This is a genomic window from Tenacibaculum sp. MAR_2010_89, assembly GCF_900105985.1.
GTDB classification, from domain to species: domain Bacteria; phylum Bacteroidota; class Bacteroidia; order Flavobacteriales; family Flavobacteriaceae; genus Polaribacter; species Polaribacter halocynthiae.
In genome coordinates, this window is the sequence record NZ_FNUB01000005.1 from 1,441,789 (window position 1) to 1,672,474 (window position 230,686).

At 29.5% G+C, this 230,686-nt stretch carries 203 protein-coding genes, 3 tRNA genes and 1 pseudogene (2 of these 207 running past the window's edge); 80 read left to right on the forward strand and 127 right to left on the reverse strand.

Going from position 1 to position 230,686, the window contains the following annotated elements:
• The 9 genes from BLV71_RS09890 to BLV71_RS09925 all read right to left on the reverse strand — a co-directional run.
• Positions 1 to 261, reverse strand: partial view of a hypothetical protein gene (locus BLV71_RS09890; RefSeq protein WP_093870390.1) — the 5' portion only. The gene continues 201 nt to the left of window position 1, outside the view; the window shows 261 of its 462 coding nt (coding positions 1-261); it begins with the start codon at positions 259 to 261; the stop codon falls past the left edge of the window.
• 228 nt (positions 262 to 489) lie between these two features.
• The gene (locus BLV71_RS09895) at positions 490 to 2,055 is read right to left on the reverse strand and encodes a hypothetical protein (protein WP_093870391.1); all 1,566 of its coding nucleotides are present in this window, start codon (positions 2,053 to 2,055) and stop codon (positions 490 to 492) included.
• 247 nt (positions 2,056 to 2,302) lie between these two features.
• The gene (locus BLV71_RS18845; protein ID WP_255405149.1) at positions 2,303 to 2,437 is read right to left on the reverse strand and encodes a hypothetical protein; all 135 of its coding nucleotides are present in this window, start codon (positions 2,435 to 2,437) and stop codon (positions 2,303 to 2,305) included.
• 365 nt (positions 2,438 to 2,802) lie between these two features.
• The gene (locus BLV71_RS09900; RefSeq protein ID WP_093870392.1) at positions 2,803 to 4,029 is read right to left on the reverse strand and encodes a radical SAM family protein; all 1,227 of its coding nucleotides are present in this window, start codon (positions 4,027 to 4,029) and stop codon (positions 2,803 to 2,805) included.
• A 3-nt stretch (positions 4,030 to 4,032) separates the two neighbouring features.
• Positions 4,033 to 4,764, reverse strand: a complete 732-nt coding sequence (locus BLV71_RS09905; protein ID WP_093870393.1) for a hypothetical protein — start codon at positions 4,762 to 4,764, stop codon at positions 4,033 to 4,035.
• Between the two features lie 82 nt (positions 4,765 to 4,846).
• Positions 4,847 to 5,698 (reverse strand): IS3 family transposase, encoded by an 852-nt coding sequence (locus tag BLV71_RS09910; RefSeq protein WP_143032775.1) that lies wholly within the window; start codon positions 5,696 to 5,698, stop codon positions 4,847 to 4,849.
• Entirely contained in the window at positions 5,698 to 6,069 is a 372-nt protein-coding gene (locus tag BLV71_RS09915; protein WP_093870395.1) for a transposase, read from the reverse strand. Before BLV71_RS09915 ends, BLV71_RS09910 begins: the two co-directional genes overlap by 1 nt.
• Before the next feature lie 188 nt (positions 6,070 to 6,257).
• A complete protein-coding gene (locus BLV71_RS09920; RefSeq protein ID WP_093870396.1) occupies positions 6,258 to 7,841 on the reverse strand; it encodes a hypothetical protein in 1,584 nt (527 codons plus the stop codon).
• Between the two features lie 173 nt (positions 7,842 to 8,014).
• The gene (locus BLV71_RS09925) at positions 8,015 to 8,596 is read right to left on the reverse strand and encodes a hypothetical protein (protein WP_093870397.1); all 582 of its coding nucleotides are present in this window, start codon (positions 8,594 to 8,596) and stop codon (positions 8,015 to 8,017) included.
• Positions 8,597 to 8,950: 354 nt separating this feature from the next.
• Between BLV71_RS09925 and BLV71_RS09930 the strand changes: the two genes are divergently transcribed.
• A complete protein-coding gene (locus BLV71_RS09930) occupies positions 8,951 to 9,922 on the forward strand; it encodes an IS110 family RNA-guided transposase (protein ID WP_093870398.1) in 972 nt (323 codons plus the stop codon).
• 44 nt (positions 9,923 to 9,966) lie between these two features.
• Here BLV71_RS09930 and BLV71_RS09935 read toward each other — a convergent pair whose 3' ends face one another.
• The 7 genes from BLV71_RS09935 to BLV71_RS09970 all read right to left on the reverse strand — a co-directional run bounded on the left by BLV71_RS09935 (position 9,967) and on the right by BLV71_RS09970 (position 15,337).
• On the reverse strand, positions 9,967 to 10,848 hold the full coding sequence (locus BLV71_RS09935; RefSeq protein ID WP_093870399.1) for a hypothetical protein: 882 nt from the start codon (positions 10,846 to 10,848) through the stop codon (positions 9,967 to 9,969).
• Positions 10,849 to 11,100 (reverse strand): hypothetical protein, encoded by a 252-nt coding sequence (locus BLV71_RS09940; protein ID WP_093870400.1) that lies wholly within the window; start codon positions 11,098 to 11,100, stop codon positions 10,849 to 10,851.
• Between the two features lie 990 nt (positions 11,101 to 12,090).
• The gene (locus tag BLV71_RS09950; protein ID WP_176974385.1) at positions 12,091 to 13,242 is read right to left on the reverse strand and encodes a site-specific integrase; all 1,152 of its coding nucleotides are present in this window, start codon (positions 13,240 to 13,242) and stop codon (positions 12,091 to 12,093) included.
• Positions 13,243 to 13,390: 148 nt separating this feature from the next.
• A tRNA-Arg gene (locus tag BLV71_RS09955) sits at positions 13,391 to 13,464 on the reverse strand.
• A 46-nt stretch (positions 13,465 to 13,510) separates the two neighbouring features.
• Positions 13,511 to 13,738: a putative signal transducing protein gene (locus BLV71_RS09960; RefSeq protein WP_093870403.1), complete on the reverse strand. Its 228-nt coding sequence runs from the start codon at positions 13,736 to 13,738 to the stop codon at positions 13,511 to 13,513.
• Positions 13,739 to 13,753: 15 nt separating this feature from the next.
• Positions 13,754 to 13,906, reverse strand: a complete 153-nt coding sequence (locus BLV71_RS09965; RefSeq protein ID WP_093870404.1) for an SsrA-binding protein — start codon at positions 13,904 to 13,906, stop codon at positions 13,754 to 13,756.
• A gap of 96 nt (positions 13,907 to 14,002) precedes the next feature.
• Positions 14,003 to 15,337 carry an SPFH domain-containing protein gene (locus BLV71_RS09970; RefSeq protein ID WP_093870405.1) on the reverse strand — a complete coding sequence of 445 codons (1,335 nt, stop codon included), beginning with the start codon at positions 15,335 to 15,337 and terminating at the stop codon, positions 14,003 to 14,005.
• A 531-nt stretch (positions 15,338 to 15,868) separates the two neighbouring features.
• On the opposite strand from BLV71_RS09970, the gene BLV71_RS09975 reads away from it, so the two are divergent.
• Positions 15,869 to 16,810 carry a calcium/sodium antiporter gene (locus BLV71_RS09975; RefSeq protein ID WP_093870406.1) on the forward strand — a complete coding sequence of 314 codons (942 nt, stop codon included), beginning with the start codon at positions 15,869 to 15,871 and terminating at the stop codon, positions 16,808 to 16,810.
• A 26-nt stretch (positions 16,811 to 16,836) separates the two neighbouring features.
• Positions 16,837 to 17,469 (forward strand): LysE family translocator, encoded by a 633-nt coding sequence (locus tag BLV71_RS09980; protein WP_093870407.1) that lies wholly within the window; start codon positions 16,837 to 16,839, stop codon positions 17,467 to 17,469.
• A 76-nt stretch (positions 17,470 to 17,545) separates the two neighbouring features.
• Here the strand turns inward: BLV71_RS09980 and BLV71_RS09985 are convergent, their stop codons facing one another.
• Positions 17,546 to 18,556 (reverse strand): glutamine synthetase beta-grasp domain-containing protein, encoded by a 1,011-nt coding sequence (locus BLV71_RS09985; RefSeq protein WP_093870408.1) that lies wholly within the window; start codon positions 18,554 to 18,556, stop codon positions 17,546 to 17,548.
• Between the two features lie 189 nt (positions 18,557 to 18,745).
• Between BLV71_RS09985 and BLV71_RS09990 the strand changes: the two genes are divergently transcribed.
• The 8 genes from BLV71_RS09990 to BLV71_RS18580 all read left to right on the forward strand — a co-directional run bounded on the left by BLV71_RS09990 (position 18,746) and on the right by BLV71_RS18580 (position 32,480).
• Positions 18,746 to 20,929: a glutamine synthetase III family protein gene (locus BLV71_RS09990; RefSeq protein WP_093870409.1), complete on the forward strand. Its 2,184-nt coding sequence runs from the start codon at positions 18,746 to 18,748 to the stop codon at positions 20,927 to 20,929.
• The gene (locus tag BLV71_RS09995; protein ID WP_093870410.1) at positions 20,929 to 21,390 is read left to right on the forward strand and encodes a GNAT family N-acetyltransferase; all 462 of its coding nucleotides are present in this window, start codon (positions 20,929 to 20,931) and stop codon (positions 21,388 to 21,390) included. The genes BLV71_RS09990 and BLV71_RS09995 overlap by 1 nt, the downstream gene beginning before the upstream one ends.
• Before the next feature lie 13 nt (positions 21,391 to 21,403).
• Positions 21,404 to 21,904 (forward strand): GNAT family N-acetyltransferase, encoded by a 501-nt coding sequence (locus BLV71_RS10000; RefSeq protein WP_093870411.1) that lies wholly within the window; start codon positions 21,404 to 21,406, stop codon positions 21,902 to 21,904.
• A 529-nt stretch (positions 21,905 to 22,433) separates the two neighbouring features.
• Complete coding sequence (locus BLV71_RS19030; RefSeq protein ID WP_093870412.1) at positions 22,434 to 23,612, forward strand: AIR synthase related protein; 1,179 nt, start codon at positions 22,434 to 22,436, stop codon at positions 23,610 to 23,612.
• A gap of 120 nt (positions 23,613 to 23,732) precedes the next feature.
• Complete coding sequence (locus BLV71_RS10010) at positions 23,733 to 27,875, forward strand: hypothetical protein (RefSeq protein ID WP_093870413.1); 4,143 nt, start codon at positions 23,733 to 23,735, stop codon at positions 27,873 to 27,875.
• 7 nt (positions 27,876 to 27,882) lie between these two features.
• Complete coding sequence (locus BLV71_RS10015) at positions 27,883 to 31,728, forward strand: DUF6443 domain-containing protein (RefSeq protein WP_093870414.1); 3,846 nt, start codon at positions 27,883 to 27,885, stop codon at positions 31,726 to 31,728.
• Between the two features lie 5 nt (positions 31,729 to 31,733).
• Positions 31,734 to 31,994 carry a hypothetical protein gene (locus tag BLV71_RS10020; RefSeq protein WP_093870415.1) on the forward strand — a complete coding sequence of 87 codons (261 nt, stop codon included), beginning with the start codon at positions 31,734 to 31,736 and terminating at the stop codon, positions 31,992 to 31,994.
• A 318-nt stretch (positions 31,995 to 32,312) separates the two neighbouring features.
• Positions 32,313 to 32,480 (forward strand): hypothetical protein, encoded by a 168-nt coding sequence (locus tag BLV71_RS18580; protein ID WP_176974386.1) that lies wholly within the window; start codon positions 32,313 to 32,315, stop codon positions 32,478 to 32,480.
• 34 nt (positions 32,481 to 32,514) lie between these two features.
• On the opposite strand, the gene BLV71_RS10025 is transcribed toward BLV71_RS18580, so the two are convergent.
• The 12 genes from BLV71_RS10025 to BLV71_RS10080 all read right to left on the reverse strand — a co-directional run bounded on the left by BLV71_RS10025 (position 32,515) and on the right by BLV71_RS10080 (position 43,970).
• On the reverse strand, positions 32,515 to 32,892 hold the full coding sequence (locus tag BLV71_RS10025) for a hypothetical protein (protein ID WP_093870416.1): 378 nt from the start codon (positions 32,890 to 32,892) through the stop codon (positions 32,515 to 32,517).
• Between the two features lie 13 nt (positions 32,893 to 32,905).
• Positions 32,906 to 33,148 (reverse strand): hypothetical protein, encoded by a 243-nt coding sequence (locus BLV71_RS10030; RefSeq protein ID WP_093870417.1) that lies wholly within the window; start codon positions 33,146 to 33,148, stop codon positions 32,906 to 32,908.
• A 100-nt stretch (positions 33,149 to 33,248) separates the two neighbouring features.
• Entirely contained in the window at positions 33,249 to 33,752 is a 504-nt protein-coding gene (lspA, locus tag BLV71_RS10035; RefSeq protein WP_093870418.1) for a signal peptidase II, read from the reverse strand.
• Between the two features lie 134 nt (positions 33,753 to 33,886).
• Positions 33,887 to 34,633: an SDR family NAD(P)-dependent oxidoreductase gene (locus BLV71_RS10040; RefSeq protein WP_093870419.1), complete on the reverse strand. Its 747-nt coding sequence runs from the start codon at positions 34,631 to 34,633 to the stop codon at positions 33,887 to 33,889.
• A gap of 65 nt (positions 34,634 to 34,698) precedes the next feature.
• Positions 34,699 to 35,262: a TetR/AcrR family transcriptional regulator gene (locus BLV71_RS10045; protein ID WP_093870420.1), complete on the reverse strand. Its 564-nt coding sequence runs from the start codon at positions 35,260 to 35,262 to the stop codon at positions 34,699 to 34,701.
• A gap of 55 nt (positions 35,263 to 35,317) precedes the next feature.
• Positions 35,318 to 35,749 (reverse strand): GNAT family N-acetyltransferase, encoded by a 432-nt coding sequence (locus BLV71_RS10050; RefSeq protein ID WP_093870421.1) that lies wholly within the window; start codon positions 35,747 to 35,749, stop codon positions 35,318 to 35,320.
• The gene (locus BLV71_RS10055; RefSeq protein ID WP_176974387.1) at positions 35,750 to 36,298 is read right to left on the reverse strand and encodes a TetR/AcrR family transcriptional regulator; all 549 of its coding nucleotides are present in this window, start codon (positions 36,296 to 36,298) and stop codon (positions 35,750 to 35,752) included. It lies immediately after the preceding gene.
• Between the two features lie 139 nt (positions 36,299 to 36,437).
• On the reverse strand, positions 36,438 to 37,109 hold the full coding sequence (locus BLV71_RS10060) for a TIGR00266 family protein (RefSeq protein WP_093870423.1): 672 nt from the start codon (positions 37,107 to 37,109) through the stop codon (positions 36,438 to 36,440).
• A 145-nt stretch (positions 37,110 to 37,254) separates the two neighbouring features.
• Positions 37,255 to 38,541: a threonine synthase gene (gene thrC, locus BLV71_RS10065; protein WP_093872005.1), complete on the reverse strand. Its 1,287-nt coding sequence runs from the start codon at positions 38,539 to 38,541 to the stop codon at positions 37,255 to 37,257.
• Positions 38,542 to 38,647: 106 nt separating this feature from the next.
• Positions 38,648 to 39,580 (reverse strand): homoserine kinase, encoded by a 933-nt coding sequence (locus BLV71_RS10070; protein WP_093870424.1) that lies wholly within the window; start codon positions 39,578 to 39,580, stop codon positions 38,648 to 38,650.
• A 136-nt stretch (positions 39,581 to 39,716) separates the two neighbouring features.
• Positions 39,717 to 42,158, reverse strand: coding sequence for a bifunctional aspartate kinase/homoserine dehydrogenase I (gene thrA, locus BLV71_RS10075; RefSeq protein ID WP_093870425.1), 2,442 nt, complete (start codon positions 42,156 to 42,158; stop codon positions 39,717 to 39,719).
• Between the two features lie 249 nt (positions 42,159 to 42,407).
• Complete coding sequence (locus BLV71_RS10080; RefSeq protein WP_093870426.1) at positions 42,408 to 43,970, reverse strand: hypothetical protein; 1,563 nt, start codon at positions 43,968 to 43,970, stop codon at positions 42,408 to 42,410.
• A 132-nt stretch (positions 43,971 to 44,102) separates the two neighbouring features.
• Here BLV71_RS10080 and BLV71_RS10085 point away from each other — a divergent pair, with 132 nt between their 5' ends.
• From BLV71_RS10085 to BLV71_RS10115, 7 genes are all read left to right on the forward strand, one after another.
• On the forward strand, positions 44,103 to 45,278 hold the full coding sequence (locus BLV71_RS10085) for a 2-isopropylmalate synthase (protein WP_093870427.1): 1,176 nt from the start codon (positions 44,103 to 44,105) through the stop codon (positions 45,276 to 45,278).
• Complete coding sequence (leuC, locus tag BLV71_RS10090; protein ID WP_093870428.1) at positions 45,278 to 46,660, forward strand: 3-isopropylmalate dehydratase large subunit; 1,383 nt, start codon at positions 45,278 to 45,280, stop codon at positions 46,658 to 46,660. The genes BLV71_RS10085 and leuC overlap by 1 nt, the downstream gene beginning before the upstream one ends.
• Complete coding sequence (gene leuD, locus BLV71_RS10095; protein ID WP_093870429.1) at positions 46,660 to 47,241, forward strand: 3-isopropylmalate dehydratase small subunit; 582 nt, start codon at positions 46,660 to 46,662, stop codon at positions 47,239 to 47,241. Before leuC ends, leuD begins: the two co-directional genes overlap by 1 nt.
• A gap of 63 nt (positions 47,242 to 47,304) precedes the next feature.
• Positions 47,305 to 48,420, forward strand: a complete 1,116-nt coding sequence (gene leuB / locus BLV71_RS10100; protein ID WP_093870430.1) for a 3-isopropylmalate dehydrogenase — start codon at positions 47,305 to 47,307, stop codon at positions 48,418 to 48,420.
• A gap of 291 nt (positions 48,421 to 48,711) precedes the next feature.
• On the forward strand, positions 48,712 to 49,329 hold the full coding sequence (locus BLV71_RS10105) for a hypothetical protein (protein ID WP_255405152.1): 618 nt from the start codon (positions 48,712 to 48,714) through the stop codon (positions 49,327 to 49,329).
• Between the two features lie 72 nt (positions 49,330 to 49,401).
• Entirely contained in the window at positions 49,402 to 50,457 is a 1,056-nt protein-coding gene (locus tag BLV71_RS10110) for a sensor histidine kinase (protein ID WP_093870431.1), read from the forward strand.
• Complete coding sequence (locus BLV71_RS10115; protein WP_093870432.1) at positions 50,450 to 51,232, forward strand: LytR/AlgR family response regulator transcription factor; 783 nt, start codon at positions 50,450 to 50,452, stop codon at positions 51,230 to 51,232. Before BLV71_RS10110 ends, BLV71_RS10115 begins: the two co-directional genes overlap by 8 nt.
• Before the next feature lie 144 nt (positions 51,233 to 51,376).
• Here the strand turns inward: BLV71_RS10115 and BLV71_RS10120 are convergent, their stop codons facing one another.
• Positions 51,377 to 52,702: a hypothetical protein gene (locus BLV71_RS10120; protein ID WP_093870433.1), complete on the reverse strand. Its 1,326-nt coding sequence runs from the start codon at positions 52,700 to 52,702 to the stop codon at positions 51,377 to 51,379.
• 538 nt (positions 52,703 to 53,240) lie between these two features.
• Between BLV71_RS10120 and BLV71_RS10125 the strand changes: the two genes are divergently transcribed.
• Positions 53,241 to 54,176 (forward strand): peroxiredoxin family protein, encoded by a 936-nt coding sequence (locus BLV71_RS10125; protein ID WP_093870434.1) that lies wholly within the window; start codon positions 53,241 to 53,243, stop codon positions 54,174 to 54,176.
• A 97-nt stretch (positions 54,177 to 54,273) separates the two neighbouring features.
• Here BLV71_RS10125 and argH read toward each other — a convergent pair whose 3' ends face one another.
• The 9 genes from argH to BLV71_RS10170 are packed head-to-tail and all read right to left on the reverse strand — an operon-like array spanning position 54,274 to position 63,036.
• Positions 54,274 to 55,551 (reverse strand): argininosuccinate lyase, encoded by a 1,278-nt coding sequence (gene argH, locus BLV71_RS10130; RefSeq protein ID WP_093870435.1) that lies wholly within the window; start codon positions 55,549 to 55,551, stop codon positions 54,274 to 54,276.
• A gap of 3 nt (positions 55,552 to 55,554) precedes the next feature.
• A complete protein-coding gene (locus tag BLV71_RS10135; protein ID WP_093870436.1) occupies positions 55,555 to 56,616 on the reverse strand; it encodes a M20 family metallo-hydrolase in 1,062 nt (353 codons plus the stop codon).
• Positions 56,616 to 57,392, reverse strand: a complete 777-nt coding sequence (argB, locus tag BLV71_RS10140) for an acetylglutamate kinase (protein ID WP_093870437.1) — start codon at positions 57,390 to 57,392, stop codon at positions 56,616 to 56,618. Before argB ends, BLV71_RS10135 begins: the two co-directional genes overlap by 1 nt.
• A complete protein-coding gene (locus tag BLV71_RS10145; protein ID WP_093870438.1) occupies positions 57,389 to 58,324 on the reverse strand; it encodes a Rossmann-fold NAD(P)-binding domain-containing protein in 936 nt (311 codons plus the stop codon). The genes argB and BLV71_RS10145 overlap by 4 nt, the downstream gene beginning before the upstream one ends.
• Positions 58,321 to 59,460, reverse strand: a complete 1,140-nt coding sequence (locus tag BLV71_RS10150; RefSeq protein ID WP_093870439.1) for an aspartate aminotransferase family protein — start codon at positions 59,458 to 59,460, stop codon at positions 58,321 to 58,323. Before BLV71_RS10150 ends, BLV71_RS10145 begins: the two co-directional genes overlap by 4 nt.
• Complete coding sequence (gene proC, locus BLV71_RS10155; RefSeq protein WP_093870440.1) at positions 59,457 to 60,257, reverse strand: pyrroline-5-carboxylate reductase; 801 nt, start codon at positions 60,255 to 60,257, stop codon at positions 59,457 to 59,459. The genes BLV71_RS10150 and proC overlap by 4 nt, the downstream gene beginning before the upstream one ends.
• A gap of 11 nt (positions 60,258 to 60,268) precedes the next feature.
• Positions 60,269 to 61,246, reverse strand: a complete 978-nt coding sequence (argC, locus tag BLV71_RS10160) for an N-acetyl-gamma-glutamyl-phosphate reductase (RefSeq protein ID WP_093870441.1) — start codon at positions 61,244 to 61,246, stop codon at positions 60,269 to 60,271.
• A 3-nt stretch (positions 61,247 to 61,249) separates the two neighbouring features.
• The gene (locus tag BLV71_RS10165; protein WP_093870442.1) at positions 61,250 to 62,428 is read right to left on the reverse strand and encodes an argininosuccinate synthase; all 1,179 of its coding nucleotides are present in this window, start codon (positions 62,426 to 62,428) and stop codon (positions 61,250 to 61,252) included.
• Positions 62,425 to 63,036: a GNAT family N-acetyltransferase gene (locus BLV71_RS10170; protein ID WP_093870443.1), complete on the reverse strand. Its 612-nt coding sequence runs from the start codon at positions 63,034 to 63,036 to the stop codon at positions 62,425 to 62,427. Before BLV71_RS10170 ends, BLV71_RS10165 begins: the two co-directional genes overlap by 4 nt.
• Before the next feature lie 898 nt (positions 63,037 to 63,934).
• On the opposite strand from BLV71_RS10170, the gene BLV71_RS10175 reads away from it, so the two are divergent.
• The 6 genes from BLV71_RS10175 to ilvA all read left to right on the forward strand — a co-directional run bounded on the left by BLV71_RS10175 (position 63,935) and on the right by ilvA (position 71,601).
• A complete protein-coding gene (locus tag BLV71_RS10175; protein WP_093870444.1) occupies positions 63,935 to 64,822 on the forward strand; it encodes a branched-chain amino acid transaminase in 888 nt (295 codons plus the stop codon).
• A gap of 3 nt (positions 64,823 to 64,825) precedes the next feature.
• Positions 64,826 to 66,502 carry a dihydroxy-acid dehydratase gene (gene ilvD, locus BLV71_RS10180; RefSeq protein ID WP_093870445.1) on the forward strand — a complete coding sequence of 559 codons (1,677 nt, stop codon included), beginning with the start codon at positions 64,826 to 64,828 and terminating at the stop codon, positions 66,500 to 66,502.
• A 69-nt stretch (positions 66,503 to 66,571) separates the two neighbouring features.
• The gene (gene ilvB / locus BLV71_RS10185; protein WP_093870446.1) at positions 66,572 to 68,305 is read left to right on the forward strand and encodes a biosynthetic-type acetolactate synthase large subunit; all 1,734 of its coding nucleotides are present in this window, start codon (positions 66,572 to 66,574) and stop codon (positions 68,303 to 68,305) included.
• Between the two features lie 2 nt (positions 68,306 to 68,307).
• A complete protein-coding gene (ilvN, locus tag BLV71_RS10190) occupies positions 68,308 to 68,835 on the forward strand; it encodes an acetolactate synthase small subunit (RefSeq protein ID WP_093870447.1) in 528 nt (175 codons plus the stop codon).
• Between the two features lie 35 nt (positions 68,836 to 68,870).
• The gene (gene ilvC, locus BLV71_RS10195) at positions 68,871 to 70,337 is read left to right on the forward strand and encodes a ketol-acid reductoisomerase (RefSeq protein ID WP_093870448.1); all 1,467 of its coding nucleotides are present in this window, start codon (positions 68,871 to 68,873) and stop codon (positions 70,335 to 70,337) included.
• Position 70,338: 1 nt separating this feature from the next.
• A complete protein-coding gene (gene ilvA / locus BLV71_RS10200) occupies positions 70,339 to 71,601 on the forward strand; it encodes a threonine ammonia-lyase IlvA (RefSeq protein WP_093870449.1) in 1,263 nt (420 codons plus the stop codon).
• 70 nt (positions 71,602 to 71,671) lie between these two features.
• Here the strand turns inward: ilvA and BLV71_RS10205 are convergent.
• Positions 71,672 to 71,747, reverse strand: a tRNA-Phe gene (locus tag BLV71_RS10205).
• Between the two features lie 62 nt (positions 71,748 to 71,809).
• A tRNA-Phe gene (locus tag BLV71_RS10210) sits at positions 71,810 to 71,882 on the reverse strand.
• Positions 71,883 to 71,990: 108 nt separating this feature from the next.
• Here BLV71_RS10210 and BLV71_RS10215 point away from each other — a divergent pair.
• The 8 genes from BLV71_RS10215 (at position 71,991) to BLV71_RS10250 (ending at position 81,295) form a co-directional block, all read left to right on the forward strand.
• Complete coding sequence (locus BLV71_RS10215; protein ID WP_093870450.1) at positions 71,991 to 72,722, forward strand: type III pantothenate kinase; 732 nt, start codon at positions 71,991 to 71,993, stop codon at positions 72,720 to 72,722.
• Positions 72,715 to 74,010, forward strand: a complete 1,296-nt coding sequence (locus BLV71_RS10220) for a hypothetical protein (RefSeq protein WP_093870451.1) — start codon at positions 72,715 to 72,717, stop codon at positions 74,008 to 74,010. The genes BLV71_RS10215 and BLV71_RS10220 overlap by 8 nt, the downstream gene beginning before the upstream one ends.
• A 15-nt stretch (positions 74,011 to 74,025) precedes the next feature.
• Positions 74,026 to 75,339 (forward strand): tetratricopeptide repeat protein, encoded by a 1,314-nt coding sequence (locus BLV71_RS10225; protein WP_255405153.1) that lies wholly within the window; start codon positions 74,026 to 74,028, stop codon positions 75,337 to 75,339.
• Between the two features lie 8 nt (positions 75,340 to 75,347).
• The gene (gene lptC, locus BLV71_RS10230) at positions 75,348 to 75,917 is read left to right on the forward strand and encodes an LPS export ABC transporter periplasmic protein LptC (RefSeq protein ID WP_093870453.1); all 570 of its coding nucleotides are present in this window, start codon (positions 75,348 to 75,350) and stop codon (positions 75,915 to 75,917) included.
• Complete coding sequence (locus tag BLV71_RS10235; protein ID WP_093870454.1) at positions 75,917 to 76,114, forward strand: hypothetical protein; 198 nt, start codon at positions 75,917 to 75,919, stop codon at positions 76,112 to 76,114. Before lptC ends, BLV71_RS10235 begins: the two co-directional genes overlap by 1 nt.
• 31 nt (positions 76,115 to 76,145) lie before the next feature.
• Complete coding sequence (locus BLV71_RS10240; RefSeq protein ID WP_093870455.1) at positions 76,146 to 77,438, forward strand: hemolysin family protein; 1,293 nt, start codon at positions 76,146 to 76,148, stop codon at positions 77,436 to 77,438.
• A 102-nt stretch (positions 77,439 to 77,540) separates the two neighbouring features.
• Complete coding sequence (locus tag BLV71_RS10245) at positions 77,541 to 79,667, forward strand: peptidylprolyl isomerase (protein ID WP_093870456.1); 2,127 nt, start codon at positions 77,541 to 77,543, stop codon at positions 79,665 to 79,667.
• A gap of 158 nt (positions 79,668 to 79,825) precedes the next feature.
• Positions 79,826 to 81,295, forward strand: coding sequence for a catalase (locus BLV71_RS10250; protein WP_093870457.1), 1,470 nt, complete (start codon positions 79,826 to 79,828; stop codon positions 81,293 to 81,295).
• Positions 81,296 to 81,350: 55 nt separating this feature from the next.
• Here the strand turns inward: BLV71_RS10250 and BLV71_RS10255 are convergent, their stop codons facing one another.
• Positions 81,351 to 83,147, reverse strand: a complete 1,797-nt coding sequence (locus tag BLV71_RS10255) for a T9SS type A sorting domain-containing protein (protein ID WP_093870458.1) — start codon at positions 83,145 to 83,147, stop codon at positions 81,351 to 81,353.
• Positions 83,148 to 83,251: 104 nt separating this feature from the next.
• The gene (lpdA, locus tag BLV71_RS10260; RefSeq protein WP_093870459.1) at positions 83,252 to 84,652 is read right to left on the reverse strand and encodes a dihydrolipoyl dehydrogenase; all 1,401 of its coding nucleotides are present in this window, start codon (positions 84,650 to 84,652) and stop codon (positions 83,252 to 83,254) included.
• A gap of 200 nt (positions 84,653 to 84,852) precedes the next feature.
• On the opposite strand from lpdA, the gene BLV71_RS10265 reads away from it, so the two are divergent.
• Positions 84,853 to 86,082, forward strand: coding sequence for a glycosyltransferase (locus BLV71_RS10265; protein WP_255405154.1), 1,230 nt, complete (start codon positions 84,853 to 84,855; stop codon positions 86,080 to 86,082).
• Positions 86,083 to 86,118: 36 nt separating this feature from the next.
• On the opposite strand, the gene BLV71_RS10270 is transcribed toward BLV71_RS10265, so the two are convergent.
• The 10 genes from BLV71_RS10270 to BLV71_RS10315 form a co-directional block, all read right to left on the reverse strand.
• Entirely contained in the window at positions 86,119 to 87,552 is a 1,434-nt protein-coding gene (locus BLV71_RS10270; protein WP_093870460.1) for a DUF3526 domain-containing protein, read from the reverse strand.
• Between the two features lies 1 nt (position 87,553).
• On the reverse strand, positions 87,554 to 88,957 hold the full coding sequence (locus tag BLV71_RS10275) for a DUF3526 domain-containing protein (protein WP_093870461.1): 1,404 nt from the start codon (positions 88,955 to 88,957) through the stop codon (positions 87,554 to 87,556).
• Positions 88,954 to 89,670 carry an ABC transporter ATP-binding protein gene (locus BLV71_RS10280; RefSeq protein ID WP_093870462.1) on the reverse strand — a complete coding sequence of 239 codons (717 nt, stop codon included), beginning with the start codon at positions 89,668 to 89,670 and terminating at the stop codon, positions 88,954 to 88,956. Before BLV71_RS10280 ends, BLV71_RS10275 begins: the two co-directional genes overlap by 4 nt.
• A 297-nt stretch (positions 89,671 to 89,967) precedes the next feature.
• The gene (locus BLV71_RS10285; protein WP_093870463.1) at positions 89,968 to 90,306 is read right to left on the reverse strand and encodes a hypothetical protein; all 339 of its coding nucleotides are present in this window, start codon (positions 90,304 to 90,306) and stop codon (positions 89,968 to 89,970) included.
• Positions 90,307 to 90,402: 96 nt separating this feature from the next.
• Entirely contained in the window at positions 90,403 to 91,806 is a 1,404-nt protein-coding gene (locus BLV71_RS10290) for a carboxypeptidase-like regulatory domain-containing protein (protein WP_093870464.1), read from the reverse strand.
• Positions 91,807 to 91,869: 63 nt separating this feature from the next.
• Entirely contained in the window at positions 91,870 to 93,888 is a 2,019-nt protein-coding gene (locus BLV71_RS10295; protein ID WP_093870465.1) for a M3 family metallopeptidase, read from the reverse strand.
• An 83-nt stretch (positions 93,889 to 93,971) separates the two neighbouring features.
• Complete coding sequence (gene purE / locus BLV71_RS10300; protein ID WP_093870466.1) at positions 93,972 to 94,451, reverse strand: 5-(carboxyamino)imidazole ribonucleotide mutase; 480 nt, start codon at positions 94,449 to 94,451, stop codon at positions 93,972 to 93,974.
• Positions 94,445 to 94,972: a hypothetical protein gene (locus tag BLV71_RS10305; RefSeq protein WP_093870467.1), complete on the reverse strand. Its 528-nt coding sequence runs from the start codon at positions 94,970 to 94,972 to the stop codon at positions 94,445 to 94,447. The genes purE and BLV71_RS10305 overlap by 7 nt, the downstream gene beginning before the upstream one ends.
• Before the next feature lie 11 nt (positions 94,973 to 94,983).
• Complete coding sequence (locus BLV71_RS10310) at positions 94,984 to 96,141, reverse strand: 5-(carboxyamino)imidazole ribonucleotide synthase (RefSeq protein WP_093870468.1); 1,158 nt, start codon at positions 96,139 to 96,141, stop codon at positions 94,984 to 94,986.
• A 66-nt stretch (positions 96,142 to 96,207) separates the two neighbouring features.
• Positions 96,208 to 96,633, reverse strand: a complete 426-nt coding sequence (locus BLV71_RS10315; protein ID WP_093870469.1) for a Rieske (2Fe-2S) protein — start codon at positions 96,631 to 96,633, stop codon at positions 96,208 to 96,210.
• A 108-nt stretch (positions 96,634 to 96,741) separates the two neighbouring features.
• On the opposite strand from BLV71_RS10315, the gene greA reads away from it, so the two are divergent.
• From greA to BLV71_RS10330, 3 genes are all read left to right on the forward strand, one after another.
• Entirely contained in the window at positions 96,742 to 97,215 is a 474-nt protein-coding gene (gene greA, locus BLV71_RS10320) for a transcription elongation factor GreA (protein ID WP_093870470.1), read from the forward strand.
• Positions 97,216 to 97,285: 70 nt separating this feature from the next.
• Positions 97,286 to 97,678 (forward strand): HIT family protein, encoded by a 393-nt coding sequence (locus tag BLV71_RS10325; RefSeq protein WP_093870471.1) that lies wholly within the window; start codon positions 97,286 to 97,288, stop codon positions 97,676 to 97,678.
• Positions 97,678 to 97,866 carry a hypothetical protein gene (locus BLV71_RS10330; protein ID WP_093870472.1) on the forward strand — a complete coding sequence of 63 codons (189 nt, stop codon included), beginning with the start codon at positions 97,678 to 97,680 and terminating at the stop codon, positions 97,864 to 97,866. Before BLV71_RS10325 ends, BLV71_RS10330 begins: the two co-directional genes overlap by 1 nt.
• On the opposite strand, the gene BLV71_RS10335 is transcribed toward BLV71_RS10330, so the two are convergent.
• A complete protein-coding gene (locus BLV71_RS10335) occupies positions 97,863 to 99,014 on the reverse strand; it encodes a sensor histidine kinase (protein WP_093870473.1) in 1,152 nt (383 codons plus the stop codon). The genes BLV71_RS10330 and BLV71_RS10335 overlap by 4 nt on opposite strands.
• Before the next feature lie 78 nt (positions 99,015 to 99,092).
• On the opposite strand from BLV71_RS10335, the gene BLV71_RS10340 reads away from it, so the two are divergent.
• Together BLV71_RS10340 and BLV71_RS10345 are read left to right on the forward strand one after the other, a co-directional pair.
• On the forward strand, positions 99,093 to 99,953 hold the full coding sequence (locus BLV71_RS10340; RefSeq protein WP_093870474.1) for a flavin reductase family protein: 861 nt from the start codon (positions 99,093 to 99,095) through the stop codon (positions 99,951 to 99,953).
• Between the two features lie 6 nt (positions 99,954 to 99,959).
• A complete protein-coding gene (locus tag BLV71_RS10345; protein WP_093870475.1) occupies positions 99,960 to 100,325 on the forward strand; it encodes a DUF3127 domain-containing protein in 366 nt (121 codons plus the stop codon).
• A 64-nt stretch (positions 100,326 to 100,389) separates the two neighbouring features.
• On the opposite strand, the gene BLV71_RS10350 is transcribed toward BLV71_RS10345, so the two are convergent.
• Both BLV71_RS10350 and BLV71_RS10355 read right to left on the reverse strand, forming a co-directional pair.
• Positions 100,390 to 101,016 (reverse strand): Crp/Fnr family transcriptional regulator, encoded by a 627-nt coding sequence (locus BLV71_RS10350; RefSeq protein WP_093870476.1) that lies wholly within the window; start codon positions 101,014 to 101,016, stop codon positions 100,390 to 100,392.
• Positions 101,017 to 101,133: 117 nt separating this feature from the next.
• Complete coding sequence (locus BLV71_RS10355; RefSeq protein ID WP_093870477.1) at positions 101,134 to 101,748, reverse strand: Crp/Fnr family transcriptional regulator; 615 nt, start codon at positions 101,746 to 101,748, stop codon at positions 101,134 to 101,136.
• A gap of 561 nt (positions 101,749 to 102,309) precedes the next feature.
• On the opposite strand from BLV71_RS10355, the gene BLV71_RS10360 reads away from it, so the two are divergent.
• The 9 genes from BLV71_RS10360 to BLV71_RS10400 all read left to right on the forward strand — a co-directional run bounded on the left by BLV71_RS10360 (position 102,310) and on the right by BLV71_RS10400 (position 127,209).
• Positions 102,310 to 103,431 (forward strand): hypothetical protein, encoded by a 1,122-nt coding sequence (locus BLV71_RS10360; RefSeq protein ID WP_093870478.1) that lies wholly within the window; start codon positions 102,310 to 102,312, stop codon positions 103,429 to 103,431.
• Positions 103,432 to 103,446: 15 nt separating this feature from the next.
• On the forward strand, positions 103,447 to 104,448 hold the full coding sequence (locus BLV71_RS10365) for a hypothetical protein (RefSeq protein WP_093870479.1): 1,002 nt from the start codon (positions 103,447 to 103,449) through the stop codon (positions 104,446 to 104,448).
• A 9-nt stretch (positions 104,449 to 104,457) separates the two neighbouring features.
• The gene (locus BLV71_RS10370; protein WP_143032776.1) at positions 104,458 to 105,006 is read left to right on the forward strand and encodes a hypothetical protein; all 549 of its coding nucleotides are present in this window, start codon (positions 104,458 to 104,460) and stop codon (positions 105,004 to 105,006) included.
• A gap of 10 nt (positions 105,007 to 105,016) precedes the next feature.
• Complete coding sequence (locus tag BLV71_RS10375; protein ID WP_093870481.1) at positions 105,017 to 113,770, forward strand: LamG-like jellyroll fold domain-containing protein; 8,754 nt, start codon at positions 105,017 to 105,019, stop codon at positions 113,768 to 113,770.
• 134 nt (positions 113,771 to 113,904) lie between these two features.
• On the forward strand, positions 113,905 to 114,957 hold the full coding sequence (locus BLV71_RS10380) for a helix-turn-helix domain-containing protein (protein WP_093870482.1): 1,053 nt from the start codon (positions 113,905 to 113,907) through the stop codon (positions 114,955 to 114,957).
• A gap of 1,003 nt (positions 114,958 to 115,960) precedes the next feature.
• A complete protein-coding gene (locus tag BLV71_RS10385) occupies positions 115,961 to 116,884 on the forward strand; it encodes a pentapeptide repeat-containing protein (protein WP_143032777.1) in 924 nt (307 codons plus the stop codon).
• A complete protein-coding gene (locus BLV71_RS10390) occupies positions 116,881 to 117,879 on the forward strand; it encodes a hypothetical protein (protein ID WP_093870484.1) in 999 nt (332 codons plus the stop codon). The genes BLV71_RS10385 and BLV71_RS10390 overlap by 4 nt, the downstream gene beginning before the upstream one ends.
• Complete coding sequence (locus tag BLV71_RS10395) at positions 117,880 to 118,449, forward strand: hypothetical protein (RefSeq protein ID WP_093870485.1); 570 nt, start codon at positions 117,880 to 117,882, stop codon at positions 118,447 to 118,449. It begins immediately after the preceding gene.
• A 12-nt stretch (positions 118,450 to 118,461) separates the two neighbouring features.
• Positions 118,462 to 127,209 (forward strand): LamG-like jellyroll fold domain-containing protein, encoded by an 8,748-nt coding sequence (locus BLV71_RS10400; protein ID WP_093870486.1) that lies wholly within the window; start codon positions 118,462 to 118,464, stop codon positions 127,207 to 127,209.
• 329 nt (positions 127,210 to 127,538) lie between these two features.
• Here BLV71_RS10400 and BLV71_RS10405 read toward each other — a convergent pair whose 3' ends face one another.
• The 3 genes from BLV71_RS10405 to BLV71_RS10415 form a co-directional block, all read right to left on the reverse strand.
• Complete coding sequence (locus BLV71_RS10405) at positions 127,539 to 127,781, reverse strand: DUF1456 family protein (protein WP_093870487.1); 243 nt, start codon at positions 127,779 to 127,781, stop codon at positions 127,539 to 127,541.
• A 19-nt stretch (positions 127,782 to 127,800) separates the two neighbouring features.
• Complete coding sequence (locus BLV71_RS10410) at positions 127,801 to 128,427, reverse strand: YqaA family protein (protein WP_093870488.1); 627 nt, start codon at positions 128,425 to 128,427, stop codon at positions 127,801 to 127,803.
• Positions 128,428 to 128,505: 78 nt separating this feature from the next.
• Positions 128,506 to 130,062, reverse strand: a complete 1,557-nt coding sequence (locus tag BLV71_RS10415) for an NAD(P)/FAD-dependent oxidoreductase (RefSeq protein ID WP_093870489.1) — start codon at positions 130,060 to 130,062, stop codon at positions 128,506 to 128,508.
• A 65-nt stretch (positions 130,063 to 130,127) separates the two neighbouring features.
• Here BLV71_RS10415 and BLV71_RS10420 point away from each other — a divergent pair, with 65 nt between their 5' ends.
• Together BLV71_RS10420 and aat are read left to right on the forward strand one after the other, a co-directional pair.
• Positions 130,128 to 131,507, forward strand: a complete 1,380-nt coding sequence (locus tag BLV71_RS10420) for a short-chain fatty acid transporter (protein WP_093870490.1) — start codon at positions 130,128 to 130,130, stop codon at positions 131,505 to 131,507.
• 25 nt (positions 131,508 to 131,532) lie between these two features.
• On the forward strand, positions 131,533 to 132,174 hold the full coding sequence (gene aat, locus BLV71_RS10425) for a leucyl/phenylalanyl-tRNA--protein transferase (RefSeq protein WP_093870491.1): 642 nt from the start codon (positions 131,533 to 131,535) through the stop codon (positions 132,172 to 132,174).
• Between the two features lies 1 nt (position 132,175).
• Here the strand turns inward: aat and BLV71_RS10430 are convergent, their stop codons facing one another.
• From BLV71_RS10430 to BLV71_RS10450, 5 genes are all read right to left on the reverse strand, one after another.
• Positions 132,176 to 132,664, reverse strand: a complete 489-nt coding sequence (locus BLV71_RS10430; protein ID WP_093870492.1) for a hypothetical protein — start codon at positions 132,662 to 132,664, stop codon at positions 132,176 to 132,178.
• A gap of 53 nt (positions 132,665 to 132,717) precedes the next feature.
• Positions 132,718 to 134,022 (reverse strand): DEAD/DEAH box helicase, encoded by a 1,305-nt coding sequence (locus tag BLV71_RS10435; protein ID WP_093870493.1) that lies wholly within the window; start codon positions 134,020 to 134,022, stop codon positions 132,718 to 132,720.
• 196 nt (positions 134,023 to 134,218) lie between these two features.
• Complete coding sequence (locus tag BLV71_RS10440) at positions 134,219 to 136,033, reverse strand: Xaa-Pro dipeptidyl-peptidase (RefSeq protein ID WP_093870494.1); 1,815 nt, start codon at positions 136,031 to 136,033, stop codon at positions 134,219 to 134,221.
• A gap of 11 nt (positions 136,034 to 136,044) precedes the next feature.
• Positions 136,045 to 137,973, reverse strand: a complete 1,929-nt coding sequence (locus tag BLV71_RS10445) for a CocE/NonD family hydrolase (RefSeq protein ID WP_093870495.1) — start codon at positions 137,971 to 137,973, stop codon at positions 136,045 to 136,047.
• 79 nt (positions 137,974 to 138,052) lie between these two features.
• Entirely contained in the window at positions 138,053 to 140,551 is a 2,499-nt protein-coding gene (locus BLV71_RS10450; RefSeq protein WP_093870496.1) for a zinc-dependent metalloprotease, read from the reverse strand.
• A gap of 143 nt (positions 140,552 to 140,694) precedes the next feature.
• Here BLV71_RS10450 and BLV71_RS10455 point away from each other — a divergent pair, with 143 nt between their 5' ends.
• The 4 genes from BLV71_RS10455 to BLV71_RS10470 all read left to right on the forward strand — a co-directional run bounded on the left by BLV71_RS10455 (position 140,695) and on the right by BLV71_RS10470 (position 146,443).
• A complete protein-coding gene (locus tag BLV71_RS10455; protein ID WP_093870497.1) occupies positions 140,695 to 141,414 on the forward strand; it encodes a DJ-1/PfpI family protein in 720 nt (239 codons plus the stop codon).
• A 217-nt stretch (positions 141,415 to 141,631) separates the two neighbouring features.
• Complete coding sequence (locus BLV71_RS10460) at positions 141,632 to 143,623, forward strand: protein-disulfide reductase DsbD family protein (RefSeq protein WP_369813913.1); 1,992 nt, start codon at positions 141,632 to 141,634, stop codon at positions 143,621 to 143,623.
• Positions 143,624 to 143,733: 110 nt separating this feature from the next.
• Positions 143,734 to 145,695, forward strand: coding sequence for a YgiQ family radical SAM protein (locus tag BLV71_RS10465; RefSeq protein WP_093870498.1), 1,962 nt, complete (start codon positions 143,734 to 143,736; stop codon positions 145,693 to 145,695).
• Positions 145,696 to 145,813: 118 nt separating this feature from the next.
• Positions 145,814 to 146,443: a porin family protein gene (locus tag BLV71_RS10470; protein WP_093870499.1), complete on the forward strand. Its 630-nt coding sequence runs from the start codon at positions 145,814 to 145,816 to the stop codon at positions 146,441 to 146,443.
• Between the two features lie 22 nt (positions 146,444 to 146,465).
• On the opposite strand, the gene BLV71_RS10475 is transcribed toward BLV71_RS10470, so the two are convergent.
• From BLV71_RS10475 to BLV71_RS10670, 41 genes and pseudogenes are all read right to left on the reverse strand, one after another.
• Entirely contained in the window at positions 146,466 to 147,167 is a 702-nt protein-coding gene (locus BLV71_RS10475) for a hypothetical protein (protein WP_093870500.1), read from the reverse strand.
• Between the two features lie 184 nt (positions 147,168 to 147,351).
• Positions 147,352 to 148,800 carry a nicotinate phosphoribosyltransferase gene (locus tag BLV71_RS10480; protein ID WP_093870501.1) on the reverse strand — a complete coding sequence of 483 codons (1,449 nt, stop codon included), beginning with the start codon at positions 148,798 to 148,800 and terminating at the stop codon, positions 147,352 to 147,354.
• Between the two features lie 165 nt (positions 148,801 to 148,965).
• Entirely contained in the window at positions 148,966 to 149,223 is a 258-nt protein-coding gene (locus tag BLV71_RS19035; RefSeq protein ID WP_369813914.1) for an NADAR family protein, read from the reverse strand.
• Between the two features lie 157 nt (positions 149,224 to 149,380).
• Entirely contained in the window at positions 149,381 to 149,833 is a 453-nt protein-coding gene (locus tag BLV71_RS10490) for a nucleoside 2-deoxyribosyltransferase domain-containing protein (RefSeq protein WP_093870502.1), read from the reverse strand.
• A 3-nt stretch (positions 149,834 to 149,836) separates the two neighbouring features.
• On the reverse strand, positions 149,837 to 150,562 hold the full coding sequence (locus BLV71_RS10495) for a metallophosphoesterase family protein (RefSeq protein WP_093870503.1): 726 nt from the start codon (positions 150,560 to 150,562) through the stop codon (positions 149,837 to 149,839).
• A gap of 1 nt (position 150,563) precedes the next feature.
• On the reverse strand, positions 150,564 to 150,842 hold the full coding sequence (locus BLV71_RS18860; RefSeq protein WP_255405155.1) for a 2OG-Fe(II) oxygenase: 279 nt from the start codon (positions 150,840 to 150,842) through the stop codon (positions 150,564 to 150,566).
• 77 nt (positions 150,843 to 150,919) lie between these two features.
• A complete protein-coding gene (locus BLV71_RS18865; RefSeq protein WP_255405156.1) occupies positions 150,920 to 151,111 on the reverse strand; it encodes a hypothetical protein in 192 nt (63 codons plus the stop codon).
• A 5-nt stretch (positions 151,112 to 151,116) separates the two neighbouring features.
• The gene (locus BLV71_RS10505; RefSeq protein ID WP_093870504.1) at positions 151,117 to 151,668 is read right to left on the reverse strand and encodes an RNA 2'-phosphotransferase; all 552 of its coding nucleotides are present in this window, start codon (positions 151,666 to 151,668) and stop codon (positions 151,117 to 151,119) included.
• Between the two features lie 11 nt (positions 151,669 to 151,679).
• A complete protein-coding gene (locus tag BLV71_RS10510) occupies positions 151,680 to 152,063 on the reverse strand; it encodes a macro domain-containing protein (RefSeq protein WP_093870505.1) in 384 nt (127 codons plus the stop codon).
• Positions 152,053 to 152,316, reverse strand: a pseudogene (locus tag BLV71_RS10515) (macro domain-containing protein); the annotation flags it as partial. The pseudogene BLV71_RS10515 and the gene BLV71_RS10510, both read right to left, overlap by 11 nt.
• Positions 152,306 to 153,151 carry a TIGR02452 family protein gene (locus BLV71_RS10520; protein ID WP_093870506.1) on the reverse strand — a complete coding sequence of 282 codons (846 nt, stop codon included), beginning with the start codon at positions 153,149 to 153,151 and terminating at the stop codon, positions 152,306 to 152,308. The gene BLV71_RS10520 and the pseudogene BLV71_RS10515, both read right to left, overlap by 11 nt.
• The gene (locus tag BLV71_RS10525) at positions 153,148 to 153,783 is read right to left on the reverse strand and encodes a DUF4291 domain-containing protein (protein ID WP_093870507.1); all 636 of its coding nucleotides are present in this window, start codon (positions 153,781 to 153,783) and stop codon (positions 153,148 to 153,150) included. The genes BLV71_RS10520 and BLV71_RS10525 overlap by 4 nt, the downstream gene beginning before the upstream one ends.
• Positions 153,784 to 153,785: 2 nt before the next feature.
• Positions 153,786 to 154,199, reverse strand: coding sequence for an ADP-ribosylation/crystallin J1 (locus BLV71_RS10530; RefSeq protein ID WP_093870508.1), 414 nt, complete (start codon positions 154,197 to 154,199; stop codon positions 153,786 to 153,788).
• The gene (gene prs, locus BLV71_RS10535) at positions 154,196 to 155,044 is read right to left on the reverse strand and encodes a ribose-phosphate diphosphokinase (RefSeq protein WP_093870509.1); all 849 of its coding nucleotides are present in this window, start codon (positions 155,042 to 155,044) and stop codon (positions 154,196 to 154,198) included. Before prs ends, BLV71_RS10530 begins: the two co-directional genes overlap by 4 nt.
• Before the next feature lie 64 nt (positions 155,045 to 155,108).
• Positions 155,109 to 155,798: an NUDIX domain-containing protein gene (locus BLV71_RS10540; protein WP_093870510.1), complete on the reverse strand. Its 690-nt coding sequence runs from the start codon at positions 155,796 to 155,798 to the stop codon at positions 155,109 to 155,111.
• 129 nt (positions 155,799 to 155,927) lie between these two features.
• Complete coding sequence (locus BLV71_RS10545) at positions 155,928 to 157,058, reverse strand: glycerophosphodiester phosphodiesterase (RefSeq protein ID WP_093870511.1); 1,131 nt, start codon at positions 157,056 to 157,058, stop codon at positions 155,928 to 155,930.
• Positions 157,059 to 157,122: 64 nt separating this feature from the next.
• A complete protein-coding gene (locus BLV71_RS10550; protein WP_093870512.1) occupies positions 157,123 to 157,662 on the reverse strand; it encodes a sigma-70 family RNA polymerase sigma factor in 540 nt (179 codons plus the stop codon).
• A 238-nt stretch (positions 157,663 to 157,900) separates the two neighbouring features.
• Entirely contained in the window at positions 157,901 to 158,242 is a 342-nt protein-coding gene (locus tag BLV71_RS10555; protein ID WP_093870513.1) for a DUF3703 domain-containing protein, read from the reverse strand.
• Positions 158,243 to 158,305: 63 nt separating this feature from the next.
• Positions 158,306 to 158,938 (reverse strand): TonB-dependent receptor plug domain-containing protein, encoded by a 633-nt coding sequence (locus BLV71_RS10560; protein ID WP_093870514.1) that lies wholly within the window; start codon positions 158,936 to 158,938, stop codon positions 158,306 to 158,308.
• Between the two features lie 99 nt (positions 158,939 to 159,037).
• Positions 159,038 to 160,660 (reverse strand): amidohydrolase, encoded by a 1,623-nt coding sequence (locus BLV71_RS10565; protein WP_093870515.1) that lies wholly within the window; start codon positions 160,658 to 160,660, stop codon positions 159,038 to 159,040.
• A 123-nt stretch (positions 160,661 to 160,783) separates the two neighbouring features.
• Positions 160,784 to 162,544 carry a S41 family peptidase gene (locus BLV71_RS10570; RefSeq protein ID WP_093870516.1) on the reverse strand — a complete coding sequence of 587 codons (1,761 nt, stop codon included), beginning with the start codon at positions 162,542 to 162,544 and terminating at the stop codon, positions 160,784 to 160,786.
• An 11-nt stretch (positions 162,545 to 162,555) separates the two neighbouring features.
• The gene (locus BLV71_RS10575) at positions 162,556 to 163,293 is read right to left on the reverse strand and encodes an outer membrane beta-barrel protein (RefSeq protein ID WP_093870517.1); all 738 of its coding nucleotides are present in this window, start codon (positions 163,291 to 163,293) and stop codon (positions 162,556 to 162,558) included.
• 469 nt (positions 163,294 to 163,762) lie between these two features.
• Entirely contained in the window at positions 163,763 to 164,137 is a 375-nt protein-coding gene (locus BLV71_RS10580) for a MauE/DoxX family redox-associated membrane protein (RefSeq protein ID WP_093870518.1), read from the reverse strand.
• A gap of 2 nt (positions 164,138 to 164,139) precedes the next feature.
• Entirely contained in the window at positions 164,140 to 165,576 is a 1,437-nt protein-coding gene (locus BLV71_RS10585; RefSeq protein WP_093870519.1) for a M20/M25/M40 family metallo-hydrolase, read from the reverse strand.
• 42 nt (positions 165,577 to 165,618) lie between these two features.
• Positions 165,619 to 167,178, reverse strand: a complete 1,560-nt coding sequence (locus tag BLV71_RS10590; RefSeq protein WP_093870520.1) for an alanine/glycine:cation symporter family protein — start codon at positions 167,176 to 167,178, stop codon at positions 165,619 to 165,621.
• A 112-nt stretch (positions 167,179 to 167,290) separates the two neighbouring features.
• Positions 167,291 to 168,433, reverse strand: a complete 1,143-nt coding sequence (locus BLV71_RS10595; RefSeq protein WP_093870521.1) for a helix-turn-helix transcriptional regulator — start codon at positions 168,431 to 168,433, stop codon at positions 167,291 to 167,293.
• A 108-nt stretch (positions 168,434 to 168,541) separates the two neighbouring features.
• Positions 168,542 to 169,456: a bifunctional metallophosphatase/5'-nucleotidase gene (locus BLV71_RS10600; protein WP_093870522.1), complete on the reverse strand. Its 915-nt coding sequence runs from the start codon at positions 169,454 to 169,456 to the stop codon at positions 168,542 to 168,544.
• A complete protein-coding gene (locus BLV71_RS10605) occupies positions 169,456 to 170,202 on the reverse strand; it encodes a 5'-nucleotidase C-terminal domain-containing protein (RefSeq protein WP_093870523.1) in 747 nt (248 codons plus the stop codon). Before BLV71_RS10605 ends, BLV71_RS10600 begins: the two co-directional genes overlap by 1 nt.
• 12 nt (positions 170,203 to 170,214) lie before the next feature.
• Positions 170,215 to 170,652, reverse strand: coding sequence for a hypothetical protein (locus BLV71_RS10610; RefSeq protein ID WP_093870524.1), 438 nt, complete (start codon positions 170,650 to 170,652; stop codon positions 170,215 to 170,217).
• On the reverse strand, positions 170,642 to 171,853 hold the full coding sequence (locus BLV71_RS10615) for an ABC transporter permease (RefSeq protein ID WP_093870525.1): 1,212 nt from the start codon (positions 171,851 to 171,853) through the stop codon (positions 170,642 to 170,644). Before BLV71_RS10615 ends, BLV71_RS10610 begins: the two co-directional genes overlap by 11 nt.
• Positions 171,850 to 172,479 (reverse strand): ABC transporter ATP-binding protein, encoded by a 630-nt coding sequence (locus BLV71_RS10620; RefSeq protein ID WP_093870526.1) that lies wholly within the window; start codon positions 172,477 to 172,479, stop codon positions 171,850 to 171,852. The genes BLV71_RS10615 and BLV71_RS10620 overlap by 4 nt, the downstream gene beginning before the upstream one ends.
• 21 nt (positions 172,480 to 172,500) lie before the next feature.
• Positions 172,501 to 173,700 carry a GTP-binding protein gene (locus BLV71_RS10625; protein WP_093870527.1) on the reverse strand — a complete coding sequence of 400 codons (1,200 nt, stop codon included), beginning with the start codon at positions 173,698 to 173,700 and terminating at the stop codon, positions 172,501 to 172,503.
• Positions 173,701 to 173,837: 137 nt separating this feature from the next.
• The gene (locus BLV71_RS10630) at positions 173,838 to 174,794 is read right to left on the reverse strand and encodes an alpha/beta hydrolase family protein (protein WP_093870528.1); all 957 of its coding nucleotides are present in this window, start codon (positions 174,792 to 174,794) and stop codon (positions 173,838 to 173,840) included.
• 16 nt (positions 174,795 to 174,810) lie between these two features.
• Positions 174,811 to 176,487: a PhoX family protein gene (locus tag BLV71_RS10635; RefSeq protein WP_093870529.1), complete on the reverse strand. Its 1,677-nt coding sequence runs from the start codon at positions 176,485 to 176,487 to the stop codon at positions 174,811 to 174,813.
• A 6-nt stretch (positions 176,488 to 176,493) separates the two neighbouring features.
• On the reverse strand, positions 176,494 to 176,991 hold the full coding sequence (locus BLV71_RS10640; RefSeq protein ID WP_093870530.1) for a hypothetical protein: 498 nt from the start codon (positions 176,989 to 176,991) through the stop codon (positions 176,494 to 176,496).
• Positions 176,991 to 177,464 (reverse strand): hypothetical protein, encoded by a 474-nt coding sequence (locus BLV71_RS10645; protein ID WP_093870531.1) that lies wholly within the window; start codon positions 177,462 to 177,464, stop codon positions 176,991 to 176,993. Before BLV71_RS10645 ends, BLV71_RS10640 begins: the two co-directional genes overlap by 1 nt.
• Before the next feature lie 3 nt (positions 177,465 to 177,467).
• On the reverse strand, positions 177,468 to 178,130 hold the full coding sequence (gene folE / locus BLV71_RS10650; protein WP_093872008.1) for a GTP cyclohydrolase I FolE: 663 nt from the start codon (positions 178,128 to 178,130) through the stop codon (positions 177,468 to 177,470).
• A complete protein-coding gene (locus BLV71_RS10655; protein WP_093870532.1) occupies positions 178,123 to 178,527 on the reverse strand; it encodes a MerC domain-containing protein in 405 nt (134 codons plus the stop codon). The genes folE and BLV71_RS10655 overlap by 8 nt, the downstream gene beginning before the upstream one ends.
• 188 nt (positions 178,528 to 178,715) lie before the next feature.
• Positions 178,716 to 179,507 (reverse strand): hypothetical protein, encoded by a 792-nt coding sequence (locus BLV71_RS10660; protein ID WP_093870533.1) that lies wholly within the window; start codon positions 179,505 to 179,507, stop codon positions 178,716 to 178,718.
• A 1-nt stretch (position 179,508) separates the two neighbouring features.
• Positions 179,509 to 181,287, reverse strand: a complete 1,779-nt coding sequence (locus BLV71_RS10665) for a TonB-dependent receptor (RefSeq protein WP_093870534.1) — start codon at positions 181,285 to 181,287, stop codon at positions 179,509 to 179,511.
• 36 nt (positions 181,288 to 181,323) lie between these two features.
• Positions 181,324 to 184,347 carry a tetratricopeptide repeat protein gene (locus BLV71_RS10670; protein ID WP_093870535.1) on the reverse strand — a complete coding sequence of 1,008 codons (3,024 nt, stop codon included), beginning with the start codon at positions 184,345 to 184,347 and terminating at the stop codon, positions 181,324 to 181,326.
• 126 nt (positions 184,348 to 184,473) lie between these two features.
• On the opposite strand from BLV71_RS10670, the gene BLV71_RS10675 reads away from it, so the two are divergent.
• From BLV71_RS10675 to BLV71_RS10690, 4 genes are read left to right on the forward strand one after another with little or no spacing between them, the layout of a single operon-like run.
• Positions 184,474 to 185,163 (forward strand): cell division ATP-binding protein FtsE, encoded by a 690-nt coding sequence (locus BLV71_RS10675; protein WP_093870536.1) that lies wholly within the window; start codon positions 184,474 to 184,476, stop codon positions 185,161 to 185,163.
• Complete coding sequence (locus tag BLV71_RS10680; RefSeq protein ID WP_093870537.1) at positions 185,156 to 186,277, forward strand: glycosyltransferase; 1,122 nt, start codon at positions 185,156 to 185,158, stop codon at positions 186,275 to 186,277. The genes BLV71_RS10675 and BLV71_RS10680 overlap by 8 nt, the downstream gene beginning before the upstream one ends.
• 24 nt (positions 186,278 to 186,301) lie before the next feature.
• Complete coding sequence (locus BLV71_RS10685) at positions 186,302 to 187,039, forward strand: glycosyltransferase family 2 protein (protein WP_255405277.1); 738 nt, start codon at positions 186,302 to 186,304, stop codon at positions 187,037 to 187,039.
• A complete protein-coding gene (locus tag BLV71_RS10690) occupies positions 187,026 to 187,847 on the forward strand; it encodes a 2OG-Fe(II) oxygenase (protein ID WP_093870539.1) in 822 nt (273 codons plus the stop codon). The genes BLV71_RS10685 and BLV71_RS10690 overlap by 14 nt, the downstream gene beginning before the upstream one ends.
• Positions 187,848 to 188,082: 235 nt before the next feature.
• Here the strand turns inward: BLV71_RS10690 and mdh are convergent, their stop codons facing one another.
• The 4 genes from mdh to gyrB all read right to left on the reverse strand — a co-directional run bounded on the left by mdh (position 188,083) and on the right by gyrB (position 193,101).
• On the reverse strand, positions 188,083 to 189,009 hold the full coding sequence (gene mdh / locus BLV71_RS10695) for a malate dehydrogenase (RefSeq protein ID WP_093870540.1): 927 nt from the start codon (positions 189,007 to 189,009) through the stop codon (positions 188,083 to 188,085).
• 105 nt (positions 189,010 to 189,114) lie between these two features.
• Positions 189,115 to 189,864, reverse strand: coding sequence for a hypothetical protein (locus BLV71_RS10700; RefSeq protein ID WP_093870541.1), 750 nt, complete (start codon positions 189,862 to 189,864; stop codon positions 189,115 to 189,117).
• Positions 189,865 to 189,978: 114 nt separating this feature from the next.
• The gene (locus tag BLV71_RS10705) at positions 189,979 to 191,019 is read right to left on the reverse strand and encodes a DUF6588 family protein (RefSeq protein WP_093870542.1); all 1,041 of its coding nucleotides are present in this window, start codon (positions 191,017 to 191,019) and stop codon (positions 189,979 to 189,981) included.
• Between the two features lie 144 nt (positions 191,020 to 191,163).
• Positions 191,164 to 193,101: a DNA topoisomerase (ATP-hydrolyzing) subunit B gene (gene gyrB / locus BLV71_RS10710; protein WP_093870543.1), complete on the reverse strand. Its 1,938-nt coding sequence runs from the start codon at positions 193,099 to 193,101 to the stop codon at positions 191,164 to 191,166.
• Positions 193,102 to 193,597: 496 nt separating this feature from the next.
• On the opposite strand from gyrB, the gene BLV71_RS10715 reads away from it, so the two are divergent.
• Positions 193,598 to 194,767 (forward strand): DUF3103 family protein, encoded by a 1,170-nt coding sequence (locus BLV71_RS10715; protein WP_093870544.1) that lies wholly within the window; start codon positions 193,598 to 193,600, stop codon positions 194,765 to 194,767.
• Between the two features lie 54 nt (positions 194,768 to 194,821).
• On the opposite strand, the gene BLV71_RS10720 is transcribed toward BLV71_RS10715, so the two are convergent.
• Together BLV71_RS10720 and BLV71_RS10725 are read right to left on the reverse strand one after the other, a co-directional pair.
• Positions 194,822 to 195,475, reverse strand: coding sequence for an LA_2272 family surface repeat-containing protein (locus BLV71_RS10720; RefSeq protein WP_143032778.1), 654 nt, complete (start codon positions 195,473 to 195,475; stop codon positions 194,822 to 194,824).
• 1 nt (position 195,476) lies between these two features.
• On the reverse strand, positions 195,477 to 196,091 hold the full coding sequence (locus tag BLV71_RS10725) for an outer membrane beta-barrel protein (protein ID WP_093870546.1): 615 nt from the start codon (positions 196,089 to 196,091) through the stop codon (positions 195,477 to 195,479).
• A gap of 113 nt (positions 196,092 to 196,204) precedes the next feature.
• On the opposite strand from BLV71_RS10725, the gene BLV71_RS10730 reads away from it, so the two are divergent.
• The gene (locus BLV71_RS10730; protein ID WP_093872009.1) at positions 196,205 to 197,170 is read left to right on the forward strand and encodes a hypothetical protein; all 966 of its coding nucleotides are present in this window, start codon (positions 196,205 to 196,207) and stop codon (positions 197,168 to 197,170) included.
• A gap of 47 nt (positions 197,171 to 197,217) precedes the next feature.
• Here the strand turns inward: BLV71_RS10730 and asnB are convergent, their stop codons facing one another.
• Complete coding sequence (gene asnB / locus BLV71_RS10735) at positions 197,218 to 198,879, reverse strand: asparagine synthase B (RefSeq protein ID WP_093870547.1); 1,662 nt, start codon at positions 198,877 to 198,879, stop codon at positions 197,218 to 197,220.
• 422 nt (positions 198,880 to 199,301) lie between these two features.
• Here asnB and BLV71_RS10740 point away from each other — a divergent pair, with 422 nt between their 5' ends.
• The 9 genes from BLV71_RS10740 (at position 199,302) to recQ (ending at position 211,323) form a co-directional block, all read left to right on the forward strand.
• Positions 199,302 to 200,693, forward strand: a complete 1,392-nt coding sequence (locus BLV71_RS10740) for an anthranilate synthase component I family protein (protein WP_093870548.1) — start codon at positions 199,302 to 199,304, stop codon at positions 200,691 to 200,693.
• An 82-nt stretch (positions 200,694 to 200,775) separates the two neighbouring features.
• A complete protein-coding gene (locus BLV71_RS10745) occupies positions 200,776 to 201,351 on the forward strand; it encodes an anthranilate synthase component II (protein WP_093870549.1) in 576 nt (191 codons plus the stop codon).
• Positions 201,351 to 202,340 (forward strand): anthranilate phosphoribosyltransferase, encoded by a 990-nt coding sequence (gene trpD, locus BLV71_RS10750; protein WP_093870550.1) that lies wholly within the window; start codon positions 201,351 to 201,353, stop codon positions 202,338 to 202,340. Before BLV71_RS10745 ends, trpD begins: the two co-directional genes overlap by 1 nt.
• Before the next feature lie 87 nt (positions 202,341 to 202,427).
• Positions 202,428 to 203,216 carry an indole-3-glycerol phosphate synthase TrpC gene (gene trpC, locus BLV71_RS10755; RefSeq protein WP_093870551.1) on the forward strand — a complete coding sequence of 263 codons (789 nt, stop codon included), beginning with the start codon at positions 202,428 to 202,430 and terminating at the stop codon, positions 203,214 to 203,216.
• Position 203,217: 1 nt separating this feature from the next.
• Positions 203,218 to 203,838, forward strand: a complete 621-nt coding sequence (locus BLV71_RS10760) for a phosphoribosylanthranilate isomerase (RefSeq protein ID WP_093870552.1) — start codon at positions 203,218 to 203,220, stop codon at positions 203,836 to 203,838.
• Positions 203,839 to 203,868: 30 nt separating this feature from the next.
• Entirely contained in the window at positions 203,869 to 205,047 is a 1,179-nt protein-coding gene (trpB, locus tag BLV71_RS10765) for a tryptophan synthase subunit beta (protein WP_093870553.1), read from the forward strand.
• 80 nt (positions 205,048 to 205,127) lie between these two features.
• A complete protein-coding gene (gene trpA / locus BLV71_RS10770; protein ID WP_093870554.1) occupies positions 205,128 to 205,898 on the forward strand; it encodes a tryptophan synthase subunit alpha in 771 nt (256 codons plus the stop codon).
• Positions 205,899 to 205,962: 64 nt separating this feature from the next.
• On the forward strand, positions 205,963 to 209,136 hold the full coding sequence (locus BLV71_RS10775) for a S41 family peptidase (protein ID WP_093870555.1): 3,174 nt from the start codon (positions 205,963 to 205,965) through the stop codon (positions 209,134 to 209,136).
• A 78-nt stretch (positions 209,137 to 209,214) separates the two neighbouring features.
• On the forward strand, positions 209,215 to 211,323 hold the full coding sequence (gene recQ, locus BLV71_RS10780; protein WP_093870556.1) for a DNA helicase RecQ: 2,109 nt from the start codon (positions 209,215 to 209,217) through the stop codon (positions 211,321 to 211,323).
• Between the two features lie 11 nt (positions 211,324 to 211,334).
• Here recQ and BLV71_RS10785 read toward each other — a convergent pair whose 3' ends face one another.
• Positions 211,335 to 212,027, reverse strand: coding sequence for a 2OG-Fe(II) oxygenase (locus tag BLV71_RS10785; protein WP_093870557.1), 693 nt, complete (start codon positions 212,025 to 212,027; stop codon positions 211,335 to 211,337).
• A 113-nt stretch (positions 212,028 to 212,140) separates the two neighbouring features.
• Between BLV71_RS10785 and BLV71_RS10790 the strand changes: the two genes are divergently transcribed.
• Genes BLV71_RS10790 through BLV71_RS10800 form a run of 3 tightly spaced genes read left to right on the forward strand, consistent with a single transcriptional unit; the run spans position 212,141 to position 214,033 of the window.
• Entirely contained in the window at positions 212,141 to 212,674 is a 534-nt protein-coding gene (locus BLV71_RS10790) for a DinB family protein (protein WP_093870558.1), read from the forward strand.
• A gap of 40 nt (positions 212,675 to 212,714) precedes the next feature.
• On the forward strand, positions 212,715 to 213,545 hold the full coding sequence (locus tag BLV71_RS10795) for a bifunctional helix-turn-helix domain-containing protein/methylated-DNA--[protein]-cysteine S-methyltransferase (protein ID WP_093870559.1): 831 nt from the start codon (positions 212,715 to 212,717) through the stop codon (positions 213,543 to 213,545).
• A 14-nt stretch (positions 213,546 to 213,559) separates the two neighbouring features.
• Positions 213,560 to 214,033 (forward strand): DUF1203 domain-containing protein, encoded by a 474-nt coding sequence (locus BLV71_RS10800; protein ID WP_093870560.1) that lies wholly within the window; start codon positions 213,560 to 213,562, stop codon positions 214,031 to 214,033.
• A 69-nt stretch (positions 214,034 to 214,102) separates the two neighbouring features.
• Here BLV71_RS10800 and BLV71_RS10805 read toward each other — a convergent pair whose 3' ends face one another.
• Complete coding sequence (locus BLV71_RS10805; RefSeq protein WP_093870561.1) at positions 214,103 to 214,720, reverse strand: hypothetical protein; 618 nt, start codon at positions 214,718 to 214,720, stop codon at positions 214,103 to 214,105.
• Positions 214,704 to 215,186 (reverse strand): RNA polymerase sigma factor, encoded by a 483-nt coding sequence (locus BLV71_RS10810; protein WP_093870562.1) that lies wholly within the window; start codon positions 215,184 to 215,186, stop codon positions 214,704 to 214,706. Before BLV71_RS10810 ends, BLV71_RS10805 begins: the two co-directional genes overlap by 17 nt.
• Positions 215,187 to 215,351: 165 nt before the next feature.
• On the opposite strand from BLV71_RS10810, the gene BLV71_RS10815 reads away from it, so the two are divergent.
• Genes BLV71_RS10815 through BLV71_RS10840 form a run of 6 tightly spaced genes read left to right on the forward strand, consistent with a single transcriptional unit; the run spans position 215,352 to position 219,162 of the window.
• A complete protein-coding gene (locus tag BLV71_RS10815) occupies positions 215,352 to 215,858 on the forward strand; it encodes a GbsR/MarR family transcriptional regulator (protein WP_093870563.1) in 507 nt (168 codons plus the stop codon).
• Positions 215,859 to 215,896: 38 nt separating this feature from the next.
• Positions 215,897 to 216,244: a hypothetical protein gene (locus BLV71_RS10820; RefSeq protein ID WP_093870564.1), complete on the forward strand. Its 348-nt coding sequence runs from the start codon at positions 215,897 to 215,899 to the stop codon at positions 216,242 to 216,244.
• Positions 216,245 to 216,247: 3 nt separating this feature from the next.
• Positions 216,248 to 217,069 carry a thiol-disulfide oxidoreductase DCC family protein gene (locus tag BLV71_RS10825; protein ID WP_093870565.1) on the forward strand — a complete coding sequence of 274 codons (822 nt, stop codon included), beginning with the start codon at positions 216,248 to 216,250 and terminating at the stop codon, positions 217,067 to 217,069.
• 4 nt (positions 217,070 to 217,073) lie between these two features.
• Positions 217,074 to 217,967: a TIGR01777 family oxidoreductase gene (locus tag BLV71_RS10830; protein ID WP_093870566.1), complete on the forward strand. Its 894-nt coding sequence runs from the start codon at positions 217,074 to 217,076 to the stop codon at positions 217,965 to 217,967.
• A gap of 3 nt (positions 217,968 to 217,970) precedes the next feature.
• Complete coding sequence (locus BLV71_RS10835) at positions 217,971 to 218,453, forward strand: SRPBCC family protein (protein WP_093870567.1); 483 nt, start codon at positions 217,971 to 217,973, stop codon at positions 218,451 to 218,453.
• Between the two features lie 4 nt (positions 218,454 to 218,457).
• Positions 218,458 to 219,162 carry a YqjF family protein gene (locus BLV71_RS10840; protein ID WP_093870568.1) on the forward strand — a complete coding sequence of 235 codons (705 nt, stop codon included), beginning with the start codon at positions 218,458 to 218,460 and terminating at the stop codon, positions 219,160 to 219,162.
• Here the strand turns inward: BLV71_RS10840 and BLV71_RS10845 are convergent.
• From BLV71_RS10845 to BLV71_RS10855, 3 genes are all read right to left on the reverse strand, one after another.
• Complete coding sequence (locus BLV71_RS10845) at positions 219,159 to 219,779, reverse strand: DJ-1/PfpI family protein (protein ID WP_218131770.1); 621 nt, start codon at positions 219,777 to 219,779, stop codon at positions 219,159 to 219,161. The genes BLV71_RS10840 and BLV71_RS10845 overlap by 4 nt on opposite strands.
• A 182-nt stretch (positions 219,780 to 219,961) precedes the next feature.
• On the reverse strand, positions 219,962 to 220,534 hold the full coding sequence (locus tag BLV71_RS10850; RefSeq protein ID WP_093870570.1) for a Crp/Fnr family transcriptional regulator: 573 nt from the start codon (positions 220,532 to 220,534) through the stop codon (positions 219,962 to 219,964).
• 18 nt (positions 220,535 to 220,552) lie between these two features.
• On the reverse strand, positions 220,553 to 221,077 hold the full coding sequence (locus tag BLV71_RS10855) for a phosphoglycerate mutase family protein (protein ID WP_093870571.1): 525 nt from the start codon (positions 221,075 to 221,077) through the stop codon (positions 220,553 to 220,555).
• A 345-nt stretch (positions 221,078 to 221,422) separates the two neighbouring features.
• Here BLV71_RS10855 and BLV71_RS10860 point away from each other — a divergent pair, with 345 nt between their 5' ends.
• The gene (locus tag BLV71_RS10860) at positions 221,423 to 221,743 is read left to right on the forward strand and encodes a hypothetical protein (protein ID WP_093870572.1); all 321 of its coding nucleotides are present in this window, start codon (positions 221,423 to 221,425) and stop codon (positions 221,741 to 221,743) included.
• Between the two features lie 43 nt (positions 221,744 to 221,786).
• Here BLV71_RS10860 and BLV71_RS10865 read toward each other — a convergent pair whose 3' ends face one another.
• The 7 genes from BLV71_RS10865 to BLV71_RS10895 form a co-directional block, all read right to left on the reverse strand.
• Positions 221,787 to 222,581 (reverse strand): cation efflux transmembrane domain-containing protein, encoded by a 795-nt coding sequence (locus tag BLV71_RS10865; protein ID WP_093870573.1) that lies wholly within the window; start codon positions 222,579 to 222,581, stop codon positions 221,787 to 221,789.
• A 54-nt stretch (positions 222,582 to 222,635) separates the two neighbouring features.
• Complete coding sequence (locus BLV71_RS10870) at positions 222,636 to 223,031, reverse strand: VOC family protein (RefSeq protein ID WP_093870574.1); 396 nt, start codon at positions 223,029 to 223,031, stop codon at positions 222,636 to 222,638.
• A 179-nt stretch (positions 223,032 to 223,210) separates the two neighbouring features.
• Positions 223,211 to 223,819 carry a hypothetical protein gene (locus tag BLV71_RS10875; protein WP_093870575.1) on the reverse strand — a complete coding sequence of 203 codons (609 nt, stop codon included), beginning with the start codon at positions 223,817 to 223,819 and terminating at the stop codon, positions 223,211 to 223,213.
• Complete coding sequence (locus tag BLV71_RS10880) at positions 223,816 to 224,154, reverse strand: PadR family transcriptional regulator (RefSeq protein WP_176974388.1); 339 nt, start codon at positions 224,152 to 224,154, stop codon at positions 223,816 to 223,818. The genes BLV71_RS10875 and BLV71_RS10880 overlap by 4 nt, the downstream gene beginning before the upstream one ends.
• A gap of 267 nt (positions 224,155 to 224,421) precedes the next feature.
• A complete protein-coding gene (locus tag BLV71_RS10885; RefSeq protein ID WP_093870577.1) occupies positions 224,422 to 224,652 on the reverse strand; it encodes a hypothetical protein in 231 nt (76 codons plus the stop codon).
• A 233-nt stretch (positions 224,653 to 224,885) separates the two neighbouring features.
• Positions 224,886 to 226,109 (reverse strand): MFS transporter, encoded by a 1,224-nt coding sequence (locus BLV71_RS10890; protein ID WP_093870578.1) that lies wholly within the window; start codon positions 226,107 to 226,109, stop codon positions 224,886 to 224,888.
• A gap of 249 nt (positions 226,110 to 226,358) precedes the next feature.
• Positions 226,359 to 227,846 (reverse strand): T9SS type A sorting domain-containing protein, encoded by a 1,488-nt coding sequence (locus BLV71_RS10895; RefSeq protein WP_093870579.1) that lies wholly within the window; start codon positions 227,844 to 227,846, stop codon positions 226,359 to 226,361.
• A 584-nt stretch (positions 227,847 to 228,430) separates the two neighbouring features.
• Here BLV71_RS10895 and BLV71_RS10900 point away from each other — a divergent pair.
• Complete coding sequence (locus BLV71_RS10900; RefSeq protein ID WP_093870398.1) at positions 228,431 to 229,402, forward strand: IS110 family RNA-guided transposase; 972 nt, start codon at positions 228,431 to 228,433, stop codon at positions 229,400 to 229,402.
• Positions 229,403 to 229,628: 226 nt separating this feature from the next.
• On the opposite strand, the gene BLV71_RS10905 is transcribed toward BLV71_RS10900, so the two are convergent.
• The gene (locus BLV71_RS10905) at positions 229,629 to 230,036 is read right to left on the reverse strand and encodes a hypothetical protein (RefSeq protein WP_093870580.1); all 408 of its coding nucleotides are present in this window, start codon (positions 230,034 to 230,036) and stop codon (positions 229,629 to 229,631) included.
• 214 nt (positions 230,037 to 230,250) lie between these two features.
• Positions 230,251 to 230,686, reverse strand: partial view of a hypothetical protein gene (locus BLV71_RS10910; RefSeq protein WP_093870581.1) — the 3' portion only. It continues 143 nt past the right edge of the window; only the last 436 of its 579 coding nucleotides appear in the window; the start codon falls outside the window, past its right edge — the gene reads right to left on this strand; it ends in the stop codon at positions 230,251 to 230,253.

Sequence of the window (230,686 nt, forward strand, 5' to 3'; positions counted from 1 at the left end):
GTTTATTATAACATATTCATTAGGTCTTATTTGACCAAGCGGCTTATTGTCAAGCCATATATTTAAACGAGCAGTATTGTCAATTTTGTGTAAAATATTTGAGCCATTATAAATTAAAATATTACCATTACCTAAATCATTTAATCGAATATTTTTTATAGTTGTTTTTACAAAGTTATATTGAGAAGTTATAGGTTTTAATGCGCAGGAATTTAAAAGGATAAGGGTAAATAAAGTAATAGTCAGTTTTAATTTTTTCATCTTAAGTTTTATTAAGGCTTAGTGTTGGAGACTTTCTAGTTTTAAACGATCAATTTTTAATTTTTCTTATTTTTCTGTGACAATATAGAAATTTAAAAATAATATATTTCTAATTAACGCAACATTAGATTTTTATTATTTATTGTTTAACTTGAAAATTTTTATGATGATTAAATTGAATAAAAAAGCCTGGATTTACCAGGCTTTTTGTTTAATTATACATAGTTTTTAGTGTTTTGGTATACTTGCGCTTCCATCTGGAACAGCTGTATAAAGTTCAATGCTTTTGATAGAACCAGCCTTTCGTTTTCCATTAACCATTTCAGTACTTCTTACTGTAGTTAGGCAAGTATTTCCTTTCCCACCGTCAGTTCCCAAAGAAAGGATTACTTCGTCTTCATTTTTATCAATAAAACCTACGATATACATTAAAGGTACAATAGTTAAAGTTTTATAAGATGTACCGTGATATTCGATTTCAGAGTTACTTTTAATTACAATCGTTTTATTTGATGTTGCAGTAACTTTCATAGGAGCTCCTGCAAACCCCATTAAAGGAACTACATTAAGTAACGTTTCTCCTGTGAACTGAGCAACATTATAACTCCCTGAAATACTCACAACCGAACCATAGTAACTACCAGCATTTTTATAGACACTTTTGTATTGACGAGTAAATTTGATTTTTAGGTCACTCCCTACTGGAGTTGTAATTGGAACTGTAAGCTCCCAACTGTTTCCATTTTGAATGAATGACATGGTGCTGTCAAAAGTATACACGGTAGAGGAAGTTCCATCTAAAGAAACACCAAGAGTAACTGTATAATCTTCTGTACCATCTTTGTGAGTTTTGTACTGTCCTTCTATAGATATGAATGCATTATTAAATACTTGAGAACTTGAATTGATGTGATAAAATCCAGCAAACTTAGCCAATTCTTTACTTGCTGTATTTGTTCCATTAATAGGTTTCTTAACAGGAGTCGCAGTTACTGTTTGTAATGAACGAGGAATAGATAAATGACTATTTTTTAATGAAAAAAGATCGTTACATACCATTCCTCCTTCTGCAGAAGTTCCCATAATAATGCTATAATTAAATAAACCATCTAATGAGCTGAAAGAAAATACATACATGTTAAGGTTGTAAACGAAAAGACCCACATTTTGAAGGTTACCTTTATTACCTCCTATGTTGGTATAGTTGTATTGAAGTGTATTGTTTGTTCCTATTTTAAGAATCTCTGCTCCTTTTCCTTTGTCTTCGTAGTAGGTACCAGCATACATAGCCATTGGAATTGGATTGTTGTAGGTTTCTCCATTGATGTTTTCTATTGCTCCACTTAAACCTTGAGTTACCTTACCTTTAAAAGATGAGGTAATTTGCTGAGTGTTGTCTTTACGTGTAAACTCTATAGTGAAATTTGGCACATCACTATTTACATCGGCCTGAGCTGTTAAGGTAGTTCCTGTCCATTCTATAGTTTTGAAAGCCTTGTGTGGTCCAGTAAGATGATATACGTTAGAGTTAACACCGTCTGGTGAATAGATTAGTGCTACATGAGGAGTTACTTCACCATTTTTAACCAATAGATTAGTATCAATAGTAAGGAAAGAACCTGTGTTATTAAGGGCATAGTAACCATTGAATGAAATTAGTGGCTCTGCATCTCCAATTGGGTTTACATATGGCGCATCACTTTCTGCTATTTTTAAAAGATAGTTATGTAATTCAGTAGTTTGTTCTGCAGATTTGCTCGTTTTTTGAATTGGTGGAATTGTTAAATTTGACATGATTAGAAGTATTGTGCTGTAATAACAGCTGGTTAGTAAATTCTGAATCAAATTTCAAAAGATTAAGGCAAAAGAAGAATAAAAATGTAATGACGTTTTATTTAATTGTCACAAGAGGGGATAAATATAGAATAAGAAAAAGCACTACAATTATATCAATTCTATAAATTGAAGATAAATAGAAGTTTTAAGGAGTTATATTTAACTAATCGTATGTTATTATATCTAGGTATTTGTTCGTGACTTGTTATTTTTTTAGTTTCATAACTTCTTCTAATAATGGAGCAAGTCCATTTTTTGTTATCGTATCATTATTCCAAAAACTCAAAAGACAGCTAACATAATTATCTCTTACTTTAGTAGATACATAATAAAATGTCAAAGTTTTTCCGCCGGATATACTTCCTAAAACTGAAGTTATACCAGTAAAATTATTTTTACCTCAGTTCTTTTTAAGTGCGTATCTGCACATAATTGGGTAATGTTAGCTAACGGTCTCGTATAACCATCATTTACTGGTTAATATGCGTTAATTTTCGGTTTAACACAGATCTTTGCAATTCCGAGTGGATACGGACGTAGTCGAATCCGCCGTAATTGCGGTTATACATCTTATGTTTACAAAGTAGTAAATTTAAGTATTAAACCAGAAAGTACAAAAGAGAGGATTAATATATGATGAAACTTACAGAAATACTTTGGTTAAAAATTAAACAAAAATTAGTTGTTTTTTACCACAGTTCTTTGTTAGCCACTGTACTTGGTTTCTTGTTTTTGTATTTCGTAAACTTTAAATCCATTTGAGTCATATTCTCCATTCCATGTCACTCCATCAAAAAATATTGGACTGTATGGACTATTTTTACCATTCCAACGATATGCAATTAATTTCTGCCAACTTGTATATTCGTTATTAACATGAAGTTTTCTAGAATTTTTATTTAAAAAACGATGTATGTTTCCATTCGGAGACCATTTTTCTAAAATATCATTAAAGTAAACTTTTCCGTTTTTAGCATTCTTCAATGCTCCAATTATATTAGAATCAAATTGATTAGCTTCTTTTAGGAATAAACTGGAACCATTGCAACATCCATTGCCATCGCTCCAATGAATAAATCCAGTGTCCCCAGCACCAAAAGCAAGACCTAAATCTTTACATAGTTTTTGTGCCTTGATAATAAAGGGTTTTATGGCTTCTTGTTTTAAAGAATAATCTCTTCCAATTTTTGTCATTCCTAAAGTCATCATTTCATTCCATAAATCAATTCCTAATGCATTATTTAGTGATTCTATTTGACGAGTTTTGTTTTCTACAGAAATTTTTAAGTGTTCTAAAGCAACATGATTTCCTCCATGAATCGCAATTTTTTTAATCATTTCAAGAACATTACTTTCGTAAGTAGGAATAATTGGTTGAATTCTAATAGAGACAGGGATATTATACTTCTTTAGAATGCCTATTTTTTTTAATGTTTCATGAAAAGAGTCACAACCTATGTCTACTTTAGCTCTTTTAGATTCAGTTATACCAGCAACTGAAAGTCTAAACATTATGTTCATGCCAGACAGTAAATTTAAATATTGAGGTTCTAGAAAAATTTTGCCTTTAGTACTTACCATAGTTGGATAATCAAAGTCTTTTAAAACTTTGAGAATTTCATAGGTAATTTTATTTTTCTTTTCAAAATCAGTGAAAGGGTCTTGTAATCCACCAAGTTGTACAGGTATTCTCTGTTCAAACATCTCGTCTAAAGCAGATTTTATTGTTCCATTTTTTATTCTAGTCAAACGAGCACGAAGAGCATCGGGTGAAGCAATTTGCAAACCTTTATTTGAGGCTAGTTTTGACCTTTTTTTTGAAAAACAATAAGAGCAGCCAAATTGACAAGTATTATAGGGGTCAATTCTAATTGGGGAAGAGCAAAAAAATAATTGACTGGTTATAGTGATTGAATTTTTATAGTACGTCATTAGTTATACAAATACTTTAATAATGTTACAAATGACTATTGAACTAACACTAAAAATCATTAAGAATATAACATTCCAAAAACAAGTTCTAGCTTTTTCATTTTGTTTTGTAAGACTGGTATATAACATCCAAAAAAGTTCTTTTTCTTTTTCATCAAGTTTATTATCATCTTCTGAAATTTTAAGTAAATAATTCTTATTATTCTCTAACCTAAAAGGTAAAACAATATCACGTCCTTCAACTTTAGGTTTTTGCATTTCAACTTTATTTTCAATAAGGTTGTTTGAATTAAAATAATTATCTAAAACTTCATCTTTAGTCACTGTAGAAATGTTTTTATCATATGACTCTCTTAATAATTCCCATGTTTCATACTTAAGAATGTTATAATAAAACTCCCAGACAATCCAACGATGAGAATGTACTCGTTTAAAGAATTGACCAAAATCCCTGTATTCTTGAATAAATTTTGGACAATAAATTCTGTAAATAGTTAAAGCAATAAGATAGAGTATTGCTGAAATCCAAGATAACCATAGAGTAAACGGAAGTTGAAAAGGTAATTGCAGGTCTCCAAGTATTTCCATATTAAGAATACTCAATAATATCGGAACTATGAAAATTACAGATGTAGCTGGTTTAACAATTGGATTTTTCATCACGTCCATTGCAAATTGCCAATCTTTTCTGTACTCTTTATTTACTAAATTTAGATATGTACTTTTTTTTGACATAATTTATGCTTGTAATAAATTCCTGAATTTACGTTTGTTGTATGTCTAGTTCTGAAATATGGCTACAGGTTAAAATTGATTTTTAAGCTGATAATTTATATACCATATTAGGTGTTTTATAGTCTAAAGATAAGTGTAATCTTATTTCGTTGTATAAATTAATTGCATTTTTTGCCGCTCTCTTTGCGTGACTCACGTTATCAAAGGTTTGGTCGAGATAAAATTCATCTTTTAAAATTCCATTTACGCGCTCTGCCATTGCGTTTTCGTAACAATGATTTTCTTGGGTCATACTAATCTCTATCTTTTTTCTTTTAAGTATTTGTGTGTACAGATTACTACAATACTGTATTCCTCTATCCGAGTGATGAATGAGTTGTTTAATGTCTTTAGCTTGATAAATAGCCTTATTAAGAGCTCTTACACATCCTTTTAATTCTAAACTATCACTTAGGTCGTAACCTACTATTTTTCTAGAATGCATATCAGTTATTAAAGCCAAATAGCAAAACCCTTTTACGGTTCTAATGTATGTGATATCAGATACCCAAACTTGGTTATTTCTAGTAACTTCCAGGCCTTTTATGATGTTGTTATATTTATAAAAACGATGATAAGAGTTTGTGGTTCTAGCACTTGTTCTCCTTCTAAGGGTTAACATTTGATGTTTTCTAAGCACATTAAATAAAGTATCTCTACCAACTTTAATATTAGCTTTATTAAAATCTACATTTAACGATTTCACAAGTTTTCTTACACCTTCTCTAGGAAGGGATTTGCGTCTTTTTTTAACGATGTTAATAATCTGTTGTTCTATTTTTAAACGTTTATCAGCTCTAGATTTGTATTTATAATACGCGTCACGTTTATGTCCAAAACAATGGGTTATAGTCTTTAAAGAAGCAAATCCCTTAGCTTTTTCTTTAGCTTTAATTAAGGCTTTATACTTAACTTTTTTTTTAGTTCAGCAATAGATTTGTAACCGAGATCTTCCGCCGCTACTTCAAGATAGGATTCTTCGATCATAGCATCCAGATCTTTTTTAAGTAGTAATTTTTTAAGCTGTTCTATTTCTTTTTGAAGCGCTTTAATTCTAGATATTTCGTCTTTAGTTTCCACTTTTACTCTGGTGTTCATTAAGTCTTTACGGTTGTATTTTTTAATCCACTCATTTACTGTTGTAGGAGCAATGGAATAGAGTTTACAAAGTTCGCTCTTTGTGTGTTTTCCGATGGTAAGTTCGGCTAAAATTTTTAATTTAAAAGGTTCGCTGTAACGTCTAATTACTTTGTCATTTTTGTACATAATGTTTAAAATTATGTAGCCTTATTTTAGGACGGGTCATAATGGGTTACAACGTATTTGTATATGAAAAGTAGCAGAATAAAATGCTATACTTTTTCAATTTAAATACAAAAATAGCAGAAAAGAACGAACTTTAATTTTAGCTCTAAACTGCTATTTTTTATATACCGTGTTATAAGCCGTTACGCTTAGTTTTTATCTTTTAATAATTTCTGAATCAAAGATTCTAGTCTTTCGATTTTCTTTTCTTGTTTTTCGAATTTAGAATTTTGTTTTTTTAGTTCTTCAATCTCCTTTTTTTGAGAAGTAATCTCTTCTTGCTGTTGCTCAAAACTTTCTCTTTGAGTTTTCAATTTCTTTTCTTGTGCAATAGTATATAGCGTTAATTCTTCAATTTTTTGTAATAACTTAGCATCCATTTCTCCTAAAAAGAAACCATTCTTTTCTACCTCTTTTGCGCTTGGAATGTCTTTTAAATGTCCTTTTTCTTTGATATGGTTTTCGACTTCTTTTAAAGTTGGGAGATTATATTTTTTTTCAAAAACAAAATCAGACCAGTTAGGAAAAGCTTCAACTTTTATTTCTCTTGCTCCAATTGAACCTTCAACAGCTAACCTATGACTTCCATTTGAAATCGTTCCTATTCCTAAATTACCACCAAAGTTAGCACTACCTTTAACATCAAGATTACCTGATGTATCTAATTTCATTATATTAGTCCAAGTAATATTTCCAGTTCCCGAATTATTGGAATGTTCCCAGTTAAATCCTCTTACACCAGAAGCAATATCCCCGCCAACGGTATATCTACTTGCTCCAATATTTGATGTTCTTAAATGTTTCCAATTTCCATTACTATCTCTATAAGCATTAAAACCGATATACGCTCCATAATCTTGTGTCCCATTGGCAGGTTGTCCTGCTCCCATTGAGCCAAAAACGGATAAACCATCTCCATTTTGGCTTCCTAAAAGGATTTTAGCGTATTTATTTGTATTTTGAATATCATTTTTTACAGTCAAACTTCCTTTAACATCAAGGTTACCTGATGTATCTAATTTCATTATATTATTCCAAGTAATATTTCCTGTTCCTGAATTATTGGAATGTTCCCAGTTAAATCCTCTTACACCAGAAGCAATATCCCCGCCAACGGTATATCTACTTGCTCCAATATTTGATGTTCTTAAATGTTTCCAATTTCCATTACTATCTCTATAAGCATTAAAACCGATATACGCTCCATAATCTTGTGTCCCATTGGCAGGTTGTCCTGCTCCCATTGAGCCAAAAACGGATAAACCATCTCCATTTTGGCTTCCTAAAAGGATTTTAGCGTATTTATTTGTATTTTGAATATCATTTTTTACAGTCAAACTTCCTTTAACATCAAGGTTACCTGATGCATCTATTTCATTAATATATAATTTTTTGAACCTATTATTGATCCTTCCTAAATCCCATTGATTATTTTCTTGACCGAATATTGTTTTTGATGCTGATATATGAAGTCTAGTTCCAAAAGAATAACCATTAGCTCCTTCTGCCGTAAATGTAAGTGAATTTGTAGAATTACCTCCTGTAAGAGTTATATCCCACGTATTATTAAAATTATGTTCAAGTCTTTTTAGTTGGATATGGTTTCTAAAAGATGAATTGTCATAGATCACTTTTCCAGTAAATGTTCCTCCTGTTTTTGGCACAGATTGAGCATTAACTCCCAAACTCATTCCCATCATAGCAATGATAGCAATTTTCATTGTTGTTTTCATAATAATTTAAATTTATAATTGTTTTTAATTTGTTTTCTTTTATGGCTTATAACGTGTTTGTGTATGATTAGTGGCGTGTTTAAGCACCTAATTTAGTAAATAAAAACTGAATAGAAAATCCGCGAGGATTTTCGTAAGTAGGCGAGAACTAGCCATTAATTATACACGTTGTTCTACACCGTTTTTTCTTTCCGATAGACATTAATTTCACTACTTGTTGCCGTAATGAAATATTCTCCATTGTATGAAAACCCATAGGCTCTTATTTCGTAATCGTGAAAAATTCTGAAACAATCTTTACCGTCTTCTTCTTTATAGATACTTTTAAAATTCGGTTCAAATATTAAATCAATTATTGGCCATTCGGTCGCCATATATTGAATTCCATCTCCAAATTGATTTAAGAGTGGTAATCCGCCACCACATAATCCACCAATAGATATTTTTTCATTCGCAAGTTTTCCTATTCCCATAGACCAAAGTTCGTATGAATTAAACCAATCAAAATCGGTATTGTCATTTCTATCAGTTAATTCAAGTTTTGAGCAGTCAATAATTCCTCTACCTTGACTTGAAATTACTAATAATAATTCGGGATAGTTTTTCGAAAATCCAACTTCGCTTAATCCTCCAATCGCAAAGGTTTCTTTTTTCCATCCATTTGGAATATCAGATTTCTCCGCATTATCGACTAATTTTTGAAGTCTTAATCGGTTTTCGTGTTCTGGATTATTGTTTTTATTGAAAAATTTCATTGCGTTGTTAAATGGTGTAGAACGTGTTCGTGTATGATTTCGTTGCGTGTTTAAGCACTAAAGTTAGCAAATAAATCACAGATAGAAAGTCCGCGAGGACTTTCGTAAGTAGGCTATAACTAGTAATGAATTATACACATCTTAAGTTTACAAAGTAGTAAATTTAAGTACTAAACCAGAAAGCACAAAAGAGAGGATTAAGATTATTATACATGCAGAGACTATAGATCTCGACAACATTGAAAATCCCCTCTCTTTTCTACTCAGATTCCGTACAGTTCTATGAGGCTTTTTAGACCTCGCTTTTAAGTAGTTGAAACTAGTGTAGATTGTCCTTTCAATAAAACTTTTCTTATGTATAAAGATATTAAATATTTTGGAATAGATATAAGTAAATCAGTTTTTGATGTTACGGATTCAGATGGTAATTATTGGCAGTTTAAAAATAGTTTTTCAGGGTTTAACAAGTTTGTTAAATTGTTAACTGTTACGAGTCATTGTGTGATGGAAGCAACAGGGTATTACCATTATAAGTTAGCCTATTATTTAGTAGAAAAAGGAATAAAAGTATCTGTAGAAAACCCACTATCGGTAAAACGTTTTATTCAAATGAAACTCTCAAAAATAAAAACAGATAAGAGTGATTCAAAATTAATCTGTGAGTACGGGAAACAGGTAGACTTAAAGTTATGGTGTGGACAATCAAAAGAACAACAAGAATGTCTTCAAATAACAAGATTGCTTAGTGTTTATACAAAACAGAGCACTATGCTAAAAAACAAAATACATGGGGAAGAAGTTTTAGGTATTCCAAGCAATTCAGTTTTACGTTCTATAGTACGCAGTTTAAAACACCTTAAAAAAGAGATAAAAGTTTTAGAAGAGAAATTGTTAATACTACTAAAAAAGGAACATCAAGATCTATTAACCCGTTTGGAAACGATTCCAGGAATAGGGAAGAAAACAGCTATAATGTTAGTCGTTTTGACAGATGGATTTGAACGTTTTGCCAGTGGTAGTGAATTATGTTCTTATTCAGGCTTAACTCCAATAATTCGACAAAGTGGAAGTAGTGTAAAAGGACGAGCAAGAATTAGTAAAATAGGAAATGTAAAACTTCGAAATCTATTATTCATGTGTAGTTTTAATGCTTGTAAATATAATAAGAGTTGCAGAGAGCTTTATCAACGAATAGTAGCCAAAGGAAAGAGTAAGAAACTTGCCTTAATAGCCGTTTGTAATAAGCTATTAAAACAAGCATTTGCAATTGCAAAATCAGGATTAATATATGATGAAACTTATAGAAGTACTTTGATAAAAAATTAAACAAAAATTAGTTGCTTTTTACCACAGTTCTTTGTTGGCAATAGTTATTTTTTTATTCTTTGTTCTCTCGCATCTAAAATTAAACAAGTTATCGCAATAGCTCCTAATACTAAATAAATAATCCAATGTGGTTCCTCTACGACAATACGATACAAATGTTGTTCAAAAGAGCCAAGTTCGTTCAATTCTATTTGCGCTGTAAAATCAAAAGCAGGTAAGATGATTAAGGTTGAAAGTAATGACATTGTTGACCAAAATCCTCTATAAAATCTACGTTTTGGGTTTAGTATTAAAACGAAAATAGTCACTCCAAATCCAATAATAACTTCGTCAATATATTCTGGGTTTGATTGAATGATTTTATAAACTATAACTGAAATTAAACCAGATAGAACTGCAATTCCTTCCCAAGGTATTTCGTAACCAAATAAAAGCGTATTATCAGTTATCGTAACATAGCGTCTTTTTTTATTAAATCCATCTATTGGTAGTCCGTTATTTTTGAATTCGTCTTTTAAGCTTTTCGCTTCATTTTTGTCATATTTACTAATGAATGCTTGTATAGATGAGTATGCTTTTTTTGATGGTTTAGGAATTGTTACGCCATATTTTAGTTTATAAAACTTTAGAGATTGCCAATGTTTGTTTATTGTCGTTGAAATAGATATGGCATCGTCTACCTTACTCTTAACTATATTACTGTTTGAGTCGAAAGATGTAGTACTATATTCATTAATAGACCTTGAAAAGATTCCAAAATAATCTACAGCTGATGTGTGTAAGTCATTTAACCTTTCCTGAACTTCAGTTTTAGTTATATCGTCGCTTTTGAGATAGGTTAATATATTTTTCGTTTGAAGACGAAATTCACTTCTAGCATCAGAAATTTCATCTTCAAAATCAGTAATATTTTCTTTTTTCGCCAATTAACTTGGATTTTTAAGAGTGTCTATTATTTGGTCAATTAAATTGTTTATATCACTATTGTCATAAGATTCTTTAATTATGAATAACTCTTTTCCAGTAACAATTGTTACAATTTTTTGAAGAGAGGCAATTGTTCTTCCACTTTTTGGTAAAGCTTGAATTAATCTTCCAATTTTTGAAAATTCACTATCTGATAGCTGATAATCAGATAATCCAACAACTTTTTTAAATTTAATTTTTAATTCATTCATATTAGTTCGTTTTAATTATTGCCAACGTTTAAGGATATGAAAAGTTGCGAATTTTAGTTCGGAAGTTTTCATAGCTTTTTTAAGTATCAAATTTAGTAAAATATTTGAAACCAGTAAGAATGTAGCAATTTTTTATATGTATTGTTACCCTTTTTAGTGCTACACAAACCAAATGTAAAACCAAAGCCATACTAAATACTCCTAAAACCAACCGAGGCAGAACGCTAGCCTTAACTATATAAACAGAAAACACCTTTAATTTTAAAAAATTAAACATGGAAGATATACTAAACCATAAAGCGTTTAGGTTGGTACATAATTTTATACACCAACACCTTTTTTGGAATAAGAACGAGGCAGAACGCCAGCCTATAATTTTTCAATTACAAACTACATATTCAATATTTTCAACATATTTTTAAATGAACAGAGAACACTTTGGCGTTTAGTTCCCAAAAAAGGATATCAATCTAATAATTTGCTAAATAAGCGATACTTTTAAAATACTTTCTTGAGCTTTTTAGTAATCTCAAGTTTCATTCAGCACTATTAATGGTAACTCGTTATATAGATAACAAAGTTCTCGTTTATTGGGGTGTAGTTCCGGATAAAAGGAACTTTAGGTAAATTTATACATAGCATATAAGGTTACTTTACGGGTATCCTTAGTGCTTTATTTTTGGGAAGTATATAGCCTAAAAATGTAGATACAAAAATGAAGTATTCTTACAGTTTTTTGTGTCTCAAATTTATGAAATATTAAGTGAGTCTTCCAAAAAAAACAGCTAAAAGGGGGCAATTTGCTTACTGAGTACAAAATCCCCTCACCCCATAGTACAAATTTTAAGCATTAATTTATACTGTTCTCATGTTTTGTGTCTGTGTTAAATTATTGTTTTATAGGTTTTTGAGGTGTTTTTTTCTTATTAGAGAACAAAGAGAACAGTTTTTTTTAAAAATAATAAAGCTACTACGTGAAAGTTTTACAAGTTAACTGCCTAAATTAATAATGTTATCCATTTTGTTTATCTCTTCATTTAATATTGAATCAACTATGTGAACATAAATCATTGTTTCTCGAATGTTGGAATGCCCTAAGGTTTTTTGTAGGTTTTCAATTCTTCCTCCAGAAATCAGGTAATTAGTAGCGAAAGTATGTCTAGCTACATGAAAAGTTAAGTGCTTTTTAATATTGCAAGCTTTAGCTATACATTTTAACTCTCTATTAATATGTTCATTGGTATATTTTCCATCAAATAGATTTCTGTAGTTGATGAATGTTTTAGCAGATTCATTTAATTTGATTTTTTGAAATTTTCCCGTTTTTTCAGATTTGAAAGCTATGAAGTCACCAATGATGTTATCAATAGTTGCGTTTTGAATATCTGAAATTCTTAATCCAGTAAAGCATGAAAATAGAAATCTATCTAAAATATTTTTACAGGATTCTGAAATGAATTTTGATTCTCTGTATTCATATAGGGTTTTTATTTCGTCTTCATTTAAAAATGTTCTGTCCCCTTTAAAAGATTTTACAGTAATGTCTTCAAAACTCAGAGTAGTTTTAATCCCTTTTTTATTGGCAATGTGTAAGTATTTTTTAAAATTCTTTAAAGTGGTTTGAATGGTTGTGTCTTTATTTTTTAAAACTTTTTTGCAGTAAACTATAAGTTCGGTAATTAGATCTTCATTTATATCATTAAATAAAATTTGTTGCCTAAACTTTTTAAGTTTTGTTAATGTTGAAAATTGTTGTCTATAGGTACCAGGTTTCAAAATATCCTTTTGCTTTTCTATTTCTTTTTCACAAAATTTTATAAAGTCAATTTTCGAAGTAGGGTTTGTTAAATCTTCAATTAGTCTTTCAAAGGTTAAGTAGGTTTCAGATAAACGATATCTTACTGCTATTTTATTAATATCTGCTTTCTTTTTATTTATGTATAAGTTGTAATCTTTTACAGTTTGAGATGTTCCTTTTATTAGTTGTTTACGCTCATCAAACATTTTTGGTTGTACAAAAATATCTAAAGGAATCTTTTTTCTTTTACCATCTAGGAAGAGTTGTATGTATAAAGCGCATGTTCCGTCTTTTCTAACGTAGTCCTTTTTCATGGCTATTTTATATCTGAGTGTCCCACTCATTTTTATTGGGGAATTTAATGGGGAATTTTGGGGATAGAATAACGCTTGCATAGGTCTTTTTTAAAAGTAGAATTTGTTGTAAAAAGTTAAAAGCGAAGATCTTACACGTTTTATAGTGTAATTTCTTCGCTTTAATTTTTGTTATTTGTGACCTCGACAGGATTCAAACCTGTAACCTCTTGAGCCGTAATCAAGTGCGCTATTCAGTTGCGCCACGAGGCCGTCGTTTTGCGGGTGCAAATATACAATTCTTTTACAGTTCTAAAAATTATTTTTCAATTTCTTTTCGAAAATTTTCAATAATTTTTTTAGATGCCTCAATATCAGTGTTAAAAATGTGAAGCTCAACAACATCTCCTGTAGCTCCAAAACCTGCTAATCTTCCAGATTCTCGTTCGTTTTTAATAATTGAGGGTATTTTATTGTCTTCTAATAATTGAGCAAGTCTGTTTACTAAGATTGCTGATCCGGTAAAAATAGAAATATGTTCTTTCATAACTTATAGGTGTATTTAGTTTAACGAATTTATTGTAACGTAAGCTCTCCATCCAATAATAGCTAATTGTAATTTTGAAGCCTTTGTAATGTCTAACTCTTTTTTGGTATAAGAAGGTAAGATAATTTTGTTAAGCTTGGCTAGTTTTTTAAATAATTGTTTTTTCATTAGTTAGTTGATTTCATATCAAAAATAATGAAAATATAATTGTAAATAAACAGGACGATCTAATTCGTCCTGTTGGTAATTGATTCCTTTTCTTTTTTATTTCTTTTCCATCATTTTCTTGGCTAGCTCAGCGCCAATTAATGATTGTAGCAAATTCCCACTGTTTCCGTTTTTACTTCCTTCAATATATGTAGAAGGTAATTTTAAATCTTTTATCTCTTTAGCAACTCCCACTGCAGTTTTGTATTCCCATTCAGCACGTTCCTGAGGAGTTAAACCTGCACTTACTAGTTTTGCATTTTCATAGTATTGTGCATCGGCAGCTACTTTTTTACTTTTAGCTTTGAATTGTTCAACTTCATATTGTTTCTTTTCTTTTATTAAGTTGAATCCAGCTACTTTAGCTTGAGTTTCAGCTTCGATGGTTTGTTGAATTTGAATTTTTTCTAACCTAGCTCTTTCTTTAGCTTTTTCAGACTCTCCTTTAGCAACTTCTTTTTTAGCTCTATAGTATTCACGCTCTGCTTGTTGTTTTTCAAGTTGAGTTTGTGCTACCTCATTTTTTTGTAAATCTAAACGCTCGTCAAAAGATTCTTCCCAGTCAATACCTGTTACTTGTGCTTGGTAAATTTTTAAACCATATTGTTTTAAGGTGTTAGAATTGTCTCTGGCAATACTACCATCTGAGTTTCTTTTGATTCTAAACTTTTTTTGTTTACTTGATTTTCCTACATTAATCTTTCTGATAGTAGTTGTATCTCCAACAATTTCATTCGTGTTTTCAGATTCATAGTATTGTTCTACTTGGTACATTCCATTTTCTAATTGATCCCTAAAATATCTATCGAAGTCTGAAGCCTGACCTGAAATGTAATCTTGAGCATCCATTAGTTTGCAGGTGTTTTTTATAGCAGCATCAATGTTTGGTAAAACTCTACCGTAAATTAATTTTGATTCGCTTCTGTTTCTGTCTGCCATGTTTAAAAAGACTTTTTCGTCGTTGATATTGACACCTACAATAACTGAAGTGCTAATTTCTGCTTTAATTGCATCGCTGAATTCCCACTTTTGAGCCTTCCTGTTGTATATACCTTGGCTACTTTTTGGTAGTTCTACATCATCTTTTAAAATAACATCTTTTATAGATGTTTCATAAGATAGTGGTATGATTCTACCCCACCATTTTAATTTTAATCCTTGTGTGGTAATCATTTTATCACCACCAGAAACAAATTGTACTGCATAGGCTGTACCAGCTTCTGCGTAAAAGAACATTCCAGTTATAATACTCAATAAGATTCCGAGTAATGTAAATTGGATACTTCTGTTGGTGGTGAACCAATTTAAGAAGCCGTCTTTTTTAATAATTGATTTTAAAATAAGGGTGAGTAACCCAATAATAATTAATAATATTCCTAAAAATGTTAGCATAATAATAGTGTGTTTAATAGTTAATTAAAATAAGTACTGAATAAGTTGAATTATAAAATTTACTGCTGAGACAATTAAATTTAAAGCAATAGTTATCATTTGTTTTTTTAGTGGTTTTAGTTAATAAAAGTTGATTAATTCCAGAATTGTTTTCTCAATATATGAGAAAGAGAATCACATCACCAAAAGTTTCAATACGATTTAATCAATTTGAATTTATAATTAAAGTTAAAAAATAATATTAAGTTTTAATATGTAGTCTAATATTCTACAGAGTAGTTTGTTTTGTTAATATTAATGTATGTTTATTGTTTTAATGTGTAATTAAATAAAGGGCGTTTTTTGTGTGTTTTAAAAAAGTAAAGGAAAATGTGTTGTTAAAGAGAGGTGAAATGGTGGTTTTGATTTTTGTGATTTGAAATAAAACTTTTTTTATTGAGAATTAGAAAGATAAAAAAAGAAGCTTTTAAGCATGTAATATCTGTTCGTAATTTAGATGTCAAAACCCTATCTTCGCACAAAAAATAATTTATGAGTATTCTATATATTGTTATTGGATTAGTTTTATTAGTTCTTGGTGGGAACTGGTTGCTAAAAGCTGCAGTTGGCTTATCGCTAAAATTGAATATACCTAAAATTGTTATTGGTATGACGGTTGTTTCTTTTGCAACATCAGCACCAGAATTGATAGTAAGTATTAAATCTGCATTAGATGGAGCTACAGGTTTAGCAGTTGGTAATGTAATAGGTTCAAATATTGCAAATATTGCGTTAGTGTTGGCAATAACAATAATTTTATCGCCTATAGATGTTCAGAAGAGTTTTTATAAAACAGATTGGCCAGTAATGATGTTTGCTTCATTGTTGCTATATGTTTTTATTGTTAATGATAAAACAATTCAAACATATGAAGGAGTGATTTTATTTATTACCTTAATAGCGTTTTTGGTGTACCTTTTACGTTTTCAAAAGCAAGCTGTAGTTGATGAAATGCCTGAGGATGATGAAGAATTACCGCTATTTAAAGTAGTACTTTTTTTAGCTTTAGGTGGATTAGGTTTATGGGGAGGATCAGAGTTATTAATTGATGGAGCAAAAACGTTGGCAAAAGGATTAGGGGTAAGTGATGCTGTAATTGGTGTAACGGTGGTTTCTGTAGGAACAAGTATTCCTGAATTAGCAGCTTCTGTTATTGCAGTTATGAAGAAAGAAAAGGCAATTTCTTTAGGGAATTTAATAGGATCGAATGTGTTTAATATTTTGGCAGTGTTAGGAATAACAGCAATGATTACTCCTGTAGAGGTTAAGCCAGATTCATTAAGTTTGATTACTAAGGATATTTATTGGATGTTAGCTATTTCATTTGCGGTGCTTCCGTTAGTTTTTATTCCTAAAGGTATGAGGTTAGGATGGAGAGATGGAGTGTTGTTGCTAATTACTTATGTTGTGTTTGTGTATTTAGCAATTTCGTAAATTGTAATAGTTGAAGAAGTGATGTAATGAATGGAATAGAGAACTATATAGGTTTTATTGTTGCAGGGCTTTTAATGAATATAACTCCAGGGGCAGATACTGTTTATATAATTACCAGGAGCGTTGCTCAAGGAAAAAAAGCAGGTATTTATTCTGTTTTAGGAATTGGAAGCGGAGCTGTAATTCATGTTGTATTTGCTGCTTTGGGATTATCAGTAATATTAGCAAAATCAGTAATTGCTTTTACAGTTATTAAGTGGGCTGGGGCGGTTTATTTGATTTTTTTAGGTGTAAAAACCCTTTTAGATAAGTCAGGATTATTTGATAATCAAAAGGTAGATTTTGAGAAGGTAGATTTATTGAAAATATATAAACAAGGCTTTTTAACGAATTTATTAAATCCAAAAATTGCAATATTCTTTTTGTCCTTATTACCTCAGTTCATAAAAGCAGAACATACAAATAATGTACTACCTTTTTTAATTTTAGGATGCACCTTTTTATTAACAGGAACCATTTGGTGTCTTTTCTTAGTGCATGCTGCTTCTTTTATGACAAACAGGTTAAGAAGTAATCAAAAGATAGGTAAGGTAATGAAAAAAATAAGTGGATATGTATTTATTGGTTTAGGGCTTCAGTTGTTAATGAAGAAAAATTAATAAAGTTTCATAATACTATAAAAATAAAACACCTCGCAATTTGCGAGGTGTTTTATTTTTATAGATAAAATCTAATTTAGATTTTTGCACTTTTAACAGTTTTAATAATTCTTCCAGCAATTTTATAAGGATCACCATTAGAAGCAGGTCTTCTGTCTTCTAACCATCCTTTCCATCCTTTTTCAACAGTAATAATAGGAATACGGATAGAAGCTCCACGATCAGATACACCGTAGCTAAAGTCAGATACGTGAGCAGTTTCATGTAAACCAGTTAAACGCTCATCATTATTAGCACCATATACATCAATGTGCTCTTCAGTAACAGGCCTGAATGCTTCACAAATAGCTTCGTAAGTTTCTTTAGAACCACAAGTTCTTAATGTAGTGTTTGAAAAGTTAGCATGCATACCAGAACCATTCCAATCACCTTTTACTGGTTTAGGGTGGTATTCAATGTAATAACCATATTTTTCAGTTAATCTATCTAATAAATATCTAGCTACCCAAATTTCATCACCAGCTTTTTTTGCACCTTTAGCAAATAATTGGAATTCCCATTGTCCAGGAGCTACCTCTTGATTAATTCCTTCAAAGTTTAATCCAGCGTCAATACATAAATCAGCATGTTCTTCAACAACATCTCTACCCCAAGTGTATCTTCCTCCTACAGAACAATAGTATTTTCCTTGAGGACCAGGGAAACCTCCACGTGGGAAACCTAAAGGTAAATCTGTTTTAGAATCCATTAAAAAGTACTCTTGTTCAAATCCGAACCAAAAATCAGAGTCGTCATCATCAATCGTAGCACGTGCATTAGATTCGTGTGGAGTACCATCAGCATTTAAAACTTCAGCCATAACTAAGAAACCGTTTCTTCTAACAGGATCTGGGTAAATTGCTACAGGCTTTAATAAGCAGTCAGAAGCTCCACCAGACGCTTGTTCTGTTGAACTTCCATCAAAAGACCATACTGGACAGTCTTCTAATTTACCACTAAAATTATCTTCAACCTTAGTTTTGCTTCGCATATTTTGGGTTGGCTTATGACCATCTAACCATATATACTCTAATTTAGATTTACTCATGATTTTTAATTTTGATATTACTGTTGTATTGTTTTACGATGCAAAAATGAATATTTTTTTAATTACCCCCAAATTTTACAGGGGTAAATTTTAAAAATTAACTATAATTTAATTTTACCCCTATTTTTTTAGGGGTTTGTTTGTTTTTAAATTAGTATTTTTGAAAAGTATTAAAAAAGGATAATATATATGTCGGCTATTCGGTTTAATGCGTTAAAGGAAACGCTTAATAGAGGTTCAGTTATTGTTAAGGAAAAAAGTAAACGTTCTGAGCTATTTGGTAAGAATGTGTTTAATGAGCAAGCAATGCGTCAATATATGACGAAAGAAGCTTATCAAAGTGTAATGGATGCAATTGAGTACGGAACTAAAATAGATAGAAAAAAGGCAGATCAAATTGCAGTTAGCATGAAAGATTGGGCGCTTTCTAAAGGTGCTACTCATTATACACATTGGTTTCAACCTTTAACAGGAGCAACAGCTGAAAAACATGATGCTTTTTTTGAAACAATAGAAGGAGGAGGAGCTATGGAACGTTTTGATGGAGGTCAACTAGTACAACAAGAGCCAGATGCATCATCGTTTCCTAATGGAGGAATTAGAAATACTTTTGAAGCTAGAGGGTATACAGCTTGGGATCCAACATCTCCAGCTTTTATTTACGGAACAACATTATGTATTCCAACAGTATTTGTAGCTTATACAGGTGAGGCTTTAGATAATAAAGCTCCTTTATTAAGAGCGTTACAAGCTGTTGACGAATCTGCAACTGCAGTTTGTAAATTTTTTGATAAAAATGTAACTAAGGTAAATGCAACATTAGGTTGGGAACAAGAATATTTTTTAATAGATAAAGCTTTAGCAGCATCTAGGCCTGATATAATGATGACTGGGAGAACTTTGTTAGGGCACTCTTCAGCAAAAGGGCAACAATTAGATGATCATTATTTTGGATCGATCCCTAGTAGAGTAATGAATTTTATGCGTGACTTGGAACAAGAATCTATGTTACTTGGTGTTCCTGTTAAAACAAGACATAATGAAGTTGCTCCTAATCAGTTTGAGTTAGCACCTATTTTTGAAGAAGCAAATTTAGCGGTAGATCATAATTCATTATTAATGGATGTGATGGAAAAAGTATCTCACCGACATCATTTTAAAGTGTTGTTTCATGAAAAGCCATTTGCAGGTATTAATGGATCTGGAAAACATAATAACTGGAGCTTGTCTACCAATACAGGTGTAAATCTTTTAAGTCCTGGGAAAACTCCCATGAAAAATCTACAATTCTTAACTTTCTTTGTAAATACGATAAAAGCAGTTCATGATTATGAAGATTTAATAAGAGCTTCTATTGCAAGTGCAAGTAACGATCACCGTTTAGGTGCAAATGAAGCACCGCCAGCTATTATCTCTGTATTTATTGGTTCTCAGTTGTCAGAAGTCTTAGATGAGTTAGAGAATGTAACGAAAGGGAAATTATCACCTCAAGAAAAAACAGATTTAAAATTGAATATAGTAGGTAAAATACCTGAAATATTATTAGATAATACTGATAGAAATAGAACATCACCATTTGCTTTTACTGGAAATAAATTTGAGTTAAGAGCTGTAGGGTCGTGGTCAAATTGTGCAGGACCAATGACAGTTTTGAATACGATTATAGCAAAGCAGCTTAAAGATTTTAAAACTGAAGTAGATAGTTTGGTAGATGCTAAAAAATTAAAGAAAGATGAAGCTGTGTTTAATGTGTTACGAGAATATATAAAGGCATCAAAAAAAATACGTTTTGAAGGTGATGGGTATGGTGACGCTTGGGAAAAAGAAGCAAAGAAACGAGGATTGAGTAACAACAAAACAACACCAGAAGCTTTAAAAGCAAAGATTTCAAAAAAAGCAATTGCTCTTTTTGAAGAAATGAGAGTAATGAATAAAGTAGAGGTTGAAGCACGACATGAAATTGAACTTGAAGAATATGTAAAGCGAATACAAATAGAAAGTAGAGTTTTAGCTGACGTAGCAAGAAACCATGTAATACCTACGGCAATTCAATATCAAAATACATTGATAGAGAATGTAAAAGGGTTGAAAGAAATATTTGGAGAAAGTTTCGAGAAATATGCAAAAGAACAAATAGAATTAATAAAAAAAATATCAAACCATATTGCTGAAATTAATTCTAAAATAGAAAAAATGACTGATGAAAGAAAAGAAGTAAATAAATTAAAAGGGCAAAAGAATGCTGATGCTTACTGTAATAAAATCAAACCATATTTCGAAGAAATCAGGTATCATGCAGATAAATTAGAATTATTAGTAGATGATAATTTATGGCCACTAACTAAATATAGAGAATTATTGTTTACAAGATAATGAACAGCCTAATAGTATATAAAAGAACCAATTCTGATAACAACCATTTTCTTTATTTAGTAAAGGAATTGGATGATTATTTAACTGGAATTAATGGAGAAGATGATTCTTTTTTTAGGCAATTTAATAGTATGAATAAATTACAAAATGTAATTGTTGCTTATCATAATGAAATGCCTATTGCTTGTGGAGCATTCAAAATGCATAATAAAACTACAATTGAGGTTAAACGAATGTATGTTAAAAATGAATGTAGAGGTAAGGGGATTGCAACTGGCATTTTAAATGAATTAGAAACTTGGGGAAAAGAGTTGGGATATAAAGCTGCAATTTTAGAAACTAGTAACGTTATGAATGATGCATTAACTCTATATAAAAAAAATGGATATATAGTAGTGCCTAATTATGGTCAATATAAAGATGTTGAAAGTAGTGTATGTTTTGAAAAAGAGCTGAGCTAAAAATTATAGACTAATGAGCAATGCTGTTTATGTTACAATTTTTTTAAAAGAACATTGGAAGAAAGTATCGGATATTTATAAAGAAGGAATTGAAACTAAAAATGCTACTTTTAGAACTAAAGTTCCTGATTGGGAAGAGTGGAATGATCTGCATTATGAGCATTCCCGATTTGTAGCTGTAGAAAATAAAAGAATTATTGGTTGGTGTGCTATAGCTCCAGTTTCTAATAGGTATGAATATAGAGGTGTTGCTGAGGTTAGTGTTTATGTTAAATTGGATGCAGTTGGTAAAAAAGTTGGAAGTTTATTAATGAATGCTTTGATAAAATCAGCAAATAAAGAAGGTATTTGGACTTTGTATTCTAGTTTATTTCCTGAAAATATAGCTAGTATAAAACTACATGAGAAAAATGATTTTAGATTAATTGGTTTTCGTGAGAAAATTGCTCAATTAGATGGTGTCTGGAGAGATACTGTTTTGTATGAACGAAGAAAAAAAAGTAAGGAAAACTAAAAAAGGTCCCCTACTACAAGAACCTTTTAGTAATTTATATCATAATAAAACCTACTACACTTTTTATTATAACAATAATTAAAGCTAAGTTAGTAAATATCAGTGTTATAAAAAATAGGGAAAAGCCCTGAATATAATTTAGGGATAACCATTAGGTGAATACTCAATTACCCTGAGTTGATATATCTAAAATGTTTTTTTAGTCCTTTAAGTATGGGCTGGGTAAAAAAAGAAAAGAAGTAGTCCCCCAGGAATTCTTCTTTTCTTAAATGCTAAATATCTATTTATAATTTAAATTACATTATAAATATAGTTTAATAAGCAAGTTTAATTTTAAGAATTAGTTGAAATGTAAGTTTTTGTAGGTGAGTGGCGATTTTAACTTTTATAATTTGTTATTAAATGAAAAACTTATTTCTTTTTTAAACTATGCATGTTGTTTTTTACGATAAATATTAAAATAGTATTTACTTTGATATTTACCTGTTTTTAAAGTAATTTCGCACCCACAACACAACAATATATTACCATGAGTCAAGAAGTTTCTAAAAGATACGCACAGCGAGGAGTTTCAGCGTCTAAAGAAGATGTTCATAATGCTATTAAAAATATAGACAAAGGATTATTTCCAAAGGCGTTTTGTAAAATAGTGCCAGATTATTTAACGAATGATGATGACTATTGTTTAATAATGCATGCTGATGGCGCAGGAACTAAAAGTTCATTAGCCTATATGTATTGGAAAGAAACTGGTGATATTTCTGTATGGAAAGGAATTGCTCAAGATGCACTTATTATGAATATTGATGATTTGTTATGCATTGGTGCTACTGATAATATAATGTTGTCTTCAACCATCGGACGTAATAAAAACTTAATTCCAGGCGAGGTAATTTCTGCAATTATAAATGGTACAGAAGAATTAATTTCTGAATTAAAAAAGTTTGGTGTAACAATACATTCTACTGGAGGGGAAACCGCTGATGTAGGTGATTTAGTACGTACTATTATTGTTGATTCTACTGTAACAGCTCGTATGAAAAGAGAAGATGTTATTGATAATGCTAATATTAAAGCTGGAGACGTAATAGTTGGTTTAGAGTCTTTTGGACAAGCAACTTATGAAAAAGAGTATAATGGAGGTATGGGAAGTAATGGTTTAACTTCTGCTCGTCATGATGTTTTTCATAAATATTTAGCAGAAAAATTCCCTGAAAGTTTTGATGCTTCAGTTCCTGCTGATTTAGTGTATTCTGGAAATACTAAACTAACTGATAAAGTTGAGAATTCTCCAATTGATGCAGGTAAATTAGTACTATCTCCAACTAGAACTTATGCTCCAATCATTAAAGAAATAGTTTCAAAATACAAATCAGATACTGTTCATGGAATGGTTCATTGTTCAGGAGGAGCACAGACAAAAATTTTACATTTTGTAGATAAAAATCATATTGTAAAAGACAATATGTTTCCAATACCACCATTATTTAAACTAATACAAGAACAATCTAAAACTGATTGGAAAGAAATGTATCAAGTATTTAATTGTGGACACAGAATGGAGTTATATGTATCTCCTGAAATAGCAGAAGATATTATAGCTATTTCTAAATCGTTTAATGTAAATGCGCAAATTATAGGTAGAGTAGAGGCCTCTGAAACCAAAAAATTAACTATTAAAAGTGAGTATGGTACTTTTGAGTACTAGTAAAAGTTTATAAATGATTAAAAAAGAGCCTTGTAAGAATAATTATATGAGGCTCTTTTTTTTATATTTGCATTTAGAATAAAAAAATATAATTGCTAATTAAACACACTACATTTTATTATGAAAAAATTATTGTTAAGCATTTTTACAATGCTTTTATGTGTATTGGGGTATGCGCAAGATTTTACGCCAATGAAATCACCAGATGTAAAAGCTTTTTTAAACGCAAATTATTTACCTGTAAATGAATCAACAGGTAAAGCATCTATAAATATACCTATCTATAATATTGATCTAGATGGTTTAAATATTCCTATTTCTTTATCATATGATACTGGTGGTGTTAAAGTAAATTCTTCATCCTCAAAAGTAGGCTTGAATTGGAATTTAAATGCAGGCGGTTTTATCTCAAAAGAAATAAAAGGAGTTAGTGATATAGATATATCTTTAAAGCAATCAAGTAGTAGTGGGCCTGGAGACACATATACTAGTTATGGGTATTTAAGGCACTTATTAACATGGAATCACCCAGGTACGAATACTAATATTGCCGAACCTTATAGAGATACTCAACCCGACCTGTTTCACGTAATGGCTCCTGGGTTATTTACAAAGTTCACTCATAAATCAAATGGAGAACCTTTTGAACTTGACAAATCTGAAACAAGAATAGAAAGTCCTTTTAATAATCCATCATACTTGCATAACATGTATTGGAGGCATCAATTAAAACCAGGGTTTGCTTTTAAAATGACTTCTAATAAAGGATTTGAGTATTCTTTTGATGAAGTAGAGTTAAATGCACAAACTCCTAAACTTCATGGTAACGCTCCAATTAGAGGTACTATGTATGCTTATGGCGGTGAAAATGATCCTTTAGCAGAGCAGCCAATAGATATATGGTATTATAAAGCTATTCCTAATAATTTGGTTGAACCTCTCTTGTCTCTAAATACAACGGAAAAAGAAATTGAAAATGGATTTTTTAGCTATGGTATATATTATCAGCCTAAAGGATTTATCTCAGATTTATATCCTACGACTCATCTTACTTCTATAAAAAGTCCAATATCTAAAAGAAAAGTAACGTTTCACTATTCAAATAACTATATTGTAGATAATGACAGAAGAATTGAAAGAAGTTATGAAGGAACAAAAAAGACAGGGCAAGTTAATTATGAACATGATTTTACAAGAGAAAAAATTCTGAACAAAATAATTTTTCCTCAAGGGCAAATACATTTTTACTACAGCTCAAATCGATTAGATGTAAGAGGAGGGAAGATTTTAAAAAAAATAGAAATACGAAACAAAAAAGGGGTATTTGTAAAAGGTATCATTTTTGAACAAGATTATTTCAATTCATTAGAAAATTGCAATGAAAACCACTGTAAACGTTTGCGTTTAAATGCTATTAAGTTTCTTGATAAAGAGAATAATGTACTTCCTGGTTATAGTTTTGAATACAATGCTACAAAGCTTCCTAAACGATTTTCTGTTGAACAAGATTTTACTGGTTTTTATAATGGTCAAAGTGGGTTTTCAGAAGAATTGTATATTCCTAAAATATATTTTAAAGATAACCAAGGTAAAAATTCTTATCTTCCTTTTCCTTCAAGTGGATATAGTTTAATTTCGGGAAATGCTAGTTTATTACCAAATTTAAACTATTCTAAGTCAGCAGTGCTGGAAAAAATAATTTACCCTACTGGAGGTTATTCAACTTTTGATTACGAACTCCATTCTTTTAAGTTTTTGAATGAGATAGAAGAAAGTGGAGGGGTAAGAATAAAATCTCAATCTATCTTCGACTCAAACAATATTCTTGAGAGAAAAATTTCTTATGATTATATTCTCGAAAATGGTTCTACATCTGGAAGCATTAATAACTTACCTCATTTTTACCTCTATAATTATTCTCTTACTGGAGGATCAACAAAAATTAAACAAGTCTCCAATACTAAACTTCAATTAACTCAAAATTCGTATGTAAATTATTCTAGAGTAAAAATATCAGAACAGAATAATGGGTACATAATTAATGAATATTCTAGTTCTAGTAATTACCCTAATGAATACCCTTCTACATATACTTTACCTAATTCAGTTGTAAATCAACAAAATTTAAATGTATTTAAATCTAAACTCAATACAGGACTTAACCCTGATATTTATAGAAATTATTCTATAAAAAGGGGGCAACTTTTATCTTCAAGAATATACGACAAACAAAATACAGTATTAAAAAGTATTGTTAATGAATATCAATACAAACCTTATGATTTATTTACAGTAAGTGAAAATGTAATTTTTGGACATGCCAATTTTAATTTTACTAATGGTAATAATGCAAGATATGCTAAGTTTGATATTAATCTGGCTGCCGAGGCAAATAGTTTAAAAAAATCAACAACAAAAGAATATACTTCTAATGGAGTTATTTCAAACGAAAAAACATATATATATCATTCAAGTAAAAATTTATTAAAGGAAACTCAAAGTGAAATTAGCGATGGGAGTGTAATAAAAGAAAAATATTCTTATCCTTTCGATAGTGACGTCTCGTCTATGCCTAATGTTTCAGATCTAGAATCTTTAAATATATTACAACCAATAAAAACAACTATTTTAAAAAATAGTTCAGTTATAGGTACGACATTAACAGAATATGAAAATTACGGTAATAATAAAATACTTCCTAAGAAAACAAAAACATCTAAAGATAATAATTCATTAGAAGTAGAAAATGAATTTCATAAATATGATGAAAGAGGAAATTTGATTGAACTTTCTAAAAAAGACGGAACACATATAACTGTTTTATGGGGGCACAATTATCAATCAAAAATAGCAGAGATAATCGGAGCAACATATCAAGAAGTTTTAACAGCTCTTAGTATGAGTACTATTGATAATTTACAAAATCTTTCGGATAATGAATTAACAATAGTAATAGATAATCTCCGAAACAACTTACAAGACGCTCAGATTCATAGCTATACAATAACCCCTTTAATTGGAGTTACAAAAATAACCAAACCTAATGGTAATAAAACGTATTACACATATGATTCATTCAATAGATTAGAAACAATAAAAGATAACAATAATAAAATTTTAAATAAAATTTCTTATAACTATCAATTAAAACCTGCGGTTTCAAATATTCTGCAAGAACCTTTGGCACTAAATATTATAAAAAAACCGACTGATTTTTATGTTCCATCAGCAAGTGCTTCAAATCATAAAATTTTATTGTATGCAGAAGTAAGTGGAGGTAAAGGAAACTATAGGTATGAATGGTCTACAACTTCTTCTTCTTCTTCAATATTGAGTAGGTCTTCTAATTATATAGCACCTTTAGCTTGTGGTGAAAGTATTTCTTTAAAACTTAAAGTAACTGATGATGATAATGTGCAGATAATTAGAACAGTAGTAGTTAATGCAGCTGAGTGTGGTGAGCCTTTCTATGTTGGACAAATTGAAGGAACTGCAACAGCAAATAATCAAAATAATTTTTGGATAAATGCTGAAGGAGGATCTTATAACTTTACTTATCAATGGTTTATTCCTGGAGGACCAATTTTGCCAGATACTTGGAGTTATGATAAGTTATATCCCAAAACCTCTCCTTTATTAAAAAACACTTCTGGAAGCCCTGTTATTGTTAATTTAAACGTAAAAGTGAAGGACGAAGAAAGTGGTTTACATGTTATTAGAAGTAGAACGGTAACTATACAACCAGAGTTTGAAATAAATTCATGTTTTATAGTTGGTACAAAAATAACTATGGCAAACGGAAAACAAAAAAATATTGAGAATGTTATTAAAGGAGATAAGGTATTAACATATAATTTAAAAACAAAAGAAATTGAAATTGGAGAAGTTAAAAAAACTGTATCTCCTGAACATACAAAATTTGTTTTATTTAAATTTGAAAATGGAATTGAGAATACGAATACTTTAGATCATCCATATTATGTAAAAGGTAAAGGATGGTCCTCTTATGACCCTAAAATGACTCAAATAAAGTATGGACTAAAAGTAAATAAAATTAAAATTGGAGATGTGGTCTTATCTTACAAACAAAGAACTAAAAAAGTTGTAGAATTAAAGCTTGTTAATCAACAATTAATTTCTGAGCTCCAAAAAACGTATAATCTAGATAAAGTTAGCAAAAATCACAACTTTTTTGCTAATAGTATTTTAGTCCATAACAAATCTTTTCTTTCAAAAAAAATAAATACACCTAATAAAAATTAATAAAACTATGAAAAAGCTATTATTAGTATTTAGTTATATATTTTGTGTAGTAATATATTCAGTAAAAGCACAAGTACCCGCTAGCTCTTTTACCTTTAATGCACCAACTACGGGTTCATATTCTGCTACTAATTATATTTTGTTAAAGCCAGGTTTTCAAACCACAACTTTTAGTGGAGCCATAATTACTGACCCCTATACACCTTTAAATTTAAGTAATGAAAATTATGTATTAACTAGAAACTTTCAAAAAGAAACAACAACTGGAATAGTTTCAAGAAGGAAAGATGTACTAGAAAATATTACTTATTTTGATGGTCTAGGAAGACCTAAACAAAGTATTGCTATACAACAATCACCTACAAAAGAAGATATTGTTACTCACATAGCCTATGATGAACTAGGAAGGCAAAATGAAGAATATTTACCCTATGCGGTAACTAGTAATAATGGAGGGATTATTACAGGAGCTGAGTTGGGAATAAAAAATTATTACAAAGCACAGTACACAACTGATTTTCCTGGTGTAACAGATGTTAATTTAATAAATGCTTATTCAAAAAAGGAGTTTGATAATTCACCATTAAATAGAGTTTTAAAACAAGCAGCCCCAGGAAAAGCATGGGAATTAGGGAGTGGTCATGAAATAGAGCTTGATTATTTAATAAATACAACTGCCGATGCTGTTAAATTATATAAAGTAACTATAACCAAAAATGGTAATCTTTATGTGCCAAATTTAGAAGAAGCAACGACTAATTATCTTGAAGGTCAATTATATAAAACAATTACAAAAGACGAAAATCATAGTGGAACCTCTAAAAATCATACTATTGAAGAGTTTAAAAATAAACAGGGAGAGGTAGTTTTAAAAAGAACGTATAATAACAATGCACCACATGATACGTATTATGTGTATGATACTTATGGAAATTTAACCTATGTGTTACCTCCAAAGGTAAGTACAGCAGATGGAAGTGTATCAGCTACTGAACTTTCAGAATTGTGTTACCAATACAAATACGATCATAGAAATCGTTTAGTTGAAAAAAAGATACCTGGGAAAGGATGGGAGTATATTGTGTATGATAAACTAAATAGGGTAATAGCTACTCAAGATGCTATACAAAACACGAGTATTAATAAGTATTGGTCATTCATTAAATATGATAAACTTGGTAGAATTGTGTATACAGGAGAAATGAATAATAACCAAGAAAGGCCTGGAACACAAACATCTACAAATACTTTTTTTCAACATGAAAATAGAGTAGCATTGCCTAATAATTATGCAGGGACTTCTATTTATTATACAAAAAAATCTTTTCCCTCTAGTTTTAATAAAATTTATACCATTAATTATTATGATACTTATGTAGATCTACCAAGTGGATTTATAGCACCAACTTCTATTTATGGAAAACCAGTTACAAATAATACTCAAGGATTACCTACCGTTAGTAAAATTAGAGTATTAGATACCGATAAATGGATAACTAAAGTAACGTATTATGACACTGAATCAAAACCAATTTATGTATATAGTAAGAATGAGTATTTACAAACTACTGATGTTGTAGAGAATAAATTAGATTTTTCTGGAAAAGTATTAGAAACTAAAACTACCCATAAAAAAGGAAATTCAGAAATTATAACATTAGATGTATTTAGTTACGACCATGCTGGTAGAATGACTAAACAAACTAATAAAATTAATAACCAAACAGCTGAAACTATTGTTGAAAATGAGTATGACAAGCTCGGACATTTAAAGAATAAAAAAATAGGAGCTGGTTTACAAAAGGTAGATTATAGCTACAATGTTCGTGGTTGGTTAAAAAACATTAACCAAGATAGTGATGCTAATGACAATGATTTGTTTAACTTTAGCTTAAAATATAATAACCCAACCATTGGAACAGCATTGTTTAACGGTAATATAGCACAAACTAACTGGAACTCACTAAGTGTAAATACGGGTAGTACAGTAAGTAACCAGTATACCTATAGCTATGATGCGTTAAATAGAATTACTGGTGCTGTTGATAATACTGGGCATTATAATATTTCAGGAATTGCCTATGACAAAAACGGTAATTTAGAAACTTTAAACAGAAATGGCTATCAAGGAGCTACTAATTTTACCAATATGGATAAGTTGAAATATACATATTCAGATAATAATACGGGTAATAAGTTAATAAAGGTAGAAGAATTAATAGGAGGTAACAAAAATGTTGGTTTTAAAGACGGTGCCAATGCAGGAAATGATTATTCGTATGATGTAAACGGTAATATGGTTTCTGATGCTAATAAAGGTATCACTAATATTATATATAATCATTTGAATCTTCCAACTCGGATTGATATAGGCAATAGTAAAATAGAGTATGTATATGATGCTGCTGGGTTAAAACTTGAAAAGAAAGCCTATACAACAGGAAATGGTGCAGAAATAACTCAATATGCTGGTAATTATATTTATAAAGTATCGCCACCATCACGACCAACTGGAGGGAAAACAACTACTCCGCAAGCAGTTTTAGAATTTTTCAGCCATCCTGAAGGATATATAAAACCAGTTATAGCGAATGGTAGTACTACAATCTCATCATTTGAGTATGTATACCAATACAAAGACCATTTAGGAAACGTTCGTTTATCGTATACTGATGCTAACAATGATGGTGTTATTACTGCTAGTACTGAAATTATAGAAGAATCTAATTATTATCCCTTTGGACTCAAACATAAAGGATACAACAACAACGTCTCATCCCTTGGAAACAGTACCGCGCAGAAGTTTGGATATTTAAATCAAGAGTTTCACGAAAATTTAGAATTAAATTGGCACTCTTATAAATGGAGGTTTGCTGACCCTACGTTGGGGAGATTTTTCGGATCTGATCCTATAACTGAAGAGTATTATTACCAAACAAATTATCAGTTTGCATCCAATAATCCAATATGGAAAATTGAAATAGAAGGTTTAGAAGGAAAGAAGACCACTCCTTGGGGTACTGACTTACAAGATGATTTTAAATCTCAAGAAGAGCTTCAGAACATAGCAGTAATTAGGAAAGCTAAGAGTTTATGGAATAGCTTAAAAGCAATTGGAGAAGCGATGAATAATCCCAATTTAGTTCCTATGATGGTTTATAATTCACTTGCTCCAATAGCACCTTATGCTAAGGCATATTCGAACAGTAAGTGGAAAGGTGTCGCTGAACAAGCCTTGAGTGATTATAGATATAATATTCAAAGTATAGCAATTCAAGAAGGGATTAGTCTATCTGAAGCGAATACTGTATTTGCTAGTGGGATTATGTTAGATGTAGCTATTGGTATTGTTACTGATGGTGCTGCAGCTAGTTTTAAATTTAATAGTATCCCAATTTCTATATATAATAAAAAACCAAGAAGTATAAGAAATATAAACTTTGATAATTTGGTAAAAACTCCAGATATTAATTATTCAGATGGTATAGGATCAAGGATATGGGCTTATGTTGATAAGAGCGCTATTGGTTTTTTTGAGAATAAATTGGACGGAAGTGTAACGATAGAATTGAATATACCAGGTAATTTACAAGGAAAAGGAATAGGAAGCTCTGTTTTTTCCGAAGCAGTAGATGGAGTAGATAACTTTACTGCTGTATGGGTAAGGTCTGATATTTATAAATCAGGTATTTCAGATAATTTAGTTCAATATCAAACGGGAATTAGTAATGGATTATCATCTAGTAAAGCTGCTTGGGGAACATGGACAGGATATCAAGCTTCTAATAATGGCTTTACGAAGGCTCTAGTTAAAGAAATCAAAAATGGAATAACAGTAGATTTTTCAAAATAAATTTTATGAAAATAAATATTAAAAATATATTTAATAAAGATATAGATAATGATTTATATTTTATCTCTTATGTTTCTTTTGATAGAAAGTTAAATAAAGGAGATGTTTTAAATTATAAAGGAATCAAAATAGGAGAAGTAATACAGATAGAATCCGAACATAATAATAATTTTATTGCTCTAATAAATTTTTTTGGAATTATGGAAAACCTAAAAATATCTGAATTATACAATAAAGATATAAGTGTAATAAGTAGCAATTACTAGTAAATTAGGTCCCCTGATGGTGCTAGTATGTCCGAGTGAGGCTACCGCTAGTATTTACTAGTGGCGCTTATGAGTAAGCGTTAAGAGTAAAAAATATAAAGTCATAACGGTAAAATGTTATGGCTTTTTTACTATAAACTATCTTAATAAGTAGCTATTTAGATAAAAAATTCTAAAAGGCTATGAGTTGGAGTTTTTATAAAGAAAATACATGTCTATACTGTTGATTTTTTTTAGTTTAACTAATTGTAAATAAGCTTGTTGGTTGCTAGTAGTAAACTAGCGGGAGCCAGAGATATAAGTTTTTAAGTTAAAAAAATGCCATACGGTTTATTATCTATATTGTTGGGAATAATAATTATTCTTTTAGCTTATAAATTATCTAAAAGAGACAAAAATTTGTGGGATAAATCTACTACTTTTAAAGGAGTTGTAGCTGGCTTTTTGTTAATAATTTTTGGTCTTAGTATGATATTTAGAGTTTAAAAGTATTCTGATTCTCCGTTCTTGCATTCTATAGTTAAATGAAAATACTTAGAGTTATTCCAACTAAAAAATAAGTAATACTACCTATAAAAGAGTAAAGGTAATATTGCTTAATTTTTTTTATAAATCTAAATTCTTCAAATCGTTTAATATCTTCATCATGGTCAGAAAGAAAAGCGTTTACTATTCCAAAAGGAAAAAAAAGGTAGAATATTTTTAACTCCAATTCTAATGGTTTGTTAAGTCTTTCATAGCTTATATTTACATTATAAATTAGTTTTTTTAAATCTATATCAGTCAAATAATTTTCTTTTATTAATTCTGTAATTGTTTGCTTATCAATTTTGTTATAATCGATATAGTCTATAAACTCTTCAACTGAAAACTCTTTAATTTTACTGATATCAAACATAGCTTTAAAGCATTTATGAGTATACCTTTTTAGTTTTGGTATCCCTGATAAGTGTATGAATTAGTATAAATAATATAATTTGTTTCTCGCTATCTAGGTTTTTAGTATTTTGTAATCTTTGTAAAGTTTTCTTGTTGAAAGAAGTATTAATATCTTCCTCTGTTAAGTAATAAAGTGAAAGACCAAAATAGCCTACTATTTTTTTAGTAGTTTCCATAGATAGTAAAGTATCTTCTATTTCATATTTACCAATCATAGCTTAAGTGATATTAGTTGTTATTAATAACACCAGATTGAGACTTTTTTTTTATTTTCTCAATCAGTAATTAATTTATGTTCATAGCTAACATACATTTTTAATAACTAAACCTCTTTTTATCCATTTCTAATTTAGCATAATTTAGGAATAGTAAAAGAGCTCCTACAACTACAGACACATCTGCCATATTGAAAATACCAGTATGAAATGTACCTAATTTTATATACATAAAATCTGTTACTGAGTTGTATAAAATCCGGTCATATATATTTCCAATACCTCCTCCAATAATAAAAGTAAAAGCAATTAGATTTAGTTTTGTACTCTCTTTTTTCCTTATTATATGAAAAAACATCAAAATCAATGTTAGAAGGGGGAGGATTTGTAAGATGATGATTTTTAATTTTGGAGGCAAGTTTTGACCTAAACTCATTGCTGCTCCGGTATTCTCAACTTTTGTAAGAATAAAATTATCATTTATAACTTCAATGATTTCATTTTTTTCAATTTCAACCCTGGCTTTTTCTTTGGTAATTTGGTCGCAACTAATATTACTAATAATGACTATTAGAGAAATAAATATTTTAAGTAGTCTGTTCATTTTTTTATTATTAGTAAAGTATTAGTAGAAATTAACGAATTTGCTCTTTTATATTAAGTAGCAATATACTTAATAAAATATAATAGCGGTTTGAGTATAGACCTAAATCGCTATTATATTATTTTTATGCTTTGTTAGTTTCTACCAGCAATAACACCTCCATCAATATCCCAGATAGCTCCTGTAACCCAAGATGCCTTATCAGAAAGTAAGAATAAAATACTATTTGCAACGTCGTTAGGAGTTCCGTTTCTTCCAATAGGATGAAAGTTATTAAAGCCTTCCAAAGCTTTTTCAGCCTCTTCTTTTCCTCCAAAAACACCATGATAAACTGGAGTGTTAACAACGGCTGGTGATACTGCATTTACTCGGATATTATCATCAGCTAATTCCATAGCTAAATGTTGAGTTAAAGAATGTAAACCGGCTTTTTGCATTGAATAAGCAGATGAAGGAGTAGCTTTTACAGCTTGCTTAGCCCACATTGATCCTACATTTACAATAGAGCCTCCGTTAGTATCTTTCATCTTTTTAGCAGCGTTTTGAGTAATGAAAAAGAAACCTCTATTTAAATCTAAATAAGAGTCATAATCCTCTATGGTATGCTCTAGAAATGGTTTTGGTCCAAAAATTCCTGAAGCATTCACAAGATAATCTAAAGTATTTAGAGATGTGATTTTTGATATCAACGTTTCTACTTCATCAATTTTTGAAATATTTACTGAATGTTTAATAAGGTTTGGAGCATCAGCTACTTTATCTACATTTCTTCCTACAATGTGTACTGTTGCACCAGCATTTAAAAGTGCATTTGTAGCTGCATTACCTATTCCACTTGTTCCTCCGATTACTAAGGCTACTTTGTTATTGAATTCTTTCATTTTATATGTGTTTTTAAATAATTAAAACAAGACAGACAGGTCTGTCTTGTGTTGTGTAAATTTTTTTACGATATGATTTTTGAACAAATATTTTTAGCCTCAATTATAGGCCAATTAGATTGATGCAAATGACTTTCACCTACAGCACTTTCGTAAAGTAGATATGTTTGTTTAGCAATAGAGTTCATATCTTTCGCAACGATACTTTTCATATTGTTTGCTAATAAGTCAAAAATTAATTGAATAAAAGCGTTTTTTTGATTTTGTATTTCGTTTCGAATTACTGTATTATCTATAGGGATTTCTGAAACAGTTTTAATACACCAACAACCGTTAAAATCTTTGTCATTAAAAAATAACTCAAGAAAATCAAAAATAGCAAGTACTTGATTTTTTCCTTTAGGTTTAGATGAAGTGTAAGCTTTAATATCTGTAATAAAAGTAGTGTTTTTATACCTTAGATATGCTAAACATATTTCCTCTTTAGATTTAAAATGATTATAAAGAGTTGCTTTAGCTATTCCTGTTTCTGAAATAATTTCGTTTATTCCCGTTGAATTATAACCATTCTTATAAAATAATAAGGAGGCGGTTTCAATAATTCTATCTTTTATTTGAGAGCGTTTCACAATGCAAATATATAATAAAAAAACAATAAACAGACAAGTCTGTCTTTTTTTTGTTTTAAAGCGTATTTGATTTTTTCATTCTAATTACTTTTTGATTAGATTCTTCATGAAAATATTCTTTAGTTTTCTTAAATCCATATTTTTCATAAAAAGGCCTACCAATTTTATTTTGTTCAAAAACTTCAACTTCTAGTTCTTCATGAATTTGTTCAATATGTTTTATTAATAATGTACCAATACCTTTTGAATGAAATTCAGGATTAACAAACAATCCACCAATTTCATTTTCTACCATTGATATGAATCCAATAATACTATTAGCTTCAGTATAAACCCAGGTTTCAGAGCTAGGAAGATACATTTCTGTCATTGCCTTTTTTACTATTTTTGTAAATTCTTGAGTTAAAAAAGGATGTGCAATAGAAGAAGCTTGTTCCCAAATATTTACTAGAATAGGGATTTCATTTTCATTATATTTTCGTATCATTTATTTGATGTTTTTGTATTTATTTAATAATTCTTGCTTAATCATTTCTATGGGGTATTTATTAAACACTGATAAATAGTTTAATGCTATTCCATCAATTTCTGCAATAAAAATATAAGTTAGCATAGTACTTCTTTCTTGTGATATTTGGTCAAATATGTTTTTAACCGAGTTGAATAAAATATTAGCTCTTCTTTCTATCTGCTCACTTAATATTTTTTTCGTAGATGGTTGAAACATAATATTCAAGTTAAATTGATATAAGTGTTTGTTTTGATGTAATTGTGTAAATATTGTTTCTATTAATTGTTGTAATTGAATATTTGGAGCTATTAATTTTTTAGTTTCCATGTTCATTTCTATCATTTGATCAGTAGTTTGAGTGAAAATCGCTATTAATATCGATTCTTTTGATTCAAAATGATGATACACTAAACCTTTTGATACATTAGCTACAGAACAAATATTTGCAATTGATGTGTTTTCGAATCCTTTTTCAGCAAACAATTTTGTAGCTACTTTAATTACATTATCTTTTTTAATACTCATAATATTCATACCGACCGTTCGGTTTGTAAAAGTGCTGAAATTATTATAAAAGAAAATATGTTATAGTATGTATTAAGATGAATTCTAGGAATTAAGAATTACTTTTTTGTAGAATAGAATTGTTTAAATACTATTTGTTTTACTTTATAAAACTAAATATACCATCTAAAACTCCACCACTGCTTGAATAATCTCCCTTTTCTCTTGTTTGAATCCAAATGTTTCCTTTTCCCTTTATAGAAAAAATAAAACCTTCACCACTTGTAATAAGTTCTTTAACTCCTCTTGAAATTGTTTTTACTTCAAGTTTATCTTCAAAAGCAATAAGAGCATTTTCATCTATAAAAATAGGTTTTTCTGAGTCTATTTCTTGTTTGATAATTTTACCATAGCCTTTTAAAAATAATTGTCCACTTCCAATAGTCTTTAATTTAAGCCCGTCATTTAGTGTGCTTTTCCAATCTTTTTGCTCTAATTTAATTTCTAAATTAATTGTTCTTGCAAAGTGTAAATCTGGTTCAAATAAAATTGGATTATCTTCAGTAATGTCAATTTTAAATATCTCAGAATTATCTTTAGTAGACAATGCCATTTTTAAATTTTCTTTTGCAGTATATATATTATAAGTTAAACTTTTACCACCAAATATTTTAGCAATCCAATTTTTGTAGTTTTTGGCTTCAATTTTATTCTCAAAAGTATATTCTCCATTACAATATATCAAACTTCCTTTTTCAGTTATAAGTTTTTCATTTTCATTAAATTCAATTGCTAAATATGAGCTTGGGTATTCAGATATTTCAAATTTCATATTTATTTGACGCAAGTTTTATACAGGTGTTACGTTAATTTTTAATAAGTTCTTCGTTTTATCAATAGGAAAAAAATCATAAAAAAACACTTCTTATTTTAAGTAAGAAGTGTTTTTAATATTGTATTAAAATTATTATAGGGTATTAACTATTTAAAAATGTTTTTAAACCGTCATAATTACTAATTTGAAAGGCACTTTTTTCTTTATCAATTACAGATTTAATTTGCTCAGGAATTGCTACTTGAGTATTAAGTGTGTTTTCAACGACATCTAAAAATTTAACAGGATGAGCAGTTTCTAAAAAAATACACAAATCATTTGGATGCATTTTTTGATGCTCTTTTGAACCTAAATATCCAACTGCACCATGAGGATCCGCAACATATTCACTTTTCTGATAGATTAACTTCATTGCTTTACGAGTTTGCTCATCAGTAAAAGAGAATGAAGAGAATGCATTTTTTAAAGCTTCAATATTGTTTTCAAATAACTCTTGGATACGTATGAAATTACTTGGGTTACCAACATCCATAGCATTAGAAATGGTTGCTTTTGAAGGTTTAGGTTCATAAACACCATTTGTTAAATAATTTGGAACAGTATCATTTATATTAGTTGAGGCTACAAAATGTTTAATAGGTAAGCCTAACTTTTGAGCCATAATACCCGCACAAATATTACCAAAATTTCCACTAGGCACTGAAAAAACAATTTCTTTTTTTTGTTTGTATACTTGTTTATAGGCAAAGAAAAAATAAAACATTTGCGGTAACCAGCGAGCAACATTTATAGAGTTGGCAGAGGTTAAAATTGGGGTGATGTCTGTATCTAAAAAAGCTGTTTTAACCATGTCTTGACAATCATCAAAAACACCATCAACTTCTAAAGCAGTAATATTTTGCCCAAGCGTAGTTAATTGTTTTTCTTGTATATCACTAACTTTTCCACTTGGATATAAAATAACTACGTCTACTCCTTTTACACCTAAAAAACCATCGGCAACTGCTCCTCCAGTATCTCCTGAAGTAGCTACTAATACTGTTAATTTATTATTGTTGTCTCTATTAAAATAGCCTAAACAACGAGCCATAAAACGAGCACCAACATCTTTAAAAGCCATTGTTGGACCATGAAAAAGTTCTAAAGTGCTAACATTTTCTTCTATTGGCACAACTGGAAAATCAAATGATAAAGTTTCTGAAATAATTTGTTTTAATACATCTGAAGGAATTTCATCACCAACAAATTGTTTAATAGCTTCGTAAGCAATTTCTTGATTAGTATAGTTATCAATATTATCAATAAAATCTTTTGATAAAGGGGTAATGTTTTCAGGGAAATACAAACCTCTATCTGGAGCTAATCCGTTAACAACAGCTTCTTGAAAGCTTACGTTAGGTGATTTTTTATTAAGACTATAATAGTTCATTTTTGTGTTGTTTGTGTGTTGCATTGCATGTAGCAATGTAGTTTTTTTACAATATTATTTTATTTTTTACCGTCGAAATAAATTCGATGATAAATAGTAAATCATTTTATTTTGATTCTAAAATTCGAACACCTTGCGTATTTATTTTTGATGAAAATAAAGTAAAGTCTATTTTTTTATCCGCATATGAATTTTGTATTGCACTCTGCACATTTTTTGAAGTTTCTTCTCCTTTACATAAGGCAAAAATAGTTGGTCCAGATCCTGAAATACCAGCACCTAAAGCACCAGCTTTAATAGCTTCGCTTTTAACTAAATCAAAATGAGGAATTAAATGCTTACGCGCAGGTTCAACAATAACGTCAGTTAATGAATTACTTATTAATTGGTAATTATTGGTATATAAACCACTAACTAATCCACCTACATTTGCCCATTGAGTTACAGCACTTTTTAATGGAACTTTTTCAGGTAAAACTTCACGAGCATCTTTTGTTTTTACTTCAATTTGTGGATGAATTGCTACTAATTGTAATTCATCAGGCACTGGTAATTTTATAATATCTAAAGGTTCGTAACTTCTAATCAGCACAAAACCTCCATAAACAGCTGCTGCAACGTTATCGGCTATAGGAGTTCCACAAGCAGCTTTTTCTCCCAGCATAGAGAATTTAGTTAACTCTAAATTAGTAAAAGGTTTGTTTAATAATTCATTTATACCAAAAGCAGCTCCTGCTGAGCTAGCAGCACTACTACCTAAACCACTACCAGGAGAAAACCCTTTATGCATAGTAATTTCAATACCAAAATCAATATTATGCTTAGTTAACATAGCCAAAGCAACTACACCAGCAGCATTTTTTGTTGGATCTAGACTTAAACCCTTAGCACCAGTAATCTGTGTTATTTTTACTCCCTTTGTTGACGTTTTTGTAAATGTCATTTCATCACCCATGGTGTCTACAGCAAATCCCATAGAGTCAAATCCGCAGGAAACATTAGCAACGGTAGCTGGAGCAAATATTTTTATATATTTCATTTTTTTGCAATTAAAAACAAGTTGGTATCAGTATTTGTAATTCCTTCTTGGTATAATTTTCTTCTATTTTGAAAATTATTATTTATTAATGATTCTACTAAATAAGTTATATTATGGTAGGTGTCCATTTTATCATTTAATTATTACCTATTCTAATAACATCAGCAAAAATCCCTGAGGCAGTAACATCAGCACCAGCTCCAGCACCTTTTATAAGTAAAGGATTTATTGGATATCTGTCTGTAAAAAATAATACGATATTATCACTTCCTTCTAGGTTATAAAAAGGATGATCTGAAGGGATGTGCTGTAATCCAACTTTTGCTTTTCCTTCTGAAAACTCTGCTACATATTTTAAGCGGCAACCTTTATCATTTGCTTCTTTGAAAATTTCGTAAAAATGAGATTCAAATTCAGTTAAACTAGTATAAAAATCTTCATTATTAGTAGTGTTTAAACTTTTTTCAGGTAAGAAAGAGTTATTTTCTATATCAGATAATTCCAGTTCATAACCACTTTCACGAGCAAGGATTAATATTTTTCTAGCTACATCAACTCCACTTAAATCAATTTTAGGATCTGGTTCGGTGTATCCTTGTTTTTGTGCATCTCCTACAACATCATGAAATGTAGATGTAGCGTTAAAGTTATTAAAAACAAAATTTAAACTACCAGATAAAACTGCTTGTATTTTATGAACTCTATCACCAGAAGCAATTAAGTTTTTCAATGTGTCTATAATAGGTAACCCAGCTCCTACATTGGTTTCAAATAAAAATGGAGCGTTGAATTTTCTAGATACTTCTTTTAGTTTTTTATAGTTTTCTAAATCAGAAGCACAGGCTATTTTATTACAAGTTACTACTGCAATATTAGTGCGCAAATAATTTTCATAAACTTCTGACACTTCTTTATTAGCTGTATTATCTACAAAAACAGAGTTACGAAGGTTATAAGTTTTAGCTCTATCAAAAAAATCATTTAATGTAGCAGGCTCTCCTTTTGCTAATACTTCTTTCCAGTTATTCAAATCAACACCATCAGTATCAAAAGCCATTTTTCTTGAATTAGCAATACCAACAACACGAATATTCATTTTTAAATGTTCTCTTAAATATTGTTGTTGTTGGTGTATTTGAGCTAAAAATCGCTCACCTACATTACCAACACCAGTCACAAATAAATTAAGTTGTTTTATTTTTTCTTCAAAAAATTGCTCATGCAATGTATTTAATCCTTTTTTAGCGTCATTACTATCAATTACGGCAGAAATATTTTTTTGAGATGCTCCTTGAGCAATAGCTCTAATATTTACATTGTTTTTACCTAAAGCACTGAACATTTGACCGCTTAATCCTTGATGGTTTTTCATGTTGTCACCTACCAAAGCTAAAATAGCTAATCCTTGTTCAATAATTACAGGTTTTACCTTACGACGTTCTATTTCAATTTCAAAAACGTTATTAATTGCATGACTAGCTCTTTCTGCATCTTCATCATATATACCAACACAAATTGAGTGTTCGGAAGACGCTTGTGTAATTAATACAATATTAATGTTTTGGTTAGAAAGTGTTTCAAATAAACGTTTTGAAACTCCAGAAACTCCAACCATTCCACTGCCTTCTAGTGTTAAAAGAGTAATGTTTTCTATATGACTAATTCCTTTTACTAGATTACTACTTTTTGCTTCTTTGGTAATTAGAGTTCCAACATTATTAGGATCAAAAGTGTTTTTAATAACAATAGGAATTTCTTTTTCTAATACAGGTTGAATCGTAGGAGGGTAAATTACTTTTGCACCAAAATGAGAAAGCTCCATAGCTTCCTGATACGATATTTTTGGTATTGGAAAAGCTTGTTTTACAACACTTGGATTCGCAGTAAACATACCACTAACATCTGTCCATATTTGTAGTTCGTTTGCATTCAAAGCTGCAGCATAAATAGCAGCTGTGTAATCAGAACCGCCTCTACCTAAGGTAGTTGAAAGTCCGTTTTCTGTTTTGGCAATAAAACCAGGTAGAATAGTTATTTGATGAGGGTTTTGATTAAAATACTCTTGACAGTTTTTATTAGTTACTACAAAATTTACTTGTGCTTTATCAAAAACATTAGAAGTTCTAATAAGTTCTCTACTGTCTTTATAAGTTGCATCTAAATTGTTTTTTGCTACTTCAGAAATAATGTAAGAAGATAATAGTTCTCCAAATCCGCTTATAGTTGCCATTGTTTTAGGAGTAACTTCTTTTAGTAAAAAACAACCTTCTAATAAAGTTTGTAATTGGTTAAATAAGGTATTCACTTTTTGTGAGACTTTATCTTGTTCACTTTTGTTTACTAGTTCAGTAATAACCAGTAAATGGTGTTGTTTAACCTGCTTAAAAAGATCAATGTAATTAACTTCATTACTTGCAGCTTTATTAGCGGAAGCTATTAATTTATTCGTTGTTTTTCCAAAAGCAGATACTACTACTGCTACTTTTTCTTTAGCAGCTGTATTTGATACTATTTGAACTACTTTGGCAATGTTTTGACTGTTGGCTACTGATGAACCTCCAAATTTTAAAATTTTCATTTTAAAAGGTATAAAAATATTTGATTATAGAATTTTAGTTGTTATTTATCTTTTTTCAATTCTTTTGAAAATATAAATAGGACCTAATAGATTATATGTATAAAGAAACCCCCTAAAGGGTAATAGTAATTGTAGTAGAAATTGTTGTTGTGCCAACGAAAGATACCGTAGTAGTAAACTCGGTATTTAGAATAGTAATATTTCTTTCGTTAATTAACATCGGGTCAAATATATATAAATGTTTTTTAATTATTTACTTAGTTGTTTAAATTTTTCTTGAATAATTTGTGAAACAGATTTGTTTTCTATTTTACTTTCAAGCCAAGAAAGAATATCTAGATATAAAAATGCTCTTTTTTCATAAGGGTGGTGTTCAAAAACTTTTAGACGAGTATGGATTTTTTTAAACTCATTTTTTATTTGATGAGGAAAAACATCTCCTAAAGCTTTAATTGAAGAAATAAATTCTTTTTGTACTTCTTGTAAATTTTCCATTTTTAGTAAAAAACGATAGGTATCTTTAAATTGTATTTCTAGGTAATAATCTAAACCAGATTCATAATGAGCAATTAAACTTAAAATTCGTGCAAAACATTGCAGGTCTTCAGCAACATGTAAATTTTTTGACTTAATAATTTTATTTAAATACAGGATACAATTTTTGTTATCACCCATACCAAAATATAAACAGGCTATTTTATAATACAGTACAACAATGTGATGATTATCTAATAATCCTTTGTATTCTTCTATTTTATTGGTAATAATATCTACTAAATATTCACCTTCTTTAAAAGTCCCTTCTAAAAAATGTAAGTGTAATAAATTAGCATAGTAGTATTGGAAAATAAGAATTTCTGTATTACTGTTTTTTGGAATGGTTTGGTTTTTAATTCCCTCTTCAAACAAAGCAAATTCTTCTTTAAATTTATTGAAATGTTTAATGAAAAATAAACTTTCAAGTAAATAATTAATTCCCTTTAAATAAAAAACAGGGTGTAATAAAATGTTTTTAGAATCCGATTTAAATAAAGACACCCACTTATTTGCATGTTTGTAACTTAATAAAAAGTCTTGAGTTAAAAAACTATGCCACAAATTAGCTTTATATAGCCATAGTTTCTCTCTAAAACCAAGAGTTTTAAAATCATATTTTGGTAACCTTGAATCAAAATAGTCATTAACTTTTTTTAATTCTTCATCATTTCTAACGTATCCAGTTTTAAGTAAAATTCCATACAGTTGTAATGATAAATTTGAAAGTTTACTAGTTATTACATTTTGTTGACTTAATTTTTTGGCTTGAACAGTAAGCTCATCAGCTCTAGTATTAATACTTCGCGTAATGTATTGACTTTCTATAATTTTTTCAAATTCAACTATTTCATAAGCTATATTTTTCTCTTCACTATCAATAGCCATGTTTTTGGCTTTCTCTAAAAGCTTTAAACTTTGTTTATATAGCCCTTTTAAATATAATACTGTAGCAAAATCTAGTTGTTCTCTAATTTGTATTCGAATATTTTTATGAGCAGGATTTAAGCGTAAACTTGTTAATATTTGTTTGTATAAATGTGCTTTTAAGTTAGATAGTTGTTGTTTACTAACTACACCACTTTTTATAATAGCTTTTTCATCATAAGTTTTTTGCTTTTCTAAAATTTTAAAAAGAGCAAAAAATTTTGCATCAACATTACCTCCTAAACGCCCAATATATAGGTTGAATTGACGTTTTTCAGATTTAGATAATGACTTTATTAAAATAAAAAGTGAGTCACTTTGTTGATTGATTGATGTAATTGTTTTACTCATAAATTGCTGATATAGAGTATTTTGTATTGTTTTCTGTTTAGTTAAGTTTCGTAAACGACCTTTTTAAAAAGGGTTGTTTAGAAAAACCAATATATACATTTGATTTTATAATAAGACAAAAGATTTTATATTATGCGAAATGATAAAGTCCAAATTTTCGATACTACATTAAGAGACGGAGAACAAGTTCCAGGATGTAAATTAGATACTAAACAAAAGCTTATAATTGCTGAAAGATTAGATATCTTGGGTGTTGATGTAATTGAGGCTGGTTTTCCTGTTTCTAGTCCTGGTGATTTTACATCAGTAAACGAAATAGCTAAATTAGTTAAAAATGCTTCTGTATGTGGATTGACTAGAGCTGTTAAAAAAGATATAGAAGTAGCAGGAGAGGCTTTAAAAGTGGCTATTAAACCAAGAATTCATACAGGTATTGGTACTAGTGAATCACATATTAAGCATAAATTTAATATTTCTAAAGATGAAGTGATTTTTAGGGCAAAAAATGCTGTTGCTTATGCTAGAAATTTTGTAGGTGATGTTGAGTTTTTTGCTGAAGATGCAGGAAGAACTGATAATGAATTTTTAGCTAAAGTTTGTGAAGAAGTAATTAAATCAGGAGCAACGGTTTTAAATATTCCAGATACTACAGGGTATTGTTTGCCAGAAGAATATGGTGAAAAAATTAAATACTTAAAGGATAATGTAAAAGGAATTGAGAATGTAATAATTTCATGTCATTGTCATAATGATTTAGGACTTGCAACTGCAAATTCTATTGCCGGAGCAATTAATGGAGCACGTCAAATTGAATGTACTATTAATGGTATTGGTGAGCGTGCAGGGAATACAGCCTTAGAAGAAGTTGTAATGATTTTAAAGCAACATCCATATTTAAATTTAACTACAGATATTGATACAAAATTATTATACGATACAAGTATAATGGTTCGTGAAAAAATGGGAATGTTTGTACAGCCTAATAAAGCTATTGTAGGAGCAAATGCTTTTGCTCATAGTTCAGGAATTCATCAAGATGGAGTAATAAAGAATAGAGAAACGTATGAAATTATTGATCCAGCAGAGGTAGGAGTTACTGAAAGTGCTATAGTTTTAACTGCAAGAAGTGGTAGAGCTGCTTTAGCATATAGAGCTAAAAAAGTAGGGTATGAGTTAACAAAAATTCAGCTTGATACTGCATATAAAACATTCTTACAATTTGCAGACAGACAAAAAGAAGTAATAGATGAAGATATTCATCAAATAATGAAACAAGTAAATAAATTATCAAAAGTAGCATTAGCCTAATGGGAAAAACATTATTTGATAAAGTATGGGATGCGCATGTAGTTGATACTGTACAAAATGGACCTCAAGTTTTATATATAGATAAACACTTAATTCATGAGGTAACAAGTCCTCAGGCTTTTAATGAGTTAAAAGAGCGTAAAATTCCAATTGCAAGACCAGATAAAACGGTTGCAACTGCTGATCATAATACACCAACGGTAAATCAACATTTACCTATAAAAGATGAATTGTCTAGAAATCAGTTAGAGCAACTAACTAAAAACTGTGAAGAAAACAACATTACGTTATATGGTTTAGGGCATAAGTATAATGGAATAGTACATGTTATGGCGCCTGAATTGGGAATTACCCAACCAGGAATGACAATGGTTTGTGGTGATAGTCATACATCAACACATGGAGCTTTTGGAACAATTGCATTTGGGATTGGAACAAGTCAAGTGGCTCAGGTATTTGCAAGCCAATGTTTGTTACTAGAGAAGCCTAAAAGTTTACGTGTAAACGTAAACGGAAAACTTAAAAAAGGAGTGTTACCTAAAGATGTGATTTTATATGTTATAGCTAAATTAGGAACAAACTCTGGAACAGGATATTTTTGTGAATATGCTGGAAATGTATTTGAAGAAATGTCAATGGAAGGCCGTATGACAGTTTGTAATATGAGTATTGAAATGGGAGCCAGAGGAGGTATGATTGCACCAGATGAAACTACTTTTGAGTATGTTAAAGGTAGAGAGTTTGCTCCTACAGCTGAAGGGTTTGATAAAAAAGTAGCGTACTGGAAAACATTGAAGACTGATGAGGATGCTGTTTTTGATCAAGAATATACCTTTGAAGCAGAAGATATTGAACCAATGTTAACTTACGGTACTAATCCTGGAATGGGAATAAAAATATCAGAAAATATTCCTACCAATAATGATGATTCATTTGAGAAATCATTAGATTACATGGATTTCAAAAAAGGTAAAAGTTTATTGAATACGCCAGTTAATTACGTATTTATAGGAAGTTGTACAAATTCTAGAATTGAAGATTTTAGGGTAGCTGCAAACTATGTGAAAGGTAAACAAAAAGCATCTAATGTTAATGCGTGGTTGGTTCCAGGTTCACAACAAGTAGCTAAGCAAATTCAAGAAGAAGGGCTACAAAATATTTTTGAAGAAGCAGGTTTTCAAATGCGTCAGCCAGGGTGCTCAGCATGTTTAGCTATGAATGATGATAAAATTCCAGCTGGTGAGTATTGTGTGTCAACTTCTAATAGAAATTTTGAAGGTAGACAAGGTCAGGGAGCAAGAACAATTTTAGCAAGCCCTTTAACTGCAGCCGCTACAGCCGTAGAAGGAAAAATTATAAACTTTACAAAATATTTAAATTAATGGAAAAGTTTGTTAAACTAATAGATACCGGAGTACCATTACCTACTGAGAATATAGATACAGATCAAATTATTCCTGCTCGTTTTTTAAAGGCGACAGATAAGAAAGGGTTTGGAGATAACGTATTTAGAGATTGGCGTTACAACAAAGATGGTAGTAAGAATACAGATTTTGTTTTAAATAAGTCAAAGTATAGTGGAAGTATCTTAATAGCTGGAAATAATTTTGGTTGTGGGTCAAGTAGAGAACACGCTGCATGGGCATTATCAGGTTACGGTTTTAAAGTAGTTATAAGTAGTTTTTTTGCTGATATTTTTAAAGGAAATGCTTTAAATAACGGAATTTTACCAATTCAAGTTTCAAAAGAGTTTTTAAAAGAGTTATTAGAAAAAGTAACTAGAAATCCTGAAGCTAAGATTATAATTGATTTAGAAAATCAATTATTGAAAACATCAATAGATACTATTAAATTTGAAATAGATCCTTATAAAAAGGTATGTTTATTAAATGGATATGATGATATTGATTTTTTGGTAAGTAAGAAAAAAGAAATAGAAGTTTTTGAAAATAATTTAGTTTAGAAATAACCATTTTAGTACCTTTTTAATGTAAAAGAGATTAAAATTTTTTATAAAAAAATAATAATGAAAATAAATATAGCAGTAATACCAGGAGATGGAATAGGACCTGAGGTAACAGCTCAAGCAAAAAAAGCATTGAATGCAGTAGCAGATGTTTTTGACCATACATTTTTGTATAAAGAAGCGCTTATGGGGGCTTGTGCTATTGATGAAACAGGAAATCCTTTACCTAATGAAACAGTAGCTTTATGTAGGAAATCAGATGCTGTTTTATTTGGAGCAATCGGTGATCCTAAATATGATAATGATCCAACAGCTAAAGTACGTCCTGAGCAAGGTTTGTTACGTTTACGTAAAGAGTTAGGGTTGTTTTGTAATGTACGTCCAGTAAAGGCATATGATAAATTAATTCAAAACTCTCCGTTAAAAAGAGAGAGAATTGAAGGAACTGATATTAGTATTTTTAGAGAATTAACTGGAGGTATTTATTTCGGTATAAAAGAGATTAGTGAAGATGGTAAAATTGCTTTTGATGGTTGTTCGTATTCAGTAGAAGAAATAGAAAGAATTGCACATTTAGCTTTTCAAGCTGCACAAACTAGGCGTAAAAAATTAACATTGGTTGATAAAGCAAATGTATTAGAAACATCAAGACTGTGGAGAAAAACAGTAACTGCTTTAGCTGATCAATATCCTGATGTAGCTTTAGATTTCTTGTTTGTAGATAATGCAGCAATGCAGTTAATACTAAATCCAAAACAGTTCGATGTAATTTTAACCGAAAACTTATTTGGTGATATCATTTCTGATGAAGCTAGTGTAATTGGTGGTTCTATAGGTTTATTAGCTTCTGCTTCAGTTGGAAAAGAAAATGCTTTGTTTGAGCCAATTCATGGTTCTTTTCCACAAGCAAAAGGAAAAGATATAGCAAATCCTTTAGCTTCTATTTTATCAGCTGCAATGCTATTAGAGCATTTAGGATTGCATGAGGAAGCAAAAACTATTGATAAAGCGGTTCAAAAATCGTTAGAATTAGGGGTTACTACTGAAGATATTAATCCAGAAAATCCATTTTCTACGAGTAAAGTTGGTGATTTTATTTCAGATTATATCCAAAATCAAGATGATACAGATTTTAACTTCCAAAATGTTCATATGGGACAGAGTACTATAATATAATCTATTGTTATTTTAATCAAATGGCCGTTTATAGAAATATAAGCGGCTTTTTTTATTATAAAAATTCCTGTGTTCATGATAGTTTTTCCTTAGCTCATAAGAATGATGTTTTTTCAAAACTACTAATCAAATACTTTTGAAGTGTAAAACCGATAAAAATATTTAAAATGAATACTAAGAAAGAACTACTATTTTTAAGAACATTTGCAGTTAGCATTTCACTTGCTATTGGTGTAGTAACAACACTAGCTTTTAAAAGTAAAAAAAAACACTCAATTTGATACTATTGATGTGAAAAAAATCAATATTGTAGAAGATGATGGTACTGTAAAAATGTTAATTACGAATGCCGCAAATTTTCCTAGCGAAGGAGATAGAGTTAATGGACGAGTTTACCATAAAAGAACAAAACGAGCAGGCATGTTGTTTTACACTGAAGATGGAAAAGAGTGTGGTGGATTTGTTTATGATGGGAAAAAAACTAAGAAAGGGCATAGTTCTGGACTATCACTAACATTTGATCAGTATGGAGGTGACCAAGTAATGCAATTAATAACAACAGATACAAAAGTTGGGGATAAAAGATATAAAGCAGGACGACTAGTGTTTAATGACCGAGGTGATTATGAAACACAAGAAAATGTGATGCATATAAATAAAGAACTTAAGGAAATAAAAGATAGAAAGAAACGTAAAGAAAAATACGAAGAGTATAGAAAGAAAGGCTTGTTGGGAGGTGTTCCAAGAGTAGCTCTAGGGCAAACACCAGGAAAGCAAAACGGATTGTTTTTATACGATGATAATGGAAAAACTAGAGCGAAGTTTATAATAGATAGTAATAATAAAATTAAGCTTGAAGCTTATGATGAGGTAGGAAACGTAGTAAGTACTTGGCCCGAAGAAAAATAAAATAAATCATATTTGTAATGAAGCTAACAGTAAAGTTTTTATTACAAATATGATATCTTTGTTGTTATAGATATGAAAATAAAAACAAATTTTTTAAGAGAGAATAAAGAATTTCTAATTTTTCTGTTCTTCTTTAGTTGGTTGTTTATTTTAAAAAATCAATTTGGAATTTCAAATTCTTGGGAAAATTTCACTTTTCATACTGATGCCCCATTTTGGTTCTTTTTACAAGCTATTTTTATTTTTTTATGGGTGTCTTTTATAAAAAAACGTATAGCTAATAATTCAACATTACAAGTCTCATTACTTAAGAAGTATTTACTGTTTTTTAGTATTGGCTTATTCTCATATATAGTGTTGAGGAATATTTTTGGTTTATTAATTTCTTTACTTTTTGATACTTATTCTAGAAACTTTGGGTCTTTATATTTATTGATTTATAAAAATATAGGTTCAGCAATAGATTTTATGATTTTTGGAAGTTTTTCTTTAGTATACTTATATTTTAAAGAAAACAGAAAATTTCAAAAACAAGTAAATGACTACGAAATTAGTAGAGTGAAAAGTGAAGTTATTCAATTAAGAACACAATTGAACCCTCATTTTTTATTCAATAATTTAAATGTTTTAGATTATTTAATAGAAGAAGATAAAAATAAGGCTAGTGTTTTTTTAAATCATTTTTCTGAACTATACCGTTATAGTTTAGTAAATTCTGATAAAGAAATAGTTTTATTACAAGATGAACTTGCTTTTTCAGAAGGCTATTTTGAATTGATGAAAGTAAAATATGATGGATATTATTTTTTAAAAATAGATGAAGAAGTAAAAGCTTTAAAGGCTGAATTACCACCGTTTTGTATACAGGTTTTAGTTGAAAATGCTATAACGCATAATAGAGGGACCTCTAAAAAACCAATTTATATAAACATTAAAGCTATAGAAAATGGAATTAAAATAATTAATAATAAAATAGCTTTTAAAAATAAACCAAAGGGCAATGGAGTAGCTTTGAAAAACATGATTAAACAATTTAAATTACTTACTAAAGAGCCTATTCTTATTGAGGATAATACTGAGTGTTTTGAAATAAAAATCCCGTTAATTAATTTAAATAACTATGATTAAAGTGGTATTGGTTGAGGATGAAATGCCAGCCAGAAGAAAGTTAAAAAAGTATATTGAAAAATTAAAACATCCAGTAGAAGTTATAAAAGAGTTAGAAACTGTAGAGGATGTTTTAACATTTTTTATAAATGAACCAGAAGTAGATTTAATTTTTTCAGATATAGAACTTCTTGATGGAAATGTTTTTGATGCATATAAAAAATTAGAACTAAAATCACCTATAATTTTCTGTACTGCTTATAATCAATTTTGGATGGATGCTTTTGAAACTACTGGTATTGCATATTTATTAAAGCCATATTCATTTGATCGTTTTGAAAAAGCATTGGAAAAATATTTTATACTTAATACAGGTACAGCTTCTGAACTAAAGAATAATGATTTATTGCTGAAGCTAGATTCTTATTTTAATAGAAATATTGAGGAAACTAAAGTTTTTCAAGATCATTTTCCTGTAAAAACATCTAAGTATACTTACTTTTTGAAAGTAGAAGATATTCTATACTTTCAAGCAGATTATGGTGTTGTATTTGCTTTTGATAAAGAAAATAAAAAACATATTTTAAATCAAACATCTTTAAAATCGTTAGAAGAGATGGTGGATTCTAAAAAGTTTTTTAAGATAAATAGAAGTGAACTTGTTAGTAGGATTTATATTGAAAAAATAAGCAGATATGATAAAAATAGTATTGCCATAAATATATTAAATAGTAAAACAATTTTAAAAACAAGTCAAAATAAAACTGCTGAATTTAATAGTTGGTTAGGGGTTTAATTTTAAATAATTTTGTTAAAATAAAAGTAATTATCGTTGTATGATCTATAATAGATAGATTTTTATTTATAGTAGTGCCGTAAAACCGCAAACGTTGTATTCAAAACAGTTTGCGGTTAATTTTTTTGATTTTATGTTTGGCTATTACGCGTTTACTTTTGAGTAATCGACTAAAAAGTTAATAGTTTTATTATAATCAAGTGGTTGAACATGTTTAGTAAAGCTAGCCCAGTTTCCTGTAACCCAACAACGGTAATATTCAACGTTCCATCTTAAATTATATGAAACGGAATCATTAAACACACCTGATGTTTCATCTACCATCCAAACAGAAGTACATACAGGTTGAAGGTTTTTCTTGGCTAGATTAGGAACTGATTTTACTTGTCCTTTTTTCATAAATGGGCTTTTGAACATGTCCCACATAGAATTTTTTGTCTGTGATAGTTGAAAAGTCCAGTCTGCTTTTTTTCCACTAGAATTATTAGTAATTTCAAAATCTTTAATTGTTGTTGATTCTGAGCTACCTATAGTATAACTTGGTTTAAATGCAGGGTTTTCTGAAATATCAACTCCTACAGTAAAACTACTACTAGCGGTATATGTTGTTTCACCATTTACATTTTTTGGAGATGTTTGATAAGTTGTTATTTTACTGTTATTTAATGGTTCAAAATGTAGATCGATTTTGTTTTGAAAATAGCCTCTATTATAAGTCCCATCCCATTGCATTTTTGTTCCACTAGTAGGATTGAACCCCGCTCCAATAGTATTCATTTGAACATATTTTCGCTTCGGGTTATAAGATGCAACTAGAATAATTTCAACTAACATCTCGTTTTCTGCTTTTTGAGAAGAATCATATAAGTTAATTACGCTATTAAGAGGCACGTGATATACTTTGTATTGTCCTACGGGTAAGTCTATTGGTGGAGTAGATAGTCGATTGATAGTTGATGAGGTAAATGTCCAATTTTCTTCTTGAATGTTTTCTTCTATCAAAAGTGCCATTTCTTCAAGATTTAGTATAACTTGTTTTGAATTAACATTCTTTTTGCTAGAAGATTCTACTTTACCTAATGTTTCTTGTGAAGTACCGTTGTTATTTTCAATATTAATAGTTTCTAAAGCAGAAACAGATTGTTGTATTTCACTTTCACTAATTATAGGATTAATATATGTATTGTTTTCATATAAGTGGACAATACTTAATTCAGCACTAAAACCAATTCCTAAAAAAGTACTCATTAACTCTTTATCTGTTGATTTGTTAATTAGAATAATTGGCTTACAGTTTTTTTTGATTTCATTTTTTTCTTTGTCATCTAATTCAGTAACGTGTGCAAGATCAATAAGTATTGCGTCTGCATTTTTAACAAGTTTATTGCTAAACTCTTTAATTTCAAATAATTTACCTAATGATTCTTTTATAGGGTGGTTTGTTTTACCAAGTAATAATAAATAGTTCATTTTTTTTAGTTTAATAGTTAGTCCTTACTATTATGGTTTTTCAGGATGTACCTCGTTTTTAATGTAGTCTCGGAGCTCTACTTTTAGTTTGCATTAAAAAAATAATAGCGCTATTAGTTTTTTTCTACGGTGAAACTACTTTTTAAAGTATCAAGAAGTAAATCAAATGTTGTGAAACAGTTTTTATATGTTGTAAAAAGGAATAAAGAAGGAATGGGAATTATTAGATTTAATGATGAATTCTCTAATTCCGTTTGGGGTTTAAAGTTTTCTAATATTATTATTTAACTCAATACCTTCCTATATTAAAAAGGATAGAATATAAATTTACTCTAATCAAGAGGATGTAACAAAATAAATAATTAATCGTCTCAATTTATAACAACAAGTTAATTCTCCATCACTGAAGAAGAAATAGGGAGTTTTAATTTTGCATTTGTGTTATATATAGAGCACATACTTCAGCTTTTATGGCTGAAGTATGTGCTCTTTTTTTTGAGAGTAAGTAAATTAATAATAAAACCAAAAACCTAAAAACATGAAACAAGTATTCACATTTTTAATTGTAATTTTTATAACTATTACAATAAAAGCACAAGAGTATTCTTTTATTCCTAAAGATTTGAAAGAATTACCACTTGAAGAATTAATGAAAAAAGGACCACCTGAAAATTTAGATTTAGTATTTTATGAAGACGGAACAAAGACTACATTAAAAGAGATTATGCCATTAATTATGAATGGAATAGTGCTTCCTAAAATGTTTGTAGATAATAACAATAACTATAAAGCTTTAGTAATTGTAGGAGGAAGGTATTCTTTTTTACCTAAAGGTTTAAAACCTATATCTTCTGAAGAGTTAATGCGAAGAGGGTTGCCTAAAAAAATAGCACTAATTTTTTTAGATGATGGAACAGAAATTACAAAAAAGATAGCTAAAGAGTTAATAAATAATGGTAAGGCTATGCCTCAGATGTTTGTAGATAAGAATGGAGCCTTCAAAGCCTTAGTGTTAATAAAATATAAAGACACATCAGATCCCTACAAGGATATTAAAAATCCAACTGGAGAATTAGCGAAAAACTTTTCAATAGAAACAATAGATGGGAAAAAATATACTCTGAATGATTTAAAAGGTAAAAAAGTAGTTTTGAACTTTTGGTTTATAAGTTGTAAACCATGTGTTGATGAAATGCCTTCTTTAAATAAATTGATAGAAAAGTATAAAAATAATAAGGATGTGATTTTTTTAGCAATAGGTTTGGATAAAAAATCATCAATTAAAGAATTTTTAAAAATAACCAAATTCAATTATCAAATAGTAGCAAGTGGCGATGAAATTAGTAATCTTTATGGTGTTGAGGTTTATCCAACTCATTTTGTTATTGGGAAAGATTCAAAAATAGAGTATTTTGCTATTGGTAGCGGAGACCGTATTATAAGAAAAATTGAAAAAGCAATTAATAATAAATAATCTTTAAGTTTTATCTAAACAAAAAAACATTGTTAAAAACAATGGTTTTTTGTTTAGATGTCTTTTTAATATTTATTTAATTTTATATTAACTTCATTTATAAAGTTCTCATTTTTGTACGGATTTCATCTAAACATAAATTATTAATACTACCATGATGACTATGTTTTTTAGAGGTGTCAGGAATATAAGTGCCATTAGTTACTTCTTTACCTATTTTCTGATAGGCTTCTCTAAAACTTTGTCCATTTTCAATTAAGGTATTTATATTGTCAACAGTATATAAGTATTTGTATTTATCATCATTTAAATCTACGTCTTTCACTATAATTTGTTGAATAGAGTAATCGAAAATGTCTAAAATGTCTTTAGTTTCTTCGAAACCAAGTATCATGTTTTCCTTAAGGAGTTGATAATCTCTATGGTAGCCGCTGGGTAGATTATTTGTTATTAGTACCATTTCTGTATGGAGGGACTGAATTTTATTGCATTTTCCTCTAATTAGTTCAAAAACATCTGGGTTTTTTTTATGTGGCATAATACTACTACCTGTAGTTAATTCATCGGGAAAGGAGATGAAATCAAAATTTTGACTCATGTACAAGCAAATGTCCATAGCAAAACGAGCAAGCGTATTACTTAAGCTTCCTAATGCCATAGCTATTGTTCTTTCACTTTTACCTCTGCTCATTTGAGCGGCAACTACATTGTATTTTAAGGTAGCGAATTCTAGTTCTTCAGTAGTAAAATTTCTATCAATCGGAAAAGAACTTCCATATCCAGCTGCCGAGCCTAATGGATTTTGATCTACTGTTTTTAGTGCCGCATTTATAATATATAAATCATCAATTAATAATTCAGCATAAGCTGAAAACCACAATCCGAATGAGGAAGGCATGGCTACTTGTAAATGAGTATATCCAGGAAGAGTCTTAGTTTTATATGTGTCAGCTAACTCTAGCAACGTGTTAAAAAGAGTTTTAACTTTACTAGAAATAAACTGTAAATTGTTTTTATAGTATAAATGTAATGCCACTAAAACTTGATCATTTCTAGATCTAGCTGTATGTATTTTTTTTCCAACTTCTCCACAGATTTGCGTGAGGTCAAATTCAATTTTAGAATGAACATCTTCAAAGTTAGAATCAATTTTAAATGTTTTTTCTTCAATTTGCTGTTGTAAAATATTCAGTCCATCTACTAATAAGTTTAATTCTTTTTTTGTAATAAAATTAGTTTTTGCAAGCATTTTAGCATGTGCTAAAGAAGCTTTAATATCATATTTTGCTATATGTATATCTATTTCTCTATCATTTCCTACTGTGAAATTTTCTATTTTTTTATCTATAGATAGTCCTTTATCCCAAAGTTTCATTTTTTATATAATTACGTTATTTAATAATTCAATGTATAGCAGTATACCTTCTTTAATTTCATGTAAATAAATATATTCATCTGCTGTATGCGATCGTGTACTATCGCCTGGGCCTAATTTTAAAGAAGGACAATTTAATACTGCTTGATCTGATAGTGTTGGAGAGCCATAAGTGTTTCTTCCCAATGAAATACCTGCTTTTACTAAGTCATGGTCAATCGGAATAGAAGAAGAATTCAGGTTTAGGCTTCTAGGCTTTATAAAGCAAGGCGCATTTTGCACTAAGTATTCGCTAATTTGTTTGTTCGTGTATTTATCATTAACTCTTACATCAATCACTAGTTTTACATTAGCAGGTACTGCATTATGTTGTTTACCAGCATTTATTTGAGTAACGGTTAGTTTGACTTCTCCTAATGTATCAGATTTCTTTTCAAAAGATAAATTTTTAAACCATTGTAAAACTTCTATGGTATTATAAATTGCATTACTGTTATTAGGATGTGCAGCATGACTAGGAGTTCCCTTAATTTCAGCATCAAAAACAACTAACCCTTTTTCGGCAATAGCTAATTGCATTAAAGTAGGCTCACCAACAATTGCTACATCAATTTTTGGTAAAATTGACAGTAAACTATTTAATCCGTTTGAACCACTACTTTCTTCTTCGGCAGTGCCAGCAAAAATGATATTATATTTTAAATTTTCTTTTAAATAAAAATAAGTAAAGGTTGCTAGTAAAGAAACTAAGCATCCACCAGCATCATTACTTCCTAAACCATATAGCTTCTCATTTTCAATGATGGCCTTAAAAGGATTTTTTGTGTATCCGTTGTTGGGTTTTACAGTATCATGATGTGAGTTTAATAATAAGGTAGGTTTTGATTCATCAAAATGTTTGTTTAATGACCAAATATTGTTAACAGTTTTGGTATATGGAATATTAAACTCTTTGAACCATTTTTCTATTAACAAAGCTGTTTGGTCTTCTTCGGAAGAAAAAGAAGGTGTTTCTATTAAATTTTTAAGCAATTCAATTGCTTTTTTTATGAGTTCTAGTTTCATTATATCTTTATAGATGTATGTGATGTGTTTTTTTTGAATAGCATATCAGTATTACCTACACAAACTTTATTAACCTTGTTATTAATGGCATGAAAGCAATTATTTAACTTAGGAAGCATGCCTTTAAATATTAATCCTTGTTCTTTAAGTTTTGTGTATTTAATAGAATCAATGTTTTCTATAATTGAATTCTTGTTATTAATATCTGTTAAAACACCAGGTTCTTCAAAACAATAGTAAAGTTCTGTGGTGTAGTTGGTTGATAGAGCAATTGCTATTTCAGCAGCAATGGTATCGGCATTTGTATTTAATAGTTGTCCGTTTTTATCGTGAGTAATTGCACAGAAAACAGGAGTTACCTGATTATTAATTAATAAAATTGGAATTTGCGTATTTACTTTAATGATATCGCCAGCAAAACCATAATCTATAGGTGAAGAAGAGCGTTTTGTAGCTTTAATTGTATTTCCATCAGCACCAGTAAAACCTATACTATTTGTATTGTTAGCCTGTAGTTTTGCAATAATTTTCTTATTGATTTTACCAGCATAAACCATTGTAATAATATCTAATGTTTGAGCATCAGTAATTCGTCTTCCGTCAATGATGTTAACAGGAGTGTTCATTTTTTTAGCTAAATCTGAAGCAGATTTACCACCACCATGAATTAAAACTTTAGGACCTTCTAGTTGTGAGAAATTATAAAGAAAGCTATGCAAAACCTTTTCATTATTGATGATATTTCCTCCAATTTTAATAATTTTTACAGTTTTCATAAGTTCTCTAAAATTTGTTTTAAAACTATTTGAGTAGCATAGGTTCTATTATTAGCTTGTTTAATTACGAGTGAATTGTCACTGTCTAAAACTTCATCTTCAGCAACTACATTTCTTCTAATTGGTAAGCAATGCATAAATTTTGCATTTCCTAAGTTCTTCTTAGTAATCATCCAATTAGAAAACTTATTGGTTGTTTTCCCATAATCTAAATAAGAACTCCAATTTTTAGTGTAAATAAAATCTGCGTTTTCAAAAGCTTTATGTTGATCATGTTCAATTAAAGTATCCTTTGTAATTGAAGTGTCTAATTCGTACCCTTTTGGATGGGTAATTGTAAAGTCTACTTCCATTTTATGCATTAAATGCACAAAAGCATTAGCCACTGAATGTGGTAAGGCTTTAGGATGTGGTGCCCATGATAGTACTACTTTAGGTTTTTTAACAGTTTTGAATTCTGTAATTGTTATAGCGTCAGCCAATGCCTGAAGAGGATGGTCTGTAGCACTTTCCATATTAACAATTGGTACTTCAGCGTATTTTATAAAATTATTAATTACAAACTCAGAAGCGTCTTTTTCTTTGTTTTTTAAAGAAGGAAAAGCTCTAATAGCGATTATTTCGGCGTATTGAGAAATAACTTTAGCAGCTTCTTTTATATGCTCAGATGAAGTTAAATTCATTACTGTACCATCTTCAAATTCTAAATTCCATGCATTTGAAATATTTAAAACACTAACATGCATCCCCAGGTTTTTTGCAGCTTTTTCCGTACTCAGTCTTGTTCGAAGGCTAGCATTAAAAAATAACATTACCAATGTTTTATTTTTACCAATAGAAGAAAATTTAAAAGGATCTTTTTTTAATAGAATAGCCTTGTTAATTGTTTCTTGTAAGTTGTTTATGTCATTTAAACTTGTATATTTTTTCATGATGAAAAAGTTTTAAGTTCTTCTTTTAACGTTTTTATAAAAACATCTATGTGCTTTTTTTGTATTGTTAAAGGAGGTAGTATTCTTAATAAATTTGGATTTTTAGAACTTCCTGTAAATATGAAATGTTTATAAATAAGTGTTTTTCTCATTTCTGAGACAGGAAAATTAAACTCTAAACCTAACATTAAGCCTCTCCCTTTAATTGAAGTTAAGTGTGGTAATGATTTTGCTTCTTTAATAAAATAATTAGATACTTCTTTAACATTTGATAATAGATTTTCATTTTCTATTACTGATAAAACAGCTAAAGAAGCACTACAAGCTAAATGATTACCGCCAAAAGTTGTTCCTAGCATTCCATATTTTGGTTGTATGCTGGGGTGTATTAAAATTCCACCAATGGGAAAACCATTTCCCATGCCTTTAGCCATAGAGATAATATCAGGAGTAACGTTGTGTTTTTGAAAAGCAAAGAAATCACCAGTTCTACAAAATCCTGATTGAATTTCATCAGCAATAAGAAGTGTATCATATTGATTACACAGTTTTTGTAAGCCTTTGTAAAATTTAGTAGTAACTTCATTTAAGCCTCCAATCCCTTGGATAGTTTCAATGATAACTGCACACACGTCATTATTTTTGAGTGTTTTTTCAACACCTTTTAAATCTTCAAAATCATGGAAAATAACTTCTTGTTGAGAATTAATTGGGGCAACTATTTTAGTGTTATCTGTGGTGGCAACTGCAGCAGAAGTTCTACCATGAAAAGAGTTTTTAAAAGAAATTACCTTTTTCTTATTGGTATGGAAAGAAGCTAGTTTTAAAGCATTTTCATTTGCTTCAGCACCTGAATTACATAAGAATAACTGATAGTTTTTACAATTAGATTTGTTTCCTAATTGTTTTGCTAATTCAACCTGTAAAGGGTTTTTTATAGCATTGCTATAAAAACCTAGCTTAGAAACTTGTTGATTTATATTTTTAATATAAGTAGGATGTGAGTGTCCAATTGATATTACAGCATGTCCGCCATATAAATCTAAATATTTGTTGTCATTATTATCATAAACGTAAACGCCTTCTGCTTTTACAGGAGTGACATTAAACAATGGGTATACATCAAATAAACTCATATTTGTTCTTGTTTAATAGTGTTAATTTTATTGTAAGAGGCTACCATGCCTTGTATTAAAGCAGCACTTAGCCCTTTGTGTTCCATTTCGTTTAAACCTTCAATAGTACATCCTTTTGGAGTGGTAACTTTATCTATTTCTTCTTCTGGGTGATTTCCAGTGGTTATTAATAAATTAGCGGCTCCTTCGCTAGTAAACATGGCTAATTTTTGAGCATCTTTTGCATCAAATCCTAATTGAATAGCTGCTTGAGTTGATGCACGTATTAAGCGCATCCAAAATGCAATTCCACTAGCACAAATTACTGTTGCAGCCTGCATTTGATTTTCAGGGATAACAATAGAGCTTCCTAATTGATTAAAAATGGTTTCAGCTAATTCTATTTTATTTTTTCCGTTTGAGTTAGAACTGATGCAAGTCATTGATTTTCCAACTGCAATAGCTGTATTTGGCATTGCTCTTATAATAGGCTTATTATTGCCTATTATAGATGCTATTTTATGAATGCTAAAACCAGTTATGGTTGATAACAGTGTATGTTTATCGGTTAAAAGTGGTGTGATGTTTTTTAAAATATTTTCAAAGTGTCTTGGCTGAACAGCAAAAATTAAAATATCAGAATTTGTTACAGCTTCTTTATTATCAGAAGTTATATTAATATTGGTGTTTTTTTCAAACTCCTTTAATTCTTTGATGTTTCTTTTGGTAATATATAAGCTCGTAGTAAGATTATTACTAATTAATCCTTTAGCAATAGATTTTCCAAGATTTCCTGTTCCTATGATTGCGATTTTCATGATTCTTAGATTTAAAAATAGTTAGCTTTTAATTGAAGACCTTCATTTTCTTGAAGCCCAAGCATTAAATTCATGTTTTGAATAGCCTGTCCTGAAGCTCCTTTTAGTAAATTGTCTATTGTGCTTGTTATTAGTAGTTTATTTTGATGCTTATGTAAGTGAATTAAGCATTTGTTAGTGTTTACAACCTGTTTTAAGTGTATGTTTTCTTCTGAAATAAAAGTAAAAGCAGCCTTTTTATAAAATGTTGTAAAAAGGGCATTGGCTTCTTCTATTGTTCCTTCAAACTTGGTATAGGCAGTAGCAAAAATTCCTCTTGAAAAGTCACCTCTATTTGGCATAAAAATCACTTCAGAATTAAATTGTTCTTGGCAAGAGTTTAATGTTTGATTTATTTCCCCTAAATGCTGATGAGTAAAAGGTTTGTAGTAAGAAAAATTATTGTCTCTCCATGTAAAATGAGTTGTTTTTGACAAAGAAGTTCCGGCACCAGTAGCTCCAGTTACAGCGTTAACGTGTATATCTTCTTTAAGTAAATTAGATTTAGCTAAAGGTAATATTGCTAGTTGAATAGCTGTAGCAAAACATCCTGGATTAGCAATGTGTGTTGCTTTTTGAATAGCTTCTTTATGTAGTTCTGGTAACCCATAGATAAATTGTTTTTTATGAAAATGATTATCTTTTGTTAACCTAAAATCATTTCCCAAATCAATTATTTTTGTGTCTTCAGAAAAAATATAAGTTTTTAAAAATTTTCTAGAATTTCCATGCCCTAAACATAAAAAAAGGACATCTACGTTTGGGTTAATAGTGTTGATGAATTTTAAGTTGGTACTACCTATTAAATCTTGGTGAATGTGTGATATCTTATTGCCTGCGTTTGACGTACTATATACAAAGTTAATAGACGCTTTAGAGTGTTGTAGTAATAGCCTAATTAACTCACCTGCGGTATATCCAGCTCCACCAATTATTCCTATTTGTATCATGATTTATTGATTAACTTGTTGGTATATTTTATTTTGATTACCAAATATTTTTATAAAACCTTTAGCTTCTTCTGCTGTCCAACCATTATTTATTTCTCCATAACTACCAAATTTAGCATTCATTAAATCATGAGGGGAAGAGATTCCGTCAAGAGTAAAGTGGTAAGGTTTCAGTGTAATATGAACAACACCCGATACTTTGTCTTGACTACTCTGTAAAAAAGCTTCCATATTTCTCATCACAGGGTCTAAATATTGTCCTTCGTGTAAGTGCATTCCATAAAAATTGGCTAAATATTCTTTATGTTGCAATTGCCATTTTGTTAGCGTATGTTTTTCAAGTAAATGATGAGCCTTGATAATTAATAAAGCTGCAGCAGCTTCAAAACCAACTCTTCCTTTAATTCCAACAATTGTATCACCAACATGTACGTCTCTACCAATTCCAAATTTTGATGCAATGGTATTTAAATATTCTATGTTCTTTACAGAGTTATTTTCAATGTTATTAACAGCAATAAGTTCACCTTTTTCAAAAGAGAGGGTTACTTTTTCAGAACTAGTGTTTTTTAATTGTGAAGGATAGGCGGTTTCAGGTAATGGGTTAATTGAAGTTAGTGTTTCTTCTCCTCCAACACTAGTTCCCCATAATCCTTTATTTATAGAATATTTTGCTTTTTCCCAAGAAGTATTAATTCCATTATCTTTTAAGTATTTAATTTCTTCTTGTCTAGATAAATTTTGATCTCTAATGGGAGTTATAATTTTAATTTCGGGTGCTATAATTTGAAAAATCATATCAAATCTTACCTGATCATTTCCTGCACCAGTACTACCATGCGCAATAAATTTAGCATCAATGCTTTTAGCATAGTTCACAATTTCTATGGCTTGTATAATTCTTTCAGCACTAACAGAAAGAGGGTAGGTGTTGTTTTTTAGTACATTACCAAAAATTAAATATTTAATTACTTTATTATAAAAAGTATCAATAGCATTAATGTTTAGATAAGTACTTACCCCCATCTTATAAGCATTTTCTTCAATTTTTTTTATTTCCTCCGAAGAAAAACCACCTGTGTTTACACTAACAGCATGTACATCGTACCCTTGTTTAGATAAGCTAACTGCGCAATACGAAGTGTCTAATCCACCGCTATAAGCGATTACTAATTTTTTCATTTGTTGTTCTTTTTTAAATAAATATTTTCCTTGATTTTTTTTAACCTTTGAAATACTTTCTTCTTTACTTTATTTTTTGAAGTTTTAGTACTAGGATCGTATAGCATTCCAGTGCATAAACACATTTTTTGCTGTGTTCTTTGAAGAATGTCGTAGTTTATACAAGTTTTACAGCCTTTCCAAAAAGATTGATCATCAGTTAATTCAGAAAAGGTAACAGGCTTATATCCTAAATTACTGTTCATGTTTATAACTGCTAAACCTGTGGTTATACTGAAAACTTTAGCATTAGGGAATTTGGATCTAGATAAATTAAAAATGGTTTCTTTAATTTTTTTTGCAAGCCCAATCCCCCTGTAGTTTGGATGAACAATTAAACCAGAATTAGCAACAAATTCGCCATGTTCCCAAAGCTCTATGTAGCAAAAACCAGCAAATTTATGCCCATCTAAAGCTATAACTGCATTTCCGTTTTCTAGTTTTGTAACTATGTATTCAGGTTTACGTTTAGCGATACCTGTACCTCTTATTTTTGCTGCATTATCAATTGTTTCACAAATGATTTCAGCGTATTTACTATGAGTTTGATCAGCAATAACAACTTTCATTGAAATTGATTTTTAATGAATACTTTTATTGAATAACGTTTTTAGAATAGAACCGGACTCACCTAAGTTCTGTAAATAAGTAATCACCCTTACGGGCGAGGTCGAGTATAAAAAAAGCGCACTGAAAAATTACTGTTATATACAGTAATAATGCTTAGTAATAAGATGTAAGTGTAGATTATGGAAATCAAAATATAAAAATAAAATTATACAATACTCAGTTTTAAAAATGAAGATTTAGTGCTGGTAAGAATTACCGCACTAATAAACTGGGTGTATTATTGTATGTTTTATTTATTTGCATAACGTTGCAAATCTATCAAAATTTAATTTTAATATCCTAATAAAAAGAGAAAAAATAATAAAAATGTTTAAATATCAATCATTTAAACAAATGGTTGATATTTGTTTAAAAATAATATTTTTAAAAATAAATTTGGAAAAGCAATAAATAATTTACAATATTTGTAACCAATATGAGTAAACAAGTATTAAATATTATTTCTATTATTATTGTCGTTGTGATTATTTCACAAGGATAGGGGAAGAATATTTAAAAAAATAAATAAAATTTTAAAAGGCTTCCTAAATATTTAGGAAGCCTTTTTTGTTAGAATAAAATGAATCAATTTTTAAACATAGTAGTAATTATCATTATTGTCATTATTAGCTCACCACCGAGTTGATGCAGATAGCTATTGTGTAAAAAGAAGCCTGTATCAATTTAATTGATGCAGGCTTTTTTTTGTTTAATGACTGTCATTTGAATATTTAGTTAATTTATTAGTTATTAAGCACTTGTGTTAATTTTGTAAGAAATGAGAATCATTATGTTATTAAAAATAGAGGAAAAACAATAAACCGATAAAATAATTTTGAAAAACAAAACAACTAGAAGATGTATTACAATGATGAAACTGTAATTTTTTACAACGGAAAATTTGTTAAAGCTAAAGAGGCTTCAGGTAATTTGTATGGGCAAACTTTACATTATGGAAATGGAGTTTTTGAAGGGATAAGAGCCTATGAAACTTCTGAAGGAACTAAGATATTTAAAGCTTTAGAGCATTATAAGCGTTTGCTATATGGTGTAGAAGTTATGGATATAGATTTTAATTATACTGAAGAAGAATTAACAAAAATAACGTATGAGTTGTTAGAAAGGAATAATTTAAAAGATGCTTACATCCGTCCACTTGTTGTGACTGGAGAGAATATGGGTGTCTTTTCAGCTAAAGGTTCTGATTTAATAATACAGTGTTGGAAATGGGATAAGTTAATGGGAGATGAATTATTGCGTGTGAAAACTTCTAGATTTCAGAGACCTAATCCTAAATCATGTTTTGTTGAAGCCAAAATAACGGGGCACTATATTAATTCAATATTAGCAAGTAATGAGGTTAAAAAGGAAGGGTATGATGAATCATTATTATTAGATATGAATAATAATGTGGCAGAATGTTCAGGGGCTAATATTTTTATGGAAAAAGAAGGGGTTTTATATACGCCACCAAGAGGGCATATTATGGCTGGAATAACTAGATCTACTGTTATAGATTTATGTAAAGAAGTAGGAATTTCAGTTGTAGAGAAACATTTTACACTAAAAGAATTAAAAGAATCTGATAGTGCTTTTTTTACAGGAACCGCAGCTGAGGTTGTAGGATTGAAATCACTAGATGAGTATCAATTTCCTTTAGAATGGAAAAACTCTCAAGGAAATAAATTAATGAAATTATATAAAAATGAAGTTTTAGGACTTCGTAAAAAATGTTTAACAAATTAAGAAATGGAGTTAAATAAATTTAGTAAGCAAGTAACTCAAGATGATACACAGCCAGCGGCACAAGCAATGCTTCATGCTATTGGTTTGTCAAATGAAGATTTACAAAAGCCTCTAGTAGGTATTGCAAGTACAGGATACGAAGGAAATCCGTGTAATATGCATTTAAATGATTTAGCTAAATTAGTTAAAAAAGGAACTGAAAATAAAGATTTAATTGGTTTGATATTTAACACTATAGGTGTTTCTGATGGGATATCAATGGGAACGCCAGGAATGCGTTTCTCTTTACCATCACGTGATGTTATTGCCGATTCTATGGAAACAGTGGTACAAGCCATGTCTTATGATGGGTTAGTAACAGTTGTTGGGTGTGATAAAAATATGCCAGGTGCGTTAATGGCTATGTTGCGCTTAAACCGACCTTCTGTTTTAGTATATGGAGGTACAATTGCATCTGGGTGTCATGAAGGTAAGAAGTTAGATGTAGTTTCTGCTTTTGAAGCTTGGGGAGAAAAAGTAGCTGGTACCATTGATAATGAAGAATATCAAAGTGTTATTGAGAAAGCATGTCCTGGAGCAGGTGCTTGCGGTGGAATGTATACAGCAAATACTATGGCGTCAGCTATTGAAGCTTTAGGAATGAGTTTACCATACAATTCATCAAATCCAGCAATTAGCCAAAATAAAGAAGATGAATGTGTGAAAGCAGGAGAAGCTTTGCGTGTGTTGTTAGAGAAAGATATAAAGCCTTCAGATATTGTTACTAAAAAATCACTTGAAAATGCCATTCGATTGGTTACAATAATGGGAGGGTCAACTAATGCAGTATTGCATTTCTTAGCGATAGCAAAAGCTGCTGATGTGAAATTTACTTTAAAGGATTTTCAACGTATTTCTGATGAGACTCCGTTTTTAGCAGATTTAAAACCAAGTGGTAAGTATTTAATGGAAGATGTTCATGCTGTGGGTGGTGTGCCAGCGGTTTTAAAATACTTATTAGAAGAAGGACTTTTACATGGAGAATGCTTAACGGTTACTGGTAAAACATTAGCAGAAAATTTAGCAGATGTTCCTGGTTTAGTAGAAAATCAAGATGTAATTAAGCCAATAGAAAATCCAATAAAAACTACTGGTCATTTAAGAATGCTATATGGAAATTTAGCAGAAGAAGGTTCAGTAGCAAAAATTACCGGTAAAGAAGGATTATCATTTAGAGGTAGAGCTAAAGTTTTTGAAGGTGAATATGCTACTAATGATGGAATAAGAGAAGGAAAAGTAGAAAAAGGAGATGTAGTTGTTATACGTTATGAAGGACCAAAAGGTGGTCCAGGTATGCCTGAAATGTTAAAACCTACAGCTGCAATAATGGGAGCTGGCTTAGGTAAGGATGTAGCCTTAATAACCGATGGGCGTTTTTCAGGAGGAACTCATGGTTTTGTAGTTGGTCATATTACCCCAGAAGCACAGGATGGAGGAGCTATTGCTTTGGTTGAAGATGGAGATATGATTTCTTTGAATGCTGAAACAAACACAATTACATTAGAAGTTTCTGATGAAGAACTTAAAGAACGTAAAAATAAATGGGTAGCTCCACCTTTAAAAGTAAATAGAGGGGTATTGTATAAATATGCAAAAACAGTTGCGTCTGCATCTAATGGATGTGTAACTGATGAGTTTTAAATATTAGTATAAAAAAATATAATAACAAGAAGCTTATAGCCAAAAGCTAGTAGCATAAAGCAAAATAAAATGGCAACAAAAACTAAAGAACAAACAGAACAAAAAACAAATCAAACAGAAAAAATATCAGGTGCTGAAGCTGTTATTAAATGTTTACTTGCTGAGGGAGTAGATACATTGTATGGCTACCCTGGTGGAGCAATTATGCCAGTGTATGATGAGTTGTATAAGTATCAAGATCAACTTCATCATGTGTTAACGCGCCATGAACAAGGAGCTACACATTCAGCACAAGGATATGCTAGAGTATCTGGGAAAGTAGGAGTTGCTATTGCAACATCTGGCCCTGGAGCTACTAATTTGATAACAGGAATTGCTGATGCACAAATAGATTCTACGCCTATGGTTTGTATTACTGGTCAAGTAGGTGCACATCTTTTAGGTACAGATGCGTTTCAAGAAACTGATATTGTTGGGATCTCGACTCCAGTTACTAAATGGAATTATCAAATAACAAAAGCAAGTGAGATTCCAGAAATAATGGCAAAAGCATTTTACTTAGCTCGATCTGGACGTCCTGGGCCTGTTTTAGTAGATATAACAAAGAATGCTCAATTTGAAGAGTTTGACTTTTCATATAAAAAATGTACTTCTGTAAGAAGTTACAGAGCTAAACCTGATGTGAATGAAGTTAAACTTCAAGAAGCTGCGACTTTAATAAATGAGGCAAAAAAACCAATGGTTGTTTTTGGTCAAGGGGTTATTTTAGGTCAAGCAGAAGAAGAGTTTAAAGCATTTATAGAAAAAGCGAATTTACCGTCAGCATGGACAATTTTAGGGTTGTCTGCTTTACCTACATCACATCCATTAAACGTTGGAATGGTTGGGATGCATGGTAATTATGGACCTAACAGGCTAACAAATGAATGTGATTTGTTAATCGCTATAGGTATGCGTTTTGATGATCGTGTTACTGGTGATTTAAGTAGGTATGCTACGCAGGCTAAAGTTATACATTTTGAAATAGATCCAGCTGAGGTAGATAAAAATGTAAAAACTGAAGTTGCTGTTTTGGGTGATGCAAAAGAAAGTTTGCAAAAAATATTGCCTTTAATTAATGAGAATTCTCACGAAGAATGGTTGGGAGAGTTTAAAAAGCATGATGCTGTTGAGTTTGATAAAGTAAAGAAAGATGTTTTATATCCTGAAAAAGAAGGATTAACAATGGGAGAAGTGATGAAAGAAATTAATAATGCTTCTGGAGGAGACGCTGTTATTGTTTCTGATGTAGGTCAACATCAAATGTTTGCCTGTCGTTATGCTGAGTTTAATCAAACTAAAAGTAATATAACATCAGGAGGCCTTGGAACTATGGGATTTGCTTTACCTGCGGCTATTGGAGCTAAAATGGGGGCGCCTGAACGAGAGGTTGTTGCGGTTATTGGAGATGGTGGATATCAAATGACTATTCAAGAACTAGGTACTATTTTACAAACAAAAGCAGCTGTTAAAATAGTAGTACTTAATAATGAGTTTTTAGGTATGGTACGTCAGTGGCAACAATTGTTTTTTGACAAAAGGTATGCCTCTACTGAAATGGTTAACCCTGATTTTATTGCCATAGCAAAAGGATATCATTTAAAAGCAAATAGAGTAACTAAAAGAGAAGATTTAGCAAGTTCAGTTCAAGAAATGATGCAGTCAGAAGAAGCATTTTTCTTGGAGGTTTGTGTAGAAAAGGAAGATAATGTATTTCCAATGATACCAACAGGGGCTTCAGTTTCAGATATAAGATTAGAGTAATTATGGATACTAAACAAACATATACCATATCAATATATACCGAAAATAATATTGGTTTATTGAATAGAATTTCAGCAATATTTCAAAGAAGACATTTAAATGTTGAGAGTGTAAATGTTTCAAAATCAGAAATAAAAAGCGTTTCTAGATTTACACTTTTAGTAAAACTGACTGAAGATGAAGTTAAAAAGATAATAGGGCAAATAGAAAAGCAAGTAGAAGTTATTAAAGCATTTTATCACACTGATGATGAAACTATTTATCAAGAATCTTGTTTATTTAAGTTGAGTACTGATTTGTTAACAGATAATGATGAAATTCAAAAAATAATAAATGGAAGTAAATCAAGAGTTATAAATATTAATAAAGACTTTTTTGTACTTGAGAAATCTGGTTCTAAAGAAGAGGTTGAAGAGCTTTATCATATTTTAGATAAGCATGGAATCATGCAATTTGTTCGTTCGGGTAGAATTGCAATTACAAAAAAGGAAATGCCAGTTTCTGAGATGTTAAAAGCATTAGAAAAATAAATACAATAAATAAAATTTTATATAATAAACAAACAATGGAAAATTATTTTAACCAACTACCTTTAAGGGAACAACTAGCTCAATTAGGTAAATGTAGATTTATGGAGTCTTCAGAATTTGAAGATGGAATTGAAGCTTTAAAAGGAAAAAAAGTTGTAATAGTTGGATGTGGAGCACAAGGTTTAAATCAAGGTTTAAATATGCGTGATTCTGGTTTAGATATTTCTTATGCATTACGTGATGCAGCAATTAAAGAACAACGTCAGTCGTATAAAAATGCTACTGAAAATGGATTTTCTGTAGGATCATATAGTGAGTTAATACCAATTGCTGATTTAGTGTGTAATTTAACACCAGATAAACAACATACTAATGTTGTAAAAACTGTAATGCCATTAATGAAATCTGGTGCTACATTAACTTATTCACATGGGTTTAATATTGTTGAAGAAGGAATGCAGGTACGTAAGGATTTAACCGTAATTATGGTGGCTCCAAAGTGTCCAGGAACGGAAGTTCGTGAAGAGTATAAAAGAGGTTTTGGGGTACCAACTTTAATAGCAGTTCATCCTGAGAATGATCCTGAAAGTAAAGGGTTGTCTCAAGCTAAAGCATATGCATTTGCTACAGGGGGTCATAGAGCTGGTGTATTAGAGTCATCTTTCGTCGCTGAGGTGAAATCAGATTTAATGGGAGAACAAACAATTCTATGTGGAGTGTTGCAAACTGGAGCAATTTTATCGTTTGATAAAATGGTTGAAGAAGGTATTGAACCTGGGTATGCTGCTAAGTTGATTCAATTTGGATGGGAAACTATTACTGAGGCTTTAAAGCATGGAGGTATCACTAATATGATGGATAGGTTGTCAAACTCAGCAAAAATAAAAGCTTTTCAAGTGTCAGAAGAGTTAAAAACAATAATGCGTCCGTTGTTTTATAAGCACATGGATGATATAATGTCTGGGCATTTCTCAAAAACGATGATGGAAGATTGGAGTAATGATGATAAAAACCTATTAAGTTGGAGGTCAGCTACTGGTGAAACTGCTTTTGAAAAAACAAAAATTACTGATGAGGAAATTTCTGAGCAAGAGTACTTTGATCACGGTACATTATTAGTTGCTTTTGTAAGAGCAGGTGTTGAGTTGGCTTTTGAATCTATGACAGAGGCGGGAATTATTGAAGAGTCTGCTTATTATGAGTCATTACATGAAACTCCATTAATAGCAAATACTATAGCACGTAAGAAACTTTATGAAATGAATAGAGTAATTTCTGATACTGCTGAATATGGTTGTTACTTATTTGATCATGCATGTAAGCCTTTATTAACTGAATTCATGAAAACTGTTACAACTGATATTATAGGTAAGCCATATAAAGGAACAGGTAAAGTTGATAACCAAGAATTAATAGCTGTAAATAAAGCTTTAAGAAATCACCCGGTTGAGAAAATAGGTGAAACTTTAAGGGCTTCAATGACAGCTATGAAACAATTATAATATGGAGACAAAAAACATCTATTTTCCTAAATTAAAAGATGTGAATAAAGCTGCAGCTACTTTGAAAGAGGTAGTTGCAGTAACTCCTTTGATGTTGAATTATACTTTTTCAAAAAAACTGGAATCAAATATTTTTTTAAAAAGAGAAGATTTACAGCAAGTACGATCGTACAAAATAAGAGGAGCGTATAACAAAATAAGTTCATTAACTAATGAAGAGTTGATTAATGGAATTGTTTGTGCTAGTGCAGGAAATCATGCTCAAGGTGTTGCTTTGGCTTGTAAAAAGAAAGAAATTCAAGGAACAATATTCATGCCTGCTCCAACTCCTAAACAAAAGTTAGAGCAAGTAAAAATGTTTGGAGGCGAGTTTGTAGATATTCAGCTTACAGGAGATACTTTTGATGATGCTTATAAAACAGCAAAGTATATATCTGATAGTTTGGGTAAAACGTTTGTACATCCTTTTGATGATGAAAAAATTATAGAAGGACAAGCGACAGTTGGTTTAGAGATTTTAGAACAAGCAAATGAATCAGTAGATTATGTATTTGTTCCTGTAGGTGGTGGTGGTTTAGCCTCAGGGCTTTCAAGTATTTTTAAACTGTTGTCCCCGAAAACAAAAATAATAGGAGTTGAGCCAGCAGGAGCAGCATCAATGCAACAGGCTATTGCAAACAATGAGAATGTTAAGTTGTCTGAAATAGATAAGTTTGTTGATGGGGCTGCGGTACAACAAGTAGGTGGATTAACTTATAAAATATGTAAAGAGAATTTAGATGATATGATTACGGTTCCAGAAGGAAAAGTGTGTCAAACTATTCTAGATATGTATAATAAAGACGCTATTGTAGTTGAGCCCGCTGGAGCTTTAACTTTAGCAGCTTTAGATACTTTTAAAGAAGAAATTAAGGGTAAAAACGTTGTATGTGTTATTAGTGGAAGTAATAATGATATAACAAGAACGGCAGAGATTAAGGAGCGAGCTCTGTTATATGGCGGTTTAAAACATTATTTTATTATTCGGTTTCCTCAACGTGCAGGAGCTTTAAAAGAGTTTGTAATAGATGTTTTAGGTAAGAATGATGATATCACTTTTTTTGAGTATTCTAAAAAAACTAGTAGAGAAAATGGACCAGCAGTTGTTGGAGTGGAATTGGAAAAAAAGGAAGATTTATCTCCGTTAATAGCTCGAATGAAAGAGCGTAATTTTTATGGAGAGTACTTGAATAATAAACCAAATTTGTTTGAATTTTTAGTGTAAAAGTCGTTTTTAACGGCTTTTTTTTGGTTATATAAAACCAAAAAGCCCAAACTAAAAGTCTGGGCTTTGGTGGTGGTGCCTCCAGGAATCGAACCAGGGACACAAGGATTTTCAGTCCTTTGCTCTACCAACTGAGCTAAGGCACCATTGGTACTTAATTTTTGTAGCATTTAGTAAAATAAAAGTCATAAAATATGATTTTTATTTGTGGTGCCTCCAGGAATCGAACCAGGGACACAAGGATTTTCAGTCCTTTGCTCTACCAACTGAGCTAAGGCACCAATTGCTACTTTCGTTAAGCGGATGCAAATATACAATCGTTTTTCAATTTAACAAAATAAAAAAACTAAAAAAATGTATTGTAACTTTGTTTTTTTTAAAAAATAAGTATGTTTTTAATAATTGATGTAGGTAATACAAGAGTCAAAGTAGCTGTTTATGAGAATGATGTAGTCATTGATAGAATGGTGTTTCTTAAAGTGAAAATAATTGAAGAATTGGGAAAAATTATTTTAAAATATCCAATATTAAAGAGTATTGTGTCTTCTGTAGCGTCATTTTCCGAAAAAGAAGAAGAAAAAATAATTGAATTAATCAACCCTATTATTCTAAATCATAAAACCAAGGTACCTTTTGAAAATATGTATGATACTCCAAAGACGCTAGGAGTTGATAGAATAGCATTAGCAGCCGCAGCTGTAAAGAAATATCCAGATACAAACACCTTAGTTATTGATGCAGGAACCTGTATTACGTTTGATTTTATAACGAAAGATAAAAAATATTTAGGAGGTGCTATTTCCCCAGGCATAGCAATGAGATATAGAGCCTTAAATACATTTACATCAAAATTACCATTATTAAAACAAACACATATCTCTGACTTTATAGGAAGAAATACAGATACTTCTATACATTCTGGAGTTATAAATGGAGTATATAATGAAATTATAGGTCTTATTAATCAGTATAAAGCAGGGTATCAAGATTTAACAATTGTTTTAACAGGAGGAGATACAAAATTCTTGGCAGAACAATTAAAAAGTGTCATATTTGCCCATCCAAATTTTGTTTTGGAGGGATTACATACTATTTTGATATATAATTTAGAGGATGATTAAGAGGTTTATAATAGGACTATTAGTATTAAGTACAACAGCAATAGTAGCGCAAAGTAACAGTGCGTCACCATATTCTTATTTTGGTATAGGGGAAAATTTTGATCCATTAACTGTTGAACAGTCTTCAATGGGAGGTATTGGAGTTGCCTTAAAAGATACATACCATTTAAATTTTACAAATCCAGCTGCGAATGCAGATTTAAGATATGCTACTTATGCTATTGGAGGAAGTTTAACTTTTTTAAACTTAAAAGAATCTAATTCATCTCAATCTGGTAATTCAACTAGTTTAAGATATGTTTCGTTAGGATTTCCAATAGGTAAGAAAGCAGGTTTTTCTGTAGGATTACAACCGTTTTCATCTGTAGGGTACTCATTGTTAAATAGAGTATATGATGGTGATAACATTAAAGAGCTTACAAGGTTCACAGGAATAGGAGGTACAAATAGACTATATGCTAGTTTTGGTACCTATTTATTCGATGGGTTTTCTGTAGGTGTTGAAGTTGGTTTTATTTTTGGAAGTTTGCAAAATGATATTTTAAATCAAGTTCAAGGAACTATGTTAGGGACTAAGCACCAAGAAAAATTAAACCTTAGGGGAGGGCAATTTAAATTTGGAGCACAGTATAAAAAAGAATTAAAGAATAAATTACAATTATACACAGGAGCTGCTGTTACTTTTGATAGTGATTTATCAGCAAATGGAGCCGAAAGAATGTATTCTTTATCTATTGCTACTTCAGGAGCTGAACAGGTAAGAAAAATACTTTATGATAAATCAATATCAGGAAATTTAACAATGCCTTTCAAAACTGTATTTGGTGTAGGTTTAGGAAAAGTAAATAAGTGGTATGTAGGAATAAATCAAGAGTATAAAGATGCAGTTGTTAGTTCACAAGGAATTAATGTTATAGGAAATAGCCAAGCATTTAGATATGAAAGAGGAAGTAAATTTTCAATAGGAGGATATTATCTTCCTAAATTAAATTCAATATCAAGTTACTGGGATAGAGTTACTTATAGAGGTGGTGTTAGGTTTGAGAAAATGGGTGTTTTAGCAGATGGAACTGGAACAGGAAATAATTTAACATCAATAAATGACTTTGGCATAAATATTGGATTTGGTTTACCACTTCCAAAACAATTATCTAGTGTTAATATAGGATTTGAGTATGGACAAAGGGGGACAATGATTAATAATCTAATTAAAGAAAACTATTTTAATGTAAAATTAAGTTTATCTTTAAATAGTATTAATTGGTTCAATAAAAGAAAAATAGATTAATTAAAAACTGATTAAATGATGAAAAAAATTACGTATTTACTAACAGGGATGTTTTTGTTTGTAGCCGTAAATGTTGTTAAAGCGCAGGCTAGTCAAGAATGTAACATAAAGTATAACTTATTTAAAGGTAATTATGTTACTAAAAAATATGCTGAGGCTAAGGTAGATTTAGAATATTTACTTACTAACTGCTCTAAATTATCAGTTAATATCTACAAATTAGGAGCGAAAATAGCTAACAGGACTAATGATCATACTTTAGCTAAGAAAATTTATGAAGGTAGACTTGTTAATTTTCCTAATAAAGGAGCTGCAAAAGCGCATAGTGAGTATGCAAAGTATTTGATTAAGCATAAGTTAGCGTCTAGTGATGAGGTTTTTTTAATTTTAGAAAAGGCCTATAAAATTTCACCTAAAGAGATGAGTGTTAAAAATATCTTTAGATATTTTACAGGTATCACTGAAAAATATAAAGATACTGATCCTCAAAAAGTATTTGATACTTATGATGATGTAATTGAATCTGTTCAAGAAAAATTAGATGATTATAATGTTAAAATAGCTAAATTACAAGCTAAAGAAGAAGCAGGTACAATAGATAGTAAAGAAAAAAAGAGGTTAAAAGCTTATACAATAAATTCTGGATCATTAGGGAAAGTAGAAGGTGGTCTTGATGCTATGATTTCTGAAATAGCTACTTGTGAAAGATTAATACCTATTTACAAAAGAGATTTTGATGCAAATAAAACAAATGGAGTTTGGTTAAAAAGATCTGTGTCAAGAATGTATAATAAAGGGTGTCAGACTGATCCATTATTTGAAACATTAGCAAAAGCTTATGCTGATGCAACACAATCTGCTGACGCATTTAACTTTATTGCTGGAGTATTAGATAACAATGGAGATAAAAAAGGAGCTGCTCAAATGAGAAAGAAAGCTTTTGATTTAGAAACTGATCCATTGAAAAAAGCTAGATTAAAATTAAGAGAAGCACAAGGAGCTAGAGGCTCAAGAGCAAGAGCTTTGGCTTACGAAGCATTAAAGTATAATCCAAATATGGGTAAAGCATATTTATATATTGCTAGTTTATATCAAAAAAGTGCTAATTCTTGTGGAAGTGACGAGTTTGAAAAAAGAATGGTATATGTTGCAGCATTAAATAAGGCATTAAAAGCAAAAAGAGTTGATCCAGGATGTGGAGCTGGTAGATATATTTCTAGTTATAAAAAACTAGTACCATCTAAGAAGTTAATTTTTCAAAAAGGTGTATCTTCAGGGATGTCTCATAAAATAGGATGTTGGATAGGTGAAACTGTTCGTATACCATAATTAAATACATGAAAGTTATTAAATATAACATATATAAAAGCATTGCTATCATTGGGTTGATAGCAATGTTTTTTTCTTGTACTAATAGTAAAAAAGAAGTGCAAGATTTTTTAGCAGATAAAAATTTACCTATTGCCATTGGTAAGGATATTTACCATGTATATAAAGATTCTGGTAGAATTACTTCAAAATTAATTACACCATTATTACAAGATTTCACAAATAGGAAAGAACACCCCTACAATAAATTCCCTAAGGGAATCAAAATTATAACTATTGAAAAAAATGGTGACTCAACAACTATCATAGGTGATTTTGCGTTAACTTATAATAAAACAAGAATTTCTGAAATAAGAGATAATGTTGTAATTATAAATCATGCAGATAACTCTAAATTAGAAACCAATCAGCTTTTTTGGGATCAAAATGAAAAGTATTTGTTTACAGAAGATGGTTTTCGTTTAACTACAGAAACCAGTATTATTAATGGTTTTGGGTTTGAATCTAGACAAGATTTATCGAAATGGGTAGCAAAAGATATTACAGGAGAAGTAGAAACTAAAGACGACGATTTATAATGAACACACTTTGGAAATATATACAATACGGATACTTAGTTGTAGGAATCATTTTTTTTATAGAGGGTTTTATTAAATGGAGCACAGATAAAGAACAAGCACTTATTATGTTTGGTTTTGGTGTTTTTATAACACTTATTTTCTTTTTTAAACGTTATTTTAGAAGAAAAGTTGAAAGTAGAAACAAACAAAATTAGGTGTAATTAGTAATAGAAAAAAACGAATTAAATGCAATTTGATATTATAATAATTTTAGTGTCAATTTTATTATCTGCTTTTTTTTCAGGTATGGAAATTGCATTTGTTTCCGCAAATAAATTACATATTGAATTAGAAAAAAAGAGAGAAGGAGTTTTACCTAAAATTCTGGCAAAAATAACTGAGAAATCTTCAAAGTTTATAACAACTATGTTGGTTGGTAATAATGTTGCTTTAGTTATTTATAGCTATTTTATGGGTAAGCTTTTAATGAATTGGTTTCAAACATTTTTACCTTCAGATAGTATTATACTAAGTTATATTTTAATAGACATTAGTTTGTTAACTCAAACAGTTATATCAACGATTATTATACTTGTTACCGCTGAGTTTTTACCAAAAGCTATTTTTAGAATCTATGCTAATGAAATGCTCAAAGTATTTGCTATACCGGCTTATTTTTTCTATTTAATTTTTTATATAATTACATGGGTAATTACTAAAATTTCTGATTTTTGTTTACAAGTTTTTTTTAAAACGACAGAAAATGAAAAGCAAACAGAATTTAGTAAAGAAGAGTTAGGTAATTATATATCTGAACAGTTAGATGGTGGGAGTAACCAAGAAAAAATTGATTCTGAAATCCAAATTTTTCAAAACGCTTTAGAGTTTCACAAAGTTAAAGCAAGAGAAATAATGGTGCCTCGAACTGAGATAATTGCTATAGATATACATGATTCGGTAGTGAATTTAAGAGAGTTGTTTATTGAAACAGGATTATCTAAGGTACTAGTATATAAAAATTCTTTAGATGATATTTTAGGGTATGTAAATGCTTTTGAATTGTTTAAAAAGCCTAGAACAATTAAATCAATACTATTACCTGTTGAGTTTGTACCTGAATCTATGATTATTAATGATGTTTTAAATTCATTAATAAAAAAAAGAAAAAGTATAGCTATTGTTGTTGATGAATATGGAGGTACCTCTGGAATAATAACAGTAGAAGATGTAGTCGAAGAATTATTTGGAGAGATTGAAGATGAACATGATAATCAAGAGCTTCTTGAAGAAAGAATAAGTGATAATGAATATAATTTTTCTGCAAGACTTGAAGTTGATTATTTAAATGAAGAGTATAATTTAGATATACCAAAAGAAGAGGCCTATGAAACTTTAGGTGGCTTTATAATTAATCATACCGAAAATATTCCTGAACAGGACGAGGTTTTACACACCGGTAAATTTCAAATTAAAATTTTAAAAGTTAGTACGTCAAAAATAGATGTGATTCATTTTAAAGTATTAGAGAAAGAAGAATAATTATTACATATAAGTAAACTTACTCTAAAACAGCTAAAAAAACATTGCATTATTAAATGTGAAATTGTATTTTCGCACACTGTTAATAAAATAAAATGACGTATGGCAATTTTATCGAAAATTAGAGAACGTTCAATGTTCTTAATTCTTGTTATTGGTTTAGCACTTTTTGCATTTGTATTAGACCCATCTACAATATCAGATTTTTTTAATGCAAGTAAAGTAAACGAAGTAGGAGATGTAAATGGAGAAAGTATTTCTCGTCAAGAATTTGCAGAAGCCTTAGATGCATATAAAAAGCAAACTGGTAATAGAGTTTCTGAAATGCAAGCAGCTAAAACTGTTTGGAATAATTTATTACGTCAAAAAATATACAAATCTCAATTAGAGGAAGCGGGTATAACAGTTGGAGAAGCTGATATTATGCAAGCTTTATTTGATTCACCTACAGTTCAAGGTGATCAAAGGTTTCAAACTTCTGGAATTTTTGATAAAAGTAAATTGAAAGAACATTTAGCAACTATAAAAGATGCAAATAATGATGAGTGGAGAGCTTGGCAAAACTACATGGTTTCTTTAAGAGACAATTTGGAGAAGACTACTTATGATAATTTAGTATCTTCAGGTTTAGGTGCTTCTCTAAAAGAAGGAGAAGGACAATATTTAACTGAAAATACTAAAGTTTCTGGAAAGTATGTATATGTTCCTTATACTTCAATTGCTGATAGTACAGTAACTGTAAAAAAGAGTGATGTTAAAGCATATATTGAGAGTCATAAAAATCAATATCAAGTTGAAGCTTCAAGAGATGTTAAATTTGTGAAGTTTGATATTGTTCCAACATTAGAAGATGAAGAAGCATTAAGAGCTGAAGTGGCTAAGTTAATCGAAGATTCTGAAGATCCTAATAATAGAAACATATTAAAAGGCCTAAAGAACACTACAGATTATGTTGCTTTTTTAGAAGATGCTAAATCTGATATTTCACTTGATGATAATTTTAAATTTAAAGCTCAAGTTCCTCAAGGAATAGCTGATAAGCTTTTTGAAGGTAAAGAAGGTGAAGTTTTTGGACCTTATAAAGATAATGATTACTTCAAATTATCTAAAATTACTAAAATTACACAATTGCCTGATTCAGTTCAATCAAGACATATTTTAATCCCTTTTATAGGTGCAAACCCAAGTGGATATGAGCCAACTAAAAATGAAGCGGATGCTAAGATAATGGCTGATAGTTTATTAACTGTTTTAAAGGCAGACTCTTCTAAATTTGAAGATTTAGCTAAAGAACTTTCTTCTGATAAAGGATCTGCTGATAAAGGAGGTTTTTATGATTGGTTTGGATATAACAGAATGGTTCCTGAATTTAGAGATTTTGCTTTTGAAGGGAAAAAAGGAGATATGGGAGTAGTAAAAACTGTTTTTGGTTTCCATATTATTAAAATTGAAGATCAGAAAAATTTTCAACCAGCAATGAAATTAGCAACTTTCGGAAAAAAGATTGAAGCTTCTGAAGCAACTGAAAATACCATTTTTCAAAATGCTGAGACATTTGCATTAAATTTAACTAATGGTAAAAAATATATCGATTTAGTTAAAGAAAAGAGTTTAACTTCTTTACCAGCTGTTGGATTAAAAGTTTTAGATGAAAATGTACCTGGAATAGGTAATGAAAGAGCAATTATAACTTGGGCATTTGGAAAAGATGTTGAAGTAGGTAACTTTAAGAGATTTGATGTAGATGGAGGATATGTTGTAGTTATGTTAACTGATAAAACATCTAAAGGATTAATGTCAGTTGATAAAGCTGTACAAAGTGTACGCCCTATAATTCTAAATGAAAAGAAAGCAGAAATGATTTCGAGCAAAATGAGTGGTGCTACTTTAGAAGATATTGCAAAATCATCAGGTCAAACAATTAGAGGCGCAGTAGATGTAAATTTACAATCTCCTAGTCTTTCAGGTGTAGGTTATGAACCTAAAATTATAGGTGCAATGATCAATGCAAAAGAAAATAAAGTATATACTAAAGTAGTTGGAGATAGAGGTGTTTATGCTTTCGTTACTGAAAAGAAAGAATTACCTACTGCGTTACCTAACTATGACACTTATAGAAAGAGAATAGCAAATAATAGAAAAAATAAAACATTTCAAATGTATGAAGCTGTTAAAAAAGCTGCAGATATAAATGATAGTGTTGGAAGCTTCTATGGTATTCAACAATAATATATAATCCTATTTATAGTAAGAAACCGAGTTATAAAACTCGGTTTTTTTTATTGTTTAAACTATTGAATAGTTTTTAATTATTTTAACATAAAAACTATCAATTTTTATTATAGTGTGTTTTTTTATATGTTTACAAAAACAAAACACAGATAATAATGAGTAAAAAAAGAAAATTAACAACAGAGTCAGGAGCACCTTTATATCATTATGAGGATACTCAAAGTATTGGAAAAAGAGGTCCGTTATTATTACAAGATTATTTTTTACATGAGAAATTAGCTCATTTTAATAGAGAGAGAATTCCTGAGAGAATAGTTCATGCTAAAGGCTCAGGAGCGTATGGTACTTTTACGGTAACAAATGACATTACCAAATATACAAGAGCTAAGTTATTTAATGAAGTAGGTAAACAAACGAAGCTATTTGTACGTTTTTCTACTGTTGGAGGAGAAAAAGGATCAGCAGATACAGAAAGAGATCCTAGGGGATTTGCTATAAAGTTTTATACTGAAGATGGTAATTGGGACTTAGTAGGAAATAATACTCCGGTTTTCTTTATTAAGGATCCTAAAAAGTTTCCAGACTTTATACACACCCAAAAGCGCGATCCTTATACTAACTGCAAGTCAGCCACTATGATGTGGGATTATTGGTCTTTAAATCCAGAAAGTCTACACCAAGTACTTATTTTAATGAGTAACAGAGGAACTCCAGATGGTTATCGATTTATGAATGGGTATGGTAGTCATACCTTCTCTTTAGTAAATGATAATAATGAAAGATTTTATGTGAAATTTCATTATAAAACAATGCAGGGTATCAAAAACTTAAGCGATGATAAAGCAACTGAATTAAAAGGAAAAGATCCAGATTATGCGCAAAGAGATTTAGTAGAAGCTATTGATAATGGAGAGTATCCAAAGTATGCTTTGAAAATTCAAATTATGACAAATGATGAAGCAGTGAAATTTAAATGGAACCCTTTTGATGTTACTAAAGTATGGCCTCATGCTTCTTTTCCTTTAATAGATGTTGGTGTAATAGAGTTAAATGAAAATCCAAATAATTATTTTGCTCATGTAGAACAATCGGCTTTTGCTCCTTCAAACTTAGTTGATGGTATTGGTTTTTCGCCAGATAAAATGCTTCAAGGGCGTATTTTGGCCTATCCTGATGCTCACCGTTATCGCATAGGTGTAAACTATGATGCTTTACCAGTAAATAAGTGCCCATATATGGTAAATAATTACCATAGAGATGGTTCAATGCGTTTTGATGATAATGGCGGGAATTCGCCAAATTATTTTCCAAACAGCTTTGATGATATTGAATTAGAGACAACAAGAAAAGGAATAAACTATGAATTGGATTCAAAGAAAGTAGGTTATTATGATCGTAATGAAAATGATGATGATCATTATACACAACCTGGTAATTTATTCAGATTGATGTCTAAAAAAGAACAAAAAGATACAGTTACAAATATTGTAAATGCAATGAGTGGAATTTCAGGAGAGAAAAAACTTGAAATAATAAATAAACAGCTGTGCCATTGGTTTAGAGCAGATAGAAATTTAGGGATGGAAATAGCTAAGGGGCTAGGAATTCATATTGAAGGATATTAATTAAGTAAGAGAAAAATTAAAACCGAGTATAAATACTCGGTTTTAATTTTAATAATTATTGCTTTATGATTTTAAAACTTTTAGAATGGCTTTTGTATTTTATTGTAGTTATATATAACCCTGAAGGAAGATTGCTAGTATCAGTATTATATGCTCCATTACTTCCCATCATAGTACTATCTGTCATTAATTTACCATTTATTGTGTAAATTTTAATTGATAGCCCATGAGTAGGTGTAATCCCTTTAGTTTTGATATTTATAGAATTAGTAATCATACTATTGTTTAAATTTATGTCAAAAAGAAATTCTTTAGGAGTGTTTAATTCTTTAATTTTATTATTTGTAATGGTACCAATTGTAAATCCAGAAACTATATTTCTAGTAAAATCTGGATGCTCGCTATTAATATATATACTATAAACACCTTCTTTAAAAATTGATGTATCAAGTATAAATTGTTTTGTCTTTTGATGGTAGCTAAACGATTGTAAATAAATTTCTTCTTCAGTATTATTTCCTAATAAATCAGAAGTTTTAGAAATAGTAGCAGTTACTTCAATTTCATCAAAGTTGGTATTTGAATTTAGAAAAGATACTTTTAATATGTTTTTGTTTTTTTCAACTTCAAAAACCATTTTTGGACCATTGATTTGATGTGCATAAGCGACAAATTTTGAATTACCCTTTATAATAGTTGAGCTTGATGTATTAAGCTTATAACTACTCATGTAATTAACTATAGAATTCGTTTTGCTTTGTTCTCTTAATTTTGGAAATAATCTACCTTTCGTTGACTTTAAATTGAAGTTTGAATATGAGTTTTTATGAAATACTTGTAAATTAATATTTGTATTGCCTCTATCTGCTATAATTTTGTCATAATCATTTTCGGAATTAATAATTTGATAATCACTTGATGTTTTTGTGTAATTGACTAATTCAGAAGTGTTTTTGGGTGTTGTGTTTTTTAAAACGTTTTCGTTTAAGTATGGTTTTATATGTTTCCATACATATTGCCCTAAAGCAATATCGACATGATCTAAATAAGCTTCGTTCTTTTTAAATGTATAAATTCCATTGGGCCTAAGTGTACTTTTGTATGGTGATACACCATCATTTACACCCTGATGTAAATATAAAACGCTACCGCTAGCAAACATTAAAGGAGCTAAAAGTGTATGTCCTCTAGCAAATCCAGACCCACCAAGAATAATAAATTTTGAAGGCTCATTATTTATATGATTGTCAAAATATGGACGAACAACATCTCTGCAGTAGTATGTAGTTGAAGTAGCACCTCCTTCGTTTAATCCCGTTTTTTTCCATAACCAATTTAGCCACCATTGTTGTGATATATCTGCTAAATATGTACCCCAATATGGTGTTCCTAAAGCAAAAACCTTTTTTACTTTATTATATTTTTTATGAGTATACATTGCAACTTCAGAGGCTTTTCCTCCATTACTATGTGCAATAATGTATACATCATTTACATGATATTTATTAGTTATAATATCAATAGATTCGGCTAATAACTTTCCGTTAGCCCACATACCTTCACCTCTTGTGGTAGCAACAAATACAACTTGATAACCTTCGTTATATGCTTCTTTATAAAAAGTGTTATTTGTGAAAAAAAGCTGGTTAAGATCAATGTATCCATGGTTAAACAAAATAACTTTGCCATTAAAGTTATTAGGCCTGGCTCCATAATGAATAGTTGATTTTAGTAGTGGTCCAATGAATAAGGAACTTAGATTATCTGGAGTAGGAAGTTGTTTTTCAACAAAGCTTTGGGAAAAAAGAGTTAAAGATGTAAAAAGAATACATAAAGTTTTGAATAATTTCATTTTTAGAAGGGGTTTAGTTAATGAAATTAAATATATGTAAAAAATTAACAAAAAAAAGGTATTCTATTTAAAGAATACCTTTTTTGTTTATGTTTTTTTTGATTTTAAGCGTTTAAAGGCTTACCATCCCAAGCAGCTTTAGCAGCTTCTTTAACTGCTTCAGAGTATGTAGGGTGACCATGACAAATACGAGCTAAATCTTCAGCAGACGCTCTATATTCCATAGCAACAGCAGCTTCCATAATTAAGTCAGCAACACGAGCACCAACCATATGAACACCTAAAATTTCATCTGTATTTTTATCAGCTAAAACTTTTACAAAACCATCAGTATCTCCACTAGCACGAGATCTACCTAATGCACGCATAGAAAATTTACCAGCTTTGTATTCAACTCCGCTATCTTTTAATTCTTGTTCAGTTTTACCTACAGCAGCAACTTCAGGCCACGTATAAACAATACCAGGAATTAAATTATAATCAATATGAGGTTTTTGACCTGCTAAGTATTCAGCAACTACTACACCTTCTTCTTCTGCTTTATGAGCTAACATCGCTCCACGAACAACATCACCAATAGCATATATATTAGAAACATTAGTTTGTAAAAGGTCATTAACCTCTACCATTCCTCTTTCAGTAACCTTAACACCAGCTTTTTCTAAAGCTAATCCATCGGTATATGGACGACGACCAACAGATACTAAACAATAATCACCTGTAAAAGTAACTTCTTCACCTTTTTTATTAGTTGCTTTAACAATTACTTCTTCACCATTTCTTTCAACAGAAGTAACACCATGATTCGCATTAAATTTCATTCCTTGTTTCTTTAAAACTTTAGTAAGTTCTTTAGAAACATCTTTATCCATAGTTGGAGTAATTGTTGGGGCATATTCAATAACTGTTACATTAGCACCTAAACGCTTATAAACAGAACCTAATTCTAACCCAATTACACCACCACCTATAACCAATAAATGTTTAGGTACTTCTTTTAATTTTAAAGCTTCAGTAGATGTTATTACACGTTCTTTATCAATAGAAATAAAAGGTAATGTTGACGGTTTTGAACCTGTAGCAATAATAATATTAGTTCCTTCAATTACTTCAGAACTACCATCATTTTTTGAAACTTTAACATGTGTAGCATCTTCAAAAGAACCTAATCCTTCAAAAACCTCAATGTTATTCTTATCCATTAAATACTTAATTCCACCTGTTGTAGTTTCAACTACATTTGCTTTACGAGCAACCATTTTTCCAAAATCGAAAGATGGTTTTTCAACAGAGATTCCATGCTCTTCAAAATGATGTACAGCATCATAGTAATGATGAGAAGAATCTAATAAAGCTTTTGAAGGTATACAACCTACATTTAAACAAGTACCACCTAGAGTAGAATATTTTTCTATAATAGCAACTTTTTTTCCTAATTGAGCAGCTCTGATAGCAGAAATATATCCTCCAGGACCAGAACCAATAACGATTACATCGTATTTCATGAGTCGTGTTTTTATTGTTTTGTATTTGCTAGTTAGTATTTTATGTTTCTACCTAGCTATCTGTTTTGTTTTTCAGAATAATAACCGCAAAATTACATATAATTGTTGATTTGTTGAAGAATGTTTAAGATTAGTTTTTAGACGAGTAGTATTAAAACAGAAGATAAAGAATGTCAATATAAAACCACTATTTTTGCAAAATGAACCATCTTCTTATTATAGGGTATGTTTGGGTAGAGCCAAATTCATCTGCTGCAGGTACTAGAATGTTACAACTAATAGAGTTGTTTTTACAACAGAATTATAAAATAACATTTGCTTCACCATCACTTAAAGGAGAAAAAGCTTTTGACTTATCTTCTATAGGAGTTAATGAAGAAACTATTGAGTTGAATAACTCATCATTTGATGATTTTATACAAAAGTTAAATCCTACTACTGTACTATTTGATCGTTTTATGATGGAAGAGCAATTTGGTTGGCGTGTAGCAGAAAATTGTCCTAAAGCGCTACGTGTATTAGATACTGAAGATTTACATTTTTTACGTAAAACACGTCATAATAAACTAAAAAGAAATGAAATATTTACTAATGAATCATTATTGACTTCAGATGATGCTAAACGAGAAATAGCCTCTATTTTAAGATGTGATTTAAGTATAATAATTTCATTATATGAAATGAAATTATTAATAGACGTGTTTAAAATTGATAAAGAGTTGTTATATCACCTTCCTTTTTTACTTCCTAAAATAGATCGATATGTTATTGAAAATTGGAAGCCTTATGAAAAGCGAAAAGATTTTGTTTTTATAGGGAATTTCTTTCATGCTCCAAATGTAGATGCTGTTTTACAACTAAAATCAATTTGGAAGGATATACGAAAGAAATTACCTGAAGTAGAAGTTCACATTTATGGTGCTTATGCTACCCAACAAATAAATCAATTACATAAACCAAAAGAAGGTTTTATAGTAAAAGGATTTGCAAAAAATGCACTAGAAGTAGTAAATAAAGCAAGAGTAATATTAGTACCATTACGATTTGGTGCTGGCATTAAAGGAAAGTTAACAGAAGCAATGATATGTGGAACTCCTAGTGTAACAACAAAAATTGGAGCCGAAGGGATGCATGGAAACTTACCTTGGAATGGCTTTATAGAAGATGATCTTGATCAGTTTTTAAAAAAAGCTATTGAATTATATACTAATGAAAAACTTTGGAAAAGTTTCCAGACTAATGGAATTGATATTATTAACTCAATATATGATAAAGATAAAATTAGTCAACCTTTTATATATCAAATAAAAATACTTCAAAAAAATATTGTAGACCACCGTAATAAAAATTTTCTAGGAAATCTATTACAGCATCAAACTTTACAAGCTACAAAATACATGAGTAAGTGGATTGAAGAAAAGAATAAATGAAAAATGTCTATCACAAAAAAGTGATAGACATTTTTTTTAATTACTAATTAGTGTTCCTTTTTTTAATTTATTTTTAAAATTAATCCATGCTATACTTATGAAGAATAGAGAAAATAGACATAATGAAATTAGCTTTATTAATATAGAAAAAGATTTTGGAGCTTTGTATTCAAAGCTTGGAAGCTTAGAGTATAGGTTTGTGCTAAATTTTTCATTTTTATATAATAAAGGAACAAAGAAGTTACGCCATTCTTTAGTAAAAGAACTGGTTTGTTTTCTGTAATTTTGATAGTGTAAGGTTGATGTTCCTGCTAAGTTATTAAAAGCTTCTTGTAAAATTATAGCAGGGGAACTGTATTGCCACCTTTGTATCCATCTCTGTTGCTGTTCTAATTGAACATCGTAAGAGGTTATTAAAGGTTTTAATTCATCTTCAACTAAATCTTGAGAAGCCATGTATTTATGCCAAAAAGAGTAGTTTTTTGAAGAGTCATTGCTTGCATATTCCGGATGGTCTCTTAAATAATTATCTAAAATTTTATCTTGTTTTTTAGAAACTTTATCTTTTAGTTCTCTTACCTCACTTATTAATTTTGATCTTGAAGGAATGGGATAAAAAACATTACTAAGTTGACCAATTATAGCTGGAATTATCAAAATTATAAATACCCAAACTGCTAATAAACTTACAGCGTTTTTTGCTGAGTTATTGATAAATATGTTTATAAATAAGACTACAACAAACCAAAAAAGGATATAAGCTATAACCAGTAAAAGAGTATTGATATAAGCTATAAAGTTTGTTGAAAAATCAAATTCATTAATTACAAAAGTGATGGTTAAAATAACGAGTGTAATTAAGGTTAACCAAAGAAATCGCAAACCAATTTTTTGTAAAATCCAAGTAAACATTGAAACTGGTTGAGAGGCTAATAATTTTAATGACCCAGATTCTTTTTCTGAGGAGAATATATTATAACTAAAAGCAATAACAATGAGAGGGAGTATGTATATAATAACAAAAGATAAATCGAAACTTCCAAAAAGCAATTGAATTGGGTTGGATAATTCAGCATAATTAAATAAAAAACTGTCACCATAGGCTTTTGGTTGTACATAATGCGTAAACAAGTCACTTTGCCCAGTCGATATAAAAGTTAAGGCTTGAGGAGGCATTGCTGCTACTCTTGGAAAAGAATATCCAATATGCATTGGCCTAGTTGGTTTTGCCCATGACCTTACACTAGTTTCAAATCCTTTTTCTAGTGAATCTAAGACCTTTAACATTTTTGAATCTTTCTTTTTTACTGCACTATACGCTTTTTCAATGTCTGAAAATCGTTTGTCTACTTTTTGTTTCCCATTATAACCAGCAAAAAGAATGATAGTAAGCATAGTAAAAAAAAGTAACAAGAGCCATTTACTACGGAGTAATATCTTTAATTCGTATTTAAAATTATGTATAAACATTTTAATAGGTTTTATTAGTGAATATTAATACTATAGCAGTAAACGAAAACCATAATGCAAGTATTAAAAACAAGAATGTGTTCTTTTGAAGCACAGTTGAAAATGTTGTAGCTTGATATTTAAATTTTGGTAGTTTACTCCAAGTATTTGCAGGAGCAACGTATCGTTCTCCATATTTTGAATTTTTCTCAGTAGTTCCATTTAAAAAACGTTGTGTTTCAACTCTATATTTTTCTGCAGATTCTGCAAAATTCCAATGATTTTGATAATCAGTTTTTGCTACAGCCATTGATAGAAAACGTGTGGGAAGAAACGGAGAAATAATCGCTAATGATTTATAAATTCCATCTTGATTTTTAGCTTGTTCATTTAAATAATCATAATGCTTTTCATATACTTTCGCTTGATATTCTTCTCCTTTTTGCATTCTATAGGCACTATAATTAAATGGAAGTTTATGTACGCTGTCAACATTATATTTTTTAAGAACTTCTTTTTCAAGCTTTTTTGCTTCTTTATTCCAAGGATTATGGCCATCTAAGCCTTTTTTGTTTTCTTCTGAAATTCTCTTTGAAAATTCTTGATGTGTAGGGTATGGATATTTTGTATCTGCTAAATTACTCGCAACTTTTGGGGCTATAAAACAAGCTAATACCCAAAAAGATAAATTAATAACTAAAGAGATTCCTGATTTTTTTGCTAATGAGGAAATTAGTAATGTAATATTGGTGAAAATTAAATAATAGGTGATATATATAAGATATAAAGTGCCAAAAGCTGACCAGTTAAAAACACCATAATTTTCAATGCTTGATAAAATAATACCACCTAGTAAAAATAAAAATGTAGTGATTGTAACAGAAGGTATCAAGGTAGCAAACCATTTTCCTAACAATAATTTCCATCCAACAATTCCTTGACTTTTTAATATGTAAACTGTATTACCTTCAATTTCTTTTGTGAAACTGTTGTAACCAATTAAAATAGTAATTAAAGGAAGTATGTATAATAAAATAAAGTCTACAGTTAATTCTCCAAAGCGAGATAAAGCTGTTTGATCAGAAGCATTACTAAATTGTGCTTGGTTTCTACTATGTGCTTCTAAAAAAATAGATATACCTGTGTATTTGTCTACTCCTTGATCGATAAGAGATAATGGAGATTTTGGTTTGAAAACATAATTACCATAATGAGCAGCCGAATGTGGATTTTTTTCCCCTTGAGAATCCCAAGCATTACGTTCACTGTTTTTAGCTTCATTATATTGAATATTTGTAGTTTCATATTGTTTAGCAGTAATTAATAGAGCTATAACCAACAATACTAAAACAATACTTAAAGAAATTTTAAAACGACCATCTCTTAAAATTTCTTTAAGTTCTTTTTTTATTATGTGATAAATCATACTGTCTCTTCTTTTAAAGTCATTGTTTCTAAATATAATTTCTCCAAATCTTGAAGAGAAATGTCTTCACTTGAGAAATAATGTTTTAGTTTTCCCTGTTTCATTATACCAATATGAGTACCTATTTCTTTAGCTCTAAATATATCGTGTGTAGCCATTAATGTAGCTACATTGTCTGATTTCATTTTTTTTAGAAGTACACCAAATTCGTTACTAGATTTAGGGTCTAAACCAGAAGTGGGTTCATCTAATAATAAAACTTTAGCGTCTTTAGCAATAGCTAAAGCAATACCTATTTTTTGTCTCATCCCTTTAGAGAAATACTGAGTGCGTTTATGATATGCTTCTTGTTGTAATCCTGCTTCATCTAAAAAGAACTCTAATTCTATTTTAGAAAACTTATAGCCACCTATACCTAAAAAATAATCTAAGTTTTCTACTGCTGTTAAAGCAGGGTATAGCATTAAGTTTTCAGGAATATAGGTTAAAAAAGATTTTGTTTTTTTAGTGTTCTTATTAACATCTAGGTCATTAATAAAAGCTTCTCCCGACGATGGAGTAATAAAGTTTAATAGTAAGTTTATAGTTGTTGATTTACCTGCGCCATTGGCTCCAAGAAGGCAGAATATTTCTCCTTTTTTTATTTCTATATTTAAATTGTCCAGAGCGGTAAAGTCGCCATATTTTTTAGTTAAGTTGTTTGTTTTTATCATATCGTACTTTTTGTGATATTTATTCGTTTTTTGATTTATTATTATTGAGTTTTCTTAATTTATAACTACTAAAATATCAAAGTTTTGTAAGGCAAAATACCCTCTGTTTTATTTATAGAGAGCATTTTTTTTGATAATTAGATGTGCAGTAATAATTAGTTATTAATATCCAGAAAAATAAGAGAATCAAAAAATGAAATAAATAAGTAGTTAATCATTTATCACAAAATGAAAGATGTCTTACTAATTATAGAAATTAATTTATGCGTTACTTTATAATTATAAAAAGAAGAGATATTATATAAAGTATGGGGGAGCTCTTAGTTTTTTAAGCGATTCAACACTAGTTAATTTAATAAAGTAATAATTATCAATTTTTACAGTATTGTAAAAAGTAGAGATAAAATATTGAATATTTAAATTAAGCGAGTAAAAACTTGAAAATGAAAAATAACAAATATCACAGTCATTAATGATTTCTTGATGTAAATGAGTTGACTCAGTTTTACAATCAATATGAGTATCATTTTCATGATGATGATGAATTGTTTTTATAACAATAGGGGCAATAAGAAAAAGCATCAAAAAAAGAGATGCTATTTTTTTTATTGTATTATTTTTTATTGTTAAAATCATCTTAAAGTAACAAAACTAATTACTTAAACTTTTTATTTATGATATATACTGTTAATTTTTTCAAAAAAGTAACTTTTTAAGTTAAAACCCTTGTAGTTATTTGTTTAAAGGGCGGTAATCTAAAGGAAGCATATTAGCAAAAGCTTCATATCCCCAATATCCTTCATGTAAAACAGTAAAAGGTTCAATTAAAACACCTTTTTTACTTATCGGTGTTTCTTTAGTATTAATAAGAGATATGAAAGATTGTTGATAGTCTAGCTTTGCTTTACCAAATCTATAGTTGTCTTCTTCTGGTTCATTAAGGTAATTAATTTCAAGTAAGTAAGGAAAACTTAAATAAAAGGCAGTACCCTTTTTAATAATAAAATCATCTAAAATTAAGTTTTTCTTTACAGGCTTATTAATATATTTTTTTAAATGCTCTTTCCTAGCTATGAAGCTTAATGAGTCAGTCTCTTTATCATATAATTTTGTTTTTGGTGTGGCATAATAAAGTCCTTTACTATCTTTTCTTACATGAAAAGGACCATTTATAATTTTATTTATTTCTTCTTTAGAGAATTTAATTTTAAACTTTTTTGTAAAGTGAGTTTCTTTTGTAAGCATTCTTCTAACTAATGAACTTCTTATTTTTTTATTAAAAAGATTCAATTTATTAGAGTGAAAAGTTGGGAGTTTTTTAAAATTATTGAAATTAGGTTTAGAAGCTAATTTTAATTTCGCTTCATTTATAATACTATCATGAGGCCTTTCTGGGTTAAGTACTTTTTGTAATTGATTTATTTTAAAACCAGTAATATCTAATTCATCTTTAATGATTGATCTGTAAAAATGCATACGAGAACCATTATATGCTTTTAACCTATTGGTTTTCCATTTACTTTTAATAGTAATATTTAAATTTTGATATTTAGTATATCCACTGAAAAGAATACGGTTATTGATTAATGAAAACTCTACTAAATCATAATATATTAAGTAACCTAAACCTTTATGTTTTATTTGAAGAGGTTTACTAGCATAGGCAGACAGTTTATTTGTTTTTTTGTCAAAGTCAAAATGCAAAACTTTAGGATTTAAAATCAAACATTGTGATGCTAATTCGGTTTTTCCTAAGAAAGCTTTTTTAAAACGAGATAAATTATATTTCCAATCATCGTCGTATTTTGTTTTCTGAATAACAACTTCATTTAAAATATTAGTATCAGGTTTTAATTTACACAATAATGGCTTAGTTTTAGTATTGGTATTTATGTTAAGTTGTATGGTTTTAAATCCAATGAATGAAACAATTAATTCATAATTACCTTTATGATTTTTTAATTGAAATTCACCTTTTTCGTTAGTAGTGGTTCCAATAGTTGTGTTGTTTAAATAAACTGAAGCACCTTCTAAAGGTTCGTTTTTGTGAGTTGTAACTTTTCCTTTTATAATAGATTGAGAAAAACTATTAGCAGTAAAAAACAGTACAATAAATACAAAAATTCCTATTCTCATAAAAAATATTTTTTATAAAAATAGGAACTTATTTTTGTTTTAGAAAAATAAAAAAGTTAAATGCTAACTTATTAATCCTGCACGTTTTAATAACGCATCTGAGTTAGGTTTTTTACCTCTAAAACGTTTGTATAAATCCATAGGTTTTTCTGTTCCTCCCTTAGAAAGAATATTATCTTTAAATTTATAGGCTATTTTTTTATTGAAGATTCCTTCTTCTTTAAAATACTCAAAAGCATCTGCATCTAAAACTTCTGCCCATTTATAAGAATAATAACCAGCAGAATACCCACCTTGAAATATATGAGCAAAAGCTGTACTCATACAATTTTCTGAAACATCAGGATATAATTGAGTATCTGAAAAAGCGGCTACTTCAAAATCTTTTACATTTTTAATGTTGGTAGGATTTGTTCCATGCCATTGCATATCTAACAAGCCAAAACTTAATTGACGTAATGTTTGCATACCTTCATGGAAACTAGCAGATTCTTTTATCTTTTCTACATACTCCATAGGAATAGTTTCTCCAGTTTCATAATGCTTTGCAAAAAGCTCTAAAGCTTCTTTTTCATAACACCAGTTCTCTAAAACTTGACTAGGTAATTCAACAAAATCCCAAGAAACAGATGTACCTGATAAACTATTATACGTTGTGTTTGCTAACATTCCATGTAAAGCATGACCAAATTCATGAAATAAAGTAGTAACTTCATTAAATGTAAGTAAAGAAGGTTTTGTATCTGTAGGCTTTGTAAAGTTACAAACTATAGATACCTGTGGGCGCTCATTTATTTCATTTTTTATTTGTTGAGATTTATAAGAAGTCATCCATGCACCATTTCTTTTTCCTGGTCTAGGATGAAAATCTGCATAAAAATGAGAGATAAAGTTATCTTTGGAGTCAGAAACAGTATATGTTTTAACATCTTCGTGATACTTATCAATAGTGTCAATTTCTTCAAATTTTAAATCGAACAATTTACCAGCAATAGCAAATACTCCTTCAATTACATTTTCAAGTTTAAAATAAGGTTTTAAGAGCTCTTGGTCTAAGTTAAATAATTCTTTTTTTAACTTTTCAGAGTAGTAAGAACCGTCCCATTTTTCTAACTTTTCAATTGAATCTAATTTTTTAGCATAATTTTCTAAGTTATTAAACTCACGAATTGCTGCTGGTTTTGCTTTTTCTAATAATTCATTTAAAAAAGTTAAAACATTCTCTGGAGATTCTGCCATTCGTTCTTCTAAAACAAAATTAGCATGTGTTTTATACCCCAACAAATTTGAACGTTTATGACGAAGATTTACAATATCTAAAACAATTTTCTCATTGTTATATTCATTTTTTTGAAATCCTTTTTTCCCCATTGCAATAGCTAGTTTTTTTCGTAACTCTCTATTATCAGCATATGTCATAAATGGGATATAGCTAGGATAATCTAAGGTAATTAACCAGCCTTCTTTGTTGCGTTGAGTGGCCATCATTTTAGCTGCTTCTTTTGCACTTTCTGGTAATCCAGAAACATCTCCTTCGTTGGTAAGAAGCATTTCAAAAGAGTTTGTTTCTGCTAAAATATGTTCTCCAAATTGTAATGATAGTTTTGAAAGAGCAGCATCTATTTTTCTCAATTCAACTTTCTCATCATTATCTAAATTAGCACCATTACGTGCAAATCCTTTATATTGCTTTTCTAGCAACATTTCTTGCTCAGGCGTTAAGCTTAAATTTGTGATTTGATTATAAACTGCTTTTACACGTTTGAATAATGCTTCATTTAAAACCATATCATTTTTAAATTCGCTTAACCAAGGAGAAATTTCTTTGGCAATTTCTTGAATCTCTTCGTTTGTTTCAGCAGAATTGAGGTTAAAAAAAATGGAAGTTATTTTATCTAGTTTTTCACCTGTGTTGTCTAAAGTTACTGTAGTATTTTCAAAAGAAGGTGCTTCTGTATTATTAATTATGTCATTAATTTCTTTTTTAGCTATTTCAATAGCTTCTTTAATGGCAGGTTTATAGTTTTCTTCCTTTATTTTAGAAAAAGGAGGAGTATTAAAATCTTGTAATAATGGATTCATTTTTTACTTTCATTAAATAATTAATGAAACCTCATAAATTTAAAATCTATGAGGTTTATAATTATATTTTTTTACTAAAATACTTATTTTTTTACTCTTTCAGAAGCTTTTTCAACTTTGAGTTTTAAGCCTTCTTTATAAGCTATAATTTTATCTAAAACACATGTGTCAGAAGCACCAATAATTTGAGCTGCTAAAATACCTGCATTTTTAGCACCATCAAGAGCTACGGTAGCTACAGGAACTCCTCCAGGCATTTGAAGAATAGATAAAACAGAATCCCATCCATCAATTGAATTTCTACTTTTTACAGGTACTCCAATTATTGGTAATGGACTCATACTAGCAACCATTCCTGGTAAATGAGCAGCGCCACCAGCACCAGCCACAATAACTTTCACACCTCTTTTGTGAGCATTAGTAGCATAGTCAACTAATTTTTCTGGAGTTCTGTGAGCAGATACAATATCAACTTCAACTTGAATATCAAAGCTCTCTAATATGTCTATCGCTTCTTGCATGATTGGAAGATCTGAGTCACTTCCCATTATAATACCTACCATAATTTTGTTGTTTTTAGTTTGTTTAAGTAGCTCTTTACTCCAAATTCTGGACTAGAAAAAACTTCTTTATTTAAATTTATAAGATGCTTCTTAGCATCTTCCATAGATGCTTGAGCAAGAAAAATAACATCTACTTGTGATGCTAATGTATTTATTTTATTAGCAATTGTAAGTTCATAATTGTCAAATTCATCGTTTTCAAAATATTTCCAAGAGCTTGAACAATTAATACTTACAATTTCAATTGTTTTGTTAATTAACTTAGCTTCATTAATTAACATGTCTTCACTTATTTTTTTAGTAGTGTTAACAGTAAAAGCAATACCAATTTTTTTATAGTTTTTAACTAAAAAATTAGCAATAGGTAAATCAATCCGTTCTACATCATCTCTTTTATCACATTCTTCACCGTAAGTAGAACAAGTACAAATGATAAGTTGAGGAGCATCGCTTTTTATGGTTTGTAGCTCTTTTTCAAAACCATTAATGTGAATTTTTGATGTATGTAAAAAAGCAATCATTTATTTAAACATTACTTAGCTATAACCTGTATGGTTTCTTTTACTTGCTGAGCAACTTTTCTTGCTTCATTTATATCAGTGTTAACAATAGTAACATGTCCCATTTTACGGAAAGGTTTTGTTGTTTTTTTACCATATAGATGAGGTGTAACGCCATCTATTTTTAAAATTTCTTCGATATTTTTATAAACAACTTCACCAGTATGCCCTTCAGCTCCTACTAAGTTTACCATGATGCCAGCTAATTTACTATCCGTATTACCTAAAGGAAGGTTTAATATACTACGAAGGTGTTGCTCAAACTGATTTGTATAACTAGCTTCTATTGAGTAATGACCAGAGTTATGAGTTCTTGGAGCTACTTCGTTTACTAAAATGTCATCATTTTCAGTTTGAAACATTTCAACAGCTAATAATCCAACAAAATCAAAAATATCAGCTACTTTTAAAGCTATTTCACGCGCTTTTTTAGCTACGCTTTCTTCTATTCTTGCAGGGCAAATTACATATTCTACTTGGTTTGCTTCTGGATGAAATTCCATTTCAACAACTGGATAAGTTTTAACTTCTCCATTTGTATTCCTAGCTACAATAACAGCTAATTCATTTTTAAAAGGAATTAATTTTTCAGCGATACATTCGTCAGTAGGTAAATTATTTAAATCTGTAATAGATTTAACAATTTTCACACCATTTCCATCATAACCAAACCTTGCAGATTTCCATACAAAAGGAAAATTTACCGCTCCATTATCGATAGAGTGTTTTAATTCTTCTAAAGAAGCGAATCTAGAAAAATCTGCTGTGGGGATATTATGATCATGATAAAACACTTTTTGACGTGCCTTATTTTGTATTGTTCTTAAATTTTCTGGTTTAGGATAAATGGTATGCCCTTCAGCTTCCAGTTTATCTAAAGCATCAATGTTTACATTTTCAATTTCAATAGTTAAAACATCAACTTTTTTTCCAAAATTGTAAACAGTATCAAAGTCTAATAAATCTCCTTGATGAAATTCATTACAAATTTGTGCGCATGGAGCTTCATTATTTGAATCTAAGATAACCGTATAAATATCTAGCTTTTGTGTTTCTGTAAGTAACATTCTCCCTAATTGTCCGCCACCAAGAACGCCCAATTTAAAGTTTGAAGAAAAATAATTTTTCACGATAAATTTGTTAGTAAGTGTTGTTGTTACTGCAAAAATAAGAATCTATTTCATAGTATGTTTAAATTAATTACTTATTTGCAAACTACTTCCGTTTTGAGTAACTGTATAAATTCTAGCACCACCTTCACAATTATTAGTACCTTTTATAAGGCTACCATTTAACATACTGTATTTACTGCCATCACAAGAACATTCCAATACAGGAGAATTTATTGTCATTGGAGTAGTACAATCTTTATTAGGACATTGTCTATCTATTGCTATATAAGGAGAAAAAGATCCACCAGTTCCTTTATTAAATAGTACAATACCATTAATACCTCCGCTTATAGCAGCAGTTCCATTTGGAGTTAATAAACCATTTAATTGAGGATTGTTTAGAAATACTGTAATAGGGGCTATTGTATTTCTAAAACAGCTATTTATAGAGGGAGTACTACTGCAGTTTAATAAGATTGTAAGAAGTAGCAATAAAGATAATTTTTTCATGTTTTTTTGTGTATCTATAAATATAACGTCACGAATTTACGAAAATTTTGTACATTTGTAATACTATCTCATTCCGTTAGGGATGAGATTTTTAAATTTATTGAAGTTATGAGTAACGTATCATATTACACAGAAGAAGGGCTAAAAAAATTAAAAGAAGAATTAGCTCAATTAGAGCAAGTTGAAAGACCACGTGTTACACAAGAAATAGCCGATGCTAGAGATAAAGGGGATTTAAGTGAGAATGCGGAGTATCATGCAGCAAAAGAAGAACAATCATTATTAGAGTTTAAAATAGCAAAATTAAAAAATGTTGTAGCTAGCGCACGTATTATAGATGAAAGTCAGTTAGATACATCTAAAGCTTTAATTCATTCGGTTGTTAAAATAAAAAACTCAGCAAACGGAATGGAGTTTACGTATACTTTAGTAGCCGATTCTGAAACTGATGTTAGAAATGGAAAGTTATCTGTAAATTCTCCTATAGGAAAAGGATTGTTAGGAAAAAGTGTTGGAGAGATAGCTGAAATTAAAGTGCCAAACGGTATTATGAAATTCGAGGTGTTAGAAATTTCAAGATAATTAAAAAAATATACTAGTTAAAAGCGTTACAGAAGTAACGCTTTTTTTATTTTTACTAAAAATTATATTAATGGCAAGTATTTTTACAAAAATAATAACAGGAGAAATTCCTTCATATAAAATTGCTGAGAATGAGGATTTCATTGCTTTTCTAGATATTAATCCTAATGCAAAGGGACATGCTTTAGTTGTACCGAAGAAAGAAGAAAATAAAATTTTTGATTTATCTAAAGATGAATATTCTAATTTAATGTCTTTTTCTTATAGAGTGGCAAAAGCATTAGAAAAAACAATTTCTTGTGAACGAATAGGAATGAGTGTTATTGGGTTAGAAGTACCTCATGTTCATGTACATTTAATACCAATTAATACAATGGTAGATATGCAATTTACTCAAAAGGTAAAATTAACAAATGATGAATTTATTTCTTTAGCTCAACAAATAGGAAAAAACTTTGAATAATGAAAAAATGGACTAAGGTTGGCTTGTTATGGGGAGCAATAATGTTTGTAATTATGAGTATTATTTACCCGTTAATTATAGGAGAGAAAATAACAACAATAAGTATTTTAATTGGTGTTGTAATATGGACTATTGGCGGAATATTGTTTGGGTATTTACAGAGAAAAAGAATAGAAAAAGTGAATTAAAATTTATCTAATAAAATTTGAAATGTAGTTCCTTTTCCTATTTCTGATTTTTGAACAAAAATTTTACCCTTATGATAATCTTCAATTATTCTTTTAGAAAGAGATAAGCCTAATCCCCATCCACGTTTCTTAGTTGTAAATCCAGGTTTAAATACTTGTTTAAACTGTGATTTGTGCATTCCTTTTCCAGAGTCTGAAATTGTAATTTTAACTTTTTTAGAAGTGTTTTTTATAGATAAGTCTAAGGTGCCCTTACCTTGCATTGCATCAATTGCATTTTTGATAAGGTTTTCTATTACCCACCCAAATAATTCAGTGTTAATTTGAGTGTTAATTTCTTCTTGAGATGCGTTAAAAGAAAATGAAATTTGCTTAGAACTACGAGATTCTAAGTAACTAAATACTGTTTTGGTGATAGAAACAATATTGTGTTGTTTTAATTCTGGTAGAGAACCAATTTTAGAAAAACGATTCGCAATAATATTCAAACGATCTACATCTTTTTCTATCTCATCAACGTACATTTGGTCAATATTTTCTGTACGAAAAATAGCAATCCACCCTAACAAGGACGATAAAGGTGTACCAATTTGATGAGCAGTTTCTTTTGCCATTCCTGTCCAAAGCTTATTTTGTTCAGCAACTTTACTAGATTTAAAAACCATATATATTATAGTTATAAATAAACCTAGAATTAATAATAAAGCTAGTGGATAATATTTTAGTTTATATAATAAATCAGAATTTCTATAGTATACGTATTGCTTCTGAGTGTTTTTATAACTTATTTCAATAGGATCATTCTGATCCTTCATGATTTGAAGTTGTTTTTCTAAATATTTAGGGTTTAATACTTTTAAACTATCTAAATTTTGGCTTTCAATAATTTCACCCTTACTATTTAATAAAATTGAAGGTATGTTTTGGTTATTCTCTAAAATTTTTAGAGGTAGAGTTACATCTGCATTTAAATCAGTATTGTCGTTTAATTCTTTCATAGCTGCAGCAAATACTTTCATTTTACCACGCTCTTCTTCTTTAAACTTTTGAAAGAAAATATAGGTATTCCATAAAATTAAGGAAACAATAACAATAGAAATTAATACCACTACACGTTTTAGCCAAAATGTATTTTGAAAAAGACTCATATTTCAAATATAAACTATTCTTTACTATAACATGATATATAAATCTGTAGTATATTTACACTAAAAATAAATTAAACAATGTTATCCATAAATCCTAAAGATATACCAACAGCTAAACTTCATGGTTATTTATTAGGAGCCATAGCTCCTAGACCTATAGCCTTTGCAAGTACTATAGATGAAGAAGGAAACCCAAATTTATCACCATTTAGTTTTTTTAATGTTTTTGGAGCAAACCCTCCAATAATGATTTTTTCACCAGCTAGAAGTGTAAGAGCAAATAAAACAAAGCATACATTAGATAATGCTGAGGCAACCAAAGAGGTAGTAATTAATATTGTAAATTATGATATTGTTCAACAAATGTCTTTGAGTAGTACAATGTACCCTAAAGGTGTTAATGAGTTTGAAAAATCTGGATTAACAATGTTGCCTTCAGATGAGGTTAAGCCTTTCAGAGTAGCAGAATCTCCTGTACAATTTGAGTGTAAAGTAACAGACATAATTTACACAGGAAACGAAGGAGGAGCAGGTAATTTAATAGTATGTGAGGTTGTTAAGTTACATATAAATGAAAGTGTTTTAGATGAAAATGGAGGTATAGATCAACATAAAATTGACCTAGTAGCCAGAGCAGGAGGTAATTACTACACAAGAGCTAAAGATGGTTTCTTTGAAATACCAAAACCCATAGCAACTTTAGGTATAGGTGTAGATAAAATACCATTTGAAATTAGAAATAGTACTGTATTAACTGGGAATAATTTAGGTATGTTAGGTAATGTAGAACAGTTGCCAACAGCTGAAGATGTTAATAACTTTGCTAAAGAACATCCACAATTAGTTGGGGTATCTGAAGAAAAAAAACATATTTTTGCACAAGAGTATTTAGATAACAATGAAGTAGAGAGTGCTTGGAAAGTACTTTTAATTAAATAAACAGTAATGGAAGTAATTGGTAAAATTAAATTAATTAACGAAACGCAAACCTTTGGAAGTAATGGTTTTAGAAAGCGTGACATAGTAGTGACTACTGATGAGCAGTATCCACAAATGATTTTGATTGAATTTATTCAAGATAAATGTGATTTGTTAAATAGCTACCAAGTTGGACAAGATGTTAAAGTATCTATTAATTTAAGAGGTAGAGAGTGGATTAATCCACAAGGTGAGGCAAAGTATTTCAACTCTGTACAAGGATGGAGAATTGAAAATTTAGCACAAGCTGCACCTCAAAATGTACCACCAGCAGATCAGTTTGCACCAGCACCAGATTTGTCTGATAACGAACCAGATGATTTACCTTTTTAAGTAAAAAAGTTATATCTATAAAAAAAGACCTATGAGTAGTATGTATTCATAGGTCTTTTTTTTGTTATAAATTTTCATGATTTTTTTCTAATAAAATTATTGATCTAGTTTTACGAATTATTTTTTTATTTAATTCTAAAGCTTTTAATCCTCTAGAAATTGCTTCTCTTGAAAAATTTAAATCTTCTGATATTTCTAATAAAGGAGTTTTAATTTCATTTTTATTGTATAGTTTTGATTTAGTTTTGATGTAATTAAATAAATTGTTTTCTAATGATTGATTACTGATTTCTTGCATTTTATTAACAATTGACATGTAATGATATTGAAAGGAACTAATCATGAAATCACGTAATTCAATATACGTATTTGTCCATTCTAAAAATAAATTATTAGGAATTCTTAAAATAGAAATATCCTCAACAACGATACTACATATTTCATCTGTAGGTATGTTAGGAGAGTTTGTATAATTCATAATTTTTGAATTACTACTTTCTATATAATAGAGAAGCGTTCTTTTATTATGATGATTTATAGATATCTTAACGATACCTGTTAATAAAATACAAACTCCGTTATTGAATTCATCACAGTTTTGTAATAAATCTCCTTTTTTATAATGTAATATTTTTCCATAAGTTTCAAATAGTTTAATTACCTCTTTAGAGAACGGTAAATCTTTTAGCATATATTTAGTTTGGTTAAATTAGATTGCTTTTAAAATTCAATTAAGTAAAAAAGGTAGTAGGCTTTTTTAGACACCGGCATAGTGTCTTTTTAATAGGTAGTATGTGATATTGTGTTATTATACAACTAATTGTATGGACCTGGGTTTACCAATAACTCTATGTTGGTCTTCTAAACGTTTAATGGCTCTAGAAATAGATGAAAGTGGCACCTTTAAGTCTAATGATATCTCTGATCTTGAAATGCGAATATCTTTTTCCTTGTAAATTTCAGATTTGTTTTCGAGATAATAAAACAAACGATTTTCTAATGAATGAGTTAGTAAGTTTTTTATTCTAGAAAACATAGTACTAATATTATATTCACTAGAGTTAATTATAGATTTTTTAAATGATAAACATTCTGTTTGCCATTGAGCTATTAGTTCGTTTGGAATCCATAGTAGTGTACTGTCTTCAATAGCAGTAATTGAAATTGGAGCAGCAAAGGTTTTCGTCATATTCATTAAAGCAATGAAAGGGTTTTTTTGAGGATAAATATGATATAGAAGTAAGGAGTTGTTTTCTTGATCTAAATGAGCTTTTAGCACTCCTTTTATAACAATAGCTGTGCTGTCAATTGGCACATCTTTTAATAAAATAGGATCGCCAGAAACATATTTTTTTTGGATAGCTTGAGATTCAATTAATCTAGCTATTGATTTTTTACAATTAATGAGGGACTCTAAAATCATTATAAATTATTTTAAAATTAATTATTACATAAATCTTTAAGCTGTTACTGAGTAGTAAAATATAAAGTGTACTTACATTTTTTTAAACAATTCAAAAAAAGAAAACCCTATTTGTTTCTGATATAAAAAATTTATAAAGTATAAGATTTTTTTATCATAAGTCTTGCTTTGTAGTATTTACAGTAGGTGCGACTAATTTATTGAAAATGAATAATATGTTTTCTTATTGTTAGTTTTTTTTAAATAAAATAAGCAAGTCAAGGTACAAATTTATTAAAAAGTGTTAAATAAATGTTAAAGAAAAAAGTTAAAAAAGTTTTTTTTACTCCATTTAACGTTTAAATAATAATGAAAAAGACTTGAATTAAACTATAAGAAACATAGTATTCCTAATACTTCAAGAGAATAAATCAATTAAAAATTAAATAATGAAATGTGATGTATGTCAAATATTGATGTATGTGAAATAGTGACTCTTGTAAAATAGAATGATTCTTCTTACTTCAATTTTGTGGACTTATAAATAGTTAAAAAACAATCATAACCATAAAAGAAGTATACATGAAAAAAACAATTTTAATAGTAATTGCATTAATATTTACTACCTATAATTTAAAAGCACAAGTAAGTGTAACTGCAGGTTATAGTATTAGAGTAGATAATAACAATAATGATCCTGGTGTAGATTATTTTAGGATTTTTCAAGGAAAAGGAAATGACCCTTTCTTTAGAGGTTCAAATCAGTATGTGAAATTTAAGGCTGATGAAATACTCCATTATGCTAATGATAGATTCTATTTGATGTCTGCAAAAGACGTAGAAATGCGAATTGGAGATCATAGAAATACAAACGCGGTTTTTAAAGTTCAGATTGGGCATGATCAAAAAAATCAGGTTTTTAAAACTTCACTTAGCGAATCAGTTTTTCATACCAATTCATTTAAGTTATTTGGTTATAAGAAAACGAATAGTTTTTTTAATGTTAATGAAGGAACCTTTAATTCAAACCAAAGTGCATCGTTTAATATTCATATTGATACCAATAGTAATGATCCTAATGTAGATACTTTTAAAATATTTCAAGGAACACAAAAAAGTAAAATACTTGATGTAGGAATAAGTTATACTAAATTATTCTCAAGAAACTTTATTTCTGAAAATGATGGAGGGTTTGTAGTAAACATTGATAAAAATAACAATTCACAAGTAGATAAATTCAAAGTACTATACGGTAGAGAAAAGAGTGAAGTTTTAGTAGCAGGAAAAGATGATGTTACTGTTCACAAAAAACTTATAACTCAAAAAAACATTGAAACAAAAAATATAAAGGCACAAGATATTATAGCGAATAATGTGGTATTAAATGTGGGCTCATTTCCTGATTATGTTTTTTCAGAAGACTATGAGTTAATGCCTTTAAAAGAAATAGCTATTTATATAAAAAAAAATAAACACTTACCTAACATGCCATCCGAAGCTGAAGTTATAGCGAATGGGATGAATGTAAAACAAATAAATACTGTTTTAGTAGAAAAAGTAGAAGAACTTACACTACACACTATTTTACAAGAGCAGAAGATAAATACACTTGTTGATGAATTAAAAGAAATGAAAGAGCATTCTGAAAAAATAATGAAAGTTCTTTCAAAAAAACTGTTGAGTATAGAACAACAGAAAAATTAACCAAAATAATATAAAATGATAAAAAAAATTACAATAGCTGGCTTACTATTATTAGGCGTAAGTACAGTAAAAGCACAACATGTTATACAAACAGTTAGAGGTATACATATAAAAGCAGATACAGATGCAAAAGGAGGTAACGAAGGAGTTTCTTTGTTTGCTGCAAATAAAGAACTAGCTTATTTTACTCCAGCTAATAATGTTCATTTAGTTAGAACCTTTTTTAAAAAAGAAACTATTTTTCAAGATTTAACTCGTTTTTATGGAATTGCTCATTTTCATAGAGATGCTAATGTTTATGGTAATTTTAGTGTGTCAGGCAATAGTACGTTTTCTAAAATAGGAATAGGAATTACACCTCAAGAAGGAATACACCTTAGTGGTAGAAATATTAGAGTAGATGGAGGTGAGTTTCAAAGTCATGGACCAATAGTATTACATCCAGATGTAGATAATAATGGAGATGATATTATTTCTTTTAGAAATAGCACAAACGTAGAAATGGCCAAAATACACGATGGTGTTTTAACTACAAACGCAGGTGTATTTAATACTAATATATCAACAGAAAATGCTCAAATACAACAAGGTACTTTTGGAAGTATTTCTTACACAAAAAGTACTGGTAGACTTAATTTAGGCCATGGGAAAAATGATAAAATATCTTTTGTAAATGGAGATAATAATGAAATGGCTAGTTTACAAAATGGAATTATGACTTTAGATAAAGTAGTGTTAAATATAGGATCATTTCCTGATTATGTTTTTTCAGAAGACTATGATTTAATGCCTTTAAAAGATGTAGCTACTTATATTAAAGAAAATAAGCATTTGCCAAATATGCCTTCTGAAAAAGAGGTAGTATCAAAAGGTATGGATGTGAAACAAATTAATACTATTTTGGTTGAAAAAGTTGAAGAGTTAACATTACATACCATCGCACAAGAAGAAAAAATAAATATTCTTTTAAGAGAACTAAAAGCGATTAAAAACCAACTTAAATTGAATCAAAAATAGTTTATAGATATGGGAAACAAACTTATTTTGTTCTTGTGTCTATATGTTTTAGGTACAGGAATAACAATGGCTCAAGATATAGAGCTATTCAGGTTTACTAATGCAAGTATAGTTAGTGGAAATGAAATGATACTACATCATAATTATTCTGATAACTCAGCAAGTTTAATTAAGAAATCGAGCTCAAAACTTAATGAAAAAGATGGCTTTTTACAATCATTTATATTAAAGCGCTTAGAAAGTGGAAAAGTATTAATAGCGTCAGCTAAAGAAAAAAAATACTTTTTACACTATAATCCTACGTCTAATAAAGTTAGTTTTTTAACGATTCAAGACTCTAAAAAGTTAAATAACTATACTTGGCAAGTTCAATTTGCAGGAAAAGGAAAAGTATTGATTTCACCTTTAAATAACTTGGATAAAGGATTGGTAAAAAGAAATAATAATGCAATTGAAGTAGATGTTTTTAAGTCTTCTGAAAATGAATTATTAACCAATGGTAAAAAAGTAGGAGATCAATACAGATTTATGATAGAGAAAATAGCTAACGTACTTTAAAATATTAATAATGAGAAAAAATAAAATTATAGGCTATTTATTAATAGCCCTATTAAGCTCTTTTTCTTTTGTTCATGCACAACAATCGTATGATTTAGCAGTGTTACAAATACAAAGTAAAGGAAAATATAGTAGAGTTTTTAATCCACAAACTAATTTAAACAGTTTATTAAGCAAAGGAATAACCAATAGAGCAACTGTTGAATTTTGGGCAATGCATAATACAGCAAGTTCAGGTAATTCAGAAGCTGTAAATTGGGAGTTTTCAAATTTGAAAACAGGAAGCGAAGAATTTAAATTAAGTATCCAAGAAAATAAAGTTTCTTTAAAAATAGGAGTAAGTGAGCAAGTTAAAAACTTGCTGCTAGATAACAAATTATTTAAAAATATATGGCATCATTATGCTTTTTCAATAGATAAAAATGCTAATGAATTACGAGTGTATATTGATGGAATTGAGCACTTTTTTAAAAATATTTCCAATTTTAATGTAGAGGAAATATATTTTTCAAGTGATAAAAAAACGGACTTGTTTTTAGCTGAATACAGAGGTTGGTCAACTGCAAAGAGGAAAAAACAAATCAAAGAGCAGCAATATCGTACTTTTTATAAAGAAGCAAAAAATTCATTATTAGAACAAAAAAATAATGGGCTAGAAATTGTATATACTAATACAAATTATAAAAATGAAGACTTCTTTGGTGGTGATGTATTAACATCTATTTCTTGGCAAAATTTATTATATGAATATTTTCCTGATGAAAATTTAATAAAAGAAGCTGAGTTTTCTTCAAAATTAAAATCTAATAATATTAGTAATATTAGTTCAGAAATTCAACATCCAGTATTAAACTTGAATAAAATTATTGTAAGAGCGAGTGATGGAGATGGTATTGATAACCCTTTGCTATCAGGGAGTGATGGCATATTTGTAGAATGGCAACATGTTAGAAATGTTGATGAATATATTATAAAAAGAAGAAACTTAAGAGCTGGTACTATAAGTTCGGTAGTACATACAATGAAAGATACAAAAACAAAGAATCCTTCAGAATCATTGTTTTATGTTGATAAAGGAATTTTGCCAAACGAGTTGTATGAATACACTATTGAAGCAAAGCATAATGGAGTAACTACCTTAACTGGGAAAGACGTTGGCTTTGTATTGCCAAATGGTAAAGTTAAAGGACTTATAGAAACCTCTTCTAGTGTTGCTACTAAATTTGCAAAAGTAGAAGCTATTGCTTCTGGAAACATTAATCCAGGGGGTGCTTTAAAGTTTATTCAAGGTAAAAAACCGCTGTTAATAAAAAATATAGACGAGTTTAGAAAAGCAAAAGGTGGTGCAACTTTTGAGTTTTGGTATAAAACTCCTACTATAACCGAAGGAGAGAATACCGTACTTTCAATTGGAAATAGTGAGCTGATCTTACAAAAGAGTAAAATAGTTGTGAAGTTAAATGGCTCTACTTATGTTGCAGGAACAAGAAAGTCAGATACTAATTGGCATCATTATGCATTTACATTTAATGCATCTGGAGGAACTTTATTTGAAGATGGGACTCCTATTTCTAATGGAAGTAGTGCTACTTTATTTGCGTTGAGTTTAAATAATGTAAATACTTTTTCTTTAAACAAGATAACGAATGTTACGTATTATATAGATGAGGTTCGATTTTGGAATGCTCCTCGTTCGCCATTACAAATTAATGAATATGCAAATCATATAATTGGAGGTAATGTTGAAAACTTATTTGCTTATTATCGTTTTGATTTTAATGATGCACATAAAGCATACAACTTTTCAACAAAAAAAAGAGGTGAGTATTTAATTGAAAGTGAAAGTGTATTAGAGCACTTGTCAGCAAACGAACAACCCCAAATAACGTATGCTACTTATACAAATAAAAAAGGTGATTATAAATTTACATCATTAAATACAGGAATACAAGGAATAACAAATAATGATAATAAGTTTGAGTATACTATAAAACCTTCAAAACCTCGATTTGAATTTTTGCCTAAAACGAAACAGGCAAGTGTACCTAGAAGATTAAATGGTGACTTAGCAACTAATGTGAACTTTACAGATGTATCGAGTTTACCAGTAACAGGTGTAATTTCTTATAGAGTAGGAGATGAATTATATCCTGTACTTAGGGGTACAGCTTTAAAAGTTGATGGCTCAATCGTACAAAGTAACGAAGATAGTAAGGTAACTACTGATAATACTGGTACTTATGCAATTAAAACAGCTCCAGGTAAGCATGTAATAACGCCTAATCCTATGCCATCACTAGCTAATGAAGAGCGTTTAAACGAAGGAAGTTTACGATTTGATGGAAAAACAGGATATGCTCGTTCTATAAATTCTATTACTAATAATGGAAATAGTTTTACCTGGTCTGGTTTTGTAAAACCATATCTTAAAACTAGTAATGAAGATAAAGTACCAGCTATACAAACTGTTTTGCAATGGGGGAATTTATCTTTAAAGCTAATTAACAATACAACATTAAAAGTATATACAGGAACTCAAGAAAAATTGTCAGAAAACTTACCAGCTAATAGCTTAGGACAGTTTTCTTTTTTTAGTATAAGTTTCGATAAAGAAAAGGGAACGATGTCACTTTATGTGAATGATAGAAGAAAAAGCACTTCAATAAATTCCTTAGAAATAGCGAGTAATTTAATAGTAGGTAGTGAAGAGGAATCTAATACATTTAAAAACTTTTCAAAATCGCATATTGATTTATTAGAATATAGAGCAGTGTCACTTCTAGAAGATGACATAGCTAAATTAAAACAAGGAAAGTATTTAGCTATTGAACAATCAAAGTTACAATTATCATATAGTTTTGATCAAAAATATGGAACTAAAGCAATTAATACAGTTGTTGATGGGGTAAATAATAATTATTTACAATTTGAAGGAGGGTGTAATTTTGATAATACATCGCATAAACAATATGTCAGAGAAATTCAGTACACCTATAAAGCAACTAATCCTAAATTTAATCCAACAGGAAATCATTATGAAGTAGTATTAGAAGAGCCATTGCAAAATGTAAATTTTGAAAATATAACTAGACGTAGTTTTATAGGTAATATTGTAGTGCCTTGTAATAATAGTGTTGGGGCATGGACTGGAAAAATAATTCGAACAGATATTGAATTTCCAAAGTTTGAAAAAATAATTAGTTCTGCTGATTTTAATAATGATACAACTGTTTTTACAATAAATGATTTGCTACCTGGTCAATACCGAGTTGAAATTACAAATACAAATGCAAATAGAGTTTTGAAAAGTCCTATAATAGATTTACGACGTAAAAATATTGTATACGATTTTGAATTTAGAAATCCTATTGAATTAGAAATTGAGTTGTTTGAATTTGATATGGCTGGTGTTAGAGATGTAAAAAACATGAGAGATTATGTTGGAGATAAAATTAGCAGTACTTGTGAAGGAAGTTTTACTTTTAAGTCTCATGATGGGTTTAAAATGAATGTGAATGTTTTTGAAAGGTATGGAGTAAATAAATGCCCAGTTGAAGGAGCTGATGTAACACTTGGTGGTGATGCTATTTTAGCAGATAGTAATTTAACTGATAGAACTTTAAGTAAAGGAGTGTTAGAGTTTTTTACACAAGTTTCATCTCCTAATTTTTTAGGAGATCATTCAAGAAACTTCTTAATATCAGCAAGTCATAACGGTAGAACTGCATCTATAACTAAAAAAGCAATTATACTAGGTGCTCGCCAAGGAAATTCAGATTTTACATTGATAGAACCTCAAGTTGGTTTTGTATTACATGATCCTCCAGGAGATAATAGTTCTGCAACTTTAGCAAAAGGAGCTACATATTCGTACTCATTTTCTGCTGAAAATGGAATAGGTTTAGAAATAGATAATTCAATTGGAGCTAAACTAAAAGTAAAAAAACAAATTTTAACAGGAATTGTTGCAGCTCCATTAGGAGTAGGAACTGTAGCAGGATTTGTGAACCCTGTTTTACAAACTAGTAGTGATACTCAAGGTTTAATTGGAGGAAAGTTTGATTATTTAAGGCATAGCGGTAATTCAGAAACAGTTACTTTAGAAAAGTCAATTTCTACACCTTCAGATCCTACGTATGTAGGAGAAGATGCCGATGTATTTATAGGTACATCTAAGGTAATAACTTTTGGAACTGGTCAGGTACTTAAATTGAATGGATGTTCACCAGTTGTGCAAAATTCAAATAAAGTAGCTAAACCTTCGTCTGTAACCCCTTTTGCATATACAAAACAAAGTTTAAATGATATTGTAATACCTAACTTATACCAATTAGCAATTGCTAAATATGATAAGAATAATGGTATTGTATCACCTCCTAAAGATAGAAATCATTTAGATTTAAAAGGTACTTTGGAAAAATTATTAGCGAAAACTCCGAAGGATAAAGAAGATAAAGATATTATTAATTATTTACATCAAATTAGTAGATGGACTTCTATCATTGATAAGAATCATAACAAAAGAACGAAGGCATATTTTGATAGTGCACCTAATTTTAGTAGCACTACAAAAAAACTAACAAATGATAATGATGTAGGACAAAGTGGAGCTGGGTTAAACGCTTCTGCTTTAGATAAACGAATTACATTTGATGCGTTAACTGAAATCAGTTACACATTATCAAGAGAGAAAACGAAGAGTTCTGGAAACTCATTTAGTGGTGGTCCATATGTAGGTGTTAGTTTCTCAACAGATTTTACAATTTTTGGAGCGGGTCTTACATTTAATAATCAAACGAAGGTTCACAATTTTAATAGTAGAACTGATTCAGATGAAAATGGAAATAACAGAGTAGATAGTTTTACATTAAACGATGATGATGCAGGAGATCATTTTGATGTATTAATTAGAAGAGATCCTGAATATGATACCCCAATGTTTTTAACCAATGCAGGAAGAAGTTCTTGTCCGTTTGAATCAGGAACTGTACCTAGAGAAGGTGTTGAGTTGATTGTTGATAAAGTAGTAGGATATGGTACTGGAGATGAATCGATATTATATAACTTAACGTTACGTAATACACAAGTAGCGAAAGATGCTACTAGAAAAACGTATATAGTAGGAATGGCAGGTGCTTCAAACTCATTAGGGGCAGTTGTAAATTTGAATGAGTCACCTATTTTTGAGCCAACAACTTCTTCAAAGTTTGTTTTTGATTTAGATCCAAGTTCACCAACTGGTGTAAAACAAGAAATTAAAGCTCAATTGCGTATTGCAAGAGGAACCGATGCACCTTCGGTTATTTCTTATAAGGATATAAAAATTCAAATGTATTCTGAATGTGAACAAGCTGGTGATCGATACCGTTCGTATGGAGTAGATGAATATAATGAAGTAGGAGTGAAGCCGTATGCAGAAATTTTAGTAACAGCTCATTTTACAGGAGCTTGTATTGAAACGATTACTTCAGATTCACCTCAAAATGATTGGATTGTAAATGGTTCTGATAAAAAGAAGTTAGATTTTAATTTTAGAATACCTGAATTAAAAGGAATGTCAGAGAGTACTGATTTTTCAGTGGATTTAGAATATACAATTAAAGGCAACAATGATCCTAAAATATTAAAGAAGTTAGATTTAAAAACATTAAAAAAGTATTTAAATTCTGAAACTGATCAAGTAGAGTACAGTGCAGATGTATCAGCTTTAACAAACGGAGAGTATAATTTTAGAATTGTACCAGTATGTGGAGATGGTGGTTCTGATAATCCTAATAATCGTAAGAACCCAACTCCTTTTGTAAAAGGAAAAATAGCGAGAAATGCTCCACAGTTGGTGCTAACAACTCCAGATAATGGAGGGATATTTACTTCAGGAACGATTTCTGCAAAATTCTCAGCACCAATAAATCCAGCTACTGTAAATTTAAATTCGTTAGCAATGAGAGGTGTTTTAGGTGGAGTTCCAAAACCATTAACATCTGTTAAAATGGATAATGTTACTGATGTTATCAACATTCCTCATAATAATAAATTTAATTTAGAAGATAAATTAACTATTGAAATGTGGGTAAATCCATTAAAATACCCCTCAGGAGTTAATGTTCCTATCATTCAAAAAGGAGGAAACTATCATGTTTCTTTGATGCCAGATGGTAAAATAATAACGAATGACGGCGTTAAATCTTCTAAAGGAATTCAACCATTTACATGGACACATGTATCTGTAGTTTATGATAAAACTAATGGAAATGCTGTTATTTATTTTAATGGAGAAAATGTAGGTTCTGGTAATATTTCTACTATTGAAAATAAAGTAAATTCAGAAAAGCTTGTAATATCTCCAATGGTAACTACTGATTCTTTTGTAGGTTCTTTAGATGAAGTACGAGTTTGGCAATCAGCAAGGTCCCCATTACAAATAGCTAGTAATATGAAAAATCAATTATTAGGTAATGAAGATACTTTAGAAGCGTATTTCGTTTTTAATGATAACACATTAGCAAAGCAAGGTATAAATGGTGCTCCTAATGAAGCAATTCAAGATTTTACAGGAAATGCTCAAGGAACAACAGCTACTGGAATTAATTTTGTTACTAATGAAGAAGCGGCTCCTTTAGATAAAACGAAAACCGTAGAAGATATTCAGTTTACAACAACTATGTCTGAAAATAATACGATTATTAATTTTAATATGAAGATATCAGATTTAGAATTTGTTGAAGGTGCTAGATTAACAGTTTTTGTAAAAGATAAAAAACTACAAGATCCTTTAGGAAATAAAATAGATAAAACCTCATGGAGTTTTATTATTAATAGAAGTAAGTTAAAATGGAGTCATAATAATTTATCAATAAGTCAAAATCAAGGAGAAACGACTATCATTGATAATATAGATTTAATAAATTCTGATGGAGGGATTGATGTAGCGTATACTTTTGAAAATCTACCGGTTTGGTTTAATGTGAAAAAAGGAGCTAACCCAGCTAAAGACGCATTAAATATTATTAGGGCTACGGAAACGAATAGAGATTTAGAGTTTGAAATAAAAAACTATTTAAATCCAGGAGTACATACTGCTATTATTTATATAAAAACAAGTAATAAAAATACGGGACAAAAATTAGGTGTTGAAAGTTTTAGATTGGAAGTTACAGTTAATTGCCCAGAACCAGCAATAGCATCAGGGTTTGAAAACAATTATCCACTTTCAATGAATTTTAAAGGAAATTTAATTATTAATTCTCAAAATTCAGTAGATAAAAATGATGTTGTAAAAGTATATGTTGGTAATCAAATACGAGGTTATGCTAAAGTAGGAACTTCTGGTTTGGTTGATTTAACAGTGTTTGGGAATATTGGAGAAACATCAGTGCTAAATTTTAAAGTATGGGATGCTTCAAAATGTACCGAGTATGAAGGAATTATCGAAAATTATAGCTTTAATTCAAATCAAACTATAGGTTCTAATTCAGTGCCTGTTAAATTTACGGTTGGTGAAAAAGTTACTAGAAGAATACCTGTTGTACAGGGATATCAAGAATTAAGTTTCAATTTAAAGGACAATCAAGCGTCTAATAAATTGTCTTTAACAGCTATTAAAGGATTACCAGTGAATTCTCAAATTCTTGATTTGTTAAATAATAAAGTAGCGGTTTTAGGAAGTAATAATATTTTTACAGGTGGATTAACTGAAATTGACGTAACTAAAGCTTATTTAGTAAGTATAGCTCCTACTCATGAGGTTGTAAAATATATAGAAATAAGTGGGGTACCAGTTGATTTAGATAATAACTTATCAATCAATGGAGGAAATATTAAAAATGCAATTCCTTTTTACCCTAATGATTTACAACGAACAGGATATGCATTGCGATCATTTACATCAACAAAAGTAAGTGAAGGTGATAGAATTGAGCGAAGAGGTTTATTTGCAGAATATACAACTTCTAGTGGTTGGCGTGGTAGTTTAACGCATTTAACACCAGGATTAGGATATATCTTTAAATCTCAAAATTCAGGAGCAATTAATTATTCCGGAATTATTAAGAATTCAGCTGCACGATTTGTAGCTAAGAATATTAAAGTTAATAATGCTTTATCTAATTCATCAAGTGAGTTAGAAGAAACACCTTCATATAAGGAGTTAGATTTAACAATTGATCTTAATCAGTTTGCTGACTTTATGTATATCAATGGAGTACTTGAGACTGCTGATTTAGATACAAATAAAGCGTATACTATTTTAGCATTAGTTGATAATGAATTAAGAGGAGCTTCTAAAGCTGAATTTATTAACGGAGAATACCATTATTATATCGGTATTGGAAGTAATAGTGATGAAAATGTTCAGTTTAAGTTATACGATGGAAATAGCGTTTTAGATTTAGAGAATACAGAAATGTTCTTTTCAAATAAAACAATAGGTACCATGAATAGTCCTTATAGCTTTACCGTAAAATCAAAAGAGGTTGAGTTAAGTAAGAATTACACATTAGCATTATCTCAAAACAGACCAAACCCAATGAACGAACATACGCAAATTAGCTTTAGTACCCCTAAGGAAGTATTTGTGGATCTTAGTTTATACAATATGTTAGGTCAAAAACTTCATACTTTTGTAGCAAGAAAAGTTACAGGAAATAGAATGCACACTATAAATTGGAATGGTGTTGCACAAGGTCATAAACTGCAAAGTGGAGTTTATGTGTATGAGTTAAGAGTTGAAGGAAAAAGATTACAACGTAAGTTAATTATTGAATAAAAAATGTAAGAACCTTAAAGAAAAAGAGACTGATAAATTATCGGCCTCTTTTTTTTATTTAGTTCTAATTTTAAATAGCTTAAAATTAGAGTAAAATATATTCCATTTATTTTCAATCTACTTTTTTATTTTTTATGTTAGAATTAAACTCACCAGTTTTTTTTGAATTATTTTTCTTATTCTTTTTATTAATTATTTGTGCTATTATTTTTAATAATAGAATATCTCACACTTCTGTAAAAAGTGAATATTTATTGAAGTTTCTTTTAATAAATTTAATATTTGAGTCTATTGAAAGACTATATGAAATTAAATATAACACTTATATTATTCCAACAAAGTATTATTATTTTTCAATATCAGAGACTATTCTATATTCATTTTTAATTGAAACTTTAAGAATTAAATCTAAATATATTTATCCTATAATAATTACATATATACTGGGAATTAATATCTTATATAATCCACAATATCCTCCTTACTTTATAGCGTTAGATAATGTATATAATTTTGTAATGCTGCTTTATTTTTATTTTAAACTAAAAACTTTTATAAGGGGTAAGTCTAAACGATTTTTTATTCAAAATAAATTTGTTATTTATTTTGTTTTTATATTACTATTTTTAGGGTTCACTTATTATGCTTTTAATTCTTTTTACGTAATAATCTTTTATTTTTTTCCTAGTCTAATTAAGCAACTTTCTTATTTAGATGGTATAGTAAGTATTATTTACTTAGTTTGTTTTGGGGTTTTAATAAAGCAAAAAATTTCATTTAAGTTTAGAAAAGTTAGAAAGAGAGTAGCAGTTTTTAATTATAATAAAAGAAAGAAGGAAATATGCAGTATTAATGAAAAAAAGGATTTTGATGAATTAATTAAAACGATAACATTAAATAGCATCTATAAACAGTCTAAAGTAACTATATTAAATATTTCTAATAGTACTCAAATGCATCCGAAGTATATCTCTAAACTGATCAATACTTTTTCAGATGGGAATTTTAACGATTTTATAAATAGGTTAAGAATAGAGGAGTTTAAAAGAAATTTAGAAAAAGAAATTTATAAAAATTATTCCATATTAGGAGTAGCAAAAGAATCAGGCTTTAGCTCAAAGTCTACTTTTTATAAAGCTTTTAAAAAACATGAAAACATGAGCCCTAGTATGTATATAAAAAAATAATAATATTTAAAAAATAAGTTTATTTAAACCAGAGAAGTTAACTTCTCTGGTTTTTTATTGTCTATAAAGTTTCAAGTTTTCATTTTATTAGGGGAATGTAGTTTTTACTAAAATAAATATTAATAGGTTTCTTTGTTATTGGTTTGAACTCTTGATTATTTTAATAGTGTAATAAATCGATTTTACGCAAACTTTTAACACTAATTAGAATGAAAGTTACTAATTAGGGATGTAAATGTAACTAGTTTGTAAATTAATTTTAAACAAGTTAATTTTCTTTTTTTTATCCTAAAAATTAGTATAAATATTTAAAATGCTAGGGAATGCTATTAGAGGAGTGAGTCCTAAAAACTGAATTAGGACTTTGTTACAGAAATGTTGTTTTTTACAAGGTCTCGTATTCAGATTTTAGGACTTTATGGTCTTGTTTTACAGTGGGGTAAGTAGGAGTTTTGCTGTCTTACTATTAAACAATCCCTCGAAAAATGAATTACTTAAAGCACATTTTATTACTTTGTATTAGTCCTGTTTCTAATACCATTTGTAAACAATTACAATCACCAAATATGTTAGGACGATATGGAATTTGTATCGGTATACTTCGCATATGATTATCAAATAGTCATCACTGTTTGTGTGAAATTCAAAAAAACTTATTGAAATAGTATTTCATGAAATCTGATTCTATTGAATTGGAAAAAGGAAGTATTGATCCTTCTATACTTATGTGTAAAGAAGCAGAAGGTCTCCTGTTTTTTATCGAAACAATTGATTGAACTCTAATAGTAAAAAATACAGGCATAAAAAATAATCACTTTTAATTAAATAAGATAAAATGAAGATTTCTATGTATCATTTTATGATACGAAAATTAAAAATCAAAATGAGCAAATCCTCTTTTTTTGATCCTTAAATAAATTAAGTAGACATATAAAATATTTAAAGTAAGAAATGTTAAAGTCTAAAAACAAATACATAAATAATAATATAAAAATATATAAGAATGAAAAAAATAATATTTATAGGACTATTACTATTGTCAACTAGTAATTTTAAGTTAAATGCACAAGATTTTAAGGAACCAATACTCAATTTTTTTAGGGAAAAAGTTATTTCGAATGGAAATGCAATAGTCTATAAAGCAGATACTAATGGAGGTTTCTTTGATCGTGTAGAAGGTCATAGTTTTGTTATTGGTCGTACACAATATGCTGCATTTTTACCTGAATTTACATGGTTTCGTAATAAAATGAAACTAGCGGGAAGTTTAGAGGTTAAAAACAATGCGAAATTTTATAGCAGTTTAAGTGTAGTAGGGGGATTAACAGTTCTTTCAGCTTCTAACTTTAGTGGTAAAGCTAATTTTAGTGATGAAGCTAATTTTACGGGTAATACAAATTTTACGGGTAATGCAAATTTTGATAATGGTACTGTAGCTTTTAAAGGAGCTGATTTTTCAAATCTTGTATCTTTTAAAGGAACAACAAATTTGAGCGGAACAACAAATTTGAGCGGAACAACAAATTTCTCTAAAGGTTTTTCAGCCAAAGAAGGCACAAAGAAATTATTGGTGGTAGATAAAAATAAAGTTGAATCTCAGTTACCTTTTTCTTCATATTCAGTAACAACAGGAGATATAATAGCAAATAAAGTTACCTTAAGAGTGGGGTCTTTCGCAGATTATGTATTTGCCAATGACTATGACTTAATGCCTTTACAAGAAGTAGCATCCTTTATTAAAAAATACCAGCATTTACCAAATATGAAATCTGAGAAAGAAGTGGTAAAAGAAGGGATGGATTTAAAAGAACTTACATTAAAATTAGTAGAAAAAGTAGAAGAGTTAACCTTGTATACCATAGAACAACAAAAGTTAATAGATGATTTAGAAACAAAAATTGGAACAAACAAAAGTAATACAAAATGAAAAAATCAATTTTAGTACTAGGTGCCTTTTTAGCCACCAGTTTAACAACAATTAATGCTCAATATGTAATAGGTAGTCAGAGATCTATCAATATAAGTTCAGATACAGATAGTGCAGGAGGAAATGAAGGTATAAGTTTACTAGCTAGAAATTCAGTAATGGCTAGTTTTACACCTGATAATATAAGCCATAAAATACGCACTTTTTTTGAAGCTCCAACTATTTTTAAGGGTACTGCACATTTCGATGGAATTCCTTTTTTTAACAAAGCAGCCAAATTTGGTCAAGAAGTTGATTTTAAAAATGGATATAAAGTAACATCTGGTTCTGTAGATTTTAATATAGGTAGTTTTACTTCAAAAAGTTTTGCTTCATTCATTGCTCATATAGATAGAAATAGTAATGATCCAAATGTTGATACGTTTAAAGTTTTATATGGTACCGCTGGGACCAAAATATTAGATGTAGGAATAAGTAAAACTCAATTACTTTCGAGAAACTTTGAATCAAGAAATGAGGAAGGATTTGTGGTAAATGTTGATATTAACAACAATTCAGTAGTTGATAAATTCAAGGTGTTGTATGGTAATGAAAAAAGAGAGGTTTTATCAGCAGGAAAAGATGATGTAACTATTAGTACCAAGCTTGTAACAAAAAATGATATTTCAACGAATAATATAAAGTCTAAAAATATTGCAGCAGAAGATATTGTAGCGAATAAAGTTACCTTAAGAGTTGGATCCTTCCCAGATTATGTATTTGCCGATAATTATGAATTAATGCCTTTAGAAGCAGTAGCATCTTTTATTAAAAAACACCAACATTTACCAAATATGAAATCTGAGAAAGAAGTGGTAAAAGAAGGGATGGATTTAAAAGAGCTTACCTTGAAATTGGTAGAAAAGGTAGAAGAATTAACCCTGTATACAATACAGCAACAACAATTAATAAACGAACTACAAGCAAAACCAACTGTAAATAAAAACCAACAGTAAATGAAAAAAATTAGTATAACAATGCTGTTTTTATTACTTGGATTCGTAGTAAAAGCACAGGATGATATTACCTTATATCGATTTATGAATAAACAACTTACAGCAGGAGGTCTTATAGCTTTACAGCATAACACAGTTACTAATAAAGCAACACTTATACAACCTCATGGAGTTAAGTTTGATTTAAATACGGGGTATTTACAAGCGCTAATTATTCAGCAAGTTAAAAATAAAGATGGTGTAGTTTTTATTAGTTCCTTAAAAAATAAGGGCTTTTTTTTAAAGTATAATGAACCTGGTAATTTCAGTTTTGCTAAAATGGATAAAACAAAGCAGGCTAATTTCATGTGGGAAGTTAATTATGCAGGGCCAAGAAAAGATGGTATTCTAAACGAAGATTTAGTGTATTTATCTCCAGTAAATGAACCAAGCTTATCGATAGTAAATGAAAATGGAGAATTAAAGCTGACTTCTATTTTTGATGGAAATGGAGCTGTAGTAGATAATGAAAAATCAAAATTAGCGGATAAATTTATTTTTTATTTACAAAAAATGAATAACGCTTTTTAAACATATTATAGAATGCAAAAAATAAAAATAAATAAAAGACATAAACTACTTAGGTTATTGTTAGTAGTTTTATTGAGTCCTTTAGGATTATTGCAAGCACAAGATAGTGAGTTATCTGTATTGCATGTACAAAGTCATGGGAAATATGAACGAATATTTACACCTCAAACCAATATAAAAGAGTTATTACAAGCAGGAAGTAACAAACAAGCAACAGTTGAGTTTTGGGCAAAGCACAATACAGCGGGAAGTACAAATGGTGCGCCTGTTTATTGGGGAGTAACTAACTTTGAAGGTGGAAATGCTAAATTTTCTTTAGATGTTTCTTCAAATGAAGTGTCTTTATCAATAGGAGGTAAAGAAATAAAAAGCAGTTTGTTGTTGAACGAACAGTTGTTTAAAAATAGCTGGCATCATTTTGCAATTACCTTTGATGCTAATGTGAATGAAGTTAGAGGTTATATAGATGGTCAAGAAAAATTATTTATACAAAACTCTAATTTCGATATTGAAGATTTGTACCTGATAAGTGATGCAAAAACAGACTTGTTTCTAGCGGAATACAGGGCTTGGTCAGCAAAAAAGAGTAAAGAACAAATTCAATTAGAACAATACCGAAGTTTTTACCAAGAGAGTAAGAATAGATTATCGGAGTTAAAAAACAATGGATTACAAACATTGTATACAAACGATATAGTTTCTAATGAAGATGTTTTTGGAGGAAAAGTGATGGTAACCACTTCTTGGAAGAATTTATTATATGAACATTTTCCAAATGATAATTTGGTAAAAGAAGCCTCTTTTGTAAGTGCATATAAAAATACTGGAATAGCTACAGTTAGCTCAAAACTTAAACATCCTATTTTAAGCCTGGATAAAATTATTGTGAAGGCAAGTGATGGAGATGGTAGTAGTCATACCTTATTGTCTGGTGCGAATGGGGTTGTTGTAAGTTGGTTACATGCAAAAGATATGGATGAATACCAAGTGCTAAGGAGGAATATTCGTGCAGGTACAACCAGTACGGTAATTCATACAGAGCGTAATGTAAGTAGTAAGCAGCCCTCAGATGAAATAATATATGTCGACAGAGGAGTATTACCTAATGAGCTATATGAGTATACCATTCAAGCAAAAAAACAAGGTGCAGATGCCTTAGTAGGTAAAGATGATGGTTTTGTGTTACCAAATGGTAAGGTAAACGGAACCATTGAAACCTCTTCTAAGGTAGCAACAAAGTTTGCAAAAGTAGAAGCGAAAGCAACTGTAAATCCAGGAGGAGCTTTACATATAGAAAAAGATGCAATACCTATTTTTATTAGAAATATAGAAGCTTTTAGAAATGATAAAAATCAAGCCACTTTTGAGTTTTGGTATAAAACACGAGTAATAGGTACAGAAACTAACAAAATTCTAAAAATAGGAAATGCCGAGTTAGAAATGGCTAAGAATACTATTGTTGTAAAGTTGGCTGGTAAAGAATATGTAAAAGGAATAAGAACTTCTGATACGCAATGGCATCATTATGTGTTTACTTTTGGATCAAAGGGTGGAAAGTTATTTGAAGATGGAAATTTAATAGAAAATGCTAGCACTTCAAATTTGTTCAATATTGATTTAAGAGGAACAAATTCTTTTTGCTTAAGTGCAGTTACTAAGACAGGATATTATTTAGATGAGGTACGTTTTTGGAATGTAGCAAAAACATCAGTAGAGGTAGCGAATTATGCAAAGCATATTGTAGGAGGTAATGAAACTAATTTATTTGCCTATTACCGTTTTGACTTTAATGATCCTCATAAAGCATATAATTTTTCTTCAAGGAAAAAGGGAGAATACATTGCTGAAAGTAAAGGTGTTTTAAAACATTTAACTGCGAATGAGCAACCTAAAATAAGCTATGCTACTTTTACCAATGAAACAGGTAATTATGAATTTACATCATTAAGTACAGGGGTTCAGGGAATAACTAATAATGATAATAAATTTGAATATACCATTGAACCTACAAAACCTCGATTTGAGTTTTTACCAAAAACAAAACAGGTAGGAGTACCTAGGAGATTAAATGGAGCAGAAGTAACCAATGTAAACTTCACAGATGTTTCAAGTTTACCTATTACGGGAGTTATAGAATATAATTTAGGAGGTGAAAATAAGTTTCCTGTAATTCAAGGAACTTCATTATTCATAGATGGGAAGCCAATTCAAAGTAATGAAGACGCTAAAGTTACTACAGATAATACAGGTACCTATGCTATCAAAGCTGCTCCTGGAAAACATATCATTACGCCTAATCCTAGACCAAATTTAAAAAATGAAGATCGTTTAAATGAAGGGAGCTTAGGTTTTGACGGAAAAACTGGATATGCAGAGTCAAAAAGTTTTGTGACTAATGAAGGAAAAAGTTTTACTTGGTCAGGATTTGTAAATCCTCATGTAAAACTAGGGAATAAAGACGAAATACCTGCCATTCAAACTATTCTAGATTGGGGAGACTTAAGTTTAAAATTAGTGAACAACAATGTTTTAAAAATTTATATTCAGGAGCAAGAAAAGTTATCTGAAACAATAAAAAGTAGCTTAAAAGGTCAATTTGTTTTTTGGGCGATAACTTTTGATAGTGAGTCGAATACATTAAGTTTATTTTTAGATACAACTAAGAAAACAACGGCATTAAATTCTTTTAACACGAATGATGTAGTAATTTTAGGGAAAGATACCAAACAAGGTAAAAATGTTAACTTTTCTAGAGCGAAATTAGATTTGTTAGAGTATCGAAAGGGAGCACTTTCTCAATCAGATATAGCAAAGGTTAAAGATGCTAAAATAATAAATAATGATGCTAACTTATTAGAATTATCTTACACTTTTAATCAAAAATACAGTACTAGAGCTGTTAATATGGTTGAAAAAAATGAGAATAATAACTATTTACAATTAAAAGGTAATTGTCGTTTTGATAATAACAATATTAAACAATATTCGAGAGAAGTAGTTTATGCTTATAAAGCAACGAATACAAGATTAAACCCCAAAGGAAATAGTTATGAGGTAGTAATAGAGGAACCTTTACAAAATGTGAATTTTGAGAATATAACTAGGCATAGTTTTATTGGTACCATTGTAGTTCCATGTAACAATAATGTGGGTGCATGGATAGGTAAAGTTATACGTACAGATGTAGAGCATCCTAGATTTGAAAAAACAATTAGTAATGCTAACTTTAATAGTGATAATACTATTTTTACTGTAAATGATTTGGTACCTGGGAGGTATAGAGTTGAGATTACGAATGAAGGGTCAAATAGGAAATTACTAAGTCCGGTAATCGATTTGCGACGTGGTAATGTAGTATATGACTTTCAATATAGAAATGAGCTTCAAATCGAACTTGAAATGTATAAAGTTAAAGATGTGGCAGGAGTAGCTTTAACACCTAAATTGGCTGAAAAATATGTAGGAGATAAAATAGAACCAAGTTGTGACGGAAAGTATATTTTGAAGAGTAGCGATCCATTTAAAATGGTAGTTAAAGTTTTTGAGAGCTATGGTGCTAATAAATGCTTAGTGGAAGATGCAATAGTTACTTTAGGAGGAGATGCTCTTTTTTCAAATAAAAACTTAGTTATTAATAAACGTGCTAGTATTAAAAACTTTTTTGCGAAAACTTCTCAACCTAATTATGTAGGTGATCATACAAGAAACTTTTTAATATCTGCTAAACTTAATGATAGAAATGCTTCATTTACTCAAAAAGTAATCATTACAGGTGCCAGTCAAGAGAATTCTGATTTTACGTTGATAAATCCTCAAGTGGGATATGTATTACATGATCCACCAGGAGACAACAGTTTTGCAACCTTAGGAAAAGGAGCTAGTTATACGGTTTCAATGTCTACTGATGAAACAGTTAATCTTAATATTGATAATTCAATTGGTGGAGTTGAAGAAATAGAAACAGAATTCTTAGCAGGTGTTGTAACAGGTGTTGGAGCAGCTACTATTACGGCTACAGGTGTACGTGTTTTTAATGCGAATTCAGAGCATACAGTAGATATTAATGGAGAGTTTGAACATATAACACATAATGGTAATGAAACAACAGTAGTTTTAGATAAAGAAATTTCTACGCCATCAGATCCAACTTATGTAGGGGAAGATGCAGATGTATTTATTGGTTTGTCTAGAATAGTTTCTTTTGGAACAGGGAAAGTACTTGAAATGAATGGTTGTACTCCAGTGGTGAAAAGTTCTGGTAAAGTTGCAAAGCCAACAGGTTTTGTCCCTTTTGCTTATACAAAGCAAAGCTTGGGAGATAATGTAATTCCTAATTTATATCGATTGGCAATTGCAAAGTCAGATAAGAATAATAATGTTGTTTCTCCTCCTAAAGATAGAAATCATTTAGATTTAAAAGGAACACTAGAGGAGCTGTTGAAGAATAATCCAGCGGACAATAACGACAAGGAAATTACAAAGTATCTCAATGAAATTAAGGGTTGGGAGAAGATTATAAAAAATAATCATGAGAAGCTTACTTCGAATTCTTTTAAAAATGCTCCGGGATTCAGTTCTACTACGGAAAATTTAACGAATGGAAATACTCCAGGACAGAATGGAGTAGGTCTAAACCCAGCTGTTTTAGATAGACGAATTACTTTTGATGCTTTAACATCTGTTAGTTATACGTTAACTAGAGCTAAAAACATAAATAAAGGAGACTCTAATGGAGGTGGAGCTTCTCTTGGTTCTTCTTTCGATGTAGAAATTGGAACTGTAAAATGGGTTAATCAGTCGTCAATACGTAGTACTAGGACAGACTCTGAATCTACAGATAAAGAAAATAGTAGAATCGATAGTTTTACTTTTAACGACGATGATGCAGGAGATCAATTTGATGTGTCTATAAGAAGAGACCCGCAATATGATACTCCAATGTTTTTAACCAATGGAGGTAGAAGTTCGTGTCCGTTTGAATCAGGAACTGTACCTAGAGAAGGAGTTGAGTTGATTGTTGATAAAGTAGTAGGTTATGGTACTGGTGATGAATCGATATTGTATAACTTAACGTTACGTAATACACAAATAGCAAAAGATGCTACTAGAAAAACCTATATCGTAGGAATGGCGGGGGCTTCAAATTCATTAGGAGCTGTGGTAAACTTAAATGAGTCACCTATTTTTGAGCCAACAACCTCTTCAAAGTTTGTGTTTGGTTTAGATCCTAGTTCACCAACTGGGGTACAACAAGAAATTAAAGCGCAATTACGTATTGCAAGAGGAACCGATGCACCTTCGGTAATTTCTTATAAGGATATAAAAATTCAGATGTATTCTGAATGTGAACAAACAGGAGATCGTTACCGTTCTTATGGAGTAGATGAATATAATGAAGTAGGTGTAAAACCTTTGTCAGAAATATTAGTTACTGCACACTTTACAGGTGCTTGTATTGAAACTATTACGTCAGATGCACCTCAAAATGACTGGGTAGTAAATGGTTCTGATCAAAAAAAGCTAGATTTTAAATTTAGAATACCAGAATTAAAAGACAAACCTGATACTGATGATTTCTCAGTAGATATAGAGTATACTATTAAAGGCAATAACATGCCAAGGATTTTGAAGAAATTAACTTTAAAAACTTTAAAGAAAAATTTAAAAAAGGATAGTGATTTTGTTGAATATAGTGCTGATGTTTCTGGTTTAACAAATGGAGAATATAATTTTAGAATTGTACCTGTGTGTGGAGATGGAGGATCTGATAATCCTAATAACCGTAAAAACCCAACTCCATTTGTAAAAGGAAAAATAGCAAGAAATGCACCTAAATTAGTGTTAACAACTCCAGATAATGGTGGGATACATACTACTGGAACTATTTCGGCTAAATTTTCAGCGCCTATTAATCCAGCTACAGTAAATTTAAATTCATTAGCAATGCGTGGTATTTTAGGAGGAATTCCTAAGCCATTAACGTCTGTGAAATTAGATAATGTTCAAGATAAGATTACGATACCGCATAATATTAAATTCAATTTAGAAGAAAAAGCAACCATTGAAATGTGGGTGAATCCATCGAAATACCCAACTTCTGGTAGTGTGCCAATTTTACAAAAAGGTAATAATTATGCGGTTTTATTAGCATCAGATGGTAAAATAGATTTAGGAAACGGGGTGAAATCATCTGTTGGATTACAATCATTTATTTGGACACATGTAGCTGTAGTTGCTGATAAAGTTAACGGTAATGTTACTATTTATTTTAATGGTAATCCTGTAGGATCTGGAAAAATATCAACGGTATTGAAAACTAATGAAGATCCTATTGTAATTGCACCAGTGGTTAATAATGATGCTTTTGTTGGTTCTTTAGATGAAATTCGTTTATGGAGGTCCTTAAGAACACCAGCACAGTTAGCAAGTAAAATGAAAAATCAATTATTAGGTAATGAAGATACTTTAGAAGCGTATTTTGTATTCAATAATAATACATTAGCTAAACAAGGTATTAATGGAAAACCAAATGAAGCGATTCAAGATTTTACTGGAAATGCTTCAGGAACAACAGCAAATAGTATTGAGTTTGTTACTAATGAAAATGCTGCACCTTTAGATCAAACAAAAACGGTAGATGATGTTCAGTTTACAACCACGATGTCTGAAAATAACACGATTATTAATTTTAATATGAAAATTTCAGATTTAGAATTTGTGGAAGGTGCTAGATTAACTGTTTTTGTGAAAGATAAAAAGCTAGAAGATCCATTAGGAAACAAAGTAGATAAGGCTTCTTGGAGTTTTATTATTGATAGAAGTAAATTAAAATGGAGTCATAATAACATTTCTATTTCACAAAATCAAGGAGAAGCTAAAACGATTGATTATGTAGATTTAATTAATAAAGATGGAGGTGTAGATGTAGCGTATACTTTTGAAAATTTACCAGTTTGGTTTGAGGTTAAGGCTGGAGCTAATGGAGCAAAAGGAGCTGTAAATACTATCAACGCTAGAGAAACCAATAGTAGTTTAGTATTTGAAACCAAAAGCTTTTTAAACCCTGGAGTTCACAGTGCAAACATTTACATTAAAACAAGTAATAAAGAAACAGGTGTAAAGCTTGGTGTAGAGAGTTTTAGAGTAGAGGTTGTTGTTACATGTCCAGAGCCTGTAGTTTCTCAAAGTTTTAAAAATGACTACCCATTCTCAATGGATTTTAAAGGAAATTTATTGATAGATGGTCAGAAATCTCTAGATATTAATGATGCAGTTACTGCTTATATTGGAAATACACCAAGAGGTTATGCTAGAGTAGCTAGTAATGGAATAGTAAATTTAACAGTATTTGGAAATGCAGATGAAACTAGTGCGTTAACTTTTAAAATTTGGGACGCTTCTGAATGTACCGAATATGAAGGTATTATTGAGAATTATAGTTTTGCTTTTAATACAAGTAAAGGAACAAATGCAGCTCCAGTAGCTTTTACGGTAGGTAAAAAAGTAAAAAGAAGAATACCAGTTGTAAGAGGATTTCAAGAATTAAGTTTTAATCTTAAAGATAGTAAAACGTCTAACACTTTAGCACTTTCAGCGATAAAAGGCTTGCCTAATGGATCTGAAATATTAGATATTACTAATCCAACTCAAAAAGCAACAGTTGGAACCAATGGTAATTTTAAAGGAAACTTAACTGTAATCGATGTATCAAAAGCTTATCTAGTAAAAGTAGTAACAGATGCGGTTAAATATATAGAGATTGTAGGTGTGCCAGTAGATCTAAATACGAACATAACTATTATTGGAGGAAAAGTATCCAATGCTCTTCCTTTCTATCCAAATAATTTGGAACGTACTAGTTATGCTTTACGATCATTTACATCAACAAAAGTAAGTGAGGGTGATAAAATAGAGCGAAGAGGTTTATTTGCAGAATATACAACTTCTGGAGGTTGGCGTGGTAGTTTAACGCATTTAACACCAGGATTAGGATATGTTTTTAAATCTCAAAATGCAGGAGCAATTAATTATTCTGGAATTATTAAGAATGCAGTTGCAAGATCTGTAGCTAAGAATACTAAAGTTAATAATGCTTTATCAAATTCATCAAGTGAGTTAGAAGAAACACCTTCATATAAGGAGTTAGATTTGTCAATTGATCTTAATCAGTTTGCTGATTTTATGTATATCAATGGAGTACTTGAAACTGCTGATTTAGATACAAATAAAGCGTATACTATTTTAGCATTAGTTGATAATGAATTAAGAGGGGCTTCTAAAGCTGAATTTATTAACGGAAAATACCATTATTATATCGGTATTGGAAGTAATAGTGATGAAAATATTCAGTTTAAGTTATACGATGGAAATAGCGTTTTAGATTTAGAGAATACAGAAATGTTCTTTTCAAATAAAACAATAGGTACCATGAATAGTCCTTATAGCTTTACCGTAAAATCAAAAGAGGTTGAGTTAAGTAAGAATTACACATTAACATTATCTCAAAACAGACCAAACCCAATGAACGAACATACGCAAATTAGCTTTAGTACCCCTAAGGAAGTATTTGTGGATCTTAGTTTATACAATATGTTAGGTCAAAAACTTCATACTTTTGTAGCAAGAAAAGTTACAGGAAATAGAATGCACACTATAAATTGGAATGGTGTTGCACAAGGTCATAAACTGCAAAGTGGAGTTTATGTGTATGAATTAAGAGTTGAAGGTAAAAGATTACAACGTAAGTTAATTATAAAATAAATATTCTTAATTATTTATATAGAAAAGGGGGCTGTTTTACAGTCCCTTTTTTACTTTTAGGGTATAGCTTAACTAAGCTGTTTTTAGCCAAAATCACTGATTTTGTTAAAGAAATTAAGAAAAGTATAAGGGGAACGTAATTATTTGTTAATGAATTAAACAAAATCTCTAAAAATTACATTTTTTTTAACGAGAAATACGTTTTTAAAATAAAAAAACATATTTACCTTTGTAGTATCATCACTCAGTTACTAATCTGAGAGAGGAATTTTAAGGGGAAAACAAACCTTCTAGAGTACTTCTAGAAGGTTTTATTTTTATAAAAATAGTTATTTCTTTTTTGGAGGCATTGGACCTCTTAGATGTATGATAAGTCCATTTAAAAAGTTTCGTAGTATTTGATCACCACATTCCATATATTTAGGATGGTCTTCAGCTCTAAATAAAGCACCTAATTCTCCTTTAGAAACTTTAAAATCAACCAAAGCACAAATTTCAATGATATCAGTATCACGCAACTTATGTGCTACACGTAATTTTTTAAAAACGTCATTGTTAGATAATCCACCCATAAAGTATTTATATTTTTTATTAATTAACCATGCTAAAAATAGCCCAAGCGTAAATTGCAAAACGTAAAAAACGAAATAAACCAACAATTACTACATTTTTAAAAGGGTATTTAATCATACCAGCAGTTAAACAACTAATAGCAAAAGGTAATGGTAATAAGGCTCCGACTAAAATTAAAAAACCTCCCCATTTACTAGTGTTTTTAAGGTTTTTAGCCATTTTTACTTCTAAATAATTTCTTACAGAATCAATCTTTAAAGAAGCTCTTCCTATAAAGTAGGCGGCTAATCCACCAGAGTATGATAATACTGCTAAAATAGATAGATTTAAAACAGGACTTGAAGTCTTTTTAGACCAAGCAATAAAAATTTCAGGAGGAATTAACCCTAAAATTGTTTCAGATATAAAAAAAGTAATTAATATAGCGACTCTAGAAAAAGTTTCAGTCATGGTTTGTAAACCATCATTAATATTATAAACATATTTATTAAATAATATTAAAGCAATAACTACTCCAACTATAGGGAAAAAAGCTTTTTTTAAACTTTCCCAAATAAACATATAAAAACCAGTACGATTATAATAATTATGTAATCGTTTATAATGTGGTTTATCTATTTTCTTTTTATTCTTTTTTTGGCTCATGACGTAAATAACGAACTCAGTTTTTATAAGTTGCAAAAGTACAAGGTAATTAGAGATAAATCAAAGAAATATTGTTAATTATAAACGTGCTATTGCAGCTTCAGCACATCGCTCTCCATCCATAGCTGCAGAAATAATTCCACCAGCATATCCACCGCCTTCACCACAAGGAAATAAGCCTTCAATTTCTGGATGCTCTAAGTTTTCTTTTCGAGGTATATTAACAGGAGATGAGGTACGTGATTCAACTCCAATAATATTTGCTTCTGCTGTATAGTATCCATGCATTTTTTTACCAAAAGCGGCAAATCCTTTACGTAACTTTCCTCCAATTAATTTAGGAAGTAGAGAATGCATTGGAGATGAGTTTATTCCTGGTTGATATGAAGTTTCGTTTAAAGAGGAAGATAATCTACCTTCTACAAAATCGGTTAATCGTTGTGCTGGCGCAACTTGGCTTCTGCCACCAGCATTAAAAGCTAATTTTTCTAAATCTTTTTGATACTGAAGCCCTTTTAAAACTCCATACTTTTCGTATTTAGGTAAGTCTTTGTCAATATTTATTTCAACTACAATACCTGAGTTAGCAAATTTGTTATTTCTGCGTGAAGGAGACATTCCATTCACAACAACCTCGCCATTAGCAGTAGCTGCAGGAACAATAAATCCACCTGGGCACATACAAAATGAGTATACTCCACGGCTTCCTACTTGATGTACTAAACTATAAGCAGCAGCTGGCAATAATTCATCTCTTTGTCCAGTACAACTATATTGAATTTGATCAATTATTTCTTGTGGGTGTTCCACCCGAACTCCCATTGCAAAAGATTTTGCCTTTAATAAAATATCTTTTTTATGAAGCAATTCATAAATGTCTCTAGCAGAGTGACCTGTAGCTAAAATTACAGAATTAACGGCCATCTCAGTACCATTTTGTAATTGTATAGCTTTTAATTTATTGTTTTTTATAATAAAATCAGTAACTCTTGTTTCAAAATGAATTTCACCACCATATTTTAAAATGTTTTCACGAATATTTTGAATTATTTTAGGTAATTTATTAGTCCCAATATGAGGATGTGCATCAATTAAAATTTCTTCAGTAGCCCCGTGATAAACTAGGTTTTCAAAAATTCTACGAACATCACCACGTTTTAAACTACGCGTATATAGTTTTCCATCGGAATAAGTACCAGCCCCACCTTCACCAAAGCAATAATTGGAATCTTCATTTACTTCATGAAATTGATTAATAGCACGTAAATCTCTACGACGGTCTTGCACATTTTTACCACGTTCTAAAACTATTGGTTTATAGCCTAATTCAATACAGCGGAGAGCAGCATACATTCCAGCTGGTCCAAATCCTACTATATGCACTTCTTTTGCATTAGAAACATCTTTGTATTCAAAAATATAATCTGGAGTATCAGGAATAGACTCATTTATATATACAGCTACTTTATAATTGAAAATAGTTTCTTTTTTACGTGCATCAATAGATTTACGCAGAACTTTTACAGCTGTAATATCTGTAATTGGGATTCTTAATTTTCTAGAAGCTTTCTTTTTTAGAATATCTTCTTTTCTTTCTTCTATTAAATTAACACGTAACTGTAGTTCTTTTACCATGCTGCAAAGCTAGTTAATTTTTGATTTACACTATTTGTTTATTTTAGCAAAACAAACGTAGTTTTATGAAAGTTACTCAGGTTATTGAAAATGTGTTTAAAAAGTATTTGCCATCTCCATTTACGATAGCAATTTTATTAACGTTAATAACTATCTTTTTAGCATTAATACTTACCAAACCAATTAGCACATCTACTTTTGAATATTCACTAAACATAGTGCGTTTTTGGGAAAAAGGTATTTGGACTAACGGTTTATTGGTTTTTGCATATCAAATGATGTTAATTTTAGTGTTAGGTCATGTGTTGGTTTTAAGCACACCAATAAGCAATTTAATTTTAAAAGTAACAAAATATTGTACTAATACTGCTACGAGTGCTGCTATAGTAAGTTGTTCTACAATGTTTATCGCTTTTTTTAATTGGGGATTAGGGTTAATTTTTGGTGCTTTATTAGCTAGAAAAGTTGCAGAGCATGCACAAAAAAATAATTTCAAATTAAATTATCCAATTATTGGAGCAGCAGGTTATGTTGGATTGATGGTTTGGCACGGAGGTATTTCTGGATCTGCGCCCATAAAAATAAACGAGAATGGGCATATAAAAAGTATAATGAAGTCTATTTCTTCAGATGAAATATTAGTACAAATACCAAATCTTATTGATTATTCACAAACAGTATTTAGTTGGTGGAACTTAGTCATCTTTTTTATGGTGGTAATTGCTGTAACTACAACTTTTTATTTTTTAGGAAAAAGAGCAACGCCTACTAAAATAAATTTACCAGAATACGGAATGGGTAAAGAAGATAAGGGAACTACCCAAGCCGAAAAATTAGATAGTTCATCGTTATTAGCTTATGCCTTTGGTATACTAATTTTGATAACTTTTTTTTATCGTTATTTTGAAGATATTAAGAGTTTGAAAATCACACCTAACCTAATCAATTTTTTTATGTTAGGTTTAGGGATAGTATTACATGGAAGTTTTAAAAAATTCACAAGTGCAGTAACTGAATCAATAAGTGATGTGTCTGGTATTCTGATTCAGTTTCCTCTTTATTTTGGTATTATGGGAATAATGAAAAGTACAGGGATGGTTACTTTAATTTCTGACTTTTTTGTGTCAATTTCCACAACTACTACGTTACCAATTTTTACTTTTTTTAGCGCAGGTATAGTAAATGTTTTTGTTCCAAGTGGAGGCGGGCAATGGGTTGTACAAGGGCCTATTGTAGTTGAAAGTGCTTTGAAGTTAGGTGTTCCATTACCTAAAGCTATTATGGCGTTAGCCTATGGAGATCAAATAACCAATATGTTACAGCCTTTTTGGGCATTACCTCTATTAGGAATTACAAAGTTAAAAGCAAAAGAAATTTTACCTTATACATTAATTGCTATGGTAGTAGGAAGTTTAGTGTATTTAATAGGTTTAGTTGTATTTTAGCGGTGAAATTTAAGATGTTTAAATAATGATTTGGATTGGTGAAGAAATAAATTTTCCTCCGTATGAAGTAGCAAATGAAGATGGTGTATTAGCTTTTGGGGGTGATTTATCTGTTGAACGATTAATATACGCTTATAAAAAAGGAATCTTTCCTTGGTTTAATGAAGGTGAACCTATTGTTTGGTATGCTCCTCAAGAAAGAATGGTACTATTTCCAGAAGACGTAAAAGTATCTAAATCAATGAAGCAGATTCTTCGTAAAAAAGATTTTACTATTACAGAAAACAAAGTATTTGCAGAGGTTGTATTTAATTGTAAATATATTGATAGGCATGATCAATATGGAAGTTGGATTACTGATGATATGGAGCAAGCTTACATTGAATTACATAAGAAAGGGTATGCAAAGTCTATTGAAGTATGGCATTTTGATACTTCTCAAAATAAAAACAAGCTAGTTGGTGGTTTGTATGGAGTAGATTTAGGGAATGGTGTTTTCTGTGGAGAAAGTATGTTTAGTAAAGTAAGTAATATGAGTAAAGTAGCTTTTATTCATCTAGCAAAAAACTTAGGATACAAGTTAATAGACTGCCAAGTATACAATGAGCATTTGGCTAGTTTGGGTGCCTATGAAATAGATAGAAGTGATTTTTTGAAGTATTTATAAATTATACTTCTATTTCCTTTAGTATATCTAAATTATGGATAACATAAATTCTGCCACTAAAGTCATATTTTAAGCCAAAAGGAATTGAATTGTCAGCATTCAATTCTTCAACAATTAAGATTTTTATTTTTTTTCCATTTTCAAAAGATATCTCAATTAAAGAAGGTATAAGCTTGGCTTTATCTATATGAGATATTTTAAAATTTATAATAGACGAATTTAAAACATCAATCCATCTATTATTTGCTTCCCATGATTTAATTATATCTAAACTTAAATGTGAGTTTTTTTGATATAAACCTTTCCCAAATTCAAAAAAATCATCATCCTTCCATGCTAAATGCCACCAAAAATCATTTTGCATTTGGATATTAATTGCAAAGTCAAAAGTATCAAACCCGTCAAAATAAAATTCACCTTTATGATTGTTAACTTCACTGTAAATAATTTTCTGAATCTTTTGACCAACAATTTTTTTCGATATATCCATGAAAATTTAGTTAAAATACAGAATTAAATAGAAAGTGTTAATGATTATAATAATTACTCTTTTTTATTAGGATTGTTTCTATTCCTGTTTCTATTACGATTCCTGTTTCTATTTCTTGAAGAATTAGTACGATTCCCACTTTCATTACCACGAGGCTTAGTGCTGTTTTTTGATCGTTGTTTTGAAGGTTTCTTAACAGGCATTTCTTCAACATGATCATCTTCTTCCATAAAAGGATGCTCACCAAGTCTTGGAACTTTTTGTTTTATTAGTTTTTCTATATCTTTTAAGTATGGTCGTTCTTCTGTCATACAAAAAGATAATGAAACACCACTGGCATTTGCTCTACCTGTTCTACCAATTCGATGTACATAAGTTTCAGGTACATTAGGTAGATCGTAATTGATTACTAAAGATAAATCATCAACATCAATACCACGAGCAGCAATATCTGTAGCTATTAAAACCTTTAAAGAACCATCCTTAAAAGCTTTTAAAGCTTTTTGACGCGCCATTTGTGATTTGTTTCCATGAATAGCAGCCGATTTAATACCTGCTTGTCCAAGTTTAGTTACTACTTTATTAGCACCATGTTTAGTTCTAGAAAATACTAAAACTGATTCATTAGGTTTTTCATTTAATAAATGAATTAATAACTTAGGTTTATTCTTTTTACTAACAAAATAGACACCTTGTTCAACTTTTTCGGCAGTAGCTTGTTGAGGTTTAATAGTAACACGTTCAAACTTGCCTAGCATTTTTTTAGACAATTCAGCAATAGTTTGTGGCATGGTAGCTGAAAAGAAAAGAGATTGTCGTTTAGGGGGTAACTTAGCTATGATTTTTTTAATATCATGTATAAAGCCCATATCAAGCATTTGGTCAGCTTCATCTAAAACAACATGTTTAAGATCACGAAATGTAATATGTCCAAGATCCATTAAATCTAACAAACGTCCTGGGGTAGCAACTAAAATGTCAACGCCATTACGTAAGGTTTTTATTTGTTGAGCAGGTTTTACTCCTCCAAAAATAACAGTATTTCTAAGATTAGTAAATTCACTATAAGCAGTAAAGCTTTCCCCTATTTGAATTGCTAATTCTCTAGTAGGAGCAACAACTAAAGCTTTTATTTTTCTTTTCCCTTGAGGTTTGGATACCTCTTTAGATAGAGTGTTTATTATTGGTATTCCAAAAGCAGCTGTTTTTCCAGTTCCAGTTTGAGCTACACCAAGTAAATCAGTACCTTTTAATAAAATAGGTATTGCTTGTTCTTGAATAGGTGTTGGATTTGTATAGCCTTGTTTTTCAAGTGCTTTTAATAATGGAGCTTCTAGCCCTAATTGTTTAAATGTCATATAGCGTTCTAATACTGCAAAAGTACACTTATATTTTATAAGAAAGCTATTAAGTACTAAATAGTAAGAGAAGAGTTCTTTTTGGTAAAAATTTCAAGAAGATTTAGGATTAAAGCATAATTGAAAAGGGATGGAAATAAAAAACTCGTAATTTGTTAGATTACGAGTTTGTTTATAAAAATATGAGATACTAAGTTTAGTAGCTCTTCTTAATTTGTTTTGTTCCACCAATAATTGGTAATGTTAGTTTAGTATCTTTTAAATCTACAGTTAGTTCTGTACCAGGTTTAGGTAATAATGTAAATTGACTATCACTAGAAAAAATCATCAGTCCTATTTGTTGTCCTTTTTTTATGATTTGATCATCTGGTTGTAAATCAAAAGTCATTTCATAAAACTTCCCTGGTTTTAATGGATTACTTTTTCTTAATGACTTATGGTTTTGTATATCTGCCCAACCACGCGTAATAATATTATCTGTTATTTTAGCATTGTTTGTATCGTTCCAAGGTAAAGATACCAACCATATAGATAAATTTGCAGCAGGTTTACTACTTGCAATTTTTACCTTAATACTAGGAACCCCAGAAATATGAATGTCTTCTTTTAAAATAGGAGTAACATATAATAATCTATTTTTTGATTCAGATGCTTTGGCTAATTGTTTACCTGAAAAATTATAATCATCAGTTAAAGTTTCTCTTATTTTTTTTGAGTTCTTTTTTAATTTTAATTTTCCTGTTTTTGAACCGTCTTTACCTAAGTGAAAAACAACTTCTTTAGCTTCAGGATTAGGATATTCATTATAAGCTGTAGGTTCAGTTCTTTTATCATTTTCTCTAACAATCCAAGCTCTTTTATCATTTTCAACATCGTTTTTTATTCCATGTAAATAACGTGTAAACCATCTGTTCATCATTTTAATTGGAGGTGGACCTCCATGACCATTTTGATGATAGAAAATTTGAGCAGGAATCCCCATCTCTTTTGCTCTTTTATAAATTCTATAACTATGCTCAGGCATTACATTCCAGTCGTTAAAACCATGCGACATTAATAAAGCAGCCTTCATAGGTTTCATATCATTTAAATAATCACGACCAGCCCAAAAATCATTATAATCTCCAGTTACTCTATCCATGTTATTTAGCATTTCAGTATCTCTAACTGTTTTATTGTTATAAGGTCTTTTAGCTTCATCACCACTATGAATAAAGTCATATAAAACATCAATGTCTTCTCCTAAATAACCTCCAGGAGAACGAACTAAACCGTTAGATCTGTAATAGTGATAATAAGAAGTGTTTGGAGCAATTGGTATAATGGCTTCTAAGCCCTTAACACCAGTTGTAGCTGCTGCTAATGGTATTGTTCCATTATAAGAAGTTCCTGTCATACCAACTTTTCCTGTTGACCAAAACGCTGTTACTGTTTCATTACCATAAGGAGTAGTGTATCCTTTTATTCTTCCACATAACCAATCTATAACGGCTTTCGGAGCTAAAGATTCGTTATCTCCACCAACAGTAGGAGCACCTTGTGATAAACCTGTTCCAGGTGAAGATGAATGTACTACAATGTATCCTCTTGGAACCCATTTTCTAATATGTGAATTAGAAATAATTGGTCTTTTTCCTCTTCTAACTACTTCTGGATGTACAGGCCTTTCTGTTTTTTCACCAAGCTCGTGTTTTACATTCCAAAAAGCACCATCTACTTCTGGAGCAACTCCAGCGAAATACGGACTAGAAACATAGATTACAGGTAGTTTTAATCCTTGCTTTTCTGTTTGATGTGGCCTTGTTACAGCTACATGCATTCTGTCTAGTTTTCCATCACCATCAGTATCAAACTCTGTTTCTACCCATAAGTCATGACGCAACCATTTATCCGGAGAACTAAAAGCTTTAACAATTTGAGCTTCTCCGTTTTTAAATACAGGTTTTGCTTTCTCTTGAGCGTTACTGTTTATAGTTAACGCTATAGTTAATAATAAAATTAGTTTTTTCATTTTTAGTGCTATTATTTTAGAACAGAAAATTCTATACTAGAATCTGTAAATACAGAATGTGTTTGTGTTTTAAAATCTTTTTTATCCGCTTTGTAAATATTATCTACATAGGTTTGAGGATTTAAATCGATTAAAGGAAACCATGTACTTTGCACCTGAATTTGAAGTTTATGTCCTTTCTTGAATGTATGAAATACATCTTGCAATTTAATATTTACTGCAGTTTTTTTGTTAGGAGTAAAAGGCTCAGGTTTAGCAAAACTGTTTCTAAAACGTCCACGCATAATTTCACTACGTACCATAAGGTGATAGTTACTTAACTTTAAATGTGTTTGCATTTCCTTATTATCATTCTTTAAATCAGAAGGATGAACATCTATAACTTTTACAATCCAATCAGCTGCTGTTCCAGTAGTAGCAACATTTAATTTGGCTAATATATCACCAGAAAGCGTAAAGTCTTCATTTAAAACATCAGTTTCAAATACTAGAACATCAGGTCTTCTAGCTGCAAATCTTTGATCATCAGTCATGTATTTACGAGGAGTAAAAACAGTTTTTATATCTTCTGAATACGGTACAGGACGTTTAATGTCACTAATAAAATTGATTTTAGAGTTTCCTTTTTTAGAAGTTGTTAGTTCTTGATTTTCAGATAAGAAAAAAGTTTCTTTTTGTGCATTTTTCGGAGGCCAAACATCATATGATTTCCATGTTTTTTTTCCTGTATCAAAGACATAAGCTTCTGGTAATCCTGAGTTTTTTGAGCCATCTCCTTTTAAGAAATGATTAAAAAACTTTGTTTCTACTTCTTTTTGGAATTTTAATGAAATTGAATCCCCAAAATAATAGTTACCTACTTTATTAGGTACTATGTTTCTTGACCATCCTCCATGATCCCAAGGACCAAAAACAAGTGTGTTATAATTGTTAGGTTGATTTTTTTCTATTCCTTTATAGGTTTCTAAAGGACCATATAAATCTTCTGCATCAAACCAGCCCCCAACAACCATGGTTGCTACAGTTGAAGGTACTTTATTTAAATGTTGAATAATTCCTTTGCTTTGCCATATTGAGTCGTAATTTGGGTGCTCTACAATTTCTTTCCAGAAAAAATCATCAATACGATTTTTGTTTTCAGTTGTTTTAACATCTAATTTCTCATATTGAAAATATTCGTTTAAATTTTTTAAAGGGCCTTTGTCTAAGAAAAATTGGTATTGATCTTGGGTTTTCATATTAGGAAATGAATACCAAGCAGAATCAGTTGGTTGATCTTTATAGGTTCCAAATAAAGAGATGGCTTTAAAATAACTTAATAAGAAGGCACCGTTGTGGTGAAAATCATCAAAGAAAAAGTCACCGATACAAGCTTGTGGTGAAGCAGCTTTTAAAGCAGGATGCGCATTAATAGTTGAAACTGTTGAATAATGACCAGGATAAGAGATTCCCCAAGTACCTACTTTTCCGTTATTGTTATCTACATTCTTTACTAACCAATCAATCGTGTCATAAGTATCTGTAGTTTCATCCGATTGTTTTTCAGTTTTATTAGGAATAAAAGCACGCATATTATCATAAATACCTTCACTCATCCAGCGTCCACGAACATCTTGATATACAATAATATTTCCTTCTTTCATTAAGTTTAAGTTTGGTCCAATTTTGGTTCTAAACTTATCTTCTCCATAAGGTCTACAACTATAAGGAGTACGTTGAAACAGAATAGGGTATTTTTGAGTTGTATTTTTAGGTGAGTATATGGTAGTATGTAGTTTTGTACCATCTCTCATGGTAATTTTCACTTCTTTTTTTGTATAGTTATCTTTAACATACGTATCTTCTTGAGGTTTTGTAACAACTTCTTTTTCTGTTGTTTTTTTAGTGCACCCTATTGTAACAAAAAGAACTAGTAGTAATAATTTAAAGATTGCTTTCATAGTAGGTTAGTTGTTATTTAGTAAGTAAATATATAAAAATAACAGCAACCTTTCGATTGCTGTTGTTTTTTGTAATACATTATTTTTTAGGCTTTAAAATAGTATCAATTCTATCTGCAATATCTTGTAAATGATAACGAGTTATTGTGTTTTTTGCAGCAGGAATACTTCTTTTTACATCACGTTTTAAACGCTTTAATTCACCCCTTACTACTGCTTTAATATCAGATTGATTAATAGTAACAGCAGTTTGTTTAAAGTAACCACCACTTCTTCTTGGGCTCCTTTGGTTTTTCGCTTTATTTAACAAGAAGTTTAAACGATCAATATGAGCTCTTTGTAAGTTTCTTCTATAAGTATCTATTGTTTTATTAGTGTATAACTCACTCCAAATACCTTTTCTAAGATCGCCCATCATGTTTACAATAGTGTAGGCTTTGTTTCCATTTAAAACTTCATTTTCTATTAAACGAGTAAGTCTTCCAGTTTTTAATATTCTATTTAGCGTTCTTGTTTGTAAACTACTAATACGTTCTATGGAACCAGAATACTGTGTTTTTGAAATTATATTCTTGTTAATTAGCCAGTTCGGTGTTTTAAATAATTCATTATTAATAAACTTTAAAGCTTTCTTTTGATGGTTTTTAGGAACATGAACATAAACTGCACCTTTTTGATCGGAAGTTTTAAAATACTCATATACACCTCCAATATTAGAACTCACATGCCCCATATATCTATTAAACTGCCCCATTAATTGGCCATACATGGTTTTCAATTCTTTGTAATCTTCTCCATCTTCAGTAGTCCATTGTTCTAATTTAGGCAAAATACGTTGTAAGTTTTTAATACCATAAGTACTTGCTTTTATTGCATCATCACCTAAATCTTCAGTTTGTGAGCTAGGGTCAATAACATTACCAGCTTGTTGATGTCCAAATCTATAAATAGGATCGTTAGCCTTTTCAATAATCCATTTGTTCAAGGTAGCTTTTTCGTTTTTTGCAGAAGTGTTTAAAATTGGTCTATACCCCCAATTAATAGAGTATTTGTCATATGGACCAATATTAGGCATCATTGCTACGCCTTTATCTTCTGGCTGTGCTACGTAATTAAAACGAGCATAATCCATTATAGAAGGAGCTGTACCGTATTTTTTTGTAAAATTAGCAGAGCGTAAAGAATCAACAGGGTAAGCAACTGAACTTCCCATATTATGTGGTAATCCCATTGTATGTCCTACTTCATGTGAAGAAACAAAACGAATTAATCGTCCCATAATTGCATCCTTAAATTTGTTACTTCTCGCTTCAGGGTTAATAGCTGCCGTTTGAATAAAGTACCAGTTGTGTAATAAACTCATTACATTATGATACCAATTTATGTCAGATTCTAAAATTTCACCAGAACGAGGATCACTAACATGCGGACCGTTAGCATTAGGTATTGGTGAAGCCAAATAACGAACAACTGAATAACGAACATCTTCAGGGCTCCAGTCTGGATCTTCTTCTTTTGAAGGAGGATCTTTTGCTATGATTGCATTTTTAAAACCTGCAGCTTCAAAAGCAACTTGCCAGTCTTCAATTCCTTGTTTAATGTATTTACGCCACTTTTTAGGAGTAGCTCTATCAATATAGTAAACAATTTGTTTTTTTGGTTCTACTAATTCACCTCTTTTAAATTTTTGTAAATCTTCATCTTTAACTTCTAAACGCCATCTATCTAAATAAGTAACAGATTTACTTTTTTGAGTATCTAAACCATAATCCGTTTGAGAGCTTGTAAACCAGCCTACACGCTCATCAAAATAACGACGCTTCATAGGAGTTTTAGGTAATAAGATCATTGAATTACTTAATTCTAATGAAACAGCACCTACACTTGCATTTGATGGTGGCTTATTTGAAACATATGTTTTTACATGACGAACTTCAATGTTTTTTGGATAACTACTCATGCGTTCTATGTATGAGCGATTTTTATCTACTTTTGAAATTTTATAAGCTTTTCTTCTAAATTGAGGAAGTCCTATAGCTTTTACATCGTTAGAAAATAAACTTGTAGCATCAATCACTGTTGCTGTAGAGTCTTTATTAAAAGCTTTAATAGGAAAAGCATATAAAATAGGTTCGAAATTTGAATTAACTACAGCTTCATGAATAGGTAAAATAGAGTCAGCAACTACATTATGAGATACTACTCTCAATAATATTTTTTTATGTTTTTTAACCCACCTTAAAACTTGAGTGTTTTGCTTTCCTCCGCCAAAACCAATACCATTGGCCGTTTTGGCTATTCGTGTAACCATTAACATTTCACGATTTAATAAAGAATCAGGAATTTCAAATAAGTATTTATTGTCTTTAGAATGGACTTTAAATAAACCGTTGTCTGTTTTGTGCTTTTTGGTAACTACTTTACCATATGGTTGTATACCTTTTTTAGTAGGCTTTTTTTTGGGAGTAGTCGTTACTTTTTTATCATTTTTTTTCTTTCTTCTTTGTGCTTCAGAGTTTAAAGTTATTCCTAAAGAAAAAAATACAAATAAAATAGTTGAGAGTATTTTTTTTGTCATTGTGTATGTATTGAAAAAATTGGACTCGAAGTTAAGGAAAAGGCTATTGATAGGTTCTTAATTAAATGTTAAAGAGAAATTTAAACAGATTTACAGAATTGATATAAAAAATGTAATTTTAAAGCTTAATTAAAATATAAAAAATGAAGAGTATCTCTTATTTGTTACTGATAATTATATTGGTGAGCTGCAATCCTATTAAAAAAGAAGTAGTTAAAAAGGAATTTCCTAAGTTAGAAGTAGATAGGTATAATGTTGCTTTTTTAATTATGGATGGTACTTTTAATACAGAATTAACTGCTCCGTTTGATATTTTTCAGCATACTATTTTTAGAAAAGGGATTAAAGCAATGAATGTTTTTACAGTTGCTGATACAGATGATTTTATTACAACTTTTGAAGGAATGAAAATTATACCAGATTTTAATTATTTAAAAGATAGTTTACCTAAAATAGACATTTTGGTTGTACCAAGTGCCGAACATCATTTGGATACTGATTTGGACAATGAAAGCTTGATAAACTTTGTTAAAGAAGTAGCTGTAAATACTCAATATGTAACGTCGCATTGTGATGGTGCTTTTATACTAGCAAAGGCTGGTCTTTTAAAAGGAAAGGTTTCTACTACATTTCCTTCAGATATTGATAAAATGAGAGAAATGTTTCCTGATTTAGATATACGAAAAGAAGTGTTATTTGTTCATGATGGGAAGTTTATAACTTCAGCAGGGGGAGCAAAATCATTTGAAGCGGCTCTGTATTTGTGTGAATATTTATATGGTAAAGAGATAACAAAAAAGTTAGCAGGAGGATTGGTGATTGATTGGAATCTAGATGAGGTACCACATTTAATTATGAAATAAAATAATGTATTTAGACTAAAAAGTGAAGCGTTTTTTAACAAAGTAGGGTAAGTAAATGTTTATTTGTTAAATAGTGAGAAATAGGTTTATACCTTTGTTTAATGAAGAAACAAGTGTAACATTTGTTACATATATTACTATCATATTTGGTAATATTGCAACTCTTGAATTTTTTAGAATTCATTTATAAAAACTAATACTAACAACACCTAACTATATGAAATCTCTTATAAATTTAAAATTTATAATTAAAACACAACTACTAGTTTTATTTTTGCTATTAGCACCTATAAAAAAAGTTAATTCTCAAATATTTGAACCAGTAAAATGGTCAACATCCGTAGAGAAAATTTCTGAAAAAGAATATAATTTAGTCGCGATTGCTGTTATTGAAAGCGGATGGAATATTTATTCTCAAAAGGTAGCTAAAGGTGGGCCAATACCTACTACTTTTTTCTTTAATGAAAAAGATGGATATACTCTAAGTGGAAAAACTATAGAGGAAAAAGGGCATACTAAGATGGATCCTACCTTTAACATAGAGGTGAAGTCTTTCAGTAATAAAGCAAAATTTGTTCAACGTGTTAAATTAATAAATGATAAAAAAACGATTGATGCATCTGTAGAGTTTATGGTTTGTATGGATACTAGATGTTTACCTCCAAAAGAGGTTGATTTAATTTTTGATTTAACAAAAGCAAAAAAAGTTGTTACTAAAAAAGTTAGTTCAAGTAAAAAGAATGTAAGTAAAAAAGGGCTATTAGCTATATTTTTCATAGCTTTTTTATCTGGTTTTGCAGCTTTATTAACACCTTGTGTGTTTCCAATGATTCCTATGACGGTTAGTTTTTTTACGAAGCAAAGTAAAAATAAATCACAAGGAATTAGAAATGCAATTATTTTTGGAGTATCAATAGTTGTTATTTATGTAGGAATGGGACTATTAGTATCTTTTACAGGTGAATCAGATTCATTAAATTCGTTATCTACTAATGTCTGGTTTAATTTAGTGTTTTTCTTATTGCTAGTTGTTTTTGCAGTTTCTTTTTTAGGAGCTTTTGAATTAACACTACCAAGTTCATGGAGTACTAAAATAGATGCTCAGGCTGATAGAGGAGGCTTAACTGGAATCTTTTTTATGGCATTGGCATTGGCAATTGTGTCATTTTCATGTACAGGACCAATTGTAGGAACTTTATTGGTTGAAGCAGCAACAAAAGGAGGAATTGCCCCAGTAGTTGGAATGTTAGGGTTTTCATCGGCTATTGCCTTACCATTTACATTATTTGCTATTTTTCCTGGTTGGATGAATTCATTACCAAAATCAGGAGGCTGGTTAAATACCGTAAAAGTAGTTTTAGGGTTTTTAGAGTTAGCATTAGCTTTTAAATTTTTATCGAATGCCGACATGGTATTAGACTTACATTTATTAGAGCGTGAAGTGTTTTTAGCTATATGGATAGCGATTTTCGCTGCACTTTCATTGTATTTATTTGGTAAAATTCAATTACCACATGATTCACCACTTAAGCATATTTCTGTTGGGAGATTAAGTTTAGGATTATTATCATTAGGGTTTACAGTATATATGTTGCCAGGTTTATGGGGAGCTCCATTAAATTTAATAAGTGCTTTCCCTCCTCCACAAGATTATAGTGAATCTCCATATGGAGTTGGTTATCAAAAATTAGCAACTATTAAAAATGTAGTAACTAATTCTGAATCTTCAAAGACCTCGCATAGTGGTTTACCAGATGGAGCACACATGAAGCCACCATATGATATCTTAGTTTTTAATGATTATGATAAAGGTTTGGCATATGCTAAAGAAGTAAATAAACCAGTATTAATAGATTTTACAGGAAAGGCATGTGTAAATTGTAGAAAAATGGAGCAAAATGTTTGGGCTAAGGATAAAGTTTTATCGGTGCTTAAAAATGATGTAGTATTAATTTCTTTATATGTAGATGATAAAAGGGCTCTTGAGGAAGATGAAGTTGTTGAGTCAAAATTACGACCAGGGAAGAAATTACGTTATATTGGGCAAAAATGGAGTGAATTACAAACAATTAAATACAAAACGAACTCACAACCTTATTATGTATTAATTGATGCCAAAGGAGAGAATTTAATTGATCCTGTAGCATATACACCAAACGTAGATGAATATCATAACTGGTTAAAAACAGGAATAGCTGCTTATAAATAGAGAAAAAACAATTAAAATATATAAAGCCTCATTATTTCATAATAATGAGGCTTTTCTTTTAAAGCTATAAAGAGAAACAATAAACTAAAACATCGTACCTTTGCAACGGCATGAGAATTAGACGACTTTCAGATTGGTTACCTACAACAAATAAAGAGGTAAAATTACGTGGATGGGATGAATTAGATGTAATCCTATTTAGTGGTGATGCATATGTAGATCATCCATCTTTTGGACCTGCGGTTATTGGACGTATTTTAGAAAGTTACGGTTTGCGTGTAGCTATTGTTCCACAACCTAGCGTACATGATAATTTACAAGACTTTGTTAAGTTAGGAAGACCGCGATTATTTTTTGCGGTTACTGCTGGTTGTATGGATTCTATGGTAAGTAACTATACGGCAAGTAAAAAACGTAGAGATAAAGATGCATATACTCCTAATGGAGATAAAGGGTTTAGACCCGATTATGCAACAACTGTGTACACAAAAATATTAAAAGAGAAATTTCCAGATGTGCCTGTTTTAATTGGTGGAATTGAAGCATCATTACGAAGAGTTACTCATTATGATTATTGGTCAAATAAATTGATGCCATCTATTTTAGAAGAGTCAGGAGCCGATATGCTAGTGTATGGAATGGGAGAGCAACCTCTTAGAGAATTAGTAGAATTACTTCAAAAGGGTGTACCATTTTCAAGCTTAAAAACTATTAAACAAACTGCTGTTTTATTAGGGGAGTATGAAAAAATACCTAAAAATAAAAACTGGCAAGATGTTGAAATTTCATCTCATGAAAAATGTTTGAAAGATAAAAAGGCATATGCTTCTAATTTTAAAGTTATAGAACAAGAATCGAATAAATTATATGCTAGAAGAATTTTTCAAAATATAAAAGATAAGAAGTTGATGATTAATCCGCCATACCCAACAATGACGGAAAAGGAAATAGATGCTTCTTTTGATTTACCTTTTACTAGAATGCCTCACCCTAAATACAATAAAAGAGGGGCTATTCCTGCATATGAAATGATAAAGTTTTCTGTAAATATTCATAGAGGATGTTTTGGAGGATGTAGTTTTTGTACGATTTCCGCGCATCAAGGAAAATTTATTGCAAGTAGAAGTCAAGAATCTGTTTTGAAAGAAGTAGATGAGTTAACTAAAATGGATGATTTTAAAGGGTACTTATCAGACATTGGAGGTCCATCAGCAAATATGTATCAGATGAAAGGTAAGGTGCAATCTATATGTGATAAATGTGTAGCTCCATCTTGTATTTCACCTGTAATATGTAGCAACTTAGATACATCGCATAAACCCTTAACGGAGTTGTATCAAGCTGTTGACAAGCATCCAAAAATTAAGAAATCATTCATAGGTAGTGGTATAAGGCATGATATGTTAGTACCCGAGTTTAACAAAAATGCAGATCCTAAAGAATTAGATGCGTATACTGAGGAAGTAATGACTAAACATGTTTCTGGGCGATTGAAAGTTGCACCTGAACATACTTCTGATCCAGTTTTAAAATTAATGAGAAAACCTTCATTTACTTATTTTCATAAGTTTAAAGATAGGTTTGATAAAATTAACATAAAGAAAAAGTTAAATCTTCAATTAATACCTTACTTTATTTCAAGTCACCCAGCTTGCGAACCAGAGGATATGGCAAATTTGGCAGCTGAAACAAAAGATATGGGATTTCAGTTAGAACAGGTGCAGGATTTTACACCAACACCAATGACAGTTGCTACAGTAATTTATTATAGTGGATATCACCCATATACATTAAAAGAGGTTGGTACCCCTAAAACAAAGCAAGAAAAGTTAGAGCAACACAAATTTTTCTTTTGGTATAAAAAGGAAAATAGAAAGTGGATAAAAGATAAACTAACGAAAGTAGGTAGAACAGATTTATTAAAGAAGTTAATACCTGCGGATGATTCTTGGCGTAAAAATAAACCTCAAAAAACAAGAAATACTTTTGATGATACAGTAACCTTCAATCCTAAATCAAAAAGATCTAGAGGGAAATCTAAAGAAGGTTTTAAAAAGAAGAGGAGAAGGTAACTAACGTTTCTATAAAAATATATAACTTCCTAAGTTTGAAAAAAGAATAATATTAGAATAATTTTTTTAAGACCTTTAAAGTATTTATTTTCGCTCGCGAATTTTAAAAATATTTTTTATGAAAAAGTTATTATTGATACTAGTATTATCAATTACAGGAGCAACAAGTTATGCCCAAAAATCAGGAGATTTTGAATTTGGAGGTAATTTAGGAGTTAATTTTTCAAACTTACAAGTTAGTTCAGGTGGAATAAACAATTTATCTACAGATTACACGACAAGTTTTAACATTGCAGCAACTGGAGAATATTATTTTTCTGACCGTTGGGGAATTAAAGGAAAGTTGATTTTTGATCAAAAAGGTTGGGGTAATGGTTTTTTTGAAAGTAGCAATGGAGCTAGAGTTATTACTGACTATAAGTTAAGTTATTTAACTTTACCATTAATGGCAAACTGGCATTTTGGTTCTGAAAGAAATTGGTATATAAATTTTGGACTTTATCTAGGTCTTTTATTAGATGCTGAAACATTAGATGTAAAAACTAATTTACCATTAATAGATGCATTTAATAGCACTGATGTTGGTTTAGCACTTGGAATAGGATATAAATTCCCTGTAAATGAAAGCACAAATCTTTTCTTTGAACTTGATGGTCAAGCAGGTTTTACTTCTGTATTTAAAGAGGCTACAACATCTTCAAGAAATAATAGAAGTGCACTAAATTTTGGAGTTTTATTTTCATTATAGATTAAAAAAAATAAAAATAAATTTAAAAGACTGCTTGTGAAAGCAGTCTTTTTTTTGTGAAAAGTTTGCGTGATTTTTTATTTTTTTTTGGTTTGTACTTTCTACTATGATAACTAATATAAAATGTACCTATAATTGAAGGAAGTATCCAAGAAATTATGTTTCCTAACCCTAGTCCAGCAACTATAAAAGCTGTTACTGAAGCAATTAATGCTCCGGATATTTTACCTATGTGGCTTATTAGCCAGGCATTCTTTTTTTCTTTAAAATTTTTAAAAAACAAAAAATCTTTAATAGTCATTAATGTACCAAAGCCACCAAAGAAAAGGTATAAAATACTGTTGTCTATCTTTTGTATAAAGCCTAACAAACCTAAACCTATCATCAGTAAAGAAATTACGAACATACTTCCTGAAATCAATTTATCAAGATTATTTGCTTCTAATTTTTGCTTAGGTTTAAATGTTAAGGCACGATTACCAACTAACACTAGGTAAATAGTAAATAAGCCTATTAAAAACAAAAAAGGATTTTCATGATTTGGCATACAGGCAATAGGTAATGATATAATTGAACTAGTAAACATACCTATAGAAAATAGTTTCCCAAATTTTTTATGTATTGGACTTCCTTTTTTTACAATACTACTACCTATTCCAGTTATTAAGCCTAGCCCTCCAAAAAATGCATGTATGTAGATAAAAATCTTTATTGTTTCTTCCATGTGTTAGTTTGTTTATTTGATAGTGCAAATATGAAATAAATGGTTCTTAGCTGATATTAATTTTTACTGAGTTGTACTTTTTTATAACTGAATTGTAAAAAACTTTTTTATGTACTTTTTTTAAGTAAAAAAGCACAAGTATATAATTACTTGTGCTTTTGGAAGGAATAAATTTGATTCTTATTTATACTATTCTTTTTCTAATGTCACTTAATTTCTCATCAACCAACAATTTTCCATCTCTGAAAACTTCTTTTAGTTCACCTTGTTTTTCTTCTTCCCAACTAACTTGGTCATATAATTTGTATTCTCCATTTTCTAACGTTACTTTTAATAAGCCTTTAGCAGATTTTTTAGTTCCGTCATCGGTAATTGGATCTTTAAAAATTTCTCGCCCTTTACCAGCAACTTCACCATAAGTGGCTTTCATTGCAAAACCAAATGTATCACGTGTATTGTATTGATATGTAAAAGAACCAATTCCTAGTACTACATTAGTAGATGCAAACCCTTTTTGTTTTAAGCGTTCACAAATTTGTGTAGCTCTATCTAAAGTTATGCTATCTCCATAAATAGCACCTATATGACTGTCTAATTCTTTATACCCTTTTGTATTAGTGTTTCCTCCAAAAGTCTCCCAAAGCAATTCAATAACACCTTTTTGCGCTTCAATTGTTTTACCATTTGGGTTTCCACAAATAATGTCAACAGGATCTCCACTGTCAGGTCTAATAACTACTTTACCATTTCTTGCTAATACATCTTTTTTTAGGTTTGGTAAATATTCAGTTAATACTTTCCATAAATCCCAGGTATCAGAAACAATTGAAACAATTCCATTAGGGTATACCTCAGTAATTAATCGTTTAAAAGTTTCTTCTTCACCAGTGTTAGTTCCCATGCACATTACAGAATGTTCTGTAGCAGCAACTGAACCACCAATTAATTCGGTATCAGAATTTGCATTATAATAAGTTTCAAAAAAATCTATGGTAGGAATAGTGTCAGTTCCTGTAAAGCTTAAAAGATGCCCTGCTGAACTCATAATAGCAGCTTCTAATCCAGCCATTCCTCTCATAGAAAAATCATGACCTTGCCAATCTACAAATTTAGGAATAGATGAAGTTTCTTGTGCGTATTTATCTAATATTTTTCTATATTTCTTAGCAATAGTAGCTGAATTGCAAGGTAACCAAACTGTTGTAGATAGTAATGTTTCAAAATAATTAGTTAACCAAAAGAACTCTGGTAAAGTATTATACATAGTAAACATTGGAACTCTTATCGGAACTTCAGCTCCTTCTGGTAATGCTTTTATAACCATAGGTATATATCCTAAGTCATGTAAGTCTTCTATGTGTTTAATACCTACTAAGTTTTCCCCTAAATAATTATTTATTCTTCTACTATATTTTTTACAAACTTCGTTTTTTGGCTTATTAAAAAAATTTGTTTGAAATTCTTCGATAATGTATTTTTTTATGAAGTATTGCAATCCAAAAAAAACAACTTTATCAATTCCTTCAATTCTACTTTTTCTAGGAGTCCAGTTTGAATATACTAAAGTTGTTTGATTAGGGTATTGCCTTCTGTGGTCTACCTTGTAGCCGTCTGTGTATAATAATGGATTCATAGTATATTAATTTAATATGTGTCAAATATACGCAAATTAAATTGGCGCTACAAATTTAAACTCTTTAATTGATCTCTTACTTCCATTAAAGCATAGCCTAAAAGATTTTCACCTTTCCAATTTTTTTGGATTTGAAGAAACTTCATTATCTTCTGCCATACCTATTCACCATATTGGATCTACAGGGCTTGCTTCAACTAATACTCTTCTTTTTGTTTGTATTAAAAATTCTTTTAGTGCTGAATTTTGAGAGAACTTTGCATAATTACCATTTACAACAATTTGAAATCTATGACTGTTCCAAATATCGGAGTTAAAGTTCTCTACTTGTCTTCCTAATTTTTTTGCAGCTGCGGGAGATTTGCATTCAATAATTTTTTGCCTGATTCCTTCACAGTTAAATAACCTTGCTTTTTCAGCCATCATATAATGTTCAGCTGTTTTATAGGTAATGTTTTCTACAGTAAATTTAGCTTCTCACCATTGGCTAAAACAACTTTTACTTATGCTTCCATCTTTGTTAGGTTGATGTCCCCAAAAGAATAAATACTTTACTATTTTTCAAGTGTTTTGTATACTTTTAATTGTATGTTTCATAGTTTTCACTTAAATATTGAACAGCTTGATTTATAGTATTAAAAATTGATGTTTTATGTTTATTGCATAGAACTTTAATATAGCGACTTTGGTAAAATTCATTCGGGCATATTACTATTAACTTGGAAGTAGAAACATACATTCCTAATTCTACTAAAGAAATAGGTGATTTAGCGTTGGGTAAAAAGTTTAGTATTATTTTATCAGATATATGAAGTGCGTCTAGTTCCCATTTTATATGCTCTTTCATTTTAAAATTACTTAATTCATTATGGTCAATTCGAGTAGGATCAAAAAAATGCACTGAACTCCCAGTTTTATTAATTATTTCTTGTCTCCAATTACTTTGTAGATGGTAATCAATGCTTCCTGCTAAAAAGAAATATTCTTTTCCTTTCTCTTTCTTTGGTAATTTATTAGTTGAGGTATATATCATAATTTAATTCCTCCCTTTTTCTTCAGGATATAAGCTGTGTAGGCTATCACTTTGGCAATATTTTTTACTATCAATATCCATAATACTTAAATATCCTTTAAAGGCTGCACCAGTATCAACATTCCATACATTACAACCTTGCATTGGAACCATAACATTATAATGAGTAGTAGGAGTATGACCAATATAAATTTCTTTAAATAGTTTTAACCTTTTAGGAAATAATAAGGAATCTTTTTTTATTCTTTTATCCATAGTAAGTGCCATTTCCCATAGTGTTCTATCCCAGTTGTAATTAGATTGGTGAACTTCTTGAGAAGGTCCATGCATTGAAGTAAATCCTGCATGGATAAATAACCTATTTTGTTTATCTATATGAAAGAGTTTCATACGCTCCAAAAAATTTAAATGCTCACTTTTTTGTTCTGAACTATAATTCTCATAACTTTTTATAGTCATAGTGCCTCCATGGAATAACCAAGATTGGTTACTGGTACCTTCTTTCAACCAATTTTCACAATAAACATCATGATTTCCTTTAATAAAAATGCATTTATGAGTGCTCTCTAATTTTATTAAAAAATCAATTACTTGTGCAGATTCACCCCAACCATCTACATAATCCCCTAGAAAAATAAGAGTGTCTTCAGTATTTACTTTCGCTTTTTTCAAAATTTGTGGAATGGCTTTTAAACCTCCATGTATATCACCTATTACAAATGTTTTCATATTAAATTCGTTTGTACATTATATCTGTTCTGAGTATGTACTTTATACCAGAAATTATTTCTTTTCCCTCGTGCATCAATCGATGTTTAAACACAAGAGCAGTTCCTTTTTTGGGAGAAATGGTAAATAGCTTTCTAAATTCAGTTTCACCTCCTTCAAAGTCATCATTTAAATATATGAGAAATGAAAATAAGCTTTCTTCGTTTAAATTTCTTTTAAAACTTCCATCAATATGCATTTTAAAACGTTGTCCTGATGAGTATTTATAGACTCTAAACATTTCATTGAGCTCTAATGCTTTATAAAATCCAACTTTTTGTGGAATAAACTCTTGAATTTTTATCCAAAGCTTGTCAGCTAAATTTTTGTTGAAAAAATATATCTATCGTTATTCCGAATATTTTTATTCATTATTTGTTGACCATCAATAGAAATTTTGGCTTCTTCAAATTTTATGTTTTCATACTGATTTAAGTAGTTGTTGCATTCATGTTCAGTGAAGAAGTTTTCAATGGTAAATACATCAGGGTTTAATGCAATTTTTTTCATAATCTCTAACTTTTAAGTACTATAAATTCAGAGGGAACACTATCAGTTAGCCATACATTATTTTCAGATAGATAAAACTCGTATCCTTCTGACTGCATTTCTCCTGATTTAACAGTCAAAATAATTGGTTTTCCTCTTCTACTACCAACTTTCATAGCAGTTTCTATTTCTGCACTTAAATGAACATGCTGTCTGCTCATTTTTTGTAATCCCTTATCATGAATAACGTTCATGAATTTGGCAACAGTTCCGTGGTATAAAAATTCAGGAGGTTGAACAGGTTTTAGTTCAATATCTATTGTTTTTAAAGAGTGCCCTTGATTCGCTCTTATTTTTGTTTTATCATCATTAAAAGTGAATCGTTTTTTATCGTTGTTAACAACTAGACCTTCTAATTCATCTATTGAAAAACGAACTCCATGCTTTCTTGATTTTTGAAGTAATTCTTCGACAACTGCCCATCCGTTTGAATCTAATTGTAATCCAATTTTTTCAGGTTGATGTCTTAATAGTAAACTTAAAAACTTACTTATTCTTTTTATCTTTTTTTCATTCATTGTTTTTTTCTTTAGTCAAAATCATATACGGTAATTGGAATTTCATGGTGACTAAGTTCTTTATTGATTATTTGCTCTAATTTATCCCATGAACCACCAGCAAGTCCACAACCAATTCTTGGCATATGAACAGAAGCGTTTAATTCTTTTGCTTTTTCTTGTACTTTTTTTAATCCTTGCTCTATAGCTTTGTATCGAATAGGAGGAGTACCTGTACTATCTTTTCTAATTTTGTGTTCTCCTATTAAATTAGCAACCCATAAATTATTTTCAACTTTTACAAATTGAACAGCCCCTAGTTTAAAACTTTCTTCTGACTTGTGCCATTCCCGATATTCTTCTTCCGGTTTTTTCCATTTTTTAGAAATAGCCAATACAAATCCTTTTCCCACCATTGTATACAGGGCCAACTGTATGTATCACCTTTTTTGAAGGAAGATTACCAGCTGTTGTAATCACAGCCTCTCCAATTTTACATTTCCCTTGCCTATTTCTTATTTTTTGACATTCTTCAAGTATAGTTTTTCCACCAGCTCTATGTATGGCGCCATCAACACCGCCACCACCTAATAAACTGGAATTAGCTGCATTTACTATTGCATCAACTTTTATTTTTGTAATATCCCCTTGAATTAAATTAATTTTCATAGCAAATCTCTTTATTGAACACAGATTTAAATGCATTTATATACTTATCGTTTTTAGCATAAATATCAAATACAATATGCTTAAATTGGTTTTTAAATCTATTACTTAGATGCTTATGGAATAAAGTAGCGATAATTTCAGGATCGTTTTGAAACACTCCACATCCCCAAGCTCCTAATATTAATGTTTCATAGTCTTCTTTAGCACATATAGACAACATCTTTTCAATTCTTAAATCCATTATATCGGTAATAGAATCTAACAAATGCTGCTCTTTTAATTTTATTACGCCTTTATTCACAGCTGCTGAGGTAATAAAACCGCAAGAGGTATAGTTTTTAATTAAGTCACCTTTTCGATTTCTGAAAACAGGAACATTAGGACTATGAATCATACTATCGGTATAAATACATGATTTCATATTTCTGTGGGTAGTGTAAAATTCATAAGCTTTCATTTGACTTGCATATAAAGCTGAAGAAACAGATAAACTTTCCTCTTGAGCTAATGCACCGTTTAAAAAAACTCCACCAGGATTTTTGGCAGAAGCAAAATTTAAACACATTATTTTATTATCAATCTTTTTTGATAATCTTAATATACTAGTAATTGAATCTTCGTTGATAACAGTAAATTCAGTTTTAACATTATTTTTTAAATCAACTGTTTTTTTTAGACTATCTAACTCTATTGAAGTAAAAAACCTAGTATTACTTATTGATTTTTCAATTTCAGAACCTATCGTTATATTATTGTTTTCTGTGTCTAAATAAAAACCTTGTTCGATTATATTTAGTGTTTCTTGTGCTTTTATTTTTCTTGTTGACTTTTTCATAGCAATTTTAACCTTTTATTCACTTCATTATCTTTACTAAGAAAAGGCTTTTCTTCCGGAACTATTAGTTTATCTAATTCTTTATTTAAAACGTACTGATGTTGCTCTTTAACAAATTGAGAAATGTTTTCAATTTCTATAATGTCTTCAGTTGCATATTTTATGATTTCATTATTTCTAATTCCAATTTGTATAGCTCTTCTATCTATTTTATCTCCATAAGGATTATGGTCAGGATCCCATTGTAAACGTATTGAAGAATTTTTTACCTGCTCTTGCCAGTTTTCACGTGTTGTATAGATGTCTTCTTGATAATTAGAGTAAACAGCTTTACTTAAATAACGTTCAAAAGCTTCTTTTTTTAGGTGAATAGCTAAAACGATTTCTTGCCCTTCTTTTGTACCCCAACCATTTCTGTACATCATCCATAAAAAGTTAGGTTTTATCCATGTCATGCGAGTATATTTAAAAGGTCCACCGAAGTATTGGTTGTTCATAGCAAAATTCCCAATAGCAGGACGATATGATTGGTATATAATCACTTTTTCGTCATCATACTGTGCCATTATGTGGTGTCCTTCATTTGGCCACTCTTTTATTTGTTCTTTATATAGCTTTGTTTTAAGTTTCATTTTTATGTTTTTAATTGATCAATGTGTAATTGCACTAGATTACTTTCTGTTTGTTTAAATTTTTCTCCAATAAAAACTTTTATAATTTCTATTTTATTAATAATGTTCTGGTTGAAGTTTTCTAAGTTTTCAGAAGGAACCCAAAGTTCATTATGAATTTTTCCACCAACATTTTCTACTTTATACTTCTTGAACTCTTCTTCAGTAATTTCAAATTTTGTTACAAAACCTAAATAGTTACCAAATTCATCTATTGTATTCCATTTTGAAGCTATTTCAGCAGCATACTCTTCATTTAAAACAGGATAGAATATTGGTTGCCATTCAAGTCTTGGAGGGAAGGTTTTGTAATCATTTTGAGCAATTAAAATTAATTCCTTCTCACCGATAGGTCTGTATAATGTTCTTGTTTTCATAACTCATTTTTTATTACTTCTTCTAATTTTATTTGTATACAATTTTCTCTATCAAAAGTTTTAAAGCTATCAGTGGTGAAAATTTCAGAAAAATATTTTTTAAGTTCCTCAAACCCTTTACTAAATATCCCATGGCTTACAGCTAAGTATAAATTTCCAGCATTTTTAGATTTTAATTCTTGTGCTAAGCCTAAAAAAGTACCACCACCATCACAAATATCATCTACAAGTAAACAATCTCTCCCTTTTAAATCTTCAGCATATACTTTGAAACCTGATAATTTTCCTGTTTTTATATCTCTACTTTTTGAGCATTCTACCACTTCATAGTTTTGTAAATAAGAAGCTACTTTATATATTTTTTTTAAAGCTCCACCATCTGGTGATATTAATATTAATTCTTCTGATAGTTTATTAGTAACTAGTTCTATAAATTTATAATTGTCAATTACCTTACAGTTATTTAGTAGGGCAGGAGTAACTTCTGAATGCGGGTCAAAAACAGTAACCGATTGGTAGTTTTGACTATTAATAACTTCTGCATATACTTTTACCGATAACGGTTCACCACTTGTCATTAATCTATCTTGACGTGCCGCTGGAAAATAGGGGAGTACCAAATTTAATTTTTCAACTCCCATATTTTTAAGTGCATTGGTAGCCAGTAAAAGAGTTCCAATATCATTAAATGATTGAACACGATGTGTAATAGTAACTTGTTCTATGTTTTCTAAATCAGCTATGATTTTAATATGCGGTTCACCTCCTGAAAAGGTGAAAAATTCAAATTCGATACTGTTAGAATTACCAAAAGGAACGAATTGTTTATCTAAATTTAAAATCATATTGCGTTATTTTTACGCAAAAATAGAAAAGTTTTTTAGTTTAGAAAAATATTTTGTGTTTTTTTTACGCAAACTTAATTTCGAAGTGGAATCCGTTCTCTTCTAGTTCTTTATATTTTTCGTCATTAAACTTGAAAAGTTTTGCTGGACGACCACTTGAAGGTTGGTAAATTTTATCAGTTTCAGTTAGAATACCAAAACTGAGTATTTTTTTTCTGAAGTTACGACGATCAATTTTTCTATTTAAAATAGTTTGATATAAGTTTTCTAAGTCTGAAAAAGGAAATTCGTTATTTAATAACTCAAAACCAATAGGTTGGTAATTGATTTTATTTTGTAATCTTCTTAAGGCAGTTTTTAAAATGGTATCATGATCAAAAGCAAGTTCAGGGAGTTTACTTATAGAAAACCACTGTGCTTCATCAGCGTCTGTATCTGCAGAAATTTTAAAATTATTTGGACTCACTAAGCCAAAATAAGTTACTGATACTACTCTGTTACGGGGATCACGTCCAGGTTTTCCAAATGTGTATAATTGTTCTAAATAATCGATTGTAACTCCTGTTTCTTCAGCTAATTCTCTTTGAACGGCATCTTCTAAAGATTCGTTTTCTAAAACTAATCCACCAGGTAATGCCCATGATCCTTTGAAGGGTTGAACCCCTCTTTTAATTAATAAAACGGACAGCTCTTTTTGTTCGTAACCAAATACAACAGCATCTACGGCAACTTTAATATTTTGTGGTATCTTCATTAGTGTTGAATTTACACAAAATTACGAAAGTTTTATTTGTTTTTGTAAAATAGAAGTCTTGATTATAGTAAAAAACCTTCGATCTTAGTGAAAGAAGGTTTTTTAATTAGGGGACTATGTAGTGTAACGTTATTTCTTTTTCCATGTTTTTAAAGCGTTAATCGCTTCGTTTGTGTAATCAGTAAATAAACCGTCAACACCTGCATCAAAAAATAAATGATATTCAGCTTCGGGGTTTTTGTTACTCCATTGTGTATTCTCATTTCTAAAAGTATATGGATGTACCAGTAAGTTATTTTTATGAGCAAGTTTAACAAAGTTAGTTGGTGGTAGTAAAGTATGCGTTCCTTTTTCATTTGTTTTATATGAAATAATAAAAGGTTTCCATGGTCCAATTCCGTCAGCATAGGTAGCGGTGAATTTCATGCCTTCTTCGGTTGTAAAGAACTCATAAGTTCTTTGATCTCCTTTTACATGAAAATCATAAGGGGCTACGTAAGATATAAAATCACCTTGTGGTACGTTGAAATTTAATGAGCCATCTTTGTTAATGTTGTATGTAGAGATTAGTTGCACTAGTTTTACAGATAGTTTAGTGTTTAAATATTGTAAAGGTTCAACTTCAAAGCACTGAACAAATACAAGAGAGTCTTTGTCATCTAGATTATTTTCTTGTAAAGCTTCAATTAGTTTATTTTCCATAAAGTGGGAACCAAAAACAGAATTATGGAAATAGGGGTGCTTAATTTCAGGATAAATACCTACTGGTTTTGTTATGTTTTTAGAGTGAGAAATGGTTAAGTCTATTACTTCTTTAAATGTTGGGATATTAAATTGATTATCAAAATTAGTGGGTCTTCCATTATAAGCTTGTTTGGCTTTTAATTTTTTTATTTGAGCCAATGTAAAATCAATAACAAACCAATCCGTAACCATTTTTCCATCTACGTTTTTTGTAGTTTTTAAGCTAGCAAATTCGGCAATTTCTGAAACATTGGTAGTTCCGGATAGCATAGGTTCATGTCTAACAATTAAATGACCATCTTTTGTAAGTACTAAATCGGGTTCAATAAAATCAGCGCCTAATTCAATAGCTTTTTTATAACCTTTAATGGTATGTTCAGGTAATATTGACTGTGCGCCTCTATGGGCTATTATTACTATTTCTTTTGAGTTTTGATTATTTACTTCTTGATCTTTACAAGAGATTGTAATAATGAAAAGTAAAAGTAAAAAAGGAGATAAAGTTGATAGTTTCATGAGGGAATTTTTGTTTTAACAAATCAATGAAACTAATATGAGTTAATTGTAAAGAGAGTATTATTTAACTACAAACATTACAATCATCCTTATCTTGAACTTCACCTACTAGTTTTCCTTTTTCATTTAATACGTAACCACAGCAATCCATAAAACCTTTCGCAATTAATTTTCTAGCACGTTGTATTTGTGATTTAGTTGTTGGTAAGCTTTGATTTAAATAGTTTGCTACTTCTTGTTGTTTTAATCCTTTTATATCGGATAAAAATAAAGGATCTCGATATTTTTTAGGTAAGTTTTGTAAGATACCGCGTAAGCAATCTTTTTCAGTATGGCTATTTTCTTCAATATAAGTTTCTGTTTCTGAATTTGTAAATTCTGAAACTCTATTGATACTTTTAAAATAATCCATAGTTGAATTTCTAGCGATACTAAAAATCCATGGCTTTAATTTGGTAATATCCTTTAGAGTATGAAGTTTGGTGTGTATTTTTATAAAAGTATCTTGTAAAATATCTTCGGTAACTGTCGTGTTTGTTACTTTACCTAGAATAAAATTTCTAAGATCACTAGCGTATTTAGTCCAAACCTGTTTTGTTGTCATTTTAGTGTTTATTAATAAAACAGAAACTACTCTTAAAGGTAAGAATAATTTCTGTTATTGAGTTAACAAATTAATTGATTAACAGTTGCAATTGTTACAAGTGCAGTTTTCGCAAGTACAATTTAAGCAACTTCCAGTTTTACACCCTTCACAAGTGCAAGTACATTGGTTTTTATATTTCATGGTGTTTATATTTTAAATTCATATAGTAGACCAGAAATACTTTAAAAAGATGCAATTAGTTTAAGAAAAATTTTTCAAGCTCTTTTCTAATTGGAATTGGTTTTAAAGGAGAAATGTTTGTGCCACCTGTGTTACCTGTTGGAACCCATATTAAGGTGAATATAATAGAGGCTATAATTCTAAAAAATTGACCAATCGTTTCTTTATAGTTTTTTGTTTTCAATCCAAAAATTAACATCCAGTAGTGAGATACTGTGTGTCTATAAATATGCTTTTGACCTAAAATATGAGCGTTTTCTAAATGATAAAATGACACTTCAAAGTTGTTACTTTTAAGTGCCATTTTACTTAATAATAGTTGATTGTGAAATTCTTTCTTTTGTAGTTGTTTAGTCATAATTGAAATAGTTTTATCAATAGACTAAACTTTTAGAAAAAAGATGCATCAATAATTGTTAAATTAATAGGTTGTTATGATAATAACACCATTAGCTCCTCTAGCTCCATACAGAGCAGCTTCAGGTCCTTTTAAAATTACTATATTTTTTACATTTGACGGTGCTATACTTTCAATACTAGCTTTAGAAACAGGAGTTTTATTAACTACAAATAAAGGTTCATTTGAAGCATTGAAAGAACCTGCTCCTCTAATAGTTACTGAATTATCTGCAGATACTACAACACCTGGAACTGTACCTTTGAAATAGTCATAAATAGTTAAAAACTCTCTGTTATTACCTCTACGAGTTCTTGTTTTTACTATTTTGGTTTGAGTACCAGTAGCTTTTGTTTTTAAAGACCCTTTACCATAAACAAAATAAACTGTTTTTTCTCCTTTGTAAATCATTTTATCAACTCCATGTGTGGGTGATAAAAATGATATTATTCTTGGTCTTTTTTTGTATTTAACTCTAAATAATCCTTTAGCGTCAGTTTTTCCATTAGTTTTTTTTCCATCTATAAACACCATTGCATTTGCAATAGGTGAGTTCAAAGAATCTTTAACGTAGCCTGTAAGATGTTTGCTTCTTTGTCCTACTGTAAAAATGATATTAGTGAATACAAAAATGGTTAAAAGTATAAATTTTCTCATGCTTAATGTTTTAAGTCAAATATAATGAAAAAAGCTTAGCCCTGTAAGTGTTTATATTACAAGTTTTATGATTACGAAAATTATAAAAAACACCGATGTTTAATTAGTGTTTGCTACTCTTTCTCCATTGATATAGGTGGATCTTACTTTAGTTTTTGGAATTTTGTTACCCTCTATAGTAATAATATCGTTTTCTAAAATTACAAAATCAGCTACTTTTCCAATTTCAATACTTCCTTTTTCAGATTCCTCAAAATTCGCATAAGCATTCCATATCGTCATTCCTCTTAAAGCATCCTCTCTAGTTAAAGCATTGTTAATTTGATATCCGTTTTCTGGATACCCTTTTAAATCTTTTCTAATGGTAGCAGCATAATAAGTGTATAGCGGACTTACGTTCTCAATAGGGAAATCAGTACCTAATGCTACCTTACCATATTGCTTTAATAAATCATTGTAAGCATAAGCACCTTTTATTCTATGTGAACCAACTCTATCTTCGGCCCAGTACATGTCAGAAGTAGCATGTGTTGGTTGAATAGATGGTAAAATATTTTTAAAATGATGAAAATCTTTTAAGTCTACTATTTGGGCATGCTCAATTCTCCAACGTCTATCTCCTTTGTTTTTTAAAACATTGTTGTAGGTCTTAAGCATAACATAATTAGCAGAATCACCAATGGCATGAGTGTTCATTTGATATTTAGAATTGGAAATTCTTAAAGCCAGTTTTTGTAAATTCTCATAAGAGTTCACTAAAGCTCCAAAATGACCTTTTTTATCAGAATATTGATCTTTTAAAGCAGCTCCACGTGAACCTAATGCTCCATCAGCATATACTTTTACTGAGCGTACGTTAAGTCTGTTAGTTTTAATAATTCCTTTATTTAGATAGTAATCTAAGTTCTCTTTATTGTTAGAAATCATTGCGTAAATACGCATTTTTAAATCTCCACTTTTTTGCAAGCTATCTATAAGTTCAATTACTTCTTTATCTAAGCCAGCATCATCTACTGTAGTTAGTCCTAGGTCAAAACAAATTTTTTCAGCATCTTTAAGAGCTTGTATTTGAGCAGCTTTGTTAGGTTGTGGTGCTTTGATAAAATTCATAGCGTTATCAATAAGAACACCAGTAAGTTTACCTTCTTTTTTAATAAATTCTCCGCCGTCTATTTTTGAATCGATAGTTATTCCAGCTAAATCAATTGCAACTTGATTTACTAGCATTGCATGTCCATCAATTCTTCTAATAGCTACAGGTATTGAAGGGAATAGTTTGTCTAGTTTATCTTTTGTTGGAAATTCTTTAATTTCCCAATCGTTTTGGTCCCAGCCCCTACCAGTAATGAATAAGGTGTTTTTCTTTTTTTGAAAGTCTATCAGTTTTTGTAAAACTTCATCATAACTTTTAGTGCCAACTAAATTTACTTTTTGTTGCTGTAAACCTAATCCATAAAAATGGCAATGCGCATCTATGAATCCAGGGTAAATAGGTTTGTTTTTAGCATCTATAATGTTGGTTGAGGTATATTTTTCTTGAATTTCCGTATTGGTTCCAACAGCTATAAATTTCCCGTCTTTTATTGCAAAACTTTCAGCTTTATCAAAATTATTGTTTACTGTGTAGGTAATAGAGTTTGTTATAATTAAATCTGCTTTTTCTTTTTGGCTACAAGAAATGATAAAAGAAGTAAGTAGTAGTGGAAGTATTAATTTTTTCATTCAAAATTAGATTAAGTAGTGGATAGTGTTTCAAAAGTATTTAAATTTTATTGTTTATTTTAAATAAAAAAAGGAAAACTAATTAGTTTTCCTTTTTAAAAATATGATAAGAATTATTTTTTCTTATTTAATCGCGTTTAATGCTGCATTATAAGCAGGATCAATAAAAGTAGTACTTAATTGATCAACTTGTGTTTGAGTAGGAATTACTTTTACATCAGGAGTTACCCCAACAGCTTCAACAATCTTTCCGTTACTATCTTGGAAAGCCATTAAAGGCATGTAGAAACTTAAATATCCATTATTTAATCTATTTCCACCATTAAAAGTATCTTGACCACCTAAACCAGCAGTTCCACCAGCACTGTTGTCACCAACAATTGTTACATGGTTTCCTTGAGATTTAATCATCATTGTACTGATTTCAGACATACTAACTGATGATTCATCAATTAAAATAGCTGTAGGTACATTCTGCTTAATTCCGAATTTATGAGGATTAGTTTCAACTGGCACCCATGGGCTATAGTTAAATCTACCATTACCTTCTTTTGTTCTTTGATATCCCCAAACTTTTTGTTGGGTTACAAATCTTTCTGTAAATATACGTGCATCAATTACAGCACCACCACCATTACTTCTTAAGTCTAAAACAACTTTCTTTACTTTACCGTTTGCAATTGGATTATATACTTTTTTATAAAGATCGAAAGAATAGTTTCTAGCTATAGAACTTAATACATCATCAAAATCATTAGTTATTGGAAAAATTCCCCATAAAGTTGTAGAAAAGATGAAACTAGAAATAGTTTGGTAACTTTTTATACGTTTTACATATATACCATATAACTCATTAACAGCAGCTTTTTGACCAGCAGTAGTTGATGGGTTGTTGTAGTATGCTCTTAATAAAGGTAAAACAGCATCGTTTTTAGTATCAAAACTAGCTTTAGCAGTAGTTGTAAAGTTAGCTAAAGGAGTTAAGCTTGCTTCAAGATCGTCAACAAGTTCAGTGCTTTTGAATTTATCAAGAGCAGTAGTGTAATTTTTATATTCGTTTGAAGCGATAACTGTTGAAACTAATTTTTTAAGTTCACTTAAATTATCATTCATCATGTTTTCAAATTGAGAACCAGATGTATTGTCTAAGTCTTTTAAAGCCTTGAAATATGATTGGTTGATTCCTGAAAGACTGTTAATATCTTTTAAGATTGGAAAAGCCCCATCATTAATAGCATGACTAATAACATTAAATTGAGATAATTGAATGTACATAGTTTCAGGATCACTTTTTAAGAATCCAGCTAAAAGTGGACCACCAACATATATAGATGCAGGATCTAATTTTTGAAGCCCCATAACCCTTCTTACGTCACGTTGACTTACTCTTGGGTTTCTTTGAGTTCTACCTAAGTTTACAAAACCATCTTCTTCAGTATATTTGTAAGTCATGTTACTTACAAATGATTCTGTCATAGTAGTTTGACGATTTAATGACTTTACACTAGGTATAGGAATTACAACACTTAATCCAAAGTGTTGATCTAATATTTTGTTAGTGATAATTTCAGCAAAATATTTAAAAGCCAAATTAGCTTCTTTTTCAGCTAAAATAGGATCAACGTTCGCTTTATTAAAAGTAGAAAAAGCTTTAAATTTAGGACTGTATTTTCTATAAATATCATCCCAGTTTTCTTCTTGTTCGTTGAAATAATTATAATCGTTGTTCATCGTATCCCAAAAAGCATTGAAAAGATCAGAATAGCTATTTACAGCTGTTCTGTTCAATTCTGCAATTTCTAATGAATCTTCTCTACAAGATTGTAGTGTAGAGAAAGATATTAATACTATAAATATTTGTAAAATGTATGTGATTTTTTTCATAATAATTAATATTAAAAGTTGTAAGATATTCCAATACCGTAATTAGAGGTAGTGTAATAGTAGTTAGACGTTTTTCTTAATTGTTTCTTTTGGTTATCAGATAAGCCATACATAAAAGAGTACTCAATAAATACACTCATGTTTTTGTAAACGTTGTAACCAAATCGAGTTTCAGCTTGTAAACCGTAATCTACTCTGTTAAATTGATTTTCATTTTTATCAAAATCATAAGATTCTATTACTGTTTTTCTAGGGAAACCGTTAAAGTTTAATCCTCCAAAAACTTCAACAGTACTTTCTCTTTCTAAAGAATTCCACCAACCCACATAAGTTCCTGCAAAAACTTCAAAATTGAATTTTGTGTTTTTTAATGCGTTATGTAAAGGTTGAATTCCTACCATTACAGGAATATTAAAATATTTAGCTCTATGAAGTGTACCAATTCCTTCTTGAGCACCTGTTCTTTGGTATTTGTAATTTTTGTTAATGTAAGTTAATCCAGTTTGGATACTTATATTTTTGTAAACTTTAAAATTAAATCCAGCTTTAAAATAAGAACCAGTATTTCCAGTATATTCTGTGTTTACTCTATTGCTAGCACTGTAGGTTATATCGTTACTGTTTCCTCCTCCAGATAAACTTACTCTAAATTTTTCTTGTGCTGAAATAGTTTGATTGGTAAAAAATGTAATAAAAAGAAGTAAAAATACTTTTTGTTTAAAAAATAGCTGTTTTTGATTGTTTTTCATAAATGATTGTTTTTAATTGTAAAATAGGTTTATTCACCCTATGCACTGGTCCGTGATGGGTGAAGTTTTTAATGAAGATTTTTAATAGCCGTGTAGGTTAAACAAGCAAAGACAATAACACCCTAATTATTTTTTTGTTAAAAAGTAGGTTTAAACGCTATGATTATTGAAGTAATGAAATTGTAAGGGAATTAAGTGGTTTATTTTTAGCTTGATAGTGTTGTTGTTTGAGTTGTGATTTTTTTTAAAAAAAAAATATGTTTTTTTGAGAAAAATTAATAATAATAGAGAATCTTGTTCATTTAGGAATGAGAACTAGAAGGAGGGAGTGTGTAAAAATACTTGCTGTATTTTAATATAAAAAAGAGGAGTAGAGAATCGGTTTTTTACTTTTATTAGTGATTTTTTGATATAAAAAAAGCTATATGATAAATTCATATAGCTAAACTAAAAATGTTTTATTTAAGATTTACGACCTATGTTCTTCAGTTTTGTATATAAGGTAAGTCCAGGTTATGAATAAAATTTGAACACCTATTCTTATGTAGGAAGCAGATTTTGATCCAATAGCTGGTTCTTCTTTTAAAGAGTCCCATATGTGTATAGGCATAAATAGTATCATTAATAAAAATATACCATAAGCCGATTTCTTTTTATACCCTTTTGAAAAAAGTCCAATTCCTAGTAGTATTTCAATAGCTCCTACTATATAGTTTATAGCTAAATTAGGTAAGAAATCTGGAATGAATCCATTGTAAAAATTAGGGTTGTAGAAATGATTAAAACCACCATAAATTAAAAAAATAGCTAAAAGAATTTTTAACGTTAAAATTAAATATTTCATAATTAAGGTTTCAATGTTTCATTAGTGTATAAATATTTATCCATTAAATAAATTATACTAGCCATTGATGCGCTTCCCAATTCTAATTCTCTTTTATTTACTTTGTCAAATGTATCTGTAACCGTATGATGATAATCAAAATAACGTTGAGAATCTGGGCGGTAACCAACCAAAGTAACATGGTCGTCTTTTAATGGACCGATATCAGCTCCACTTCCTCCTTTATCAATATCATGTAAACCGTATGGTGCTAATAGTTTCTTCCAGCTTTGTAGTAAATGAACATTTTTTTGGTTGGCATCAATTGAAAAACCCCTAGGAGTATGTCCTCCTGCATCCGATTCTAATGCTCCAATATGTAATTCACCATTTTCTTTTGCTAAACGAGCATATTCTGTAGCTCCTTTCATACCATTTTCTTCATTCATAAAGAAAACGATACGAATTGTGTTTTTTGGTTTTATGTTATTTTTTTTAAATAAGTAAGCTACTTCTAATGATTGTACTATTCCAGTTCCGTCATCATGAGCACCATCGCCTAGATCCCAAGAATCTAGATGGCCACCAACAACCATTATTTTATCTGGGTTTAGACTTCCTTTAATTTCTCCAACTACATTAAAAGAAGGAGCGTCTGGTAAGGTTTTACAACTTTGTTTAAAGTAAAATTTTAAATTAGGGTTGTTTTTTAAGTGTTTACTTAAGTTTTCAGCACCTCTAGAACTAATAGCAGCTGCTGGTATTTGATGTTCTTTAGCAATATCTCCATATCCCATAGACCCTGTATGAGGGTAATCATTAATACCGTTGGTCATTGAACGAACAATCATTCCTTTTGCTCCAAAAGGTCCAACAACAGATGCGCCAGCAAAACGTTGACCAACGCAACCTCCATAAGCTTTAAAAGTGTGTATAAGAGTATTGTCAAAAGCACCATTAAAAAAAACAATTTTGCCTTTTGCTTTATCTCCTAGTTTTTTAGCTTCTTCTAAACTTTTAACTTCAATAACTTCAGCAGTTATTCCATTTGTTGGAGTAGCAATAGAGAACCCTAAAGCACAAATAGGAACATTAATTTTATTACCGTTAATTGTATAATTAGCCTCTTCTTTTTCTCCACGAACCCAATGAGGAACCATTACAGGTTGTAACCAAACTGAGTCAAGACCAACTTCATTCATTATTTTTTCACCCCAAATTACTGCTTTTGCTGCTTCAGGAGAACCTGATAATCTACCTCCAATATTTGATGTTAAATCTCGTAGCCATTCATAAGATTTTCCTTGGGTTAAAGCAGTATTAAAAAGATGTTTAATATTGGTTGAATCTTTTTTTTCTTCAACGGAAAATTTAGCGGGGGATTTTGATATTTCTTTTTGTTCTGTTTTACAAGAGAATATAATAACAGAAGCAATAGTTATTAAGGTTAATTTTTTCATTTAAATCTAGATCTTTATATGCTATAAATCTACAAAATAGAATTAAGATAAATTGTTTTGTATGGCAGATTTATACCTTTTAAGCTCTTTAATAACTTTAGGAGCTAGTAAAATTAAACCTATCATGTTAGGAACCATCATAGCAAAAACCATGGCGTCTGAAAAATCAATCACAGCATTTAAACTAGCAGCTGCACCAATAATAGTGAAAATACAAAAGATAATTTTATAAACATTTCCTGTTCTTTTTTCTCTTCCAAAAAGATAAGACCAAGCTTGGTAACCATAATAAGACCAAGATATCATAGATGAGAAAGCAAATAAAATTACTGCTATTGTTAGTATGTATGGAAACCATGAAATTCCACTTTCTAAAGCTTTAGAAGTAAGTATTGCCCCTTGTTCAAACGAAATGGTGTTACCAGGTGTTATTTGTCCAGTTATAATTAAAGCTAAAGCTGTCATTGTACATACAAGAACAGTATCAATAAATGGCTCTAACAAGGCAACTAAACCTTCACTAGCTGCATAATTTGTTTTTACAGCTGCATGTGCAATTGATGATGAACCAATACCAGCTTCATTAGAAAACGCACCTCTTCTGAACCCTTGAATAAGTACACCAACCATTCCGCCAGCAATTCCTGTAGGATTGAAAGCACCTTCTATGATTTGGTTAAAAGCAACTGGAATTTGTGTGTAATTTATTGATAAAATTATGATTACAGCTATCACGTATACTAATACCATTACAGGCACCACTTTGTCTGTTACTCTTGCTATTTTTTTGATACCACCTATAATAACGATCCCAGCAAATATGGCCATAACCAGTCCAAATAACCAACCTTTACCATAAATAAAACTTTGCTCACCACCAGTAACATATTCAAATAATTTAAAAGCTTGATTTACTTGAAACATATTTCCACCACCAAATGAACCTCCAACGCACATTATAGCAAAAATTATAGAAAGAGTTTTTCCAATTTTATTAAGGCCAAGTTCTTTTAAACCGTTTTTAAGGTAATACATAGGGCCTCCAAATACAGTTCCATCAGTTTCTATTTCTCTGTATTTTACTCCCAAAGTACATTCAACAAACTTAGAAGCCATTCCTAATAAACCAACAATAATCATCCAAAATGTAGCACCAGGACCACCAATAGATAAAGCAATTGCTACTCCAGCAATATTTCCTAATCCAACTGTAGCAGATAGGGCAGCAGTTAATGCTTGGAAATGAGAAACCTCTCCATTGCCTTCTACTTTTATGGTTTTAGCAATGTCTGTTTTATTATCAGGTTTATCTATGCTGTCGTATTTTCCTCTTACTACATTTATAGCTGTAAAAAATCCACTAAAATTAATTCCTTTAAAATAAATTGAAAAATAACATGCTCCACCAACTAAAATTATTAAAACCCAAGGAATAGCTATGTTTTCTGTAATAGGGATTTGATATAGTATGGTATCGGTAAACCAACTAGTAGCATTATGAAAAGATTGATTGATTTTTTGATCTAAAGATTGAGTTGTGTTTTGAGCTACAGTAATTAATGGAGAAATGAATAAGGTAATAAAAGTAATTAAACGTTTCATGGATGTTTTAAATTGATTTCTGCTAAATTGCTTAGAATCAGTTTAAAATAAAAGGTTACGCATTGATGAAAATAAGAGTTTGTATGGTTAAGTATATGATTAAGTATTTAATTTAGCTACAGGAAATAGTGGCAAAACCTAACAGGTTTTTATCAATAGCATAACTTATTAATTGTTCTTTTCCGTCAGACCCAGAGATATTTAAGGCTTTTTTTATTTGGTAAATATGAGCTTGAAACCCATCTACACTAATATTCATAGCTTCTGCAATTTCGGTATATGATTTTTTTGTTCCACAAACACCAAGGTTTGCTAATACTTCTTTTTGACGATCAGATAGCTCAACTTTTGAAGATTTTTTTAACTTTTTATACTTCTTTTTTTGTTGATCTATTTCAGATTTTAAGTGTTTTATCGTGTCTAAGTGACTTTCATTTGCTATTAACAGAGTTTCTTTGTCTTTCTCTAATGTTTCTTTTATCGTTTTTATTTTTATAAATTCAGATTGTTGCTCTTCTTTTTCGGCTAATAATTTCCAACTGTATAAAAGTATTGTGAATAATAGGATGAATAAAAATTTAAAAGATAGTGCAGTAACAATTCCTAGTATGTTCCATGTACTTAAAGGTATCCAATATTGAATTTGAGTTTCAGGAATAATTCTGTGGGTAACTGCAATTATTATTAAAACAAATAAAGCAAAAGTAGGGAGGTACATAAATCGCATACCTCTATTTTTGAATGCTTTATTCAACTCTTGAAGTAAAGAAAATGCAACAACTAATGAAATTGGGATATCAATTAACCAAATTACATTATTACTGGCATTTTCATTGTTATTACTATAAAATGAAATTAAAAATACGGAAGCAATCATACCTAAAATTCCTCCGAAAATTATAAAAACTTCTCTATTAGTGAATCGTTCTATGATTCTAATAACAATACTTCTTTTTTCATAATGTTCTATTGAAGGTATAGACATTAATATAAACAAAGAATTAACTAATGAGAAGAAAACTCCTAGACTAATAATAATTTTATGGTTAGTAGAAATATTGAAAACAGAAGTTAAAATTATATTTATAAAAGCACCTGCTCCCCAAGAAAAAATAGCTAAAGCAAACCACTTAATACCCTGTATTGAATTGGTATCAGTGTTTTTGTTTTTTTCTTTAAAGTATACACGTTTAATTACAAAAGCAGTAATTAAACAAACTATAGCGGTTATATAGAAAGAAACTTTTGTTAACATTAGTTTTTTTAGGAAACTAAATTACTAATAATTATTAGAGTAATATGTAATGGATATAGTTTACGTCTTGGTTATTTATGTAAATTCGAGTAAAATTAGTTAACTTTTTTATACTAAAATAGTAGTTCCATTAGATGATTTATTATTGTTTTCATCAAAATAAAAATCAATTCTACCTAGATTAACTCCGTAAGCACCAACTTGATTGATAAGAGTGTTTTTATCGTCTATATTTTTTATAATAGTTGGTTTTGGTAAAAATGTATGCGTATGCCCTCCAATAATTAAGTCAATATTTTTAGTAGCTTTAGCTAGGTTTAAATCAGAAATGGTGTCAGGATTGTTTCTATAATAATACCCTAAATGAGATAAACAAATAATTAAATCACAGTGTTCTTCGTTTTTTAGGGTGTTTGTTATGTCTTGAGTTATTTCAATAGGATTTAGATAAGTCGTTTCTTTGTACATTCTTTTGTCTACTAACCCATCCAATTCAATACCTAAACCAAATATTCCTATTTTAATACCATCTTTAAAAATGATTTTGTAGGGTTTTACGTGGGTATCTAAAACAGTGTTTTTAAAATCGTAATTAGCAGAGACAAAGTCGAATTTAGCATTTGGGAGCTGTTTATATAAGCCATTTATAGAATTATCGAAATCGTGATTTCCAATAGTGGCAACATCGTATTTCAGCATACTCATTAGTTTAAATTCAAGAGCACCCTCGAAATAATTAAAATAAGGAGTTCCTTGAAAAATATCTCCAGCATCTAGAAGCAAAGTGTTTTTGTTTTCTAATCGTATTTGTTCAATTAAAGACGCGCGTCTAGAAACACCACCTCTATTTGCGTATCTAGTATGATTTGCTTTAAAAGGCTCAATATGACTATGTGTGTCATTTGTATGTAGAATGGTGATATGTTTTTGTTTTTTTTGAATAAATGATGGTAATGTTAGTCCACCAACCATAGCTAATGTTGAAGCTCCTCCTAATTGTTTAATAAAATTGCGTCTTTTCATTATTTAATAATTATGCGGTTATCTATTGAGGTTTTCAGGGTATCCACTTTTTTAAAGTAGTCGATAATAGCGTCTCTAACTTTGTAGTTTAATTTTGTTAACTTTTTTGGGTTTCTAAAAAAAATCATTTTGTCACCACCGCCTTGTAAAAAATCAGATGTTAATACAGAGTATGTTTTATTTTTATCGAATATTTCACCATTAATTTTTAAAGAGTAGTTACTTTCTTTAATTATTAATTCTATGTTTTTCGATAGGGGGTTAGCTACGTTGTTTTTAATGAAATAATTAACAAGTTCAATTACTTTGTTTCCTGTAATTTCTGCTATTACGAGCTCATTTTCAAAAGGCATTAATTTAAAAGCGTGTTCTTTTGTTATTTCTCCAGCAGGAATTGTTGCTCGTATTCCTCCATGATTAAACATAGAAAAATCAATAGAGGTGTTGCTTTTTTCTTTAAAAATTGGGGTAGCCATTTCAATACATAAATCAGCTAATAAATTTCCTAAATTACTTTGGATATTAATACCTTTTCTAGTTAATTTTTCAGGCGTATAACTTAGTACTTTAGACATATTATCTGCTAGCTTTTTTTTGTAAGGAGCTATAATGTTATCTATTTTTTCTGAAGATTGTATGGCGCTATCAATTGCTATTGTTTTAGCAGTTATTTTGGAGAGGTGTGTATTGTTTTTTTTACAGGAAGTAATTGCCAAAAAAAAACAAAATAAATATGATAATTTCATTTAAATAAAATTTTATTTAACTAACGTTCCTTTACAGTTAGTTAGTATATAATTAAAATGTTCAACATCTGAGTCGTTAAGTTTTAATGTTCCTGTTATTGATACTATATTGTCTGTTTTAAATTTTAGTTTAAAATTAGATTGTAGTTCTATGGTGGTTTCTGGACCACCAATACCACAAAAATAACAAGCAGACATTGGACCTTTCGATAAGATGTTGTATTTTTCGCTAAGGTCTAAACTTAAAAAATAACCAGTAATAGTTATTTGTTTTCCATCTAAAGCTTTAACAGAGTCTGAAAATTTTGGATGCAATAAGGTTTCATCATAATCAGGAAAATATTTTTTCGTGAATTTTACCTTAGATAAATCTTTCCAAGTTACTTTTTGCTGACCAAAGATCAAATAAAAAGATAGGAAAAAAAACATAAAAAGAACTTTATTTCTCATTGCTTAAAATTGTAGATATATTCATGTTTATTATTGGATAAATAGCTAAAGAAATGGAAAGAAAGACCATTAAGAAAACAAACGAAGCTATTTGCAAAAAATCTTTAAAAACTAATTCTTGAAGTATAATTTGTTGGTTACTAATTTGTATTAAACTAACGATAGTTCCTAATGCTATTTTGATTAATAGGAGTCCCAATAAAAAAGCAATTAATACTATAATTCCACCTTCATAAATTACCATCTTAATTAATTGATAATTATTAGCTCCATAAGTTCGTAAAATAGCTAAATCAAAAGCTCGTTCTTTTATCATTTTATAGGAGCTTATGAAAATAATAACACAAGAAATTATAAGAATTAAATAACCTATCCAAGAAATAGTTTGAAGTCCAATGTTTGTATATTTATATAACTTCCCCAATTCATATTTAGGCAAAGCAGCTTGCATACTAGTATGCTTATTAATTTTTCTAGGAATAGTTAAAAAAGCTCTTGGATTTTTAAAAGTTACTAATAAAGAGGTGATTTCTTTATCTTCGTGTTCTTCATGGTGTTTATGCTCTTCATGATGTTCATTGTTACCATGATCATGGGTTTCCCATACACTTTCTAAATTGGTAATTATTAAGCGATCTATTACTTTTTGCGTTGGTTTTAAAATACCTACTATCGTTAACTTGTCTGAATGTACTTCTATATTATTTTCTATTAGTCCATGAGAACTTAAAAAAGAATCTCCTATTTTTAGGTTTAGTTCCTTAGCTACGGTATTTCCTAAAATCACTTCCATAGCTTTTTTAACTTTACGACCTTTTTCTAACTCGGTTTTATAAAGAGAGATAAATTGATTTGTTGTGCCTACAATTCTATATCCTTTGTAATTATCACCATAAGAAATAGGAACTGCAAGTTTAATCATTGAGTTTTCACTTATTTTTTTTGCTTCTTTATAGGGGATGTTTCCTGTTGGATTATCTATATGTAAAACAGAAGCTAGAGTTAACTGTAAAGAACTTCCTTTGGCTCCAATAACTAAATCAATTTGACTTAAGTTATTTTCAATTTGTGCTTCAAAAGATTTTTTTAATTGTTGAATACCTAAAAGAAGGGTAATACTTAGCGATAAAATAAAAATACTTAAAAAACTATATAATGGTTTTGATTTTATATTTCGAATACTAATTTTCCAAATGTTCATAATGTAATAGAATTTTGGAAGTGTGACTTTAATCTATGGTCGTGAGTAATAACAATTAAATTAGCATCGGTTAGTTTTGCCTGCTCTTTTAAAATTTTAATAACAGTATTACAGTTTTGATCATCTAAACTAGAGGTGGGTTCATCAGCTAAAATAACTTTGGGATTATGAATTATAGATAAAGCTATTCCTAGTCGCTGTAATTGACCTTCACTTAATTTGTTTACTTTTTTATTTTTTAAATCATAAATATCTAACTGCTTCAATAGATCTTCAATCTCTTTGTTAGTTGTTTTTTTTTTGCTGAAAAAAAGACGAGCTTGTAAATTTTCAAATACATTTAAAGATTGAACTAAATGATTTTTTTGAAAAACAAGCCCAATGTTTTTACCTCTAAATGTATTTAATTCATTGTTTGATAAATAGTTAATGTCTGTATTGTTAATTATGATTTTTCCTGAAAGAGGCGTTAATAATCCAGAACAAAGATGTAGTAATGTTGTTTTTCCAATACCAGATTTTCCTAAAATGAGCAAGTTTTCTCGTTTTCCTAAAGCAATATTTGGAAACCTAAAAATTGGATCTCCTTTTTTATATTGAAAAGTAAGGTATTCTGTTTGTAACATCTTATATTCTTTATAGGAAATTTAAATAGCTATTGGCCATTGGTCTTGTTTAGGAAATAACTGTTTTTTCCAAGCTTGTATTTCTAAATCTGTTAACAAACAATTTTCTAATTCTTTGATCATTTTTATTTTGTTTAGATGTTGTCCGATAAAAACTAACTCTATTTTTCTATCCCCAAAAGAAGAATCCCAGGTTGATTCAATTAAATCTTTATTTTCAGTAAATGAAGCATAATTAATACGTTCAGAAAAAGGCATAGAAGCCCACCAAACACCTGCGCTATCAGCTTTGCAAGAGCCTCCGGCAGAACTCCACAATAAAGCTTGATTAGGTCTTGAAGCTAGCCAAAATAAGCCTTTACTTCTGATAATATTTTGTGGGAAATGTTGGTTTAAGTAGGTTAAAAAACGTTCTGGATGAAATGGTTTTTTATTTCTGAATACAAAAGATCCAATACCGTATTCTTCAGTTTCTGGGACATGTTCATTTTCTAACTCTTTTACCCAACCAGCTGATGCTTCTGCTTTTTCATAATCAAATAAACCAGTATTAAGAACATTTTTTAATTCAACTTGAGACTCATTAGTTGTAATGATTTCAGCTTCTGGATTTAATTTATGAATAATAGCATGAAGTTCTTCTACTTGTTCAGTGGTTACAAGATCAATTTTATTAATGATTATTACGTTTGCAAATTCAATTTGATCAGTTAATAAATTTACAATAGTTCTATTATCACCCTCTATATTTGTAAGTGATCTAGTTGTAAGATAATCTGAACTTGAAAAATCTTTTAAGAAATTAAAAGCATCAACAACTGTAACCATTGTGTCTATATAACTAAAACGACTAAGATCTATCTTCCCATCTTCACTTTCAAAACTAAATGTTTGTGCAACTGGAATAGGTTCACTTATACCTGTACTTTCAATTAATAGATAATCAAATTTATTTTGAGATGCTAGTTTTTCTACTTCTACCATAAGGTCTTCACGAAGTGTACAGCAAATACAACCATTAGACATTTCTACTAGTTTTTCTTCAGTTCTAGATAGTGTATTTTCATTTTCAATGAATTGAGCATCAATGTTAACTTCGCTCATGTCGTTAACAATTACCGCTACTTTTAAACCTTTTTTATTATGTAGTACATGGTTTAATAATGTGGTTTTTCCAGCTCCTAGGAATCCACTTAATACTGTTACTGGTAGTTTTTTCATGTTGTTTTTGAAATAGTTAATGGTTTATATTTCAATTTAATTTAAAGATGTTCTTTTTTAGTATCCGACTTTTTTAATGCATTCACATGAGTAAAAGTCTTAAAGTTTATAGGAAAGCTTATTAAGCACTTAACTTTTTATCTTCCGTGTAATTTCATGTTTGGTAAATCATTAAGATCTCTTAAGTAATAATCAAAAAAACTTTTAGTTTGAGAGAAAAATTCATCACGAAATTCTCTTATTCCATGATCAGCTCCTTCGAATAAAATAAAACGGACTGGATGTTTATACTTATATAAGTTGCTTACTAATTCTAATGATTCAGTAGCTTGAACACGCCAATCTGAGCTTCCATGCATTATTAAAATTGGTGTTGTTTTACACATTTTATTAGCCCAGAATACAGCAGATCGTTTTTTAAGTTCTTTCTCTTTGTTGTTGTTATAATTTGGAATATACTTGGCGTATACATGTTTTTCAAATTCTGGACGATTTTTAAGAGCTGTAAACGCATTGGCTGCACCAGCAAGAACTACTGCAGCTTTAAAAGTACAAGTTTTTTTAAGGGCTAGGTAGGTCATCATGCCACCTCTACTAGCACCTTCTATACCTATTCTAGAGGTGTCCGCATTTTCAATTTCATTTAAAGTAGGAATAAGGTTTAAAACATCATTTACGTCACTTCCGCCTATTTCTTCTTTTCCTTCACTTCCGCTATATCCTCTATATTGACTAGCTGCTACAACATACCCCCAACTTGCAAGTTTTCCAAGAAAGAAACCAACGCCAGTTTCGTTCCATTCTCCAAAATTTCCAGTTCCTCCTCTATTTGAAATGATACAAGGAAAATTACCTTCCCTAATTGGTTTAGCAATAAAACCTTTAATTTTTAATGAGTCAGATAGGTATGTTATACTATAAAACTCAACTTTTTTTAATGCTGAAATCATATTAGAATCAGCCTTTTGAATTTTTGCTAGTGTTGCCTTACTTAAAATAAGTTTTTCTTTCTTTATAATTTTTCCATTTTGAGCATGTAAATTATAAGAATTGTAAAGAATAAAAAGTAAAATTATAGCTAGTTTATACCTCATGATTTCTTAATCTTGATTAAGATTCTATTTTATTAAGCAAATTCATTTTTTCGATTAAATCGCCTGTAATAGCAACAACAGCTGGTTTAGGAATACCATCTTTATCAAAAGGCCATTTGCTTGTAGGATTTTTTAGATCTCTAGTTTGTTCTCCTGGATGTTGTACACTTAAAAATAATGTTTTACCATCAGGAGAGAACCATGGTCCGGTAAATTCAGCATCCATAGGAGCAGAGGCAACTCTAACTACTTTTCCTGCATCTATACCGTGTCGTGGTATTACAAATAAGCTATTGTTTTTAAAGGGAACATAAGGTTTATTCTCTCTGTTCATAGAGTTTCCAGAGATGTCAGAGGTCATCCAAAGATTTCCTGATAAATCAAAAGCTAAGTTATCTGGGCATGAAAAACCGTTAGCTTCTCCACCTGCTTTATAGGTAGAAGCTTTAAAGGTTAATGCATCAAAATCAAAATTATTTTCTTCAATTTTTAAAATAGAACCATGAAAATCACCTTTACTTTTGTTATTGGTTAATGAAACAAAAATGTTTCCAGTTATTGGATCAATTTCAATATCTTCAGGTCTGTTTAATTCAGTTGCACCTAGAAGCTTTGAAGCTTCTCTAGCTCTAATTAAAACCTCTGTTTGATTTTTAAATTTGTCTTTTAAAATAGGTTGACTATCCCAGTCTAACGCAAGCCATTTCCCATTGATAGTGTCGGCAACATAAAGTGTACCTTCTTTTAAAGATTGTGGCTTTGAAGAAATGAATTTATATAAATGTTCATCGTTTTTATCATCTCCAGTATATGCTACTACTCGTTTATCTTTAAGTTCATATAATGTACAACATTCATGAGCAAACCTTCCTAGCGCTATATGTTTTTGAGCAGCTCCACTGTTTGGGTCTATTTCTACTACCCAGCCATAATGTTCGGGAGGATAATTGTAAAATTTTTCCCACCCATAGCTACTTGGTTGATGAGTAGCTACATTTGTTTCATCATATTTAGTTTCACCAAAGCAACTATCATAATTTTCTTCACATGTGATAAATGTTTTCCAAGGAGTAATTCCTCCAGAGCAATTACTATTTGTTCCAATAACTGTGTTTTTTCCTTTAATAGGATGATCCCAGTTAAGGTTCATTGGAGTTTTAGCTGTTATTCGTCTGTTATGTGGATCGTTTGGAACAATTTTCCATATTCCATCCTCTTCTTTAACTCTTACAATGCTTCCACCAACATTGTACATTTCTTTATCAACTTGTTCTTTTGTTTTATCTTGATTAAGTTTTTTTGATTCTCTATAATTAAAGTTTGAGACAAAAAGGGGGTTTACGTATTCATGATTAACCCATAATAATCCATCTTTAGGATTATTATCATCAAAAGGGATGTAACAATTAAAGTCATTGTTAAATCCAAAAGTGTCGGTGTCATTAATTTTATCCCCCCATTTTATTATGGTATGATATTCTAATCCTTTAGTTAATACTAAATTATCTTCGTTTGTAGGAGCTAAAGCTTCTAAAGTAACTTTCTTTAGTTTTTCAAGATTTTTATAAGCTACTTTCTTAGTATTTGAAGGAGTACTATTTTTACCACAGCTAATTAAAAAGGGTGGTGAAATAATAGCGCCTAAACTAGCTTTGCCTAAAAAGGAAATAAACTTTCTTCTGTTGTATTCCATTTGTATTTAATTTAGGTAATGTTTTTGAATACAAATTAGGTTTGGATGAATGTTTTCAAAAATATTCTCAAACCGATTGTAAATCTTACCATTAATTTTTAACTTAGAATTTATAATACTACCTAATTCAAACTGTAACTCTTTTATTTTATAATTCAAGAAATAAGAAAGAATTGAAAACTGACTATCTGTATTTTTCCACAATACTTCAGTATGTTTTTTTTGTTGTATAATTTCATCGTATAGTCTTTTTAATCCCCTTATTTTTGAAAAATCTTGAGTACTTAATGCATCGTTAATAATGTCATTATTACTAGATAAAATAAATGATATTTCTTTAATGTTATGTTTATTAATTGTTTGCTTTAGATACTCAATCGTTTTATTATTAGTAACAAAAGAATTTCCTAGTGAGGTGTAAAAATAATTTTTACACTTAAATTCATTGTTGATAGTAGATTCTAAACAATCTGTAGGACATAAAAGGAAAAGACGGTTATGCATTAGTTTATAGCTTCAGGATTATAAGGGAATGAAGAATGGTGTAAATCAATTTTTAGTTTTCCATTAACAAGTTTATAACTAAAAGTATATTCAACTTTTGCTTCACTACCGTTTAAATCAGTAAAAAAATAGTTACCCATAGCTAATGCGCGATTTTCTTCTAAAATTAGATTAGAATTTTCAAAACGTACTTTTGTCCATGGCTGTATAGCGAATCCTTTATCCTCTTCACAAGCGCGATTTTCTCCAGCAATAAAATAAGATAAAGCCTCTGGTTTTGTGGGTCTGAATTGTTCTAACGAACATTTAGTCGGTTTAAATGATACCAATCCAGATTCAAAGTTATAAAGTTCATCAAGAAATTGACTTGCAAAATTTTCACATTCAGTTCTGTTATCTTTTAATGAACCAATTTTTATAACTCCTTCTCCCCAGTTATTTTGAATGTTTACTATTTGTTCTTTAGTTATCATAATTTATGGTGTTTGATTATTAATTATATTTATAAATTCGTCACGATTTAATTTATCACTAAAAGATCCGCCATACTCTAAAGTTGTTGTGTAGCTATCTTTATCTTTTATACCTCTTGAAGAAACACATAGATGTTTAGCGCATATCATTACAATTACATCATCTGTTTTTAAAACGTTTTGTAAATTTTTAAGAATTTGTAGAGATAATCTTTCTTGCACTTGTGGGCGATGTGCATAGTAATCTACTAATCTGTTTATTTTTGATAAACCGATTACTTTATCTTTTGGTACATAAGCAATATGGGCATGTCCAGTTATGGGTAAAAAATGGTGTTCACAAGCTGAATCAATTGTGATATTCTGCTCAACTAACATTTTTTTGTAGCCATATTTATTTTCAAATATGGATAGTTTTGGTTTGTTTTTTGGAGCTAAGCCATAAAATAATTCTTTCACATACATTTTAGCAACTCTATATGGTGTTCCAGATAAACTATCATCAGTTAAATCGAGTCCAAGTTCAGTCATTATTTTTCCAAAATAAAGCTCTATATTTTTAATCTTTTCATCATCAGATTTATCAAAAGCATTTGGTAATAAAGGCGTTTCTATGTTAGAGCTTATGTGGTTGTCTCCAATTAATTCAATTTGTTTTTTATCCATGTTTTGTGCAGCATTTGTCATTTTTACATTGACAATATTTTTGATTATATAAATGAAGTCCCACTAGTAAAAGTGCTACTATGTATTTAATTGTTTCATGAAGATTGATTAACTGTGTTTTCTCATTAAGAATTACTGTAAATAAAGCTAACCAATTTATCCATAAAGCAGGTTTAATTATAGTATTAGAAGAGTTTTTGGTAGAATGATAAACAGCAAAAAAAGAAATAGTTAAAAAGATGTAATCTATCCATTGCCACCATGTTGGTGTTGCATTACAACAGCTCGTTGAGCAAGTTTGTACAATAAATAAAAAAGGAGTAGCAATGCAATGAAGCATGCATAATGTACTAGCAAGAATACCAATATTATCTGATTTAGATAAAGTAAGTTTCATGGGTTAAATAATTAAAGCAACTAAGTTGCGAATATAAGAGTTTCTTTTGAACTTGCAACTTAGATGCATAAATTAAGTGGTGTTAAAAAACACTTAAAATAATTTTTGAACCATGCGTAAGTACTAAATAACTGGTAATTATTATGTAGGAGATATTAAATCTAGGTTAGTTAGTAGAGTTTAAGGTATTAGTGAATTTGAAAATGAATGTGATCATCATGTCTAACTGCCTTACAACCTTGAAAGCGAACTTTAGTAGAACTTATACTTAATCGTTTTTTTAAATGAGGTTCAATAAAAATTTTTTGAACATTTTTATCTTTTGCAATTAAGTTAATTAAAAATGCATTTGCTGTATTTGAAAAAATCAAACTCTTGTTTGAACCAAATGTTAAGTATTTAGTGAAGTTATATTGCCAATATCCTTTTGATTTACAGAAATTAGTAGTGCTTTTTTCTTGCTCTTTAGGTATTTCAAAAATACCATAACCAGTGTTGGATGGTTTTTGATTGGTATGTTTTCCTGCTATATTTTTATAAATAAATGAAAGGTCTATTTTTTTTCCATCATTATGACTTAAGTGAGGTAGTAAAGGAAATCCATTAAGAAAAGGAAAATTAGCATCTAGATATACCAGTTGTAGATTCGGGTATTTATCATTAAATTTTTTACCTATAGTTTGTAATGATTTGTTTAGGGGAGTGCTTACATAGTTTCTGTTTAATACTATTGTTAAGTAGGAGTGAGGAGAAACAAAACTAGAATTACTTATTTTTTCTCTTCCACAAAAAGAGGCGATAGGTGGTATTAAAATAAATGTAGCTGTTAAATATATTCCAATAAAAATTGTTGTGTTTTTTAGTTTTTTGTACGGAGGGTTTTTTAAAAATAAAAAAGTTGACAGTATAAAAATTATACCGCCAACTTGAGTGATTATAGTTAGTAAAATGAAAATTAATAACTGTATTAATCTTTTCATTTTAAAACAATGAGTCAAACTTCCATGTGATTCCGCCTAATGCTTGAAATCCTTGAACCCCGAAGTTTGTATACTGCTGATAGTTGTTGTTTAAAACGTTTTTTAAATTTAAGAAAACAGAAAAGTCATCATGAAAATGGTACCCTCCATTAAAATTAATGTCTATATAACTTTTTAAATTTACAGTTGTAAAGGGAGAAGGTGTTATACCGTCATATTGTACGCCTTTTCTTTCTCCCACAAAAAATAAATTAGCTCCAGCATACCATTTATCAACTTTATAACTTCCAAATAATTCACCTCTAATTTTTGGTTCGTTCCATGGGTGTAACTGATTTTCAAGTGTAAATTTATTGAATTCAAGGTTAGCACCTACGGTTAAGTTTTTTATGCCTTCAAAAGCAACTTCACCAAAAAATGAAATTAACTTAGTGTCATTGTATATTACTCTAAAAGAGTTCCCAAACTCATAACCATTTAAGATAAAACCATTGCTGCCAGTAGATTTTTTTCCGTCAGATTTAGAATAGTTTAGTGTGTAAAAAGGTCTGTCTTCAATATCGGAATAGCTAGCCTTAAAATTATAACTAAATTGCTGACTCATTTTTCCTTTAATTCCTCCAAAGGCATTATATTTCTCATTAGTTTGAGTGACATCTAATGTAGGTGAAACATATGGATTGTTGTCAGAATAATTCTTGTACGTATTGTTTTTTAGACCTCCTGTAGCTCCAATAAAAATATTAGCAAAGTCTTTTACAATTGGATATGATATTTCTACGTCAGGATATAATAAAAAATGGTTTACAGTTTTTTCTATATCCATAGAAAAGTATCCTTTACCTCCAAGTTTTATAGATAAATCTTTTATATTGAATTTATAATAAGGATTAACTCCTAAAGTTAAAAAACTATATTTAATTTCATTTTGACTTTCATATGCGTTAGCAAATTTTCCACCTAAAAAATTGACAGAAGTTTTTAGTAACAGGTCATTTAAATTTCTATGAATTCCTTCTAAAGGAAAGTTGAAATTAACAGCAGCATCAATATTGAACTCACTACTACTGAAAGCGTCTGAAAAGAAAGAAACAGATCCGTTAGCGGTGTCTATATATGAATCATCAAAATTAATTTTTCCATAAAGGTTATAGTATCCATATGTTTGAGCTTCTTCAATAGCATCAATTGTACCATTTGTGAAATCAATATTTGTAGGCAATCCATACCAATTATATTTATTTCGTTCTAAATTTAATCCAGCTTCCCAAACAAAATAACGTTGAACTTGTTGGTGATATAAATCAATATCTAAATTATAGTAAGTACTACTTAGTTTGGTGTTTTCAACAGGGTCTAGTGATAGCAGAAGTTTAGCATATACACCAGATTCACTATCACGATTCATACTTTTTCTAATATATGTTTCTATAAAAGGAGATACAATATTACCAAATCCTGCAGAGATATAATTATCATATAAGCGCTCACGTTTTCCTAGACTTATCTTTTTTAAAGCACCACTTTTAGGAATAAAAGTAGAAGCAACAGGAACAGAAAATATTTGATAATCTAATTTTTTCTTTTCAGTTTCTTTCGTGTGCGTAATTGTAGGCTTTTCTTTTATTTTAAAAGCATCAGTAATTTTGGGAACATAAGAAGTAATTACTTTTACTACTTCTGTTTTTATAATAGTATCTTTTGCTTTTTTTGTGTTTTTATCTTGAGCATTTACAATTGATATTGTAAATAAAACAAGTAACCATACGTGCTTTTTCATTGATTTCAAGTGTTTAGCTTTAGTTTGTAACAAATGTTAGTTTTGTTTAGTTACTGATTCGTTGGTTTTTGCTTCTTTATTTTTAATAGTACGTAATTCGTTTTTAGCTTCTTCAATTACGTCTTTATATTGAGTGAAATTTTTAATAATATTCTCTAAAATATAGGTTGCTTGGTACGCATCTTTTAAAGCGTAATGATTTTTAGCCATAATAATATAGCTTTTAACTCCCCAATATTTATAGTTAGAATAATTAGCTATTAAATTTTGAATAGCTTTATTAGATTCATCGTATTCTTTATGATCATTTAAGAAGAAAGCATTGTAATAAAGGCATTCAGCTTTCAGTTTTCCAGTGGCTTTTTTATTCACCTCTATAAAGAACTCTTCAGCAGTTTGATAATCATCAGTTTTAAGTGATGCACGAGCTATAATAATTTTAGCATCTTCTATAACTGAGTTATCTATTTTTCCATTACTTAAAACTTTTTCAGCGTAGGTAATTGCATCTGAGTACTTATTGTCATTATAATAACCTTTCATTAAATTACTTTGCGCAAAAATGATATTTTGAGGATAGTTTGCTTCTTTTTCTAATTGTTGTAGAATTCGAATTCCATTTTTCCAATCATCATTGTCTAAGTAAATTTGTCCAAGTTTAGCTAAAGACTCTTCAGTAAATTCATTTTTACTTTGTGCAGCTACATATTCATAATGTGGTTTGGCAGCAGTTCCTTTTTTAATTTTATTTAATGATTGCGCTAAATAAAAATGAGCTTTTAAAGCATTTACTCCATTCGGAAAACGTTGTAGGTAATTTGTAAAACCTTCAATAGCTTTGTTAGTGTTGTTTTCTAGAAATTTGTTTTCAGCAGATTGGTAGGTAGCATTGTCTAACTCGGCATTTGATACATTTACAAATTTTACATTTTTAACCCAAGAAGCATATTCATCAACTTTACCTATGTCTATATATACATTTTTAACGTTAGTAACCGCTTGTTTAGCTTCATTTGAATTAGGATATTTAGCTACAACAGCTTTATATTTTTGTATAGCTTTGTTGTTGTTATTGTTGTTGTAATATAAAAGACCTTGACGAAGTAAAACACTTGGAGCATAACTGCTTTTAGGATGTTTAGTTAGTATTCTATTATATGCAGCTTGCGCTTTAGGAACACTACCTGTTGTTGTATATGTATTTCCTAGCTGAAATAAAGCATCATCTTTTAATTGAGAATCTTCATAACTATTAGAAATTTTTCTTAGGTTTTCTATTTTATCATCACTTTTGCCTAAAAAACCATAGCTCATAGCTGTTTGGTATTGTGCATAATCTGCTCCAGTACCTCCTTCTTGAATAACTTTATTATAGGCAGCAATTGCTTTGTTATATTTTTTAGTGGCATAAAAAGCATCTCCTAATCTATTTGAAGCATCGTCATTTAAATCGTTATTATCATTTTTTTTATCTAAAAACTGTTGAAAATGATTAGCAGCATCACTATACTTTTTTAATTTGAAAAAAGTGTAACCAATATTATAATCTAACTGATTGAAGCTCGCAGAAGAATCATCAGTAACTAATAAAAATTGAGTTAAAGCAGTATTATAGTTGCCTAATAAATATTCAGTTTCTGCTAACCAATAATTTGCTTTATTAACAGTAATAGCATTTTCAGCTTTTGTTGCATTAAAAAAATAAGGTTTGGCTTCGTTTAACTTTTGCTCATTAAACAGTTGAATACCTCTGTATAAAGAAACCTCATTAGCTAGTTTTTCATTTTCAGGGTTTTTCTTGTTGCTGTTTAAGTATTCTAAAGCTCCTACGTAATCTCTTTGATGTAGGTATGAGGTTATTAAAAGTTCGCTAATTTCACTATTTTCAGGAGAAAGTGGATATTTAGCCAAATATTCTTTTAAAACTTCAGGTACACTTTTATAAGGATTTCCTTGGTCATAACTTAGTTTAGCGTAATTTAACCATGAACCTTCAGTAATTTTAGAATCAAAATCCATTTCACTTGCATTTTTAAAAGCATTTAAAGCTTCAGCTTTTTTGTCAAGTCTTAAATAACATTCTCCTAAATGATAGTATGCATTTTGAGCTACTTTATTGGTACCGCCAATAATTTTATTAAAATTTTTAATAGCAGTTTCATAGTTTCCCTTTTTATAATATGCGTATCCTAAATAATAGTAATCAGTATTAGTCCACTTTCCTTTAGTACCTCTATACTTTGTAAGGTAAGGAATAGCCTTATCGTATTGCTTTAAGTTAAAATAACTTTCTCCAATAATTTTTGAAATTTGAGAAACTTCTTTTTTGTCTTTAGAAGTGTTTAATAATTTTTCACCAATTTGAACAGATTTATCAAAACGACCAGCTTTAAAACTAATATCTAAAATATAATAGTTAGCTTTTGCTTGATAAGTAGCGTCATTAGCTAATTGACTTAAGTTGTCTTCTGCTTCACCAAAGTTTTCTTGTTTATAGGCTATGTATCCATAAAAATAACGAGCATCATTACCGTATATAGGATTTCCTAATAGCATTTTAAAACGTTCTTTAGCATCTTTTAAGTAGTTTGAAACTAAAAGACAGTAACCTATTTTATAATTTAATTCGTTTTTTTCTTCTTGGTTTAATAACTTATCATTTACTTTTTGATACCATTTTAAAGCATGTGCAGCTTTACGATTAGAAAAATAATAATTACCTACATTTAAATATGCTTTTTCTTTTTTATTACTATACGGATGGTTTTCAACAAAGCTTAAAACTTTATCGTTAGCATCATCTTGAACCAGCTTTATAGCACACATTGCGTCATAATAATCGGCATCAGCTTTTATGTTTTTATGAGGTTCAGATTCTTTTGAAGTTTTAACAAAAAGCTTTTGTGCTGCGGCATAAGCTTTATTATTATAAAGTTCAGTAGCTTTGTAAAAATCAGCATTATCTGTTGCATTAAATGTTGTTTTTTGTGCAATAATACCAGTTGTACAAGCTAAAAAAAGTAAAAAGAAAACATTCTTTTTAATACAATTAATTCTCATATTTTTTAGTTATCTAGAAACTATAACGTTAGTTTTTTATTTTTGTTGGAGGAATAATCATCAAAAGTAATAAATGTTATAGAATTACGTAATAAAATTTTAATTTTGTAAAAAACAATTTTACTTATGGATATACCTGTTTTACATCTTAACAAAGCTGATATTTATCAAAGAGATAATTTAGTTTTATCTAAAATCGACTTTACACTAAATAAAGGGGATTTTTATTATTTAATAGGAAAAACAGGTAGTGGTAAAAGTAGCTTATTAAAAACATTATATGGAGATTTACGTTTACAACGTGGATTAGGGAGTATTGTTGGATTTGACTTAAAAAAAATGCAAGAAAAAGATATTCCTTTTTTAAGAAGAAAATTAGGTATTGTTTTTCAGGATTTTAAGTTGTTGAATGATAGGAATGTATATGAAAATTTAGAGTTTGTGCTAAAAGCTACTGGTTGGAAAAATAAAGTAGACATGAAAGATAAGATTCATGAAGTGCTTGATAAGGTGGGAATGAAGGAAAAGTACTATAAAAAAACTTTTGAACTTTCTGGTGGTGAGCAACAACGTGTAGCTATTGCAAGAGCTTTATTAAATGATCCAGAGTTGATTTTAGCAGATGAGCCTACTGGTAATTTAGATCCTAAAACATCTTTAGAGGTTATGGAGTTGTTAAATGAAATACATAAAAGCGGAAAAACAATTTTAATGGCTACTCATGATTATCAGTTAATTGTTAAGTATAAGCAAAAAACAGTTAAGTGTGAAGGTGGTGAATTGTTTGAGGTAGTGCAACAACAAACAAATGTCTAAAGGCAATTCTATAAAAAATACTAAAACAGTCTTTGTTGCGGTAACTAATGATTTTTCTACGGATTATAGAGTTCAAAAAACATGTAGTTATCTTATAGAAAAAGGTTTTGAGGTTTTTGTTTATGGAAGGGTTTTACCAGGTACTTTTGAAATAAATATGCCGTATAAAATATATCATAAAAAACATTGGTTTAATAATAATGTTTGGTTTTATGCTGAATATAATATTAGGTTGTTTTTTTTCTTGTTGTTTAAAAAGTATGATTTTGTCTTGTCAAATGATCTAGATACTTTACCAGCATGTTTTTTTGCAAGCAAACTAAGAAAAACAGATTTGATATATGATAGTCATGAATTGTTTTCTGAAGGTCCAGAACTACAAGGTAGAAAAATAGTGCAAGGATTTTGGAGGAAATTAGAGAACTATTTTTTACCAAAGATTAAAAAATCATTTACAGTAAGTCAATCTATTGTAGATTTTTATCATAAAAAATATAACAATTCTATGGGGTTGGTGAGAAATTTACCTTTTGCTAATCAAGAAACAGTCTTTGAAGAGGTTAATTTTCCAACTCAAAACAAAGTAATTTTATATCAAGGAGTCTTAAACCCTGGTAGAGGAATAAAACCTATGATTGAAGCGTTAGCATTTTTAGAAGGTGTAGATCTGGTAATTATTGGGTATGGGAAAGTAGAGAAGGAGCTTAAAACTTTTGTAAAAGTAAAAAAAATGACAAATAGAGTTCATTTTTTAGGTAGAGTAGAAAGGGGAAAATTGCCTAATTACACTAAGAAAGCAACTTTAGGAATGGTATTAGAAGAGCCTTTAGGTAAAAGTTTTGAATATTCATTACCAAATAAACTGTTTGATTATATTCATGCAGAATTACCTATAATTGCGGGAAGCCTACCTGAAATAAAAAAGGTAATATGTAGTTTTGGTGTTGGTGTTTTAGTGAAAAATTATGAGCCTAAAAATATCGCTTTAACTATAAAATATTTATTAAAGAATAAAGATTTAATAAACCAAATTAAATCAAATCAAAAAATAGCAAAGGAAACATTGTGTTGGGAAAAAGAACAAAAGCAATTAGATAACTTTTTTATAAATTAAACTATTATTAATCCACAAATATCCATAATCATTCCTTCTTTTAATAATTTAAAAGAACTTAAAGAATGTTTGTTTAGTATAAAAAAGCAAACGTATAAAAATTATGAAGTGTTGGTTATTGATGGAGATTCCAGTGATGGAACTAAAGAATTTTTGAAAACACTTGATGCTCCTTTTTTTTACCTGTCAGAAAAAGATGAAGGTATTTATGATGCCATGAATAAAGGAATAAGTAAGTCGAAGGGAAGTTGGTTGTACTTTTTAGGTACAGATGATAAGTTTTATGACAAAGATGTTTTAAAGAATGTAGCAACGTTTTTTGAAGAAAAAGATTTGGAGTTAATTTTTGGAAAGGTTGATTATAAAATAAAAGGCTTCTATCCTTTTATTTATAGTAAAAACAAAACTGAAAAGAAAGCAACGTGGAACTGGAAAATTTGGATACGGAATTCAGTTCATCATCAAGCTACATTTTATAAAAAATCATTATTTGTAAATACTAAGTATAGTTTAAAATACAAGATTTTATCTGATTATGCGATGAATATAAATTTATACAAGAGAAAATTAAGTTATAAAATAATAGAGGTATTTATTGCACAATGTTTGTCTTCGGGAGTTTCTAAAATGGGAAAATGGAATATGTATAAAGAGGAAACTAAATTAAAAACTGAAGCAAGTTCTATGTTTTTTTATCCAGTATTTTATATTCTATCTAGTTGCAAATTCTTTCTGAAAAAAATACAATATGCAGTTAAGTAGAAAAGAAATAGGTGATTTGATTTTTAAAAGAATTACTGAAAAGAAAGATGAATTAAAAACTTTTTATAAAGAAAAGAAATCAACAATAGGATATTTTTTTTTAGATGATTTGTTGCCAGATGGGTTAGCTACTTGTATTTATGATTCTTTTCCTGAAGTTGAAGTTACTAAGCAGAAAAAAAGTATTAGAGAGTTTAAGTATGTTGCTTATCAAATGAATACGTACAACGCTTTATTAGAGGAGGTTGTTTATGCGTTTCAAGAAGAAAAAAATGTAAGGTTAATTAGTGATATTTGTGGGTTGGATAAAGTGTATGCTGATGAAAATTTATATGCAGGAGGATTATCATTAATGAAGAAGAATAATTATTTGAATCCACACTTAGATAACTCACACGATAAAGATAGAGATAAATGGCGCGTTTTAAATCTATTATATTACGTTACTCCTAATTGGAAATTAGAACATGGAGGTAATTTAGAGTTGTGGGAACAAGGCTTGAAGAGCAAACCTGTTGTAGTAGAAAGTAGATTTAATAGGTTAGTTGTTATGGCTACTCATCAAAACTCATGGCACTCAGTTAGTAAGGTCAATGTTGATGCGGTAAGGTGTTGTATTTCTAATTATTATTTTTCTGATATCTCATATTTAGAAAGTGATACATTTCATGTTACTACATTTAGGGGTAGGCCGGAAGAGAGGTTTAAAAATTTATTCTTGAAGATTGATAGTAATTTAAGATCTTTTTTACGAAAATTTTTTACAAAAGGTATTAGAAAAAATCCTCATCAATACCGAAAAAAATAGTTTTCCTTAACTTGTATTTAAATGATAAAAAGAGAAAACCCACTCCAAAAAAGAAGTGGGAAAATTGCTATGAAAAACTATGAAAAAGAAACATAAGTTATGTTTCTCTTATCTTAAAGACGTTTGAAAATTAATAATCTTACAAAGAGAAGAAGATTTTAACGTTTTTTTATAAAAAAAAGCCTGAGTTTTTTAAACTCAGGCTTCAAATTAAAAATTTATTTTTAAAAGCTAATTAGAAAGATAACGCTTCGTTATTTTTCTTTACAGCTTCAGCAGAAGCAGTTAAATGTTCTTTTTCAGCATTGTCTAACTTAATTTCAACAATACTTTCAATTCCGCCTTTACCTAAAACAACAGGAACACCAATACATAAACCAGATAAACCATATTCACCATCTAATAAGGCAGAACAAGGGAATATCTTTTTTGTATCACATGCAATAGCTTGAACCATTCCAGAAACAGCAGCTCCTGGTGCATACCAAGCAGAAGTACCTAATAAACCAGTTAAAGTTGCACCTCCAACTTTAGTATCTTGTTTAACTTGTTCTAGTCTTTCTTCTGTTAAAAATTCAGATACTGGAACAGAATTTCTTGTAGCTAAACGAGTTAAAGGAACCATGCCTTTATCAGAGTGTCCTCCGATAACCATTCCATCAACATCAGATATAGGAGCTCCTAAAGCTTCAGCTAAACGGTATTTGAAACGAGCAGAATCTAAAGCACCACCCATCCCAATAATTCTATTTTTAGGTAAACCAGTTGCTTTGTGTACTAAGTAAGTCATTGTATCCATAGGATTAGATACAACAATAATAATAGTATTAGGAGATTGTTCAACTAAGCTAGCTGCAACAGTTTTTACAATACCTGCATTAATTCCTAACAACTCATCACGAGACATTCCAGGCTTACGAGCAATTCCAGAAGTAATAACGCAAATATCTGAACCAGCAGTTTTGCTATAATCTCCAGTAGTTCCAACTATTTTTGTGTCAAAACCATTTAAAGAAGCAGTTTGCATTAAATCCATAGCTTTACCTTCTGCAAAACCTTCTTTAATATCTACTAAAACAACTTCTGAAGCGAAATTTTTAATAGCAATGTACTCTGCACAACTTGCGCCTACAGCACCTGCTCCTACAACTGTTACTTTCATTTTATATATTTTTTATTGAAAATTATTAATAAGATGCACAAAAATAGCTATTTGTATAAGTATAAAAAAGAAAAACCCATTGATATTTCAATGGGTTTTAGTTTTTTATTGTTTAGCTCTCATTTTGGTGTATTCAAGTATATATTCACTAAAATAACGCCATTTAATATCTTTTACTGGATACTTTTTCATGAACTCTTCGCAGTCTCCAAATAAACCTTCGTATCTCACTTTTAATTCTTTTTTACGAAGCCAAAATATAACTCCGTCCTTTTTTATATAGTATGATTTAGCAAGACCTCCAGCAACATTAAAACCAAACATACCTAATTTAGTTGTTTCTTTAGCTTTAGGGTCTCCGAAAACTTCAATATATTTACTAAAAGTAGGGTTTACTAATTGCATCATATATTCTTTTTCCTTTTTCCTGTTTTTAAGAGATACTTTCTGATTTTTAAAATAAATATATCCTTGGTTAATAACTTCGTTATCTAGGTCAGAACGTTCCCATTGTCTTACGTCATAAACATGCCTGAAAGATTTAGAAAGCTTTTCTAAACCTCCTGGGTATAAGTACATTTCTTTAATCTTTTCAGAATAAAATTTTAATTTTTTACGAGACTTTTCTTCTTTAATTTTAATATAATAAATCTGTCCCTTCTTTCTATCTACATCTTTTTTGTAACCTTCTATTTTTGTTCCATCTTTTAAGATTACTATAGATAGCTTTTTTCCAGAGTAACTATTGTATACTTTGTCGAATAGATCTTTTCCATTGATTGTTTTTTCTTCTTTTTTTTGGCTAAAACCAAATAAGCTTGTAAAAAAAAGTACTAATAAAATTTTTGTTTTCATATGTAGTATAAATTTTTAAAAGGCAAATGTACTTAATAAATGTTAAAAACTGTTAAAATAAAAACCTCATTGAATTTCAATGAGGTTTAATCTTGTTATGTAGGTTTTTTGATTTTATCTAAAACTAAAAGCAATACCAGCGTTTACTGTATTGTATTCTTGTAAAGAATAACTTCCAAAAATTTTAAAGAAACCTAAACTTACTCTTGCTCCAATTGTAGTGTTAAAACTACTAGAGTTAAATTTTAAACTAGGAGGTGTTAATGCTACTTTCTGCTCTCCTCCAAGTGAGGTAAAACTACCGATAAAGGTACCACTCATTCTTAAATCAGCATTTCCAGAATTATAACCTAAACCACCAAAAATGTTTATGAATGGAAAATTTAAAGAAGCAATAGCTTGGAATGAAAAAGCAGATAAACCAAATTCTCCAATTCCATTTCGTACTTCTAAAGAACCAGTTGTTTCATTTCCAAAACCATAATTTACATCTAAATTAGAATAAGCAGCTAATAAAGAAACATGCAAGGGAAGTTTATCTAAAGGTCCAAACCAACTTGTGATTTCTTTTTTTAAACCAATTCCATACATACTAACTTTTGCTCCGTCATCACCAAATTTTGTTTCAGGAAAGAATCGAGCCATAACTTCAAATTTATAAGGTAATCCTAAACCTACTTGTACAGCAGGTGCTGGAACAGCTTTTAATGGTAAATCACCAATTATTCCTCCAGGTAATTCGAAATTAGCTGTTACTTGTTGGTTTGCTCCACCTACATCTATTGTTCTGGTAACTGTAAATGTTGTAGGAGTATCTGGACCTGCAAAAGTAGCTGCTGAGGTTGAAGTAGAAGTGATAGATGAACCTGCTCCTAAAGCGTTTTGAATGTTAAAAGTTTCTTTATCTGAAGGAATAAAACTAGCGTTTATACCTATTGTAATATCAAATCCGAATTTTTTATGAACTTTAGCTGTATGATACCATCCACTATTCATACTATTTATTAATCCTTCCATTCCAGGGTTGAAATATGCTTGGATTAGGTTACCGGCATCTTTTGTACTACCTAGAATAGCTTGTTCAAAACCATCTTGAGCTTTAGAACTTGTAATCATGGTAAAAACAGCTATAAAAATTAAAATACTTTTCTTCATTGTTTTACAGTTTTTGATTAGTATATGTGACTTTTAAATATAGTAAAAATATGTTAAATTATATTATACCTAGTATTAGGTAGTTTTAGATATAAAAAAAGCTCTCATTGTGTATGAGAGCTTTTTGTATGATTATTTTTAAAATTATGCATCAATATTTGCATACTTTGCATTCTTTTCAATGAATTCTCTACGTGGTGGAACTTCGTCTCCCATTAACATAGAGAAAACTCTGTCAGCCTCAGTTCCACTGTCTATAACAACTTGACGTAGCGTTCTGAACTCTGGATTCATAGTGGTATCCCATAACTGTTCAGCATTCATCTCTCCAAGACCCTTATATCTTTGTATAGAAGCACCGCCACCTAATTTTTGAACAATTAAATCACGTTGGTTATCGTCCCAAGCATATTCTCTTTTTTGACCTTTTTTAACTAGGTATAAAGGAGGAGTAGCTATATAAATGTATCCTTGTTCCACCATGTCACGCATGTAACGGAAGAAGAAAGTTAATATTAAAGTAGCAATATGCGAACCATCTACATCGGCATCACACATAATCACTACTTTGTGGTAACGTAGTTTAGATAAATTTAAAGCACGAGGGTCTTCTTCTGTTCCAATAGATATACCTAAAGCAGTAAACATATTTTTGATTTCTTCATTCTCAAAAACTTTATGTTGCATTGCTTTTTCAACATTTAAAATTTTTCCACGAAGCGGTAAAATTGCTTGAAAGTTACGGTCTCGACCTTGTTTTGCAGTTCCTCCTGCCGAATCTCCCTCAACTAAGAATATTTCACAAGCTGCAGGATCGGTTTCAGAGCAATCTGATAATTTACCAGGTAAACCGCCAATACTCATAACAGTTTTACGTTGCACCATTTCACGAGCTTTTCTTGCTGCATGACGAGCTTGAGCTGCTAAAATTACTTTTTGCACAATTGTTTTAGCGTCATTCGGATTTTCTTCTAAATAATCCGTTAACATTTCTGAAACTGCTTGTGATACTGCAGAAGTAACTTCTCTATTACCTAATTTCGTTTTAGTTTGCCCTTCGAATTGAGGCTCTGCAACTTTTACAGAAACTATGGCGGTTAATCCTTCACGAAAGTCATCACCAGAAATTTCGAACTTTACATTTTTAAGTAAGCCTGATTCATCTGCGTATTTCTTTAATGTGTGAGTAAGTCCACGACGAAAACCAGATAAATGAGTTCCTCCTTCATGTGTATTAATGTTGTTTACATATGAATGTAGGTTTTCAGCATAAGAAGTGTTGTATACCATTGCAACTTCTACAGGAATTCCATTTTTTTCACCTTCCATTGAAATAACGTTCGCAGTTAATTGCTCACGAGTACTATCTAAATATTTAATAAATTCAGGGAGCCCTTCAGTAGAATGAAATGTTTCATTAATAAAATTACCCTCATCATCTGTGTTACGTTTATCAGTTAAAGTGATAGTAATACCTTTGTTTAGGTAAGCTAGCTCACGTAAACGAGCTGATAATGTATCATAGTTGTATTCTGTTGTTTGTGCAAAGATTGATTTGTCTGGTAAAAAAGTAACAATGGTTCCAGTAAAATCTGTTTCCCCAATTGTTTTAACAGGGTACAATGTTTTACCTTTTGCGTATTCTTGCTGCCAAATTTTACCTTCTTTATGTACTGTTGCGGTTAAATGATCAGATAAAGCGTTAACACAACTAACACCTACACCATGTAAACCACCAGAAACCTTGTAAGAGTCTTTGTCAAACTTTCCTCCAGCTCCAATTTTAGTCATTACAACTTGTAATGCAGAAACACCTTCTTTTTTATGAATCCCAACAGGAATTCCACGACCATTATCTTTGGTTGTTATTGAATTATCTTCATTAATAGTAACTTCAATAGAATCACAATGTCCTCCCATTGCTTCATCAATAGAGTTATCTACTACTTCATATACTAAATGATGTAAACCTCTAACACCTACATCTCCAATATACATGGATGGACGCATACGAACATGCTCCATACCTTCAAGTGCCTGGATGCTATCGGCAGAATAATTATGTTTTTTTTCTTCGCTCATATTATTGAGTTAATTAATTAGTATCATTTTTTCAAAAAAATAACCGCATGAAGCGATTATGATTTCTACAAATTTACATTTTTTTAACTTTAAAATAAAGTTTTTAAGCTGTTTTGATTAAAAAATATTAACAATTGTGAATAGTAAAAAAATGCCTTAAAAGCTTTAAAAATGGGTTTATATTGAAAGAGAAAGTTTTTTTGTTCTTTTTTGTGAGTGTAAGAAGTAAAGAGTTTCTTAGGAGCGATATTTTGTGATTTTAAAAACAATGAAAAAATATTAATCAGTCGCTTTTAGCATTAAAAAAGTATTACTGATAAAAGGTAATATTAAAGTTGCATATTTTTAACCTTTTTGATGTTTATAGTGGTTTATTAATTGGTATGTTTTGTTTTTGTTAATTTATTTTTAATAAATTAACATTTTTAACATAATTTATTGTGTTTTTTGTATGTTTGTTTGAAATAATAAATATTAATCAATAAATTTTTTAAAAATGAGAATCCCCCGTATTCTATTAAAGACATTATTAGTGTCTTTGTTAATTACAAGTTGTAACTCTTCAGATGAGTTAGTTGAAAACCAAGCGGTATTATTGGAGTCAAATTCGGTAAATAAAAAAGAAGTTACTTTTGAATTTATCGACTTGATGAAAAATAAGAGTTTTAAAAGTAAAACGCTTAACATGTTGTCAAGGCAAAAGCCGAGTGTTAAGATGTCTAATATTTTAGATGAAACTATTGGTTTATCTTTAAAAAGTGAGTCATTTAACAGGTTATCAACATTAACTAATAAGTTAGAAGAAAAAGCCGATTCAGATAATGCTCCTGATAAAATTGAAATATTAGAGGTATGGTTACATAACCCTAAAAAGGACATGAATGTTGATGAGTTATTGTTTTCATATGCGCCTAAAGGAAATGAAAAAGACTGGAAGGTAATTGAAGCTTTTACTATTAATAAAGAAGTAGTTTATCTAGATCCAAAAGAAGCACCAAATAGACCTGTTATAGTTATTGAAACGAATGGTTTTGAAACTTTAAAGAAAGAGGTTAAGTTTATGAATAGGTATCTTAGAGAACAAGGTGTTCAAAATAATAGATTTGATACTTCAAAATTAGATTTAAGAGCAACTTCTTCAAGGAGTGCTGGTTTACAGACGACTAAATTAGATAAGATAAGATTAAATGATGATGAAGAGCCATGGATTAGTGGAGCTGCTGAAGTGTATGCTATTACTTCTGGAATAAAAGATGGTAATAACAAGCCTGAAATAAAAATAATACCTATGTATTATTTAGATTATGAAGATAAAGATTATTATCCTAATCAAATATTGTTATTTTGGGATGATTATAAGTATCAGGCTGCAAATATTCAGTTGTTTGAAAAGGATGACAATGTAAATTATAAAAGTTTAGTATCAACTATAGTTAGTGGTGTTTTTCAAATTATAGGAACAGTTTCAACTCAACCTTGGGTTAACGTTTTAGGGCAAGTAGCTGGAGCTATTATACAAGCAATGCCAGATAGTTGGTATACCAATAATGATGATTATGTAGATTCTTTTTATACAATTGAAAAGAATAAAAATTACAGAAATTATTATGGAGCTAGAGGAAATGCAAGAGTGAATTTATCACCATTTTTTGTTGCATCAAATTAATAGATTAGAATTAGTTGAAATTAAAAACTCCCTGTTTATCAGGGAGTTTTTTTGTTAGAAGTTCCAATTAATAAAAGGGAGTGTTCTTTTTTTATTTTTATTCCATAAGCCAATTTGTATACCTTTTAAGTTTTTTGTTTTATTGAATAAGCCAATTTGAATTCCGTTAATTTTTGTAGAATAATTCTCGAAAGAAATTTGAATACCATTAAAATTTTCACTGTACCCTCCATAAGGGCCTGAAATCATTATGCCATTACCTTTTTTAATCCCATTTCCCCCAAAAGCTATCATTATACCGTTACCTTTTTCAATAGAATTTGTTAAGCCAGCTAATGAAATGCCATTTGAATGTTTAATATTATTCATAAATAATGTTGTAGAGATACCATATATATCTATTCCTTGAAAAGTGCCAGTAGATAAATTTATTCCGTATATTTTATGATTTACTTCTTGTATTTCAGGAACTTTTGAGGCTAAAAAATATAGAAAAGATAATGGGAATATTTCAAGTCTAGCGCCATAAGTTCTATTAAGATTTTTATAATTTGACTGAGTAGGATAAAAGCCTAAAGAAAGGCCGTATACATCTGAGTTTTTTTCATGTTGAGTTCCTATTAATGGCCTGAATTTTCTTTTTTGAGCGTAGGTATTATTGCCTACTAAAAATAAAATAATAAGGAAAATAGTAAAAATAACCTTCATGTTAATTAAGTTTATATTTAAAACCAATGTTAATTTGTGATATTTCTGGCCATCTTCTAGTAGCTATAATTCCTTTTCTATCAGTTTTTCCACCACCAAAACCAAAATATTCAGCATTTATATAGATACTATTTTTTGAATTTATAGTGTACGATAGCCCCATACCTATTCCCATATTAATATAAATGTCATTTTTGTGTTTTTTTATATTTTCCGTTTTAATGTATTTGTCATTTAAAGTGAAGTTTAATGCAGGTCCGATTGTAAAATTAAAAGCAATTCTTTTAAAAAATAATTTGTTTTGGAGTTTGTACATTATAGGTATAGATACTATAGAGCTTGTGTATGAAATGAAGTAAGAAGATGTTAAACTGAAGAAACTTTTAGAATTATTTATGCGTTCACTATGTATATTTGCATGACCATATTTAAGTCTAAGGTTTATTGAGCTTTTTTTACTTACAAAATATTCTAGCCCAATTCCTACATTTATGTTGTTTTTACTACCAGATTTTTCAAGACCAGTTTCTATTAAAAGGGCAATGTTTTTTTGTTGTTGTGCATTTATACAAACGCTAAAAAAAATAAAGGATAAATAAAAAAGTTTAATTTTCATAAGTCTAATATTTATAATTTTAAGTAAATTTATTGTGATTAATGTTTTTTAAGAAAGATAAATCACAACTAGAATTGTTTTATTTTGTGATTTTCACAAAAAAAAGATATATTATGTATCAAGAAAAGTTATTTGAGAAAATAAAAGAAAAGTTGAATGGAAAGTCATTGAATGAGGTACTTTCTGGTGTACTAAACATTAGTTATGATGCGGCGCATCGAAGAACTAGTTTAAAAAGTAAAATGTCTTTAAATGAAAGTGTTATAGCGGCTAAATATTTTGGGTTGTCAATTGATTCACTTATTGGCGAGGTTCATAAAAGTTATGTTTCAGTAGAGAAAACTATTCAAATAAAAAACGAAAAAAACTTAGAACAATATTTTGAAGATTCTTATGAGTCACTTCGATTAATCGTAGATCGGAAAGATTTTCATTTATTCTATTCAGCAAAAGATTTACCTATTTTTCATCTATTGAAAGGAGATTTATTGAGCAGATTTAAAATATATGTTTGGTTAAAGTTGTTAGATAAAAGTTTTAGAAATTTACCTTTTAAAGCTTTTTATCCGAAGTTATCAACCATGCAAAAAGCTAAAAAATTAGGAAGTATATATCAAGGAGTGAATGTTTCTGAGATTTGGGATACTACTACAATTAATAGTACTTTAAAGCAGATTTATTTTTATTATAAAGCTGGTCAAGTATCTTTTTCAATAGCATTAGAGTTGTGCAATGAATTAAAGCTGTTATTAGATGAGTTATCTGAAAAAGTTGTATCAAAAAAAAATGTGTTTAACTTATATTATAATGAACTTTTATTGATGAATAATAATGTATTTGTTTTTAATAAAGAAAAACAAATGTTATTTGTTCCAAATTCAATGTTGTCTTATTTTAAAACAACCGATAAAGAAACTTGTTATGAAGCTCAAAGTTATTTTAGAAAACAAATTAAGCACTCTAAACTGTTAAATACTTCAGGAGAAAAAGAACAGAATCAGTTTTATAATAAAATGATGGAAAAGGTGAATGTTCTTATCAAGTTAATAGAAGCTGAAAACTTTTTAGATTTTGAATAAAAAAAACCTCATTGAAATGAGGTTTTTAACACAACTAAAAATGCTGTTTAATAAGCATCTTCATGCACTGCTTTAATGGCTCTTCCACTAGGTTCATTTACGTTTTGAAAACTTGCATCCCAAGCTAATGCAGTAGGCGTGCTACAAGCAATAGAAGGTACAGATGGTACAGTTAAAGCAGCAGTTTCACTAGAAAAATGTTCTTCAAAAATAGAACGGTAATAATATTCTTCTTTAGCTCTTGGAGTTTGCATAGGAAACCTATGAGAAGCATTGTCCATCATTGTTTCAGTAACAGCTGCATCAACAACTTCTTTTAAACTGTCAATCCAGTTATATCCAACTCCGTCAGAAAATTGTTCTTTTTGTCTCCAAGCAACACTTTCAGGTAAATAACTTTCAAAAGCTTTTCGTAAAACCCATTTTTCCATTCGTTCTCCATTAATCATTTTGTCTTCAGGGTTTATACGCATGGCAACATCCATAAATTCTTTATCTAAAAAAGGAACACGACCTTCAATACCCCAAGCCATTAAACTTTTGTTGGCTCTTAAGCAGTCGTACTGATATAGCTTATCTAGCTTACGAACTGTTTCTTTATGGAATTCTTCAGCACTAGGAGCTTTATGAAAATATAAGTACCCGCCAAAAATTTCATCGGCACCTTCGCCAGATAACACCATTTTAATTCCCATCGATTTTATTACACGGGCAAGTAAATACATAGGAGTTGAAGCTCGAATTGTTGTAATATCGTAAGTTTCTAAGTTGTAAATAACATCACGAATAGCGTCTAGTCCTTCTTGAACAGTAAAAGTTACTTCATGATGAATTGTACCAATATGTTCAGAAACCTCTTTAGCAGCGGCTAAGTCAGGAGATCCTTCTAAACCAATAGAAAAAGAATGCAATTGAGGGTACCAAGCTTCATCTTTATCACCAGATTCTATACGTTTAGAGGCGTATTTTTTTGCAACAGCAGAGGTTATTGATGAGTCTAAACCACCTGAAAGTAATACACCATAAGGTACGTCGCTCATTAATTGTCTATGAATAGCAGCTTCTAAAGAGTCTCGAATTTCGTCAATACTTGTTTGGTTATCTTTAACAGCTTCATATTCTAGCCAATCACGAGAGTACCAGCGTTGTAAACCACCTTCTCTTGTATAATAGTGTCCTGGAGGAAAAACTTCTATTTTATTACAATAGCTTTCAAGGGCTTTTAATTCAGAAGCGACATAAAAAGTTCCCTTTTTATCCCACCCCATATATAAAGGAATGATTCCCATATGATCTCTAGCTATTAAATATTCATCTGTAGCAGTATCATATACGGCAAAACCAAAAATTCCATTTAAATCATCTAAAAAGTGTTCACCTTTTTCTTTATATAATGCAAGAATTACTTCACAGTCAGATTGTGTTAAAAACTCATGACTCTCTTTTAGTTCCTTCTTTATTTCTTTGTGGTTGTATATTTCACCATTGGCAGCTAAAACAAATCTTTTATCTTTACTAAATAAAGGTTGTTGTCCAGATGTTGGATCAACAATAGCTAAACGTTCATGGGTCATAATAGTTTTATTATCACTATAAATACCACTCCAATCTGGGCCACGATGCCTAATTTTTTTAGCCATTTCTAATAACTGAGGTCTTAAAACTTCTGATTTATCTTTTAAATCAAAGGCACATACAATTCCACACATAATCTTATATCATTTTAATATTTTAATATTCTTTAACTACTAATTAATAACTATTTAAAAAGTTATTGTTTTAATTGATGATACAAACAACGTGATAAACTTTATTTTTTAAAACTAAATTGATTAATATGGTTTTATATTTTTAAATATTTGATATTTTTTGTTTTAAAATGTAACTTTTGTTTGGTTTTTAGATTTTAAAAATTGTTTTTTTATAGTTTTATAAAAATAAATTGAAATAAAAATTTGGATTATTAAAAATGTATTATAAATTTGCCATATCATGACAATACAAAATAACATATGGTGGTGGAACTCTCTTAACTCAAATTAAGTGGGCAATAACCTGTATATGTAAAATATAAATTAAAAAAGGCTTATCGTGAGATAAGCCTTTTTTGTTTTTAACAACACAAGTAAAAATGAAACAAACAGAATATACTACTATATCTAAAAAACAATTAGCAGATACGGTTACACCAGTAGGACTGTATTTAAGATTAAGAGATAAATACTCAAATACATTGTTATTAGAAAGTTCTGATTATCATAGTAAAGAAGAAAGTTATTCTTTTATATGTGTGGAGCCTTTAATTACTATGAAAGCTAATAAAAATAAGTTTTCTGTTTCTTTAAAGGGAAAAGAAGTAAGTAGCGAACCCATTGACGGAAATTTTAATAATTTATTTAATCAGTTTACAGAAACGATTAACTTAAAATGTGATGATACTATAAAATCATTTAATGGATTATATGGGTATACTACTTATGATAGTGTTCAGTATTTTGAAACAATTAAATTAAATGTAAAAGACGCTCCTTCTGCAATTCCAATGATGCAGTATAGTTTCTATAAATTTATTATAGCAATCAATCATTTTAATGATGAAATGATATTAATTGAGAATGTAAAAGAAAGTGAGACGTCAAGAATACAAGAAATAGAAACGATAATAAAATCTCAAGCATTTAATACTCAGGATTTTAAGATAGATGGTGAAGAAACTTCAAACTGTACCAATGAAGATTTTAAAGAGTATGTAAGAAAAGCAAAAGCACATTGTAAAAGAGGAGATGTTTTTCAATTAGTATTATCACGACAATTCCAACAAAAATTTAAAGGAGATGAGTTTAATGTATATAGAGCTTTACGATCTATTAATCCATCACCATATTTGTTTTATTTTGATTATGGAAGCTTTAAGTTAATGGGGTCTTCTCCAGAAGCACAAATTAAGATTAATGAAGGGAAAGCTATTATAAATCCAATAGCAGGAACTTTTAGAAGAACAGGAGATATGGCCGAAGATATTAAGCTTGGTAAAAAATTATCTGAAGATAAAAAAGAAACTGCTGAACACGTAATGTTAGTAGATTTAGCTCGAAATGATTTAAGTAAGCATGCAGATAATGTTAAAGTAGATGTTTTTAAAGAAGTACAATATTTTAGCCATGTTATCCATTTAGTATCTACAGTACAAGGAAAAATAAAAGGAAACCCAATTAAAATAGTTGGAGATACATTTCCTGCAGGAACATTGAGTGGAGCGCCTAAATATAAAGCAATGCAATTAATTGATACTTATGAAAATCAATCACGTGGATTTTATGGAGGAGCAGTTGGTATTATAGGTTTAAATGGTTCTGTGAATTTAGCTATTGCAATACGTTCATTTGTAAGTAAACAAAATGTATTGTATTTCCAAGCTGGAGCAGGAATTGTAATTCATTCAAATGAGGAAAATGAACTACAAGAAGTAAATAATAAATTAGCGGCGTTGAAGAAGGCGTTACTGTTAGCAGAAGAAATATAAAATATAAATGAGATGTTAGTATTTTTAAAAGAAGTTTAATTATTTTCTTTATACTACTATCTCTACTTTTAATACTCAGATTATGAAGATATTAATATTAGATAATTACGATTCGTTTACCTATAATTTAGTACATATGGTGGAAGATATTACAGGGCAGTTACCAGATGTGTATCGTAATGATGAAATAACAATTAAAGACATTGAAAAATATAATGTAATTATATTATCTCCTGGACCAGGAATACCAAATGAAGCTGGTATTTTAAAAGAAGTTATAGCTACTTATGCAGGAAGAATACCAATTTTTGGGGTGTGTTTGGGGTTACAAGCAATAACAGAAGTTTTTGGAGGTCAAATAGAGAACATGGGAGAAGTATTTCATGGTGTTGCAACTGAAATGAAAGTAGTTGATTCAAAAGCAACTATTTTTAAAGGTATTTCAGAAAAATTTGAAGCAGCTAGGTACCATTCTTGGATTGCTTCTAAAGAAAATTTTCCACGAACGATAGCTATCACAGCTGTTGATGAAGAAGGAGAAATTCAAGCTATTCAACATAAAGAGTTTAATGTTTCTGCGGTTCAGTTTCATCCTGAGTCAATTTTAACAGAAGTAGGAGAACAAATTGTAAGAAACTTTTTAGAAAACGTACAGTAATGAAGGAAATATTAAACGAATTATATCAGCATAAACGTTTATCTAAGCAGCAGGCTAAAGAGGTACTTATTGCAATAGCTAAAGAAAACTATAATGAAGCACATTTAGCTTCTTTTTTAACTGTTTTTATGATGCGTCCAATTACCGTTAATGAATTAGCAGGTTTTAGAGAAGCATTATTAGAATTAGCTATAAAAGTAGATTTATCAGATTATAATACTATTGATATTGTAGGTACTGGTGGAGATGGAAAAGATACTTTTAACATTTCTACTTTAACATCATTTGTAGTAGCAGGTACAGGACAAAAAGTAGCTAAGCATGGTAATTATTCAGTTTCTTCCACATCAGGATCATCTGATATGCTGGAAAGTTTTGGCTATGAATTTACAAATAATGAGGCAATATTGAAGTCTCATTTAGAAAAAGCGAATATTTGTTTTTTACATGCTCCAAAGTTTCATCCGGCAATGAAGGCGGTTAGTCCAGTAAGAAAAGCATTGAAGTTAAAAACATTTTTTAATATGCTTGGGCCATTAGTAAATCCAAGTTCGCCACAAAATCAATTATTAGGAACTTTTAATTTAGAAGTGGCTCGTTTGTATAATTATATTTTACAAGAAGAAGGTACAAACTATGGAATTGTTCATGCATTAGATGGATATGATGAAGTATCATTAACAGGAGGGTTTAAACTCTTTACCAAAAAAGGAGAAGAGTTAATAACCCCTCAAGATTTAAATCAGAACACATTATTACAATCAGATATTTATGGAGGTGATTCTGTTGAGGCAGCAGCAAAAATATTTAAAGCCATTTTAAATGGAGAAGGAACAGTAGCACAAAATAATGTGGTTTTAACTAATGCTGCTTTTGCATTGACTATAGTTGATGATAAAAAAAGTTTCGAGGATGCTTTTGAAGAGGCAAAGAGTTCATTGATGGGAGGTAAAGCAAAAGAATGTTTAAATATATTAATTAGAAGTTAGGATATAAATATAAAATGTCATTTGAAATTTAGAAAAGAGAGTATAATTAGACGATAACTATGTTTGATTTGACAGAAAGAAAAAAGTATGACAATATTAGATAAAATAGTAGCATTTAAGAAGAAGGAAGTAGCCAAGATAAAGGCTGAAATTCCCGTAAAAAAATTAGTTGAAAGTCCTAATTTTAAAAACACACCACTATCATTAAAAAAATCATTAACAGATTCTTTTTCAACTGGTATTATAGCAGAGTTTAAAAGGCAATCACCATCAAAAGGGGTAATTAATGACAAAGCAACAATATTAGAAGTTACAAAAGGATATTTAGATGCTAATGTTGCTGCGCAGTCTATATTAACAGATACATCGTTTTTTGGGGGAACAATGGCTGATTTAATGGAAGCAAGAACATTAAATCAACAAAAACCAATTTTGCGTAAAGATTTTGTAGTTGATGGGTTTCAAATTGTAGAAGCAAAAGCAATAGGAGCAGATGCTATACTTTTAATAGCAACTTGTTTAACTGCTCAAGAACTAAAAAATTATGGACAATTAGCAACAGACTTAGGTTTAGAGGTTTTATATGAGGTTCATACACAGGAGGATTTAGAAAAAATTAGTGATTTAGACAATAAAATTATAGGAATCAATAATAGAAATTTAAAAACTTTTGAGGTAGACTTAGAGCACTCAATAGCGTTGGCAAATCAAATACCTTCAAGTGCAGTAAAGGTATCTGAAAGTGGAATTTCTGACCCTAGAATTATTACTGGATTAAAAGAATATGGATTTCAAGGTTTTTTAATAGGAGAAAACTTTATGAAAACAGAAAATCCAGGGCAAGCTTGTCAAGAGTTTATTAGTCAAATTCGATAGTATGAAGCTGAAAGTTTGTGGAATGAAGTATGTAGAAAATATTAAGCAAGTAGTAGAAATTAATCCAGACTATTTAGGCTTTATTTTTTATGAAAAATCTCAAAGAAATTTTGAAGGAATAATTCCTGAAATTCCTAAAAGTATTAAAAAAGTAGGAGTATTTGTAAATGAGTATTTAGAAATATTGGTTTCATTAATTGAAGAATATAAATTAGAAGTTGTTCAATTACATGGTGATGAATCTGTAGCATACATTAAAGAGTTAAAGAAGCATTTACCAAAAGTAAAAATTATAAAAGTTTTTGGAATTAAAAATGAATTTGAGTTTAAAACTTTACTTCCTTATGAAGAGTATGTAGATTATTTTTTATTTGATACTAAAGGAAAAGAAAGAGGAGGAAATGGAATAACGTTTAATTGGAGTGTATTAAAAAAATATAACTCAACAAAGCCATATTTATTAAGTGGAGGAATAGGTTTAGAAGAAGTAAACGATGTAAAGGCATTTTTAAAAACTCCACAAGCAAAATACTGTGTTGCTTTAGATGTAAATAGCAAGTTTGAAACAGCACCAGGAAAGAAATCAATAGATAAATTAAAGAAATTTAAAAACAAATTTTAGTTAATAACTAAAATAAACAACACAACAACAATGAAATTTCAACCAGATGAAAATGGGTATTACGGGCAGTTTGGAGGAGCTTTTGTTCCTGAGTTGTTATATCCAAATGTAAAAGAGTTAGAAGATAATTATATAGATATTATTAATTCTGAAGCATTTCAAAAAGAGTATAAAGATTTATTAAAACACTATGTAGGTCGTCCAAGTCCTTTGTATTTAGCTAAGCGATTGTCAGAAAAATATGGAGCTACTATTTATTTAAAACGTGAAGACTTAAATCACACAGGAGCCCATAAAGTTAATAATACAATTGGGCAAATTTTAATTGCAAAGCAATTAGGTAAAACTAAAATTATAGCAGAAACAGGTGCTGGACAGCATGGTGTAGCATCAGCAACAGTTTGTGCATTAATGGGGTTAGAATGTATTGTTTTCATGGGAGAAATAGACATTAAACGTCAAGCACCAAATGTAGCTCGAATGAAAATGCTAGGAGCTAAAGTAATTCCTGCCACCAGTGGAAGTAAAACATTAAAAGATGCCACCAACGAAGCTATTCGTTATTGGATTCAACATCCAGATACCTATTATTTAATTGGTTCTGTTGTAGGGCCACATCCATATCCTGATATGGTAGCACGATTGCAAGCAGTGATTTCTGAAGAAATGAAAATACAGTTAAAAGAACAAACAGGGAAAGAAAACCCAGATGCTATTATAGCTTGTGTTGGAGGAGGAAGTAATGCTGCTGGGGCTTTTTATCATTACTTAGAAGATTCATCAGTAGAATTAATAGCTGTTGAAGCAGCTGGTTTAGGAGTTGATTCAGGAGAAAGTGCGGCAACTTCTCAATTAGGTGAAGTAGGAGTTATTCATGGAAGTAAAACTATTTTAATGCAGGATGAGTACGGGCAAATTGAAGAACCATATTCAATTTCAGCAGGATTAGATTATCCTGGTGTTGGTCCGTTGCATGCTTTTTTACATGAAACTAAGCGAGCAAAGTTTATGAACGCTACTGATAAAGAAGCATTAGATGCAGCTTATGAACTAACAAAAATAGAAGGAATTATACCAGCGTTGGAAACTGCGCATGCTTTAGCAGTATTAGCTAAAATGGATTTGAAAAAAGATCAAACCATAGTAATTAATCTTTCTGGTAGAGGGGACAAAGATTTAGAAACATATATTAAACATTTGGAAGAATAGTAACTAAAAAAATGTAATCTAGAAATTTTTAAAAAGATAACTAAATTATATTATTCATAGGTACAATATATACAGATATAATGAATTCAATACAAAATATATTTAATCAGAAAGATAAAGACTTATTGTCTATTTTCTTTACAGCTGGCTTTCCTAAGCTTAATGACACTTCAAAAATAATTGAAGAGTTGGAAGCTAATGGAGTTGATTTTATAGAAGTAGGGTTACCTTACTCTGATCCATTAGCTGATGGACCAACCATTCAGCATAGTAGTTCTGTTGCTTTAAATAATGGAATGAATCTAGATGTAGTTTTCGAACAATTAGAAGCGATAAAAGATACTAATAAAACACCTTTGGTATTAATGGGCTATGTAAATCAAATTATTAAATATGGAGAAGAAGCTTTCTGTCAAAAAGTAAAGGATTGTGGTATAGATACTATTATCATTCCAGATTTACCAATGGTAGAATATGAGAACCATTATCAAGATTTATTTAAAAAATATGGAATTAGTAATGTGTTTTTAATAACACCTAATACATCTCAAGAACGTATTAAAAAGATAGATAGTTTAACTGATACTTTTATATATGTAGTGGCGTCAGCATCAATAACTGGGGCTAAAGGTGAAGTTTCTGAAAAACAGGTAGCTTATTTTAATAGAATAAAAGCAATGGAATTAAAAAGTAAATTAATTGTGGGCTTTGGTATTTCAGATAATAAAACTTTTACAACTGCTTGTAGATATGCAAATGGAGCAATTATAGGTTCTGCATTTATAAAAGAGTTAGATAAACATTCTATTAACGGAATAGCAAGTTTTGTGAAAACTGTTAAGAATTGTTAATGTATTATTAAATATTATTAAATTATTGGTTAATAAGGTAATTTAGTAGCATAATTTATAACTTATGCTTACTAAAAAAATAATATTAATAGTTACTTTAATGCTTACGGGCATTATTGCGGCGCAAACAACGCTAATACGTCAACCAAAAATTAGCCCAGATGCTTCTCAAATGGCTTTCAGTTATTATGGAGATATCTGGGTATATAATTTTTCTACAAAACAAGCTAATAGATTAACTGTACATCAGGGGTATGAAGGAAATCCAGTGTGGAAATCTAATGGAAAGGAGTTAGCTTTTTCATCTAACAGAGCTGGTAATACTAATGTTTTTACTATTCCAGTAACAGGTGGAGTACCTAAGCAATTAACATATTACCCAACAACCAATACACCAACAAGTTGGAATACAAAAGGAAATATTGTATTTACTACTAAAAGAGTATTTGCAGGACCGGAATGGGATGCTCAAATATATTCAGTAAATGAAAAAGGAGAAACTCCGCAACGATTATTAACAGCTTATGGAAGCATGGCTTCAGTTTCTCCAAATGGAAAATTGATAGCTTATGTAAAAGGAGCATGTAGAATAGCAAGAGAAGATTATTCAGGATCTGCTCAAAGAGATATTTGGATTTATAATACTCAAACTAAAAAATATCATCAAATAACAACAAGTAATAAAAATGATCATTCCCCTGTATGGGATGCTGCCGGTAATTTGTACTTTATAGGCGCAAAAAGTGGTCGTTATAATATATATAAACAACGTATTTCTTCAGAAGGAAAAAAAGAAGGAGTAGCATTAGCAATTACTAAGCAAAAAAATAATGGAGTTCGTTCTTTTTCTGTGAGTAATAATGGAAGTATTATATATGTTTCAGGAGTAGACACATATAAAATAGAAAATGGTAATAGAAAGAAGTTAGCATTATCATTACCTTCAGATAATCGTTTTTACTCCGAAGAAACAAAAAGAGTAAGTAGTAATATTCGAAATTATGCAATTTCGCCTGATGCAAAACAAGTAGCATTAGAAATAAACGGTGAAATATTTGTTAAGGAAAATAATAAAGATAAAAAAAGATCTAACAATATAAGTAAACATTCGTTTAGAGACAAACAACCACAATGGATAGATAACAAAACAGTATTATTTATTTCTGATAGAGATGGACATTTTGAAATTTATAGTGCCACTTCGTCTGATACCTTAGTTGGATTAAATAGAAGTTTGAAAATTAAAATATCTAAGCTAACAAATAGTAAAACTGATATTGAAAATATTATAGTATCTCCAAATAGAAAAAAAATAGCATATCAAGTTGGAAGAGGAACTTTAATGATTGGAGATATTAAAAAAGGAACAATAAAAAACTCACAAATATATTCTGATATTTGGTCAGCTGCTGAAGATTTATCGTGGAGCCCTGATAGTAAATACATCGCATATTCACAAGAAGACTTAAATTTTGATAGTGAAATTTACATTCAATCAATTGAAGATAAAACTAAAAAAATGAATGTGAGTATGCATCCAAGAAGTGATAGGAGTCCAAAGTGGAGTGCAGATGGAAAGAAATTAGCTTTTTTATCAAATAGAAGTGGAATTAATTATGACGTTTGGATGGTTTGGTTACAGAAAGAAGATTGGGAAAAAACAAGAATAGATCACGAAGAGGGTGACTATTATAAAAAAGAAAAAGCTAAGAAAACTCCAAAAAAGAAAGGGAAGAAAAGTAAAAAGTCAAAAAAGAAGGAGGTAAATGTAAAAATAGATGAAAACAAAATATATAATCGTTTAGTACAAGTAACTTGGTTATCTGATGATGAATACAGTGTAGTATTTAGCCCAGATAGTAAATTTATTTATTTCTCGGCAACTAACCCTGGAACTCAAAAAAGGAATTTATATAAAGTAAAATGGGACGGTAGTAAACCTAAATCAATTAGAGGATCAGCAAGAGCGGGTGACTTTACTGAAGTTAAAGGGAAAATTTATTTTACAGCATCTGGTCGTTTAAAACAATTAAACGCTAAATCTGATAAAATTAAATCTCTACCACATACAGCTACTTATACTACCAATTTTAAAAAAGAAAATGAGCAGGTTTTTAATGAAGGAATCCGTGCATTGACTGCAGGTTTTTATGATCCTGAATTTCATGGATATAATTGGAGTTCTTTAGTAAAAAAATACAAGCCATGGGTTTTATCAGCTACTACTCAGCAAGATTTTTCATACATGTATAATTTACTATTAGGACAATTGAATGCTAGTCATATGGGATACCGTTCAGGAAATCCTGAAAAAATAAAAAGTGATAATGTAGGCTTGTTAGGCTTAGATGTTTCTAACACAAATAAAGGAGTACGCGTAAATTATATTTTACCAAATTCTGTAGCAAATAAAACTAAGAGTACATTAAAAGTAGGTGATGTTATTACTGCTGTTAATGGACAGGAAATTAGTAAAACAACTAATTTTTATAGTTTAATGAAAAATACAAGAAACAACGAAATATTATTAACATTAGCAAATTCAAAAGATCTTATACTTAGACCGCAACGATCATTAAGAAATTTACAGTATGAAGAATGGGTTAATTCACGTAAAAAATTAGTAGAAAAGTATTCAAACGGTAAGTTAGGATACATTCATATTCAAGGAATGAATATGACTAGTTTTGAACGATTTGAACGTGAGTTAAAAGCTAGTGGGTATGGTAAAAAAGGAATTGTAATTGATGTTAGATATAATGGAGGTGGTTGGACTACTGATCGCTTAATGGCTGTATTGAATGTAAAACAACATGCATACACTGTTCCAAGAGGAGCTACAAAAAGTTTAAAAAATCACACAAAATTCACAAAGAATTACCCATTTAATGAAAGAGCAATTTTATCTGTAAATACAAAACCAGTAGTTGCTTTATGTAATGAGAATAGTTATTCGAATGCAGAAATATTTTCACATGCATTTAAAAACTTAGGATTAGGTAAGTTAGTTGGACAACCAACATTTGGTGCCGTAATATCTACAGGAGGTAGAGGATTACAAAACGGATTTATAAGAATGCCTTTTAGAGCATGGTATGTTAAAGATTCAGGTAAAAATATGGAGAATGAAGCTCCAGCTACACCAGACTTTTTAATTAAAAATTTTCCAGGATGGAAAAGTCGTGGAGAAGATGAGCAGCTTAAAAAAGCTGTAGAAGTATTATTAAATGATATTTAAAAAATATTTCAAAACCTACTACACTTTAAAACGAAGATATTGCATCTTCGTTTTTTTTTTATACTTATTTTTGCGATTATGGAGCACGAGATAGCAGAACAAGTATTGTTAGAAAAACTAAAATCTAATTTTGGATATGATAGTTTTCGATTACAACAGCAAGAAATTATTGAAAATATTTTAGCTAAAAATGATACTCTGGTTATCATGCCTACTGGAGGGGGAAAATCTATTTGTTTTCAATTACCTGCTTTATTTTTTGAAGGAATTACTATTGTTATTTCTCCATTAATAGCTTTAATGAAAGATCAAGTAGATAGTTTAAAAGCAAATGGAATTGCAGCATCATATTATAATAGTAGCCAATCTACAGAAGAACAGGAAAAAGTATTTGATGAGGTAGTTACTAAGAAAATTAAATTGTTATATGTTGCTCCTGAGAGTTTAGGGTTATTACAAAATATTTTAAATAAAAACTATGTAAGTTGCATTGCTATTGATGAAGCTCATTGTATTTCAGCTTGGGGACACGATTTTAGGCCTTCTTATAAACAATTATCTTTTTTAAAAAAATCGTTACCAGGTGTTCCAATTGTAGCTTTAACTGCTACAGCAGATAAAGCTACTCAAGAAGATATTTTAAAACAACTAGCAATTTCTCATGCTACTAAATATATAAGTTCTTTTAATAGAGAGAATATTAGCTTAGAAGTAAGACCAGCAAATGATAGAGTACAACAAATCATTAAATTTATAAATAAAAAGCCTAACGAGGCGGGTATTATTTATTGTTTGAGTAGAAAAACTACTGAACAATTAGCTAATAAATTAAAACAAAATAATATTGATGCGAAAGCATATCATGCAGGGTTACCATTTGAAGAAAGAGCAAAAACACAAGAAGCTTTTATTAAAGATAATTGTGAAGTTATTTGTGCAACAATAGCTTTTGGAATGGGAATAGATAAATCAAACGTACGTTGGGTTATACATTATAATATGCCTAAAAATATAGAAGGATATTATCAAGAAATAGGACGTTCTGGGAGAGATGGCTTACCTGCAAAAGCATTATTATTTCATAGTTATGCAGATGTAATTCAACTACGACAATTTATAGAAAATACTGGGAATAAAGAAGTACAAGAAGCAAAATTAGATAGAATGAAACAGTTTGCAGAAGCTACTGTATGTAGGAGAAAAATATTGCTTAGTTATTTTGGCGAATTAATTGAAAATAATTGTGGAAACTGTGATGTTTGTAAAAATCCACCTCAGTTTTTTGACGGTACTGTAATTGCACAAAAAGCTCTATCGGCTATTTATAGATTAGGTGAAAAAGAAGCAATGGGTACAGTGATAGATGTACTAAGAGGTGCAAAAAATGCTACTGTATTAGATAAAAATTACCAGTATTTAAAAACTTACGGTGTAGGAAATGATATTTCTTGGAAAGATTGGCAACATTATTTAATTCAATTAGTAAATCAAGGTTATAGTCAAATAGCATTTCATTTAAACAATACGTTACAATTAACCGATTTTTCTAAAAAAGTTCTTTTTAATGGAGAAAAAGTACAATTAACTACTCCAGTAGAAATTAAAAAAGAAGAAAAAACAACAATTACTAAAACAAGAAAAAGAGCAATAAAAGACACTTTGTTTGAAAGGTTAAGAAAATTACGTTATCGTATAGCAGAAGAAGAAAATATAGCCGCATATTTAGTTTTTAATGATGCTACTTTAAAAGAAATAGAGAGGGAAAGGCCTAGAACAGATGAAGAGTTTTTAACTATAAGTGGAGTAGGGCAACGAAAATTAGAAGTATATGGAGGTGAATTTATAGAAGAGATTAAAAATTTTTTAAAGGAAAAAAAGAAAACTAAAAAGGATACTACTCTTGAGACATATAAGTTATACAAGGAAGATTTTACCATTGAAGAAATAGCGGAAAGTCGAAAGTTAAAGCCAGCTACTATATTTTCACATTTATCTAAGTTATATTTAGAAGGAAAGGATGTTAGTTTAGATGAATTTACTACGCCTGAAGTAATAAAGTTGGTTGCAAATGCCAAAAAGGTATTAAAAAATGAAATGACTTTAAAACCTTACTTTGAGTTTTTAGAGGAAAAAGTACCTTATGAACAAATTAGAGTGGCGTTAACTATTTTGCAGAAAAAAAGATAATATTAAATTAATTATTTAATGTTGTTTCCAATAGGAGAACTCAGAAATCCAACTGCAATAAATCGACCATCGGAAAAATCGTCTGAGTCTGATTTAACTTTAGTTATTCCATGGAAAGTTTCTGATGCAAACATGATTAGTGAATTATTTTCAAAGTCAATAGTGAAAAGAGGGGGGGTATTATATCCTTCTGGAGAGCTAGTATCTGTTTTGAATACCTGAAGATCTCCACCTTTAAATACTTTAGGAATACTATTGAAATAATAAAGAATTGAAATTTGGTATTGTCCATTTGTTGAATCAGCGTGTGGGGCTCCATAATGACCATCTGAACAATTAACAAAGGTTAAAGGAATTTTTGTAACAGGAAAAGGATTGATGTCAAGTGTGTTAAATATAGAAGGAAGTTGTTTAATAATTTGTTTATTAAGAGTATTATAAGCTTTTTGAGTTAAGGCACCAATTAAATTATTATTGCTTTTTGAACCTAGTTCTAAAAATGTTGATGTTTTAGTATCCGATCCTGGAAATTCATAGCTTTTAAAGTTTTTTTCTTCTTTACATATTGAATTATAAAGAACCTCATTATTTTTTTTTGATAAAAAATGAGATATACGCATAACTTTTGTTTCTCCACACTTTATCAATGATATGTTATCCGTTTGTGTAATAATCGTTTTATAACTACTTTCTTTATCTTTCATATTCCATTTATATTTAGTGTAAATTTATTCAAATTATATATAGTTAATAATATTTTAATTTGATTAAAAATTAAACAAGATTAAGTGAAGTATAATTATTAAAAATTAAGTAAATGATAAAAAAAATAGAGTTTCCATTACCTAATGAATACCCAGCTTATGCTGAAATGTATATGAAATTAGTAAAAAAAGATGGAAGTCTTATTGAACAATTAAAATTAAGTTTACATCAAACAAAAAGGCTAATTAATAATTTATCAAACGAAAAACTAGATTTTAAATATGCAGAAAATAAGTGGTCAGTAAAGGAAGTTTTGGTCCATATAATTGACGATGAAAGAATATATGGGTATAGAGCTCTTTCTTTTGCTAGAAATGATAAAACTAACCTTCCTGGTTTTGAACAAGAAGATTATAATTTTAATTCAGATACTTCAGAAAGAACAATTGAAAGTATTCTAGAAGAATATGAGGCATTAAGATTATCAACAATAGCATTATTTAAAGGTTTGTCAGATAAAGCATTGAAACGTATAGGAGTAGCAAATGGAAACCAAGCGAGCGCAAGGGCTTTAGGATATCATATTCTAGGGCACGATTTACATCATATTAAAATAATTAAAGATTTATACTTAAACAAGCAATAATCGGATTGAAATAAGAAGAGAATAAACTAAACTTTGTAGTATGGAAAACAAGTACCATTTTTATGTAATTACGAAGGCTATTTATTTTATTAAAAAATTTAGAAGCGAACAGCCGTCGCTAGAAGAAATTGCAAATCATGTTAATTTGAGCAAGTACCATTTTCAGCGAGTTTTTAAAAAGTGGGTTGGAATTAGTCCTAAAGATTATCTTCAGTATTTAACAATTGAGAAAGCTAAAAGTTCTTTAAGAAAAGGGCAGAGTACATTAGAAACTTCTTATAGTGTTGGGTTATCAGGAAATAGTAGATTACATGATTTATTTGTTAAAATTGAAGCGTGTACTCCTGGAGATTTTAAAAAAAGAGGTAAGGATTTGAAAATATATTATGGAGAGATTGAAACACCTTTTGGAATGGCTACAGTAGCTGAAACAGAAATTGGTATTTGTAGTTTTTCATTTGATCTTTTAAGTATAGATAAATTTAAAAAAGAATATTCAGAAGCTATTTTTATAAATAAAACATTTAATAATGCATTGTCTTTACAATCATATTTTAAACAATGGGAAATACCTAATACACCAATTAGTTTAGATTTAATAGGATCACCATTTCAAATTCAAGTATGGAAAGCACTATTACAAATACCTTCATCTAACTTACTCGCTTATCAAAACATTGCAGTAATGATTAATAAGCCTAAAGCTGTTAGAGCTGTTGGTACCGCAATTGGTAAAAACCCAATAGCTTATTTAATACCCTGTCATAGGGTTATTAAAAGTGATGGTAATATGGGTAATTATAGATGGGGAACTGAAAGAAAAATAGCAATTAATACTTATGAATCAATTAAATTAAACGATTTAGAGTAATAACAATTGAGAGTATGAATAACAATTTTAAAATAGAAGCAATTGAAAATAATTTTAATGAATTATTTAACTTAAGTAAAGAAGAACTATTTCTAAAAGGTATAGTTAAAATAGCTGTTGATGAAAAGCCAGGTTTTCCATGTAGAGTTACTCTTAAAGATGCAGAAATAGGAGAAGAAGTTTTATTATTATCTTTTAAATACCACAATGTGAATTCACCCTATAAGGCAAGTGGTCCTATTTTTATTAGAAAGAATTCAAAAAAAGTTAATTTAAAGATTAATGAAGTACCTCAAATACTTTTTGAGCGATTACAATCTGTAAGGGTTTATGATAAGAACGGAATGATGATAGATGCTAAAATACTTGAAAGGAGAGAGATGGAAAGAGAAATAAAGAAAACTTTTAACAATACTTTAGTTAGTTATATACAAGTTCATAATGCCAATCCGGGTTGTTATAACTGTCAAGTAAATAGAGTTCTATAAAACAAGTTTAAATATATAAAAGGTATTAGTAAGCAAATAGTTTCTAATACCTTTTTGTTGGATATAATTTTACTCTTTTAATTCTTCCATTTCTTTAATTATTATATCTAGTCTTGAGATAAGACTTGAATACAAAATTTTAGTAGATAGTGTAAAAACTATTATACCTATAATAGAAACACAAATAGCGATTAGTAAACCAATACCAAAGAACTCAATAAAAGTTGTATCTGAACTAATAAATTTTGAAAGAAAACTTTTCTCTTTAATACTAAAAGCAATTAAAAATATTGATAAAACGGCCATTGGAATGGCAAAAACAAAAAGTTTTTTAGTAGATGAAGTTATAGAAGAAATAATTTTTCTATAATTTTTCAAATAAGTTAGATTATCTGATTTTACATCAATAGTATTAAATTGATTTAATAGTTTTTTATTAAATAGGTACAAAGCTACTATTAATAATGAAGAATATATTCCAATAATCGCCTCAGAAAGAAATGACATAACTATAGCCAATACAATTGCCATAGGTATTAAACCTTTGTTGTCAATTTCATAAGTTCTCTTAATTTTATTTATAACTGTTTTTGACTTTTGATTATATAAGTCATTTATTTTAGGCGCTATTAATGATTGCTCATTTATAAAAGCATCATTCCATATTTTTTCAATTGATTTTTCCATCTAATAAATCTTTTAATTGTTTTTTAATTCTGTTTATACGTACCGCAATATTGTTAGCGCTAGTTCCAATAATTTCGGCAATTTCTTTGTAAGGGTTTTCTTCTAAATGCAATAAGATGATAGCTCTATCAAGTTCAGAAAGTTTTTTAATTGCATCATATAATAAATTTAGATTTTCATTTTCAAAAGCTTTATTTTCTTCTGATTTATCTACATGATATTTTAAATCATATTCTTTTTTTTTGTTTTTCTTTACTAAAGTTAAACAAACATTTAATGTTATTCGGTAAATCCAAGTAGACCATTTTGATTTTTCTTGAAATGCATTTTTACTCTTCCATATTTGTAAACAAGCTTCCTGATAATAATCTTCAAAATCTTCTTGAGAGTCTGTATATGCTCTGCAAATTTTTATAATTATTCCTGCATGCGGTAGAATAGATGTTATATAAAAATCGTTACTCAAAATTGTATTTTCTTAATTAGTAAATTGAGAATTAAAAATATTACAAAATAATACGAAAAATATTTAGAGTACATGTTTCTTGTAATAAAAAGTTGTTTTACCATAGAGATATATTTTATTTTCAATAATTATTGAAAGTTCTAAAAATTGTTATATATTTGTTGTATGAAATTACAAGAAGCTAAAATAAAATACATTCAAACTTGGGGAAGTTTAGCAACTAGTTGGGGCATAAATAAAACTATGGCACAAGTTCATGCTTTGTTGTTAGTTTCTTCAGAGCCACTATCAGCTGATGATATTATGGATATGCTTAAAATTTCAAGAGGTAATGTAAATATGAATGTGCGTGCATTAATTGATTGGGGGATTGTTCGTAAAGAATTTGTAGTAGGAGAGCGCAAAGAATTTTTTGTGGCTGATAAAGATATTTGGGAATTATTTAAACAAGTTACAAAAGAACGTAAAAGAAGAGAGGTAGAGCCTGTACTTAAAGTTTTAGATGAATTAAAGAATGATATAGAAGAGGAGTCAGATGAGGCGACACAGTTTAAAAAATTAATGGGAGATTTATCATCTGTAACAAATACTGTAAATGGAATTTTAGATAAAGCTATTAAAGCAGATGAACATTGGTTATTATCAAGTTTTACTAAAATGGTAAAGAAATAAAAAAATTTACAAATAAACTTTCAAAAATTTCTGAAAATATGAAATATATAAATATTTTAAAAAAACTAAACAGAGTATTAATTGTAACTACTATAGTAATGTACCTTACTATTTACTTGGGATTACTTGTACAGGTAATTCTAGGAGCTTATCAGTTACTAATAGCTTTTGTATTACTTTTTTTTATTAAAAACTTTTCTAAAAAAAGTAAGAATAAGTTAATGATATATTGGTTAGTCGTTCTATTGTATGGAATGGTTTGGATTATAGATATGGATGTTAATTTAGGAGGTTATTTAGGAGTGATACTCTATATTATTTTACCAATGATAATTGCTTTATACTTTTCATACTTTTTAGAATCATTAAGAATAAAAAATAAATAACCTATGAAAACACTAGAAAACTACACACTATTATATGATGATGATTGTCCATTATGTAATGTTTATACATCTGGTTTTATAAAATCGAGAATGTTAGATGGAAATGGTAGGAAGCCATTTAAAAAAATTACGAATGATGAAAAAATATATGTAGATATTAAAAGGGCAACCAATGAAATAGCACTGGTTGATACTAAAAGTCATAAAGTAATATATGGTATTGATAGTTTATTAAAAGTAATTGGAAATTCTTTTCCATTTATTGAAAGAGTAGGAAAATTCAAACCTATTTACTTTTTTCTAAAAAAGCTATATTCTTTTATTTCTTATAACAGAAAAGTAATAATTCCTTCTGAAATAAAAGAAAATGAGTCATTAGAGTGTATTCCTGATTTTAATATTAAATATAGGGTTTTGTATATCGTTTTTTCAATATTGATGATTGCGTATGTATTATTAACTTTTTCAAATTTAATACCTAGTTTACCAATTGCTAATTATCAAAGAGAACTTATAATTACCGCAAGTCAAATAGTATTTCAAATGTTATTCTTATTAAAAATCGATTCGAAAACTATTATAAATTATGTAGGAAATTTAATGACAGTTTCTTTAATAGGTTGTTTAGGAATACTACAATTAGTTCTTTTAAATGAGGTAATAAATATACCAGAAATAATTGTTGTTATTTCATTTATGGGTATTGTTTCTCTCATGTTTTTTGAGCATAAAAGAAGAGTAAAATTATTAAAACTACCTAATTATTTAAGCTATACATGGATAATTTATAGGTTAATTGTTTTATTAATTATTATAAATATATAGAGTCATGAAAATAGTAATAGCTGGAGGAACTGGATATTTGGGAGAGTTGCTTACTGAATATTTTAAAAAAGAAAAAGAAAATCAAATTTACATTTTAAGTAGAAAACAAAGAGTAAATAGTGATAATGTTAGCTATTTACAGTGGAACGGAGTTTCTAAAGGATATTGGGCACAATTACTTAATAATACTGATGTATTAATCAATTTAACTGGTAAGTCAGTTAACTGTAGGTATAATCATAAAAATAAAGAACTAATTTATCAAAGTAGGTTAGATAGTACAGCTATATTGTGTGAAGTAATTCAAAATTTAGAACATCCGCCAAAAGTATTTATTCAGTCTTCTTCAGCTACTATTTATAGGCATTCAGAAAATAAATTAATGACAGAAAGTAAAGGAGATATTGGAATAGATTTTTCTATGGATGTATGTAAAAAATGGGAACAAGTTTTTAATAGTTATACACTACCTAAAACAAAAAAAATAATAACAAGAACCTCTATTGTTTTAGGAAATAAAGGAGGTGCGTTTCCTTTAATGAAGAGTATGACAAAGTTTGGATTGGGTGGTAAACAAGGAGATGGAAATCAATTTATAAGTTGGGTAACTGAAAAAGATTATATAAAAGCTATTAGTTTTTTAATTAAACAAGAAGCAGGTATTTATAATATATGCGTACCAAACCCAATTAGAAATAATGAATTTCAAAATAAATTACGAAGTAAGCTAAAGGTTTGTTTTGGTATTAATTCTCCTAAATGGATATTGAAATTAGGTGCTAAGCTTATAGGTACAGAACCTGAATTATTATTAAAAAGTAGAAAAGTGTACCCAGAGAAGTTATTAAGTTTAGGATTTAAGTTTTCTACAAATACTTTTAACGAATTTAAAATTTAAAACATGCCTACGATATTATTATTCACAAAAATAAAAGCAGCAAAAAAAATAGTATTTGATCTTTCAAGAAGTATAGAGTTGCATAAAATTTCTACAAAAAAAACAAATGAAAAAGCAATTGCAGGTAAAACATCTGGTTTAATTGAATTAAATGAAACGGTAACGTGGAGAGCAAGACATTTAGGAGTTTACCAAAATTTTACTTCTAAAGTAACTGGATGTAAAGAGGCTGATTTTTTTGCAGATATAATGGTTTCTGGAGCATTTAAAAGTTTTAAGCATGAACATTATTTCTCTTTTAAAGAGAATGTAACTACATTGGTTGATGTATTAGAATATACTTCACCATTTGGTGTTCTTGGAAAGTTTGTTGATATGTTATTTCTTAAAAAATACATGACTAATTTTCTTTTAGAAAGAAATAAAACGATAAAAGAATTTGCAGAGACTAATAAGTGGAGGAGGATATTAAATTATAAAAACTAATAATATGAGTTTCTTAAGAGCTGAGTGGCGAAAATTAATAATGATAAATTATGAAGTAAATCCAGGTGTATTAAAGCCTTATTTACCTTTAGGTACAGATCTGGATTTTTTTGAAGGGAAGTGTTATGTAAGTGTAGTTGGTTTTATGTTTTTAAATACAAGGTTATTAGGTGTTAGGGTTCCTTTTCATGTTAATTTCGAAGAGGTGAATCTTAGGTTTTATGTGAAAAAAGAAAAAGAAGGAGAGATAAAAAGAGGAGTGGTTTTTATAAAAGAAATTGTTCCTAAGGCTGCTATAACTTTTGTCGCAAATACTATTTATAATGAAAATTATCAAACACTTGAAATGAAACATTTATGGAATTTAAAGAAGAACAAAATGAATATTACATATAAATGGAAAATAAATAATGAATGGAATTCAATTGAGGTTGAAGCTTTAAATAATTTAGAAAAAATAGAAAAAAAATCTGAGATCGAATTTATTGCAGAACATTATTGGGGATATTCAAAAAACAATAATAAAACAACTGAATACGAGGTAAAACACCCAAAGTGGGAATTTTACCCAGTAATCAATCATAAAATAGATGTAAATTTTTTAGAAACGTATAATAAAGATTTTCTTTTTTTAAGAAATCAAAAGCCTACCTCAGTGTTTTTGTTAGAAGGCTCTGAAGTTTCAGTAGAAAATAAAGTGAAATTTTAATTATGGTTTTTGATTCTATCAAATAAAATTGATGATTCAACAAATTTTCGATGTTCTTTATTTGTTAATTCTTCTAATAAATCGAATGAAGCAATATAACTAACCAAACTACCATTTGAAGAAATAAACTTTCCATCTTGAACTACAGAAACCTTGTTGTCATCTGCTACGTTTAAATTTGGATACTCAGTTTTTAATGCTTTCCCTCCAGTAACATAGGTTACAATTTTTTTATTGTCAGCAATTCCCGTTTCTCCTATTAAAAAGGCTCCAGCGCAATGACTAGCAATATAGTCGGTTGATTTATTTTGCTCTTTTATAAAGTTAACAAGTTCTTTGTTGTTAGCTTGTTTTTTAGGAGTATAAGAGCTTGGTACGACTAGAACTTTTAAATGAGGTACATTATTTAGAATATAATCAGGCTTAATTTTCAAACCATGAGCACTTTTATATGTTTTGTTTTCTGGAGCAATTGTAATAACATTGAAAAGTTTTTTTTGCTCAATACTTGAGTTTGAAAAGACATCTAAAGGAGCAATAACTTCATTAATAATTACTCCTTCAAATATTAAAATCCCAATGGTTGGTAGGTTTAGATCGATAAGTTTTAATTTCATTTTTTCTTGTTGTTGAATTATGTTAGTTTTATTTGATATGCTGTTATTTTTTTGTTGTTTGATGCAACTAAAAAAAGTTAGAAAGACTAAGCATAAGGTTATATTTTTCATTTTGTATTTATTTTAATACAAAAGTAAAATAGCATTTAATGAAAAATATTAATCAAGATTAAGAAATGAAATTATTTGTTTTTAGCTTTTATTTTACTAACAAATTCAGGAGACATTCCTAAATAAGAAGCAATCATATATTGCGGTACTCTTTGTGTAAATTTTTGGTTTTCTGTAACAAACTTATTGAAATTTTCTTCACCAGAAAGACTATAAATAAATTCGATTCTTTTTTGAATTGCTATGTATGTTTTCTCCATTATTATTCTAAATAAACGTTCAGTTTTTGGTAAAACATTACAAAGTTTATTAAATTCATTTATAGTTAATTCCAGTATTTCGGTATCTTCAATTGCTTGTATGTATAGTTTTGATGGAACCTTGTTTATTAAACTTTCATAATCTGTAATCCACCAATTATCAATTCCAAAATGTATAATTTGTTCATTACCTTTAGTATCAATATAAAATAAACGCAAACAGCCTTTTGTTATAAAATATCTAGACTTACAAACCTGTCCTTCGTTCAGTAAAAACTCTTTTTTTTTAGCTTTTTTAACTTTTAAATGCGATTGAAATAATTCTATTTCAGTGTCAGAAATACTAATATATCGTTTAATATATTCAACCAAATTTGAATTCATATTTTAAGAATATTATTATTAGTTATCGCAAGAAAAAGATGTATTTAATATATGTAAGCGCCCTGTTTTTTTATGTATAACTACTTGGTAAATCCTATTATAAATACTCTCATCAAAAGGCTTAATTTTTTCTCCAACCAATAATCCTGCTAATACACCAGTTGTATTACTATGGCCAACAACTAATGCATCTTGTTTTTTATCAATTAATGTTTTTGAAAATTGAGTAAGCTCTCTTGGGTTATATATTTTGATAAGCATGTTTTTACCGTCAGCAGTTGGTTTTGCAGTGTTTTTAGTACGAATATAATTGGTACTATATATAACATCTAAATTTACTTTTTCAAGGAATTTATTAAGGTTTTTTGCTCTTTGTTCCCCGCATTTAGTAAGTGGAGGATTTTTACGATTGGCAGGAGATACATCTTTTTCAGAATGTCTAACCAGGTATATTGTAAAAAGCTCTTTATTTTCTTGGGCATTTACAACATATTGTAATCCGATTATTGTAAAAAGTAGCAATAAATATTTTTTAGAATTCATAAGTAAAGTCTTTTGTTATTTTAAATTTAGTTTAATATTTCTAGTAATACCTTTTGTTTATGCAATATATATCTTTAGTAAATTAAACAATAGGCTAATCACTTGTAAAATTAATGATATATTTATTGTTATGAATAAGTAATACTTTATATGTTTTAGTAGGCTAATTTTTATAGGCTATTAAAATTTGGTTCCACGTAATAGGTGTTTTATTATAAAAAATAAATGCGTCGTGCTATTTTATTTATTTACTTAAGTATCTCTATAGATATTTGAAGTATTGTTAGAAAAACTATTAGTATTTCTAATAAATGAATATATAAATTAACCTTAAAACTTATTATTATGGGAATTGTAACATCAACTATTTATTCAACAACAGCAAAAGAAGCAATGACTCAATTAAACTTTTCTACAGATTTTCAGGGAAAAACTGTATCTGTAACAATTAATCTTTTGAAAAGTGGAGTAGTAGTTAAAACTGAAACGTATAATTTAGATGCAGAGAATACAATAAAGCAGGTTTCTTTAACTGCACCAGAAATGAAATCTGATGGAACCGTTACTTTAGCTGCAAATACAAATTCAGTAGTATTTTCAGGAGTTTGTATTTGGGGAGATGTAGTATCTTTTAGAGCAGAGAATGTAGCTGTTGCTTACAGATAATTGTTTAAAATGAATAAAAGGAAGAATTAATAACTACTTCCTTTTATTTACTTAGTTTTAATATTCTAAAAGCACCTTGAATAACTAAAACGAAAACTATAGTACCTATAATTAAGTCAGGTTTATTAGAACTAAACAGGTGTACTAAAATACCGGCAAATATTACCCCTAAATTAATGATTATATCATTTGAAGTAAAAATCATACTTGCTTTCATATGTGCTTCTTCTTTACTTTTTGATTTTTGTAAAATATAAAGACAAATACCGTTAGCAATAAGAGCTAATATAGATATAAAAATCATTATTGAAAATGAAGGAAGTTTTTCATTTTCAAAGAAACGCCTTAGCACTTCTATGAAACCAATAATTGCAAGAGTTATTTGAAAATAGCCTGCAATTTTAGCAATCTTCTTTTTTCTTATTAGTGTTCCGCCTACAGCAAATAAACTAATTCCATATACTAAACTATCTGCAAGCATATCTAAACTATCAGCAATAAGTCCCATTGATTTTGAAATAAGTCCAGAAGTTATTTCAATAATAAAAAAAGAGAAATTTATTATAAGTACTGACCAAAGTGTTTTTTTCTGATTTTTATTTTCCTCAAAATTTATTTGATCTGTTTTTTCTGACGAAATTTTTTTTCCACCAAGATTTAATTCAACAATAGCTTTTTCTATTTGAATTAATTGATCAAAATGAAAAACAGTCAATTTTCTATTAGCAATATTAAAATCTAAATGAGTTATACTTGAAAATTCATCCATTTTCATCCGAATTAAATTTTCTTCTGATGGACAATCCATTTTAGTAATTTTAAATATTGTTTTAATCATTCAAATTGCTTGTTTTTTAATGAAGATGTGTGTTTTTCTTCTAGATAAATGTTTTTAGAGTTTTTCAACTAATTGTATATTATTTCCGCAAGTATCATTAAAAATAGCAACCTTTACAGTTTCCATTTTAGTTGGTTTCATACTAAACTCTACATTAAGTTTTGTTAATCGGTCATACTCAGCATCAACATTTTTAACATCAAATTGAGTATATGGGTATCCAGCATCCATTAAAGCATCTTGAAAAACCTTTGAGGGTTTAAAATGATTAGGAGCTGGTTCTAATAATATCTCTGGACCATCTTGCCATTCTGCTGAAACTAAAGTTAGCCACCTATTTCCACCTCCTAAAGGAAGATCTTTCTTTTTTATAAAGCCTAATATTTCTGTGTAAAAATTTAAAGCTTTTTCTTGATCTCTAACTGGTATGCTAATTAATGTTACTTTCATTTTTTATTTTGGTATTTATAAATACAACTACCTTAAAACTAGTTTTTAAGTAGTGAAATGGAATATCTAAATTAAGAAATAAAATATAAAGTAAAAGAAGCTAACGATACTTAAGGTTTGTTACCAATAATTAATTTACTGTTGATAATAAAGTGTTACCAACTATTTAGAATATAATTTTAAGAGACTGATTTTTTATACATTGTAAAAAAATAGAAAGGTAGAAAACCAAACCCAAATATGAATGCTCCAAGAATTAATAATAAGTCTGCTCCCTGTAAATGCATTAACTTAAATAGACCTGAAAGTCCTGTGATAATTGAGGCTATTCCTCCTAATATTATTTTTAATTTTACAGAAATCGACTTAGATAAAGTAACTTTGTATCTGTCAAAGGCTATTAGAGGAACAAATATTAAAAGTAAGGTTAAAAAACCAATTGTAAATAGTTCTGTTCCAAAAGGCATTTGAAGTAATTTTAAAGTTACACCTGCGGTTAGTATAATTGAACCAATAAATCCAATTAAATACATTAATTTTTTCATAATTATTATTCGTTTAGAGTTAAGTAAAAAAATTGTTTTATGTTGAATTTCAATTAAACCATTCGGTGCTAAATCCATTAGAGCATTATTTAACAAGTCCTCGAATGATTTATCTTTTCCTAGTTGACTTTCAATAACACAGCATAAATGATCTATAATATCATCACTTAATGTTTTGATTTTTAATCCTTGATTTTCAACAAGAGTTTTAATTTTATTTTCTTGATCAGTAGTTAATTTCATGCAAGTTTGATTTCAGGAAAAACAAGTTTATTAAGAGTAGTCAAAAAGTCTTTTAACTCTTCAAGGTATCGAACTTTTTCCATTTTACCTTTGGTTGTTAGAAAGTAATATTTTCTAACCCTTTTACCTATATATTCTTCTTTATAAGATAGAAGACCATTTTTAGTCATTTTTTGTAAAGCGGGGTACAGTGAACCATCTTTTAGTAAAATTTTTCCATCAGATAGTTCTTTTACCTGCTGAAACATTTGATAACCATACATCTTTTCATTTTCTGAAAGTAAATTCAGTATAATAGCGGAGAGTGTTCCTTTAAGTAGTTCTTTTGAATGCATAGAACAAATATACATAAAAAAACAATACATTGTAAATCTATGTATTTAATTTTATATACTGAATGAATTCGATTTGAATTTAGATTTAGTTGAAATAGGGAGCATTAAAAATTTATAGAAGGATATATTAAAATCTTTTTCAAGGTTATTGATACAACTAAAGAAACAAAGTTCAATTCGAGTTTATTAGTATTCAACAGTTTTTCTATTAATCATACCGAATCATATTTTTTATGATTTCGCTGCGTATTTAAGTCTTAAATTTAGTTACATATTTTTCAAATTTTTGTTTTCTGTAAAATATATACTTTTAAGATATAAGTCCAATAAAATTTGTTTTGCTAGTTCACTTAAAAATGTTTTTCTGTTTTTAAAATTATCAAATAAAACTTTAGTATTTAGTTTTCTATCTTTTAATTTTTTACATTTTGTTAATTCGTAAGGGAATAATTTTAGATTGTAGGAAGTGTAGGTATCAAAATATTCTAGTGATTCCATTTGTCCAATTTTTGGAGGGATTCTTTTTTAATTACTTCCATAAAGCCAAATTTTTCTAACTTTTTCAAGTTATTAATTGATTCAGATAAAGTGAAAATTTGAAAAAACAATTCATCACCTAAATACTCTCTTGGAAAGAAATCCTTTTTTTACTATTATATCAATGTATTCACATGCTTTTTTCTAAGCTTCAGAATTTCTGTTTTGTATGTCATTTAGAATTTTTAGAAGCTCTATTGTTCATTTGAATGTTTATATTTAAGTTTTTGCATAAAAATGGCTCTAATAGGTGCTGTTTTTTCTTTTAATACTATTAAACCTATTATAGGGCCTATTGCTAAAGTTGTATAAATATATAAAGGATTTATTTTAGTATACAAAATATTCAGAAGTTGGATACTAATTATTGTTATTGAAAAACCAATACAATTTACAATGGTAAGTGCAGTTCCTTTTATCTCTGCAGATGTATTTTTTGCAATTAATGTAGAAAAAAGAGGAGAATCAGCAATAACAAAAAATCCCCAGAAAAAAAGAAAACCAATAAAAACACTTTCTGATTCAGTATTGAACATTATAGGTGAAATAAGGCAGCAAGTACAAGACAATAAAAGAGCAATGAAAGCTATTCGTTTAGTTCCAAATACTTGAGAAAGGTACCCACTTAATACGCAAGCTAATCCTCCTATAGCAATTATTAAGAATGATAATAAGGGAATATTAAATTCTGTTTCTAGATGTTTAACATTGTAAGTTTTTAGAATAATTGGTACAAATGCCCAAAAGGCATATAATTCCCACATGTGTCCAAAATAACCAAAGGCAGCAGAACGAAATTTATGATTTCTAAATACACTAAAAAAAGCTGAAAAATCTAATTGGGTTATAGGTTTTCGGAATGGACCATTTGGAACTAACGTAACCATTAACAAACCACCTAATAGGGCAAATACTGAAGTTAATATAAGTACATATTTCCATTCAAATCCTTCTGTCATTTCTTTAGCTAAGTGTGGAAATGCTGTGCCAACAACTAAAGCACCAACTAAGAAACCAAGTGATTTATCTAATTTATTTTCATAATAATCTGCAGCTATTTTCATTCCTACTGGATAGATGCCAGCTAGAAAAAAACCAGTTATAAAACGAAGAGAAAGTATACTTATTAAACTATTTCCATTCCAAATAACTCCAAAATTGAATATTGAACCAAGAAGCGCACAGGTTAAAAAGACTTTTGATGGCGAAAAACGATCAGCAATAGTTAAAACAGCAAAGATTAGCGTTCCAAAAATAAAACCGAATTGTACAGCTGATGTTAAATGTCCAAGAGCGCTGTTGTTAAGGTTAAAACTTATGATAAGATCGTTCATTACGGCATTTCCTGCAAACCATAGAGATGTGCAACAGAACTGAGAGATTACGATTATTGGAAGTATTAATTTTGATTGTTTCACTTGGGTTTAATTGTATGGAAATTAGTTTTTATTTTAAATGATATTTTAATGAATATGTAATTATACCATTTTTTATAAATCTTTTATTTAAAAACTGATTATCTGTATAAATAAAGTTATAAAGATACATTCATTTTGTACTCATATTATAAGTAAGGTTTTGACTAAAAAATGTAGCTAGTCAAAAAACAACTATAATAGGCTAGATTGTTTTAATATAGAATTAACTCAACCATAAACTTTAATAACTTAATTAATAATAATTTTAGTATTAGTTTTTCCTTTGTTAGTTACAATACTAATAAAGTAGATCCCTTTGGATAAATTATTTACATCAATAATTTGATTAGTTGTTGTTAAAATTAATTTTCCTATACTATTATAAACAGTAACTTTTTTTAATTGTAGTTTTTCTTTTAACTCTATAGTAAGCTTATTAGTTACTGGATTAGGATATAGTTTTGTAGTTGATTCAATAATTTCATTTGTAGATAAAACTCCAGATAAATTAAAAACACGTACATGTCCTAAATGATTATCATAACCATTATTATCAGGGCCTCCTATGGCTAACACACTTCCATCAGATGATAAACTAACACTAGTTCCTAATAAGTTATTTGTTACTCTTCCATTAATGTCAATACCCGTTTGGGTCCATACATTATTTATGTTTTTATAAATACGTGCATGCCCTGAATGAATTAAAGTTTTTGAAGAGGTATTCATAGGACCTCCAATGGCTATAATATTTCCGTCAGAAGATAAACTTACGCTTCTTCCGAATTGATCACTTTCAGCTTCACCTTTAATATCAGTACCTATTTGTTCCCAAATACCACTATTATTTTGGTATATGGATACATAATCTAAGTGAGTAAAACCTGAGTTATGATGAATACTTCCAATTGCTATAATATTTCCATTTTCCGACAAACTTAAAGAAGACAAGCTTTTGCGAGAATTTGTAAAGTTTCCTGCTAACTCTGTGTTAATATCAGAACCTATTTGAGTCCAAGTATTATTGTTATTTTGAAAAATACGAACATTACTTGAATTGGTATTATCCCTATTGTTATTAGCAATAGCTAGAATATTTCCATTAGAAGATAAATTTAAATTTACCCCAAACTCATCTCCTGATTTGATTCCATGGATATCAGTACCTATTTGAACCCAAACACCATTTTTATTTTGATAAACACGAACTAGACCAGAATTAGTGCCATTTGTATCATTATTTGGAGCTCCAATAGCAACTATGTTTCCATCAGAAGATAAACTAATGCTTGTTCCTAAGAGATCTCCAGCTTCAACTCCATTAAAGCCTTGACCTATTTGAGTCCAAACACCATTTTTATTTTGATAAACGCGAGCATGACCAGAATTATCTCCATTTGTATCCTTATAAGGAATTCCAATAGCAATAGTATTTCCATTAGATGATAAGCTTACACTTTTACCAAAGCTTTCAAATGATGTTTCTCCATCAATATCAGATCCTATTTGTTCCCAAATTCCTTTATTGTTCCTATATATACGAACATGACCTGAATTAGTACCATTTGTGTTATTATTAGGACCTCCAATAGCAATGATGTTTCCATCAGATGATAAACTTACACTCATTCCAAATTCATCTTTTGCAGCTTCACCATTAATATCTTTACCTATTTGAGTTTGAGAATAGAATATACTTGATGTTAATAATGTGATAAAAAGTAACTTTTTCTTCATTTTTCATTTGGATGTAAACATCAAATCTACAACTAAAAAATAAAATTAGCAATATGCTGTAATAGTGCTTGTTAAGCTTTTAAAAATAATAAAAATTAGATTAGAATAAATCAAATAAAAAAAATCACTAACTAAAAATTAAGCTTTAATTAAATTCAATTACTAAATAAATAAGTTGATAAATTTCGATTAAGTTAAAAAGCACAGATTTGTAGAAGTTATTTAAGCCAAATCATTTCTGAAAAGTTAATAAAACCAACAGAACCTTGATTGATTAATGTTTTTTCAGAGTTAGTTTTTATAAACAAACATTTTATTAAACTTATAGAAGTACTTTGGTTAAAAATTAGTTGTTTTTACCACAGTTCTTCTTAAGTTTACAAAGTAGTAAATTTAAGTACTAAACCAGAAAGCACAAAAGAGAGGATTAAGATTATTATACATGCAGAGACTATAGATCTCGACAACATTGAAAATCCCCTCTCTTTTCTACTCAGATTCCGTACAGTTCTATGAGGCTTTTTAGACCTCGCTTTTAAGTAGTTGAAACTAGTGTAGATTGTCCTTTCAATAAAACTTTTCTTATGTATAAAGATATTAAATATTTTGGAATAGATATAAGTAAATCAGTTTTTGATGTTACGGATTCAGATGGTAATTATTGGCAGTTTAAAAATAGTTTTTCAGGGTTTAACAAGTTTGTTAAATTGTTAACTGTTACGAGTCATTGTGTGATGGAAGCAACAGGGTATTACCATTATAAGTTAGCCTATTATTTAGTAGAAAAAGGAATAAAAGTATCTGTAGAAAACCCACTATCGGTAAAACGTTTTATTCAAATGAAACTCTCAAAAATAAAAACAGATAAGAGTGATTCAAAATTAATCTGTGAGTACGGGAAACAGGTAGACTTAAAGTTATGGTGTGGACAATCAAAAGAACAACAAGAATGTCTTCAAATAACAAGATTGCTTAGTGTTTATACAAAACAGAGCACTATGCTAAAAAACAAAATACATGGGGAAGAAGTTTTAGGTATTCCAAGCAATTCAGTTTTACGTTCTATAGTACGCAGTTTAAAACACCTTAAAAAAGAGATAAAAGTTTTAGAAGAGAAATTGTTAATACTACTAAAAAAGGAACATCAAGATCTATTAACCCGTTTGGAAACGATTCCAGGAATAGGGAAGAAAACAGCTATAATGTTAGTCGTTTTGACAGATGGATTTGAACGTTTTGCCAGTGGTAGTGAATTATGTTCTTATTCAGGCTTAACTCCAATAATTCGACAAAGTGGAAGTAGTGTAAAAGGACGAGCAAGAATTAGTAAAATAGGAAATGTAAAACTTCGAAATCTATTATTCATGTGTAGTTTTAATGCTTGTAAATATAATAAGAGTTGCAGAGAGCTTTATCAACGAATAGTAGCCAAAGGAAAGAGTAAGAAACTTGCCTTAATAGCCGTTTGTAATAAGCTATTAAAACAAGCATTTGCAATTGCAAAATCAGGATTAATATATGATGAAACTTATAGAAGTACTTTGATAAAAAATTAAACAAAAATTAGTTGCTTTTTACCACAGTTCTTTGTTGTAAGGCGTTATTTTTAGTTAAATATTTCTCTAAACTCCTTTATTTTCGATTTTTCACTCAATTCAGTTCCTAACTGATTCACTAATTTTTCCCATTTTTTCCAGTTTTCTGAATTCGGATTATTTAATTCAAATTTTATAGTTGCATTTCTTGAATAAATTAAATATTTATATGTTATTCCATCTAATGTTATTCCTGGGTTTGTTTTAAAAAGATCAAAGTTATTAAAACCTTTAATTTATCTTTAAAATCAGATTTTCGGTTTTCTAAAAATAGATTTTCAATATTAGCATTTTTGTCAACTGTAAATATTCCTTGAATAATTTTTCCTGGATTATTGTAATTTCTAAAATGTGTTTCGTTGAATTTTAGAGAAAAAATCCAACACCAACCAACGAAAGATTTTGAGACATTAACTAACCAACAATAATCAATTTCTTTTTTATTTTCTCTCCAGTTTTTTTTCTCTCTAATTGTTATATTTCCAGGTCTTAAATCTGGAATATTTAATTTTTCACAAAGAGATTTCTCAACCTTTTGAATAAATTCAAGATTTCTGATTTCATCTTTAATTATTATATCATTTCTATCGTTCATTCTAATGACTTACGTTTAGTATAAGAAACGTAGGGCAGGTGATAAGCACTATCGTTTCGGTTTATTAATTAGCTAAATATAAATATTTTGCTTTTATCTTTTCTACTATAAACGCCAAATTTTATATTTAGCGGACTTTATAAATATTCACAGACCTTTTGGTTAAACCACAAATGCCCTATGTTTTTTATACACTGTTAGCCATCTGGATTTTTCATCGTAATATTTCAGTCAGATAAACAATTCCGAAAATCCAACCCAAATACAATACAGTATAAGTCAATGAATAAATTGCTGAAATTCCGATATCTCCTTTCGTTTCTGTTGATTTTGAAAACACAAATTTTAAAGCTCGAAAAAACACCCAATAAAGCATTGCTAAAATTATAAAAATCGAAATCCAAAAAAATGCCTCCAGCAAAATCAGAAGAAGGAAGATTAAAATAGTCATTCCAATCCAGAGTAGAATCGACATTATTAATCCACCAATTCCGTCTCCAACTTCTATACTTGGCAAATCAGGTGCAGTTCCAGATTGTGCAATAAAATCTCCAGTCTTAAATTCTCTAAATTTTGGAAAATTGTCTTTTAATCCAATTCCTTTGTAAAGACCATAAGTCATAAACAAGAAAAGTGCTGTTCCAATTATA

What these genes read in the sequence shown, in the direction of transcription:
- BLV71_RS09895 (WP_093870391.1), bottom strand. Translation starts at nt 2,055, where the DNA reads ATGTCAAATTTAACAATTCCACCAATTCAAAAAACGAGCAAATCTGCA.
- BLV71_RS09900 (WP_093870392.1), bottom strand. Translation starts at nt 4,029, where the DNA reads ATGACGTACTATAAAAATTCAATCACTATAACCAGTCAATTATTTTTT.
- BLV71_RS09905 (WP_093870393.1), bottom strand. Translation starts at nt 4,764, where the DNA reads ATGTCAAAAAAAAGTACATATCTAAATTTAGTAAATAAAGAGTACAGA.
- BLV71_RS09915 (WP_093870395.1), bottom strand. Translation starts at nt 6,069, where the DNA reads ATGTACAAAAATGACAAAGTAATTAGACGTTACAGCGAACCTTTTAAA.
- BLV71_RS09920 (WP_093870396.1), bottom strand. Translation starts at nt 7,841, where the DNA reads ATGAAAACAACAATGAAAATTGCTATCATTGCTATGATGGGAATGAGT.
- BLV71_RS09925 (WP_093870397.1), bottom strand. Translation starts at nt 8,596, where the DNA reads ATGAAATTTTTCAATAAAAACAATAATCCAGAACACGAAAACCGATTA.
- BLV71_RS09930 (WP_093870398.1), top strand. Translation starts at nt 8,951, where the DNA reads ATGTATAAAGATATTAAATATTTTGGAATAGATATAAGTAAATCAGTT.
- BLV71_RS09940 (WP_093870400.1), bottom strand. Translation starts at nt 11,100, where the DNA reads ATGAATGAATTAAAAATTAAATTTAAAAAAGTTGTTGGATTATCTGAT.
- BLV71_RS09950 (WP_176974385.1), bottom strand. Translation starts at nt 13,242, where the DNA reads ATGAGTGGGACACTCAGATATAAAATAGCCATGAAAAAGGACTACGTT.
- BLV71_RS09960 (WP_093870403.1), bottom strand. Translation starts at nt 13,738, where the DNA reads ATGAAAGAACATATTTCTATTTTTACCGGATCAGCAATCTTAGTAAAC.
- BLV71_RS09965 (WP_093870404.1), bottom strand. Translation starts at nt 13,906, where the DNA reads ATGAAAAAACAATTATTTAAAAAACTAGCCAAGCTTAACAAAATTATC.
- BLV71_RS09970 (WP_093870405.1), bottom strand. Translation starts at nt 15,337, where the DNA reads ATGCTAACATTTTTAGGAATATTATTAATTATTATTGGGTTACTCACC.
- BLV71_RS09975 (WP_093870406.1), top strand. Translation starts at nt 15,869, where the DNA reads ATGAGTATTCTATATATTGTTATTGGATTAGTTTTATTAGTTCTTGGT.
- BLV71_RS09980 (WP_093870407.1), top strand. Translation starts at nt 16,837, where the DNA reads ATGAATGGAATAGAGAACTATATAGGTTTTATTGTTGCAGGGCTTTTA.
- BLV71_RS09985 (WP_093870408.1), bottom strand. Translation starts at nt 18,556, where the DNA reads ATGAGTAAATCTAAATTAGAGTATATATGGTTAGATGGTCATAAGCCA.
- BLV71_RS09990 (WP_093870409.1), top strand. Translation starts at nt 18,746, where the DNA reads ATGTCGGCTATTCGGTTTAATGCGTTAAAGGAAACGCTTAATAGAGGT.
- BLV71_RS09995 (WP_093870410.1), top strand. Translation starts at nt 20,929, where the DNA reads ATGAACAGCCTAATAGTATATAAAAGAACCAATTCTGATAACAACCAT.
- BLV71_RS10000 (WP_093870411.1), top strand. Translation starts at nt 21,404, where the DNA reads ATGAGCAATGCTGTTTATGTTACAATTTTTTTAAAAGAACATTGGAAG.
- BLV71_RS19030 (WP_093870412.1), top strand. Translation starts at nt 22,434, where the DNA reads ATGAGTCAAGAAGTTTCTAAAAGATACGCACAGCGAGGAGTTTCAGCG.
- BLV71_RS10010 (WP_093870413.1), top strand. Translation starts at nt 23,733, where the DNA reads ATGAAAAAATTATTGTTAAGCATTTTTACAATGCTTTTATGTGTATTG.
- BLV71_RS10015 (WP_093870414.1), top strand. Translation starts at nt 27,883, where the DNA reads ATGAAAAAGCTATTATTAGTATTTAGTTATATATTTTGTGTAGTAATA.
- BLV71_RS10020 (WP_093870415.1), top strand. Translation starts at nt 31,734, where the DNA reads ATGAAAATAAATATTAAAAATATATTTAATAAAGATATAGATAATGAT.
- BLV71_RS18580 (WP_176974386.1), top strand. Translation starts at nt 32,313, where the DNA reads ATGCCATACGGTTTATTATCTATATTGTTGGGAATAATAATTATTCTT.
- BLV71_RS10025 (WP_093870416.1), bottom strand. Translation starts at nt 32,892, where the DNA reads ATGTTTGATATCAGTAAAATTAAAGAGTTTTCAGTTGAAGAGTTTATA.
- BLV71_RS10030 (WP_093870417.1), bottom strand. Translation starts at nt 33,148, where the DNA reads ATGATTGGTAAATATGAAATAGAAGATACTTTACTATCTATGGAAACT.
- lspA (WP_093870418.1), bottom strand. Translation starts at nt 33,752, where the DNA reads ATGAACAGACTACTTAAAATATTTATTTCTCTAATAGTCATTATTAGT.
- BLV71_RS10040 (WP_093870419.1), bottom strand. Translation starts at nt 34,633, where the DNA reads ATGAAAGAATTCAATAACAAAGTAGCCTTAGTAATCGGAGGAACAAGT.
- BLV71_RS10050 (WP_093870421.1), bottom strand. Translation starts at nt 35,749, where the DNA reads ATGATACGAAAATATAATGAAAATGAAATCCCTATTCTAGTAAATATT.
- BLV71_RS10055 (WP_176974387.1), bottom strand. Translation starts at nt 36,298, where the DNA reads ATGAGTATTAAAAAAGATAATGTAATTAAAGTAGCTACAAAATTGTTT.
- BLV71_RS10060 (WP_093870423.1), bottom strand. Translation starts at nt 37,109, where the DNA reads ATGAAATTTGAAATATCTGAATACCCAAGCTCATATTTAGCAATTGAA.
- thrC (WP_093872005.1), bottom strand. Translation starts at nt 38,541, where the DNA reads ATGAACTATTATAGTCTTAATAAAAAATCACCTAACGTAAGCTTTCAA.
- BLV71_RS10070 (WP_093870424.1), bottom strand. Translation starts at nt 39,580, where the DNA reads ATGAAATATATAAAAATATTTGCTCCAGCTACCGTTGCTAATGTTTCC.
- thrA (WP_093870425.1), bottom strand. Translation starts at nt 42,158, where the DNA reads ATGAAAATTTTAAAATTTGGAGGTTCATCAGTAGCCAACAGTCAAAAC.
- BLV71_RS10080 (WP_093870426.1), bottom strand. Translation starts at nt 43,970, where the DNA reads ATGAGTAAAACAATTACATCAATCAATCAACAAAGTGACTCACTTTTT.
- BLV71_RS10085 (WP_093870427.1), top strand. Translation starts at nt 44,103, where the DNA reads ATGCGAAATGATAAAGTCCAAATTTTCGATACTACATTAAGAGACGGA.
- leuC (WP_093870428.1), top strand. Translation starts at nt 45,278, where the DNA reads ATGGGAAAAACATTATTTGATAAAGTATGGGATGCGCATGTAGTTGAT.
- leuD (WP_093870429.1), top strand. Translation starts at nt 46,660, where the DNA reads ATGGAAAAGTTTGTTAAACTAATAGATACCGGAGTACCATTACCTACT.
- leuB (WP_093870430.1), top strand. Translation starts at nt 47,305, where the DNA reads ATGAAAATAAATATAGCAGTAATACCAGGAGATGGAATAGGACCTGAG.
- BLV71_RS10110 (WP_093870431.1), top strand. Translation starts at nt 49,402, where the DNA reads ATGAAAATAAAAACAAATTTTTTAAGAGAGAATAAAGAATTTCTAATT.
- BLV71_RS10115 (WP_093870432.1), top strand. Translation starts at nt 50,450, where the DNA reads ATGATTAAAGTGGTATTGGTTGAGGATGAAATGCCAGCCAGAAGAAAG.
- BLV71_RS10120 (WP_093870433.1), bottom strand. Translation starts at nt 52,702, where the DNA reads ATGAACTATTTATTATTACTTGGTAAAACAAACCACCCTATAAAAGAA.
- BLV71_RS10125 (WP_093870434.1), top strand. Translation starts at nt 53,241, where the DNA reads ATGAAACAAGTATTCACATTTTTAATTGTAATTTTTATAACTATTACA.
- argH (WP_093870435.1), bottom strand. Translation starts at nt 55,551, where the DNA reads ATGAAACTTTGGGATAAAGGACTATCTATAGATAAAAAAATAGAAAAT.
- BLV71_RS10135 (WP_093870436.1), bottom strand. Translation starts at nt 56,616, where the DNA reads ATGAAACTAGAACTCATAAAAAAAGCAATTGAATTGCTTAAAAATTTA.
- argB (WP_093870437.1), bottom strand. Translation starts at nt 57,392, where the DNA reads ATGAAAACTGTAAAAATTATTAAAATTGGAGGAAATATCATCAATAAT.
- BLV71_RS10145 (WP_093870438.1), bottom strand. Translation starts at nt 58,324, where the DNA reads ATGAAAAAATATACAAGTTTAAATGACATAAACAACTTACAAGAAACA.
- BLV71_RS10150 (WP_093870439.1), bottom strand. Translation starts at nt 59,460, where the DNA reads ATGAGTTTATTTGATGTATACCCATTGTTTAATGTCACTCCTGTAAAA.
- proC (WP_093870440.1), bottom strand. Translation starts at nt 60,257, where the DNA reads ATGAAAATCGCAATCATAGGAACAGGAAATCTTGGAAAATCTATTGCT.
- argC (WP_093870441.1), bottom strand. Translation starts at nt 61,246, where the DNA reads ATGATACAAATAGGAATAATTGGTGGAGCTGGATATACCGCAGGTGAG.
- BLV71_RS10165 (WP_093870442.1), bottom strand. Translation starts at nt 62,428, where the DNA reads ATGAAAAAATTAGTAATCGCTTATAGCGGTGGATTAGACACTTCGTAT.
- BLV71_RS10170 (WP_093870443.1), bottom strand. Translation starts at nt 63,036, where the DNA reads ATGAAAGTTGTTATTGCTGATCAAACTCATAGTAAATACGCTGAAATC.
- BLV71_RS10175 (WP_093870444.1), top strand. Translation starts at nt 63,935, where the DNA reads ATGTATTACAATGATGAAACTGTAATTTTTTACAACGGAAAATTTGTT.
- ilvD (WP_093870445.1), top strand. Translation starts at nt 64,826, where the DNA reads ATGGAGTTAAATAAATTTAGTAAGCAAGTAACTCAAGATGATACACAG.
- ilvB (WP_093870446.1), top strand. Translation starts at nt 66,572, where the DNA reads ATGGCAACAAAAACTAAAGAACAAACAGAACAAAAAACAAATCAAACA.
- ilvN (WP_093870447.1), top strand. Translation starts at nt 68,308, where the DNA reads ATGGATACTAAACAAACATATACCATATCAATATATACCGAAAATAAT.
- ilvC (WP_093870448.1), top strand. Translation starts at nt 68,871, where the DNA reads ATGGAAAATTATTTTAACCAACTACCTTTAAGGGAACAACTAGCTCAA.
- ilvA (WP_093870449.1), top strand. Translation starts at nt 70,339, where the DNA reads ATGGAGACAAAAAACATCTATTTTCCTAAATTAAAAGATGTGAATAAA.
- BLV71_RS10215 (WP_093870450.1), top strand. Translation starts at nt 71,991, where the DNA reads ATGTTTTTAATAATTGATGTAGGTAATACAAGAGTCAAAGTAGCTGTT.
- BLV71_RS10220 (WP_093870451.1), top strand. Translation starts at nt 72,715, where the DNA reads ATGATTAAGAGGTTTATAATAGGACTATTAGTATTAAGTACAACAGCA.
- BLV71_RS10225 (WP_255405153.1), top strand. Translation starts at nt 74,026, where the DNA reads ATGATGAAAAAAATTACGTATTTACTAACAGGGATGTTTTTGTTTGTA.
- lptC (WP_093870453.1), top strand. Translation starts at nt 75,348, where the DNA reads ATGAAAGTTATTAAATATAACATATATAAAAGCATTGCTATCATTGGG.
- BLV71_RS10235 (WP_093870454.1), top strand. Translation starts at nt 75,917, where the DNA reads ATGAACACACTTTGGAAATATATACAATACGGATACTTAGTTGTAGGA.
- BLV71_RS10240 (WP_093870455.1), top strand. Translation starts at nt 76,146, where the DNA reads ATGCAATTTGATATTATAATAATTTTAGTGTCAATTTTATTATCTGCT.
- BLV71_RS10245 (WP_093870456.1), top strand. Translation starts at nt 77,541, where the DNA reads ATGGCAATTTTATCGAAAATTAGAGAACGTTCAATGTTCTTAATTCTT.
- BLV71_RS10250 (WP_093870457.1), top strand. Translation starts at nt 79,826, where the DNA reads ATGAGTAAAAAAAGAAAATTAACAACAGAGTCAGGAGCACCTTTATAT.
- BLV71_RS10255 (WP_093870458.1), bottom strand. Translation starts at nt 83,147, where the DNA reads ATGAAATTATTCAAAACTTTATGTATTCTTTTTACATCTTTAACTCTT.
- lpdA (WP_093870459.1), bottom strand. Translation starts at nt 84,652, where the DNA reads ATGAAATACGATGTAATCGTTATTGGTTCTGGTCCTGGAGGATATATT.
- BLV71_RS10265 (WP_255405154.1), top strand. Translation starts at nt 84,853, where the DNA reads ATGAACCATCTTCTTATTATAGGGTATGTTTGGGTAGAGCCAAATTCA.
- BLV71_RS10270 (WP_093870460.1), bottom strand. Translation starts at nt 87,552, where the DNA reads ATGTTTATACATAATTTTAAATACGAATTAAAGATATTACTCCGTAGT.
- BLV71_RS10275 (WP_093870461.1), bottom strand. Translation starts at nt 88,957, where the DNA reads ATGATTTATCACATAATAAAAAAAGAACTTAAAGAAATTTTAAGAGAT.
- BLV71_RS10280 (WP_093870462.1), bottom strand. Translation starts at nt 89,670, where the DNA reads ATGATAAAAACAAACAACTTAACTAAAAAATATGGCGACTTTACCGCT.
- BLV71_RS10285 (WP_093870463.1), bottom strand. Translation starts at nt 90,306, where the DNA reads ATGATTTTAACAATAAAAAATAATACAATAAAAAAAATAGCATCTCTT.
- BLV71_RS10290 (WP_093870464.1), bottom strand. Translation starts at nt 91,806, where the DNA reads ATGAGAATAGGAATTTTTGTATTTATTGTACTGTTTTTTACTGCTAAT.
- BLV71_RS10295 (WP_093870465.1), bottom strand. Translation starts at nt 93,888, where the DNA reads ATGAATCCATTATTACAAGATTTTAATACTCCTCCTTTTTCTAAAATA.
- purE (WP_093870466.1), bottom strand. Translation starts at nt 94,451, where the DNA reads ATGGTAGGTATTATAATGGGAAGTGACTCAGATCTTCCAATCATGCAA.
- BLV71_RS10305 (WP_093870467.1), bottom strand. Translation starts at nt 94,972, where the DNA reads ATGATTGCTTTTTTACATACATCAAAAATTCACATTAATGGTTTTGAA.
- BLV71_RS10315 (WP_093870469.1), bottom strand. Translation starts at nt 96,633, where the DNA reads ATGAAAAAATTATCTTTATTGCTACTTCTTACAATCTTATTAAACTGC.
- greA (WP_093870470.1), top strand. Translation starts at nt 96,742, where the DNA reads ATGAGTAACGTATCATATTACACAGAAGAAGGGCTAAAAAAATTAAAA.
- BLV71_RS10325 (WP_093870471.1), top strand. Translation starts at nt 97,286, where the DNA reads ATGGCAAGTATTTTTACAAAAATAATAACAGGAGAAATTCCTTCATAT.
- BLV71_RS10330 (WP_093870472.1), top strand. Translation starts at nt 97,678, where the DNA reads ATGAAAAAATGGACTAAGGTTGGCTTGTTATGGGGAGCAATAATGTTT.
- BLV71_RS10335 (WP_093870473.1), bottom strand. Translation starts at nt 99,014, where the DNA reads ATGAGTCTTTTTCAAAATACATTTTGGCTAAAACGTGTAGTGGTATTA.
- BLV71_RS10340 (WP_093870474.1), top strand. Translation starts at nt 99,093, where the DNA reads ATGTTATCCATAAATCCTAAAGATATACCAACAGCTAAACTTCATGGT.
- BLV71_RS10345 (WP_093870475.1), top strand. Translation starts at nt 99,960, where the DNA reads ATGGAAGTAATTGGTAAAATTAAATTAATTAACGAAACGCAAACCTTT.
- BLV71_RS10350 (WP_093870476.1), bottom strand. Translation starts at nt 101,016, where the DNA reads ATGCTAAAAGATTTACCGTTCTCTAAAGAGGTAATTAAACTATTTGAA.
- BLV71_RS10355 (WP_093870477.1), bottom strand. Translation starts at nt 101,748, where the DNA reads ATGATTTTAGAGTCCCTCATTAATTGTAAAAAATCAATAGCTAGATTA.
- BLV71_RS10360 (WP_093870478.1), top strand. Translation starts at nt 102,310, where the DNA reads ATGAAAAAAACAATTTTAATAGTAATTGCATTAATATTTACTACCTAT.
- BLV71_RS10365 (WP_093870479.1), top strand. Translation starts at nt 103,447, where the DNA reads ATGATAAAAAAAATTACAATAGCTGGCTTACTATTATTAGGCGTAAGT.
- BLV71_RS10370 (WP_143032776.1), top strand. Translation starts at nt 104,458, where the DNA reads ATGGGAAACAAACTTATTTTGTTCTTGTGTCTATATGTTTTAGGTACA.
- BLV71_RS10375 (WP_093870481.1), top strand. Translation starts at nt 105,017, where the DNA reads ATGAGAAAAAATAAAATTATAGGCTATTTATTAATAGCCCTATTAAGC.
- BLV71_RS10380 (WP_093870482.1), top strand. Translation starts at nt 113,905, where the DNA reads ATGTTAGAATTAAACTCACCAGTTTTTTTTGAATTATTTTTCTTATTC.
- BLV71_RS10385 (WP_143032777.1), top strand. Translation starts at nt 115,961, where the DNA reads ATGAAAAAAATAATATTTATAGGACTATTACTATTGTCAACTAGTAAT.
- BLV71_RS10390 (WP_093870484.1), top strand. Translation starts at nt 116,881, where the DNA reads ATGAAAAAATCAATTTTAGTACTAGGTGCCTTTTTAGCCACCAGTTTA.
- BLV71_RS10395 (WP_093870485.1), top strand. Translation starts at nt 117,880, where the DNA reads ATGAAAAAAATTAGTATAACAATGCTGTTTTTATTACTTGGATTCGTA.
- BLV71_RS10400 (WP_093870486.1), top strand. Translation starts at nt 118,462, where the DNA reads ATGCAAAAAATAAAAATAAATAAAAGACATAAACTACTTAGGTTATTG.
- BLV71_RS10405 (WP_093870487.1), bottom strand. Translation starts at nt 127,781, where the DNA reads ATGGGTGGATTATCTAACAATGACGTTTTTAAAAAATTACGTGTAGCA.
- BLV71_RS10410 (WP_093870488.1), bottom strand. Translation starts at nt 128,427, where the DNA reads ATGAGCCAAAAAAAGAATAAAAAGAAAATAGATAAACCACATTATAAA.
- BLV71_RS10415 (WP_093870489.1), bottom strand. Translation starts at nt 130,062, where the DNA reads ATGGTAAAAGAACTACAGTTACGTGTTAATTTAATAGAAGAAAGAAAA.
- BLV71_RS10420 (WP_093870490.1), top strand. Translation starts at nt 130,128, where the DNA reads ATGAAAGTTACTCAGGTTATTGAAAATGTGTTTAAAAAGTATTTGCCA.
- aat (WP_093870491.1), top strand. Translation starts at nt 131,533, where the DNA reads ATGATTTGGATTGGTGAAGAAATAAATTTTCCTCCGTATGAAGTAGCA.
- BLV71_RS10430 (WP_093870492.1), bottom strand. Translation starts at nt 132,664, where the DNA reads ATGGATATATCGAAAAAAATTGTTGGTCAAAAGATTCAGAAAATTATT.
- BLV71_RS10435 (WP_093870493.1), bottom strand. Translation starts at nt 134,022, where the DNA reads ATGACATTTAAACAATTAGGGCTAGAAGCTCCATTATTAAAAGCACTT.
- BLV71_RS10440 (WP_093870494.1), bottom strand. Translation starts at nt 136,033, where the DNA reads ATGAAAAAACTAATTTTATTATTAACTATAGCGTTAACTATAAACAGT.
- BLV71_RS10445 (WP_093870495.1), bottom strand. Translation starts at nt 137,973, where the DNA reads ATGAAAGCAATCTTTAAATTATTACTACTAGTTCTTTTTGTTACAATA.
- BLV71_RS10450 (WP_093870496.1), bottom strand. Translation starts at nt 140,551, where the DNA reads ATGACAAAAAAAATACTCTCAACTATTTTATTTGTATTTTTTTCTTTA.
- BLV71_RS10455 (WP_093870497.1), top strand. Translation starts at nt 140,695, where the DNA reads ATGAAGAGTATCTCTTATTTGTTACTGATAATTATATTGGTGAGCTGC.
- BLV71_RS10460 (WP_369813913.1), top strand. Translation starts at nt 141,632, where the DNA reads ATGAAATCTCTTATAAATTTAAAATTTATAATTAAAACACAACTACTA.
- BLV71_RS10465 (WP_093870498.1), top strand. Translation starts at nt 143,734, where the DNA reads ATGAGAATTAGACGACTTTCAGATTGGTTACCTACAACAAATAAAGAG.
- BLV71_RS10470 (WP_093870499.1), top strand. Translation starts at nt 145,814, where the DNA reads ATGAAAAAGTTATTATTGATACTAGTATTATCAATTACAGGAGCAACA.
- BLV71_RS10475 (WP_093870500.1), bottom strand. Translation starts at nt 147,167, where the DNA reads ATGGAAGAAACAATAAAGATTTTTATCTACATACATGCATTTTTTGGA.
- BLV71_RS10480 (WP_093870501.1), bottom strand. Translation starts at nt 148,800, where the DNA reads ATGAATCCATTATTATACACAGACGGCTACAAGGTAGACCACAGAAGG.
- BLV71_RS19035 (WP_369813914.1), bottom strand. Translation starts at nt 149,223, where the DNA reads ATGGCTGAAAAAGCAAGGTTATTTAACTGTGAAGGAATCAGGCAAAAA.
- BLV71_RS10490 (WP_093870502.1), bottom strand. Translation starts at nt 149,833, where the DNA reads ATGATATATACCTCAACTAATAAATTACCAAAGAAAGAGAAAGGAAAA.
- BLV71_RS10495 (WP_093870503.1), bottom strand. Translation starts at nt 150,562, where the DNA reads ATGAAAACATTTGTAATAGGTGATATACATGGAGGTTTAAAAGCCATT.
- BLV71_RS18860 (WP_255405155.1), bottom strand. Translation starts at nt 150,842, where the DNA reads ATGTTTAGAGTCTATAAATACTCATCAGGACAACGTTTTAAAATGCAT.
- BLV71_RS18865 (WP_255405156.1), bottom strand. Translation starts at nt 151,111, where the DNA reads ATGAAAAAAATTGCATTAAACCCTGATGTATTTACCATTGAAAACTTC.
- BLV71_RS10505 (WP_093870504.1), bottom strand. Translation starts at nt 151,668, where the DNA reads ATGAATGAAAAAAAGATAAAAAGAATAAGTAAGTTTTTAAGTTTACTA.
- BLV71_RS10510 (WP_093870505.1), bottom strand. Translation starts at nt 152,063, where the DNA reads ATGGTGGGAAAAGGATTTGTATTGGCTATTTCTAAAAAATGGAAAAAA.
- BLV71_RS10520 (WP_093870506.1), bottom strand. Translation starts at nt 153,151, where the DNA reads ATGAAAAAGTCAACAAGAAAAATAAAAGCACAAGAAACACTAAATATA.
- BLV71_RS10525 (WP_093870507.1), bottom strand. Translation starts at nt 153,783, where the DNA reads ATGAAACTTAAAACAAAGCTATATAAAGAACAAATAAAAGAGTGGCCA.
- BLV71_RS10530 (WP_093870508.1), bottom strand. Translation starts at nt 154,199, where the DNA reads ATGAAAACAAGAACATTATACAGACCTATCGGTGAGAAGGAATTAATT.
- prs (WP_093870509.1), bottom strand. Translation starts at nt 155,044, where the DNA reads ATGATTTTAAATTTAGATAAACAATTCGTTCCTTTTGGTAATTCTAAC.
- BLV71_RS10540 (WP_093870510.1), bottom strand. Translation starts at nt 155,798, where the DNA reads ATGAAGATACCACAAAATATTAAAGTTGCCGTAGATGCTGTTGTATTT.
- BLV71_RS10545 (WP_093870511.1), bottom strand. Translation starts at nt 157,058, where the DNA reads ATGAAACTATCAACTTTATCTCCTTTTTTACTTTTACTTTTCATTATT.
- BLV71_RS10550 (WP_093870512.1), bottom strand. Translation starts at nt 157,662, where the DNA reads ATGACAACAAAACAGGTTTGGACTAAATACGCTAGTGATCTTAGAAAT.
- BLV71_RS10555 (WP_093870513.1), bottom strand. Translation starts at nt 158,242, where the DNA reads ATGACTAAACAACTACAAAAGAAAGAATTTCACAATCAACTATTATTA.
- BLV71_RS10560 (WP_093870514.1), bottom strand. Translation starts at nt 158,938, where the DNA reads ATGAGAAAATTTATACTTTTAACCATTTTTGTATTCACTAATATCATT.
- BLV71_RS10565 (WP_093870515.1), bottom strand. Translation starts at nt 160,660, where the DNA reads ATGAAAAAATTAATACTTCCACTACTACTTACTTCTTTTATCATTTCT.
- BLV71_RS10570 (WP_093870516.1), bottom strand. Translation starts at nt 162,544, where the DNA reads ATGAAAAAAATCACATACATTTTACAAATATTTATAGTATTAATATCT.
- BLV71_RS10575 (WP_093870517.1), bottom strand. Translation starts at nt 163,293, where the DNA reads ATGAAAAACAATCAAAAACAGCTATTTTTTAAACAAAAAGTATTTTTA.
- BLV71_RS10580 (WP_093870518.1), bottom strand. Translation starts at nt 164,137, where the DNA reads ATGAAATATTTAATTTTAACGTTAAAAATTCTTTTAGCTATTTTTTTA.
- BLV71_RS10585 (WP_093870519.1), bottom strand. Translation starts at nt 165,576, where the DNA reads ATGAAAAAATTAACCTTAATAACTATTGCTTCTGTTATTATATTCTCT.
- BLV71_RS10590 (WP_093870520.1), bottom strand. Translation starts at nt 167,178, where the DNA reads ATGAAACGTTTAATTACTTTTATTACCTTATTCATTTCTCCATTAATT.
- BLV71_RS10595 (WP_093870521.1), bottom strand. Translation starts at nt 168,433, where the DNA reads ATGTTAACAAAAGTTTCTTTCTATATAACCGCTATAGTTTGTTTAATT.
- BLV71_RS10600 (WP_093870522.1), bottom strand. Translation starts at nt 169,456, where the DNA reads ATGAAAAGACGCAATTTTATTAAACAATTAGGAGGAGCTTCAACATTA.
- BLV71_RS10605 (WP_093870523.1), bottom strand. Translation starts at nt 170,202, where the DNA reads ATGAAATTATCATATTTATTTTGTTTTTTTTTGGCAATTACTTCCTGT.
- BLV71_RS10610 (WP_093870524.1), bottom strand. Translation starts at nt 170,652, where the DNA reads ATGAGAAATAAAGTTCTTTTTATGTTTTTTTTCCTATCTTTTTATTTG.
- BLV71_RS10615 (WP_093870525.1), bottom strand. Translation starts at nt 171,853, where the DNA reads ATGAACATTTGGAAAATTAGTATTCGAAATATAAAATCAAAACCATTA.
- BLV71_RS10620 (WP_093870526.1), bottom strand. Translation starts at nt 172,479, where the DNA reads ATGTTACAAACAGAATACCTTACTTTTCAATATAAAAAAGGAGATCCA.
- BLV71_RS10625 (WP_093870527.1), bottom strand. Translation starts at nt 173,700, where the DNA reads ATGAAAAAACTACCAGTAACAGTATTAAGTGGATTCCTAGGAGCTGGA.
- BLV71_RS10630 (WP_093870528.1), bottom strand. Translation starts at nt 174,794, where the DNA reads ATGAGGTATAAACTAGCTATAATTTTACTTTTTATTCTTTACAATTCT.
- BLV71_RS10635 (WP_093870529.1), bottom strand. Translation starts at nt 176,487, where the DNA reads ATGGAATACAACAGAAGAAAGTTTATTTCCTTTTTAGGCAAAGCTAGT.
- BLV71_RS10640 (WP_093870530.1), bottom strand. Translation starts at nt 176,991, where the DNA reads ATGCATAACCGTCTTTTCCTTTTATGTCCTACAGATTGTTTAGAATCT.
- BLV71_RS10645 (WP_093870531.1), bottom strand. Translation starts at nt 177,464, where the DNA reads ATGATAACTAAAGAACAAATAGTAAACATTCAAAATAACTGGGGAGAA.
- folE (WP_093872008.1), bottom strand. Translation starts at nt 178,130, where the DNA reads ATGGATAAAAAACAAATTGAATTAATTGGAGACAACCACATAAGCTCT.
- BLV71_RS10655 (WP_093870532.1), bottom strand. Translation starts at nt 178,527, where the DNA reads ATGAAACTTACTTTATCTAAATCAGATAATATTGGTATTCTTGCTAGT.
- BLV71_RS10660 (WP_093870533.1), bottom strand. Translation starts at nt 179,507, where the DNA reads ATGAAAAGATTAATACAGTTATTAATTTTCATTTTACTAACTATAATC.
- BLV71_RS10665 (WP_093870534.1), bottom strand. Translation starts at nt 181,287, where the DNA reads ATGAAAAAGCACGTATGGTTACTTGTTTTATTTACAATATCAATTGTA.
- BLV71_RS10670 (WP_093870535.1), bottom strand. Translation starts at nt 184,347, where the DNA reads ATGAGAATTAATTGTATTAAAAAGAATGTTTTCTTTTTACTTTTTTTA.
- BLV71_RS10675 (WP_093870536.1), top strand. Translation starts at nt 184,474, where the DNA reads ATGGATATACCTGTTTTACATCTTAACAAAGCTGATATTTATCAAAGA.
- BLV71_RS10680 (WP_093870537.1), top strand. Translation starts at nt 185,156, where the DNA reads ATGTCTAAAGGCAATTCTATAAAAAATACTAAAACAGTCTTTGTTGCG.
- BLV71_RS10690 (WP_093870539.1), top strand. Translation starts at nt 187,026, where the DNA reads ATGCAGTTAAGTAGAAAAGAAATAGGTGATTTGATTTTTAAAAGAATT.
- mdh (WP_093870540.1), bottom strand. Translation starts at nt 189,009, where the DNA reads ATGAAAGTAACAGTTGTAGGAGCAGGTGCTGTAGGCGCAAGTTGTGCA.
- BLV71_RS10700 (WP_093870541.1), bottom strand. Translation starts at nt 189,864, where the DNA reads ATGAAAACAAAAATTTTATTAGTACTTTTTTTTACAAGCTTATTTGGT.
- BLV71_RS10705 (WP_093870542.1), bottom strand. Translation starts at nt 191,019, where the DNA reads ATGAAGAAAAGTATTTTAATTTTTATAGCTGTTTTTACCATGATTACA.
- gyrB (WP_093870543.1), bottom strand. Translation starts at nt 193,101, where the DNA reads ATGAGCGAAGAAAAAAAACATAATTATTCTGCCGATAGCATCCAGGCA.
- BLV71_RS10715 (WP_093870544.1), top strand. Translation starts at nt 193,598, where the DNA reads ATGAGAATCCCCCGTATTCTATTAAAGACATTATTAGTGTCTTTGTTA.
- BLV71_RS10720 (WP_143032778.1), bottom strand. Translation starts at nt 195,475, where the DNA reads ATGAAGGTTATTTTTACTATTTTCCTTATTATTTTATTTTTAGTAGGC.
- BLV71_RS10725 (WP_093870546.1), bottom strand. Translation starts at nt 196,091, where the DNA reads ATGAAAATTAAACTTTTTTATTTATCCTTTATTTTTTTTAGCGTTTGT.
- BLV71_RS10730 (WP_093872009.1), top strand. Translation starts at nt 196,205, where the DNA reads ATGTATCAAGAAAAGTTATTTGAGAAAATAAAAGAAAAGTTGAATGGA.
- asnB (WP_093870547.1), bottom strand. Translation starts at nt 198,879, where the DNA reads ATGTGTGGAATTGTATGTGCCTTTGATTTAAAAGATAAATCAGAAGTT.
- BLV71_RS10740 (WP_093870548.1), top strand. Translation starts at nt 199,302, where the DNA reads ATGAAACAAACAGAATATACTACTATATCTAAAAAACAATTAGCAGAT.
- BLV71_RS10745 (WP_093870549.1), top strand. Translation starts at nt 200,776, where the DNA reads ATGAAGATATTAATATTAGATAATTACGATTCGTTTACCTATAATTTA.
- trpD (WP_093870550.1), top strand. Translation starts at nt 201,351, where the DNA reads ATGAAGGAAATATTAAACGAATTATATCAGCATAAACGTTTATCTAAG.
- trpC (WP_093870551.1), top strand. Translation starts at nt 202,428, where the DNA reads ATGACAATATTAGATAAAATAGTAGCATTTAAGAAGAAGGAAGTAGCC.
- BLV71_RS10760 (WP_093870552.1), top strand. Translation starts at nt 203,218, where the DNA reads ATGAAGCTGAAAGTTTGTGGAATGAAGTATGTAGAAAATATTAAGCAA.
- trpB (WP_093870553.1), top strand. Translation starts at nt 203,869, where the DNA reads ATGAAATTTCAACCAGATGAAAATGGGTATTACGGGCAGTTTGGAGGA.
- trpA (WP_093870554.1), top strand. Translation starts at nt 205,128, where the DNA reads ATGAATTCAATACAAAATATATTTAATCAGAAAGATAAAGACTTATTG.
- BLV71_RS10775 (WP_093870555.1), top strand. Translation starts at nt 205,963, where the DNA reads ATGCTTACTAAAAAAATAATATTAATAGTTACTTTAATGCTTACGGGC.
- recQ (WP_093870556.1), top strand. Translation starts at nt 209,215, where the DNA reads ATGGAGCACGAGATAGCAGAACAAGTATTGTTAGAAAAACTAAAATCT.
- BLV71_RS10785 (WP_093870557.1), bottom strand. Translation starts at nt 212,027, where the DNA reads ATGAAAGATAAAGAAAGTAGTTATAAAACGATTATTACACAAACGGAT.
- BLV71_RS10790 (WP_093870558.1), top strand. Translation starts at nt 212,141, where the DNA reads ATGATAAAAAAAATAGAGTTTCCATTACCTAATGAATACCCAGCTTAT.
- BLV71_RS10795 (WP_093870559.1), top strand. Translation starts at nt 212,715, where the DNA reads ATGGAAAACAAGTACCATTTTTATGTAATTACGAAGGCTATTTATTTT.
- BLV71_RS10800 (WP_093870560.1), top strand. Translation starts at nt 213,560, where the DNA reads ATGAATAACAATTTTAAAATAGAAGCAATTGAAAATAATTTTAATGAA.
- BLV71_RS10805 (WP_093870561.1), bottom strand. Translation starts at nt 214,720, where the DNA reads ATGGAAAAATCAATTGAAAAAATATGGAATGATGCTTTTATAAATGAG.
- BLV71_RS10815 (WP_093870563.1), top strand. Translation starts at nt 215,352, where the DNA reads ATGAAATTACAAGAAGCTAAAATAAAATACATTCAAACTTGGGGAAGT.
- BLV71_RS10820 (WP_093870564.1), top strand. Translation starts at nt 215,897, where the DNA reads ATGAAATATATAAATATTTTAAAAAAACTAAACAGAGTATTAATTGTA.
- BLV71_RS10825 (WP_093870565.1), top strand. Translation starts at nt 216,248, where the DNA reads ATGAAAACACTAGAAAACTACACACTATTATATGATGATGATTGTCCA.
- BLV71_RS10830 (WP_093870566.1), top strand. Translation starts at nt 217,074, where the DNA reads ATGAAAATAGTAATAGCTGGAGGAACTGGATATTTGGGAGAGTTGCTT.
- BLV71_RS10835 (WP_093870567.1), top strand. Translation starts at nt 217,971, where the DNA reads ATGCCTACGATATTATTATTCACAAAAATAAAAGCAGCAAAAAAAATA.
- BLV71_RS10840 (WP_093870568.1), top strand. Translation starts at nt 218,458, where the DNA reads ATGAGTTTCTTAAGAGCTGAGTGGCGAAAATTAATAATGATAAATTAT.
- BLV71_RS10845 (WP_218131770.1), bottom strand. Translation starts at nt 219,779, where the DNA reads ATGAAATTAAAACTTATCGATCTAAACCTACCAACCATTGGGATTTTA.
- BLV71_RS10850 (WP_093870570.1), bottom strand. Translation starts at nt 220,534, where the DNA reads ATGAATTCAAATTTGGTTGAATATATTAAACGATATATTAGTATTTCT.
- BLV71_RS10855 (WP_093870571.1), bottom strand. Translation starts at nt 221,077, where the DNA reads ATGAATTCTAAAAAATATTTATTGCTACTTTTTACAATAATCGGATTA.
- BLV71_RS10860 (WP_093870572.1), top strand. Translation starts at nt 221,423, where the DNA reads ATGGGAATTGTAACATCAACTATTTATTCAACAACAGCAAAAGAAGCA.
- BLV71_RS10865 (WP_093870573.1), bottom strand. Translation starts at nt 222,581, where the DNA reads ATGATTAAAACAATATTTAAAATTACTAAAATGGATTGTCCATCAGAA.
- BLV71_RS10870 (WP_093870574.1), bottom strand. Translation starts at nt 223,031, where the DNA reads ATGAAAGTAACATTAATTAGCATACCAGTTAGAGATCAAGAAAAAGCT.
- BLV71_RS10875 (WP_093870575.1), bottom strand. Translation starts at nt 223,819, where the DNA reads ATGAAATTAACTACTGATCAAGAAAATAAAATTAAAACTCTTGTTGAA.
- BLV71_RS10880 (WP_176974388.1), bottom strand. Translation starts at nt 224,154, where the DNA reads ATGCATTCAAAAGAACTACTTAAAGGAACACTCTCCGCTATTATACTG.
- BLV71_RS10885 (WP_093870577.1), bottom strand. Translation starts at nt 224,652, where the DNA reads ATGGAATCACTAGAATATTTTGATACCTACACTTCCTACAATCTAAAA.
- BLV71_RS10895 (WP_093870579.1), bottom strand. Translation starts at nt 227,846, where the DNA reads ATGAAGAAAAAGTTACTTTTTATCACATTATTAACATCAAGTATATTC.
- BLV71_RS10900 (WP_093870398.1), top strand. Translation starts at nt 228,431, where the DNA reads ATGTATAAAGATATTAAATATTTTGGAATAGATATAAGTAAATCAGTT.
- BLV71_RS10905 (WP_093870580.1), bottom strand. Translation starts at nt 230,036, where the DNA reads ATGAACGATAGAAATGATATAATAATTAAAGATGAAATCAGAAATCTT.